At 43.8% G+C, this 230,686-nt stretch carries 173 protein-coding genes, 2 tRNA genes, 15 pseudogenes and 2 riboswitches (2 of these 192 running past the window's edge); of the genes and pseudogenes, 109 read left to right on the top strand and 81 right to left on the bottom strand.

Annotation, left to right across the window (positions count from 1 at the left end; all coding sequences use genetic code 11):
* Positions 1-45: pseudogene (locus ITG10_RS02650) on the bottom strand (IS5 family transposase); it reaches 873 nt to the left of the window's first position.
* 266 nt (positions 46-311) lie between these two features.
* Here ITG10_RS02650 and ITG10_RS02645 point away from each other — a divergent pair.
* A pseudogene (locus tag ITG10_RS02645) lies at positions 312-650 on the top strand (alpha/beta hydrolase); the annotation flags it as partial.
* A gap of 52 nt (positions 651-702) precedes the next feature.
* Positions 703-1,280: pseudogene (locus ITG10_RS02640) on the top strand (porin family protein).
* A gap of 197 nt (positions 1,281-1,477) precedes the next feature.
* Here the strand turns inward: ITG10_RS02640 and ITG10_RS02635 are convergent.
* Both ITG10_RS02635 and ITG10_RS02630 read right to left on the bottom strand, forming a co-directional pair.
* Positions 1,478-2,580, bottom strand: a pseudogene (locus tag ITG10_RS02635) (IS66 family transposase); the annotation flags it as partial.
* 143 nt (positions 2,581-2,723) lie between these two features.
* Positions 2,724-3,053 carry an IS66 family insertion sequence element accessory protein TnpB gene (locus ITG10_RS02630; protein ID WP_248386677.1) on the bottom strand — a complete coding sequence of 110 codons (330 nt, stop codon included), beginning with the start codon at positions 3,051-3,053 and terminating at the stop codon, positions 2,724-2,726.
* Positions 3,054-3,320: 267 nt separating this feature from the next.
* Between ITG10_RS02630 and ITG10_RS02625 the strand changes: the two genes are divergently transcribed.
* The 5 genes and pseudogenes from ITG10_RS02625 to ITG10_RS26445 all read left to right on the top strand — a co-directional run.
* Positions 3,321-4,241: an IS5 family transposase gene (locus tag ITG10_RS02625; protein WP_102551490.1), complete on the top strand. Its 921-nt coding sequence runs from the start codon at positions 3,321-3,323 to the stop codon at positions 4,239-4,241.
* A 228-nt stretch (positions 4,242-4,469) separates the two neighbouring features.
* Entirely contained in the window at positions 4,470-4,706 is a 237-nt protein-coding gene (locus tag ITG10_RS02620; protein WP_248372270.1) for a hypothetical protein, read from the top strand.
* A gap of 411 nt (positions 4,707-5,117) precedes the next feature.
* Positions 5,118-6,436: pseudogene (locus ITG10_RS02615) on the top strand (ATP-binding protein).
* Between the two features lie 220 nt (positions 6,437-6,656).
* Positions 6,657-6,932, top strand: coding sequence for a hypothetical protein (locus ITG10_RS02610; protein ID WP_016783988.1), 276 nt, complete (start codon positions 6,657-6,659; stop codon positions 6,930-6,932).
* 181 nt (positions 6,933-7,113) lie between these two features.
* Positions 7,114-7,378: pseudogene (locus ITG10_RS26445) on the top strand (IS110 family transposase); the annotation flags it as partial.
* A 59-nt stretch (positions 7,379-7,437) separates the two neighbouring features.
* Here ITG10_RS26445 and ITG10_RS02605 read toward each other — a convergent pair.
* Both ITG10_RS02605 and ITG10_RS02600 read right to left on the bottom strand, forming a co-directional pair.
* Complete coding sequence (locus tag ITG10_RS02605) at positions 7,438-8,478, bottom strand: IS481 family transposase (RefSeq protein WP_248386676.1); 1,041 nt, start codon at positions 8,476-8,478, stop codon at positions 7,438-7,440.
* Positions 8,479-8,586: 108 nt separating this feature from the next.
* Positions 8,587-8,775, bottom strand: a pseudogene (locus ITG10_RS02600) (transposase); the annotation flags it as partial.
* Positions 8,776-9,051: 276 nt separating this feature from the next.
* On the opposite strand from ITG10_RS02600, the gene nrtS reads away from it, so the two are divergent.
* From nrtS to ITG10_RS02585, 3 genes are read left to right on the top strand one after another with little or no spacing between them, the layout of a single operon-like run.
* Positions 9,052-9,291 carry a nitrate/nitrite transporter NrtS gene (gene nrtS / locus ITG10_RS02595; RefSeq protein ID WP_016769077.1) on the top strand — a complete coding sequence of 80 codons (240 nt, stop codon included), beginning with the start codon at positions 9,052-9,054 and terminating at the stop codon, positions 9,289-9,291.
* A 2-nt stretch (positions 9,292-9,293) separates the two neighbouring features.
* Entirely contained in the window at positions 9,294-10,223 is a 930-nt protein-coding gene (locus tag ITG10_RS02590) for a methyl-accepting chemotaxis protein (RefSeq protein ID WP_248375618.1), read from the top strand.
* Positions 10,224-10,260: 37 nt separating this feature from the next.
* Positions 10,261-10,992, top strand: a complete 732-nt coding sequence (locus tag ITG10_RS02585) for an EAL domain-containing protein (protein WP_016769075.1) — start codon at positions 10,261-10,263, stop codon at positions 10,990-10,992.
* A 198-nt stretch (positions 10,993-11,190) separates the two neighbouring features.
* On the opposite strand, the pseudogene ITG10_RS02580 reads toward ITG10_RS02585, so the two are convergent.
* Positions 11,191-12,108: pseudogene (locus ITG10_RS02580) on the bottom strand (IS5 family transposase).
* 285 nt (positions 12,109-12,393) lie between these two features.
* On the opposite strand from ITG10_RS02580, the pseudogene ITG10_RS02575 reads away from it, so the two are divergent.
* The 8 genes and pseudogenes from ITG10_RS02575 to ITG10_RS02540 all read left to right on the top strand — a co-directional run.
* Positions 12,394-12,588 (top strand): annotated as a pseudogene (locus ITG10_RS02575) (ISAs1 family transposase); the annotation flags it as partial.
* 384 nt (positions 12,589-12,972) lie between these two features.
* Positions 12,973-15,096, top strand: a complete 2,124-nt coding sequence (locus tag ITG10_RS02570; protein WP_282574691.1) for a type I secretion system permease/ATPase — start codon at positions 12,973-12,975, stop codon at positions 15,094-15,096.
* Positions 15,096-16,478 carry an HlyD family type I secretion periplasmic adaptor subunit gene (locus tag ITG10_RS02565; protein ID WP_248372265.1) on the top strand — a complete coding sequence of 461 codons (1,383 nt, stop codon included), beginning with the start codon at positions 15,096-15,098 and terminating at the stop codon, positions 16,476-16,478. The genes ITG10_RS02570 and ITG10_RS02565 overlap by 1 nt, the downstream gene beginning before the upstream one ends.
* 83 nt (positions 16,479-16,561) lie before the next feature.
* Positions 16,562-18,649, top strand: a complete 2,088-nt coding sequence (locus tag ITG10_RS02560) for a type I secretion system permease/ATPase (RefSeq protein ID WP_026084151.1) — start codon at positions 16,562-16,564, stop codon at positions 18,647-18,649.
* Between the two features lie 67 nt (positions 18,650-18,716).
* Complete coding sequence (locus ITG10_RS02555) at positions 18,717-25,919, top strand: hypothetical protein (RefSeq protein ID WP_248372263.1); 7,203 nt, start codon at positions 18,717-18,719, stop codon at positions 25,917-25,919.
* 290 nt (positions 25,920-26,209) lie between these two features.
* The gene (locus ITG10_RS02550) at positions 26,210-26,563 is read left to right on the top strand and encodes a hypothetical protein (RefSeq protein WP_017629984.1); all 354 of its coding nucleotides are present in this window, start codon (positions 26,210-26,212) and stop codon (positions 26,561-26,563) included.
* Complete coding sequence (tnpB, locus tag ITG10_RS02545) at positions 26,560-26,916, top strand: IS66 family insertion sequence element accessory protein TnpB (RefSeq protein ID WP_017629983.1); 357 nt, start codon at positions 26,560-26,562, stop codon at positions 26,914-26,916. Before ITG10_RS02550 ends, tnpB begins: the two co-directional genes overlap by 4 nt.
* Positions 26,917-26,972: 56 nt before the next feature.
* On the top strand, positions 26,973-28,658 hold the full coding sequence (locus ITG10_RS02540; RefSeq protein WP_017629982.1) for an IS66 family transposase: 1,686 nt from the start codon (positions 26,973-26,975) through the stop codon (positions 28,656-28,658).
* 421 nt (positions 28,659-29,079) lie between these two features.
* On the opposite strand, the gene ITG10_RS02535 is transcribed toward ITG10_RS02540, so the two are convergent.
* Complete coding sequence (locus ITG10_RS02535) at positions 29,080-29,310, bottom strand: hexameric tyrosine-coordinated heme protein (protein WP_016784144.1); 231 nt, start codon at positions 29,308-29,310, stop codon at positions 29,080-29,082.
* A 1,017-nt stretch (positions 29,311-30,327) separates the two neighbouring features.
* Here ITG10_RS02535 and ITG10_RS02530 point away from each other — a divergent pair.
* Positions 30,328-30,672: a hypothetical protein gene (locus tag ITG10_RS02530; RefSeq protein ID WP_017632078.1), complete on the top strand. Its 345-nt coding sequence runs from the start codon at positions 30,328-30,330 to the stop codon at positions 30,670-30,672.
* A 57-nt stretch (positions 30,673-30,729) separates the two neighbouring features.
* Here the strand turns inward: ITG10_RS02530 and ITG10_RS02525 are convergent, their stop codons facing one another.
* Entirely contained in the window at positions 30,730-31,326 is a 597-nt protein-coding gene (locus ITG10_RS02525; protein ID WP_248372261.1) for a type IV toxin-antitoxin system AbiEi family antitoxin domain-containing protein, read from the bottom strand.
* Between the two features lie 472 nt (positions 31,327-31,798).
* Here ITG10_RS02525 and ITG10_RS02520 point away from each other — a divergent pair, with 472 nt between their 5' ends.
* The 3 genes from ITG10_RS02520 (at position 31,799) to ITG10_RS02510 (ending at position 33,991) form a co-directional block, all read left to right on the top strand.
* A complete protein-coding gene (locus ITG10_RS02520) occupies positions 31,799-32,791 on the top strand; it encodes a tyrosine-type recombinase/integrase (RefSeq protein ID WP_248386675.1) in 993 nt (330 codons plus the stop codon).
* 166 nt (positions 32,792-32,957) lie between these two features.
* Positions 32,958-33,329: a hypothetical protein gene (locus ITG10_RS02515; protein ID WP_248386674.1), complete on the top strand. Its 372-nt coding sequence runs from the start codon at positions 32,958-32,960 to the stop codon at positions 33,327-33,329.
* 35 nt (positions 33,330-33,364) lie between these two features.
* Positions 33,365-33,991 carry a hypothetical protein gene (locus ITG10_RS02510; protein WP_248386672.1) on the top strand — a complete coding sequence of 209 codons (627 nt, stop codon included), beginning with the start codon at positions 33,365-33,367 and terminating at the stop codon, positions 33,989-33,991.
* Positions 33,992-34,679: 688 nt separating this feature from the next.
* Here ITG10_RS02510 and ITG10_RS02505 read toward each other — a convergent pair.
* The 5 genes from ITG10_RS02505 to ITG10_RS02485 all read right to left on the bottom strand — a co-directional run bounded on the left by ITG10_RS02505 (position 34,680) and on the right by ITG10_RS02485 (position 38,753).
* On the bottom strand, positions 34,680-35,111 hold the full coding sequence (locus ITG10_RS02505) for a hypothetical protein (protein WP_248372255.1): 432 nt from the start codon (positions 35,109-35,111) through the stop codon (positions 34,680-34,682).
* Complete coding sequence (locus tag ITG10_RS02500) at positions 35,104-36,372, bottom strand: site-specific integrase (protein ID WP_137408644.1); 1,269 nt, start codon at positions 36,370-36,372, stop codon at positions 35,104-35,106. Before ITG10_RS02500 ends, ITG10_RS02505 begins: the two co-directional genes overlap by 8 nt.
* Before the next feature lie 87 nt (positions 36,373-36,459).
* Positions 36,460-36,550 (bottom strand) — tRNA-Ser (locus tag ITG10_RS02495).
* Positions 36,551-36,688: 138 nt separating this feature from the next.
* A complete protein-coding gene (locus tag ITG10_RS02490) occupies positions 36,689-38,497 on the bottom strand; it encodes a DUF3413 domain-containing protein (protein WP_017633039.1) in 1,809 nt (602 codons plus the stop codon).
* Between the two features lie 28 nt (positions 38,498-38,525).
* Entirely contained in the window at positions 38,526-38,753 is a 228-nt protein-coding gene (locus ITG10_RS02485; protein WP_004740674.1) for a YejL family protein, read from the bottom strand.
* Positions 38,754-38,837: 84 nt separating this feature from the next.
* On the opposite strand from ITG10_RS02485, the gene yejK reads away from it, so the two are divergent.
* From yejK to ITG10_RS02470, 3 genes are all read left to right on the top strand, one after another.
* On the top strand, positions 38,838-39,842 hold the full coding sequence (gene yejK / locus ITG10_RS02480) for a nucleoid-associated protein YejK (protein WP_017633040.1): 1,005 nt from the start codon (positions 38,838-38,840) through the stop codon (positions 39,840-39,842).
* Positions 39,843-39,948: 106 nt separating this feature from the next.
* Positions 39,949-41,409 carry an Hpt domain-containing protein gene (locus ITG10_RS02475; RefSeq protein WP_017633041.1) on the top strand — a complete coding sequence of 487 codons (1,461 nt, stop codon included), beginning with the start codon at positions 39,949-39,951 and terminating at the stop codon, positions 41,407-41,409.
* A gap of 76 nt (positions 41,410-41,485) precedes the next feature.
* A complete protein-coding gene (locus ITG10_RS02470; protein WP_026084469.1) occupies positions 41,486-42,664 on the top strand; it encodes a hypothetical protein in 1,179 nt (392 codons plus the stop codon).
* 98 nt (positions 42,665-42,762) lie between these two features.
* On the opposite strand, the gene nhaC is transcribed toward ITG10_RS02470, so the two are convergent.
* Positions 42,763-44,199: a Na+/H+ antiporter NhaC gene (gene nhaC / locus ITG10_RS02465; protein WP_248386670.1), complete on the bottom strand. Its 1,437-nt coding sequence runs from the start codon at positions 44,197-44,199 to the stop codon at positions 42,763-42,765.
* A 501-nt stretch (positions 44,200-44,700) separates the two neighbouring features.
* Here nhaC and asd point away from each other — a divergent pair.
* Both asd and ITG10_RS26290 read left to right on the top strand, forming a co-directional pair.
* A complete protein-coding gene (asd, locus tag ITG10_RS02460) occupies positions 44,701-45,819 on the top strand; it encodes an aspartate-semialdehyde dehydrogenase (protein WP_017629874.1) in 1,119 nt (372 codons plus the stop codon).
* A 120-nt stretch (positions 45,820-45,939) separates the two neighbouring features.
* On the top strand, positions 45,940-46,497 hold the full coding sequence (locus ITG10_RS26290) for a prepilin-type N-terminal cleavage/methylation domain-containing protein (RefSeq protein WP_017629873.1): 558 nt from the start codon (positions 45,940-45,942) through the stop codon (positions 46,495-46,497).
* A gap of 56 nt (positions 46,498-46,553) precedes the next feature.
* On the opposite strand, the gene ITG10_RS02450 is transcribed toward ITG10_RS26290, so the two are convergent.
* Both ITG10_RS02450 and ITG10_RS02445 read right to left on the bottom strand, forming a co-directional pair.
* Complete coding sequence (locus ITG10_RS02450) at positions 46,554-47,399, bottom strand: ion transporter (RefSeq protein ID WP_248386668.1); 846 nt, start codon at positions 47,397-47,399, stop codon at positions 46,554-46,556.
* Positions 47,400-47,547: 148 nt separating this feature from the next.
* Positions 47,548-48,186: a YchE family NAAT transporter gene (locus tag ITG10_RS02445; protein ID WP_017629872.1), complete on the bottom strand. Its 639-nt coding sequence runs from the start codon at positions 48,184-48,186 to the stop codon at positions 47,548-47,550.
* Positions 48,187-48,825: 639 nt separating this feature from the next.
* Here ITG10_RS02445 and adhE point away from each other — a divergent pair.
* Positions 48,826-51,531, top strand: a complete 2,706-nt coding sequence (gene adhE, locus ITG10_RS02440) for a bifunctional acetaldehyde-CoA/alcohol dehydrogenase (RefSeq protein ID WP_132761999.1) — start codon at positions 48,826-48,828, stop codon at positions 51,529-51,531.
* A gap of 187 nt (positions 51,532-51,718) precedes the next feature.
* Here adhE and tnpA (ITG10_RS02435) read toward each other — a convergent pair.
* Positions 51,719-52,152 (bottom strand): annotated as a pseudogene (gene tnpA / locus ITG10_RS02435) (IS200/IS605 family transposase).
* A gap of 185 nt (positions 52,153-52,337) precedes the next feature.
* On the opposite strand from tnpA (ITG10_RS02435), the pseudogene ITG10_RS02430 reads away from it, so the two are divergent.
* A pseudogene (locus tag ITG10_RS02430) lies at positions 52,338-53,530 on the top strand (ISL3 family transposase).
* A gap of 96 nt (positions 53,531-53,626) precedes the next feature.
* Here the strand turns inward: ITG10_RS02430 and ITG10_RS02425 are convergent.
* The 3 genes from ITG10_RS02425 to sodB form a co-directional block, all read right to left on the bottom strand.
* On the bottom strand, positions 53,627-54,310 hold the full coding sequence (locus ITG10_RS02425; RefSeq protein ID WP_017632527.1) for an SDR family oxidoreductase: 684 nt from the start codon (positions 54,308-54,310) through the stop codon (positions 53,627-53,629).
* Positions 54,311-54,585: 275 nt separating this feature from the next.
* The gene (locus ITG10_RS02420) at positions 54,586-55,089 is read right to left on the bottom strand and encodes a VC2046/SO_2500 family protein (protein ID WP_017632528.1); all 504 of its coding nucleotides are present in this window, start codon (positions 55,087-55,089) and stop codon (positions 54,586-54,588) included.
* Positions 55,090-55,337: 248 nt separating this feature from the next.
* Complete coding sequence (gene sodB, locus ITG10_RS02415) at positions 55,338-55,922, bottom strand: superoxide dismutase [Fe] (protein WP_004734050.1); 585 nt, start codon at positions 55,920-55,922, stop codon at positions 55,338-55,340.
* A gap of 269 nt (positions 55,923-56,191) precedes the next feature.
* Here sodB and ITG10_RS02410 point away from each other — a divergent pair, with 269 nt between their 5' ends.
* Together ITG10_RS02410 and ITG10_RS02405 are read left to right on the top strand one after the other, a co-directional pair.
* Entirely contained in the window at positions 56,192-56,530 is a 339-nt protein-coding gene (locus ITG10_RS02410; RefSeq protein WP_017632529.1) for a Grx4 family monothiol glutaredoxin, read from the top strand.
* 98 nt (positions 56,531-56,628) lie between these two features.
* Positions 56,629-57,258 carry a DsbA family protein gene (locus ITG10_RS02405; RefSeq protein ID WP_017632530.1) on the top strand — a complete coding sequence of 210 codons (630 nt, stop codon included), beginning with the start codon at positions 56,629-56,631 and terminating at the stop codon, positions 57,256-57,258.
* A 42-nt stretch (positions 57,259-57,300) separates the two neighbouring features.
* Here ITG10_RS02405 and ITG10_RS02400 read toward each other — a convergent pair whose 3' ends face one another.
* The 4 genes from ITG10_RS02400 to rnt all read right to left on the bottom strand — a co-directional run bounded on the left by ITG10_RS02400 (position 57,301) and on the right by rnt (position 65,296).
* Positions 57,301-61,659, bottom strand: coding sequence for a transporter substrate-binding domain-containing protein (locus ITG10_RS02400; RefSeq protein WP_017632531.1), 4,359 nt, complete (start codon positions 61,657-61,659; stop codon positions 57,301-57,303).
* A 24-nt stretch (positions 61,660-61,683) separates the two neighbouring features.
* Positions 61,684-62,985, bottom strand: a complete 1,302-nt coding sequence (locus tag ITG10_RS02395; protein ID WP_017632532.1) for a response regulator — start codon at positions 62,983-62,985, stop codon at positions 61,684-61,686.
* A gap of 275 nt (positions 62,986-63,260) precedes the next feature.
* On the bottom strand, positions 63,261-64,586 hold the full coding sequence (locus tag ITG10_RS02390; RefSeq protein ID WP_026084414.1) for a Na+/H+ antiporter family protein: 1,326 nt from the start codon (positions 64,584-64,586) through the stop codon (positions 63,261-63,263).
* A gap of 65 nt (positions 64,587-64,651) precedes the next feature.
* Positions 64,652-65,296 (bottom strand): ribonuclease T, encoded by a 645-nt coding sequence (gene rnt, locus ITG10_RS02385; protein ID WP_017632534.1) that lies wholly within the window; start codon positions 65,294-65,296, stop codon positions 64,652-64,654.
* A 188-nt stretch (positions 65,297-65,484) separates the two neighbouring features.
* Here rnt and ITG10_RS02380 point away from each other — a divergent pair, with 188 nt between their 5' ends.
* Complete coding sequence (locus ITG10_RS02380) at positions 65,485-66,366, top strand: OmpA family protein (RefSeq protein ID WP_017632535.1); 882 nt, start codon at positions 65,485-65,487, stop codon at positions 66,364-66,366.
* A gap of 101 nt (positions 66,367-66,467) precedes the next feature.
* On the opposite strand, the gene ITG10_RS02375 is transcribed toward ITG10_RS02380, so the two are convergent.
* Both ITG10_RS02375 and gloA read right to left on the bottom strand, forming a co-directional pair.
* Positions 66,468-66,902: a DUF2753 domain-containing protein gene (locus ITG10_RS02375; protein WP_004734047.1), complete on the bottom strand. Its 435-nt coding sequence runs from the start codon at positions 66,900-66,902 to the stop codon at positions 66,468-66,470.
* Positions 66,903-67,102: 200 nt separating this feature from the next.
* Positions 67,103-67,519, bottom strand: coding sequence for a lactoylglutathione lyase (gloA, locus tag ITG10_RS02370; protein WP_004734046.1), 417 nt, complete (start codon positions 67,517-67,519; stop codon positions 67,103-67,105).
* A 765-nt stretch (positions 67,520-68,284) separates the two neighbouring features.
* Between gloA and ITG10_RS02365 the strand changes: the two genes are divergently transcribed.
* Positions 68,285-71,038: a cation-transporting P-type ATPase gene (locus tag ITG10_RS02365; protein WP_017631116.1), complete on the top strand. Its 2,754-nt coding sequence runs from the start codon at positions 68,285-68,287 to the stop codon at positions 71,036-71,038.
* Positions 71,039-71,217: 179 nt separating this feature from the next.
* Here ITG10_RS02365 and nth read toward each other — a convergent pair whose 3' ends face one another.
* From nth to ITG10_RS02325, 8 genes are all read right to left on the bottom strand, one after another.
* The gene (gene nth / locus ITG10_RS02360; protein ID WP_017631117.1) at positions 71,218-71,853 is read right to left on the bottom strand and encodes an endonuclease III; all 636 of its coding nucleotides are present in this window, start codon (positions 71,851-71,853) and stop codon (positions 71,218-71,220) included.
* Between the two features lie 184 nt (positions 71,854-72,037).
* Positions 72,038-72,730: an electron transport complex subunit E gene (locus tag ITG10_RS02355; RefSeq protein ID WP_017631118.1), complete on the bottom strand. Its 693-nt coding sequence runs from the start codon at positions 72,728-72,730 to the stop codon at positions 72,038-72,040.
* The gene (rsxG, locus tag ITG10_RS02350; RefSeq protein WP_048662060.1) at positions 72,730-73,359 is read right to left on the bottom strand and encodes an electron transport complex subunit RsxG; all 630 of its coding nucleotides are present in this window, start codon (positions 73,357-73,359) and stop codon (positions 72,730-72,732) included. The genes ITG10_RS02355 and rsxG overlap by 1 nt, the downstream gene beginning before the upstream one ends.
* 12 nt (positions 73,360-73,371) lie before the next feature.
* Positions 73,372-74,418 carry an electron transport complex subunit RsxD gene (gene rsxD, locus ITG10_RS02345; protein ID WP_017631119.1) on the bottom strand — a complete coding sequence of 349 codons (1,047 nt, stop codon included), beginning with the start codon at positions 74,416-74,418 and terminating at the stop codon, positions 73,372-73,374.
* Positions 74,418-77,342: an electron transport complex subunit RsxC gene (gene rsxC / locus ITG10_RS02340; protein WP_248386667.1), complete on the bottom strand. Its 2,925-nt coding sequence runs from the start codon at positions 77,340-77,342 to the stop codon at positions 74,418-74,420. Before rsxC ends, rsxD begins: the two co-directional genes overlap by 1 nt.
* Before the next feature lie 7 nt (positions 77,343-77,349).
* Positions 77,350-77,943 carry an electron transport complex subunit RsxB gene (rsxB, locus tag ITG10_RS02335; protein ID WP_017632952.1) on the bottom strand — a complete coding sequence of 198 codons (594 nt, stop codon included), beginning with the start codon at positions 77,941-77,943 and terminating at the stop codon, positions 77,350-77,352.
* A gap of 2 nt (positions 77,944-77,945) precedes the next feature.
* Entirely contained in the window at positions 77,946-78,524 is a 579-nt protein-coding gene (gene rsxA / locus ITG10_RS02330) for an electron transport complex subunit RsxA (protein WP_004734039.1), read from the bottom strand.
* Positions 78,525-79,025: 501 nt separating this feature from the next.
* Positions 79,026-79,101, bottom strand: a tRNA-Asn gene (locus ITG10_RS02325).
* 509 nt (positions 79,102-79,610) lie between these two features.
* Between ITG10_RS02325 and uvrB the strand changes: the two genes are divergently transcribed.
* The 4 genes and pseudogenes from uvrB to tnpA (ITG10_RS02305) all read left to right on the top strand — a co-directional run bounded on the left by uvrB (position 79,611) and on the right by tnpA (ITG10_RS02305) (position 84,349).
* Positions 79,611-81,641: an excinuclease ABC subunit UvrB gene (uvrB, locus tag ITG10_RS02320; protein WP_017632951.1), complete on the top strand. Its 2,031-nt coding sequence runs from the start codon at positions 79,611-79,613 to the stop codon at positions 81,639-81,641.
* A 327-nt stretch (positions 81,642-81,968) separates the two neighbouring features.
* The gene (gene luxO / locus ITG10_RS02315; RefSeq protein ID WP_017632950.1) at positions 81,969-83,357 is read left to right on the top strand and encodes a quorum-sensing sigma-54 dependent transcriptional regulator LuxO; all 1,389 of its coding nucleotides are present in this window, start codon (positions 81,969-81,971) and stop codon (positions 83,355-83,357) included.
* A 23-nt stretch (positions 83,358-83,380) separates the two neighbouring features.
* On the top strand, positions 83,381-83,725 hold the full coding sequence (gene luxU, locus ITG10_RS02310) for a quorum-sensing phosphorelay protein LuxU (RefSeq protein WP_017632949.1): 345 nt from the start codon (positions 83,381-83,383) through the stop codon (positions 83,723-83,725).
* Positions 83,726-83,913: 188 nt separating this feature from the next.
* A pseudogene (gene tnpA, locus ITG10_RS02305) lies at positions 83,914-84,349 on the top strand (IS200/IS605 family transposase).
* Positions 84,350-84,433: 84 nt separating this feature from the next.
* On the opposite strand, the gene ITG10_RS02300 reads toward tnpA (ITG10_RS02305), so the two are convergent.
* On the bottom strand, positions 84,434-85,321 hold the full coding sequence (locus ITG10_RS02300; protein WP_017632499.1) for a YvcK family protein: 888 nt from the start codon (positions 85,319-85,321) through the stop codon (positions 84,434-84,436).
* A gap of 194 nt (positions 85,322-85,515) precedes the next feature.
* Positions 85,516-85,668, top strand: a riboswitch (molybdenum cofactor riboswitch).
* On the opposite strand from ITG10_RS02300, the gene moaA reads away from it, so the two are divergent.
* The 11 genes from moaA (at position 85,657) to ITG10_RS02245 (ending at position 96,062) form a co-directional block, all read left to right on the top strand.
* Positions 85,657-86,646, top strand: a complete 990-nt coding sequence (moaA, locus tag ITG10_RS02295) for a GTP 3',8-cyclase MoaA (protein WP_017632500.1) — start codon at positions 85,657-85,659, stop codon at positions 86,644-86,646. It overlaps the preceding riboswitch by 12 nt.
* Before the next feature lie 356 nt (positions 86,647-87,002).
* Positions 87,003-87,515 (top strand): molybdenum cofactor biosynthesis protein B, encoded by a 513-nt coding sequence (gene moaB / locus ITG10_RS02290; RefSeq protein ID WP_004734027.1) that lies wholly within the window; start codon positions 87,003-87,005, stop codon positions 87,513-87,515.
* Positions 87,516-87,527: 12 nt separating this feature from the next.
* A complete protein-coding gene (gene moaC / locus ITG10_RS02285; RefSeq protein WP_004734026.1) occupies positions 87,528-88,007 on the top strand; it encodes a cyclic pyranopterin monophosphate synthase MoaC in 480 nt (159 codons plus the stop codon).
* Positions 88,004-88,249 (top strand): molybdopterin synthase sulfur carrier subunit, encoded by a 246-nt coding sequence (gene moaD / locus ITG10_RS02280; protein WP_017632501.1) that lies wholly within the window; start codon positions 88,004-88,006, stop codon positions 88,247-88,249. The genes moaC and moaD overlap by 4 nt, the downstream gene beginning before the upstream one ends.
* 2 nt (positions 88,250-88,251) lie before the next feature.
* A complete protein-coding gene (gene moaE, locus ITG10_RS02275; RefSeq protein WP_017632502.1) occupies positions 88,252-88,707 on the top strand; it encodes a molybdopterin synthase catalytic subunit MoaE in 456 nt (151 codons plus the stop codon).
* 632 nt (positions 88,708-89,339) lie between these two features.
* The gene (locus tag ITG10_RS02270; RefSeq protein WP_017632503.1) at positions 89,340-90,971 is read left to right on the top strand and encodes an ABC transporter substrate-binding protein; all 1,632 of its coding nucleotides are present in this window, start codon (positions 89,340-89,342) and stop codon (positions 90,969-90,971) included.
* Positions 90,972-91,074: 103 nt separating this feature from the next.
* On the top strand, positions 91,075-91,995 hold the full coding sequence (gene oppB / locus ITG10_RS02265; protein ID WP_017632504.1) for an oligopeptide ABC transporter permease OppB: 921 nt from the start codon (positions 91,075-91,077) through the stop codon (positions 91,993-91,995).
* 15 nt (positions 91,996-92,010) lie between these two features.
* Positions 92,011-92,913 carry an oligopeptide ABC transporter permease OppC gene (gene oppC / locus ITG10_RS02260; protein ID WP_019823598.1) on the top strand — a complete coding sequence of 301 codons (903 nt, stop codon included), beginning with the start codon at positions 92,011-92,013 and terminating at the stop codon, positions 92,911-92,913.
* Positions 92,914-92,955: 42 nt separating this feature from the next.
* Entirely contained in the window at positions 92,956-93,927 is a 972-nt protein-coding gene (locus ITG10_RS02255; RefSeq protein WP_017632506.1) for an ABC transporter ATP-binding protein, read from the top strand.
* Positions 93,924-94,916, top strand: a complete 993-nt coding sequence (gene oppF, locus ITG10_RS02250; protein ID WP_017632507.1) for a murein tripeptide/oligopeptide ABC transporter ATP binding protein OppF — start codon at positions 93,924-93,926, stop codon at positions 94,914-94,916. Before ITG10_RS02255 ends, oppF begins: the two co-directional genes overlap by 4 nt.
* 204 nt (positions 94,917-95,120) lie before the next feature.
* Positions 95,121-96,062: a glutathione S-transferase family protein gene (locus ITG10_RS02245; protein ID WP_017632508.1), complete on the top strand. Its 942-nt coding sequence runs from the start codon at positions 95,121-95,123 to the stop codon at positions 96,060-96,062.
* On the opposite strand, the gene ITG10_RS02240 is transcribed toward ITG10_RS02245, so the two are convergent.
* From ITG10_RS02240 to ITG10_RS02230, 3 genes are all read right to left on the bottom strand, one after another.
* Positions 96,059-97,063, bottom strand: coding sequence for a GGDEF domain-containing protein (locus ITG10_RS02240; protein ID WP_017632509.1), 1,005 nt, complete (start codon positions 97,061-97,063; stop codon positions 96,059-96,061). The two genes, ITG10_RS02245 and ITG10_RS02240, sit on opposite strands and share 4 nt — an antisense overlap.
* A 102-nt stretch (positions 97,064-97,165) precedes the next feature.
* On the bottom strand, positions 97,166-99,331 hold the full coding sequence (gene pta, locus ITG10_RS02235; protein ID WP_017632510.1) for a phosphate acetyltransferase: 2,166 nt from the start codon (positions 99,329-99,331) through the stop codon (positions 97,166-97,168).
* A gap of 147 nt (positions 99,332-99,478) precedes the next feature.
* The gene (locus ITG10_RS02230) at positions 99,479-100,675 is read right to left on the bottom strand and encodes an acetate kinase (protein ID WP_010437209.1); all 1,197 of its coding nucleotides are present in this window, start codon (positions 100,673-100,675) and stop codon (positions 99,479-99,481) included.
* 343 nt (positions 100,676-101,018) lie between these two features.
* On the opposite strand from ITG10_RS02230, the gene yfbV reads away from it, so the two are divergent.
* The 4 genes from yfbV to ITG10_RS02210 all read left to right on the top strand — a co-directional run bounded on the left by yfbV (position 101,019) and on the right by ITG10_RS02210 (position 106,452).
* Entirely contained in the window at positions 101,019-101,471 is a 453-nt protein-coding gene (gene yfbV / locus ITG10_RS02225) for a terminus macrodomain insulation protein YfbV (RefSeq protein ID WP_017062168.1), read from the top strand.
* Between the two features lie 318 nt (positions 101,472-101,789).
* Positions 101,790-102,755, top strand: coding sequence for an ABC transporter substrate-binding protein (locus ITG10_RS02220; protein ID WP_248386666.1), 966 nt, complete (start codon positions 101,790-101,792; stop codon positions 102,753-102,755).
* A 190-nt stretch (positions 102,756-102,945) separates the two neighbouring features.
* Positions 102,946-104,817, top strand: a complete 1,872-nt coding sequence (gene malZ / locus ITG10_RS02215; RefSeq protein ID WP_017632511.1) for a maltodextrin glucosidase — start codon at positions 102,946-102,948, stop codon at positions 104,815-104,817.
* Between the two features lie 168 nt (positions 104,818-104,985).
* Positions 104,986-106,452 carry a sensor domain-containing diguanylate cyclase gene (locus tag ITG10_RS02210; RefSeq protein WP_017632512.1) on the top strand — a complete coding sequence of 489 codons (1,467 nt, stop codon included), beginning with the start codon at positions 104,986-104,988 and terminating at the stop codon, positions 106,450-106,452.
* Between the two features lie 58 nt (positions 106,453-106,510).
* On the opposite strand, the gene dusC is transcribed toward ITG10_RS02210, so the two are convergent.
* Positions 106,511-107,467: a tRNA dihydrouridine(16) synthase DusC gene (gene dusC, locus ITG10_RS02205; RefSeq protein WP_248386665.1), complete on the bottom strand. Its 957-nt coding sequence runs from the start codon at positions 107,465-107,467 to the stop codon at positions 106,511-106,513.
* A 178-nt stretch (positions 107,468-107,645) separates the two neighbouring features.
* Here dusC and ITG10_RS02200 point away from each other — a divergent pair, with 178 nt between their 5' ends.
* A complete protein-coding gene (locus ITG10_RS02200) occupies positions 107,646-108,266 on the top strand; it encodes a YecA family protein (protein ID WP_017632514.1) in 621 nt (206 codons plus the stop codon).
* Between the two features lie 127 nt (positions 108,267-108,393).
* Here ITG10_RS02200 and dsbB read toward each other — a convergent pair whose 3' ends face one another.
* Together dsbB and nhaB are read right to left on the bottom strand one after the other, a co-directional pair.
* Complete coding sequence (dsbB, locus tag ITG10_RS02195) at positions 108,394-108,903, bottom strand: disulfide bond formation protein DsbB (protein WP_026084412.1); 510 nt, start codon at positions 108,901-108,903, stop codon at positions 108,394-108,396.
* Between the two features lie 146 nt (positions 108,904-109,049).
* Positions 109,050-110,642 carry a Na(+)/H(+) antiporter NhaB gene (gene nhaB, locus ITG10_RS02190; RefSeq protein WP_017632516.1) on the bottom strand — a complete coding sequence of 531 codons (1,593 nt, stop codon included), beginning with the start codon at positions 110,640-110,642 and terminating at the stop codon, positions 109,050-109,052.
* Positions 110,643-111,282: 640 nt separating this feature from the next.
* On the opposite strand from nhaB, the gene fadR reads away from it, so the two are divergent.
* Positions 111,283-112,122, top strand: coding sequence for a fatty acid metabolism transcriptional regulator FadR (fadR, locus tag ITG10_RS02185; protein ID WP_017632517.1), 840 nt, complete (start codon positions 111,283-111,285; stop codon positions 112,120-112,122).
* 116 nt (positions 112,123-112,238) lie between these two features.
* Here fadR and ITG10_RS02180 read toward each other — a convergent pair whose 3' ends face one another.
* Positions 112,239-112,718: a DUF1456 family protein gene (locus ITG10_RS02180; protein WP_017632518.1), complete on the bottom strand. Its 480-nt coding sequence runs from the start codon at positions 112,716-112,718 to the stop codon at positions 112,239-112,241.
* Positions 112,719-112,939: 221 nt separating this feature from the next.
* Positions 112,940-115,000 (bottom strand): methionine--tRNA ligase, encoded by a 2,061-nt coding sequence (gene metG, locus ITG10_RS02175; protein WP_239847895.1) that lies wholly within the window; start codon positions 114,998-115,000, stop codon positions 112,940-112,942.
* Positions 115,001-115,157: 157 nt separating this feature from the next.
* On the opposite strand from metG, the gene apbC reads away from it, so the two are divergent.
* The 3 genes from apbC to ITG10_RS02160 all read left to right on the top strand — a co-directional run bounded on the left by apbC (position 115,158) and on the right by ITG10_RS02160 (position 119,399).
* The gene (gene apbC, locus ITG10_RS02170; protein ID WP_017632519.1) at positions 115,158-116,234 is read left to right on the top strand and encodes an iron-sulfur cluster carrier protein ApbC; all 1,077 of its coding nucleotides are present in this window, start codon (positions 115,158-115,160) and stop codon (positions 116,232-116,234) included.
* Positions 116,235-116,509: 275 nt separating this feature from the next.
* The gene (udk, locus tag ITG10_RS02165; RefSeq protein ID WP_004734002.1) at positions 116,510-117,151 is read left to right on the top strand and encodes a uridine kinase; all 642 of its coding nucleotides are present in this window, start codon (positions 116,510-116,512) and stop codon (positions 117,149-117,151) included.
* A gap of 106 nt (positions 117,152-117,257) precedes the next feature.
* Complete coding sequence (locus ITG10_RS02160) at positions 117,258-119,399, top strand: AsmA family protein (RefSeq protein WP_017632520.1); 2,142 nt, start codon at positions 117,258-117,260, stop codon at positions 119,397-119,399.
* 223 nt (positions 119,400-119,622) lie between these two features.
* On the opposite strand, the gene cobO is transcribed toward ITG10_RS02160, so the two are convergent.
* The gene (gene cobO / locus ITG10_RS02155; protein ID WP_017054977.1) at positions 119,623-120,228 is read right to left on the bottom strand and encodes a cob(I)yrinic acid a,c-diamide adenosyltransferase; all 606 of its coding nucleotides are present in this window, start codon (positions 120,226-120,228) and stop codon (positions 119,623-119,625) included.
* A gap of 84 nt (positions 120,229-120,312) precedes the next feature.
* On the opposite strand from cobO, the gene ITG10_RS02150 reads away from it, so the two are divergent.
* Entirely contained in the window at positions 120,313-120,762 is a 450-nt protein-coding gene (locus tag ITG10_RS02150) for a low molecular weight protein-tyrosine-phosphatase (protein WP_026084413.1), read from the top strand.
* A gap of 123 nt (positions 120,763-120,885) precedes the next feature.
* On the opposite strand, the gene ITG10_RS02145 is transcribed toward ITG10_RS02150, so the two are convergent.
* Positions 120,886-122,433 (bottom strand): SulP family inorganic anion transporter, encoded by a 1,548-nt coding sequence (locus ITG10_RS02145; protein ID WP_176680177.1) that lies wholly within the window; start codon positions 122,431-122,433, stop codon positions 120,886-120,888.
* A 259-nt stretch (positions 122,434-122,692) separates the two neighbouring features.
* Positions 122,693-125,830, bottom strand: a complete 3,138-nt coding sequence (gene rne, locus ITG10_RS02140; protein ID WP_017630533.1) for a ribonuclease E — start codon at positions 125,828-125,830, stop codon at positions 122,693-122,695.
* Between the two features lie 618 nt (positions 125,831-126,448).
* Here rne and rluC point away from each other — a divergent pair.
* Positions 126,449-127,393 (top strand): 23S rRNA pseudouridine(955/2504/2580) synthase RluC, encoded by a 945-nt coding sequence (gene rluC / locus ITG10_RS02135; protein WP_017630534.1) that lies wholly within the window; start codon positions 126,449-126,451, stop codon positions 127,391-127,393.
* A gap of 317 nt (positions 127,394-127,710) precedes the next feature.
* On the opposite strand, the gene ITG10_RS02130 is transcribed toward rluC, so the two are convergent.
* Complete coding sequence (locus ITG10_RS02130) at positions 127,711-128,292, bottom strand: nucleoside triphosphate pyrophosphatase (protein ID WP_017630535.1); 582 nt, start codon at positions 128,290-128,292, stop codon at positions 127,711-127,713.
* Positions 128,293-128,441: 149 nt separating this feature from the next.
* Here ITG10_RS02130 and yceD point away from each other — a divergent pair, with 149 nt between their 5' ends.
* From yceD to ITG10_RS02045, 18 genes and pseudogenes are all read left to right on the top strand, one after another.
* A complete protein-coding gene (gene yceD / locus ITG10_RS02125) occupies positions 128,442-128,969 on the top strand; it encodes a 23S rRNA accumulation protein YceD (protein ID WP_017630536.1) in 528 nt (175 codons plus the stop codon).
* Between the two features lie 35 nt (positions 128,970-129,004).
* A complete protein-coding gene (gene rpmF, locus ITG10_RS02120; RefSeq protein WP_004737376.1) occupies positions 129,005-129,175 on the top strand; it encodes a 50S ribosomal protein L32 in 171 nt (56 codons plus the stop codon).
* Positions 129,176-129,184: 9 nt separating this feature from the next.
* A complete protein-coding gene (gene plsX, locus ITG10_RS02115) occupies positions 129,185-130,210 on the top strand; it encodes a phosphate acyltransferase PlsX (RefSeq protein ID WP_017062152.1) in 1,026 nt (341 codons plus the stop codon).
* Positions 130,211-130,215: 5 nt separating this feature from the next.
* The gene (locus ITG10_RS02110) at positions 130,216-131,166 is read left to right on the top strand and encodes a beta-ketoacyl-ACP synthase III (RefSeq protein WP_010437276.1); all 951 of its coding nucleotides are present in this window, start codon (positions 130,216-130,218) and stop codon (positions 131,164-131,166) included.
* 80 nt (positions 131,167-131,246) lie between these two features.
* Complete coding sequence (gene fabD, locus ITG10_RS02105; RefSeq protein WP_017630537.1) at positions 131,247-132,170, top strand: ACP S-malonyltransferase; 924 nt, start codon at positions 131,247-131,249, stop codon at positions 132,168-132,170.
* A gap of 25 nt (positions 132,171-132,195) precedes the next feature.
* A complete protein-coding gene (gene fabG / locus ITG10_RS02100) occupies positions 132,196-132,930 on the top strand; it encodes a 3-oxoacyl-ACP reductase FabG (RefSeq protein WP_026084209.1) in 735 nt (244 codons plus the stop codon).
* A gap of 166 nt (positions 132,931-133,096) precedes the next feature.
* Positions 133,097-133,330, top strand: coding sequence for an acyl carrier protein (acpP, locus tag ITG10_RS02095; protein WP_004737381.1), 234 nt, complete (start codon positions 133,097-133,099; stop codon positions 133,328-133,330).
* Positions 133,331-133,423: 93 nt separating this feature from the next.
* Entirely contained in the window at positions 133,424-134,668 is a 1,245-nt protein-coding gene (gene fabF / locus ITG10_RS02090; protein WP_017630538.1) for a beta-ketoacyl-ACP synthase II, read from the top strand.
* Between the two features lie 104 nt (positions 134,669-134,772).
* The gene (gene pabC / locus ITG10_RS02085; protein ID WP_017630539.1) at positions 134,773-135,651 is read left to right on the top strand and encodes an aminodeoxychorismate lyase; all 879 of its coding nucleotides are present in this window, start codon (positions 134,773-134,775) and stop codon (positions 135,649-135,651) included.
* A complete protein-coding gene (mltG, locus tag ITG10_RS02080; protein ID WP_017630540.1) occupies positions 135,648-136,664 on the top strand; it encodes an endolytic transglycosylase MltG in 1,017 nt (338 codons plus the stop codon). The genes pabC and mltG overlap by 4 nt, the downstream gene beginning before the upstream one ends.
* A 10-nt stretch (positions 136,665-136,674) precedes the next feature.
* Positions 136,675-137,307 carry a dTMP kinase gene (tmk, locus tag ITG10_RS02075; protein ID WP_017630541.1) on the top strand — a complete coding sequence of 211 codons (633 nt, stop codon included), beginning with the start codon at positions 136,675-136,677 and terminating at the stop codon, positions 137,305-137,307.
* 6 nt (positions 137,308-137,313) lie between these two features.
* The gene (locus ITG10_RS02070) at positions 137,314-138,279 is read left to right on the top strand and encodes a DNA polymerase III subunit delta' (RefSeq protein ID WP_017630542.1); all 966 of its coding nucleotides are present in this window, start codon (positions 137,314-137,316) and stop codon (positions 138,277-138,279) included.
* Entirely contained in the window at positions 138,270-139,037 is a 768-nt protein-coding gene (locus ITG10_RS02065) for a YchF/TatD family DNA exonuclease (protein WP_017630543.1), read from the top strand. The genes ITG10_RS02070 and ITG10_RS02065 overlap by 10 nt, the downstream gene beginning before the upstream one ends.
* A gap of 444 nt (positions 139,038-139,481) precedes the next feature.
* Positions 139,482-140,912, top strand: coding sequence for a PTS glucose transporter subunit IIBC (ptsG, locus tag ITG10_RS02060; RefSeq protein ID WP_017630544.1), 1,431 nt, complete (start codon positions 139,482-139,484; stop codon positions 140,910-140,912).
* Between the two features lie 228 nt (positions 140,913-141,140).
* Complete coding sequence (locus ITG10_RS02055; RefSeq protein ID WP_017630545.1) at positions 141,141-141,545, top strand: hypothetical protein; 405 nt, start codon at positions 141,141-141,143, stop codon at positions 141,543-141,545.
* An 86-nt stretch (positions 141,546-141,631) separates the two neighbouring features.
* A pseudogene (locus tag ITG10_RS26440) lies at positions 141,632-142,111 on the top strand (helix-turn-helix domain-containing protein); the annotation flags it as partial.
* Complete coding sequence (locus ITG10_RS26435) at positions 142,088-142,435, top strand: IS3 family transposase (protein ID WP_348983568.1); 348 nt, start codon at positions 142,088-142,090, stop codon at positions 142,433-142,435. The pseudogene ITG10_RS26440 and the gene ITG10_RS26435, both read left to right, overlap by 24 nt.
* A 22-nt stretch (positions 142,436-142,457) precedes the next feature.
* Complete coding sequence (locus ITG10_RS02045; protein WP_248386663.1) at positions 142,458-142,976, top strand: IS3 family transposase; 519 nt, start codon at positions 142,458-142,460, stop codon at positions 142,974-142,976.
* A gap of 67 nt (positions 142,977-143,043) precedes the next feature.
* On the opposite strand, the gene ITG10_RS02040 is transcribed toward ITG10_RS02045, so the two are convergent.
* The gene (locus ITG10_RS02040) at positions 143,044-143,637 is read right to left on the bottom strand and encodes an outer membrane beta-barrel protein (RefSeq protein WP_017632356.1); all 594 of its coding nucleotides are present in this window, start codon (positions 143,635-143,637) and stop codon (positions 143,044-143,046) included.
* A 145-nt stretch (positions 143,638-143,782) separates the two neighbouring features.
* Between ITG10_RS02040 and ITG10_RS02035 the strand changes: the two genes are divergently transcribed.
* Together ITG10_RS02035 and ITG10_RS02030 are read left to right on the top strand one after the other, a co-directional pair.
* Positions 143,783-143,872 carry a YnhF family membrane protein gene (locus ITG10_RS02035; RefSeq protein ID WP_100214626.1) on the top strand — a complete coding sequence of 30 codons (90 nt, stop codon included), beginning with the start codon at positions 143,783-143,785 and terminating at the stop codon, positions 143,870-143,872.
* Positions 143,873-143,913: 41 nt separating this feature from the next.
* Positions 143,914-145,128 (top strand): DUF6363 domain-containing protein, encoded by a 1,215-nt coding sequence (locus ITG10_RS02030; RefSeq protein ID WP_248386662.1) that lies wholly within the window; start codon positions 143,914-143,916, stop codon positions 145,126-145,128.
* 133 nt (positions 145,129-145,261) lie between these two features.
* Here ITG10_RS02030 and pyk read toward each other — a convergent pair whose 3' ends face one another.
* On the bottom strand, positions 145,262-146,707 hold the full coding sequence (gene pyk / locus ITG10_RS02025) for a pyruvate kinase (RefSeq protein WP_017632358.1): 1,446 nt from the start codon (positions 146,705-146,707) through the stop codon (positions 145,262-145,264).
* A 319-nt stretch (positions 146,708-147,026) separates the two neighbouring features.
* Here pyk and ITG10_RS02020 point away from each other — a divergent pair, with 319 nt between their 5' ends.
* The 3 genes and pseudogenes from ITG10_RS02020 (at position 147,027) to tnpA (ITG10_RS02010) (ending at position 150,183) form a co-directional block, all read left to right on the top strand.
* A complete protein-coding gene (locus tag ITG10_RS02020) occupies positions 147,027-148,244 on the top strand; it encodes an ROK family protein (RefSeq protein WP_017632359.1) in 1,218 nt (405 codons plus the stop codon).
* A 167-nt stretch (positions 148,245-148,411) separates the two neighbouring features.
* Complete coding sequence (locus ITG10_RS02015; RefSeq protein ID WP_017632360.1) at positions 148,412-149,353, top strand: chemotaxis protein CheV; 942 nt, start codon at positions 148,412-148,414, stop codon at positions 149,351-149,353.
* 396 nt (positions 149,354-149,749) lie between these two features.
* A pseudogene (tnpA, locus tag ITG10_RS02010) lies at positions 149,750-150,183 on the top strand (IS200/IS605 family transposase).
* A gap of 101 nt (positions 150,184-150,284) precedes the next feature.
* Here the strand turns inward: tnpA (ITG10_RS02010) and ITG10_RS02005 are convergent.
* The 3 genes from ITG10_RS02005 to imuA form a co-directional block, all read right to left on the bottom strand.
* Positions 150,285-153,377 carry an error-prone DNA polymerase gene (locus ITG10_RS02005; protein WP_017630674.1) on the bottom strand — a complete coding sequence of 1,031 codons (3,093 nt, stop codon included), beginning with the start codon at positions 153,375-153,377 and terminating at the stop codon, positions 150,285-150,287.
* Between the two features lie 88 nt (positions 153,378-153,465).
* Positions 153,466-154,938: a DNA polymerase Y family protein gene (locus ITG10_RS02000; RefSeq protein WP_248386661.1), complete on the bottom strand. Its 1,473-nt coding sequence runs from the start codon at positions 154,936-154,938 to the stop codon at positions 153,466-153,468.
* A gap of 3 nt (positions 154,939-154,941) precedes the next feature.
* Entirely contained in the window at positions 154,942-155,649 is a 708-nt protein-coding gene (imuA, locus tag ITG10_RS01995; RefSeq protein WP_017630675.1) for a translesion DNA synthesis-associated protein ImuA, read from the bottom strand.
* Between the two features lie 171 nt (positions 155,650-155,820).
* Here imuA and ITG10_RS01990 point away from each other — a divergent pair, with 171 nt between their 5' ends.
* On the top strand, positions 155,821-156,330 hold the full coding sequence (locus ITG10_RS01990; protein WP_248386659.1) for a helix-turn-helix domain-containing protein: 510 nt from the start codon (positions 155,821-155,823) through the stop codon (positions 156,328-156,330).
* Positions 156,331-156,488: 158 nt separating this feature from the next.
* Positions 156,489-157,055 (top strand): IS3 family transposase, encoded by a 567-nt coding sequence (locus ITG10_RS01985; protein ID WP_348983567.1) that lies wholly within the window; start codon positions 156,489-156,491, stop codon positions 157,053-157,055.
* Positions 157,056-157,230: 175 nt separating this feature from the next.
* Here the strand turns inward: ITG10_RS01985 and ITG10_RS01980 are convergent, their stop codons facing one another.
* Positions 157,231-157,971: a YciK family oxidoreductase gene (locus ITG10_RS01980; protein ID WP_017629695.1), complete on the bottom strand. Its 741-nt coding sequence runs from the start codon at positions 157,969-157,971 to the stop codon at positions 157,231-157,233.
* 137 nt (positions 157,972-158,108) lie between these two features.
* Between ITG10_RS01980 and sohB the strand changes: the two genes are divergently transcribed.
* Both sohB and ITG10_RS26285 read left to right on the top strand, forming a co-directional pair.
* The gene (gene sohB / locus ITG10_RS01975; protein WP_164913287.1) at positions 158,109-159,176 is read left to right on the top strand and encodes a protease SohB; all 1,068 of its coding nucleotides are present in this window, start codon (positions 158,109-158,111) and stop codon (positions 159,174-159,176) included.
* Between the two features lie 189 nt (positions 159,177-159,365).
* Positions 159,366-160,556: pseudogene (locus ITG10_RS26285) on the top strand (ISL3 family transposase).
* A 92-nt stretch (positions 160,557-160,648) separates the two neighbouring features.
* Here ITG10_RS26285 and ITG10_RS01960 read toward each other — a convergent pair.
* From ITG10_RS01960 to ITG10_RS01950, 3 genes are all read right to left on the bottom strand, one after another.
* Positions 160,649-162,211 (bottom strand): SpoVR family protein, encoded by a 1,563-nt coding sequence (locus ITG10_RS01960; protein ID WP_248386653.1) that lies wholly within the window; start codon positions 162,209-162,211, stop codon positions 160,649-160,651.
* An 11-nt stretch (positions 162,212-162,222) separates the two neighbouring features.
* Positions 162,223-163,494: a YeaH/YhbH family protein gene (locus tag ITG10_RS01955; protein ID WP_017631238.1), complete on the bottom strand. Its 1,272-nt coding sequence runs from the start codon at positions 163,492-163,494 to the stop codon at positions 162,223-162,225.
* Between the two features lie 120 nt (positions 163,495-163,614).
* Complete coding sequence (locus ITG10_RS01950; RefSeq protein ID WP_017631239.1) at positions 163,615-165,549, bottom strand: PrkA family serine protein kinase; 1,935 nt, start codon at positions 165,547-165,549, stop codon at positions 163,615-163,617.
* A 396-nt stretch (positions 165,550-165,945) separates the two neighbouring features.
* On the opposite strand from ITG10_RS01950, the gene ITG10_RS01945 reads away from it, so the two are divergent.
* On the top strand, positions 165,946-166,659 hold the full coding sequence (locus ITG10_RS01945) for a MipA/OmpV family protein (protein WP_017631240.1): 714 nt from the start codon (positions 165,946-165,948) through the stop codon (positions 166,657-166,659).
* 95 nt (positions 166,660-166,754) lie between these two features.
* On the opposite strand, the gene ITG10_RS01940 is transcribed toward ITG10_RS01945, so the two are convergent.
* The 5 genes from ITG10_RS01940 to ITG10_RS01920 all read right to left on the bottom strand — a co-directional run bounded on the left by ITG10_RS01940 (position 166,755) and on the right by ITG10_RS01920 (position 173,711).
* The gene (locus ITG10_RS01940; protein WP_017631241.1) at positions 166,755-167,255 is read right to left on the bottom strand and encodes a YfbU family protein; all 501 of its coding nucleotides are present in this window, start codon (positions 167,253-167,255) and stop codon (positions 166,755-166,757) included.
* A 222-nt stretch (positions 167,256-167,477) separates the two neighbouring features.
* Positions 167,478-168,218 (bottom strand): pyruvate formate lyase 1-activating protein, encoded by a 741-nt coding sequence (gene pflA / locus ITG10_RS01935; RefSeq protein WP_017631242.1) that lies wholly within the window; start codon positions 168,216-168,218, stop codon positions 167,478-167,480.
* 164 nt (positions 168,219-168,382) lie between these two features.
* On the bottom strand, positions 168,383-169,384 hold the full coding sequence (locus tag ITG10_RS01930; RefSeq protein WP_017631243.1) for a lipid A deacylase LpxR family protein: 1,002 nt from the start codon (positions 169,382-169,384) through the stop codon (positions 168,383-168,385).
* Positions 169,385-169,585: 201 nt separating this feature from the next.
* The gene (gene pflB, locus ITG10_RS01925) at positions 169,586-171,862 is read right to left on the bottom strand and encodes a formate C-acetyltransferase (RefSeq protein WP_017631244.1); all 2,277 of its coding nucleotides are present in this window, start codon (positions 171,860-171,862) and stop codon (positions 169,586-169,588) included.
* Between the two features lie 307 nt (positions 171,863-172,169).
* Entirely contained in the window at positions 172,170-173,711 is a 1,542-nt protein-coding gene (locus ITG10_RS01920; protein ID WP_017630432.1) for a DUF3360 family protein, read from the bottom strand.
* A gap of 792 nt (positions 173,712-174,503) precedes the next feature.
* Here ITG10_RS01920 and ITG10_RS01915 point away from each other — a divergent pair.
* From ITG10_RS01915 to ITG10_RS01895, 5 genes are all read left to right on the top strand, one after another.
* Positions 174,504-175,274, top strand: coding sequence for an ABC transporter ATP-binding protein (locus tag ITG10_RS01915; RefSeq protein WP_004736532.1), 771 nt, complete (start codon positions 174,504-174,506; stop codon positions 175,272-175,274).
* A 136-nt stretch (positions 175,275-175,410) separates the two neighbouring features.
* Complete coding sequence (locus ITG10_RS01910) at positions 175,411-176,181, top strand: ABC transporter substrate-binding protein (RefSeq protein ID WP_010437364.1); 771 nt, start codon at positions 175,411-175,413, stop codon at positions 176,179-176,181.
* A 79-nt stretch (positions 176,182-176,260) separates the two neighbouring features.
* Complete coding sequence (locus ITG10_RS01905; RefSeq protein WP_017630433.1) at positions 176,261-177,001, top strand: ABC transporter permease; 741 nt, start codon at positions 176,261-176,263, stop codon at positions 176,999-177,001.
* A 2-nt stretch (positions 177,002-177,003) separates the two neighbouring features.
* The gene (locus ITG10_RS01900; protein WP_017062123.1) at positions 177,004-177,681 is read left to right on the top strand and encodes an ABC transporter permease; all 678 of its coding nucleotides are present in this window, start codon (positions 177,004-177,006) and stop codon (positions 177,679-177,681) included.
* Positions 177,682-177,905: 224 nt separating this feature from the next.
* Complete coding sequence (locus tag ITG10_RS01895; RefSeq protein WP_248386652.1) at positions 177,906-180,758, top strand: ImpA family metalloprotease; 2,853 nt, start codon at positions 177,906-177,908, stop codon at positions 180,756-180,758.
* Positions 180,759-180,879: 121 nt separating this feature from the next.
* Here the strand turns inward: ITG10_RS01895 and xthA are convergent, their stop codons facing one another.
* The 3 genes from xthA to emrD form a co-directional block, all read right to left on the bottom strand.
* Positions 180,880-181,686, bottom strand: coding sequence for an exodeoxyribonuclease III (gene xthA / locus ITG10_RS01890; protein WP_017630434.1), 807 nt, complete (start codon positions 181,684-181,686; stop codon positions 180,880-180,882).
* A 170-nt stretch (positions 181,687-181,856) separates the two neighbouring features.
* Positions 181,857-183,947, bottom strand: coding sequence for an oligopeptidase B (locus ITG10_RS01885; RefSeq protein WP_017630871.1), 2,091 nt, complete (start codon positions 183,945-183,947; stop codon positions 181,857-181,859).
* Positions 183,948-184,288: 341 nt separating this feature from the next.
* Positions 184,289-185,494, bottom strand: coding sequence for a multidrug efflux MFS transporter EmrD (gene emrD / locus ITG10_RS01880; RefSeq protein WP_017630870.1), 1,206 nt, complete (start codon positions 185,492-185,494; stop codon positions 184,289-184,291).
* Between the two features lie 556 nt (positions 185,495-186,050).
* Here emrD and ITG10_RS01875 point away from each other — a divergent pair.
* Complete coding sequence (locus ITG10_RS01875; RefSeq protein WP_017630869.1) at positions 186,051-188,168, top strand: methyl-accepting chemotaxis protein; 2,118 nt, start codon at positions 186,051-186,053, stop codon at positions 188,166-188,168.
* 110 nt (positions 188,169-188,278) lie between these two features.
* Here ITG10_RS01875 and ITG10_RS01870 read toward each other — a convergent pair whose 3' ends face one another.
* From ITG10_RS01870 to dinG, 5 genes are all read right to left on the bottom strand, one after another.
* Positions 188,279-189,412: a cupin domain-containing protein gene (locus ITG10_RS01870; protein WP_017630868.1), complete on the bottom strand. Its 1,134-nt coding sequence runs from the start codon at positions 189,410-189,412 to the stop codon at positions 188,279-188,281.
* A gap of 36 nt (positions 189,413-189,448) precedes the next feature.
* Positions 189,449-189,619 carry a pleiotropic regulatory protein RsmS gene (rsmS, locus tag ITG10_RS01865; protein ID WP_017630867.1) on the bottom strand — a complete coding sequence of 57 codons (171 nt, stop codon included), beginning with the start codon at positions 189,617-189,619 and terminating at the stop codon, positions 189,449-189,451.
* Positions 189,609-190,157: a primosomal replication protein gene (locus ITG10_RS01860; protein ID WP_017630866.1), complete on the bottom strand. Its 549-nt coding sequence runs from the start codon at positions 190,155-190,157 to the stop codon at positions 189,609-189,611. The genes rsmS and ITG10_RS01860 overlap by 11 nt, the downstream gene beginning before the upstream one ends.
* Before the next feature lie 22 nt (positions 190,158-190,179).
* A complete protein-coding gene (locus ITG10_RS01855; RefSeq protein WP_048659683.1) occupies positions 190,180-190,959 on the bottom strand; it encodes a TSUP family transporter in 780 nt (259 codons plus the stop codon).
* A gap of 127 nt (positions 190,960-191,086) precedes the next feature.
* On the bottom strand, positions 191,087-193,162 hold the full coding sequence (gene dinG / locus ITG10_RS01850) for an ATP-dependent DNA helicase DinG (protein ID WP_017630865.1): 2,076 nt from the start codon (positions 193,160-193,162) through the stop codon (positions 191,087-191,089).
* Between the two features lie 514 nt (positions 193,163-193,676).
* Between dinG and ITG10_RS01845 the strand changes: the two genes are divergently transcribed.
* Positions 193,677-194,732 (top strand): hypothetical protein, encoded by a 1,056-nt coding sequence (locus ITG10_RS01845; protein WP_065111040.1) that lies wholly within the window; start codon positions 193,677-193,679, stop codon positions 194,730-194,732.
* 132 nt (positions 194,733-194,864) lie between these two features.
* Here ITG10_RS01845 and ITG10_RS01840 read toward each other — a convergent pair whose 3' ends face one another.
* The gene (locus ITG10_RS01840) at positions 194,865-195,593 is read right to left on the bottom strand and encodes a pseudouridine synthase (protein ID WP_065111041.1); all 729 of its coding nucleotides are present in this window, start codon (positions 195,591-195,593) and stop codon (positions 194,865-194,867) included.
* A gap of 321 nt (positions 195,594-195,914) precedes the next feature.
* Between ITG10_RS01840 and ITG10_RS01835 the strand changes: the two genes are divergently transcribed.
* Entirely contained in the window at positions 195,915-198,140 is a 2,226-nt protein-coding gene (locus tag ITG10_RS01835) for an NADP-dependent isocitrate dehydrogenase (protein ID WP_017630864.1), read from the top strand.
* 322 nt (positions 198,141-198,462) lie between these two features.
* On the opposite strand, the gene cspD is transcribed toward ITG10_RS01835, so the two are convergent.
* A complete protein-coding gene (gene cspD, locus ITG10_RS01830) occupies positions 198,463-198,684 on the bottom strand; it encodes a cold shock domain-containing protein CspD (protein WP_017105782.1) in 222 nt (73 codons plus the stop codon).
* Positions 198,685-199,252: 568 nt separating this feature from the next.
* Between cspD and clpS the strand changes: the two genes are divergently transcribed.
* Positions 199,253-199,573: an ATP-dependent Clp protease adapter ClpS gene (clpS, locus tag ITG10_RS01825; protein ID WP_017630863.1), complete on the top strand. Its 321-nt coding sequence runs from the start codon at positions 199,253-199,255 to the stop codon at positions 199,571-199,573.
* A 39-nt stretch (positions 199,574-199,612) separates the two neighbouring features.
* Positions 199,613-201,886 (top strand): ATP-dependent Clp protease ATP-binding subunit ClpA, encoded by a 2,274-nt coding sequence (clpA, locus tag ITG10_RS01820; RefSeq protein ID WP_017630862.1) that lies wholly within the window; start codon positions 199,613-199,615, stop codon positions 201,884-201,886.
* Between the two features lie 182 nt (positions 201,887-202,068).
* Here clpA and infA read toward each other — a convergent pair whose 3' ends face one another.
* The 3 genes from infA to aat all read right to left on the bottom strand — a co-directional run bounded on the left by infA (position 202,069) and on the right by aat (position 203,777).
* Positions 202,069-202,287 carry a translation initiation factor IF-1 gene (gene infA / locus ITG10_RS01815; RefSeq protein WP_001040192.1) on the bottom strand — a complete coding sequence of 73 codons (219 nt, stop codon included), beginning with the start codon at positions 202,285-202,287 and terminating at the stop codon, positions 202,069-202,071.
* Positions 202,288-202,368: 81 nt separating this feature from the next.
* Positions 202,369-203,067, bottom strand: a complete 699-nt coding sequence (locus tag ITG10_RS01810) for an arginyltransferase (RefSeq protein ID WP_017630861.1) — start codon at positions 203,065-203,067, stop codon at positions 202,369-202,371.
* A complete protein-coding gene (gene aat, locus ITG10_RS01805) occupies positions 203,067-203,777 on the bottom strand; it encodes a leucyl/phenylalanyl-tRNA--protein transferase (RefSeq protein ID WP_017630860.1) in 711 nt (236 codons plus the stop codon). Before aat ends, ITG10_RS01810 begins: the two co-directional genes overlap by 1 nt.
* 53 nt (positions 203,778-203,830) lie before the next feature.
* Here aat and ITG10_RS01800 point away from each other — a divergent pair, with 53 nt between their 5' ends.
* Both ITG10_RS01800 and aroA read left to right on the top strand, forming a co-directional pair.
* The gene (locus ITG10_RS01800; protein WP_017630859.1) at positions 203,831-204,286 is read left to right on the top strand and encodes a glycine zipper 2TM domain-containing protein; all 456 of its coding nucleotides are present in this window, start codon (positions 203,831-203,833) and stop codon (positions 204,284-204,286) included.
* A gap of 162 nt (positions 204,287-204,448) precedes the next feature.
* Positions 204,449-205,729, top strand: a complete 1,281-nt coding sequence (gene aroA / locus ITG10_RS01795; RefSeq protein ID WP_017630858.1) for a 3-phosphoshikimate 1-carboxyvinyltransferase — start codon at positions 204,449-204,451, stop codon at positions 205,727-205,729.
* Positions 205,730-205,788: 59 nt separating this feature from the next.
* On the opposite strand, the gene ITG10_RS01790 is transcribed toward aroA, so the two are convergent.
* On the bottom strand, positions 205,789-206,034 hold the full coding sequence (locus ITG10_RS01790) for a YciN family protein (RefSeq protein WP_017630857.1): 246 nt from the start codon (positions 206,032-206,034) through the stop codon (positions 205,789-205,791).
* A gap of 439 nt (positions 206,035-206,473) precedes the next feature.
* Between ITG10_RS01790 and topA the strand changes: the two genes are divergently transcribed.
* The 4 genes from topA to ITG10_RS01770 all read left to right on the top strand — a co-directional run bounded on the left by topA (position 206,474) and on the right by ITG10_RS01770 (position 213,386).
* A complete protein-coding gene (gene topA, locus ITG10_RS01785) occupies positions 206,474-209,104 on the top strand; it encodes a type I DNA topoisomerase (RefSeq protein WP_239848776.1) in 2,631 nt (876 codons plus the stop codon).
* A gap of 525 nt (positions 209,105-209,629) precedes the next feature.
* Positions 209,630-210,859, top strand: a complete 1,230-nt coding sequence (gene glgC / locus ITG10_RS01780) for a glucose-1-phosphate adenylyltransferase (RefSeq protein WP_128644363.1) — start codon at positions 209,630-209,632, stop codon at positions 210,857-210,859.
* On the top strand, positions 210,849-212,303 hold the full coding sequence (gene glgA / locus ITG10_RS01775) for a glycogen synthase GlgA (protein ID WP_248386651.1): 1,455 nt from the start codon (positions 210,849-210,851) through the stop codon (positions 212,301-212,303). The genes glgC and glgA overlap by 11 nt, the downstream gene beginning before the upstream one ends.
* A gap of 285 nt (positions 212,304-212,588) precedes the next feature.
* Positions 212,589-213,386, top strand: a complete 798-nt coding sequence (locus ITG10_RS01770) for an alpha/beta fold hydrolase (RefSeq protein WP_017630854.1) — start codon at positions 212,589-212,591, stop codon at positions 213,384-213,386.
* 124 nt (positions 213,387-213,510) lie between these two features.
* On the opposite strand, the gene ITG10_RS01765 is transcribed toward ITG10_RS01770, so the two are convergent.
* The 5 genes from ITG10_RS01765 to torD all read right to left on the bottom strand — a co-directional run bounded on the left by ITG10_RS01765 (position 213,511) and on the right by torD (position 217,645).
* Positions 213,511-213,828, bottom strand: a complete 318-nt coding sequence (locus tag ITG10_RS01765) for a DUF2007 domain-containing protein (protein WP_017111051.1) — start codon at positions 213,826-213,828, stop codon at positions 213,511-213,513.
* A gap of 63 nt (positions 213,829-213,891) precedes the next feature.
* The gene (locus ITG10_RS01760; RefSeq protein ID WP_017630853.1) at positions 213,892-214,572 is read right to left on the bottom strand and encodes a TVP38/TMEM64 family protein; all 681 of its coding nucleotides are present in this window, start codon (positions 214,570-214,572) and stop codon (positions 213,892-213,894) included.
* A gap of 132 nt (positions 214,573-214,704) precedes the next feature.
* Positions 214,705-215,295: a TfoX/Sxy family DNA transformation protein gene (locus tag ITG10_RS01755; protein WP_176680141.1), complete on the bottom strand. Its 591-nt coding sequence runs from the start codon at positions 215,293-215,295 to the stop codon at positions 214,705-214,707.
* A gap of 127 nt (positions 215,296-215,422) precedes the next feature.
* A riboswitch (cyclic di-GMP riboswitch) is annotated at positions 215,423-215,508 on the bottom strand.
* A 170-nt stretch (positions 215,509-215,678) separates the two neighbouring features.
* On the bottom strand, positions 215,679-216,683 hold the full coding sequence (gene purR, locus ITG10_RS01750; RefSeq protein ID WP_176680140.1) for an HTH-type transcriptional repressor PurR: 1,005 nt from the start codon (positions 216,681-216,683) through the stop codon (positions 215,679-215,681).
* Between the two features lie 314 nt (positions 216,684-216,997).
* A complete protein-coding gene (torD, locus tag ITG10_RS01745) occupies positions 216,998-217,645 on the bottom strand; it encodes a molecular chaperone TorD (RefSeq protein WP_017631176.1) in 648 nt (215 codons plus the stop codon).
* A gap of 286 nt (positions 217,646-217,931) precedes the next feature.
* Here torD and torR point away from each other — a divergent pair, with 286 nt between their 5' ends.
* Entirely contained in the window at positions 217,932-218,645 is a 714-nt protein-coding gene (torR, locus tag ITG10_RS01740) for a two-component system response regulator TorR (RefSeq protein WP_017631175.1), read from the top strand.
* A 201-nt stretch (positions 218,646-218,846) separates the two neighbouring features.
* Here the strand turns inward: torR and elyC are convergent, their stop codons facing one another.
* A complete protein-coding gene (elyC, locus tag ITG10_RS01735) occupies positions 218,847-219,695 on the bottom strand; it encodes an envelope biogenesis factor ElyC (protein ID WP_017631174.1) in 849 nt (282 codons plus the stop codon).
* Between the two features lie 115 nt (positions 219,696-219,810).
* On the opposite strand from elyC, the gene cmoM reads away from it, so the two are divergent.
* The 5 genes from cmoM to fdhF all read left to right on the top strand — a co-directional run.
* On the top strand, positions 219,811-220,596 hold the full coding sequence (gene cmoM, locus ITG10_RS01730) for a tRNA uridine 5-oxyacetic acid(34) methyltransferase CmoM (RefSeq protein ID WP_017631173.1): 786 nt from the start codon (positions 219,811-219,813) through the stop codon (positions 220,594-220,596).
* 125 nt (positions 220,597-220,721) lie between these two features.
* Positions 220,722-222,059 carry a chromosome partition protein MukF gene (mukF, locus tag ITG10_RS01725; RefSeq protein ID WP_017055049.1) on the top strand — a complete coding sequence of 446 codons (1,338 nt, stop codon included), beginning with the start codon at positions 220,722-220,724 and terminating at the stop codon, positions 222,057-222,059.
* Positions 222,040-222,846, top strand: a complete 807-nt coding sequence (gene mukE / locus ITG10_RS01720; RefSeq protein WP_017631172.1) for a chromosome partition protein MukE — start codon at positions 222,040-222,042, stop codon at positions 222,844-222,846. The genes mukF and mukE overlap by 20 nt, the downstream gene beginning before the upstream one ends.
* Positions 222,843-227,303, top strand: a complete 4,461-nt coding sequence (gene mukB, locus ITG10_RS01715; protein WP_248386650.1) for a chromosome partition protein MukB — start codon at positions 222,843-222,845, stop codon at positions 227,301-227,303. The genes mukE and mukB overlap by 4 nt, the downstream gene beginning before the upstream one ends.
* Positions 227,304-227,629: 326 nt before the next feature.
* On the top strand, positions 227,630-230,686 hold the 5' portion of the coding sequence (fdhF, locus tag ITG10_RS01710; protein WP_017631171.1) for a formate dehydrogenase subunit alpha. Its footprint extends 1,173 nt past the window's final position; only the first 3,057 of its 4,230 coding nucleotides appear in the window; the start codon lies at positions 227,630-227,632; its stop codon lies off the right edge, out of view.

The raw sequence follows: 230,686 nt of genomic DNA, 5'->3' as shown, positions 1-230,686 counted from the left end.
GTTGTATTGCTTCCAGTTGGTTGTTTTGTAACGAGGCTTAGGCATAGGACTACGAGAGAGAGTGGAGGTAGCTGATCAGATCGTAGGTTCTGGATTTAGTTCCATTGAATTACGCAACAAAGCCCAAAAAATACCTAAACTGATTGGTTAAATATGTTCTACGCTAATTTTATGTGGTGTGGATGAATAAGAAACAAAAAATAACGTCCTAAAAAAGTATACATATCCATACATACTCATGACAGATAATTTGGCAGATAAACAATAAAGTCTCCCTATCGAAAACGATTTCATTAGAGCAAAAGACATGGACTACAATAGTAACCCCAACGGGTTCGGTGTTTTCTGGCGGCACAGATCTGTTCGCAGCCGGTAGTCCACGGATTTTACAACGTGCAGACGCCACCAAAGCAATTGAATTGAATAAGCAAATAGGTGTACACAGCTGGGCTGAGGACGATAAAACGGCCAAATAATTCCCATACACTGACGAGAGTCATCGTAGGCAAGCGACCTACTTTAAAACTATGTTGGGAGAAAAAGGGATTGGTTTCGATATCTTTATCTTGGATTCTGTCCTGGCAGTTGGCGAATACTGGGTAACGAAAGCAGACTCGGAAAAATACAATTTCATTACTCATCTTGAGTAAGCGGTCTATAATATAAATTCATTACGACACATCAAGTTAAAAGGATATTTACATGCTTAAATCTACATTTCTATTAGGCCTAGTTGGTTTGGTTTCATTTCCTACATTTGCTGCGAATATCGAAGGAGGCTCATACATTGGTGCCGGCTTTGGTGTCCATCAAGATTCAGATACCGATGGTGGTGGCAATCTAGATGCTGAAAGCATGGGATATAGCGTTTATGGTGGTTATCAATTTAACCGCATTATCGGTGTTGAACTTGGCTACACCGATTATGGTGACTACGATTCGAAAGTTGGTGACAAAGTGTTCTCTCCAACAGCATTGTCTGTTTCGGCTAATGTCGGTTACACATTTGATAATTCAATACGACCTTTCTTTGTTGCTGGACTTAGCTATGTTGACCTGAATTCTGGTAAGGGTAGTAATTACAAAATTGATGACGATTCTGGTGCCGGTTTCCATTTCGGAATTGGCGTTGAATATACTCAATTGACAGGCTTACGTTACGTCTGATTTCACAGGCAGATGCCGTAAATATCGAATTCACTGATAATAACGGTAAAAGACTTAAAAGCAGAGACACAGCGTTTAATACCGTTATGATAGGTGCTTCGTACGACTTCTAGAGGCTTTATATTTGAATTATAGAGATTCCCTAAACTCTAGTCATTAAGGCTTGGCGATGTATTGCTGTTCAGTTCGTTCTCAGCAATACATCGAAAGTGACAGACTATATCTATCTGCTCTTGTTTCAACATCGTCCACACTTCTCGTCCATGCAAACTTGGATGTAAACACCCTATGAACCCACGGGGCGATGCTGTTAATGTTTGAAGTTCCAAGGTAAGAGTGCGTTGATATCAGGCTCAGCTTTCGCCTGGTCCTTCATGCACTTGACCATGTAGCCGTAGAGGATTAGGCCGTTGGCTTCCTCTGTCTCGACGATACTGTAAATCATCGCACTCGCATCAGCACCATTTGTTGTGTTCGAGAACAACCAGTTCTTCCTGCCAATGACCAGAGGTTTAATTGCACGTTCAGCGCGGTTATTTTCTATCGATAAGTGACCGTCATCGACGTAGCGGATGAGCTTCGGCCATTGGCCGAGCGTGTATTTTATCGCTTTACCTAATGGGCTTGAGCCTATCACCTTCTGGGTTGTCATCCATTGGTAAAGTTCATCCAGTACCGGCTTGGAATACGCTTGACGCTCTGCTTTCCGCTTTTCGACAGGCGCACCTTTTAAGCGTGATTCTATTCCGTAGAGTTTTTGGATTTTAGCCAGCGCCTTATCAACCTTTCCCGACTTACCTTTCCCTTGAAGCTTCTTAGCATCCATGAACTTACGACGAGCATGCGCTAAGCACCCACATTAGTGACCTGATGTAGACCATCATAAGCCGCGTAGCTATCGGTTTGTAGATAACCGTTGTAGTCGCCTAAAAAGGCAACAGGGCACGCCCTCGCGCGACTGTTTTGATAGTCGTACAAGACGATATTTTTCACATTCGGTAATGCCGCTTCGGGCGAGTCAGCGCCTGAGCAGTAGAGCCACATATAACGCATCTTCTCTTCCTTGAGCACATTGAGTGGCGTTTCATCCACCTGCACCACCACTTGTTGGAGTAGGTGCTCTTTCAAGGCCGCATACAGCGGAGCGAACTTCTCGCTGACTTGGATGACCCACCTTGCCATCGTGGTACGTGATAACTCGATATCTGACTGGGTAAACAGCGATTCTTGGCGGTAAAGTGGCATTGCGTATTGGTATTTGCCAAGAATGATGTTGGCCAGCAAGCTTTCTGTGGCGAAGCTTTTAGGTATGAGGCTCTGAGGGGATGGCTTCTGAACGATACGGCTACTGTCGCCTGCTTTTTCGCACTGGCGGCAAGCGTACTTAGGGCGAACATATTCCAGCACCTTAATCTTATCGAGCAGTTTGTTGGTAAACAGGAACAGCGCCCCCGTTACCAAGAGGCAAGTCCGTATCATTTCCGATAATCGCCGCCAGGCCGTTGATGGACTTTCTAAAATCGACACTTTCACGATAAAGATAAATGTCTGGAGCGCTAAGCATACCTTTCATGACAACGCTCAATGAGTTCAGCAAGATAGGTCGCTGGCGTGCCTTGAGGAATGCTCAACTCCACATCATTGACGAGCAGTGTCATGTTAGCCGTAGCTATCTGCGCCTGATACTTCGTTGTCTTTTCGACGATTTCGGCTCTAACAAATCCGACAGATTCCGATTGGTTTGCTGTTTGGAGTTGACGCCGCTTGGCGAAGAGCGTGGATAAACTCAGTCTATGTTGTTCGCAAAAAGCACGCTGTGTAATATTGCTGCTTTCATATTGTTCAAACAGTGTTTGCCATTCTAGATTGGTGCGTCGTTTTGCCATTTCAACTCTCCTTTGGGTTGGAGAGTTGATCTTATTCTTCGTGCTGAAAGATTAGAATGCGGGCTTCATGGTGCGCTTACGGTAAACTTCGCAGTAACTTTGGTATAACTTTCCGTAGGTAGCTGCACATACCAGGACTCAGGATTTTCCGACGGTACTTAATTACCCAAACTACGTGACATTTCATGGGCTTTGTTGCGTAATTCAGTGGAACTAAATCCAGAACCTACGATCTGATCAGCTACATTCACTCCCTCTCGTAGCCCTATGCCTAAACCTCGTTATAAAACAACCAACTGGAAGCAATACAATCAATCACTCATTAACCGTGGCTCTCTGACCTTTTGGATTGATGAAGAGGCGATAAGCGGCTGGGCGCAAAGCAAACAGAATAAGCGTGGGAGACCACGTCGGTTCAGTGATTTAGCTATTACGACAGCACTCATGGTGAAACGAGTTTTTTCTATGCCACTGAGAGCGCTTCAAGGATTTATCGACTCGATATTTAGGTTAGCCCATGTGCCGCTAAGTTGTCCGCATTACACCTGCATCAGCCGTAGAGCCAAGCAAGTTGAGGTCTCATTTAAGACTAAAACGAGAGGAGCGATACAACACCTAGCCATTGATGCAACTGGCCTTAAGGTTTATGGCGAAGGTGAATGGAAAGTCAAAAAACACGGGACGGATGGCAAGCGTAGAGTCTGGCGAAAGCTTCATATTGCCGTCGATACAAGCACTCATGAGATCATTGCCGCCGAGCTAAGTTTATCAACGGTTACAGATGGCGAAGTACTCCCGAACCTGCTGAAACAAACACGCCGAAGTATCCTTGAGGTGTCTGGTGATGGCGCTTACGACACAAGAGCGTGTCACACTGCTATTAAGATTAAGGGAGCCATTGCGCTTGTTCCCCCAAGAGAAGGGGCAGCCTTCTGGGAGCGTGGTCATCCTCGAAATCTCGCCGTGGGTTGCCAGAAGTTATACGGCTCAAATAAGTATTGGAAAGAGCGGTATGGATACCACAAACGTTCATTGTCAGAAACAGCGATGTATCGAGTTAAACAGTTGCTAGGAGGACGATTGAGCTTAAGAAATTACAATGCCCAGGTGGGTGAAACTTACGCGATGATAAAAGCGTTGAACAAGCTTACTGGGTTAGGTATGCCTGAAACTTGTCGTATTGATTAAGAAATACGCGAAACGGGGTAGTTCTATCTTTAAATTTAATTACGCAACAAAGCCTATTTTTTGCGAAGTAATTAAACTCAATATGCAATATTTATTAAGCTAAAGATGAAGGTAATTCACGACATTTCATTTAAGTTAACACTCGATTAGGTTAGCGGTTGAATGGCAAACTCTAAAATGGTCACCGTGGAAGGCGATCTGTAACTTCAGAAATATTTCAAGATTACTTTGTCGTTCAACATTATGTGTCCTGCCTATGACTGTAATGTTGCGCAGACCATCCTCATCGAACAACTTGACATCGTATTGCTGGATTTAATGCTTCCTGTAACCGCTAGACTGACAATGTTCCGACAGACGCATACACTCTATAAAGGTAAAGTATTGATGCTCACCACTGGTGATGACGACTTTGATCGTATTGCGGGTAAGAAAGGACTGATGACTCTGCCATCAAGCCAATGAAACCAAGATTTCTGCTGGCCTGAGTTCGTTCACTATTACGCTGCCAAAACTGCTTCAGACGGTGGTTCAAATAACCTTCAATTTGATTAACTCGTTCTGAAAAAACATATAATAAATATGAACTTTCAGGTGCAGTTTATCACTCACAGATCGAGAGTTTGATCGACTTTATTAGCAAGCAATTCAGATACGCCGTAGTCACTTGACTATTTGACGAAGATACTGGTTAGCATTGAGTATGACAGGATCGACCGGACGATTAATAACAAGGTTGTGCGCCTAAGACAAATGCTCGGTGACGACCATGCTCGAGCAAAAATAATTCAGATCATGCACGATAAAGACTACTTATTTTTTTTAACCGCTAGGTATTAACTTCGCTCACTACGAGCGTAATAAACGAGAACGATTATGCGACGTATTTATTTGGAGTCTTTATTGGGGCTGTTAGTTTGCTTTTTTATTGGTATTGTCGCCTACGAAGTTTCTGTCTATCAACTCAATACCGACTACGACTATGTGCTGCAAGATTACGAAGCGACAGCCCACCAGCAACTCATAGCAAACATCGCAAAAAATCAAGGCCTTAAAGCGGCTCATCAAGCGATAGATCAATTTGTGGAGGCCTCTCAAAATATACTCGTCACGTTCAGTTCAAATGATGAAATACCGGGGCCAGTTTCGGAGTTTTTTAGTACTCACCCGAATAGCTTTATCTTTCACGATGATGAACGAAATCTTTGGTTTCGTTTAGTAGGCAGTGATAACACCTATCATTACCTACCCGATAATCAAGCATTTGTTCGAGAAAAAATAGAATTGGAAGATAACCTCATTTGGGTATTCTTTTTGGCTAGTTGTATCGTTTACGGCGTAAGTCATCTGTTAATTATTTTCCGCCGTGTTAGAAAGCTTGAGGTTGCCACTTTGCGTTTTTCTGAAGGCGAACCTCGACACGAGCCGAGACTTCAAGTGGTATTGCGATTGGTTCACTGAACAAATCCTTTAACCTAATGGCCGACCGAATTCATCACTTAATTGAAAGTAACCGCTCACTCACCAAAGCCGTTGCTCATGAATTACGCACGCCAATATTTCGTATTCAATGGCAAACTGAAATACTCAAAGACACGCCGCTTAATGAATCGCAACAACACACCGTTGAAAGTATTATCGAAGATACAGAAGAGATGGAAAAGATGGTGGAAGAACTGTTGTGCTACGCCAAATTTGATCGCATTGACCTCGAAAAGCAACCCCAGTCATTAGAGATAAGAGACGTTCTCGAGCACGCGATGACACGCTGGAACAAAGACACAGAGCTCAACATCGACTTATCACTGCCAGAACAACCTAGCTCAATACTAGCGGATGAAACTCTGCTTATCCGAGCCTTAGATAACCTAGTACGTAACGCAATGAAGTTCGCACGTTCACAGATGTCGATTGAAGCCAGCGTGCATCAAGATCAGCTACAGATTGCGGTACATGACGATGGTGATGGCGTAGCACAAGAACACCAGGCTCGTCTGTTTGAACCCTTTTACGTGGGCGATAAAGCGCGTAATAAAGCTAAGAGTGGCCATGGCTTGGGGCTTTCAATCGTCGATAAGATCTGTGCTCAACACAACGCAACCGTGGAGGTTGGTCAGAGCCCAACCTTAAAAGGTGCGGTATTTACTATTACCATTCAGATATGTAATGACTCAGCTGACAAACCCATACAGTAACTACAAAACATCTCTGGAATAATGTCCAACATCGGTCGGGAGATGCTGTCTCCCAATGAACTTATTGAGTCTAGATAATCATGACACGGTCGTTTATGGCTTGTCATTACAGCACTGCTAATTAGTAGCAAAGTAAACCGTTACTTATTAATTCGTACTTTGTTAGCAGTTGAAGCCATAGGCTTACTATCTAAATTCCCAATTATTCTTAAGGTATTTTATGAAAAAGTTATTGTGTGTTTTAGGCGTTATCTCTCTAGCAGGCTGTTCAGGTATTAGCCATAACGATGAGGTTTACACAGCGCATGCTGAAAGCTTCAATATTATCGGTTTCCAAGTACCTGGTAACACTCAAGATCGTGCAATGGAGTTAGTGCCAGAAGGAGCAACGGTTGAGACAATTCGCTCAACAAACTCTGATACAAGCTCTGCTATGGGGATCATCAATCGTATTATCGGTATCGAATACATTCAAGTCGGTGGTAAAAAGCAATAATTTAATTACTGTTCGTTTAGGTAGCAGCTATGTAGATAAATAGCCTAAGCCAGTGACATTGAAGTGACCCCATAAAGTTGGACATTTTTGTTAAGCGGCTTTCAAGGCCTGAGTTCGATATTCTATCGGAGTCAGGCCTTTTAGTTTCACTTTTATACGTTTGCTGTCTTCTACGACTACACCTTCTATTGTGGCTGTTGAAGGGTGTGCTAGCTGCCATTATTGGGGACGTTTCGCTGAACGGTTTAGTCACGATGTACGAATCATTAACCCAAAGAAAGCTAAAGGCAATCTTGAAGGTCCACAAAACTGACGCGAATGATGCGTTAGCTGTAGCGAATGCCGCATTACCAATTGATCTTAAATGCAGTAAGCCCAAAACAATTGACCAGCAAGGACTCCATTTTCTTGAAACCAGTCGTCAGTTATTAACTCGTTCTATGGTTTTGTACTAATTCAGACCTGATCTGACAGTTACCCACTTTTAGACTCGGTGCCTGTCAGATTATATCTGGGCTAAATTCTTTTCAGCCCAGATTGATTTCCCATCCTCTAATGTTTCTATTGGCGTTCTGCCGCAGCACATTTTTCCTTGATGGGTACGATGATTGTTGTAGTAGTCCATCCATTCGTCCAGATCTGTCTGCAACTCTTCCATCGAGCCATACAGTTTTTTTCTGAATGTTACTTGGTAGAACTCATTCAATATGGTCTTGTGGAAGCGTTCGCAGATACCATTTGTCTGCGGTGACATTGCTTTCGTTTTTGTGTGGTCGATATCATTGATGGCCAGATAGAGTTGATAGTCATGTTGATCAACACGGCCACAGTATTCAGTACCTCGGTCTGTCAAGATTCTCAACATTGGCAGCTCATGATTCTCGAAGAACGGCAGAACCTTGTCATTCAACATATCTGCTGCGGTGATTGGTGTTTTTGTCGTGTAGAGTTTTGCGAAAGCTATTTTGCTGTAGGTATCAACGAACGTCTGCTGATAGATACGCCCAACCCCTTTAAGATTGCCAACATAGAATGTGTCTTGAGAGCCTAGATAGCCTGGGTGTGCGGTCTCTATCTCACCACAAACTTCATCATCATGCTTCTTGCGCTCGAGAGCTGCGACTTGCTCTTCCGTTAGAATGATACCGTTCTCAGCAACTTGTTTTTCTAAGGCAATGAGGCGTTTTTTGAAGTTTTCTAGGTCGTTGCGGAGCCAGATTGAGCGCACGACACTTGGAGAGATAAAGACACCCAGTTTACGTAGTTCATTGCTTGTTCTAACTTGCCCATGAGCAGGAAAGTCGATGGCGTATTTTAGGACGGCTTGTTCAGTTTCACTATCGACTCGATTCTTTAAGTTTGGTGTTCTTCTGCTCTGATTAATCAGAGCATCAATACCGCCAGTTTCAACCAACTCTTGATAGCGATAAAACGTGTCTCGAGAGACACCCATAACCTTACAGGCTCGAGATACATTACCAAGCTCTTCTGCAAGATTGAGAAGCCCAGCTTTGTGTTTGATGATTGGATTGCTAGTATGAAGCATGAGAGTTACCTCTTATTGTCTTTGATTGATGACTAAGCACCGTTAATCAAAGTGGGTAACTCTCTTCTTTTCAAATTGAAGTGTCAGATCTAGTCTGAATTAATACACTTTAATCATCAAAGCTGTTTCAATAGCAGTATCAGGAAATTGAAAGCCTCTACCACGTTTGCCATGGTGGCTTTTGCATTGCCATGCTTCAACGGCAGAGCCGTCAATCCAAAACGTTACTGAGCCTCTTTTGCACAAGGCTTCATTATATTCACTCCAGTTCGTTATCTTCTTCTTAGATTTACCCAAAACATCACCATGTTTTGACTACATGGGATCAGATCGCACTATTGAGGAAAGGTTCAACTGATTTAGTCAACAACGCCATTGACATTTACTTACATCGAATTACGCAACAAAGCCTCAATGCGAAAGAACACTGCTAAGGCACATAGAACTTTTAGCGATTGAATATACTCAATTAACCTTACGTAAGTTGCAGTTGAACACCACTATTAATTTGAACAATCGTTCAATAATATATATGATTCACCAAAACAATACTCATCTAAACAGAGGTTGCAGATGCCTTTAGCTCAGTTTATTAAAACCGCAGGCGAACCTACGATACTGAAACGCTCACTCAAGGTTTCTCTCATAGTTGGCACCATTCTTATGTTCATTAATCACGGTGACAAATTGCTCTCCAGCAACATTGACATAACGCTGATCATTAAGATCTTGATGACTTACTGCGTACCCTTTTGTGTGTCTACCCAAGCCAGCGTTTCTGCAACTCTTCAATCCCGAAAGAAGGCCGTCTAATAATGATATTTTCGTTTAAAAAACCGTCATCGGATATTGTCGAAGTTCATACTAGCCATCTTACAGAACTGAAGAAAGTCTCTGAAAAGTACTCTCTATTCAAACAGAATGATCCCACCGACTATGCGAAGAAAATTTACGTCAATGCGGCCAATGTCCATAAAGCGTCACGAAGTCGTGCTGAGTCGATTAAACAGAGCTATGAGTTAGTGAATCACTTTATCGAGCAGTCAGAAAGTATTAACAAGCTGTCTTGTGAGAGCCATCAATACTCCAGTCAAACGGCAGAAACTGCGGCTAATACCATCGACAAGCTGGAGGCTTTGGAAGAGCAAGTATTAGTTTCCAAAGAAAAGATCTGCCAGTTTAGCGAACTGCTCGAATCACTGAATGAGATTAACAAGAACGTCACCCAATTGGTGGATTCTATTAAAGGTATCGCTGCACAAACAAACCTGTTGGCGCTTAATGCCGCGATTGAAGCCGCTCGAGCTGGGGAGCACGGCCGCGGTTTTGCAGTAGTCGCAGACGAAGTCCGTCAACTTGCGAACACGGCGAATCAGTCTGCTGAGAACATCGACACTGAAATGGCGTCGATTTCAAAGATATCAGACAGCATTTTCAACAAACAAAAAGAGGTTGAGGACGTCATTATTCTCAGCTCAGAAGTAACCAAAAACACCATGCATAACATGAAGAACTTGATGAACATGTCGCTTGATAGTAAAACAGCTTCTAAAACCATCATGGACGCCATTGAGGCTCAACTGTCCGACTCCAACACGGTTAAGCAAAACATGGAAGCCCTAGTTGAAGACACCAAGCTATCAATAAGCCTCTCGGGCAACAACCATGAACTCGCGGAACAGATCCTCAACTCTTTATCTTATCTGCAACTGAATGATAAAACGGACCAGAAAAGAAATGCTTAACTCCGATAACGTGTAAGCAAACAAGGAAAATTGCGACATGAACCAAAGCCAAACACCACTTGAAACAGGGACTGCTGTTTCACTGAGTGATATCTTAAGTGAGCGTTCACTATATTCATATGTTCAGTCTATTAGAGATCTTAAACGCCAGACCACTTATGGACATGAGGTTTTAGTTCGTGGTCCTTCAGACTCCTTGTGGCATCGACCCGATCAGTTGTTTATCGCTGCTCAATCACAACAACTCAGCAGGCAATTGGAAATTGTCATCCTCGAAGTTCATCTTGAAAACATTGCCGCCCATACATCTATAGGATGTTACACCGTTAATCTTGCTCCTAACCTGTTGTTAGATAAAACCGTATTTCAGATACTAAACCGCTACGCACTGGCTGAAAGAATTAAGATTGAGCTCACTGAACACTTACCGATACGTGACTGGCAACCAATAAAACAGCGAATGGCTCAATTGAGAAAGCAAGGCTATCAGTTCTGGCTTGACGATGTTGGCTGCGGATTTTTTGATTTGGCGCTGATCGATGAAGTCAAACCAGAGGTAGTCAAACTTTGCATCAAAATCATCAGCAGACTTACGTTTGATCCTACTCTAGTTGATGAAATAAAAGCGGTCGTCAAAGCGGTTCATGACTACGGTGGCGCTGTTTTAGCTGAAGGGATTGAGGAGCACGTACAGCTCGATATGGCGGAGCAACTGAACATCGATCTAGCACAAGGCTATCTTTTTGATAAGCCACAGCCACTTATTTGAGTCACAAAAACCTAGTCCTCAATAAAAATCGTACAGTTGGATTTTGATATCCTTATTGTTCTATATATTGAGATTATAAATATAGCCACATTTATCTAAAAATACCAACAAGTATACTTTGCTTCAAGTAGAACAAATCCACCCGGCTTTGTTGCGTAATTAAATTTAGATATAGAGCCAACCCGTTTCGCGTATTTCTTAGTCAATACGACAAGTTTTAGGCATACCTAACCTAGTAAGCTTGTTCAACGCTTTTATCATCGCGTAAGTTTCACCCACCTGGGCATTGTAATTTCTTAAGCTCAGTTTCCCTCCTAGCAACTGTTTAACTCGATACATCGCTGTTTCTGAGAGTGAACGTTTGTGGTATCCATACCGCTCTTTCCAATACTTATTTGAGCCGTATAATTTCTGGCAACCCACGGCGAGATTTCGAGGGTGACCACGCTCCCAGAAGGCTGCCCCTTCTCTTGGGGGAATAAGCGCAATAGCTCCCTTAATCTTAATAGCAGCGTGACACGCTCTCGTGTCGTAAGCGCCATCACCAGACACCTCAAGGATACTTCGGCGTGTTTGTTTCAGTAAGTAAGGAAGTGCTTCTCCATCTGTAACCGTCGATAAACTTAGCTCGGCGGCAACGATCTCATGAGTGTTGGTATCGACGGCAATATGAAGCTTTCGCCAGACTCTACGCTTGCTATCCGTACCGTGTTTTTTGACTTTCCATTCACCTTCGCCATAAACCTTAAGGCCAGTAGCATCAATGGCTAGATGCTGTATCGCTCCTCTCGTTTTAGTCTTAAATGAAACCTCAACTTGCTTGGCTCTACGACTGATGCAGGTGTAATGCGGACAACTTAACGGTACATGGGCTAGCCTAAATATCGAGTCGATAAATCCTTGAAGCGCTCTCAATGGCATAGAAAAACTCGTTTGACCATGAGTGCTGTCGTGATAGCTAAATCACTGAACCGACGCGGCCTCCCGCGCTTATTCTGTTTGCTTTGTGCCCACCCGCTTATTGCTTCTTCATCAATCAAAAGGTCAGAGAACACGGTTAATGAGTGATTGGTTGTATTGCTTCCAGTTGGTTGTTTTGTAACGAGGCTTAGGCATAGGACTACGAGAGAGAGTGGAGGTAGCTGATCAGATCGTAGGTTCTGGATTTAGTTCCATTGAATTACGCAACAAAGCCTGTTTTACCTCATCCCAATCACACTTAACCGTTCCATCGTTTTCACCTATTGAATCTATCGTTATTTCCCATTAAACAAATGTAAACATTGAAGTTATATTCTGGTGGGCAGAAAAGAGCTTTTGAATATCCATTAACCACTCGACTGGTTTAATGGTTAGCACGCATTGGAGAGCAGGGTGAGATCGTGAACGTTTTTTGATCAGAATGAAGATGCGTGCCAGATATACAAAGATCACGGTGCAGAGAACCTATCATGCCTACGTCATATGAGCTTGAACATGCTCCGAGAAGAGCTAACCAAGCTAAGCATTGTTGGTTAGCAAAAGCGCTGCATGATGAATACATCAATGCTAGAGGCTGTATTAAGTGCTGGTTTTACTCGGGTGGTGAAAAACTAGGCACTCATGCGGTCACCCTGGCTCTAGTTGACCATTTATTCAATTAATAATGTAACGATTTTGCTTACATTTCCATACAATTAACCAACATTGTATTAACCATAATTTTTTATAATCACTCCACTTGAATTAAACGGAGTCAGTGATGAACTTAAAGTATAAATGTGTATTACTGTTGAAGGCCGTGCATACACCCTCAGTAAATAGCCGGCGTGGTAGCAGACTAAGCACGGTATATACAAATTCCACTGTTAAACCTTTTCACCGCTCGAATATTCGTTTTTCTCTAGCTAATACTCTTGGCCGATTTATGCCTATTCATGCATGCCGGTTGTTTTTTAAAAGTAATAATCAATCGGTGATTGTTATTAACGGTGAATATGTATGTTGAAGCTAGATAAATACGCGGTTGGAGATATTGAGTCTGCTTTTAGTTGCTTAACATTATTAATGCAACTTAATGGGGAGCAAGCTGATGATTATGATTATAGCAAGCATACATCCTCTCCTTTTAAAAAGCAGCTCGCACAATTTAGCCGAGCTCAAAAAGTATCGGCTAAATTAAAGCAGGTTGCTTATCAAAAATTAAATGCGCAGCAATTGCCGCTGATCTTCCGACTGAAGTCAGGTAAATTTGCCCTGCTAGCGAAAGTATCAACTGAGCATGCACTCGTACAATTTACTGATAATTCAGCCCCTAGCCAGCTTACATTAGCTGAACTGGAGCAAGAATGGTCAGGTGAAGTCATTGTGCTGCTAGGTCCAGCTTTACGATTTGATGTTAGCTGGTTCATCCCTGAGTTTATTCGCCATCGCAAATTGTTTAGCCAAGTCATTGTTTTTTCCCTTATGCTCCAGTTGTTGGCATTGGTAACACCACTGTTTTTTCAAGTCATTATGGATAAAGTTTTGGTGCATCAAGCGCTGGCTACTTTAGATGTCTTAGTTGTCGTACTTGTTGTTGTTGGTGTCTTTGAGGTGATACTAAAAGGGCTAAGAGAATATATTTTTGTTCACACCTCAAGCCGAATTGATATTGGTTTAGGCATTAAACTCTTCCGTCATTTACTCGGCTTACCGCTTAATTACTTTAAACAACGTCAAGTTGGCGCCATCATCATGCGCGTGCAGGAATTAGACAGTATTCGTGATTTCCTAACGGGCTCTATGCTGACGTTAAGTGTTGATTTATTGTTTACCTTTGTCTTTTTTGGGGTCATGTATTGGTTATCACCTATGCTGACGCTATTAGTATTAGCTACACTACCTTTGTATTTCTTAATTGCTTGCTTTAGCACTAAACCTTTACAAGAGAAAATTGAACATCAATTTCAAACCTCAGCGGTAAATAGTGCTTTCTTGAATGAAACAGTAAGTAGCAGTGAAACCCTTAAAAGTTTAGCTATCGAGCCAAAGATGCAGCGCCGCTGGGAATCACAAACCAAAGATATGGTGGAAGCCGGCTTTGAAACCCAGGTTATTAATAACCAAATTTCACAAACCGTGACCTTGCTACAGAAAGTCACCACTGTTGGCGTCATTTGGATTGGTGCCAACCTGGTGATGTCACTGGAAATGACAATAGGTCAGCTCATTGCCTTTAACATGATGGTGAATCATGTATTACAACCAATCGCCAAGCTGATTGAGTTATGGCAACAGTTTGTCCAAACCCGAGTCGCAGTAGACAAACTAGGAGACATGCTCAACCTACCCGTTGAACAAGAGCAGGGAAAATTCACTCCGGACACATCACTTAAAGGAAATATCATCTTTGATAACATTAGCTTTAGTTATCAGCCTGACGGTAGTAACCCAGTAATAGACAATCTCACCCTAACAATACATGCAGGAGAAAGCATCGGTATTGTCGGGCCCTCTGGCTCAGGTAAATCAACACTTACTCGCTTGTTGATGAAGTTATACAGCCCACAGCAAGGACGTGTATTGCTTGATGGTAAATCAATGGACACCTTAGATCCTCATTACCTGCGTAGCCAAATTGGTGTCGTGTTACAGGAAAACTACTTATACAACCGTAGCGTACGCGACAACATTGCACTCAAAACACCGAATGCGTCATTAGATGACGTTATTCAGATGGCTAAGTTGGCTGGTGCTCATGATTTTATTTTGCGCTTATCTCTAGGTTACGACACGGTGTTATCGGAAGGGGGGGAATCACTTTCTGGTGGCCAGCGCCAACGCATCGCCTTTGCTCGCGCTTTAATGGGCGATCCAAGACTACTTATTTTAGACGAAGCGACCAGTGCATTAGATGATGAATCTCAGGCCATGATCCAACAAAACATGGCAGAAATTGCCAATAACCGCACCGTGTTTATTGTTGCTCACCGTCTGAGCACTGTAAAGAGCTGTGATCGTATTATCACCTTAGAGCAAGGAAAGATCACCGAAATGGGCACTCATCAACAGTTAATCAGTTTACAAGGTACCTACGCACGCCTTTGGCAGCTTCAACAGGACCTAACAGAGGAGGTAGCGTAATGCTCAAGCATATTAACACCGCTCGTCAGGCAATTAAGAGCCAGAAACAAGAACCTAAAAAAATCGAACTAAGTCAACAAGAATATGAATTTCAGCCGGGATATTTAGAAATAGTAGACCGTCCACCCGCGCCTTGGACTAAACGATTAGCTATCGGCATTACGTTATTACTGGTTGCCATATTAGCGTGGTCTATTGTTGGTAAGTTAGATATTCACGCTCAAGCGACAGGACGATTGATTGTTAGCAGCAACTCAAAAGTCGTACAAGCTGCTGAAGCAGGAGAAATAGCCCGTATTAATGTTGCCAATGGGCAAAGTGTTAAAGCGGGCGATGTTTTAATTGCATTAAACACGGTTGGTATAAAAGCAAAAGTAGAAGAGTTACACGCACAAATTGTGTTTCAGCAGCTAGAAAAATCACGCTTGCAGGCACTATTAAGTGATGACCCTCTAAGTCAATTCGCCCCCCCTGAGACGGCTTCAATACAGCAAGTTGATACGGCACGTGCGTTCTTAACGAGTGAATGGCGTGATATCAGCACGCAGTTAGCTAGCTATAAAAGCCAGTTAAAGGTTAATGAAGCTGAGCGCATCGCGTTAGAAAATGAACTGGTTGAGCTACAGCAATTAGAAAAGAACGCGAATAAACGTTTTAACGCCAGTAAAACATTAGCTGATGCTAATCAATTTCCATTGATGGATTTGTTGAGGCTAGAAAGTGAAACCCTAGAAATTCGTCGAACCCATTCACAAAAACAAGGTGAGCTCTCTGTGCTATTAGCTCAAGTACAGCGCTTATTGCATGAACAAGAAAACTTTGTTGCTAAAACGAGGCGTGAGACTTTCGATAAGTTAAGTCAAGCACAAGCTAATCTGGCTGTACTGACACAGCAATTAGTACAAATAAAAGAAAAGCGTCGCCAACATAACTTAGTGGCTCCGGTTGATGGCGTTGTTCAGCAGCTTGCTGTGCATACGTTGGGCGGCGTGGTGCAACCTGCTCAGCAACTGATGGTTATTGTTCCTGATGGCATGGCGTTAGAGGCTGAAGTGATGGTGTTAAACAAAGATGTAGGTTTTGTTTATCGCGGGCAGGAAGTCGAAATCAAAATAGATGCTTTCCCATACACACGTTACGGCACTATCAGCGGAAAACTGGCTTATGTTTCACGCGACTCAGTTGAGAACGAACAATTTGGCTTGGTTTTCCCTGCCAAAATTCTGATTAGTGACAGTGATATTTTGGTTGAAGACAAACGCGTGCCATTACAAGCCGGTATGAGTATTAGCGCAGAAATTCGTACCGGTGATAGACGGGTGATTGATTATCTTCTAAGTCCTATTCAGCAATATCAATCTGAAGCATTAGGAGAAAGATAATGACCACTGCAACTATCACCTCAAATGCAGCTGAACTGAGCAATGAAACCGCTGAAGATACCGTTTCTGCCAGCCATGAGCAAATGTTAGCGTTAACAGCACTAGTGCACGCGGCACAAGCATTTGATATTAATGCAGATGTAGCACAATTAGCGCATCGTTTAGGCAGTGAAACGCTTGGTGAGTTTGATCTGAACCGCTGTGCCAAGTGGTTAGGCTTAAGAGCACGTACGCAACACGTGGCGTTAGACAAACTGGCTAGGGTTGCATTACCTGCGCTAGTAAAAACTTGCCAAGGTTGGCACACCCTCAACGTTGTTGATGAACATGAAGCGACATTGTTTAACCCCGCTACTGGTTTATTGCATACACTTACGCTAGATGATTTGGGCGCTATTTGGTCATCAGAAGTACTCTTATTAGCTCAACCGAGACAAACTGAAGTAAAACGTAAATTTGGCATTGGTTGGTTTGTGCCTTCCATTACTAAACATGCTGCGCAGTTTCGCACCGTTATTGTCGTGTCTTTGTTACTTCAGCTTATTCCTTTGGTGACACCACTATTGTTTGAAAATGTTATTGACCGGGTATTGGTTAGCCGTAGCCTTTCCAGCCTACAAGTGCTGGGGTTTGCAATGCTGGCACTGGCCATTTCTGAACCCTTATTTAACTACATTCGTTCCTGGTTATTTACCAATTTAGCCAGCAAGGTTAACAGTGAGTTGTCCAGCCGTTTGTTTCAGCACTTGGTATCACTGCCTCTGGGCTATTTTCAACAACGCCAAAGCGGCGAAATTATTGCGCGTATTCGAGAAATAGGACAAATTCGCCAGTTCTTAACAGGCTCTGCGCTGACCATGATTTTAGACTTAGCCTTTATCGGCCTATTTATCGCGGTAATGTTTGCCTACAGCAGTGAACTAACTTGGCTGGTACTGGGTTCACTGGTGGTGTACTTCTTATTTTGGTTAACCGTAGGGCCAGTACTACGCGCCAAAGTTACCAAAGAGTATGAACTAGGTGCTGAGAATACTGCATTTTTAACTGAAGCGGTAACAGGCATCGAAACGATAAAAACTTCAGCTACTGAAACTCGCTTTCAAAAACAATGGCAAAGACAGTTAGCTGACTATATTCGTGCACTGTTTGGCGCTCGAGTGGTAGGTATTATTGCTGGTCAAGGCATTGGTTTAGTGCAAAAGATCACCTCGGCAATATTGTTGTGGTGGGGAGTCACGTTGGTGATGGATGGTGCGCTAACTGTTGGTGGCTTAGTGGCATTTAACATGCTATCGGGCCATGTTACTCAGCCGATTCTTCGTTTAGCGCAAATGTGGCAAGACTTTCAACATACTTTAATTTCATTGCGCAGAATTGGCGACATTCTTGACCAGGAGACAGAAAGTGGCAATCAAGGGTTAGCGTCAGTACCAACTCTGTCAGGCAGTGTGAGCTTTCAAGGTGTGCGCTTTCGCTATAGTGAAGACAGTCAAGAAGTACTACGTAACTTAAATCTGGATATTAAGCCGGGTGAGTTTATTGGCATAACCGGCCCTTCTGGCTCGGGCAAGTCGACGTTAACCCGCCTGTTGCAACGCCTTTATGTACCGCAACATGGGCAAGTGATGGTTGACGGTATTGATTTAGCGATAGCGGATCCCGTTGCCTTACGTCGCAACATGAGTGTGGTACTGCAAGAAAGTCGCCTGTATTCAGGCAGCATTGCTGACAACATTAAAATCTGTGTACCTGATGCGACCGACGAACAAATACTTGCTGCAGCCACCACCAGCGGAGCTCATAGTTTTATCAGCAGCTTACCACAAGGTTACCAAACCCAAGTGGGCGAACGTGGTGCGCGTTTATCTGGCGGACAACGCCAGCGTATTGCTCTTGCTCGCGCCCTGTTAACCAATCCGGGCATTTTATTGCTCGATGAAGCTACCAGTGCGCTCGATTATGAATCGGAAGCGGCAGTGATGAGCAACATGCAGGCAATTACGCAGGGTAGAACGGTGATTAGTATTGCGCATAGATTAAACACCTTACGTCATGCTGACCGTATTTTGGTGATGGATAAAGGTCAGATTATCGAACAGGGCAGCCATGACGAACTACTGCAACAAAATCAACTTTATGCCCGACTGTGGAATCAGCGGTTGAGCGAATAACTAATAGTCGAGCTTTCGGCAATAACTGGGGATATCCCAAAACAATCAGAGAGAGTAGAGGTTAAAAATGAGTAATAATAATGAAGTACACAACAGCTCAAACACTCAAGAGAGTCAGACTAGCGACAATACACTTGATACAGATGTTCAGGCTGATTTATTTCAAAGAGTAACACAAGACATGCTAAATAGCCTGACTGGCAGTGAAGATCCAGATCCTATGTCTATTTTTGATAATATGGCAGATGCTTTAGCTAATGAGCCTGGAAATGAAGACATTGTTCAAGCTATTAGGGAATTAAAGTCAGATCCGGAGATGTTGAGAGAAATCACAAAATACCAAAATTCGCTAAATGGTGATGACGACATAACAACAGTAGGTGCACTACCAGAAGCGGAATCAAGTACGTCCAGTTTGACTATTGATTTTACAGGGAACTCTGTGGCTGACCTTGAACTATATAGTGATTACATTACAGGCTCAGGTACGACACTTGGCGGTTTCTTTTCCGCATTGCCAGGAACCTTAGGTCAGCTTGCAGAAAGTGGATCAGGAGCAAATATCGAAAAGCTTAAAAAACTTGATCATAACAATCAAATTAAAACACGAATTAATAACTTATCTGAATTAAGGGTGCAGATTTTTGATCAGTTTCGTCACGATCCCTTAGATTATGAATTCGTTGTGAAAAATAAATATAGCGATCTTTCTTTATCGGAAGCTTTTGATTCAAGAATGAAGTTCAAGTCAGAATTAGAAGAATTACAACTTAAGCAAAAAGACTTATTTTCCAAAGATGCAAAGCAAGCACGGAAAAATATCAGGCTAGATTTTGAAGAAGTAAAAGCCGCTAAAATTCATAGAGCTAAATTGCTTAACTCGATTAGTGATGTACCTGATTTGGAAAATAATAAATATGCTAACCTCAGCGAGCAAGCTCTCAAAAATGCTTACCTAGAAAATAAACGGCTTTTTAACGCAGAAATAGAGAAAGTTAATAATTTTGAGAAACAGTCAAATCTTTCTATGAAGCGGCTATCAAAGTCTGCTAAAAGAGCACAAAAATTATTTGGTAAAGTTAATGATGGTATATCAAAGGGAAGCTCGTTTTTTAGCCTTATTCAAGGTGGCATTGATACGGCAGCTGGTGCGGGTAAAGATGTTGACGCGGAAATAGATGAACATGGCAACCTGCCTGCTATAACAGAGAAGAACTTACGTATATCGACAGGGGTATTTGGTTTAGCGAAAGGGACCTTAGATTTAGGTACCTTTATTACTCAAAAAGTTGTTGCAAAGGTAGGCACGGAAGCCAGTGAGGCTGTAGGTAAAAAAGTTGCGAGATTTGCTCCTGTTGCAGGCGCATTTTTAAGTGTAGGTGTTGGTGTTAACTCTATGTTAAAAAATGCAAAAGCGGCAGATCAAGCGCTTAAACAAGGAAATGGTGGACGAGCGGCAATGTTTAGTGTGATGGCCGCGCTTGATATAGTCACAATGGTATTGGATGTTTTTAGTGGTATTGCTGACTTTATTCCTGGGGTGGGTACAGCAGTATCTTTTATTGTTGACCTTGTCAGTACAGCACTGAGTTTTATCAGCGATATGATTGGCTGGTTTACTGAGCAAGTTGACACCAGATCACCAGAAACAATACTAGAGCAGGATTTTAAGGATTTTGTAAAGGAAGGGGGGCCACTTGAGACTTATGTAGACAATTTATGGACAAGCTATAAAACACAAGGTTATGATTTGTTGGAGTATTACGTGGACCCAGAGGGTGCAGGGCTTGTGGGAGACGAAGAGGATGAAGATTATCAGAGAAAGCTAGCAGAAGCTCAAAAAACAGAGGCCCACAAAGCCGTAAGGGGGGCTAAGGATACGGTAAACCTTTTACGTAAGGCGATTATAGATAATACATACGGTGATGCTACACGAGAAGGTGGGGCTGCAGATGATTTAATTAGCGTGGTAAGCGAAGACTTAAAGAGCAGTAAAATCTTAAGAGGGTATGGTGGTAATGATATTTTAATTGGCGGACTTGGTGGTGACTTTATTTACGGTGGAGAAGGTGATGATACGCTACAAGGGAGAGATGGCGATGACCTGATTGAAGGGGGAGCAGGTAATGACTATATCGTTGGTGGCGCTGGTGTAGACAAATTATATGGTGGTCCAGGTGATGATACGATTGTTTTTGAGCCTGGAATAGATACGGTGGTTGTAGGGGGGCCTGATAATGACCTTGTTGTGTCTAAGATTGATGAAGCGGTATATATTTCATTGAACAATGAAGTCGCTGCAACTTCCGACGCTTCTGGCTTTAGCAATAAGGCTGTTGCGTTTGACCCTGCTGCATTATGGAATAAAAACCTTGAATCCAGTTATTTGTATCCAGAGGAAAATGTAAATACCTTGGCAGCTCTAGTCTTTAACTCCCTAGAAAATAACCAGCAAAAGTCTTACCTTGGTATGTATGAGATAAGTCAGGAAGAAATAGATAGTGGAAAAACGTCAGAAACTACGCTTAAGTCAATTGAAGAAAAATTAGGTGATAAGAAAGTATGGATTCTGGGTAAAGCTGAAATATGGGGTAATACTTACGTAATGACCGATGGCACTTATCTATATAGGATGACTTACTATGACGAATCTGATTCGGTGCGACTCAGTTTGGCCAAATGGGAAAAAAATATTCGGGATACGGCCGAAGCAATAGAAAACGGCGAGTTGAAAGTAGAGCAAAATAGTAATGCTCTTAATAAGTTAGTAGCAGATTTTGTTGCTACTTCTTTGCAAACAGCGGAAAACATTATTGTTGATGGCAGTAAAAAAGCTTATCTGGAAGGAGATGAGCAAGACAACTACATTAAGCTGGCATTCAACCAAAGAAGTGGAGCCGCAGTAGAGCAGGCTGACATCGTTTTGAGGGGCGGGAATGACACCTTTGTGTTGGAAAATAACGAGAAGAGCTCGAATGATTTAAGTACTAATATCGTTAGAGTTTATGGGGGGGAGGGCACAGACAAACTTCGGTTAAGTAACGTAGAAGATGTACACAGTAGGTACTATAAGGATAGAAGTTTTAGTTATGTGTTGATGAATAAAGACGGCGATGCTAATGGAAAAAACCTTGCTAATGATCAAGTTCGGTTACATGCAGATAGCATAGAAAGTGTATATTTGGATTCTTCAAAACTGAAAAATTACACGGATTCAAATGTACAATTAGATGCGTCATTATATGATCAAGACTTGAGCATTGATGTTAACACAAAAGGAATAGCTAAAGTAACGACGACTGAACATAACGATAAAGTTAACATACTGAATTTTGGTGAGGGAACACAGTTTAATAATGCAGGAGGCGTTGATACTTTAAACTTTAGTTCGTACTCACAACAAGCATTGGATATTGATTTAGCGTCTAGAACGGTTACAGGAAAGGTTGCACCATCTTATGCGGTTGACGTTGAAAATCATTCTTTTGAAGACGTAGCATCGCTTGATAGTACAATAAGCGATGGTACGGATGGCAAAGGCTGGGACTTTGGTGTTGCCGAGGTAGGCGAAAGTTTATCTTCAAGAGCCGCGAGTACGTTTCATTCTTCATTAAACCATGGTTTTCGTGACTATAAAGGTATCAAGTTTGGGGATGGTAGCGGCTCCTTTATTTTAAGCTCTGGACAGGACTGGTCCGATAGTACCGCTCGGTTAAAACAGACGTTAACCGAAACATTTTCTAGTCACTTTGACTATGAATTGAAGTTTAATTATAGTCCGGTGTTTGACAATCGCGCCTGGTCAATTTTCGGAGATCAAAGTCGTAAAGATGGTTTTATTAAGGGTTATATGGTTGTTGATGGCGAAGTGATAGGGGAGAAAACCATAACGATTGATAATACTGTCCCTGCCTCTGAAATAAAAGCTACTACTAATTTAATAGATCCTATTCAGTACTGGCAGACTTTTACCTTGAATGTTAGCGGCAAGGAATTAGCACAGTATGAAGGTAAAAATATTACTATTGAACTAGCCAACCATAAACCAGATAGTTACCATCCCCGAATGCTTACCACGGTAGCAGTTGATAATGTGAGGTTTACTAAAACCCGAAATGATCAAACACAAGAAGTTGAGTTGGCAACCATAGGCCAGAACTCAAACTTTGCGATAATTGCAACAGAAATGAGTGGTGATCATTTAAAAGGTAATAGTGATGACAATAGCCTTGCGGCTTATGGTGGAACGGATACTGTGGAAGGCCGAGATGGTGATGATGTACTGACAGCTCAAAGAGGTAAGCATATATTAAAAGGTGGTGAAGGAAGCGATACTTATAAAATCAGTGGTGCTAGAGTGCAAGAAAGCTTATTGGTATCGGTATCTAATGATAATGACGGCACGATTACCGTTCAAGCTAAGAATGGCGAGTGGTCAAATAACCAGCTGGTTGTAGATGTTTTACAACATGAATCAGGGTTAACCATTGATCCAACGTCGCTAGAAATTATAGACATTGATGGCAACGTTGTTAGCAATAAGGGAGCCATTTCTATTGTAGATAATAAGTTAGCATTTTCACCCAACAATGACTTTTCATCCCTTGAACGTAACCGCAGCGAGCAGATATTTGTTCGGTTTACGTCGATAGGTTCTAGTGCTGAATTAGAAGATGTTAGCGCTGCTAATCAAATTAAATTGCTTTCGGTTAACAATGTAGATGATTTAAAAATTGAATTGGATGAAGCACAAGGAAAAGTATTATTTAAGAATAAGCATGGTGACCTATTGTTTACGGATGAAGGGTTAAGCTGGGATCCAAATCTAGCACAAAAGCCTGATTTAAGAGAATTGGCTGCAGACTTTGCTCTGCGTTATCAAAAGATGTCGTTTAAAGATGAGATTATACTTGGGCCAGATATCTATACGATGTTATTAAATAAACTCAACATTGAAATGAGCTATAGCATTGAAGGTAAGTCAAAAAGTGATGTTACTCAACTAGAACAGCAAGCGGCATCTGCCACATGGGATATGTACATGCGTCACTCTCAAGGTGAAGGTAGTGTAACGGGTGATGGAGATGATGTTATCTTTGCTGATGGCAATACCGTAAGAACAGTTGCTACGAATCATGGCGATGACATTATTTATGCGGTAGACGGTAATGGAGACTTAACCATTGACACAGGAGCTGGGAACGATTCTGTGGCCGTAGGTAACTTGAACAGACACGTTACAGTGAAGTTCACTAGTGAACAAGACGACGTAGATACACTCGTAGTGAAAAACTGGGTTCCAAATAGTATTGCTATTACTCAGTCTAATGGTAACTACGAATGGCATATTGCGGGTAACAAAGTGCTTACGCTTGAGTCATTGCCGGATAAAATATTATTTGAGCAAGCCGATGGCAAAAAATTTATCGTAGAAGATGAAGAAGTAATCGCTTATTTTACCTCTCGCAACCCAAGCAGTATTACGGATACCCAAGACTTTAACTTTATTAAGTTTTTAGATAAAGATGGTAATTTTGGTTTACGTTATACCGATGTAGATTCAGAAAGTATCACAATCAAAATTGACGGTGATAGCGACCCCAATTCAGATAAGTCCATTAGTTTGATGGCAGGTGACCGAGTATTACAAACCTTTAATATGGACTTAGAGGAAACCTTAAAAAATAAAAGAAACCTTAGTGCTACCGGCCTTGCTTATGGCATCAAAACACTCACCCCTGGGGGGATTATTCTGGCAGATAAAACACTTAATGCTAATGGATTGGCAGATCTGGTAAATGCGGTATTGAATAAGCCTGATGGGCGCGAAGGCACGTATAAAGGTTTTGTGGAAGGAACTGTGTTGCAGTTATCGGAGGCCCAATCGTCAGATGTAACGTTAATAGTTACTAGTTCATCAGGCTTAAGACTCTGGCTTATGGCTGGAGAGCGACAATTACAATTATTTACTTTTAAAGATATTAAATCGCGTGTTATCGATATCGAAAATACTGCGCAAAAAGTGGCTGAATCACTTCCACATGGAATTAGATTCAAGGATCAATCGCTTGATGCCGCAGGGGTAGAGACTTTTATTACTCAACTATTGAGTGACCCTACTAAACGCACAGTTTTAAATAGATCTAAATTTGCTGGGACATCAGTACCTGCTATCTCCGTAGATGAAAGTGCGGTTCAATGGCAATCTTTGTATCAGGCTAGCTCTGATTCCGAAGGTGTAGCAGCGCAAGGTGAAAGCATAATAGAAACTGTGGATAGCCAATTTGCGTTGGATAAAGCTTATCGAGTAAGTGCCGACACACTAGGAAATGATGAACAAATTACCATCGCTTTATACGCTGGAGATGTTTTATTGAAAGAGGCTACTCAAGGGAATGAATTGGTAGTTAAAGCTGAAGATTTGACGTCAGCACAGCTAAACGCTGCTTTTAATCAACAATTAAGTATTAGGCTTAGTAATAGTGGTAATAGCGATGTTCAAGTTTCTAATCTTAGTATAGATACACGTAGTCTTAACACTAATAGCAATTATGTATTTAGGCGCAGACTTCAAATTCACGGAGTCGACGATTTCGCTGCGCTAATACGCAGCGGAATTCGTAACCTCTATAGAACAACTGGAGATGGCACTGGCAGTTTTCTCAACCTCTACGAGAACCACGGAAGTGTGACTGTTAACGGCGTTAAGGGAACTGAGCTTGACTTAACAAGTTTTGAACGTCTAGATGGAACTATATTAGATGATAGAATTAAAGGCCATGCAGAAAGCAACTGGATTGACGGGCTTGGTGGTGACGACCTTATTTTAGTAGAGCAAGGAAAAGATAATCACGTAACGGGAGGGATGGGTAACGACGTAATCAAAGCCGGAAAAGGAGATGATACCTTCTATTACCGTGAAGGTGACGGTAACGATATGGTTGAGGATACAGGTGGTGACAACCGCTTAGTTTTGAATAATCTTGATATGGATGATGTATGGCTAAGCCGTAATACTGATGGTGAACTGCTGGTTCAATTTGGTGATTCGCAAAATGGTGCTGATTGGCAAGGGCAGCCGGATGGCAGTATTCGCATAAAAGGGGATATTGAAGAAATCCAACTGGGTGATAAAACCTTGAACACGGCCAATATTAACCTTCTAGTACAAGCCATGGCAGGCCATGATGTGGGTGATATGGATGCCGTAACCAGCGGTGGGCAAACTGTTGCGCAGCAATTAGAGACACTTTGGATGCCTAAATCCTAAGCAAGGTGCGATATCAGAAGGGAATAGATATCGCTACATGCTGCTAAGTTTGTTTATGCTATAGAGCACACTAGCAATTAACAGCATTATTTAAAAAGCGACAAGGTAAGGCTTTGTCGCTTTTTTATCTTAGGAGCTCCGTAGTAACCAGAACATTGAGGAGCTGGTAACAGGTTTTGTGTAACTGCCTAATTTAAATATAATGTAAGGTAAGCGTCTTTAAATCGACTCATTCAACCCTTTCAATAAACGTCGTAACCTTTAACTTTGATCGTTAAAGGTACTCGAAAATGTCTCAGCATAGATCTCAACAAGAATGGCTACGCCTTGTGCTGAAGTATTACAATAGTGAGCGGTCTTCCGCTCAGTTTTGTTTAGAGCATAATCTTCACCCAAAAACGTTTGACAACAACCGTCGCAAACTACACCACTTAGTCAACATGCCTAAAAAACGAGAAGATTCACCTTCTGAATTCGTTGCCGTTGAAAAAACAGCCAAGCCAAACACCAAAACCGAGCAACAGCCAACCTCTACGTTACCCACGGAATTACGCCTGGAAGCGGGGGCCTGCTCTCTTCGTATACCCCGTGATGTCAGTTCACGGTGGCTGGCTCTTTTATTGAAGGAGCTTGCTGTTGTATGAAAATGTTCCCTGATACCTATGTCGTCTATCTCCACAAGGCGCCCGTCGATTTTAGAAAGGGCATTAACGGCTTGAGCTTTATCGTTGAACAGAATATGAACCTTAATCCCTTCTCCGAAGCGCTATTCGTCTTCTGTAATCGTACGCGGGATAAGATCAAAGTTCTCTACTGGCAGCGTAATGGCTTTTGCCTCTGGCAAAAGCGACTCGAAAAAGACAAGTTCGCTTGGCCAAGAAAAATGCCAGGGCAAACACTCTCATTAACGGAAGAGCAGTGGCATTGGTTGCTCGATGGACTCGACATCGAAAAAATGAAACCCCATCAAACATTGAATTACCAAAGTCTTAATTAAATTAAAAAAATAATAGCGTATAAGGAACTTTCGCGGGTCTTTGCGATCTTCCTTATATGCCAAACAAAAATAAAGAAGATGAGCTAGCGCTCTTACGTTCAAAAGTGACTGAGCTTGAATCTACGGTACTCACTCTTCACCAATCTCTAGGCGAAAGTGAATCGAACATACTCACACTTCGACAATCTCTAGACGAGAGTAAATCGAACGTACTCACACTTCGCCAATCTCTAAGCGAGAGCGAATTAACCATCCAATCTCTGGTTGAAAAACTCAACCTAGCGCGGCGTAAACGCTTTGGTAGTCGTAGTGAAACCCTGCCCCCTCAGGACTTAGAGTTCAATGAAGCGGAGACTCATGCCAATACGATAGAAAAAGAAGAAGCGCCCGATAATCCGAATGATGACGCCTCGGAAGCGGAAAACACTTCCTCCGAGACCAAACGTCGTGGTCGCCCAAAGCTTCCCGAAGACCTACCACGAGAGCGTGTTGTGGTGGACATATCAGAATCAGAAAAAACATGCTCGTGTTGCCAGTCGATGCTCTGCAGGATGGGACAAAGCACCAGTGAAAAACTGGTGTATATTCCAGCCAGGTTGTATGTCGAAATCACCGAAAGGCCCAAATACGTCTGCCGTCAATGTGATGCGTTAGGAGAGAAGAGCGTTGTTGCAATGGCTCCACCGCCAGCATCGATTATCCCGAAAAGCATCGCGACTCCCTCTTTGCTTGCGCAAATTATCACGAACAAATACCACTATGCCCTGCCTCTCTATCGTCAAGAATCGCTGTTTAGACAATATGGGTTAGCGCTCAGCCGAAAAACGATGAGTCAGTGGATACTGCGTTGCGCTGATAAGGTAGAGCCGTTAATCGCCTTACTGAAAGAAACCCTTCTTACTCAAGATGTTCTGTTCGCGGACGAGACCACATTGACCGTGCTCGATGACGAAAGAAAGAAAAGTTACATCTGGTTGTATGGGTGTGGTCCAGACCGGGGCGGTAATGCGCAATCTCCCGGTATCGTCTTGTTCGACTACCAGGAAGGGAGTCGGGGTCACCACTGCCCTCAATCGTACCTGTCAAACTACACTGGATACCTTCATGTTGATGGGTATAAAGCGTATGAAAAGACAGAGGCGAAGCTAGTGGGTTGCTGGGCACATGCAAGACGCAAGTTCATAGAGGCAGAGCAGAGCCAACCAAAAGGCAAGCAAGGTAAAGAGGGTAAAATCCAGTGGGCAGTCAGTTGGTTCCAAAAGCTCTATCGTGTTGAACAAGCACTCAAAGATAAGACGAGGGAAGAGCGATATGTTACCCGCCAATCAAAGACTCAGTCTCTGCTCAATGAGTTCAAGGCGTGGTTAGATAAATCGGTCACTCAAGTGCCCCCTAAAAGTAAACTGGGAGAGGCGATTAGCTACAGTCTCAATCAATGGTCGAAGCTAGTACGAGCTATCGATGATGGCCGGTTAAGCATGGATAATAACCGAGCGGAACGTTCAGTACGTCCGTTCACGGTGGGTCGGAACAACTGGTTGTTCTCGAAGACTCATAATGGTGCCCGCGCCAGTGCCGTGCTGTACAGTCTTATCGAAACCGCGAAGGCTAACGACTGTGAGCCGTATGAGTACCTCGAATACGTGCTACGAGAAATCCCGAAACTGAAGAGTGAGGACGACCATGGTCATCTTCTTCCTTGGAACATGCCAAAAACGGACAAGTCCCCCATTCCCGAATAGCGTTCAGCATGACAGATACCGCCTTAGTTGGCAGTATCTGTGTTGATATTAGAAAATCAATGAGTCGGTTCGTAGATGCTTACGATGTATTGCTTCCAGTTGGTTGTTTTGTAACGTGGTTTAGGCATGAGGGCTACGAGAGATAGTGGACGTAGCTGATCAGCTCGTAGGCTCTGGATTTAGTTCCATTGAATTACGCAACAAAGCCGGGGTGTTTACCTCGGTAATAGGTGTCGCTTATCCGACAAAAGTTTGTTCCACACATGCTTGAAGAGCTAGTGCGATGAGTATAATCGCACTAGTTAATAGGCTTGGTTGAGGTGCACACCAAGTGATTATGGTAAATCGACCATGTCATTTTACCTACGCACAACGAGTGTAACGTTAAATGGCCTCTACAATCACAAGGCCTTATGTGAATTTAATTATCTCTCCAATAGTTATTAGCCTGAGATACTGTCTGAAAATGCATTGCAATTGTCTTTGATGATTCAATAAGCAGCGATGCACTTTCTGAGTATTCGGGTCTTAACTTATGTAAAACCTCCATGTCTGGTTGAGTTTTCTTTACTCCCATTCTGCTCAACTTAATCGCCAGTTCAAAACCCTCACTAGGCGTTTCTGTGATTAAACTAGGTAACCATTGCTCCATTATTTATTCCTTGCTTTATTAGATGATGGAGGGAAATTAATACCACATTCAAGCTGATAAGGTTAACTTTAAAATCGAGCTTTTAATAGGGCTGAATCACACTTTGTTAACAAGTTTGTTCTCTATAGCACCAAATTCGTAACTACACAGCTACTTTGAACTTAATTGAGCACAGAATTACCTTCTACTTCTTACACCAAGTAGTAAGTACATAACCCACAATGAATTTAATGCTTATACCACTTGCTCATAATCCATATTAACTCCCATCACCTCGACAAACACTTCTGATATTTGTTCACCGCACAGACTGGTTAAACTTCCGTCATTTTGCAGCTGATTTAGTAATTGAAATAGTTTGAACCAGCGGTCATTTATTAGTAAAAACCACGTGACCGAGATTATCGAAGAGGTGATTATTTCGGGCTCAATTGCGCCTGTATTTGCCATTCAGTGGGCGCAGGTAAATAAGGTAAAAGATTTAACCTTCCTGAGCACCGTAGGTATGTGGTGGGTTTGAAAAATAAGCCACATAGTAAATACGTTAACACGATTTATGGAACCCACTCCCTCAGTTAGTCTATATTTAGCGAAGTGGAACTAACTCTGAGGGCTGCATGGTTAAGACCGTATTGCTTCCATTTGGTTATTTTGAAATGAGGTTTAGGCATACAGTTGCGAGAGGAAGTGAATGTAGCAAATCTAATCGTAGGTTCTAGATTTAACCCCACGAAATTACACACCCTTGTGAGTTTGTGGCGCTTTTTGAGCGATTTACAGTTCAAAGATCAACATGTTACTTTTATGAAAGAACCGCACAATTATGCCCATTTTCATACTTTGTGAATTTTGAGTTATATGAATTTGCTAAGCAGCTATCGACAGTTAACCTGACATTCGTTAACCAGCAAAATAGAATCAAGGGGTTTAAACTAGGTAATGTCACTGCTGCAGTTTAATCGTCTGTGGTTAGTTATAAAACTACACAAGTATTCAAGAAACTGTATCAGGAAAACTATGCGATATTTTAGTAAGCGCTATAAAACGAAGGTCAACACATTGCTGCATTTAGCAAAGATAAACGACCTCCCTTTAAGATTTATAATTGATACCTTGAAAGGCAGAAGCATCCTCAAGCAAGATGAACGCTATAAAAAGCGCGACGGTCAGCGTGTTATTTGGGGAGAAGTTGATATAAGTTGCTCTACCGCTGCTTTTCCTCTGGAAACCCTCAAAGGAAAACGCTTAAATTCTTTGGCTATATGCTTCACACTTGAGCAATTCCACGCTTTAGAGGAGCGTTATGGTCATTGTCCTGAGAATATAACCGTCGAAGCAATTGCTGGGCTTTTTACAATATGATCAATGTTCAATCTAGCACTCTATAAAAGAAGGTAACAACGTGTTAGAAGTAAGTGACTACCCACTGTAGTTTATTATCTCCATATAGGGCATCATTACATTTGTCATTCTGTAATGCTTTACATACTCCCAGAGCTTCCCTTGCTCTAATCTGTTAGCTCTTTTTGCCTCTGTAAGTGCTTCAATCGCGACATCAATCCCGATCTTGTTGCGGAACTTAAAGCAATCAACAATCGTCCGCTCAACGTCCGTTACTAAAATAGGGATGCCATCAACTTGTGTTGAGATCACCCCCAAATCCTTCACGTCCCTGGTACGAACAATCTTAATGCTTGGGTACTCAATATTGGGAGCTCTATCATTTTTTTTAATGCTGAGCCATATCTGAAAAGGTGCTTGGGTAGTGAGATTGTGGTAACTGAGTGCTGATAGAAGGCAGATAACCCCTTTTTTCGCTCTGACACTGACCTCAGCAAAAGAGTGCATCTCCGATTCTTCTCTACCTATATACCCGTAGAGCCCTCGCTGTAGTTTTTCTATGTCACCTTTTTCCACAGCGCGAGAAAGGGCGGCACGAGTTACATTGAATTTTGCAGCGTCTGAGGTGGTGAATATGGATAGCTTTTTAAGCTTATCGAGTTGTGATGGATTCATTTTTAATGATACGTTTTGTCATACTTAATTTGTACTATATGCCAAAACGTAACATTTTTCTTTCATTCCTTAGATGGTGCAAACAACACTGCTATTGAGCGAAAATAGCTAAACCCATTAAAAATAGCCAACTTCCTACATATCAAAGTGATTAAGATAAACAAAAAATTATGAATTTCATATTTCAATAGATCATGTTTAAAAATATAACCAATTCAACATCATTAACTAATTTTAGTGGTTAATTATGGTGGTTTTTGCTGGTTAAAATTCATTAATAAGTTAAATAGATTGGTTGGTTATATTATGCGATATCGCTTAATTACTTTTTTAAGCAATTGTTATTTAAGCAATAATGTTGGGGTGTGTAATTATTTTATAGTAAAATCATGCACTTATGATTTGCCAGTGTTATTGACGGTTTTTTTGTAAATCTGTAACGTAGATCTCAAATAAAAATGAGGTTTGCATCATGAAATGCAGAGATAAGTTTTTGTTTCGCACGGTAGCAGAAACAATGTTCGAACTTGAAAAAGGAACTTACGCTAACTCAACAATAAAAGCATGGAGATCTAAGTTAAAACGTATCGTAACGTTTTTCGGAGAATTCGACATACGAGATATCGTACGAAGCTGTATTCTTCGCTACTTACATGCACACAATGATCTTACAAACAAAACACTAAATGAAGACCTGACACTTATCCGAAAAGTATTCACGTTTGCAGTTGGGGATCGGCTTATTACACAATCTCCAGTTGATGGTATCCATAACTTACAAAATGCTCCCATTAGCTGTAATCCATTCACACTGAATGATATAACCCGTTTAACTCACCAAGCAGCAGATTGCTCAAGTGTTAAAAATGGGGTCCTTCTGGCTTGCCATACAGGGCTTCGAAAAAGTGAGTGGTTGGCACTAGTTGTTGATGATTATGACCCAGTAAAAAGAGAGCTTAAAGTCGAGAGAGCTTGCGTAGTTAATCACTTTAAAAGGCCAAAAACTACGGGATCAAAGCGTAGGATTCAATTGTCTAAGACAGCCCAAAAGATAATTGAAAACCAGTTAAGTTCAATCTTTGGCTTAGCGGCTCAAGAAATCCATATCACCGAAAGTGATCAAAAGACCCGAACCAAACTTACCGCAAAACCTCTATTCCCTAATCTTGATACAGGGAAATTTTACCAAAAAGATAAAGCAATAGATCGCACCTTTAAAAACTGGCTCGTTACAGCCAACGTCGCTCATCGAGGTGCGAGTCAGGCCCGTCATACATTCGCATCTCAAGCTATTTTGAGTGGGGCAAATCTTTATTGGATAAGGTCTCAACTAGGGCACAACACGCTAGATATGCTTTATAAGCATTACTCAAAGTGGATTGAAGAAGACGCAAAAGACTACCCCAACCTGATTGATTTGCACTTTCAGAAAGCTGCAAATTCGGTCGACAAACCCATCCTTTAATTTGCCTCATTCCGGTGTCTCGACACCGGCTTTCAAAAAGATAACGACATCGTAACCAAGGACACTTTCGCAACACTTTTACTGCGTAAAAGATGAACGAAAGCTTCTTGGTGGGGGCTACGCCCCTCAACCCCAACACGACAACACACAAACCGAGGACTACACAATGAAAAATAAAGCCATCACATGCTTTTTTTCAACGCTTCCGTATTCCGGCACAGCAGAAAAACAGGCCAAGCTTAAGAAGTCAGCAGGACATAGTATCCGAGATGAAAATGCGAAATCTGAAACCATTGAATGGAATCCAGATCTCAGTCACCTCAACGAAGTATATATCAATAACCAATGGACGAAACTTGATGAATTGAGCAATGACGATAAATCCCAGTTTATCGAATCTATAAGACTTCCTCAGAAACCTCAAGAAGGCCTAACTAAATGTAAACAAAGAAAGAGAGCATATAAGAAGAAACTAAAAGCCGCTTTACAATCAGAAAAGGGAAATCCCGAGGGACTAATTTTATCGCTAAGATTTTAGGCACCCCTGAACATGTCCCGCTTAAACTCGACTCTTTGCTTAATGAAGCTAGGAGTATTGATTTCTCTCGCAAGAAGCAGAGGCTGAACGCTTTTGAGAAGTACATTTCACTTCATAACAAACTGGTTTCGTTCCCTAAAAATTTGAACTCAAACTTGGTAGAAGAGTCGATTTTTGTCATCCCACACCGAAATGAAGTTTCTCAGGACCTTGTTTGTGGCCGTGAAATGGCTGAAGCACTGATGGATTATTACCGCCTCTACTTCAAAGAATATGAAATCATCTCAGTGTTTGTTCATAGCGATGAAAGAAGTCTCAATGAAGATACTGGGGAACATGTCCACCTCTTCCTTAACGCGCAAAATAGCCGAACTAAAGAGTGGGATCTTAGAGTAGCCAAAGCAAATCTAGCTCAAATGATGAAGAACTTCTTGGACCACTCACACTCGCCAATTCAATACAGGAAAGGAGCGTGCTTTACAAGAAGGGAGCAATCAGAGCATGGAGCGCTGTTGCAGGAATGTTTTCGGCGGTTTATGAATAAAAACCTCTTCATAGAAAAAGGATTGAGCATGGAGTTCAATCAAGAACTTCAGAAAGATAAACAAAAAGTAAAAGAAATGCGCCGGCAAGGAAAGCAAAAAAAAAAAAAAAAAAAGTGAAAGGGATTATAATTATCACACTAGAATGCTGGAAAACGAGCAACTGCAAATTGAGCAAATAATCGCATTGAAGCTCGAGGAGTTGAGCCAATTAAATCAACACATCAACGAAGTTAAAAATAAACAAAAGGAGGAACAAGAAAAATAAGGAGATTACATGTAGATATAGACTTACTACGATCGGCCACAAACACTGCAACCAATCAACTGGATACAACCTTAACCGATCTATCAACAGTCAAAGAACAGCTCAAAACGGCAGAATCAAAAGCTCTACACAGTGAAGAAAAAAATGAACAGTTAGAGAAATCGATCTCATATCTAAAAAAGGTGATTGCTAAACTGACTCATACCGTTATTGAGACGTTAGCTCCCATCTTTCAAGATCTGATGAAATCATTTGTCTTTGAACAAAGGGATGAGAAAGAACTACTGACTTTATTAGAAAGAAGGATGTCAGCTCACATGACAAAATTGGATGGAAACCCAATACAGCAGGCAATTGTATGTGGGATGAAAGACGCCCTCCTAGATAATAGGGAAAACCTGAACACTGCTTCCCCCAAAAAACGGAGAATGAGTGCCGACCGAGAGTTCGATTGATAAGGTCTTCATAATAATTTAAAAGGTAAATCTCGTGAGCTCTAAGGTGTTCACGAGATTTGGTTTTTCAAAATGACATTGAGAGTCAGCGCTTTATATTAACTTGAATTTCTACTCCTGACACACGATGTACGAAAGTAAAATGCTCTTGGCTTCTAGTGCTAATAAGAACAATCCCTTTCTTTGACATAATGGTCCAATAAGGTAGAACAAAGGCATCAAAACACTCTACGTGTGACATGGGAGGAGGGCTTACGAGCCCTGCAATCTCTCTCAGTGTTTCAAAGTCACCAAACAGTGCCTGCTGTGTTTGCCAACCTATTCCTAATGCCATTAATGACATAGATGTTGTGCTTGGCTTATCTTCGAGGCGCTCAAAAAGCTGATAGAGGCAGTGGATATCTTGATAGTCATACTGTTTTGATAACGCAAGCAACGAGGTTTCATCCCCTTCAAAATAGCTTTGCTTGAACGCCTTATAAACCGTGTGCAACTCATCATAGTTGAACTTACTCATGTGAGCCTCCCAGTTGAAGTGAGAACTGGTTCACCGCACTAAGCATAAGTTTCAGTTTTGTTTGCTTACCATATCGGCCAAATGTCATTGAGGGGTGATGATGGCCAACGATATCAGCGACTGTAGACTCAGCCACTTCCTTTTGCTTAAGAACATCAATGAAAGTGTGACGGAGGGAGTACGCAGTAGGGCGTTGCCCTGCTTTCAATCCGATCTTAGATAGGAGTCTGCCGAATTGTTGGCAATATTGTTGGCTCCAGTCCTTGTTGAGACCCAGTGGTTTGTAATCGAATAGATCGGTTTTGCTATTGTTCTTACGAAGCTCAACATACTCAAGAAAGCCATGTTTGATTAGACTCTGATGAATGGGGACTTGTCGCAGAGCATAACGATTCTTGATCCGCTGTCCGTGACCTTCATCTGTTACGTTTAAGTAAGGGACTGGACCGCTAACGACCACGTCTTCTGTACGTAGCTGACACACTTCATTCGGCCTCATCCCCATGTACGTGAGCAATAAAGTAACCCAGTAGAAACCATTATCCACTTGCTGAAACTGCTCAGATGAGAAGAGTGTTGAAAGCTGACTCTCTGACCACCTTGAGCGCTGCTTATCAGCTTTTATAGACTTCTTGAAAGTCGCTTTGATATCTGCAGACACGTTTCTTTCAATCAAAGACATGGTCGCACACCAACGTATAAATTGACTCAGCGCGGCGTAGTAATCTTTACAGCTTTTTGCTGAAAGACTAGAGCTATTGAGAGTCTTAATGTACTCCATCAGTGCCATCGCAGTTATTGTTGATAAACCAGATGGCGTAGTGCTCTCAAAGAAAAAGGTAATGCGCTGTTTCAACTGATGGACAGTCAATGCACTGACCCCTTGAACCCCTTTGAACTCTAGAAAGTGTTCTAACGCTTCACTCCAATGCTTTTCTTCACTCAAACGCTTAGAAGTATGACTTATGGAAGTTATACAACCTAAATGTAAGCGATCGTCCTGCTTTTGTGATTGTAAGTTCAGGTGGTGGGACAAAATGCCTTTTAGATGCAACTGAAACTCTGAAAAGCACAGAGAGTCTGTAGTACGAAAGGCCTCTTTGACAGCACTGACAAGGCTTAAGCCAATGACTTTAGCTAGCTTAGGGTCTTTTGTTCGAAGGCTGATTTTTAGATCGAATGGGAATCCCAACGCTTTCAACTGTGCTGGAGTACAGATTCGTGCGTAATAGACACCGTGGGGAGATTTTTGTATATACATTGACTTACCTCGTTGGTTCGAAGCAAATTCAAGTCTTACAGATACAAAAAAAGCCTTTGATAATCAAAGGCTTTTTTTGATGAATAGTGGTGGAGGGATAGGGATTTGAACCCTAGAACCGCTATTAACGGTTGCCGGTTTTCAAGACCGGTGCTTTCGACCACTCAGCCATCCCTCCAGTGGCGTGAATAATATAAGGGGCGGAGGATCTTGTAAACCCTTAATTTTCATAATTTTGTTTTGTTGCTTGTTTTCTAATCATTCACGGCAATAAAAAAGGGAAGCCACTGGCTTCCCTTTTCTCATTGATGATCATTTAGTCATTTTTTGTGTAGAAACGCTGTAGTTCAGTGAGGCCTTGCATCAATACAGGTAAGCGAGGGCTTACGTTTTTCAGGCGTTTGTAGTTTTGGTCGTACAATTTGTAGTTACCAAATTTATCTAACACCGTTGTTTGCTGATCAGTAACTAGTGCAAGCTCGCGAGAATCACCCGCTAGAATCCATTTTCTCTTACGCTCATCAAACAGGCTGCGACCGCTACTGAAGTCAGTTGGGTTCGATGACACGCCTAATAGCTCCTGCATTAGTGTTACCGACACATCTAGGTGACTAGAGCGGTGAGTGTACTCAGAAGCAGACTTACCAGGCCAACTGATGAATAGAGGCACCTGTAATTGGTAACGGCTGTAGTTAGAGTTTGCACCCCAGCTGTTGGTTTTGGTTTCGTTAAACTCAGTACCGTGGTTAGAAGTAATGATAACCACCGTATTGTCGATAAGATCTAAGCGCTCTAGTTCAGCGTAGATAGTCGCTAGTTGAGCATCGGCCGCTTGAGCAGATTTCTGATAGTCTGCCGCAAAACGTTCTGCTGTGCTCAACGTCGAATCTGACTCTGAACTTGAATCGTAGCTAGAGAAGTTATCCAGCGTGGTCAGTTCAATAAAGTTAAACCAAGGGCGTTTAGCCTGTGGTGATTGAATCCAATCCGCCCAAGCTTGTATCGCGCTTTGGTCATCATAAGTTGCTTGCTCTGGCATAACGTCACGGCCTCGGAAGATAATTTCCGAGTAAAGTGCATCGTCAAAGTTGTCGCCACTGAAAGCAGCAAACTTATAATTATGATTGTCTAAAACATCCAACAGTACTGCGCTTGAGCCTTGTGCTTCGATGCTGCTTGCGTAGCTGCTCGGAAGGCCATAGAACAGACCGAAAATACCAAACATATCGTTACTTGAACTGTAATGGTTGGTGAAATTGATCGACTGTTGCGCGTAAGCGTAGCTGTTTGGCATTGCTGTGGCATTCAGTGCATCAGAGCGAAGGTTGTTTACACTCACCATCAGGATATTCAGGTCATCACTGCGGCGGTTGTATTGAATTTTTTCTAGCGGGTAGCTAACTAGGTTTACGTTTTCTTTGTTCGCTTCTAAACGCTGTAAATACTCTTCACGGTCTAATAGACCATGTTTCTCCATAAAGCTTTTCGCTGTCATTGGGTAAGACAGTGGGAAGTTCGCTTTTTGGCTAGTAATCGGGTTATAGAAATACGCATCAGCCCACATGTAAGTCAGGTGGCTGCTGATGAAACACAAGAAGAACACGGCGGTGATTGGACGGCCGATGTGTTTGTGAGACAGTTTACGCTGCTTACGCCAAACCCACTCAGACAGACCGAGTTGCAGTAGGAAGATAAGCGGCATAACAATGAAGAGGTGCTGCAAGTCAGATGTGAATGCAGACTCCTCTCCACTGAATAAAACCTCCCACACGACAGGCGTCAGGTGGAGGTTTATATTTTGATACGTTTGGGTATCAATCAGTAGGACAGTTAAACCTATGGTCGCGAAACAAACGGCAACCAAACGTAATAACTTCCTCGACGGAAGAATAAAAGTGAGCGGGAACAGCACTAATAGATAGAGCGCGAACACTAAAAAGCCGAAATGACCAACCCACGATGCAGCCAAATAGAATTGACCCAGCAAGGTTTCTGGCCAAGCAGATTGAGTAATATAACGAGTACCAATCAACATCGCAGCAATGATGTTGAAAAATGCAAACCAGTGACCCCAACCAACCAGTCGAGATACACGATCGCTATATGAGTTTGCGCTGTCTACCATTTATAATTCTTTTATCCGTCAATCAAATTTAGTGAGACTTTTTATCTTCAAGAGAAGAAATTAAAGCCTCGGCAAATTTTTCAGCAATTCCTTTGCGTTGTGAAGCAGCAACATTCTGATTTAAGACATTGGTTGCGATATTTCCAGCGATCATCAGTGAAAGTTCTGGTGAAGCTTTGTGCTTAGATAGTACAGCACCTACTTCAGCTAGGATTTTTTCAACTTGTTCATCTGTGTATTTAGATATAATCGGCATAAGGACTCTAATAATGATAGTAAAAGCGGCTTATGATAACCTACTATGCACGACAACTGAAACCTGAACGGTAATATTTTCACTATGAGCCTTCACCTTTCCAACGTAATTTTACACCAGCTGAGTAAGAACGATCAGGATGAACTGATTGTTAACTATCGTGCTGAATCTCTAGAAAACGATGCTTCATCTGAAAGCCTAGTTGCTGAACTTCACCGTGTTTTTAATTCAAAAGCAGGCAAAGGGTTTGGTTCTTTCAAATCTGACAGCGAATTTCAGCAGTGGTTGCATCAACTTCGTGCTGGTGAGACAAACTTTTACGATTTTTCTCAAAAGAGTGCGCAACGTCTAAAAGAAGAGCTATCAAAGTACCCATTCGCTGACGAAGGTATCTTGGTAATGGCTGAATATCAGTCACTTGCGACAGATTACCTTTTCATCGGTCTGCTGCCTTCAAACCAAAGCCTAAAGGTGACAGAAGGGTTAGATATTAGCGCAACTGACTACCTAGATATCTCAAAAATGGATATCGCGGCGCGCCTAGACTTGTCGACTTACGAGACAGACAAAGAGTCAAACCGTTACTTAACTTATATTAAAGGACGTGTTGGCCGTAAAGTCGCGGATTTCTTCCTAGATTTTCTTCAAGCTGAAGTCGGTTTAGATGCTAAGCAGCAAAACCAAGTGTTGATGCAAGCGGTAGAAGATTTTGTTTCTGACTCTAAATTAGAGAAAGAAGAAGCGATCAGCTACAAAAAGCAGGTTGCAGACTACTGTAACGAGCAGCTAAAAGCGGGCGATGAAGTGCAAGTTCGTGAGCTTTCTGGCGAATTACCAGCAAGCACAGATGGCACGAGCTTCTTTGACTATACTAGTGAGCAAGGCTATGAGTTAGAAGATAGCTTCCCAGCCGATCGCGCAACTATGCGTAAACTAACAAAATTTGTTGGTGCTGGTGGCGGTTTGAATGTTAGTTTTGATAGTCTGCTTCTAGGCGAGCGTATCTTCTACGATCCGGAGACAGACACGCTAACAATTAAAGGCACACCACCGAACTTACGTGACCAACTGACTCGCAATAAGTCATAGTCCGAAGTTAACGGGTAGAAGCGGCAGCAGGATGTTGTCGCTTGTTTTGTGCTGAGTCTTTTAGCTACCAATAATGGCTGACAGCAAATACGCACAAGGAATATAGATGGAACAATCAGTAGTAAAGCCCAATCGCTTTAAAAAACCAGCCACTTTCTTGGTTGTGATCTTGGCTCTGTGGCTACTGCCTTCATTAGCACTTCTCAATCTAAGCCGTTCCTACACACGTTCTCTTGCTCAAATTGAAGAACTCGGTATTCGCGTTAATGAACTAAGGCAATCGCTTTATTTCTCGGAGCCATTGCGAGTATCTAGAATCAATGACCTCGCACTTGATGCTCAATTGGTTTACTCGACCAGGCTGCAGATTGAATCTGATTTCCAACACGCCTTCTTTCGTCCTGATGTGAATCAATTGCTTTACGTCGCAGACCAATTCCTAGAAAAGTTTGATGAGTTCATCCCTATAGAAAGTCAGGTTCAAGATATTGTCGACAACATCAAGCTCTTGCGTGCTGATACTGAACTCTCTCCTAAGCTAAAACCGCTACTGAATGAATTTGGAGTGGTGGTTTTCGAAGCTATGTATTCTGATAATCAAAGCTCATCCGCCACTTATCGTGCATTTGATTTTATTCTCGATAAATCGTATGCATTAGAAACCGAAGAACAAGAAGCTATTCAACAGTTGCTAGCAGATGCATCTGCATTGTTGAGTGATTACGCTCAGCTCAACTATTTGGTTGATAAGATTAAGAAGAACTCAGTCAACGAGCAGATCATCAAGCTTGAAGCTGAGTTTCGCGCTCGTCAATTTAACCTATTATTGGTGATGCTTGGTTTAAGCTTAGTGGCGATGATAGCGCTGGTTTTATGGGGCGCTAATGCAAAGAAATTAACCAAAGAAACAGACGAAGAATTCATTCCCGAGCCTGAAGCCGAACCAATTAAGCAAAGTGCTTCTCGAACTTCTCATGCAGAGGTTGATCTAGAAGAAGGTGCTTCTGGAAGCGTTGCTCGCGAAAAAGGCAGCGTATCTAATGAATCGAATCACAGTGCTGCTTCCTCGGTAGTTAATCCATCAAATAACGCCTCTCATATTGCTGGCAGCCAACATTCCGATTTTCAATCACAGCCGAGTTCTAGTGTGGCTAGTCAGCCCGTTATTCAACAAAATATTGAAAATGTACCAGTGGTAGAGAAACACGTCGCCAGTGTCACGGATTCAAAACCTGCGATTGATATTGAAGACATGTTAGAAACACTCGATGGTGATGCGGAGTCTGTTGAATTGTTGCTTGGTGTTTTTGTTCAAGATCACGCTGACGATTATGAGAAGTTTAAATCGCTACTAACCAAAGATGAAACTTCCGCAGCTCGTGTTGTACATAGCCTGAAAGGCGTGGCGGGTAGCATCAAAGCGTCTCGATTGGTGATCATTGCGGCGAGTATCGAAATGACGATGAAGCAATCAAGAGCCATCAGTGAACATGATTTAACTGAGCTCGAGCAGGCAATAAAAGCCTCGGTAGATTCAGCTCATGCATATTTAGATAATCAACGTTAACTTTTGTAGGAATTTTGACAATACTCTGACGAAGTGCTCATACAATCCGCGCCCTTAGTCTTTGTCAGAGGTTTATATGTTACGAGTTTCGAGTCGAAGTTGGATGGTGTTGGTGCTTAGCATTGTGCTAAGTGGTTGTTCTCTCTTAGAAGTTAAGTTAGATAGTCAGACGACGCCTCTCACTCAACAAGAGCTGAATGCTCGCCTCATGACGCGTGAATACGCCAAGATGTTTTTTACAAGAGTAGAAGACTCAGCGGATGTAATCGCACAATCTTACCCGGCTGATGACACCTTACATCAATCTTATGTGTTGCTTTGGAAGATCCACGCAGAGCAGGGCTTACAGCAAGCGGCTTATCAAACTTCTCCTATGTCAGCTTTAATTGACTCATGGGTGTTCACTGCTCAAATGAATCAGTTTTACGCCCAAGGCGAGGGCGCAGATTTGTTCGTTACCGATGATGCTGTAGCAACAGCGCGTTTTCTTGACCAAGAAGCTGAGAAGCTAGCAAAGGGCGTATTGAGCTCAAGTGATTTCAAGAACAGCAAAGCGTTCGTTGCTCAGTTTGCTGCTAGCCACCCATTTAAAGACCTCACATTCAGAAGCACGCCTGCTTATCGCGAATGGCTGGCTTATCTGGGTAAAGATGAATCTCAAATCGTTCAGAGCCTAGGTACAATGCCAGAAGCCATGAGCGATGCATCAGATCGCTTAAGCCTAATGGCAGACCAAACGCCAAAATTGATGACGTGGAAAGCGGAGTTGGTTGCAATGAACAGTTCACTCACGGGTGAAGATTTGTCGATGACACTTGAAAGCCTTCGTCAAACGTCAGCAAGCATGCAGGATTTCATTGAGAACAACCCAGAGTACATGCAAACACTGGCTTCTATTATGTCGACAGAAATGCAGCCATTGCTCAACGACCTCAGCGATAAGACAGACCAAAAGTTAGCAATGCTGAGCGATGAGCGTGTGGCACTAGAAAAGATGGTGACGCGTGAGAGAGAAGCTTTGGTTCAGATGATTGAGAAAGAGCGCATCGAGATTGCTGGTATCGTGACATCAGAAAGAGAGCTGTTCACCAAAGATTTAGACCGTGTCTCTCAAGAGGTGGTCGTGCTTGCGATTGATAAGCTGATGGAGCTAATCAAAGGTGTGATTATCTACTTCATCTTGTTTATCTTAGTGGTGTTCTTTGCACCGTTGGGTATCGGTTATTGGTTGGGTAAACGAACCGCCAACAAATAAGTAAATCAGCAGATAAAAAAAGAGCGCCTAAAGCGCTCTTTTTGCATTTATACCATTAACGTTTTGTTTTACGTTCTAACGCCCTGAACGATGACTTACTAGGCCTGTTGCTTAGTCAGCTCAGATGCTTCTTCAGTTTCAAGTGCTGGCGCCGTTGGTTCACACTTATCAACGAACCAGCCCATGTAAGACGTCACGATAGTCACGATGATACAGATGAAGCTTAACCACATGAACGGCGCGTAAGATAGCGTCGCAACGCCTAGAATACTCGCCATATAGATACCGTTATCACTCCAAGGCACCATACCTGATGTTAGCGTGCCACCAAACTCAGCGTTACGAGACAGGTTCTTGCGTTTGTAGCCTAAACGGTCGTAGTTCTTCGCACAGATTTTTGGCGTAAGGATTAGCGATACGTACATTGCTGAACCGAACACGTTACCCATGAACGCTGTACCAATGGTGCTGGTTGCTAGTGAGCCTGCGCTGTTTACACGGCGCTCGAATACCTTCGCAATTGTCTCTAGTACGCCGACTTTATCAAGTAAGCCACCAAAACCTAAACCAAACACGATAACCGCAACCGAACCCAGCATTGAAGACATGCCGCCACGGTTAAGAATCGAATCAATGAACTCGACACCAGAAGAGATTGAGAACGGTGCCCAAGCGGTGTTGAATGCCGTTAGGAAATCGATCTCTTGAATCATCACTGCCCAAATAATACCTAACAGAGAACCAAAGCTGATCACTGGGAATGAAGGCATGCGGAAAGCCAGTAAGCCAAGCACGATCAATACAGGAACGAATGAGTAAGGCGTGATGTAGAACTGTACTTCCATTGCTTTGATTACAGACTCTACTTGGCTCATATCAACGTTGCCCGCGTAGTGGAAGCCAAACGCAGTAAACATGATGCCGGTAATTACGTAGCTGATTAACGCAACTGGCAACATACCTTTAATGTGCTCAACCACTTCAACGTTCGACATTGAAGAAGCAAGAATCACTGAATCAGATAGCGGAGACATCTTGTCACCGAAGTAACAGCCTGACAGTACCGCACCAGCCGTAATTGGCGCTGGAACACCAAGGCCTTGGCCAATACCCATCATCGCAATACCCGCTGTACCTGCTGCGCCCCAAGAAGTGCCGGTAGCCAATGCAGTTAGGGAACAGATGATCATGGTCGCTAAAAGGAAGATAGAAGGGTGGATAGCTTTCAGACCATAGTAAATGATGGTCGGTACGATCCCGCCTGAGATCCAAGTACCAACAAGAGCGCCAACGGCTAAAAGTATTAAAACTGCGCCTAAGCCATTAGATATTCCTTTGAGTGCTGCTTTTTCTAAGTCTTTGTATTGATGGCCAAGACGAACACCAAGAACCATGATAATGAACCAGCCAATATACAAGGCAAGTTGGATTGGAAGGTCAAACTTTGCAGTAAAGGAAAAAGCAAGGGATAGAAATAGTCCTAACGCGATGAATACCTGTAATAGGTTCGGTAGGCGAGTTTTACTCTGCTTCATAAAAGCCTCTTGTGATTTCGAGCATTTATAGTGCTTCGTTATAGTGTGTGGTACGAAACGGACACTACAGTAATTAGTTTATTATATCGAAATAATACGTCTAAGTTGTGATATTTGACTGTTAACTGAATTAATTTTGGTTTCATAATCTAAAATATTGTTAAATTCATTATTGTGACATGTTGATTTATGTCGCACGTTGTTTTTGTTTTGTAAAATATAATTCTAAGTAACCTTGATCTTAAAGAGGGAATTGCTGTTTGTGATCTGGCTGAATTTCAACGATTTCTATAGTACAAATGTTTGAATTTTCCGATGTTGAGTTCTTTATTGGTAATGAGGATATTGAGTGTCGATACAGGGATAACTGCACGATTCATTACGTTCACTTAAAAGAAACGAAAAAGTTACACTTTTTGACAAAAAGCACTTGAGTTCTGTTTCTGAAAAACTTATAGATGGGGGAGAGCAATTTTTAATTTTATACATGGAGAGTGAGCGATGAGAGTAGGTCTAGTTGGTTGGCGCGGTATGGTTGGTTCTGTACTGATGCAACGTATGGTTGAAGAGAAAGACTTCGACCTGATTGAGCCTGTTTATTACAGCACATCTCAGATTGGTATTCCTGCCCCTGTTCTAGGCGGTAAAGATGCTGGTCTACTTCAAGACGCTTTTGACATTGATAGCCTAAAACAGCTAGATGCTGTGATTACCTGTCAAGGTGGCGATTACACATCAAAAGTATACCCAGCACTTCGTCAAGCGGGTTGGAAAGGCTACTGGATTGATGCGGCTTCTACTCTGCGAATGGACGCTGATTCAATCATCACTCTTGATCCTGTTAACTTGGCTCAGATCCAACAAGGCATTCACAGCGGCACCAATACTTTCGTTGGCGGTAACTGTACGGTGAGCTTGATGCTTATGGCACTAGGCGGCCTATATGAAAAAGGCATGGTCGAGTGGATGAGTGCGATGACTTACCAAGCGGCATCGGGCGCTGGCGCTAAAAACATGCGTGAGCTTATCTCACAGATGGGCGTAATCAACGACAGCGTAAGCTCTGAGTTAGCAAATCCTTCAAGCTCGATTCTTGATATTGATAAGAAGGTTGCGGATACGATTCGTTCATCTTCATTCCCAACAGACCAATTTGGTGCTCCTCTTGCTGGCTCACTGATTCCTTGGATCGATGTGAAGCGTGAAAACGGCCAAAGCAAAGAAGAATGGAAAGCGGGCGTTGAAGCGAACAAGATTCTTGGCCTAGATGGTCAGCCAATCCCTATCGATGGCACTTGTGTACGTATCGGTGCAATGCGTTGTCACGCTCAAGCACTAACGATCAAGCTTAAGCAAGACGTGCCAATGGATGAAATCGAAGAGATCATCGCGACACACAATGATTGGGTTAAAGTGATTCCTAACGATCGTGACATCACAGCGCAAGAACTGACTCCGGCTAAAGTAACAGGTACGATGTCTGTACCAGTAGGTCGTCTCCGTAAGATGTCTATGGGTAACGACTTCCTAAACGCCTTCACAGTTGGTGACCAATTGCTTTGGGGTGCTGCAGAACCACTACGTCGCACATTACGTATTATTCTTGCTGAGAAAGCGTAACTGCCTCATTTCTGAGAATAATTAAAGAAGAAGCGCCTTAGGGCGCTTTTTTTGTATCTGATGACAGAGGCCTGACTTTAAAACCTTACATTTAGTGCATCTCAAAGTTGGAGCTAGAAAATGAAAGCAAACCTCAAAGGTTTTACTCTGATCGAGTTAGTTGTTGTTATCGTCATTATAGGTGTTTTAGCGGTTGTCGCAGCGCCTAAGTTTTTAAACATACAACATGATGCTAGGGCGTCAGTGATAGAAGGCGTAGCAGCTGCACTGGGTAATGCATCAGAGATTGGCTACGGGAAGGGTGTGTTAGCTGGCTTGGAAAAACAGTACTGGGCTGGCTCGGCGACAGCAGATGAAGAAGGGCGTGAATATCACTATGGTTTTCCCGCGGTCAAGCCCAAGGGTATGCCGATGTTTGTCGACTTAGATGCGACGAATGATATATCGAAAGGGACCGAATTTGTTTGGGCCGTGTACGACAACTATAGCCCCGGTTATACAGTGCCTGTCTATATGATTTATACCATCTCGGATTTGGTTGAGGCTAATACTCACTACCCTTATCCAACCAAGGAAGAGATAGAAGAAACGAAGTGCTATGCGCGTTACGAAATTCATGCATATCAAGATAGCAGCGGTGCTGAGGCAAAAGTAGTGACAGAAACTAGCGGATGCTAAAGGTTGTTTCTTGTCATATGTAAAAAGAGCTCTTAGGAGCTCTTTTTTATGGGTATCTATTCTTTCTCTTCAGTCACGACACGTTTGTCGGGATCGGCCAATTCACTGGCACAGTGTTTACAATAGATGGCATCTGAATCGTGGCCTGAACGGTTGCAGTTTGGGCATTTGACTAACTCTTTGTGCGAGTTCATTTCATTGCTGAGTTCTGCGGTAATAATCCCCGTCGGCACGGCTAAGATTGAGTAACCCAAGAGCATAGTCAGAGATGCGATAGCTTTACCCAATGCGGTTTGCGGTACCATATCACCGTAACCTACGGTAGTAATGGTCACGATTGCCCAGTAGATACTGTGAGGAATACTGGTGAAGCCATTCTCTGGGCCTTCAATAACAAAGATCAAAGCACCAAAGATAACGACCAAGATGCCGACAGTACTAAAGAAGATCAGAATCTTTCGTCTCGCCATTAACAGTGAGCGCAGCAATATGTTGGAATCTTGTAGGTAGCGAACCAATTTTAGGATACGGAAGATACGCATCACACGAAGCAGTCTCACCACACCCATAAACGAAGCACCTGGGAAGATGATTGCTAGGTAGGTTGGGAGAATCGCTAACAGGTCAACGACACCATAAAAGCTGGTGGCATAAGATTTTGGTTTTGGAGAGCAATAGAGCCTCAACAGGTACTCAAGTGTAAAGAGGGCAGTAAAGCTGTATTCAATGTAACGCAGCTGTTGTGACCACTCGGTCATCACATTAGGGATCGACTCTAATATAAGCACCAACAGCGAAGCCAAGATTGCAACGATCAGTGAAATATCAAATGCGCGTCCGGCTGGAGTGTGAGTGCCAAAGATAATGACGTACAAATGATGCTTAAGTGGCTTACGTGACATAAGGAGAGGTTCATCTTCTGTTAAATGTATTAACAGTCATTATACAAGCTTCATAATAACGAGGCGAGTGAAAGCCCAATCGCTTTACTCGCCTCATCTATATATCAATCTTGATTGCTCGCAATACACGAGCCAATTCCGCTAGACGTTATGCTAACCCTGGGAATAGGTTACGTAAGCCGTTGGCGATGAACTCGATGCCTAGCGCACCTAGGATCAAGCCCATGATACGTGTAATAACGTTGATACCAGTTTGACCTAGGAAACGAACGATAACTGGCGCTGAACGGAATAAAAGCCAAGAACAAGTTGCGAAAGCAATAATGCTAATGCCGATGCCTACCGTATCAATAGCAGCAGGGTAGCGAGAACCGTAAACAATCGTCGAGCTGATTGCACCGGGACCCGCCATAAGAGGCATAGCCAGTGGAACAACGCCTATCTGCTCTTTACTGATGTATTCCGATTTCTCTTGTTTGTTCTGCTTATCTTCACCGAGCTTACCGCTCATCATCGAAAATGCGATGTTCAACAACAGTAAACCGCCCGCAACGCGGAATGAATCCAACGAGATGCTAAACATGTCAAGAAGCATTTGCCCTGCAACAAGCGAGACAATCAAGATAACGGCAACAGCAATGTTGGCTTGTAAGGCTGTCCTGTTTCGCTCTTCTGGTGGCATATGAGCAGTTAAAGAAACAAAAACAGGCATGATGCCGATTGGGTTTACGGCTGCAACAAGCCCAAGGAAGAATTGCATAAAGATTGCGAGTTCTAAACCTTGCATGAGAGCGATCTCCAGTAACGTTAAGTAGGATAGTGGGTTTGATCTGACCTTTGTCAGAGTGCGTAATGTAAGGGACAAATTCAATGAGAGCGAATGAAAAAAACTAACTTGAAGAAGGGGCTATTTTTTAGAAAAACTAATTGAGTGTGAGATGTGTAATGTCAGTGTTACAAAGTGTTTTCTCGTGTTTCGTGTTGTAACTTGATTTGAACTAAATGTTATCTCACGCACGCTTTTAATAAAAATTATGTCAGTTTCTAGCTCGTTGCAACGGTATGGATATACTCTCAGTAGCACAGTTTTGGCCGTATACATGTAAGTGAGCTGACTAAAAATGAAACTTTTTTACAGTTTATGACGCAATGTAGAAAAAAGTTGTCTGTTTGCTTGTTTTTTGCACGAACGAAAAATGTGATATTAATCTATATAAATCATATCCTTAAGTTCATTTTTGCGATTGCCTTACTACTTTCTGGTTAATTCTTTTTGGGTAACTGATCTGGGTCAATTTTTTTCACACTGTGAAATAATATACTCAGCCCTGAAAGCAATTTACTAAGAACGCTGGTGTTTAAGGTTAACGGCAAGCAGCGAATTTAATAAAAAGTTTTTAATATTTATTATTTTAGGAGATCCACCATGCCTGTAACTAACTTAGCGGAACTTGATGCTCTAGTAGCTCGCGTTAAAGCAGCACAAGAAGAATTTGCAACATTCTCTCAAGAGAAAGTAGACGCAATCTTCCGCGCAGCTTCTCTTGCTGCTAACCACGCTCGTATTCCACTTGCACAACAAGCAGTTGCTGAATCTGGAATGGGTATTGTTGAAGATAAGGTTATCAAAAACCACTTTGCATCTGAATTTATCTACAACAAATACAAAGACGAAAAAACATGTGGCATCTTAGAAGAAGATGACAACCTAGGCACAATGACTATCGCTGAGCCTGTAGGTATCATCTGTGGTATCGTTCCAACAACGAACCCAACTTCTACAGCAATCTTCAAATCTCTAATCTCTCTTAAAACACGTAACGGCATCATCTTCTCGCCACACCCACGTGCAAAGAACTCAACTAACGACGCAGCGAAACTGGTTTTAGACGCAGCTGTTGCAGCTGGTGCTCCAAAAGACATCATCGGTTGGATCGACCAACCATCTGTAGAGCTTTCTAACGCGCTTATGAAGCACGACGGTATCGCACTTATCCTTGCTACTGGTGGTCCAGGCATGGTTAAAGCAGCATACTCTTCTGGTAAGCCTGCTATCGGTGTTGGTGCTGGTAACGTTCCTGTAGTTATCGATGAAACAGCTGACATCAAACGTGCTGTAGCATCTATCCTAATGTCTAAAACATTCGATAACGGTGTTGTATGTGCTTCTGAGCAAGCTGCAATCGTTGTTAGCGATGTATACGAAGAAGTTAAAGAGCGTTTCGCTTCTCACAAAGCTCACGTTCTGTCTAAAGCTGACGCAGATAAAGTACGTAAAGTACTTCTTATCGACGGCAACCTAAACGCTAAAATCGTAGGTCAACCTGCTCCAGCAATCGCTGAAATGGCTGGTGTTAAAGTTCCTGCTGATACAAAAGTACTTGTAGGTGAAGGTCTTGGTAAAGTTTCTTACGATGACGAGTTCGCTCACGAGAAACTATCTCCAACTCTAGGTCTATTCCGCGCAGACGACTTCGAAGACGCTGTTGCTCAAGCGGTAACTATGGTTGAAATCGGTGGTATCGGTCACACATCTGGTCTTTACACTAACCAAGATACTAACGCAGACCGCATCCGTTACTTCGGTGACAAGATGAAAACTGCTCGTATCCTAATCAACATCCCTACTACTCACGGTGGTATCGGTGACCTGTACAACTTCAACGTTGCACCTTCTCTAACTCTAGGTTGTGGTTCATGGGGTGGTAACTCTATCTCTGAGAACGTAGGTCCTAAGCACCTTATCAACAAGAAAACTGTAGCGAAGCGAGCTGAAAACATGTTGTGGCACAAACTACCTAAGTCTATCTACTTCCGTCGTGGTAGCCTTCCAATCGCAATGAGCGATCTAGAAGGTAAGAAACGCGCATTCCTAGTAACTGACCGTTTCCTATTCAACAACGGTTACGCTGATGACGTAGTTAGCCTGCTTAAAGCACAAGGCATCGAAGTTCAAACTTTCTTCGACGTAGAAGCGGATCCAACGCTATCTGTTGTTGAGAAAGGCGCTGAAGCAATGAAGAGCTTCCAACCTGACGTAATCCTTGCTCTAGGTGGCGGTTCTCCAATGGATGCTGCTAAGATCATGTGGGTTATGTACGAGCACCCAGAAACTCACTTCGAAGAACTAGCAATGCGCTTTATGGATATCCGTAAACGTATCTACAAGTTCCCTAAAATGGGTCAAAAAGCTGAGCTTGTATGTATCACTACAACTTCAGGTACTGGTTCAGAGGTTACTCCATTCGCTGTTGTTACAGACGACAAGACTGGTGCTAAGTACCCACTAGCTGACTACGAAATCACGCCAAACATGGCTATCGTTGATGCGAACCTAGTAATGAACATGCCTAAGTCTCTAACAGCATTCGGTGGTTACGATGCAGTAACTCACGCTCTAGAAGCTTACGTATCTGTTCTAGCGAACGAATACTCAGACGGTCAAGCTCTTCAAGCTCTTAAGATGCTTAAAGAATACCTACCATCAAGCTACAAAAATGGTGCGGCTGACCCAATCGCTCGTGAGAAAGTACACAACGCAGCAACTATCGCTGGTGTAGCATTTGCGAACGCATTCCTAGGTGTGTGTCACTCAATGGCTCACAAAATTGGTGCTGAGTTCCACCTACCACACGGTCTTGCTAACGCACTACTTATCTCAAACGTTGTACGTTACAACGCGAACGATAACCCAACTAAGCAGACTGCATTCTCTCAGTACGACCGTCCACAAGCACGTCGTCGTTACGCTGAAGTTGCTGACCACCTAGGCCTAAGCCAAGCTGGTGACCGTACTGCTCAGAAGATTGAACGTCTACTGACTTGGTTAGAAGAGCTTAAGAAAGACCTAGACATCCCACTATCTATCCAAGCTGCGGGTGTTAACGAGTCTGACTTCGTTGCTAAACTAGACGAGCTAGCTGTTGAAGCGTTCGATGACCAGTGTACAGGTGCTAACCCACGTTACCCACTTATCACTGAGCTTAAAGAAGTACTAACAACTTCTTACTACGGTGAAGCATACGTTGAAGGTGAAACTTTCGAAGGTACTACAGTTATCCTTAAGAAAGCTGACCAAAAACCAGCTGAAGCGAAAGCACCAAAAGCTAAAAAAGAAAAAGCTAACGCATAATAAGTAAGCATTAGTTTTGAGATAAGTTTTCGCTAGCACGATACTTATTTATCGGGAAAAGTTTAAAGCCCCAGTCGAAAGACTGGGGCTTTTTTTAGGTTCATCGCGGATTAGCGGGAACTAAAAGTAAATTACCACCTTCTAAAGAAGGTGGCTTTATGTGAGCCCCCTAAAAGGGGGCCTTTGTTTAGTCCAACGCCAATTGCTGCTGCTCCACGCGCTTTTTTTCTCTTGATGTCTTACATAGCGTCGAATGATTTCTTCATTAACCCCTACGCTATCGACAAAATAGCCCCTTTGCCAAAAGTGGTTACCCCAGAGTTTGTTTCTCCTTAAATATGGAAATTTACTAAAGAGTTTTAAAGCTATTTTGCCTTTCAATACGCCCATCAACTTGGATGTCGATAACTTAGGCGGAACTTTTACTACCAAGTGCACGTGGTCAACTTGAACGTTTAATTCAACGACTTCACATCCAAGTTGATTACAGTAAACGTTTATACATCGATAAACTTCTTTACCTACATTGTTTTTCAAAATCCTAAATCGATACTTTGGTGTCCACACTATGTGATATTGACATCTCCAAAATACGTGGGAAGCTTGATTATATCTGCTCATGTTATTTGTCCTCTTTGACTTCGCTAAAAATCAAGGGAGCATTTAACATGGGTAGAACTACAGGCAAAGCCAAACTGAATGATAACCACCTACTGAAGTAGGTGGTTTAGGGCTGAAAACAAAAAAACGGTAGTAAGTGATATGGTTTAGTCGCCAAACAAAATCATACACAAACTACCGTTTTCATGCCGAATCATACTTTCCTATCTTCATTCTGGGAAGGCTTTAAAATAGTAAAGTCTCACCAGACAGCATCACTTGTTACACTAACTCTTAAACCTAATTCTGAGGCTAAATGCCTTTGCGGTCTTGAAGCTGAGGCTATCCATGAGTATCAATGGCGTCATGTGAAAGAGGCCATGTTGTTCAATGTTCCTGTTGAGCTTTCCGTTCAAACTCGAAGGATCAAGTGTCGTGACTGCGGCATAAAAACAGAGTTTCTATCTTGGTTAGAGCCTTATGCTCGTATAACGACGCGTCTAAAAGCTATATAGAACAACTACTGCCTCTTCTTCCCATTAAGCATATCTCCCAGTTAACGAGCGTTCATTGGCACACCATTAAAGAGATAGATAAACGTCGACTTCGCCAAGTGGTACCGTCAGTGAAATGGGAAGGGCTAAGGCAACTCGTCATGGACGAGGTTCGCCATCTTTAAAGGGCACCGATATGCCACAGTCATCGCTGATGCTAAGACTCACCAAGTCATTTGGATAGGGTTAGGTCGTAGCCGCAAGGACATACGACCGTTTTTCGAGCAGTTAGGCAAGCATGGTAACAATATCGAAGCGGTCGCAATGGACATGAATACGGCTTTTGACCTTGAAGTTCAAGCGCACTGCCCGAATGCAAAAATCGTTTACGACTTATTCCATGTTGTTGCTAAGTTCGGTCGTGAGGTGATGGATAGAGTCAGAGTCGACCAAGCTAACAAACTCAAGCAGGATAAAAAGCGAGGCAATGGGTGAAGCGCTCACGCTGGGTACTGCTGAAAAACAGAGGTAATTTAAATGCACGACAAGATAGCTATCTTACTGAAATATTGAATATCAATAAGGACTTGATGGCCACTTATATACTCGGCTCACAACTCAAAGAGCTTTGGTACTGTAAATCAGAAGCACATGCTAAGGGGCTCTGGGAGGTATGGTGGGCACAAGTGCAAGAGAGTGGAATTAAGCCATTGAAAGAGTTTGCACGAAAACTGAGGCCTTATCTTCACGGTATTATTGCATCGGCAACTTATCCGCTCAACACCTGCACATTGGAAGGGATAAACAACAAAATAAAGTTAATCAAGCGAATGGGGTATGGATATCGAGATACAGACTACTTCTTCTTGAAGATAAAAGCGGCTTTCCCCGGAAAGCCGCGATGAACCTTTTTTTATGCTGTTGATTAGTTGATTAGTTGATTAGCTGATTAGTGATTTGCTCTCAGAGGAGGGAGATTGTCTGAGTAGGAATCGGGGATCCTAAACCTCTGCGGCAACAACGCGTCCGCTGAAGTAATCATTAGAGATAATGTACTCAGCGGTTCGGGTGAGTTCGTCTTGCAGTTGAGCCCAGTGACAACGGTTGAACTTGCCATCGGCGTTGTGAATTGCGGGAACGACACCGCCAACACGGATCTTAAACGGGGTGAGTTCTTTGGCCCAACTGTGTGTGAATCCGGTGATCATGGAGTTCGCGCTCTCTAAGCCAGATACATCATGAAAATCATCATGAGATATCACGTTTACAATCACGCCTTCTTTTTTTTCATCACGCAATCTCTCGGCACTGATTTGACCAAATGCGAAAAGGGTCGATGCCATAGAAGAAAGATCATTAATAAAGCTGCTGACAGGCTGATCACCAATTAGGCTTGGCATCGGTGAACTTATCCAGTTATTGACCAGTACATCGGGTGTGGTGTTGAAAGTGGTTTGGATAAAATCAAACACGCTGAGAATCGACTGGTTGTCATGACTTTCGAGCGGGTAGTGGTAAACAGAATCAGAGAATCGAGCACACTGTAAATAGGTAGCCTGAAGTGCTTCGGTATCGTTATCACAAAGGATGACTGTGGCTCCAAGGTTAACAAAGTGGTTCGCAATCGTCCCTCCCAGTCGCGAGCCGGCAGATGTCACCAATATGATTGAGCTTTTTATTTCCATCCCAGTACCTAAACAAATCATCCGTGTTGGATAAGAATGGGTTAAATTTCACACAATGGGTGTGAATTGGTTCAAACTAAGGTGCGCCAATTAATAAGTTTTTATGAACTTAGTGGCACGTCACATTTTGTAGTAACTTCAAGCGGTAATCGACAACGGGTGTTTCGAGTATACCCAAGGCTGGTGGTTCATATCACTCACATGAATCATTCAAGAAAGTGAATTGAACAAAGTCGATAGAGATGCAGAAATAAATCGAGAAAGCGGGGCTGAAGTTATACCTGAGCTTGAATTTGATACTGACGTTGGGCAGTCGATAGCTCGTTATAGAGTGTGGCATGAGGCAAATCAGGGACATGCTTGTTCGCCAGTTTACGTCGATCGTGACCTGAAAGGTTTTGGTAAACCTCTTCTGGGAAGTCAGCCGTATCTTCAGGCATAAAAGCCAAGGCTTCGGGTTTCAAGTAATGACTGAGTTTTGCGCTGGCAAGGCTCGCCTGATGAAAATGATTAGATTGTTGTGCTGAAATCTCATATGAAGATTGGTTTGAACGCAGTTGCTGCGGTTCTGCTACGCCGAATTGCTTTCGTAGGCGATCTTCGTTTGTTTCTGTAACTTCAACAGTATCGATGGGCGTGCAATCGCGAACATCATTAGAAAACATAGATAGCAGCAACGCGAAATCTGCACGGCGACCTTGCTCAACCGCTTGGCTGATTCCGATGCCGAACTTCAGTTCGTTGATGATTCCCGCTTTGTCTAAAGTATGTATTTGCATGACGCCTCTCGTTTGATACACCTTTAACGGCATGGAGTCGGCAAACTTTAGTCTTTAATTACAGGCGAATAGAGAATTTATGCAGGGCGATTAAGAAAGGTAAGAATAGGTTAAAAAGCAGGCTTGATTGGCTAATTTGTTTCGTAATGTTCGTATTGATAGGAATACGACAGATACAGAAAAGCTCACGCCGAGGCATGAGCTTTCAATAGGTAACTCGCTACAAATAGCGCAGCTTAAGTAATAGATTACTTAGCTAGGTTCTCTTCTACGAAAGACCAGTTTACTAGGTTCCAGAATGCAGCCATGTAGTCAGGGCGAACATTGCGGAAATCGATGTAGTAAGCGTGTTCCCATAGGTCAACAGTTAGAAGTGGAGTAACACCTTCTTCTGTTAGAGGAGTAGCAGCGTTAGAAGTGTTAACGATGTCTAGAGAACCGTCAGCTTTCTTAACTAACCAAGTCCAAGAAGAACCGAAGTTGTTGATTGCTGAATCAGTGAATTTCGCTTTGAATTCTTCGAAAGAACCGAATGCAGCGTTGATAGCTTCTGCAACAGCGCCAGTTGGTTCGCCGCCTGCTTTAGGAGCAAGACAGTGCCAGTAGAACGTGTGGTTCCAGATTTGAGCAGCGTTATTGAAAACACCACCAGTAGAAGTCTTAACGATCTCTTCTAGTGTTTTGCCTTCAAACTCAGTACCTGGGATAAGACCGTTTAGCTTAACAACGTAAGTGTTGTGGTGCTTACCGTGGTGGAAATCTAGCGTTTCTGCTGAGATGTGTGGTTCTAGTGCGTCTTTCGCGTAAGGAAGAGCCGGTAGTTCAAATGCCATTGCTCAATTCTCCATTGATATGAAAGAGTTAACTCTTTCGATTGCTTCCAGTGATATTATTATTCATGGCTCGCTATACTGCCAACCATGGTCAATTTGCTGACTTGCGATATAGTTTAGCAAGTTTTTACTTTATTAAAAGCTTATTTCATCACTTTTGTGTGAATTGTTAGCTTAGCTTGTTAACCGCTTTTTTTATATGGTTTTTATTCTTTTGGTTTGGGGTAGAATAAAGGCAATAAAAGCCGTAATCCATTAACGAGGAAGCAATGGAAACTATCGATAAAATCAAACAGCAACTTGAAGAAAACACTATTCTACTGTACATGAAAGGTTCTCCTAAGCTACCTAGCTGTGGTTTCTCTTCTCAAGCGTCTCAAGCTCTAATGGCATGTGGCGAGAAATTTGCTTACGTAGATATTCTACAAAACCCTGATATCCGTGCAGAGCTTCCAGCTTACGCACAATGGCCAACCTTCCCACAGCTTTGGGTTGAAGGTGAGCTAATCGGTGGTTGTGACATCATTCTTGAGATGTTCCAAAAAGGCGAACTTCAGCCAATCATCAAAGAAGCAGCAGCTAAAGTTGCTGGTGATGACGCTGAGTAAGCTCTAGCCTTTGCGCTGAATAGTTAAAATGAGGGGCCTTAATCAGGCTCCTTTTTTGTTGGAATTGATAGAAGAGTCGACTCGATAAGGAACGAACAATGAACGTAAAACTTCATTATGTGCATGATCCAATGTGCAGCTGGTGTTGGGGATACAAGCCAACGCTTGAGTTGTTGAAACAACAATTGCCTGCGAGCATTGAGTTTAACTACGTTGTGGGTGGCTTGGCGCCGGATTCTGATGAGCCAATGTCAGAAGAGATGAAAGGCAAGCTACAAGCTATCTGGAAGCAGATCGAAGCCAAGCTAGGTACTGAGTTTAACCACAAGTTTTGGACTGAGTGTCAACCTGTTCGCAGCACTCACCCAGCGTGCCGTGCTGTAATTGCAGCAGGTTTTCAAGATCACTACGAAGCGATGCTTGAAGCGATTCAACACGCGTACTACCTTCGCGCGATGTTGCCACACAGCCAAGAAACGCACCTGCAGTTGGCTGAAGAACTAGGCATGAATGTACAACAGTTTGAAAATGATCTTTCTAGTAAGTTATTGGAAAGTGAATTAGATGACCAGTTAGGCTTTAAAGAAGCGATGGGCGTGTTTTCTTACCCGACGTTAATGCTTGAAGTGAATGGCATTTTTAGTGAAGTTGAATTGGATTACCATTCAACTGAAGCTACGCTTAAGTCTATTCGCGAAATTCTAGTGAATAACGCTCCCGCTGCATAATCCAGCGAGAGCTGTCTGTATTGACGCAATGACTTCTAAGGCTTACTCATAAGAGTAAGCCTTTTCTTTTGCCTGACGTAGTTGGTTTATCTCCTCTGTAAACCGTTCGAATGTGCTAGTTACTTCCGCGATTGATGCTTCAATTTCTGATTCGACTAGATCTAAGTCCGTGGCTTCGGTTACAAGATCGTTTGCTTGTGTCTCAATGATTGCGAGCGGAGAAGCAATCGTGTCACATGCCACCATTTTTGCTGCGCCTTTAAGTCGGTGTGCCGTGCTTTTAAGTTCTCGGTATTCCTTGTTAACCCACAGCTCATTTATCTGTTTACTCTCTTCAATGAAGCTTACGGCAAACTCATCAAGCAAGGTCATTACGACATCGTGATCTTCGAAGAGATCATAGAGTGCGGCGTAGTCGATCACTTGATTGTTGATATCGCTTAAGGCGTCTTGGGTGATTGCAGGAATGAGGTCTTCGCTTGGTTCTAAGCTCTGATTATCCTCAAAGCTCTGTTCAATATCTTGAAACAGCATCGAAAATTCATTGGCTTCTTCGTCTTTATTGGTTTCCTCGTCTTTAGGTGAAGAGTTTGATGAAGCACTGACTTCCTGATTCTGTGTATTTAAATTCTCTGCATCGTAAACATCAGCTTCACGAACTGGGTTGGAGTCGTCGATTGTGGGTAGCCACTTCTCAATGGTTAATCTCATCTGTTTAATCGAAACAGGTTTAACCAAGAAGTCATCCATGCCGTGCGCATCGCAGTTAGCATCTTCACCTTGCACAGCATTTGCCGTCAGCGCGACGATTGGCAGTCTTTGAGTTTCTTGGTTAAGCTCCTCTTTGCGTTGTTCTATTTGACGAATACTTGATGTAAGTGTGTATCCGTCCATTTCCGGCATGTGGCAATCGGTTAGTAACAAGCCATAGCGTTTGTCTTTCAATGCGTTCAGAGCCAACACTCCGTTATCCACGATGTCGGCGTGGACACCAATATTTTCAAGCTGTTTGGCGATGACTTGCTGGTTGATGGGATGATCTTCCGCGACCAGAATCAGTCTACCGTTGAGTTCAGCTTGTTCACGAGTCTCTGTGGCGATCGGCGCTTTAGTCTCGTTGTCTAATGGCGATATTAGATTGTCGTGACTGACGGGTTTCGTTAGAACGTGAACTAAGTTATCGGGCAGTAATGGGTTAACCGATAAACACCAAGAGTTGCCTAAAGGCTCAGGCGAGAGCATTGGATTTTGGTTGATTACTGTGAATCGTGTTGAGCTTGTATGTTGTTGAATCCAGGCATCGGTAATCGCCAGTTGCTGCCACACAGACATCGCCACAAAGATGTGTTTTGGCTGATGTTTGACGACCATTTCTTTGAGCAGGTGCTTTTGATTAATATGCAGAACCTTTGGTTCAAGGCCGAAGTGTTTCAGATATCGACACAGATCTTCTTGTTGAAGAACGTAACCAACCACATACACCTCGTGTGAGTGATTACCAACATCTAGTCCAAGAGAGTTCTCATCATCCGAAATACAGAGCAAAGTTTGTGGCAGAGCCAAAGCGTTGCTGACGGCCTGTTCAGGCGTACAAGTTGGGAGAGTAACGGTAACCGTAAAGTGGCTGCCTTTTCCTTCTTCACTCGACAACTCTATGGTGCCATTCATCTGTTCAATCAACTTCAAAGCGATAGACAGCCCAAGCCCTGTTCCCCCAAAACGGCGGCTGGTGGTTTTGTCGGCTTGTTCAAAAGGTTGGAATAAACTTTGTTGTCTGTCTTTCGGGATACCGATGCCTGTGTCTGAGACTGTGAGGCTAATTTTCTGTTGATGCTCGTTTTTCTCAATGACGTCGACATGTAACGAAATAGTGCCATGTTCGGTGAACTTAATCGCATTATTGAGGAAGTTGTTCAGAATTTGGTGGAGTCGTATGTCATCTGCGAACAGCCATTGAGAGAGATTTGGATCTTGCCAATAGTGGAAGGCCAAGCCTTTTTGCTGTGCGTGAATGGATTGCGGCTGTACGATGCGCGCTAATACTTTTCCAAGCTCGATTTCGGTCGGGTTAAGCTCTAGTTTGCCGGCTTCAATTTTGGAGTAATCGAGTACGTCATTAACGATGTGCAGTAAGTTACGAGCCGACTGATTCAATCCTCCGTGTAGGTTGAGCAATTCTTCACTCAGCTGATGTTCCTGCATTAATTCCAGTAACCCTAAGATCCCGCTAATTGGGGTGCGAACCTCATGGCTGATAGTCGCTAGGAACTGCGACTTAGCGGCGGTGGCGCTTTCTGCTTTCTGGCGAGCGTTGTCTAAAGCCTGTTGCTGTTTTTTCAGTAGCGTGATGTCTGTAATCACTGTGTTCCATTCGATAGCGTGGCCGTTTGAAACTTGGCTATTAAATTTCACCCATTTCAGTTCACCAGACTCTAACTGCACTTGCTGTTCGCTTTCCCAATGCCCGGTTTCAATGGCAGCGAGCATGCTGGTTTCAAACTGGGCTAAGTTATCCTTCGAGACGAGCTCGAAAAGATGTTGAGGGTGATCTTTTACGCTATCCACGGATAAGCCGAACATATCGGTCACACCTGCGCTGACGAAGCTAAACTGGATATTCAAAGGCTGCTTGGGGTTTGTTTGAATGTGTTTTAGCACCACTCCATCTATGTTGTCGGCCAGTGTTTGTAAATGGGCTTCTGCGGCTTTGGCGCGTTGTTCTGCGACTTTTCGCTGCTCGATTTCTGCCGCCATTTTACGGTTCCAGAATACGATTACGGAAATGACCACAAAGATCCCAAGCCCGATGATCACCGACCATTTAGCTACTTCGCGTGGCGACAAACCTTCTTGGTATTCGTAGGTTAACCATTTGTTTTCCAAACGCTCTAGTTCGTTGGCAGGCAATGCGCCAATGGCTTTGTTGAGAATACTCAACAGCATGGGATGGCGGAAGTTGACCGCGAGGGCCAAAGGAGCACTGTTTTGCTCATTAATGGTACCCGTGATTTTGAATTGCCCTACATAGTCTTGATGCAATAAAGGCGCGGCATGATGAAGTGAAGCAAGCGCGAAACTGATTTCGTCTTTCTGTAATGCTTGGAAAGCGCTGACGTGATTGACGTAAGGGACGGGTTGGCAAGTCAGGCAGAGAGAAGGTAGAACCGTTGTGCCTCCAGAATCTTCAATCACACCAATCGCCTCGGTGCCACTTGGCGCAAAGTTGCCTAATCGGTCAGAGCGACTCAATAACACCCAAGGTTCAAAACTGTAGGCTTGAGTGAAGTCCATGTATCGGGCTTTATCTGTGGTTGGCGTGATGTTGGTTAGCACCATAGTCTCACCATTATTGAACGCGACCTCTGCCGCTTCTGGGGTTAGGTAAGTGGTACTTTCAAATGACACACCGAGCACATTACTGATTAGATTTAAGACGTCAGCAGATAAGCCTGAGTGTTGTTTTTGCTCATTGGTAAAGTCATAAGGATACCAATTGGAGTGTGTGCCTACAGGGATGGACGGGTTGTTATCAAGCCAGTTCTTTTCGTCTTGGGTTAAGTTCAATGTTCCATAATCCAGCAACATCGAGTGTTGAGAGGGAGCAAGCCATTGATTGTAAATCGACTGCAGCGAACCTTGCTTGATGTCCTCTAAAGCGAAATTGATTCGGCTGAGTAGTTTGTGTTTTCCTTTTTTGACCGCGAAGTGCAAGTGGTCAGCTGGCAGATCAGGAAGAACCGATAGCGTAAGTGAGTCTTTAGGTTGTTCTCGCAATAGCGCAGAAAGCGCAAGGGCATCACCAATGTAAGCATCAACACGATTCTCTTCAATCGCTGTGAAGGCCGCTTGTGTGCTGTCTAGCGTGGTAATTCGACTGTCTGGAAGCAAACTAGGAAGAAGGTCATTGAGCGCAAACCCTTTCTCTAGCGCTAAGTTTGCGGTTGCCAGTTCACTCAAGTCGTTTATTTTCAGATTTTGGGTAATGACCGCTCGTCGAATCGAGAACATCGGTTCACTGAACGTCATATATTCTTGGCGCTCTTTGGTCGAAGAGACGCCTACCAATAAATCTAATTCACCCTTTTCAAATGCACTGAGTACGCCGCTAAATGTTGGGAATAGCTCAATCTGATATTTGAAGCCTGCGTTTACCGATACCTCGTCCAACATGCTGATGAGTAGCCCTTCAGAAACAATGTTCCCAGAGGGCGTTTGATGTTGGTAGCTATAAGGGACCATGTTGTAAGAAGGCAGGCCTACGCGCAATACAACTTGGTTATTCGACGAGTTTTCTTGAGGTGCGCTTTCAGCAAGGCTGTGCAGTGGCCACATGAATACCGTAAGGCAACTCAATAGAAAGGCGACACACCACGTTTTCGTTTTTGTAGCATTGTTCTGCATAAAGACATCCTGTCGTTTACGTACTCATTTGGGTTTGACGGCATGCTCAACTAACGGCGGCCAAAGGGCGAGGCTGGTGTGGTCTGCTTTTAGGTGGTTCTCAATTTGGCGCTTTATTTGATCAACTTTGTCTTGTAGGCCCAAGGCTTGATAACACAGTGCTAATAAGAAGAAGGCTTCGACATCATTGTCTGAGAATTCGTTCATCGAAATGCTCTCAATACGCTCTTTTGCCACCTCATGTTGTTCGAGTTGAATGAGCTGTAAGGTTCGACAAAGCTTCAACAACGGCTTACTGAGAGCGTACGACTTTTCAGAATGAGAGAGTCTTTGCCAAGCACCTTCAGGTTTCCAAAGTGCTAGTTCTTTTTGAGTGAGGGTTAAACTGTCTGCCCATAAGATTAGTGCTCGCTTACCCGCAGAGTCCCAAATCGAGTGGGGAATGAGTTGAGCAAGCGATTTGAGGTGTAGGGTCGCTTGTTCAACGTTTTTATCTAATAGTTGTAGCCAAACCATGGTGTTGGTCAGCTCAATATTACTGCCGTTTACGGTGAGCACTTGGTCGATTAGCTCGTTAGCCGATTCGAAGTCACTGGTATTGAGACAGATCTTGACCTTAAGTTGCTGCAATTTGATGTTACGTGGGGTGTTTTCTATCAAGCCATCTATCTGACTGAGCGCGTCGTGATAATTCTGTTTAGCGATATGGATTTCAACCAGTTTAACCTTGGCAGGAAAGTAATCATGAAGCTGCAACAACCCATTCAACATGGCTTGTGCCTCATCTAGGTGGTGATTCTTAATCAGAATGTTCGCCATGTAGATAATGGCGTCTTTCAATGTCGATGGGTCAGGGGCTTTTCCAAAGAGCGGCTTTACCGCGTTAAGCCCGTTCTTAAGATAGGCTTGCTCTAATGTCGAAAAGTATTGCTGTCGACACAGGGCTGATGTCACTCGTTTTATGATGTCATCGGCTCTGATTGGCTTGATCAGGTAGCCATCAGGTTCGAAGTGAGCATAGCCAAAGAAGATGTCTTGGCTATCATTGCCCGTCACTATAAACACAAGGGTTTGTGGTTTGATTAACTCTTTCTGTTGCAGAAATTCCAGCAACTGTAAGCCATTACTTCCTGACCCTAAATCGTGATCAATCAATAAGATATCGAATCGATGTGCACGGCAAGCTTCAATCGCATTTTGGGCATTGGAGGCGCTGATTACATTGTTGTTCGGAACACCGAGTTTGATAAGCAGTGCGCGTGTCGCACTTTGAATGACGCTGCTGTCATCAATGATGAGGTAGCGCGATCGGGCGAGTATATCCATATAGTAGCCTTCTGACGTATTGAGCCTTGCCGCTTGGTCTTCTATGAATTGGCGGCTTATTTATTAAACACTTAAGTGTAGAAGTGAATTTAATGAATAGCCATAAGTTGCATATCAATGCGCACGGAATAATGTATAGAAAGTGATGTTGGTTCAGAGGGTTAGCGTGTTTCTAAAGTTAGAGATAAAGGATGGAAAGAGGCTATATACAAAAAAGACCGCACGAGGCGGTCTTTATAAAAGTAAGCGTAGAGCTCTTTAACTACAGAACCGAATTACAGAACCATTGCAGCAATCCAACCGAATACGATCAGTGGGATGTTGTAGTGTAAGAATGTCGGTACTACGGTTTCCCATACGTGCTCGTGTTGACCATCAGCATTAAGACCCGATGTTGGACCTAAGGTTGAGTCAGAAGCAGGAGAACCCGCATCACCAAGCGCTGCAGCTGTACCTACTAGCGCGATCGTTGCCATTGGTGAGAAACCAAATGCTGCTGCTAGTGGAACGTAGATAGTTGCAAGGATTGGAATCGTAGAGAACGAAGAACCAATACCCATAGTTACCAGAAGACCAACAATTAGCATAAGCAGTGCTGCTAGAGGCTTGTTATCACCGATGCTGGTTGAAAGCGCTTCAACCAAAGATTCAACGCCGCCAGTTTGCTTCATTACCGCTGCGAAACCTGCCGCTGCAATCATGATGAAACCGATCATTGCCATCATGTGAACGCCCTTGGTGAAGACATCTTGTGTCTCTTTCCAAGCGATTACGCCACCGAAGGTGAATACCATGAAACCAGCAAGAGCACCGATGATCATAGAACCCGTCGACAGTTGAACCGTTAGTGCTGCAACGATACCCGCCGCCGCTACTAGGATGTGCTTTTTGTTGATCTCTTTTGTCTCAGTTGAAACAATCGTGTGAGACGTTTCTTTGTACTGACGAGGCTTACGGTAAGTAAAGAATACTGCCGTTAGAAGACCGAAGATCATGCCCGCAGCGGGTAACAACATCGCCATTGGCACTTGGCTTGCTACTACGTTTTCAAGACCGTTGTCGTGAAGGTTTTTAAGCAGGATGTTGTTTAGGAAGATGCCACCAAAACCAATCGGCAAAACCATGTAAGGCGTAATCAGACCAAAAGTCAGCACACACGCAACCAGACGACGGTCTAGGTTCATTTTTGCGAATACGCCTAATAGAGGTGGGATTAAGATTGGGATGAAGGCGATATGTACAGGAATCACGTTTTGCGAAGACATGGTCACTAAGATCAACGACGCAAGGATGCCGTATTTAAGACCAGTCGATGCTGCACTGTTCTCTTTGCCGTGAATGCGTTTAATAACGCTTTGAGCAAGTAGGTCTGTGATACCAGAACGTGAGATAGCAACAGCGAATGTACCAAGCATAGCGTAGCTAAGTGCAATTGTTGCACCGCCGCCTAATCCACTTTCGAAAGCCGCGACTGCGTCGTTCAAGCTCATACCAGAGGCTACGCCACCGATAATTGCACTGAACGTCAGAGCAACGACTACGTTTACACGCATCAAAGCTAAAACAAGCATGATGCAAACTGAAATTACAACAGGATTCATATTATTCTCGGGATGTTGTGTTTTTTATGAAGGCAATACGAAAAAACGTTTACCGACTCTATTTTTTATTCTTCGTCAACAAGAGGCCAACCACCAAGGGCTTTCCATTTGTTTACTATGCCGCAAAATAACTCTGTGGTTTTTTGCGTATCATACAAAGCAGAGTGTGCTTCTTTGTTGTCAAATTCCATCCCTGCAGTGCGGCAAGCTTTAGCCAAAACGGTTTGACCGTAGGCAAGACCACTAAGAGCTGCAGTGTCAAAAGTTGCAAATGGATGGAACGGGACGCGTTTAAGCTTACAACGCTCACTTGCCGCATTAACGAAGTTCAAATCGAATGTAGCATTGTGAGCGACCATGATTGCACGACTGCAATCTGAAGCTTTTTGTTCTTTTCTCACTAGCTTGTAGATTTCTTTAAGGGCTTCTTGTTCCGACACAGCACCACGTAATGGGCTAAATGGGTCTTTAATTCCGTTAAAGTCTAATGCTGCCTGCTCTATATTTGCGCCTTCAAAAGGCTCAATGTGAAAATGAAGCGTTGATGCAGGTTGCAGATCTCCGTTCTCATCCATTTTTAATGTAATGGCACAGATTTCTAATAATGCATCGGTTTCTGCGTTAAACCCTGCGGTTTCCACGTCGATGACCACTGGAAAATAGCCGCGAAAGCGTTTTTTTAGGGTCAGAGCTTCGTTTTCTACAGTCATGTTAGCCCAAATAAGTGTGATTAAGGCTGCATTATTGCAGATAATAGCAGTGATAAAAACTAGGGAAGGGCAATAAATCATAAATTAGCCGACCCATTGCGGCTTGATAATTGCATATTTAAACGTGAGAGAAAAATGCGGCAATTGGCTGCATTGTTAAACGAATTGCTTAAGAGATACTCCACTTTATGAAGAAACAACTCATAACAGGTTCAATGCTATTTTCGCTTCTTATGTCGTCATCGGTAATGGCACAAGAAAAGCGTTACGGAGCATCTCCTCAACAGTCGACGTGGGAGATGGTGGCTAACACGCCACTAGAATGTCGCTTAGTTCATCCAATCCCAAATTTTGGTGACGCTGAGTTTTCATCTCGTGCGAGTAAAAAAATAATTTTGGACTTTGAGCTTAAAATGCGTCGCCCAATGGGTGCGACTCGCAATGTTAGCTTGATTTCAATGCCACCACCTTGGCGCCCCGGCGAAAGTGCTGATCGCATGACAACCATTAAGTTCTTCCAACAATTTGATGGCTACGTAGGCGGACAAACGGCTTGGGGTATTTTGAGTGAGCTGGAGAAAGGGCGTTACCCGACATTCAGTTACCAAGAGTGGCAAAGCCGAGATCAACGTATCGAAGTGTCGTTGTCGTCGGTGTTGTTCCAAGAAAAGTACAATGTGTTCAGCGATTGTGTTGCCAACTTACTGCCTTACAGCTTTGAAGATATCTCTTTCACTATCTTGCATTACGATCGTAACAGCGATCAGCTGAATAAGTCGTCACGTAAAAGGCTGAGCCAGATTGCTGATTATGTTCGCTACAACCAAGACATTGATCTTGTGCTGGTGGCAACGTACACCGACTCTGTCGACAGCAAAGGCATTAGCCAAAATCTTTCAGAGCGCAGAGCTGAGTCGTTAAGAGAGTACTTCAAGTCTCTCGGCTTACCAGAAGACCGTATTCAAGTACAAGGCTATGGTAAACGTCGTCCAATTGCCGACAATAACTCGCCAATTGGTAAAGACAAAAACCGACGCGTTGTTATCTCATTGGGTAGAACGCAGGTTTAGCGCCAATAAAATCTAAAGCTCAAACTAAAAAGCCCGTCGTTATGACGGGCTTTTTAGTTTGAATCAACAGGCTAAATGTTTCGTCTGCGAAAGGAGCTTGCTTAGTTTAAGCGGAAGCGAGCGATCATTTCACAATTGGTCGCGGTATCGATCTTTTCCACCATAGAAGCAATTTTAGGGTTGGGATGGCGTTTCATGAAATCGATAAGTGCTTTCTTACAACAACCAATAGAATCGATAAAGCTGGAACATTGCGTGTTAGGGCATTGAGGGATCAGAGTCAGCACTTTTTCTGAAGCTAATTGAAGATACTTAAGTTCGTACTCAGTATCACCGGCCCAGCGCCAGAATTGCGCAAGATTGTGACAAGAAATCACTGAAATCAGTAAGCGTTCATCGGCCTGAATATCGGTACGTTCTGTGATCTCTTCGCTTAAGTTCAATGCTTGCTGATAGTGAAGAATACTTCGTACAGGATCATCGAGCTGCAATGCCGTATCTGCGAGTAACGTGTGTTTTTCCCATTCGCTAATCATTGTATTACCTCACTAATCAATAGGTGGTTAATTTAAATGATAATCATTATCATGTAAAGTTTCATCAGTGAGATTGCTAATAATAATTGGTAAAGAATATCGATTGTGGGGAGAGTGATAAAAAAGAAGCGAGCATAGTGCTCGCTTCTTTGTTCATTTCATCAGGCGTTCTAGCCTAATCTTGCAAAGGTATTTAGGAATTAACCTTCTAGACCTGCGCTTGCTTGTTTGTTCTGAATCAGCTCAATCATGTAGCCGTCAGGATCTTTAACGAATGCGATGTGCGTAGAGCCACCTTTTACTGGGCCGGCTTCACGAGTCACGTTACCGCCTGCTGCTTTAATCGCGTCACAAGTTGTGTAGATGTCATCAACACCGATAGCAACGTGACCAAAAGCAGAGCCAAGATCGTATTCCGTGGTGCCCCAGTTGTAAGTCAGCTCAATTACTGCGCCTTGAGATTCGTCGCCAAAGCCAACGAAAGCCAGTGTGTATTCGTACTCTTTGTTTTCGTTCTTACGTAATAGCTGCATGCCCATTACATTGGTATAGAACTCAATAGACTTGTCTAGATCACCCACGCGTAGCATGGTGTGTAAAATACGACCGTTTGACATGATTTGCTCCTAGCTTGTTATTGGTTGTTTCTTTTATAGCACTATATATGAGCAAGCTTATAAGCAACACCAAAGAGATGATAAGTTTGGTCATATTTTCTTATTCTCATCATCTGTCTTACTCTCCCTCTCTCCCTTCTTTATTATTTGTATTACAAGAAAAGATAAGAGCGTCGGCCTTCTTAATTTGTCCATCACTAGAGCCTAATTCGAAATTTTGCATAAATAGTACGTTTGAGTGTTGCTCTTTTTCGTGAGGTCCAAGAGTAGCCTTAGTTATTGAATTGTGATTTGTATCTCCATCTTGTTACTGAACCGCCTTCATTTTTACAATTAGCATCTAACTTTCCATTTTATCAATTTATGATTACGCCAATATCTCCCTGTTTATAGAAAGGTTATTCCGATGTTTTACTTCGTTATTAAGGAATTTTCGATAAATTACGCCAATAACCAGTGGTTTTTACGAAGTAATAAGGAGTGTTTATTTTTTGTACTTACTCTTATTAAACAATGGGTTGAGTTTTCATTGTTGGTTTTATGTTTGATATTTTGGATTGTTATGTTTTTAAAGTGGTTGTCAAGTGTGTATCAAGTGTTTTTTTGTGATCTTTGCTAAATAGAGAATCCTTAATATATAGTTTTTCAAGCGCACTAAATCGACTAAATATTCATTTTTGATTTGTGCGATTTTTTTATCATATAAAAATAAGTATTATTTTATTACATTGGCCTCGATGTGAGGCATTGATGTGGAGTACTCAAATGACGAGTAAATGGTTTACACAACAAAGTTCAGATGTTCTAAACGAACTGAACGCGGATCAAACTACAGGTTTATCAAATTCTGAAGCGGATGCACGCTTAGAGAAGCACGGTACCAACGAGCTGACAGCACAAGAGTCTACGTCTGCATGGGAACTGTATATTCATCAATATAAAAACCCACTGATTTTTATTCTAGCTGTTGGTGCAATCGTTTCTTGGTCTACTGGCCACGCCATTGATGCTATCGCTATTGCAGTGATTATTCTTATTAATACTGGTATTGCATTCTGGCAGGAGTTTAAAGCTCAGAAAGGGATGGAAGCGCTAAAAGAAATGGCAGCTCCAGAAGCCGAAGTGATGCGAGATGGTAAATGGATCAGTGTTCCAGCGAAAACCCTCGTTCCTGGTGACATCATTAAAATTAATACTGGCGATATTCTGCCAGCTGATGTTCGTATTCTTGAGTCAAACCGTCTGACGGTCGATGAGGCAGCGCTGACCGGTGAATCTGAGCCAGTGAATAAGCAGTTTGAACGCCTTGAAGATGAGACTCTTGGTCTTGGCGATCAGAAGAACATGGGCTTCATGACAACAATCGTGACTACGGGTACAGGCCTTGCTGTTGTAACAAGCACAGGTATGCAAACTGAAGTTGGTCACATCGCTGATATGATGAACCAAACGGAAGAGACGAAAACACCAATGCAAGAGCGTATGGACACTATCGCACTCGCATTATTGGTTGTTGCTCTTGTGGTTGTTGCTATTGTTTGTGCTATCGGTGTTTACCACGGTATGCCATGGTTAGAAATTCTAACAACAGGTATCTCTTTGTCGGTTGCCGCTATTCCTGAAGGTTTGCCAACGGTGGTTACTATCGTATTAACGATGGGCTCGACTAAGATGGTTAAGAATAATGCTTTGGCTAAACAGCTAGCGGCAATCGAAACGCTAGGTTCTACAACTGTTATCTGTTCAGATAAAACAGGTACGCTGACACAAAACCAAATGCAGGTAATGAAAGCGTACGATGTGTCTGGTCGTTACTGGGATGTGTCAGGTAAAGGTTTTGATCCAAAGGGTGAATTCATTACCAAAGGTCACAATGTCGAAGCGACAAACAGCCCTGCAATGATGAAAGGTCTTGTAGTTGCAACACTTTGTAATGATGCTGAATATGTAAATGCTGATGGTAAATGGACGGTTCGTGGCAACCCGACAGAAGGTGCACTAATTGTTGCAGCGGCAAAAGCAGGTCTTAAACAAGATGAAATGCTATCAACGGGAGGCTACTCAATCGTTAAGAAGTTCCCGTTCGATTCTGGTCGTAAGATGGCTTCTGTTATCGTTCGTGACCCACAAGGTAAGCACTTCCTAGCATTGAAAGGCGCGCCAGATGTTGTTCTTGGTAAATCAACTAGCTTCATGGTTGACGGTGGTTTCGTACCAACGCTTGGCTGTGGAGTATCGGGCAACTTGGCTCTCGATACTGCACCGTCTCAAGATCTTCATTTAAACTTTGAAGAGGCAATTCAAACCTTTGGTGGTGATGCTCTGCGTACACTTGCCGTTGGTTTCCGTGAATTAAAAGAGGAAGAGCTAGAGTTAGATTTCCCTGAGCTTGAACAAGACGTCAGTATCCTGGGTATCTATGGCATCATGGATCCACCACGCCCAGAAGTGCGTGATGCAGTAAATAGCTGTTATAGCGCTGGTGTTCGTACGGTAATGATTACCGGTGACCACGCAGTTACGGCAGCAGCGATTGCTCGTGAAATCGGAATCATCCGTAGCGAAGATGATCTAGTGGTAACGGGTACTGAGCTTGATCAAATGGATGACGAGAAGCTGTTGTCTATCTGTTCTCAGGTTGCAGTATTTGCACGTGTTACTCCAGAGCACAAGCTGCGTATCGTAAAAGCGCAGCAAGAGAACAACGAAGTTGCCTCTATGACCGGTGACGGTGTGAACGATGCGCCAGCACTGCGTCGTGCAGACATTGGTGTTGCGATGGGTATTACAGGTACGTCTGTTGCGAAAGACTCAGGTGACCTTATCCTGTTGGATGATAACTTCAGTACTATCGTGAAGGCGGTACGTCAGGGTCGTCAAATTTTCGATAACTTACGTAAGTTTATCCGCCAAGCACTTACAGCGAACGTGGGTGAGGTTTCGGTAATCCTATTTGCATTCCTACTTATGGGACCAGATGTAGTACTTCCGCTAACTCCACTAATGATTTTATGGGTTAACCTCGTTTCTGATGGTCTACCAGCACTCGCACTCGGTGTTGAGCCAGAAGAGAAAGATCTCATGGAGCGTAAGCCAGGCAAACGTGACCAAGGCTTCTTCTCTAATGGTCTAGGCGCTCGTATCCTAACTCGTGGTCTCGCATTAGGTGGTCTAAGCTTTGTGACATTCTCTTACGCACTCGACGGTGGTTACAGTGCTCAATACGCACAAACCGTTGCGTTTTTAACACTGATCTTTGCTCAACTTTGGAGCTTGTTCGATGCACGTACGTTTACAACGATTTATCGTAAGAATCCGTTCACTAACCACTACTTACTTGGTGCGATGGCAGTATCGGCTATCTTGTCTTTAAGCGTTGTTTACACAAGCTTCGGCCAGCTGGTATTCAGCACAGAAGCACTAGAGTTTGATCACTTAATATCGTTAATCTTCATTGCAGCAGTACCAACATTTGTTCTATCTGCTATCAAGGAAGTGACTAAAGTGAAGTTTATCTAAGACAGACTTCTTAGCTAAATAATTGAATCCCGCCATAAAAGGCGGGATTTTTTATGCCTGTTATCTTGGGAACGCAGAATTAGAAATGAAAACTGATATAGAGGCGGCTTCTAGAGAGTAATAATAAAAAGCAGCGCTTTAAGCGCTGCCGTATTGATTAATCGTTGTGAACGGAAAGACTAATCTTCGGTCTTCTCTTTGAACTCACATAGGTCTTCAATGATACAACTGCCACAGCGTGGTTTACGCGCGACACAGGTGTAACGTCCATGAAGAATGAGCCAGTGGTGGACATCCAATTTGAATTCTTTTGGAATGACTTTGAGAAGCTTAGCCTCAACATCGTCGACCGTTTTACCCATTGCTAGCTTAGTACGATTTGATACACGGTAGATGTGAGTATCAACGGCAATGGTTGGCCAACCGAAAGCGGTATTCAATACTACGTTAGCAGTCTTACGGCCAACGCCAGGAAGGGCTTCTAGCGCCGCACGATCTTCCGGAACTTCACCGTTATGTAGATCAAGCAGCATTCGACACGTTTTAATGGTGTTTTCTGCTTTTGAATTAAATAGGCCGATTGTCTTGATGTACTCTTTCAAGCCATCAACACCTAGGTCGAAAATGGCTTGGGGAGTATTAGCCACTGGGTAAAGCTTATCCGTTGCTTTATTGACACTGACATCGGTTGCCTGTGCTGATAAAAGTACGGCGATCAGCAACTCGAAAGGGCTGTTCCAGTTAAGCTCAGTCTCTGGCTTTGGATTGTTTTCTCTTAAACGCTCAAGTATTTCTACTCGTTTTACATTGTTCATAGCGACATTACTTTCAAATAGTTAGGGCTTGAGTTCCGGAGTTGGTATTCAATAAACTCTCAATGCTCAGGCTTTATCATCGGTTACGCGCTCTTATGAGCGTCATTATTATGTGTACTTGGTCAATCTAATTACCTGCTGAGCGGTTGAGCTACTCAGCAGGGGTTTAAGCTACTGTAACTTATTAAGCATTGGTAACGCGAGCGCGTTCAATGACTGGTTTTTCTTGTTTAGGCTGTCTAGATTTTGCTTGGTTGTCGATGATGTTTTTCAACGCAATCAAAAAACCAACACCAATAAAGGCACCTGGCGGAAGCAGGGCTAGCAAGAAGCTGTTATCAAATTGGAATATCTGAATTCGTAACACAGAAGCCCAATCACCAAGAAGCAGGTCTGCACCATCAAACAGAGTACCGTTACCAATAACCTCACGCATTGCACCCAGTACAACCAGTACCGATGTCATGCCAAGACCCATCCAGAAACCATCTTGAGCAGCAGGTACCACTTCGTTTTTAGAAGCGAAGGCTTCAGCTCGGCCAATAATGATACAGTTGGTTACGATCAGTGGGATAAAGATACCCAAAGATAGGTACAGGCCATAAGCGTAAGCATTCATCAAAAGTTGAACACAGGTTACCAGTGATGCAATGATCATTACGAATACTGGAATACGCACTTCTTTTGGTACGTGGTTACGAACCAGAGAAACAGCAACGTTCGAACCTACCAATACAAGCAGAGTCGCAATACCCAGTCCAAGTGCGTTGGTCACCGTTGAAGATACAGCCAACAGAGGACATAAGCCAAGAAGTTGAACTAGGGCAGGGTTGTTAGCCCACATGCCATTTTTGATTAGTGTTTTATGGTCACTCATTATTCACCACCACAATTTAGAGGTTGAGCAAGCAATGCTTGGTTGTTTTGGTTAACGTACTGAACCGCTTGTTTAACTGACTTCACAACCGCTCTCGGAGTGATAGTAGCGCCAGTAAACTGGTCGAAGTCACCACCGTCTTTACGAACCTTCCAACGGTCTAGATTAGAATCCGTCACTTGCTTACCTGCAAACGAAAGAATCCAATCACTCACACGCAGATCAATTTTATCACCCAAGCCCGGAGTTTCTTGGTGTGAAAGCACGCGAGTACCTAAAATAGTACCGTCGATTTTCATTCCAACAATGACTTTAATCGCGCCATTGTAGCCGTCTGGTGCAATCGCTTCGATAGCAATCGCGCTTGGCTCACCATTAAGTTTAGCGATGTAAGCTGGCATCGCTTGTTCAGTACCAAGTTCTTCTGCTTGAACCAAAGTACAAGACGAAAACAGTTCGTTGTCGTGAAGATCGTGTGGGATCACTTGGTTAAGAACAGACAGCAGTTGAGCCTGTTCTTGCTGTTTGATTTGATCTTTAGTCAGGTAGTGAGTCACCGCGACCAAACCTGTTGAAGCACACGCAAAAATCGCGAGTACAAGGCCGTTTTTCTTAATAGCATTTAGCATGGTATCCGCTCCTTAGTGGCCGTATGTACGAGGTTTGGTGTAGTAGTCAATCAGTGGAACACACATGTTGGCTAACAATACAGCAAACGCCACGCCATCAGGGAAACCACCCCAACTGCGGATAATAAACACTAATGCGCCAATCAGAGCACCAAATACTAAACGACCCTTTACCGTCGTCGAAGCTGAAACCGGATCGGTTGCAATAAAGAATGCACCAAGCATGGTTGCACCAGACAATAGGTGAATAGTTGGAGAGGCGGTTTCACCTGGCGTTAGGATTAAGAATACTAGGCTAAACAGAGCAAGGCTGCCGATGAACGCCACAGGAATATGCCATTGAATTACGCGTTGCTTGATAAGTACCAAGCCGCCAACTAGGTAAGCAAGGTTCACCCATTCCCAACCTACGCCAGCTAGCCAGCTGAATTGCGGTTGAGACAGAGCTTCAGACGCTGTGTTACCTGCCGTTAATGCCGTTTTGAATGCATCAAGCGGCGTTGCCATTGTGGTGCCATCAATACCAAGGCGTGCTTGTTGAAGAGACAAACCTTCATTATTGAAACCCGTAAAGATCATCAAGAAAGAGTCAACAAAGCTTGTTGCTTCTGCCGTTAAGCTGGCTGGTGCATTCCAACTGGTCATCTGAACTGGGAAAGAGATCAGCAAAACAACGTAAGCCACCATCGCTGGGTTAAATGGGTTTTGCCCAAGGCCGCCATATAAGTGTTTCGCAATAATAATCGCGAAGAACATACCAATCACTAGAATCCACCACGGTGAGTGCGGAGGAATAGCGACACTGAGTAGCCAAGCGGTCACAACCGCACTGTAATCACGCAGCGCCATTACTGGCGGGCGTTTTCTTAGCAGCATTACGGCTGCTTCAAAGGTAACAGCAAGTGCGATAGCAAATACTAACTGGATGAGCGTACCCCATCCAAAGAAGTAGGTTTGAGCTAGTAGACCTGGCAATGCACAAATAGCCACCCATTTCATGAGATCTGGGGTGCTTCTACGATTGTGTGCGTGCGGTGAGCTGGCGATAAAGAAGGCCACTACTCTTTCTCCTCATTGTTCTTTTTATCTTGCTCTTGCTGCGCTTTTCTTGCTTTAGCACGAGCAATTGCGGCAGCAACGGCTGCTTTCTTAGGATCGACGGGTTCTGATTGAGCCTCAGATTCAACCACAGTCTCTTTTTCAATTAATGGTTCAGCCACGGCTTCAGGAGTGATTTCTTCAGCTTCGACCTGCTTAGCTTGCTGTGCTTTCTTCGCTTTAGCACGTGCGATAGCGGCAGCAACCGCGGCTTTCTTAGGATCGACAGCTTCTGGTTGAGTATCAGCTACTACTTCGAGCACTGGATCAGGCGTTTCTGCTGTCTCAGCCTGTTTCACTTGCTGAGCTTTCTTCGCTTTAGCGCGCGCGATAGCGGCAGCAACAGCGGCTTTTTTAGGATCGACTGAATCTTGTTGAGTTTCAGCTTCAACTTCAATTACTGGCTCAGGCGTTTCTACTGTCTCAGCTTGTTTTGCTTGCTGAGCTTTCTTCGCTTTAGCGCGTGCAATGGCCGCAGCAACTGCGTCTTTTTTAGCATCGCCAGAGCTTCCAGATGGAGCTTCACTTTCTGTTTGAATAGCCGATTCCGCTTGCTGTGCTTTCTTCGCTTTAGCACGTGCAATCGCAGCAGCAACTGCATCTTTCTTGGCATCACCAGTACTTTCAACAGGAGCATCAGAAGCTGATTCCGCTTGTTGAGCTTTCTTCGCTTTAGCACGAGCGATAGCTGCAGCAACGGCGTCTTTCTTAGCGTCGCCAGAGCTTCCAGTTGGAGCTTCACTTTCTGTTTGAATAGCTGATTCCGCTTGCTGAGCTTTCTTCGCTTTAGCGCGAGCTATTGCGGCAGCAACTGCGTCTTTCTTGGCATCGCCAGTAGTTTCAGTTGGAGCGTCAGAAGCTGATTCTGCTTGCTGTGCTTTCTTTGCTTTAGCGCGAGCAATAGCGGCAGCAACGGCGTCTTTCTTGGCATCGCCAGAGCTTTCAGCTGGAGCGTCAGAAGCTGATTCCGCTTGTTGTGCTTTTTTCGCTTTAGCGCGTGCAATCGCAGCAGCAACGGCGTCTTTCTTGGCATCACCAGTACTTTCTGCTGGAGCATCATAAGCTGATTCCGCTTGTTGTGCTTTCTTAGCTTTAGCACGAGCGATAGCGGCAGCAACAGCATCTTTCTTGCCATCACCAGAGCTTTCATCTGGAGCGTCAGCAGCAGCTTGTTGTGCTTTGCGCTCTCGAGCTTGACGCTTACGTTCTTCACGTAGCTTCGACATCTCAGAGTTGTCTGGTTCAGCACCGTCTGCTTTCTGAGCCGCAGCTTGTTTCGCTTTTGCCTTAGCAATTGCAGCCGCTACCGCAGGTTTCACTGTTGGCTCTTCACTTGGAGCCTGATCAGCAGCTGCTTTTTGTGCTTTAACTCGTGCAATCGCAGCAGCAATTGCATCGTCACCGTCTGCCGCTTTCATGTCTTTACGACGGTTATCCGCGGCTTTCTTGAAGCGGTTTTCGCGTTCTGCTTTGTCACGCTCCATACGAGCGTTTTTCTCTTCGAAACGAACCTTGGCACGCTCTGCGGCTGTTGCTTCGTCTTTTCTTGTTTTGATTTCGGCTTTCGCTTGGCGATAGTACTGAACAAGAGGAATTTCACTTGGACACACAAACGCACAAGCACCACATTCAATACAGTCTTTAATATTTAGCTCTTCGCACTTGTCCAGCTCATTGGCTTTCGCGTGCCATTGCAGCTGTTGAGGCAGTAGAGAGGCAGGACAAGCTTCGGCACAAGCACTGCATCGAATACATTCCATTTCGTAAGTGCTTGGAGAAATCTCACGACGCGTTGGCGCTAAAATACAGTTCGACGTTTTAGTGATTGGCACATTGGCATGTGGCAAGGTGAAGCCCATCATAGGACCGCCCAAAATCAAACGCGGCAGCTTTTTATCGGCTTTGTAGCCAAACTCTTCAAGCAACTCATGTACTGGCGTGCCTAGAAGTGCCCAAACGTTACGAGGTTGCTTAAAGGTCTTACCGGTCAAAGTCACAACGCGGTTAACGACAGGTTCACCGTCGATTACTGCTCTCTTAATTGAGTAGAGAGAGCCAACGTTCTGAACCAAAACACCGATGTCAGCAGGGATGCCGCCAGCAGGAACCTCTTTATTAGTGAGGATCTTGATAAGTTGCTTCTCACCGCCTGAAGGGTATTTGGTTGGGATAACACGAATGACGATATCTTTGTCTTTCGCGGCTATCTCAAGTGCTTTTATCGCGTCTGGCTTGTTGTCTTCAATGCCGATAACCGTCAGTTTGGGTTGAAGGATGTGTTCAACCACTTCGATGCCTTTTAGTACTTCTTCGGCATGTTCTTGAAGCAACTTGTCATCAGAGGTGATGTAAGGTTCACACTCAGCAGCGTTGACGATCAAAATGTCAGTACGCCCAAGTCCTGACTGAAGCTTTTTCGCGGTAGGGAAGCCTGCACCGCCCATGCCTGAAATACCAGCTTGGCGAATCACATCAAGCAGTTCGTCTGAGGTTTTTGTTGAAAAGTCTTCAACTGGGTGTTTTTCAATCCAAGTGTCTAAGCCGTCAGGTTTAATGACTACACTGAGTTCACTTAAGCCTGAAGGGTGAGCGGTAGTTCTTGGTTCAATAGCGGTAATCACACCCGATGTTGGTGCGTGTACTGGCAAGGTAAAACCCGTGTCCAAGGCTGTCAGTTGTTGGCCTTTTAGTACGGTGTCACCCGCAGCAACCAATAAGTTACCTGGCTTACCGATGTGCTGTTTTACCGGAAGAACGATTTCTTCAGGAAGCCTTGCGTGAACGATGTCAGTGGTATTGGACTGTTTCTTGTTTTCAGCAGGGTGCACGCCGCCAGGGAAGTTCCAAATAGAGCCCGCGCGAATTTGTTCAATTAAAGAGATCATACTAACCCTACGCTTTAGGCTCTGACACAGTTGCATCAGTCGCTTGGTTAGTGATATCTGTAACAGGAATGATGTTCATCTGCCATTTCCAATTTTCAGTCGTTGTTGCCACTGGAATCATTTCGATACAGTCAGTAGGGCACGGTGCGACACATAGATCACAACCTGTACATTCATCTTTGATAACTGTGTGCAGTGCCTTAGTGCCACCAACAATGGCGTCGACAGGGCAGGCTTGAATGCACTTGGTACAGCCGATACACATATCTTCATGAATGAAAGCAACGGTTTTTACTTTGTTATCTAAGTCATGAGCGGAGTCTTCAACTTCTACGCCCATTAAGTCTGCTAGCTTTTCAATGGTTGCTTGGCCGCCAGGAGGACATTTGTTGATCTTGTCTCCGTTAGCGATCGCCTCTGCGTATGGGCGACAACCTGGGTAGCCACATTGGCCACATTGAGTTTGCGGTAAAATGGTATCGATTTGATCAACGATAGGGTCGGCTTCTACTTTAAAACGGATAGAAGCAAAGCCCAAAATAGCGCCAAAAACAGCGGCTAAAACGGCTAGCGCAATGATCGCAATTAAAATGGTACTCATGCTTATTTCACCAACCCAGTAAAGCCCATAAATGCCAGAGACATTAGGCCTGCTGTGATCATCGCAATTGATGCGCCTTTGAATGGCATTGGAACATCAGCAACCGCAATACGCTCACGCATCGCAGCAAATAGGATCAGAACAAGAGAGAAACCCACCGCTGCGCCGAAACCATAGATGATCGACTGGATGAAGTTGTGGTTTTCATTGATGTTCAAAAGTGCCACACCTAATACCGCGCAGTTGGTGGTGATAAGAGGTAAGAAGATACCCAATAGGCGATAAAGAGTCGGGCTGGTTTTGTGAACGACCATTTCCGTAAATTGAACAACCACCGCGATAACCAAGATGAAGCTCATGGTACGCAGGTATTCAATACCCAGAGGGGTAAGGATGTAGGTTTCTACTAGGTATGCAGATACCGACGCTAACGTCAGAACGAAAGTCGTCGCGAGGCCCATGCCAATCGCAGTCTCCAGTTTCTTGGAGACTCCCATGAAAGGACATAGCCCTAAAAACTTCACTAGCACAAAGTTATTGACTAGCACTGTGCCAACCAACAACAAAAGGTATTCGGTCATAATGGATTAATTCTTGAGATTCCGATCCCGATATTATCCTGCTTTGCTCACCTAATAACAACCAAGGATCACTAGGGATTTAGACACTTGGTGAAAAAAACATCAGGTAATCGTTTGATTATTAAAGTCACACTAAGTATAGACGGGCAATTTTTACTTGGTGAGACAAGTTTATAGGAGTGGTTGAGTTGGATCTTTGACAAGATCACTCGTGAGTTGAGTGTGCTCTTAGTTCTAATTACAGGGGAATAATTGTTGGTTCTTGGGCGAGTCGAGTTATCGAAGGAACGTCAAAAAATAGCAAAATGCCGACTAAAAGCTTCAAAACGCAAAAAGCTGCATCGAGTGATGCGGCTTCTTTAAATTTGGCCCCCTTGTCGAGACTTGAACGCGGGCGGATGGGACGGTCCGACGATTCGGGTGTGACATTAACTTGGAACAAGTTAGTCGCAGTTATATACGAAAAAAGCCCAATCTTTCGATTGAGCTTTTTTCTGAATTTGGCTCCCCTTGCAAGACTTGAACTTGCGACATACGGATTAACAGTCCGCCGTTCTACCAACTGAACTAAAGGGGAATTGCTTGTTAGCGACGCGAATTCTAATAACAGTCCGTTTTTCTGTCAACAAAAAATAGCAGAAAAAAGTAAGATAAAAAACTTTACTTTCTGGAACGCCTTATTGGATTTAGCTTTGCTTTAGTTATCCACCAAAATTGTGGATAAGTGTGTGTGTGAAACTTTAACAACAATAATTGGGATAAATCTGAAAATATAAAAATTGGATCTAACTTGATGTATTTAAAGAAATAGTATCAAAATGTCACGTTTGTATAACTTTTCTGGATTATAAATTGAGCAGTAAAACAAGCGGTATTTTTAGGTTTTTTGGGGAAAAGTGGTGGATTAAAATTCGAGTAATTTAGCTGGGGAAACTTTGCAGGGGCACGGATAATACCAAGTTCTAAAAATAAAAGCTATAACTGATCTCGAATCTTAAGAAGCATTTCTCTAGATAATAGTTGCAACGACACTCCTCCTAGAGTGACAATGACCTGATTAAAAAAACAGTATGGAAATGGCGACCTATGAGTAAACTCTTTGACTTGGTATCGGACTACAGCCCGTCCGGTGACCAGCCGACAGCGATAACCAAATTACTAGATGGATTAGATTCTGGTTTGGCACATCAAACGCTATTAGGGGTAACGGGCTCAGGTAAAACCTTTACCCTTGCCAACGTCATTTCCCAATCTCAAAGACCTGCGATCTTGTTAGCGCCCAATAAGACACTCGCTGCTCAACTGTATGGTGAGATGAAGTCCTTCTTTCCTAATAATGCCGTTGAATATTTCGTTTCTTACTACGATTACTACCAACCTGAAGCCTACGTTCCGACAACAGACACATTCATCGAGAAGGACGCGTCTGTGAACGCCCATATCGAACAAATGAGGCTTTCGGCAACCAAGGCCTTACTAGAACGAAAAGACGCCATCATCGTCGCGTCTGTATCGGCTATCTATGGTCTTGGTGATCCTAAGTCTTATTTGAAGATGATGCTTCACTTGAGTCGCGGTGAGGTCATGGACCAACGTGATATCTTACGCCGCTTGGCTGAGCTACAGTATTCAAGAAACGACGTGGCGTTCGAACGTGGTCAGTTCCGCGTTCGTGGTGAAGTGATTGATATTTTCCCTGCTGAATCTGACCAAGATGCCGTGCGCATCGAAATGTTCGATGACGAAGTGGACTGCATCAGTATCTTTGATCCACTGACTGGTGCGGTTAAACAGAGGGACTTACCGCGCTTTACCGTTTATCCGAAAACTCACTATGTGACGCCAAGGGAGAAAATCCTTGAGGCGATTGAGAACATTAAAGACGAACTTCGAGACCGAGCTCAATACCTAAAAGACAACAACAAGCTTTTGGAAGAGCAGCGTATTTCTCAGAGAACTCAATTTGATATCGAGATGATGACGGAACTTGGTTTCTGCTCGGGTATCGAAAACTACTCACGATACTTAAGTGGCCGTGCGGAAGGGGAAGCGCCTCCGACATTATTTGATTATCTGCCTGATGATGGTCTGTTGATTATCGATGAGTCACACGTGACCGTGCCGCAAATTGGTGCCATGTATAAAGGTGACCGTTCGCGTAAGGAAACCCTAGTTGAATTTGGTTTCCGTCTGCCTTCTGCATTGGATAACCGCCCAATGAAGTTCGACGAGTTTGAATCGATCGCGCCGCAAACAATTTTTGTATCGGCGACACCCGGTAATTACGAGATTGAAAAATCAGATGGCGAGATTGCTGATCAAGTCGTTCGTCCGACTGGCCTGTTAGATCCAATTATTGAAGTAAGACCGGTCGCGACTCAGGTTGATGACTTGTTGTCTGAAATCAGAATCCGCTCAGCGAAAGAAGAGCGTGTTTTGGTGACCACGTTGACGAAGCGAATGGCGGAAGACTTAACTGAATATCTAAGCGAGCATGGCGTTAAAGTGCGTTACTTGCACTCGGATATTGATACGGTTGAGCGTGTCGAGATCATCCGAGACCTACGTCTAGGTGAGTTCGACGTGTTAGTGGGTATTAACTTACTTCGTGAAGGTTTGGATATGCCTGAAGTATCGCTGGTGGCGATTCTTGATGCAGATAAAGAGGGCTTCTTACGTTCTGAACGCTCTCTGATCCAAACCATTGGTCGTGCGGCTCGTAACCTTGAAGGTAAAGCGATCTTATACGGTGACTCGATTACTAAGTCGATGAAAAAAGCGATTGATGAAACCGACCGTCGTAGAGAGAAACAGCAGGCTTACAACGAAGAGCAAGGTATTACGCCACAAGCTCTGAAGCGCAACATTAAAGATATCATGGAGTTGGGTGATATCACTAAGTCGAAGCAACAGCGACAATCTAAACAAGTTCCGTTGTCTAAGGTGGCTGAGCCTTCAGAAAGTTATGCAGTGCTTACGCCGCAACAGCTTGATAAAGAGATCAGTAAGTTGGAAGCGGCAATGTATCAGCATGCTCAGAACTTGGAATTTGAATTGGCGGCACAGAAGCGTGATGAAATAGAGCAGTTAAGAAAGCAATTCATTACCAATAGCTAACTTCTCTTCAGTTAATCGCACTTCTTAACTCAAGTATTAACTAAAGAAGTTCGCCTCAAAAGGCAACATTTGAGAGTGTTCCAGACAAAAAAACAGCCAGTAGTAAATGTTCTACTGGCTTACGTTTGTGAACACTCAGTCCACTAACAACGTCAGTTGGCTAGGTGACCCGAAGGTCATCTCTATGACTGCATCGTCCGTGCCATATAGATAAAACATTGATTATTTGAAGCAACTAAAAATACAATACAAATATTGTGGCTAATTTGCATAATGCAAAGCGGAATGCGACTATAATAAGAAATGCAAATTATAAATGGCTAGGATATGCAATCAAAAACGTTAGATAACAAATCAAAGTATTTGTTGATGGTGGAGGATACGGCTTCAGTCGCAGCGTTATATCGCTCGTATCTTACACCGCTCGAAATTGATATCAACATTGTCGGCACTGGTCGCGATGCAATTGAGAGTTTGAATCATCGAATCCCTGACCTTATTTTATTAGATTTACGTCTGCCTGATATGACGGGTATGGACGTACTCTTTGCTGTAAAACAAAAATACCCTGAAGTGCCCGTTATCTTCATGACAGCGCACGGCTCTATCGATACCGCTGTAGAAGCGATGCGTCATGGCTCTCAAGATTTCCTGATCAAACCGTGTGAAGCCGACCGACTTCGTATTACGGTAAACAATGCGATTCGTAAAGCCACCAAGCTTAAAAACAGCTCTGAACATCCGGGAAACCAGAACTATCAAGGTTTTATTGGTAGTAGCCAAACTATGCAGCAGGTTTACCGAACTATCGATTCCGCCGCATCGAGTAAAGCGAGCATTTTCATTACCGGTGAAAGTGGTACGGGTAAAGAGGTATGTGCAGAAGCGATTCACGCGGCGAGTAAACGTGGCGATAAGCCTTTTATCGCAATCAACTGTGCGGCAATTCCTAAAGACTTGATTGAAAGTGAGCTGTTTGGTCACGTAAAAGGGGCATTTACGGGCGCGGCAACCGATCGCCAAGGTGCTGCTGAATTGGCTGATGGAGGCACACTGTTCCTCGATGAGCTGTGTGAGATGGATCTTGAACTGCAAACAAAGCTTCTACGTTTTATCCAAACGGGTACTTTTCAAAAGGTAGGCTCTTCGAAGATGAAGAGTGTGGACGTGCGCTTTGTTTGTGCGACCAACCGCGACCCTTGGAAAGAAGTACAAGAAGGTCGCTTTAGAGAAGATTTATACTACCGTCTGTATGTGATTCCTCTGCATTTGCCGCCGTTGCGTGAACGTGGTGAAGATGTCATCGAGATTGCTTACTCATTATTGGGTTACATGTCGGTTGAAGAAGGCAAGGCGTTTGTACGTTTTGCTCAAGAAGTGTTGGATCGCTTTAACCAATATGAGTGGCCGGGTAACGTTCGTCAGCTACAAAACGTATTGCGGAATGTAGTGGTATTGAATAATGGTAAAGAGATTACTCTGAACATGCTTCCGCCACCATTAAACCAACCGATTGAAAACAGTCTGCGCCTGAAAGAGAAGCAGAGTGAAGACATCACAGTAAAAGATATTTTCCCATTGTGGATCACTGAGAAAACGGCAATCGAACAGGCCATAAAAGCGTGTGATGGCAACATCCCTCGCGCGGCTGGTTTCTTGGATGTCAGTCCATCAACGATATACCGTAAATTGCAAACGTGGAATGCGAAGCAGTAATCGCCAAACAATAAGAAAGAACGATGATGAAAGTATTAAATCAGCAAAAAGTTGATGAGCTTGCCGGTGAGATTGGGCAAGAGAATGTCCCTGTGTTATTGGAAATCTTTTTAGGTGAATTGAAAGGATACTACGAGCACCTAGAGCTAAACAAAGATACCGATACGTCTAAGTACTTGGCCGACATCAGCCATGCATTGAAGAGCAGTGCTGCGAGTTTTGGTGCTGATTCTCTGTGTAATTTTGCTATTAGCTTAGACGCAAAAGTGAAGCAAGCATTGCCCGTGACTGATATTGATTTTCAAGATATGCAGGAGCTTCTGCTATCGACTTATACTGAATATCAGCAGTTGATGACGGATCTCTAAAACGGTTAATTGCCAAATATACAAGTAGAGATACAGAGACTAAAAAAGGAGCATGATGCTCCTTTTTCGTTTTCAGCCCTAAACCACCTACTTCAGTAGGTGGTTATCATTCAGTTTGGCTTTGCCTGTAGTTCTACCCATGTTAAATGCTCCCTTGATTTTTAGCGAAGTCAAAGAGGACAAATAACATGAGCAGATATAATCAAGCTTCCCACGTATTTTGGAGATGTCAATATCACATAGTGTGGACACCAAAGTATCGATTTAGGATTTTGAAAAACAATGTAGGTAAAAGAAGTTTATCGATGTATAAACGTTTACTGTAATCAACTTGGATGTGAAGTCGTTGAATTAAACGTTCAAGTTGACCACGTGCACTTGGTAGTAAAAGTTCCGCCTAAGTTATCGATATCCAAGTTGATGGGCGTATTGAAAGGCAAAATAGCTTTAAAACTCTTTAGTAAATTTCCATATTTAAGGAGAAACAAACTCTGGGGTAACCACTTTTGGCAAAGGGGCTATTTTGTCGATAGCGTAGGGGTTAATGAAGAAATCATTCGACGCTATGTAAGACATCAAGAGAAAAAAGAGCGCGTGGAGCAGCAGCAATTGGCGTTGGACTAAACAAAGGCCCCCTTTTAGGGGGCTCACATAAAGCCACCTTCTTTAGAAGGTGGTAATTTACTTTCTATCACTTGAACTTATGGACTAAGCCAGCTGAGCTTCGATCGCTTGTTGAAGCTTCACACGGTCGTGTCGCCAATCTCGATTTGCAGATGCAAGATCCGTGGTCACACAATTCCATTGGCCTTCTAGTTCTGGATGCGGCTCATTACCTAATACGACGTCTATCTTACGTGCTTTACAGGTACGTTCACACCACTCCAATTGTTCTTGAAGCGTCATTTTACCTGCTGGACCGTGTTCTGGAGACAGGTTTTCAATGAAGATAACTTTTGCCTTGGTGTTTCCAGCGATTGCTTTACCAATTTCTGGCAGCAGCAGCGGAGGCATCACACTGGTTAAAAAACTGCCAGGACCAAGCACAATACAGTCTGCTTCTTCCACCGCAGCTACGGCTTCTTTGGTTGCTGGCACTTCTGGCGACAAGTCCATCATGCGCAGCTTTTCCGTCATGTCATCAACATTGGTTTCGCCGGTTACCCAGCGGCCGTCCATGGATAGGGCTGTGAGGTCAGAAGGGTGCTCTGTCATCGGCACGATATTGACGTCGACCTTGAGCATATTTCGAATTAGGTTAATCGCTTCCAATGGACGAACCGAGAGGTTATCTAATGCTGTGAGCATGAGGTTACCCAGGTTATGACCATCGAGTTCGCCTTGGCCGCGAAAGCGGTATTCAAACATCATCGAGCTGATTGAAGGTTCAGTGATCAATTGGTTGATACAGTTACGAGTATCTCCCCAAGCGATACCACCTTGGCAGTCTCGAATTCGTCCGGTTGAACCACCATTATCCGTTGTTGCAACAATGCCAGTTGCGTTATTACCAAAGTCTTTTAGTGCAGCAAGCATACGACCTAAGCCATGGCCTCCACCGATTGCTACGACTTTCTTTGAAGAGTAAATATTCATTTTTTGTTCTTGTTAGATTATTACCAACTATAATTTAGGTTAAATGCTTCTCGCTATATACTCAACAAGAGTTATTTTGAGCGTTTGATACGTTTTTTTTGCCGATGTGACCCGTTTTTTACCATCAGAGCTAGATTCACGTACAAATATTAAGTATTTTATTACTCAGCTACTGCACGTATGAATATAACGTGCGGTTGCCATAACTCCGAGCTCTCGCATGCTAAGTCGCACAGTGGTATTTGCTGTACCGATACGCATCAAGAGCCAGTGACATGTTGTCACAAGGGCTTAATTGGAAATGATTATGCCTCCCGTGTTTGGAAAGGTGTTCCGTGGCGCAACAATTCGAAGATAGATTCCATCGCAAGTTTTATTACTTGCGCTTGTCGGTTACAGACGTCTGTAACTTTAAATGTACTTACTGCTTGCCGGATGGTTATAAACCATCAGGGCAAAAAAACTCGTCTTTTTTAAGTGTTCCCGAGATCAAACGCGTTGTAAAAGCGTTTGCAGATTGTGGTACCTCAAAGATCCGCATTACAGGCGGAGAGCCGAGTCTGCGTAAAGACTTTCCTGAAATCATACATACCGTTGCTTCTACTCCAGGCATCGAAAAAGTAGCCACGACAACGAACGGCTACCGCATGGAGAAACAAGTAGGGCAGTGGCGTGATGCTGGTTTAACCCATATAAACGTCAGCGTGGATAGCTTAGATTCACGTATGTTCCATCAGATCACTGGTGAGAATAAGTTTACTGAGGTTATGCGAGGCATTGATAAAGCGTTTGAGGTTGGCTACGAACAAGTCAAAGTCAACGTTGTATTGATGAAAGACCTCAACAGTCAGGAATTACCAGCCTTCCTTAATTGGATCAAAGACAAACCTATTCAATTACGTTTTATCGAGCTGATGAAAACCGGCGAGATGGATGAGTTGTTTGATAAACACCATGTATCGGGCGTTGCGATTCGCAACCAGCTTATTGCTAACGGCTGGCTACTAAAAGTCAAAGCCGTTAATGATGGCCCTGCACAAGTGTTTGTCCACCCAGACTACAAGGGTGAAATTGGTTTGATCATGCCTTACGAGAAAGACTTTTGTGAGAGTTGTAACCGCCTGCGTGTTTCTGCGACCGGTAAACTTCACCTATGTCTGTTTGGCGACCACGGTGTTGAACTGAGAGATCTGATTCAAGAAGATCAACAAGAGCAAGAGCTCATTGATCGAATTCAGGCTCAGCTTCAAACCAAGTCCGTTAGCCACTTCTTACACGATGGCAACAGCGGCATGACTCCAAACTTGGCGTCAATCGGCGGTTAACCCGCCATATACTCTAAAGCATTTTATCGCTCAGCTTCTTTAGGCTGGGCGAATCAGTCTAGGGCGTGTTGCTCTTTCGAGCTGATTTTTGCAGCGAGTTGCTGGGTATTTATACAAGGCAGAGGCTTTGATGTGTAGCTAGCCTACATGAGAAGCCGATAACGTAGTAGAAATGACCAGCAAACGCTGCCCGAAGGGTTCGGCTAAAAGCGTTTTACTCTTTGTTGAGGGAGATTTGCTTAGAATGACTAGGCTACTTCCCCCTCGCCGCGATTAAAACGCTTTTATCTCGAACAAAATTTAATCACGAAAGGTCAACACGCCCTCATAATTGAAAAATTTATATAGGTGAACAAATGGGTCACGCAGAAAGCAAATTCCAAGCAGCAAACATCGCAGTACTAACGGTTTCAGATACGCGTACAGAAGAAAATGACACGTCAGGTGGTTACCTAGCTGAGCATGCTAAAGAAGCGGGTCACAACGTTGTTGATAAGCAAATCGTTATCGATGACATGTACAAGATCCGTGCGATCGTATCTAAGTGGATCGCTGATGAAAGCGTACAAGCGATCATGATCACTGGCGGTACGGGCTTCACTTCTCGTGACAGCACGCCTGAAGCGCTTAAGCCACTATTCGACAAAGAAGTAGAAGGCTTTGGTGAGCTATTCCGTCAAGTGTCTTACGAAGAGATCGGTACATCGACTATTCAATCTCGTGCGATTGCGGGCTTTGCTAACCACACAGTAATCTTTGCGATGCCAGGTTCTACAGGTGCTTGTCGCACAGGTTGGACTAAGATCATCAAGCAACAGATGGATGCTAGCCACCGCCCTTGTAACTTCATGCCACACCTTTCTGTATAAGGTGGTTTGAGCATGAGCCAATTTACACACATTAACGCGTCTGGCGAAGCAAACATGGTCGATGTATCGGCTAAAGCTGAGACAGTACGTGAAGCGAGAGCGGAAGCATTCGTTCAAATGTCTGCTGAAACGCTAGAGCTGATTGTTTCTGGTAGCCATCATAAAGGTGATGTTTTCGCGACGGCACGTATCGCGGGTATTCAAGCAGCTAAGAAGACGTGGGATCTGATTCCACTGTGTCACCCTCTGTTATTAACCAAAGTAGAAGTGCAGCTTGAAGCTATCGAGTCTGAAAACAAGGTTCGCATCGAGTCTGTTTGTAAGCTTGCTGGTAAGACAGGCGTAGAAATGGAAGCGCTAACGGCTGCTTCTGTTGCTGCGTTAACGATTTACGATATGTGTAAAGCTGTTCAGAAAGACATTGTTATCGAGAATGTACGCCTGTTAGAGAAGACGGGTGGTAAATCTGGTCACTTTAAGGTGGAATCATGATTACAGTACTTTTCTTTGCTCAAACTCGTGAACTTGTTGGTGTGGACAGCGTTGAAGTTGATGCACAGTTCAAGACGATTGAAGCGATTCGCAGCCATCTTGTAGCACAAGAAGGCAAATGGGATATCGCTTTGGAAGAGGGCAAGCTTCTGGCTGCGCTTAACCAATCTATCGTGCCTTTGACGACTGAAGTGAAAGACGGCGATGAAGTCGCTTTCTTCCCACCAGTGACTGGAGGCTAAGCATGGATCCAAGAGTATTAGTGACAGCAGAGGATTTCTCTGTAGGCGACGAATACGACTACTTGGCTCAAGGTACAGCTGCCGGAGCGATTGTGACGTTCGTTGGTAAAGTTCGCGACATGAACCTTGGCGACAATGTGATAGGTTTGTCTCTGGAGCACTACCCAGGTATGACCGAGAAATCACTGAGCGAGATCTGTGATCAAGCTGAAGCGCGCTGGCCAATTCAAAAGATGCGTGTTATCCACCGTGTTGGTGACCTAGATATAGGTGACCAGATTGTTTACGTTGGTGTATCCAGTGCACACCGCGGTGCGGCCTTTGAAGCCTGTGAGTTTGTTATGGACTTCCTAAAAACCAAAGCGCCGTTTTGGAAGAAGGAACGTACCACTGAAGAAACTCGTTGGGTTGACTCTCGAGATTCAGATGCGAAAGCTGCAGAGCGTTGGGAAAAATAACCACCCAAGGTTACTTACCTTCAGAACGAATATTAAAAGCCGACTATTAAAGTCGGTTTTTTTGTGCGTGCTACGAAGCTATTTATAAATAAGTGGTGTATTAATAAATGGTTAATCATTCAAGTTGCATATAAATTCGGTGCGTGATTTTGTCTGTCTTGGTGCATTTCTAAATCTGTTTTGGTGCAGTGCATTATGCTGTTTTGTATAAAGTGATAATCCTCACAAATAGTGGAGTCTATTTAGGGGATATGTGATGTGCAATTAGATTTCATGTGGCATTAATGTTAATTTGCTGACCGTGTTCTAGCATAAGATGCTAAAAAAAAGTATCAATACAGATACATCAACACTAAAGGCTGTTTTTTAATTAATCCCTATGTGTAACTCACTATTCATTAGGTTTTTATTAGAGGTTTACACTATTACCTTGAGTAATTCGGAGAATTATCCGATTTTTTGCGACTTGTTTATGGCAAATTACTTCAATGGTTGATAGTGTGTGCCTCAATCTTTGTAAGGTTTTAGGTTTTTATGCTTAAATTTTGAGCTAAATAAATCTAAATCACTGCCGTTCAGTGAACTAAGCAAAGAAGTCATGGATGCAATACATAAAACTTGGAGTTTATTAAATGTACAAGAATAAAATCACTCAGGCCCTTCTTCTAGGTGCTGGTTTGGCAGTGGCTGCCTCTTCTACGCTTTCTATCGCTGCTGAAGTTCCAGCAGGCACTGAACTAGCAAAAGTTCAGGAACTGGTTCGCGGCAACGGTACTGAAGTAGCAACGCTCGACCCTCACAAATCTCAAGGTGTACCAGAATCTCACGTAATCCGTGATCTTCTTGAAGGTTTAGTGAACCAAGATGGCGACGGCAATACTATCCCAGGAGTAGCTGAAAGCTGGGAAACGACAGACAACAAAACATTCACTTTCCACCTACGTAAAGACGCTAAATGGTCTAACGGCGATCCTGTAACGGCAAATGACTTCGTTTACAGCTTCCAACGTGCGGTTGATCCTTTAACTGCGTCTCCATACGCTTGGTACATGGAATATACCAAGATGGCGAATGCGAAAGACATCGTCGCGGGTAAGAAAGACAAGAGTGAACTAGGCGTTAAAGCTTTAGATGACTACACGTTAGAAGTGACTTTAGATACAGCTGTCCCATATTTCGTAATGATGATGGGTCACACAACAGTGAAGCCAGTACATAAAGCAACTGTTGAAAAATTCGGTGACCAGTGGACTAAGCCTGAAAACTTTGTTGGTAATGGTGCATTTGTTCCAAATCAATGGGTAGTTAACGAGCGTCTTGAACTAGTACGCAACGAAAATTACTGGGATAACGAACATACAGTTCTTAACAAAGTTACATTCCTACCAATTGAGAACCAAGTTGCGGAAATGAACCGCTTCCTCTCTGGCGAACTAGATTTCACATACGAAGTTCCTAACGAGCACTTCCGTCGCTTACAGAAAGAATACCCAGAAGATGTTAACATTAAGGGTAACCTGTGTACTTATTACTACCAATTTAATGCACAGAAAGCACCTTTCGACGACGTACGCGTTCGTAAAGCAATGTCTTACGCGATGGACCGTGACATCGTTACGAAAGCGATTCTTGGTCAAGGCCAAAAACCAGCTTACTTCTTGACTCCTGAAATTACTGCTGGTTTTGATCCGGTAACTCCAGAGTATGGTCAACTTTCTCAAAAAGAGCGTATTGCTGAAGCGAAGCGTCTTCTTGAAGAAGCTGGCTACACGAAGAGCAACCCGCTTGAATTCAATCTGCTTTACAACACATCTGAGAACCACAAGAAGCTTGCTGTAGCAATTGCATCAATGTGGAAGAAAGAGCTTGGTATTAACGCGAAACTCGAAAACCAAGAGTGGAAATCATACCTAGACAGTAAAGATACTGGTAACTTTGACGTTGCTCGTGCAGGTTGGTGTGGTGACTACAATGAAGCATCTTCATTCCTAACATTGATGGTTAGTCAGAATACAACTGCTGGTCAGCACTACAAGAGCGCTGATTACGACAAGGTTATCGAAAAAGCACTAAGCTCTACTTCAGAAGAAGAGCGCACGAAGCTATACATCGATGCAGAAAAATTGCTAGCTAAAGACATGCCAATTGCTCCAGTCTACCAGTACGTTACAACACGTCTTGTATCACCTCAGCTAGGTGGTTACCCAGAAGGTAACGCCGAAGATAAGATCTATTCAAAAGATCTTTATATCAAAGCAAAATAACCTCCTATAACAATAAAACATAACTAACTTAGACCTGTGTGCGAGAAATCGCACACAGTGTCTATTTAACTTTTAATTGTCACAGACTGAAAAGAGTGAGTTTATGCTTAAATTCATTATGAAAAGGATATTCGAAGCGATTCCAACCATGTTGGTGTTGATCACTATATCTTTCTTTCTCATGCGTTTCGCACCGGGTAACCCGTTTTCAAGCGAACGTCCATTACCGCCAGAAGTTATGGCTAACATCGAAGCTAAATACGGCTTAGACAAACCAGTATTTGAACAATACACCACGTATTTGACAAATATCTTACAAGGTGACTTCGGTCCCTCGTTTAAATACCAAGATTACACAGTAAATGAGCTGATCGCGGTTGCACTTCCAGTATCTGCGAAGGTAGGTTTTATTGCCTTTATCTTTACCCTGATAATGGGAGTATCGGTCGGGACGATTGCCGCCTTGAAGCACAACACCTGGATCGACTACACCATAATGTCGACCGCCATGCTCGGGGTAGTAATGCCATCCTTCGTGTTGGCTCCTGCGCTTATTTACCTATTCTCTCTGCACTGGAACATATTCCCAGCAGGTGGTTGGCATGGCGGTACATTCATGTACATCGTGCTGCCTGTTATCGCGATGTCTCTTCTTTACGTAGCCACATTTGCTCGTATTACTCGCGGTAGCATGATTGAAACGTTAAACAGTAACTTTATCCGAACTGCACGTGCAAAAGGCCTAAGTTACCGTTACATCGTTCTAAAACATGCACTGAAGCCAGCACTGCTGCCTGTCGTTTCTTATATGGGACCTGCGTTTGTAGGTATCATTACAGGTTCTGTTGTTGTTGAAACTATCTTCGGCTTACCAGGTATCGGCAAGCTGTTTGTTAACGCCGCGTTTAACCGTGACTACTCGTTAGTAATGGGTGTAACCATCTTGATTGGTTTCCTATTCATCTTGTTCAACGCAATCGTTGATATTTTGCTAGCGCTGATTGACCCGAAAATTCGCTACTAACAGGGACGCATGGTTATGTTGAAGAAAAAAGAAAATTTAGAAGCGATCGAAAAGTTCTCTGAGAGCTTAGAAATTGAAGGTCGCAGTTTGTGGCAGGATGCCCGCATTCGTTTTATGCGAAACAAAGCAGCAATGGTAAGCCTGTTTATTCTTACGCTTATGGTACTGGCAGTTATCTTTTTACCGATGCTTGCTCAGTACACTTATGATGATACTGACTGGTACGCAATGCATGCAGCGCCAAGCGCGGACCACTGGTTTGGCACTGATAGCTTAGGCCGTGATTTGTATGTTCGTACGCTTATCGGTGGCCGTATCTCACTGATGGTTGGTGTGATGGGTGCATTCGTAGCGGTACTGATTGGTACGCTTTACGGTGCCGCTTCTGGCTTCATCGGTGGTCGTACTGACCGAGTGATGATGCGTATCCTAGAGATCTTGTACGCAGTACCATTCATGTTCCTAGTTATCGTTCTAGTAACATTCTTTGGTCGTAACATCATCTTAATCTTCGTTGCGATTGGTGCGATTGCTTGGCTAGATATGGCGCGGATTGTACGTGGTCAAACGCTGAGTTTACGTAGTAAAGAGTTCATTGAAGCAGCACACGTATGTGGTGTGAGCAAATGGAAGATCATTACGCGTCACATCGTACCGAACGTACTGGGTATCGTAGCGGTTTACTCTACGCTGCTTATTCCAAGTATGATCCTTACAGAATCATTCTTATCTTTCCTTGGTCTTGGTGTTCAAGAGCCTATGACAAGTTGGGGCGCATTGCTTCAAGAAGGTTCGCAAACAATGGAAGTTGCAATCTGGCAACTGACATTCCCTGCGGCATTCATGGTAGTTACGCTGTTCTGCTTTAACTACGTAGGTGATGGTCTGCGCGACGCGCTAGATCCAAAAGACAGATAAAGAAATAGCAATTAAAAGCTATAAAAGATTAAGGAAGCAATAATGAGCTTATTAGATGTCAAAGATCTGCGCGTCGAATTTACCACGCAAGATGGTATCGTAACCGCAGTAAACGACTTGAACTTCTCACTTAACCAAGGCGAAACGCTGGGTATCGTGGGTGAGTCAGGTTCAGGTAAATCACAAACGGTATTTGCACTGATGGGACTGCTGGCTAAGAACGGCATCATCTCGGGTAGCGCGAAGTTTGAAGGTAAAGAGATTCTTAACCTTCCAGAGAAAGAGCTGAACAAAGTTCGTGCTGAACAGATCGCGATGATCTTCCAAGATCCGATGACATCACTGAACCCTTACATGAAAGTAAGTGATCAGCTGATGGAAGTACTTATGCTGCACAAAGGCATGGGTAAAGCAGAGGCGTTTGAAGAATCAGTACGCATGCTTGAAGCGGTTAAAATCCCTGAAGCACGCAAGCGTATCACTATGTACCCACACGAATTTTCTGGCGGTATGCGTCAGCGTGTGATGATCGCAATGGCACTATTGTGTCGTCCTAAACTGCTTATCGCTGATGAACCAACAACCGCTTTGGATGTAACTATTCAAGCGCAAATCATGGAATTACTGAACGAATTGAAAGATGAGTTCAACACGGCAATCATCATGATCACCCACGATTTGGGTGTGGTTGCAGGGTCATGTGACAAGGTACTTGTGATGTACGCGGGTCGTACAATGGAGTACGGCACGGTTGATGAAATCTTCTATGAGCCAAGCCACCCATATGCAGAAGGCCTACTGAAAGCGATTCCTCGTTTGGATACAGAAGGTGAAATTCTACCGACTATTCCAGGTAATCCACCAAACTTACTTCGCCTACCAACAGGCTGTCCTTACCAAGACCGTTGTCACCGTGTAATGGACCGTTGTAAGCAAGAAGCACCTATTTTGACGCCATTTGGTAATGACCGTCAGCGTGCTTGTTTTTCTGACTGGGAGACTTGGACAAAATGAGTGTAGATAAGCAGTTATTATTAGATATTAAAGACCTGAAAGTTCACTTTAGCATCGCAGCTAAATCAGCGTGGCCTTGGGCAAAGCCGTCAAACCTGAAAGCCGTTGATGGCGTTGATATTCACCTTTACGAAGGGGAAACGCTGGGTGTAGTAGGTGAGTCTGGTTGTGGTAAATCGACATTTGCTCGCGCAATCATTGGTTTGGTTGAAGCGACAGACGGCGAAGTGATGTGGTTAGGTCAAGACCTAACTAAAATGCAGGAAGTACAGCGTCGTGAAACTCGTAAAGAGATTCAGATGATCTTCCAAGACCCACTGGCATCGCTTAACCCGCGTATGTCTGTTGGTGACATCATTGCTGAGCCTCTAGAGACTTTTTACCCAGAGCTTTCTAAACAGGAAGTGAAGGACCGAGTTAAAGAGATGATGGCAAAGGTTGGTCTACTACCAAACGTAATCAACCGTTACCCACACGAGTTCTCAGGCGGTCAGTGTCAGCGTATCGGTATCGCACGTGCTCTTATCTTAAAACCTAAGATGATCATCTGTGATGAACCTGTCTCGGCATTGGACGTATCTATCCAAGCTCAAGTAGTTAACCTTCTGAAGGAGCTACAAAAAGAGCTAGGTTTGTCTTTGGTATTCATCGCGCACGATTTGTCGGTTGTTAAACACATTTCTGACCGTGTGTTGGTGATGTACTTAGGCAACGCGGTAGAACTTGGCGAATCAGATGCATTGTTCTCTGATCCTAAGCACCCGTACACCAAAGCGTTGATGTCTGCAGTTCCAATTCCAGATCCTCGCTTAGAGCGCAGCAAAACCATTCAGATGTTGGAAGGTGATCTACCGTCACCAATCAATCCGCCATCAGGTTGTGTGTTCCGTACTCGTTGCCCACAAGCAACAGAGGCATGTGCGCAAACTAAGCCAACGATTCAAGGCGATGACGTTCACGCAGTATCTTGCTTGCACGTACAAGTCTAGAGCCTATTTAAAACGGTTCAGCCTGTGACAGGCTTAAGCGCGACTAGTTATTAGAGTCGCGCTTTTTTTGTCTTAGGGTTAGGCTTATTGGTCCGCTCAACAAGCTTCATCAAAATATTCGAACAACTAAGCCAACTTCTTCTAGTTTTGAAAAAGTTGGCTTTTTTTATACTAGAGAAAAGTTAGCATCACAGAGGTTTGGATATGGGCAAGTTAGTTGAAGGTGTTTGGCACGATGTGTGGTACGACACTAAAGAAAGCGGTGGTAAGTTCGTTCGTGAAGATGCGGGCTTTCGCAACTGGGTTGAAAATAAAGCCGGAGCGCAATTTGAGCCAGAAAGTGGTCGTTACCACTTATACGTTTCGTTAGCTTGTCCGTGGGCGCATCGCACGCTGATTTTCCGTGAACTGAAAGACCTAACCGATCATATCGATGTGACAGTAGTTTGCCCTGACATGATGAGTGAAGGGTGGCAAATGGGCTTGCCTGAGCCTCTATTCGGTCACACTCGCATGCACCAAATCTACACCCAAGCCAAACCGGACTATTCAGGTCGAGTCACGGTTCCTGTTTTATGGGATAAGAAAACCAACACCATCGTGAGCAACGAGTCGTCTGAAATCATCCGCATGTTTAACTCAGAATTTAATGAGCTAACGGGTAACACCGACGACTACTACCCATGGGAGTTGGCGAGCAAGATTGACGAATGGAACGACTACATCTATCCGAACATCAATAACGGCGTTTATCGTACCGGTTTTGCGACCACACAAGAGGCTTATGAAGAAGCGTATGACGCTTTATTTGAAGCGTTAGACAAAGTGGACGCCCATCTTAGCGAACACCGTTATCTGGCGGGTAATGAGATTACAGAGGCGGATTGGCGGTTGTTTACCACTTTGGTTCGATTCGATGCTGTGTATGTAGGTCACTTCAAGTGTAACAAGCAGCGAATTGCGGACTATGAAAATATTCAGGGATACCTAAAAGAGCTGTATCAAATCGAAGGCATCAAAGAGACGACCGATTTTTACCATATCAAACGTCACTACTATTACAGCCATACGGGCATCAACCCAACTCAGGTTGTCCCTAAAGGACCTGAGTTAGATTTAGAGTCCGATCATGGACGTGTTCTCTAAGCTGGTAGAATAATATTCCGTCCTGACTCTTTGGCTTTATAGAGTGCTTTATCGGTATTTTGTAAAGCTTTATCTAATTGATACTGAGTACACTGGTTAGGTAGTTCGATTAGCCCTCCGCTGATCGTAACATTTAGACTGGATTGATTATTTAGTATTACGAGTTTCTCAATACTCGATCTCAGTTTTTCACTGTCTTCTAGTGCTTGTTGAAAGTCAGCGGTGCAAAAAATGACACAAAACTCTTCTCCGCCAATACGGTAAGTTTTGCTGGTGGGAATGACTCTCCCTATCTCTTTAACAATTGCTTTTAACACTTTGTCCCCAGCACTGTGGCCATAAGTATCATTAATGCGTTTGAACCAATCTAAGTCGAAATGAAGAAGGTGACTTTTTGCACAACAGTGCAACTTATAGGAGGCATCTTGCTGCAAAGCTAAACGGTTCCAAGCACCTGTAAGTGCATCTGTTCTTACCAGCTGCTCTAGACGCTTTTGCACGCCAATTCTCACTGTTTCATGGTTATAAGCAACAACCCAAATCATCACGTAAGGGATCATGAAATTTACGAAAGCAAGTGGATAAGTACCTTCAATAAATAGGTTCGGGAAGTAAATGAATGTGGTTGCGATGAGCATTGAAAATGTGGCGATAGACCCTATAAGCCGATCGAAAAGTAGCTGATAAAGAGCTGGTAAAACGTAAACCCACATCACAATCGCAGAGTGCGGTTTTGTATGAGCGAAACCATAAAGTAATCCGATAGTCACCGCTGCAGCTATAGCAAATGGCTGCCAGGAAAGTGTTTGATTATTTTTAACTTTATAATAAACATGGAGAAAGGTCGTCGATATTAAGAGCTCCATCACTCCTAAGATGTAATCATGGCTAATGAAAAAATTTGTCGCAGCTACTACAAGAACAAACAGCGCGAGTATAATGCTGACATTCTTGAGAACGAGATCTCTGATTGTGGTGTTATTGGCGAACTCTATAGACATGGGACTCACTTAATAAAATACCTTATCGGAATGGTATACCTTATTTAAGTCAAAAAAAACCCTAGATAAACATCTAGGGTTTTTGCTTTCTACAAAAGAAAATTAGTTAATTACTTTTTCTTCAGCTTGAGCTGCTTGGTCTGCTTGGATAGCCGTTAGAGCTACTGTGTAAACGATGTCGTCTACTAGAGCGCCACGAGACAAGTCATTTACTGGTTTGCGCATACCTTGAAGCATTGGACCGATAGATACTAGGTCTGCTGAACGCTGTACAGCTTTGTAAGTCGTGTTACCAGTGTTTAGGTCTGGGAATACGAATACAGTTGCTTTACCTGCTACTGGAGAGTTTGGTGCTTTAGAAGCAGCAACGTTTTCCATGATAGCCGCGTCGTACTGTAGAGGGCCGTCGATCACTAGATCAGGACGTTTCTCTTGAGCAATCTTAGTTGCTTCACGTACTTTATCTACGTCTGCACCCTTACCAGATTCACCAGTAGAGTAAGAGATCATAGCAACGCGTGGGTCGATACCGAATGCCGCAGCAGAATCTGCAGATTGGATAGCGATTTCAGCAAGCTGTTCAGCGGTTGGATCTGGGTTGATCGCACAGTCACCGTATACAAGAACTTGATCAGGCAGAAGCATGAAGAAGATTGAAGATACGATAGAAGCATCAGGGGCCGTCTTGATGATCTGGAACGGAGGAACGATAGTGTTCGCCGTTGTGTGAACAGCACCAGAAACTAGGCCGTCAACTTCACCAGCTTCAAGCATCATAGTACCTAGGAATACTGAATCTTCTAGCTTCTCACGAGCTACAACTTCAGTCATACCTTTAGCGCCACGAAGTTCTACTAGACGAGCTACGTAGTTTTCGCGAACTGATGCAGAATCTATGATCTCAACGCCAGCGCCAAGCTCAACACCTTGCTGTGCAGCAACACGACGGATTTCTTCTGGGTTACCTAGAAGTACACAAGTCGCGATACCGCGCTCAGCACAGATAGCCGCAGCTTTAACTGTACGTGGCTCATCACCTTCAGGAAGAACGATGCGCTTAGCCGCTTTACGAGCGAATTCAGTTAGCTGGTAACGGAATGCTGGTGGGCTTAGACGACGGATGCCTTGAGTGCCTTCAGATAGAGAATCAATCCAAGGGCCATCGATGTGGCTTGCAACGTGATCGTTAACGAACTCGATACGCTCTTTATCGTCTGCAGGAACTTCTAGGTTGAAGCTCTGTAGGTTTAGAGACGTCTGCCAAGTGTTACCTTGCGCTTTGAAGATCGGTAGACCTGAAGCGAATGCTGGTGCACATAGGTTAGCAATGCTTTCTGGGATGTCGTAACCGCCAGTAAGCAGGATTGCGCCAATCTCAACACCGTTTTTCGCAGCAAGAGCCGCAGCAACGATAACGTCAGGACGGTCTGCAGAAGTTACTAGCAGTGAACCTGGCTTAAAGTGCTCAATCATGTGCGGTAGAGAGCGTGCACAGAAAGTGATGCTCTTAATACGACGAGTCGCGATTTCACCTTCGTTGATGATTTCAGCGTTAAGGTGCTTAGCCATATCAACCGCACGAGTTGCGATTAGGTCGATGCTCCATGGCACACAGCCAAGAACACGGATAGGGCTAGAGTTGAAGATTTGCATTACTTCAAGGTTCGCTTGCTGAGCTGTATCTGCATCGTCGAAGATTTCAGATAGGTCAGGGCGAGTACGGCCAGCTTCATCAACAGGAGCGTTAAGCTTGTTGATGATTACGCCTTTGATGTTCTTGTTCTTAGTACCGCCGAAGTTAGAACATGCTACTTCGATACGCTCTTTAAGTTGCGTAGGGTTGTCAGTACCAGGAGTCGCAACAAATACGATCTCCGCGCCAAGTGTCTTCGCGATTTCCGCGTTTACTTGGTTAGCAAATGGGTGCTTACGAGTAGGTACTAGACCTTCGATTAGCGTTACTTCTGCGTCTTTGTTGATCTTGTTGTATTGCTCAACAACAGACTCAAGAAGTACGTCCATTTTTTCGCTACCGATCAAAGCTTCAGCTTTAGTCATTGCGATTGGCTCACCAATCTTAATGTCGCTGTTTACGCTGATAATAGTAGACGTTAGATCTGGTTGATCACCACCGCTGCGAGGCTGGGCGATTGGCTTGTAGAAAGAAACACTTACGCCCTTACGCTCCATAGCGCGAAGAACACCCATGCTAACACTAGTAAGACCAACACCAGCGCTTGTAGGGATAAGCATAATAGTACGTGACATTGACGAACACCTTTGACTATTGGAAATAAAAAAAGCTCAACTGCTATTCCCACCGATATTTAAATTGGGGTAGGAATAGAAGTTGAGCCCCATTTTCTTGATATGAAAAACTGACTAGCTTCGAGTGAAGCTAGTCAGGAAAATCAATTAAAGACCTGCTAGTTTCGCAGTGTCTTCAGCAATTACTAGCTCTTCGTTAGTAGAGATAACCATTGCTGGGATACGGCTGTTAGCTGTAGTGATAGTACCTTCGCCGCCGAAACGAGCTTTAAGGTTAGCTTCACCGTCAACTTCGATGCCGAAGATGCCTAGGCGGTTAAGAACCATTTCACGGATTGGGCCAGAGTTCTCGCCGATGCCGCCAGTGAAAGTGATTGCGTCTAGACGACCTTCTAGAGTTGCAGTGTAACCAGCTACGTACTTAGCTAGACGGTGACAGAACACGTCCATTGCACGAGTTGCTTCTTCTTTCTCACCGTAGTTGTCTTCAACGAAACGACAGTCAGAAGTCACTTCAGTCAGACCAGCAAGACCAGACTCTTTAGTTAGCATGTTGTTGATTTCTTCAACAGAGTAACCAAGAGCGTCGTGTAGGTGGAAGATGATCGCAGGATCTAGGTCACCACAACGAGTACCCATTACAAGACCTTCAAGAGGAGTAAGACCCATAGAAGTATCTACAGATTGACCGTTCTTGATAGCACATACAGAAGCGCCGTTACCTAGGTGACAGTTGATGATGTTAACTTCTTCAACTGGCTTGTTTAGTAGGCCTGCAACTTCACGAGTGATGAATAGGTGAGAAGTACCGTGCATGCCGTAACGACGGATGCCGTGCTCTTTGTACAGGTTGTACGGTAGAGCGTATAGGTAAGACTCAGAAGGCATTGTTTGGTGGAACGCAGTGTCGAATACAGCAACGTTTTTAAGGCCTGGGAAGTTCTGTTGAGCAGCTTCGATACCGATAAGGTGAGCTGGGTTGTGAAGAGGTGCGAAAGTCGCAGCGTCTTGAATACCCTTAAGTACTTCATCAGTGATAAGTGCAGAAGAAGTGAACTGCTCGCCACCGTGTACGATACGGTGACCGATAGCGCCAAGGTTAGCTTTAAGCTCAGGCTTAGAAGCAAGAATAGTTTCTACCATGAAAGATAGTGCTTCTACGTGAGCTGCGCCCGCGCCTAGTTGTGCTTCGTGCTTGCCATCAAGTTTCCACTTCATACGAGCTTCTGGAAGACCCAGACACTCAGCAAGACCAGTTAGGTGCTCAGCACCTGTTTCTGCATCAACCACAGCGAATTTAAGAGAAGAACTACCACAGTTTAAAACTAAAACTAGCTTAGACATTAATGACTACCTGTTAATTTTTCTGATCGAAATCAGTTAAGGATGAAAATTAATCTCAAGAATAGACGAAGCACGGTAGCTTGCGTACTAACCTTGGTCAAAAAAACGTTAATTTCCGTATAAAGTGAAAGCGCACTTTTTCAAAAAAAGAGGCTTGTGCATTCCTTGCAGAAGTCTTCTCAAAGTTGCTTAAATTGTAAATAAGGGCAACAATGAGATTGAGGTCTGCAAATAATAGCGATATTGTGCAAATATAACAAAAAAATTTGAAAGAATATTATTTTTCGTCAAATTTTTGTGTTTTTAGTTGATGATTTCAACTTTTTTTTAATGGGAGACTCATATGAGCAATAGAGTTGGTTTAGCTAGCAGTTTAAAAGATGGCCAAAAGTACATGGATCTCTGGCCTGTTCGAAAAGAGTTAAACGCTATTTTCCCTGAGCAACGCATCATTAAAGCGACGCGCTTTGGTGTAAAGGTGATGCCCGCGATAGCTGCTATCAGCGTTCTTACGCAAATGGTCTTTAATAATTACCAAGCGATGCCACAAGCTGTGGTTATGGCTTTGTTTGCTATTAGTTTGCCGCTTCAAGGCATGTGGTGGTTAGGTAACCGCTCAAATACACAACTTCCTCCAGCGTTAGTATCGTGGTATCGCGAACTGCACGAGAAGATCACTGAAACGGGTTTTGCGTTAGAGCCAATGAAGCCACGCCCTCGTTATAAGGAATTGGCGATCATTCTGAATCGTGCGTTCCGTCAGTTAGACAAATCTTCAATGGAACGTTGGTTCTAAGAAAACCTCACATCTCCCTATCGTCTGAGAACGGCTACACATCGTTGATAGCATGTTCTCAGATTCGTTCTTCGTGACACTTTTCGTTCATATTCCCCTTTGTTGTTCATTTTATTTGCCTTTTGTTATTCACTTCGTTTCTTATCAATGGATTCAACTCAACCAGCCTTTTGACGCATAATTCGAGCTTTGTTGTGTTTTTGTTAAATATCACTTCAGGTTATCAAAAGTTACTGGCAATAATATCAATAGTGAATTTAATGTTGTGATCTCTCTAGATCGAGCAATAACAACGCGCGCTTGATGAAGGGAGTATTGATGGGTTCTGTAAGAAAAGTATTAACGGCTGCGTTAAGCGGTTGTCTGTTGCTATGGGCTAGCAATGTAACAGCAAATATTGCCAAAGTATCGGTGTCACAAGTTGTAGACCATCCAGATCTAAATGCCACACGCTTAGGGCTCCTTGAAGGATTAAGGGCTAAAGGCTATGAACCCGGTAAGAACTTAGAGTTTTCTTATGAAATGGCAGATGGGAATCCAGCTCAAGCCGCCAAAATTGCCAGAGAGCTCGTCAGTGAAAATCCTCATGTATTGGTAGGTATCGCAACACCGACTTCACGAGCCTTAGTATCGGCGACTCGCTCGATTCCTATCGTGTTTACCGCAGTTACGGATCCTATTGGCGCTAGGCTCGTCAAACAATTAGAAAAGCCGGGGCGTAATGTCACGGGGCTTTCTGACCTATCTCCGATCACTCAGCATGTGTCATTAATCAAAGAACTGCTTCCTGAAGCTAACTCAATCGGTGTTGTGTACAACCCAGCAGAAGCAAACGCAGTGGCGCTGGTTGGACTGTTAAAGAAAGCGACACGAGACTTTGGTTTTACTCTTTACACAGAAAGAGCACTCACCATTGATGATGTAGAATCAAAAGCAGAATCAGTGGCAAAGAAATCGGATGTTATCTACGCCTTAACGGACAACACTGTTGCGAGCGGCATGGAGGGTCTTATCAACGCTGCTAACCACGCTGATACGCCAGTCGTCGCAGGCGCTACATCTTATGTAGGAAAAGGCGCTATTGCAGGTTTAGGTTTAGATTATTATGACGTTGGGGTACAAACTGCGGATTATGTAGCGGCTATTCTCAATGGACAGAAACCTGGAAAATTGAGCGTTAAAACCGCACAAAGCTCACAACTGGTGGTGAATCTAGAAGCTGCTCGTGAGTTGGGTGTAACATTGCCTCAATCGGTGATCGACCTCGCGGTAGTCAGTCGCTAAAAGGTCTACTTCAAACGCGATCTATGCTTGGTGATAGGCCTATTCATTTGATAATTTTGAGAGAAATCGTCTTACTGAAAACAAAGTGGGTCTACAAAGCGTGATCTACTTTGACTGACGATATTTTTCTGATTGTCGCCAACAAATAATTTCATATCTTAAGCAAATTAAACATTGCTCGAGAACCACTATGAAGCCATTTATCTTTCATGCTCAAACCCCCGATTACTTCCACGAAAAAGACGGCATTCTGACCGTTAAGTTAATGACTGACCGCAGTGATTGGAATAGGGTTCTCTTGAGGCATGAGCCGGATAACGAAGAGTATCTGCTTGATATGAGCAAAGTCGGTACTGAAGGTCGATTGACGGTGTGGCAAGTCTCTTTTCCTGTCAATGCAGACAGAGATATTACTCACTATGTGTTCAAGTTAGTCGACTCAACAGAACAGCACTGGCTTGATGCTAGAGGCGTACATAGTCGCGTTCCAAGCCGTGAGTTTCATTTCAAGTTTAATGCCCATCACCGCCCGCCATCATGGGTGTCGGAGCAGGTCTTCTACCAAATCTTCCCAGAACGTTTTTGCAATGGTAACCCGAGTATCAGTGTTAAAGCCGGGGAATATCGCCTAAAAGAAAACACCTTAGATGTCGTTGTTAAAGAGTGGGGCGATTCTGTTGAAGGGCGCAATGGAACAGGGGCTGCTGAGTTTTTTGGTGGCGATTTGGCGGGCATTCATAACAAGCTAGACTACTTACAAGAGCTAGGTATTACCGCCTTGTACCTAAACCCGATCTTCCAATCACCGAGTAATCATAAATACGACACGACTGATTACTACAAGGTCGACCCACACTTTGGCAAGAATGAAGAGTTCGCTGCGCTCTCTAGCGATATCCATGCACGTGACATGAAAATTGTCTTAGATGCCGTGTTCAACCATACGTCAGTAGAGCACCCTTGGTTTGATAAACTCAAAACCAACAGTCCAAATCTGAACTCAGAGCAAGGGGCTTATGGTCATTCTGATTCTCCTTATCATGACTATTACTTCTTCAAACCAAGTGATTCAACTCAGTACGTAGGATGGAAAGGTATCTCATCGCTCCCTGTTTTAAATTTCTCTAACGAAGCAGTTCGAGATCATATCTACCAATCCGAAGAGTCAGTAACCAAACATTGGCTGAAAGCGCCTTACCACATCGATGGTTGGCGTTTCGATGTGATCCATATGCTAGGGGAAGGTGAGGGCGCCTATAACAATGCGCATTATGTGAAGGCATTCCGTGACTCAGCTAAAGCCGTGAACTCAGAGGCGTATATCTTAGGAGAGCATTTCTTTGAGGCCAGCCAATGGTTACAAGGAGAGCAAGAAGACGGGTCAATGAACTACTACGGTTTTGCTCATCCTGTGCGCGCGTTATTGGCGAAGCAAGACATCGCTTATGAGCCAATCAATATTGACATGTACACTTTCTCTGGTTGGTTAGCAGAAGCAAGAGCTAAGGTGCCATGGTTGAATCAGTTATCGCAACTGAATCAATTGGATAGTCACGATACGGCACGGATGTTGACGCTTCTCAATGGCGATGAAGCGAAACAAAAATTGGCTCTGACTTTGTTATTCACTTACGTTGGGACGCCGTGTTTGTACTACGGAACCGAGGTGGGTTTAGAAGGTGGTCAAGACCCGGATAATCGCAGATGTTTTCCGTGGGGAGCAGAGCAAACATCCCATTGGTTCTCATTCCATCAAGCGTTGATTAGCTTGCGAACAGAACGCAGAAGCATACAAAGTGGTGCTTACTTAGAGTTGTATTGTGACGCTGAAACCTTAGTGTTTGCTCGTTGCCTAGGAGGGGAAAAGACCTTAGTTGTATTAAACTTATCTAACAAAGAAAAGTCGCTAGCTTTACCTGTATGGATGCTTGGACAAGAGCAAGGCGAAGTGGTCGCTTTGCTTGGTCAAATAGAACGTGTTTTGATCTGCAACGGTTCCGCAAATATAGTTATTCCAGCGATGCAGTCGATGATTTTTGACGTCGACAATAAACTGGATTAAATCACTCAAGACTAGCCCTGCTTAGTCTGGGCTAGTTTTTAAAGCTTTAAGTGAATGGGAAAGATCGATTCATATCAATTTACACTCTTTTACCTCGTGGGAAATGACAATTAATGTAATAATATTAATGGGGTAAATGAAAATAGCTGAGCGCTAAGAGCAAATCATATGAAAGTAAATAGGCACTTTAGCCTTACCTTTATCTTCGGGTTTCCCGCGGTGATCGCGACGATGCTGCTTGGCTTAATCGGAAAGAACCATTTTGATTCGGTTAAAAAAGACATCGACAGCGAGTTCCATCGTATCGAAGAGGTGTTCAAAAGAACCACAAAAGTGGTGACTGCTCTAGATTACAGCTTCTCAAACTACTACAAATCCGGAAACCCTCTCTTTCTCGATCACAACAAACACGTTGTGGATGGGCTTTGCCAAATCTGGCCTATTGATGTGTTACTCCTCGCGGATGGTAAAACTTCAGACATTCCTTCTGTCGATATCGACTACATGCTGGTCGGCCAAGAATCCCTTTGTTCCGAAACCAGTGATAGCTACAAGAGCGCCTCAGAAAAGATAGCTCTAGCTCCTATTCTTTCATTTTTATCTCAGCTTGATGAATACCACGACGGCGTGCACTTTATTGATACGAGTGGCTATGTGATCTCTTCGCCGGAAGATTTTGCCAAAGGACTCAGTAAAGAGCTGCTCTCGACCATCAAGAGTCGTCCTTACTGGCAGAAAACCGCCAACAACCCTGACCAACTCACTCTTTCTGGCCCTGGTTATCGTTTTGATTCCCTTGACCGAATGATCAGTATGACCATCCCTGTATTCCATAAAGGCGTTCACCAAGGGATGCTGTCGGTGGATATTAATGCTGGCAGGTTGCTTGAGAACTCTAATGAGCATCTGGCTGGTCGGATAGATATTATCGATACCACTCGCTCTGCGCCGATTGATAGTGCGGCTTTCTACCATGAGATTAACCTCGAAGGTGTCGCATCCCACCATGCCATGTACTACGAATTAGATATTGCCAAAGAGATTGAACACTTTTTCGTATATGAGAAAGACAGTCTTATCGTTGCTATCATTGTCTATCTTTTCTCTGTCACGATCTTTTTCTATGTCAATTCGACTATTGAACGAGGTTACTTCAAAGAGCTCGCAGCGAAAGACCCTATGACAGGGCTGTTAAACCGACGTGGCTTAGAAGCGTTTTGGCGAAGCGTAGACCACGATCAATTGTTTGCCTTAACTGTATTTGATATCGATGATTTCAAGTTAATCAATGATACTTATGGCCATGACAAAGGTGATGATGTGATTCGTTATATGTCGCGCCAGATCAGTAACAGTGTTCGAAGCAGTGATGTAGCCGCAAGGTTTGGTGGAGAAGAGTTTGTCGTTTACATGAAAGGTGATGATCGTGAAACTCTGATGAGAACACTAGAGCGCGTGAAAAACGCAATCAGTGTCAAGTCAGCTGATATTGTTCCGAATGGATTTACGGTGTCTGGCGGTGTCTGCATTGTAGAAACCGAGCAAAGTAAGCTCAACTTCGAAGAGATATTTAAGTACGCCGATGAAAAGCTTTATTTGGCTAAGACGACGGGTAAAGACCGTCTCGAATTTTAGCCACGTTATTTAATCGGCGTATTGTTAGAAATCAGGTACAGCCAGCTTGTTCGAAAATTTAAACAGATTGGCAGTACTGCTCTTGATAACGTTTAATTTGCTCGACGATTGGAGCCGCTTTTTTGTAGGTCCTGATCTCACGAAACAGCTCTTCAGCTTCCGGGTATTCTTTACGTAGATACACAAACCACTGTTTTACGCGGTTTGGATAATACAGACCTTTATCACCCTCAATTTCGAACTCAGAGTAACGCAGCAGCAGGGCAATCACTTGTTGCCAAGGCATTGGCTGGTTGTTGTGTTTAACGACGTTCCCAAGGTTTGGAACGTTGAATGCACCACGACAGACCATCAATGAATCGATGCCTGTGGCTTTGATGCAATCTTGACCATCTTGGTAATTCCAGATCTCACCATTTGCAATCAACGGCAGCGAGGTTTTCTGACGGATCTGATTGATGTAATCCCACTTGATTTCACTGGCCTTGTAACCACCGGCTTTGGTTCTTGCATGCACGGTCAGTTCGTCGGCTTTTGCTTGTTCAATAGCATCGACAATCTCAAAGCACTCATTTGGGTGTTCCCAACCTAAGCGAATCTTCGCGGAAACAGGGATATGTGCGGGCACCGCTTCTCGCGTTGCTTTGACGACTTGGTAGATAAGCCCAGGCTCTTTCAACAGAGACGCACCACCGTTACTCTTGTTTACCGCTTTTGCTGGGCAACCAAAGTTAAGGTCTATGCCTTTCGCACCAAGGCTTGCAGCTTGGATTGCGTTTTCTGCCATCCATTTTGGGTGTTGTCCGAGTAGCTGAACGTGAACAGGAACACCGGCCATGGTTTGAGAGCCTTGGTGGAGTTCTGGACACAAGCGATGGAATACATGCGGTGGCAGTAATTGATCCGTAACGCGAACAAATTCAGTGACACAGAGGTCGTAATCATTGATCTCTGTGAGAATTTCACGCATTAGGTGGTCTAGAACGCCCTCCATCGGGCCAAGTATTACTCGCATGCTGATCTACCGAAACATCTCTGTCCTGAAATTAAGAGGCGTGATTGTACGGTGTGCTTACAGGATTGTCACTATGAGTGTGGAGTACCCACCTTAATGATGGTTTCGTCTCTTAATAGCGACATTTTAGCGGGGATAACGTTATAATATCGAAAATGCCCAAATATCCAGAGCTTTCATGACATATCAATTATTAAGCCTACCAGAATCTATTTCAGACATTACGCCGCAGTTTATCGAAGGTGCAATCCTTGCGTCTAACTTAGCGACAAAGCCACTCGATCCTGAAGAATGGATTGCTATCGTAGCTCCTGAAGCGGGCAAAGAGCTTGTAACATTAGTGACGGAACAGATTAACCGCCAGCACAACCTAATTCAGCGTAGTGAATACTTACTGACTGATGTGTTTGCAGAAGGTGACTTCAATGAGCAGTTCGCAGATTTTGCGGAAGGTTTTATGATGGTTTGGCCGACAGTGGAAGAGCAGTGGCAAAGCATTACGGTAGCGGACGGCACGCTACGCATGCTGCAAGCTCTGTTGACGACATTAATGCTCGCGATTGATGAAGAGCAAACTCAACAACAAATGGTTGCGGCTGGGCTTCAAAACCCGCCATCGCTTGCCGATTTAGTGGGTCAGGTCGATCTGATGATCTCAGAAGTGGCAATGGCAGCTGATGAGGCAATGCTAGGTAATAAATCGCAGAGCGTGAATCCATTTAAAGATATTGGCCGTAACGATGTTTGCCCATGTGAAAGTGGTAAAAAGTTCAAGCAATGCTGTGGTAAAAACAGCTAATCGCAGTTTGTTGATGAACATTACTTGAGTCAGTAACAGACTCTCTTTATATGTTCAAAAGCTTAAGTAATAAAAAAGTCGACCTCATGGTCGACTTTTTTGTTGTCTAAATTTCAACTGCTTACTGTTAGTCGTTTTTCGACTTAACAAATTGAGAAATAACCACAATACCGAAAGCAACCAAGTTACCTGCAAAGATAATCACAAGCCACTGAGGCATAGAAAGATCGAAGAACTGCCACACAACCTTGCTGCAATCACCGTACGCTTCAAACATCCACGGAGCCCATTGGTTTAAAGGCGCCCAGCTAGGGAAGGTGACGAATAAGTCACAGGTTGCGAAAGGAGACGGATTGAACTGGTAATCGACGTGCTCTAAAGCAAGCATCAAACCTTTGTATGCGCCAAATCCCCAACCAGCAAGGCCTAACCAGCGTGATATTGGATTATTCGGGGCAATAGCACCAATCATGGCGGCAACACCAATAGCGAGCATAGCAACGCGCTCATAGATACACATCACACAAGGACCAAGCATCATCACGTGTTGGAAGAAGAGAGCGCACGCTTCAAAAAAGACAATAAAAGCCAGCAGTAAAAGCCAAGATAAACGTCCCTTAGAGAAGTCTTTGATCATTGCTAAAAAGTTCACGAATTGAATCCTGTCTATAAAATAAAAAAGCCCTGATTACTCAGAGCTTTTTATCTTGGATAAGTTTCCTAATCAACTAATATTTTTGATTAGTTAGATACACTTATTGTGCTTTACAACACAAAGTCAGATTAGTGACCGCCAGAGATAACGGGAGCAACAGCTTCACCAGTACGCTGAATGATCCAACCTGCATCATAGAACCATGCTGTCATCGGTTCTACGAAGAACACGATACCTGCAAGGCCAACCAGTGCTAACACGATAGTGTATGGCAGAGCCATGATAACCATGCGGCCGTAAGACAGTCGAATTAACGGAGCAAGTGCTGATGTTAATAGGAACAGGAATGCAGCCTGGCCGTTTGGCGTCGCAACAGAAGGTAGGTTAGTACCTGTGTTGATAGCAACAGCAAGTAGGTCGAATTGGTCACGAGTGATGATGCCTTCTACTAATGCAGTTTTCACTTCGTTGATGTAAACCGTACCTACGAATACGTTATCTGAAACCATCGATAGAATACCGTTGGCAACATAGAAGAGGGCGAGTTGTGCGCCTTTATCTTCAACGTGAAGTACAGCATCGATTACTGGCTTAAATAGAGCTTGGTCGATGATTACAGCAACAACAGCGAAGAAAACGGCAAGAAGTGCGGTAAATGGTAGCGCTTCTTCAAATGCCTTACCCATAGAGTGTTCTTCAATAACACCCGTAAAGGCTGTTGCTAAGATGATCACAGACAGACCAATCAAACCCACTTCAGCAACGTGAAGTGCAAGGCCAACAATAAGCCAAACTGCGATTGCACTTTGAACCCATAGTTTTGCTACGTCTTGCTTGGTGCGGTTTGCACGTTCTTTGTTGTCGAACTCAACTAAGATTTGGCGAACATTCGTTGGTAGCTCAGAACCGTAACCAAATACTTTGAATTTTTCTACTAGCGCACAAGTCACAATACCGCAGAAGAAAACAGGCAGTGTTACTGGCAGCATACGGATGATAAATTCACCGAATTCCCAGCCTGCTTGTTTAGCAATTACCAAGTTTTGTGGTTCACCTACCATGGTCATTACACCACCCAGTGCAGTACCAACACCTGCGTGCATAAGCAGTGAACGTAGGAAAGCACGGTAGTTTTCTAGGTCATCACGAGTAAGTTCAGAGATCTCTTCATCGTGCGTATGATCGTGCGCAGACGTTGTGCCTTTACCCGATGCAACCTTGTGGTAGATAGAGTAGAAGCCGACCGCAACGCTAATAACTACGGCGATTACTGTTAGTGCATCTAGGAATGCTGATAAGAAAGCGGCAGCAACACAGAAGGCAACAGAAAGTAAAATTTTAGATTGGATGCCAAGCAAGATCTTCGTGAAAATGAACAAAAGCAGTTCTTTCATGAAGTAAATGCCAGCAACCATGAATACGAGCAAGAGTAATACAGGAAGGTTTGCTTGCAGCTCGTGATAAACCATCTCTGGTTTGGTCATGCCAATGGCGACTGCTTGAATAGCTAATAGACCACCCGGTTGAAGAGGGTAGCATTTGAGAGCCATAGCTAGAGTGAAAATAAACTCAACCACCAATAGCCAGCCCGCAACAAATGGGTCAACTAGGAAGAAAACAAACGGGTTGATGATTAAAAAGGAAATGATGGCAAGTTTATACCAATCAGGAGCTTTACCAAGGAAGTTCTTGATAAAAGCGTTTCCGAGAGACATCGGCATGTTAATACTCTTTTATGTTGATTATGAATAGACAAGCAATACAACATTTTGAGAATCGAGCTATAGAAATTGTTAAAAACTATAACTAACAGTGACTTAGAAAAACTACATTCCATGTAATGTTCTGTGGTCTTGCCAAGTCACTCCCTTAGAAACTCAAGCACTGCTTATTTTTGAGCGCAACTCTACTCTTAGATAACATTTAGTCAACAGGAAAAGCCCTGTAGCACTAAAAATACCTCTTTTTTGTTGAGAAACGCGATCAAAGTAGCGGAAGCATACCACTTAAAATGTGATAAAAACCGACTAGAATCAATATTTCAGCGAAATGATTGAAATTTACAGAATAAAGACGGTTTATATATGATTATTACAACTTAATATTGCAATTTAATGGCTTTAAAATTATGACCAATCTCATTGATTTTAAAGAAAATTTGTTGTGTTAATGATTTGTTGAAATAGTGATTTATGGTCGCTTGCTTTCTAAACCTAAGGTGCAAACGTGTGCTGAACTTTAGAGTTTTAACTCTACTGATGTTTTGAGTGAGTAAAATTTTTGAGGGTGTTTCCGCTAGGTGTTAACTAGTGGTATGATGAGTAAATTAGAATAGAATAATTAAATTGGATTGAAGTGTAGATGGTCATTAAGGCGAAGAGCCCGGCAGGATTTGCAGAAAAGTATATCATTGAAAGTATTTGGAATGGCCGTTTCCCTCCAGGTTCTATCTTGCCAGCAGAGCGTGAGCTTTCTGAGCTAATTGGTGTTACACGTACTACGCTTCGTGAAGTACTTCAACGTCTTGCTCGTGATGGTTGGTTGACAATCCAACACGGCAAACCAACCAAAGTTAACCAGTTTATGGAGACATCAGGTCTTCATATCCTTGATACGCTAATGACGTTGGACGTAGATAACGCAAGCAAGATGGTAGAAGACTTACTTGCTGCTCGTACTAATATCAGCCCGATCTTTATGCGTTATGCATTCAAAGCAAACAAAGAAGCTTCAGAGCGTACTATTAGTAACGTGATTGAATCTTGTGAAGCGCTACTTGCGGCACCTACATGGGACGAGTTCTTAGAATCATCGCCATACGCAGACAAGATTAAGCAAGCTGTGAAAGAAGATTCAGAGAAAGATGAAGCGAAACGTCAAACGATCTTAGTCGCGAAGACTTTCAACTTCTATGATTACATGCTTTTCCAACGTTTAGCATTCCATTCAGGCAACCAAATTTACGGCCTGATCTTCAACGGTGTACGTAAACTGTATGACCGTATTGGTAGCTACTACTTCTCTAACCCAGAAGCACGACGTTTAGCGATGGACTTCTATAAAGAGTTGTTTGTTATCTGTGAGAGCGGCCAACGTGAAAACTTGCCATTGGTGATCCGTAACTACGGTATCGCAAGTGCGCAGGTTTGGAACGAAATGAAAACGACGTTACCAACGAACTTCACTGAAGACGATAGCTAATCTTTTGGGCTAACTAAATAGCGTTAAAGAAAGAACAAAAAAAGCGGCGAGATAATTCAATTATCTCGCCGCTTTTTATTTATTAAGAATCTGGCTAGTTTACCAGTAGGTTGTTTTTAACCTGCAAACTCTTCTGAGTCAGGGCGGTTAGTAAACTGAACGCCATTTAGGAAGTCGCAAAGCTGTTGGTCTTCACACACTTTGTAGTTTTTGTTCTCTGGCTTACGGAAGTAGGCACCAATCTCGTATTTACTTAGACTAACGCCAACCACTTCTAACACGTCTAGCACATCTTCTGCTTTCATGTTTAACGCGATACGTAGCTTCATGAAAATCATGTTGTTTGTCAGTGCTACCTCAGGTTTAGGCTGAGCACCTTCTTTTTTGCCACGCTTCAGATTGATGAAACCGTTTAGGAATACCGCTAGCTCTTTATCTTTCATTTTAGAGCATGACTTGTCGTTGTCGTCTTTCAGCCAGTTAATCACTTGGTCATGAGCAACCGTCACATCAGCTTGTTCGATAGCTTTGATGATTTGTGCATTTTTAAGGTTTAGTGCGTGCTGAATACGACGCAAGATTTCATTGTTAGTCACTGAGGTGTCCTAAAGAGGTTTAGAGAGTAAAGTGGATTCAAATGGCGCATTGCCATTGATGAACCATTTCATACTTTACTTAGCATAGTTGACGGCGACTCTAACAGAGAACGCCTATTTTCGGTAGATATAAAAAATCCCCAATGCTTGTTAGCTCTTTTCAAGCTAAAAGTGCATTAGGGATTTTGCTATGAGTGTTTTCTATCTGACTAAAGTCAGAATTACATTACACGCATACCAGGTTGAGCACCTTCGTGTGGCTCAAGGATCCATAGGTCGCTGCCGCCAGGGCCAGCTGCTAGGATCATACCTTCAGACATACCAAACTTCATCTTACGAGGTTTTAGGTTTGCAACCATTACAGTTAGCTTGCCTTCTAGCTCTTCAGGTTTGTATGCCGACTTGATGCCAGAGAATACTTGGCGTGTTTCACCACCGATGTCCAATTGGAACTTCAGTAGTTTGTTCGCTTTTGGTACTTCTTCACAAGAGATGATACGAGCAATACGCATGTCGACTGCAGCAAAGGCATCGAACTCGATCTCATCTGCGATTGGTTCTTTGTCTAGCTCAGTTTGGCTTGCTTGCTCTTTCTCTGCGTCTGCTTTTTCTTTTGCTGCTGCTTCAGCGGCTGCATCTTCTTTAGAAGACTCGATCATCGCTTCCACTTTCTTAGGATCAATACGGCTAAATAGCGCTTTGAACTTAGTGATTTCGTGATCAGTTAGCGGCGTTGCAACACCTTCCCACGTTAGCTCTTCGTTTAGGAAAGCTTCAGTGCGAGCCGCAAGCTCAGGCATAACTGGTTTCAGGTAAGCCATTAATACGCGGAATAGGTTGATACCAACAGAAGATACTTCTTGAAGCTCTTTCTCTTTACCTTCTTCTTTTGCAAGAACCCAAGGTGCTTTCTCATCGATGTACTGGTTAGCTTTGTCTGCTAGTGCCGTAATTTCACGGATAGCTCGGCTGAACTCACGAGTTTCGTATAGCTCACCGATACGCTCAGCAGCAGCAACGAATTCGTTGTAAAGTTCTGGTTCTGCAAATTCAGCAGAAAGCTTGCCTTCAAAACGCTTAGTGATGAAGCCAGCGTTACGAGAAGCTAGGTTAACAATCTTGTTTACTACATCAGCGTTTACACGTTGAGTGAAGTCTTCAAGGTTAAGGTCTAAATCATCGATACGGCTGTTTAGCTTAGCTGCGTAGTAGTAACGTAGACATTCTGGGTCTAGGTGGTTTAGGTACGTGCTTGCTTTGATGAATGTGCCTTTCGACTTAGACATTTTCGCGCCGTTCACAGTTACGTAGCCGTGTACGAATACGTTGTTTGGCTTACGGAAACCCGCGCCGTCTAGCATTGCTGGCCAGAATAGGCTGTGGAAGTAAACGATGTCTTTACCGATGAAGTGGTAAAGTTCAGCAGTGCTGTCTTTCTTCCAGTATTCGTCGAAGTTTAGGTCGTCACGCTTGTCACATAGGTTCTTGAAAGAAGCCATGTAGCCAACAGGTGCATCTAGCCATACGTAGAAGAACTTGTCTTTTTCGCCTGGGATTTCGAAGCCGAAGTAAGGCGCGTCACGTGAGATATCCCACTGTTGTAGGCCAGACTCGAACCATTCCTGCATTTTGTTTGCAGTTTCGTTCTGTAGAGAGCCAGAACGAGTCCACTCTTTAAGCATGCTTTCGAATTGAGGTAGGTCGAAGAAGAAGTGCTCAGAGTCTTTCATTACTGGAGTTGCGCCAGAAACTGCTGACTTAGGGTTAATCAGTTCAGTTGGGCTGTATGTCTCACCACAGTTATCACAGTTATCACCGTACTGGTCTTCTGACTTACACTTAGGGCAAGTACCTTTTACGAAGCGGTCTGGTAGGAACATCTCTTTCTCAGGATCGAAAAGCTGAGAAATAGTACGGCTAGAAATGAAGCCGTTCTTTTTAAGTTCTAGGTAGATGTGAGAAGCCAGTTCGCGGTTCTCTTCGCTGTGTGTGCTGTGGTAGTTATCAAAGCTGATATCAAAGCCAGCGAAGTCTTTTTGGTGCTCTTCACTAACAGCAGCGATCATCTCTTCTGGTGTGATACCCATCTGTTGAGCTTTAAGCATAATTGGCGTGCCGTGAGCATCGTCAGCACAGATGAAGTTTACAGTGTTGCCACGTAGACGCTGGTATCGAACCCAAATATCAGCTTGGATATGCTCAAGCATATGGCCAAGGTGAATAGAGCCGTTAGCGTACGGAAGCGCACAAGTTACCAAAAGTTGTCTTGGATCAGTTGCCATACTTAATAATTCGCTTTTTTGATAGGTATAAATTTGAGAGGTAATACTACTTTATAACGTGTGATACGCCAAGGTATCAGACAAAGGATTCCCCTAGTTTTTTAGGGGTTCAGTCTTCATCTCGTGGGTGATAGCATAAATAAAAAAAGGAGCCCCAATGCGTAACTTTACTTCGAAGCAAGATTTCTGTTCATGGTTGAATGAGTTTGAATCACCAATCCTCATCCCAGAGTGGGCGCTACACCAAAATATCGTCTCTGTTGATCCCCGCGGATCGTTTGTTATTACTTTGCCTTTCGCTGCCAACCAGCTTGCTGTTGATCTTGAAGATTGGATTAATGCCCAGATTGAGCAAAAGCTTGTGAGTGCTTTCCAATTTGAAGTGAAGGTGAAGCCATCTGCATTAGAAACCACGGTAGCGACACCCTTGAAGGGTGTGAAGAACATTATCGCCGTGACGTCCGCTAAGGGTGGGGTGGGCAAATCGACCACTTCAGTCAACCTTGCTTTGGCTTTATCTAAGTCTGGTTCAAAAGTGGGTTTATTGGATGCCGATATCTATGGTCCTTCTGTACCGATGATGCTTGGCCAATTAGATGCGAAACCAGAAGTTCAGAACAATAAGTGGATGATGCCAATCGAAGCGCACGGCATTTTCACGCACTCTATTGGTTACCTTGTGTCGAAAGATGATGCTGCAATTTGGCGTGGCCCAATGGCGGCCAAGGCTTTAGGTCAGCTTGTTAACGAAACCGTATGGCCAGAATTGGATTACCTAGTTATCGACATGCCACCGGGCACGGGTGATATTCAGTTAACGCTTTCGCAGCAGATCCCTGTCACGGGCGCGGTTGTTGTTACGACTCCTCAAGATTTGGCATTAGCAGACGCACGTAAAGGTGTTGCGATGTTTGATAAGGTAAGCGTGCCAGTTGCGGGCTTAGTGGAAAACATGAGCTACCATATCTGTAGTCACTGTGGTGAGAAAGAACATATCTTTGGTGCGGGTGGTGCAGAAGCGATGTCAGAAGAGTTTTACCTCGATATCTTAGCGCAAATTCCACTGCACATTGATGTTCGTGAAGACATCGATGCTGGTTGCCCGACAGTTATTCGTCGACCAGATAGCGAACATACTCGTCACTATTTAGAGCTGGCAGAGAATGTAGCTGCGAAAATGTTCTGGACAGGAAAAGCAAGGCCGGAAGCGATTAACTTCTCTATGATTGAATAGCGAATATATAGTTGAATAGCGCTAGTTAATCACAAAGTCGTTTAAATATTGTTTGGATTAGATATACAGCGGTGGATTTAAGCCAATATCCATTGGGCTTGTGCAAATAGTTGTAGGCAAGTTATTTGAAAGCAAACGATTGTCTTAAGTAAATGTATTGAGATCATCAATTTGACTGCAATTAGCTAAAATGGCGACTAGAATCTATGTGCTTTAGCCCCTATAATCAGGCGGTTTATCTATTCCCACCACCAAACCATATCGGGTGCAAAATAATGTCTGATAATAATCAATGTGTCATCGTAGGTATCGCTGGCGCTTCAGCTTCAGGAAAAAGTCTGATTGCTAGTACGATTTATAATGAGCTGCGCGAAAAAGTAGGCGACCATCAAATTGGTGTTATCACGGAAGATTGCTATTACAGCGACCAAAGCCACTTGAGTATGGAAGAGCGAGTTAAAACTAACTACGATCACCCAAATGCACTAGATCATGACCTTTTATGTGAACATCTACAGCAGCTAATGAGTGGCAATGCCGTAGAAGTTCCTGAATACAGCTACACAGAGCACACACGCACTTCTGAAACGACTACACTTACTCCTAAGAAAGTGATCATTTTAGAAGGTATTCTGCTTCTTACAGACCCGCGTCTTCGTAAACTAATGCACGCAAGCGTGTTTATGGATACACCGTTAGACATCTGTCTACTACGCCGTGTTAAGCGTGATGTGGAAGAGCGTGGTCGTACAATGGACACAGTACTTAAGCAATACCAAGAAACTGTACGTCCAATGTTCATGCAGTTTATCGAGCCTTCAAAACAACATGCAGACATCATCGTTCCTCGTGGTGGTAAAAACCGTATTGCGATTGATGTGCTAAAAGCGCACATTGCGAAGTTGTTGAAGTCTTAATCGAATAAAAATTTGCCTAAGTGACTCACTTAGCTTTATTTTTTACCGAATCAGTGGCACTTTTATAGTGCCACTTTCTTTTGGAATCTAAGCAAGGAATATGCGGATGAAGAAACTACTCATTTTCATAGCTGTACCAGTGTTTGTTGTTATTGCAGCAATTCTGGCACTAGTGCTGTTAGTGAATCCCAACCAATTTAAGCCATTAATTGTCGAACAAGCCCAGAAACACACAGGCCTAGAGCTGGTGATCGAGGGTGATATCAGCTGGCAATTCTTCCCATCTATTGGCTTTGAACTTGGTCAAACTGAATTACGTAACCCAGAAGGGTTCACCCAACCGAACCTATTCAAGGTTGATACCGTTGGCGTTGATGTTTCGGTTACTCCGCTATTTAGCAATCAACTAGAGATCGGCAACATCACTCTAGACGGTGCAGAATTCTATTTAGAAACTCTGAAAGATGGTCGCAAGAACATTGATGCATTAACACAAGCGTCAGCGCCTCAAGAATCTGAGCGTGCTGTTGCAGACACCAATTCGGAATCAACTCCTGCACCTCAAGAACAAAGCGCAACGGAAGCATCTGGTTGGACGATTAACCTTGCGGGTGTCACTATCTCAAACGCACTGTTTGAAATGGACGACAAGCAAGCGGGTTCATTCACTAAGTTATACGATGTGTCTTTGAACTTATCTGAGTTCGCTGTAGATACATGGACAACGGCAATCTTCGCCGCTTCTGGTGAAAACAATCAACAGAAATTCTCTGCAAACGGCAGTGCTGAATTTAAACTCGCGGAAGGTTTCGCAAGTTACGCACTACGCAATATTGACCTCAATGCGAAATTCAATGATCCAGCAACGTCGATTGACTCTGCGAAGATTGGCTTGGATACGTTTGAGTTCGATAAGGTAAACCAACTGACTTACGCTGTGGTAGGTAAAGCCGCGGGTCTTGACCTAGACCTGAAAGGTGGTGGTGAGTTAACTGTCGATAGCGCGATTTCAAAAGTGACACTGAATAAGCTAACGCTAGACTCAACATTCAAAGGTGACACGCTTCCACAATCACCAATGAAAGTCGATATGTTGTCTGACTTAAGCTTTGACCTAACTAAGAGCCACTTGAGCTTCGTGTTAGAGAAGCTACAAGCAAACTCTATCGCGCTAGATGGTAAAGCTGACGTCACCCTGTCTGAAATTCCCAAGGTTCGTTTCTCTCTTCATAGTCCGAACATCGACCTTGATGAGTTCTTAGGCTTAGGTAACACAACAGAAACGGCGAGCACGACTCCTTCTGAGTCTGCTGGTGGTTCAACGTCAAACTCAGGTAGCTCTGCACCTGCGAAAGAAGTAGAACCTGATCTGTCGGCACTGAAAACGTTAGACGTGAAAGGTGATATCACGATTGATAAGTTCAAGGCGAGCAATGCGAAAATGCAGAATGTTAAAACAGCATTCTCGGTTAACCGCGGTATCGCAGAACTTACCTCATTCACATCGAACCTTTACCAAGGCTCAATTTCTGCGGCAGCTAAGTTAGATGCACGTAAAACACCAGCGACTTACACAGCTAAGAAGAAAATCAAAGGCGTGAAAGTTCAGCCGTTACTGGTTGACGTTGCAGATAACGATATGCTGGAAGGTACCGGTAATATCGATGTTAACGTGAAAGGTAAGAGCCTGACTCCGACGGGTATTAAGAAGAACCTAGTTGGTACTATCGCGATTAACTTTGAAGATGGTGCGGTTAACGGTATCAACGTTGCGCAATTGATTCGTGAGAATTACGCGAAGATCAAAGGCGAGAAAGTTGAAAGCACAAATGAAGCTCAAAAAACGGACTTCAGTGCAATGAAAGCGACGCTGAAGGTCGACAAAGGTTGGGTTTCAACCAACGACTTATCGGCACAGTCACCACTACTGCGTGTTACTGGCCAGGGTAAAGCGAACTTCATTAATGAAACTGTAGACTTCCTAGTAAGAACGTCGATCGTTGGTTCGTTAGAAGGACAGGGCGGTAAGAGCATTGATGATCTGAAAGACGTGACGATCCCAATTAAGGTTACTGGTCAGTGGGCTGAACCAAAATTCGCGCTTGTCTTTGATGATGTTTTGAAACAGAAAGCACAGAAAGAGATTGATCGTGGTTTAGAAAAGCTAGACGAAAAGTACGGTGACAAGATCAAAGATGAGAAAACAAGAGACGCAGTAAACGGCCTACTAAAAGGTTTGTTTAACTAATCCTTAGCTCATTTTGAAATGAATAAAGCGCCATTCCTGCTGAAAGAATGGCGCTTTTTATTTTGGCTTCGATGATACTAAAGAGAGAGCCCCTATGACACTCGTCCCTCGTTCTAGGGAATGACGACAGGCTTTCGTCCTTTGTTCAAGAGCGTAACGGCCTAGTGGTCATCATCCTCGAGAGGGAAGAATGACCGAGTCGGGGATCTCTGGTTAAATGCGATTACCAATCCACGCCTTGTAGCGCTTTAACACCAGATTCGAAAGCGTGCTTCACGTTACGAACTTCAGATACAGTATCTGCCATTTCTGTAAGAGTACGGTGCGCACCACGGCCAGTAATGATTACAGACTGCATCTTAGGACGGTTATTCAACGCTTCAACTACTTCATCGAGTTCGATGTAACCGTAGCTCACCATGTAAGTCAGCTCGTCAAACAGAATCACATCAATCGACTCGTCAGCTAGCATGCGTTGACACTCTTTCCATACACGCTGTGCAGCTTCAATATCTTGCGCTTTGTTCTGAGTTTCCCAAGTAAAGCCTGTGCCCATTACTTGGAACTCTACATCGAGCTTTTGCAGAACGTTCTTTTCGCCGTTATCCCAAGTTCCTTTAACAAATTGAGCAACGGCACATTTCTTACCATGACCTACAGCGCGAGTAATGGTGCCGAAACCTGATGTTGATTTACCTTTACCGTTACCAGTGATCACCAATAGTAGGCCTTTGACCTCTTGTGCTGCAGCCACACGTGCATCGACTTGTTCTTTTACTTTCTGTTGTCTTGCTTTATGACGTTGTTCTTTGTTGTCTTCGGTCGACATAACAAATCCTTTTAAGTTGTGATTGCGCCTATCATAGCCTAACTTAACGATAGCAAAAACCATCGGAAGAACAGGTGATTACGGATGAAAAAGATACTCGTGGTTTGCATGGGAAATATTTGTCGCTCGCCAACAGGTGAGGCGGTACTCAGAAAGAAAGCGCAACAGCTGGATATTGATGTTGTAGTCGATTCTGCGGGGACGATTGGCTTCCATCAAGGAAACCCACCGGATTCCCGCTCAAAGGCGGCAGGCGAGAAGCGAGGCTACAGCTTCAAGGGTATTACCTCTCGTAAAGTGGTCACGAATGACTTCGAAGAGTTTGACTTGATACTCGCGGCAGATAAGGCGAATTTAGATGACTTAATGAGTCAGTGCCCAGCGCACCTGCAATACAAGCTTGCGCTATTTTTGAGTTTTGGAGAATCTGGCTATCAAGAGGTTCCAGACCCATATTATGGAGAGGGCGATGGTTTTGAGCTGGTTTTGGACTTAATCGAAGAGTCGAGCGAAGCGATATTGAGGTCTATTTAACATCGCAGCTATGTTTAGTGTTTGGTGTTCAGTGCTTTGCTGGTTAGTGACTAAAGACTACGTATAAAAAAGGCCGACATTCAATGTCGGCCTTTTAAATCTAGCTTTATGTTCTGCCTATGGTTACTTAGACATTACTTTGTAGATTGGGTCTTCTGCTACGTTCGCTTCAACTAAGCTACCGGCTTTGTGCAGCATAGCAACACAGTCTTGGCTTAGGTGGCGAAGGTGAAGCGTTTTACCTAGTGCTGCGTAACGCTCTGCAATGGTATCAATCGCTTCAATAGCTGAGTGGTCAGTAACGCGTGAGTTTGCGAAATCAACAATAACATCTTGTGGATCGTTGTATGCGTCAAACAACTCTAGGAAGTTAGCTGTTGAACCAAAGAAGATTGGGCCGTTAACTTTGTACTCTTTAGAGCCTTTATCGTTTACCGATGTGTCCGCGTAGATATGCTTAGCATGTTGCCATGCAAACATTAGTGCAGATGCAATGACACCTACAAATACAGCAACTGCTAGGTCAGTCATTACGGTTACAACCGTAACAAGAACGATAACGAAGAAGTCTTGCTTAGGTACGCGACGTGCAAGCTTGAAGGTTGCCCATTCGAATGTACCAATTACAACCATGAACATTACACCCACTAGCGCTGCTAGAGGAATCATTTCGATAAGTGCAGAGCCGAATAGAATGAACATCAGTAGTGCAACGGCAGCAACGATACCAGAAAGACGACCACGACCACCTGAGTTTACGTTGATCATCGATTGACCGATCATCGCACAACCACCCATCGCACCAAATACCGAACACGTCACGTTCGCCATACCTTGACCAACACATTCACGGTTAGATTGACCACGAGTGTTTGTCATTTCGTCTAGTACGGTAAGCGTCAGTAGTGATTCGATTAGACCAATCGCTGCAAGAATCACTGCATAAGGCAGGATGATGTATAGCGTTTCTAGGCTAAACGGCACTGCTGGAATAGAGAATGTTGGTAGAGAGCCCGCTAATGTTGCTGCTTCGTCACCAGACATAGTGCGTAAGAAATCAACAACAGTACGAGTTTCTAGATCAAGGCCAACAACCAAAGCCGTTACCGTAACAATAGCAACCAATGACGATGGTACCGCTGTTGTTAGTTTAGGTAGGAAGTGGATGATAGCCATAGTCAATGCTACAAGGCCTAACATCAGAGTCATTTGACCGCTTGGTAACCAAGTTAGCGCGCCTGTTACATCTGGTGCTTTAAATTGTCCAAGCTGTGCTAGGAAGATAACGATCGCTAAGCCGTTCACGAAACCAATCATTACTGGGTGCGGAACGATACGGATGAATTTACCTAGTTTAAATACACCCGCTGCAATTTGCAGAAGGCCGGCTAGCATAACTGCCGCAAATAGGTATTGAACGCCATGGGTTGCTACTAGGCTCACCATTACAACAGCCATTGCGCCGGTTGCACCAGAAATCATACCTGGACGACCGCCGAAGACAGAAGTAATTAAACCTACGATGAATGCTGCGTAAAGACCAACCATTGGGTCAACGCCTGCAACAAAGGCGAATGCTACGGCTTCAGGTACCAGAGCTAGGGCTACTGTAAGACCTGAAAGCACATCATTCTTTACAGAGTGCTTTGAAAATTGTGGGAATTCGAACATGTTTGCTCAGCTATGCTTTAGATGGATTTACCCGACACGAGTGTATTGCGTAGCCAAACGGTGATTGAAAAGAGCGGCAATAGCGAGGTGTCGAAAAGATAAGTGCGCGAATGCTACCCAAAAATGTGATTAAGTTCAAGGTTGAACCTAACTTTGAGTAATATATCTATTAATTTTTATTCGATTAGCAGATATGAAAAAGGCTGCTTTAATAAGCAGCCTTTGATTCGATTTTCTAGTGATTACTTAGCAGTAAACGCTAGTAGTTTGGCTTAGTCATGCCTGCGCCAGCTTTGTTTGACGCTGCTTGACTGCCTGCACCTTTCGGTACAAAACGCTCAGTACGGAATGGAGCAGCAACAACTTCAATCTCTTTGATCTCTTGAGGACCAGGAGCTTTAGTCATTGGCGAACCCGCTTGTTTCTTAGCAACTGCCGCTTTTGGTGCTGCTTCTGAAGCTGGTGCTTCTACCACAGGAGCTTCTTCAACTTTCACACTTTCAGCTTTAGGCGCTTCAACTGCTTTTGTTGGTTCAACGACTGCAGTTTCAACAACTGGTGCTTCAACTACGACTTCTTCTGCTTTCACAGTTTCAACCGGAGTTTGTTCAACTTCCACACTTTCAGCTTTAGGCGTTGCAACTTCTTGTGCTTCAACAACTGGAGCTTCTTCAACTACAGCAGGAGTCTCAGCTACTTGAGCTTCAACAGCAGCTTCTTCGCGACGGATAATCACTTTGCCCATAGCCAGTTCAGGACATGTAAAGCCGCCTGCCATTGCTACGTTGTTTTGTGGTGCTGCCTCTTGAGCTACGTTTTGCTCTTGTTCTTTAACAGAAACTTGAGCTTCAACTGCTACTTGAACTTCAGCCACTTCAGGTTTTGCCTGCTTGTGGTGAGGTTTTGGAATGAAGCGAGGCATCACTTTACCCATAGCCATCTCTGGAGAAGCTACACCACCTTTACGTAGGCGGAATGGGTTAGGGCGACGATCACGACCGCGACGACGACGTTGACCACTTGCACGCAGGTGACGTGGAGAACGACGGTTACGACGTTGCTTCGGCTCTTCCTGTTCAGTTTGCTCAGCATTTGCTTGAGTTGCTTCTACTTGTTCCGCAACTTTTTGCTCTTGAGCGACTGATTGTTCTTTTGCAACAACCTGTTCTTTTGATGCGTTGTCTTCAGCTTGAGCTTGTTGGTCTTTAACACGAACTTGCTTGTTCAGTTTACGACGTTGACGACGCTCTTTGATCTTAGCTGCTTTCGCTTCAGGCTTAGCTTTAGGCGCTTCTGGCTTGTCAGCTTGAGCTTCTGCCGCTAGCTGTAGACCTTCTTCTGCTAGCTTAGAAGGAACTTGCTCTTCGCGTTGCTTCTGCTCATCACGTGGCTTGTTGCGACGATCTTGCTTAGGCTTGCGAGGTTGGCGATTTTGCTGTGGAGCTGCTTCTTTTTGCTCTTCAGGCTTCTCGTCACGAGCTGGCTTACGACGGCGCTTGTTGTCACGGTTTTCGTTACGATTGTCACCACGCTCACCACGTTGGTTGCGACGACGGTTATCGTTACGATCACGGCGTTGACGGTTGCCGTTGTTGCGATTGTTCTTAGGTTTTTCTTCTTCTTTCTTCTCTTCTTCTTTCTTCTCTTCTTGAGTTGAAGAGCCGAATAAGAAGCTACCGATAGCTTTGAAGAAACGACCAATTAGACCTGGTTCTTGGGTCGCTGCTGGCTCAGCTTTCTTCTCTTCTACAGCTTTAGGTGCTGGAGCAGGAGTTGGTGCTGATTGAGCAGGGGCTGCGAAACCTTTCAGAGCTGGCTCTTCGATCTTCTTAGGACGAATAGTCTGTTCTGCTGGTTCTTTGCTTTCTGCTTCTTTAAGAGCGTCTAGCTTCTTAGGAAGTAGGTAAGACAGTAGATCGAACTCTTCGCCTTCACGAACACGGATAACCTCAAAGTGTGGTGTTTCCATGTCAGAGTTAGGAACAACAGTGATCTTAACTTCTTGGTTCTTCTCGATGTGGTTTACTGAGCGACGTTTTTCGTTCAGAAGGTAAGAAGCGATTGGCACAGGCACAACAGCAAGTACTTGCGCTGTGTTGTCTTTCAGAGCTTCTTCTTCGATCAAACGTAGAACAGACAGTGCTAGAGATTCGTTATCACGAACAACACCAGTACCTGTACAACGAGGACAAATGTGGTGGCTTGCTTCTGCTAGTGATGGGCTCAAACGTTGACGAGACATCTCTAGAAGACCAAAGCGAGAAATACGACCAATCTGAACACGTGCACGGTCTAAACGAACGGCATCACGTAGACGGCTTTCTACTTCGCGTTGGTGGCGAACCGGAGTCATATCGATGAAGTCGATAACAACAAGACCACCTAGGTCACGTAGACGTAATTGACGTGCAATTTCATCCGCTGCTTCTAGGTTAGTGTTTAGCGCTGTTTCTTCGATATCGCCGCCCTTTGTTGCACGAGCAGAGTTGATATCGATAGAAGTCAGAGCTTCTGTTGGGTCGATTACGATAGAACCACCAGATGGAAGACGAACTTCACGTTGGAAAGCAGATTCGATCTGGCTTTCAATCTGGTAATGGCTGAATAGTGGTACTTCACCATCGTACTTCTTAACGCGATTCATGAAATCTGGGCGTATTAATTGAATGTGCGCTTGTGCACGTTCAAAAATAGTGTTGCTGTCGATCAGAATCTCGCCAATGTCACGACGTAGGTAGTCACGAATCGCGCGAACGATAACGTTACTTTCTTGGTGAATTAGGAAAGGAGCTGCATTTGAATCAGAAGCTTGCTTGATAGCGCCCCAGTGATTCAATAGAACATTCAGGTCCCACTCTAACTCTTCTGCACTTTTGCCAACACCTGCTGTACGCACGATTAAGCCCATACCTTGAGGAAGCTCAAGAGTGCTTAATGCTGCTTTCAGTTGAGTGCGCTCATCACCTTCGATACGACGAGAAATACCGCCAGCACGAGGGTTATTAGGCATAAGAACTAAGTAGCTACCCGCCAAAGAGATGAAAGTTGTCAGTGCAGCACCTTTGCTACCACGTTCTTCTTTCTCTACTTGTACGATTACTTCTTGGCCTTCTTTTAGCACTTCTTTGATGCTAGGACGGCCTTGGTATGTATAACCTTCAGGGAAGTATTCGCGGGCAATTTCTTTAAGAGGGAGGAAACCGTGACGTTCTGCGCCGTAATCAACAAATGCCGCTTCTAGGCTTGGCTCAATACGGGTAATACGTCCTTTGTAGATATTCGCTTTTTTTGACTCGTGACCTGGACTTTCGATATCTAGATCGAACAGTCGCTGGCCATCAACCAAAGCGACACGCAACTCTTCTTTTTGAGTTGCGTTAATTAACATTCTTTTCATTTAGAAATTCTCATTGTCTTTTCTTATTTTCATCATTGTTCTTATCGCTTTATTTCGTTTCTCATGGTGCCAGATCCCATGGCTTTATCGGTGCAGCCTCCCGGCTGGAGAGGGATGCTCTGGGGCACGTCAGTCATCATAGGGAGTTAGCCTATGATCCGCGATGTGGCGGTGAATACTCAACATGAGCGTACGTGAGTAGAGCGATAAGGAACTCAGTTGACCGTGTCTTACGCCGATTGCAGCACTGTCTAATCTGAGTTATCTACTCATTTACTTGCTTATGAATGGTTAGCTGTTTAAATAATAGTCAAACCACTGATAGCAGCTGTGAACTATAGCAGCGGTCGGTAAACACAGCAATCTGCTTTGTCGGAATGCTGTAAAAAAAACAGTTTTTGTTTGGGTTTTGATAGCTCTAACTCACTGTCTATAAATAATTTATCAATTGATATTTTAATTTGCAGGAATCTTGGTGCTTTTTTGTTCGAAGAATCAAAGAAATATAGAACTTCAACGAGCATTTGAGGATAGATCGGTAGGGATTATGGATAAATAAGTTCGGAATCGAGCTAAGAAAATCTCAATTATCAAAAGTGACAGTGATACAATAGCCCAATGAGCGAAATTAGAACCCAAGTCCAATTTGTCGACATTGACGAAGATATGGCTGGTCAGCGTATTGATAACTTCTTACGCAACCAATTAAAAAATATCCCGAAAAGCATGATTTACCGAATCGTGCGTAAAGGCGAAGTCCGCGTAAATAAAAAACGCATCAAGGCTGAGTACAAACTAAAAGCTGGTGATTTAGTTCGTATCCCGCCAGTCACGATTGAAGAAAAAACTGAAGAAAACGTGCCAAGCACGAAACTCAACAAGGTTTCAGAATTAGAACAGTGCATCATCTATGAAGATGATCACATGCTGATTCTGAACAAACCTTCGGGTACCGCTGTTCATGGTGGCAGTGGGCTGAAGTTTGGCGCAATCGAAGCATTGCGCGCACTTCGTCCTGATGCTCGTTTTCTAGAGTTAGTGCATCGTATTGATAGAGATACATCTGGCATTCTGCTTGTTGCTAAGAAGCGCTCGGCGCTAAGACACCTTCAAGCACAGTTCCGTGAAAAAACGGTTCAAAAATATTACTTCGCTTTAGTCATGGGCGAATGGAAGAACAGCTGTAAGGTTGTTAATGCTCCATTATTGAAAAACGAAGTGAACAGTATTGTTCGTGTGAACCCGAACGGCAAAGCTTCTGAGACGCGTTTTCGAGTTTTAGAAAAATTCAAAGATGCGACGTTAGTTCAAGCAAGTCCAATTACGGGGCGTACACACCAAATCCGTGTACATACTCAATATACTGGCCACCCAATTGCTTGGGATGATCGCTACGGTGATCGTCGCTTTGATGCTTACACGGGTAAGGTTGGTCTGGACCGTTTGTTCCTACACGCAGCAAACATTAAGTTCACGCACCCAGGTAGTGAAGAGAAGATGGATATCTCAGTACCGATGGAAGCGAGACTTGAAAAAGCACTGACCGGATTGCGTAAGATCTAAGAAGATACGAGATACGAGATACGAGATACGAGATACGAGATACGAGATACGAAAGGAAAAACCCTTTCAGGATTGAGTATCAGCTATCTGAAAATGATAAAGGTTGACGAATATCGTCAACCTTTTTTGTTTGTGCCTACTGTATGCACAAGATCCCCAGCTTGCTCGTTCCTCGCTCTTGAGGATGACGGCACATTGCATTACTAATGATTGAATAAGGAAAAAGTCCTCAGAGCTGAAATAATCATTAGTCTTCGTCATTCCCTAGACTGACGAAGGAAGGAGTAGGGAATCTTTGTAAGAGTAATAAGCGCTAGTTAAAGCACACTCATTCCTTGTACTTCAAGCATATCCACTAAGTCGATCAGTGGCAGACCGATTAGGGTGTTCGGATCTTTGCCTTCCATCTGTTTAAACAACGCGATGCCTAACCCTTCGCACATAAAACTGCCCGCGCAGTAATAAGGCTCTTCTTTCTCAACATAAGAGATGATCTGCTGCTCGGTTAAATCACGGAAATGCACGATGAAGGTGTCGAGACGCGTGTCAGCTTTGTTGGTTTCGCTGTTCCAAACAGAAAGGCCAGTATAGAAAGTGATGTTCTTACCGCTTTGGCGAGATAACTGTTCAATTGCTTTTTCACGAGTATGTGGCTTACCAATGATCTCTCCATCAATCACACAAACCTGATCAGAACCAATCACCAAGCTCGGTTGCTCTACCGCGCAAGACTTAGCTTTGGTCTCAGCAAGGCGCATGACTAACTGTTGAGGCGTCTCATTTGAAAGCGGCGTTTCATCGCAGTCTGGTTTAGCAGTAATGAAGCTTAACTGTAGTTTTTTGAGGATCTCTTGCCTAAATGGAGATGTAGAGGCTAAAACTAGTTGGTAATTTCTCATTTTAATTTACAATTCAAGGAAGCATTTATCTCAGGATAACGTAACTTGTCCTGCTATTCATAATGCTCTGAATAGGAAAGGCAGGAAAGTACATTTTTTTTGCCATTTCCTTTGACTAAACATGATTTGGAAGATAAGATTCGCGCCCTATGCAAAAGGAAAAAATACCGCGTACAGTTGATCCGGCAAGAACGGCTCAAAAACGACTGGATATGAATGGCATCATTCAAGTCAGTCTTTTAAAGCGTTTAACTGAAGCAACTGAAGGCGTAAAACGTGACGCGCAAGTCTCAATGTCATTTGGGCTTGATGAACAACGATTAGTCGTTATCTCTGGTAAAGCTAACGTCGAAGTCGATTTAGAGTGTCAACGTTGTAATGAGGTTTTCGCACATGAGTGCGATGTCCAATTTACTTATACTCCTGTTTACAGTGAGAAAAGTGAAGAGGAAGCACCGGAAGAGTACGATTTGGTAGATCTGAACGAGTACGGTGAGTTAGACCTGATTCAATTAGTTGAAGACGAGTTCATCCTTGGATTGCCACAAATAGCAATGCACGACGATGCGGACTGTAGCGTTAACTCAAATAATTTGGTGTTTGGCGAACTTCCTGAAGAAATTGAGGAAGATAAAAAGCCGAATCCATTTGATGTTTTAAAAAGCTTGAAGAAGTAACAGCTTCTTTAAGAATTTACATAGGAGTAGGGTCAATGGCCGTACAAAAGAGCAAGAAATCACGTTCAATGCGTGGCATGCGTCGTTCACACGATGCACTAACTACAGCTGCACTTTCTGTAGACGCAACTTCAGGTGAAACTCACCTACGTCACAACGTGACTGCCGAAGGTTTCTACCGCGGCAAAAAGGTTATCAACAAGTAAGGTTGACCTTTGCAAAATCTAACCGTTGCGCTTGATGCAATGGGCGGGGACTTCGGTCCTCGTGTAACAGTGCCTGCCGCCGTGCAGGCACTGTCGTATTTCCCAGAGCTAAAAGTCATTCTCATAGGTGATCGAAATGCGATCACATCTCAATTATCTTCATTAGGTCGAATGCCTGATTCTCGTTTGAGCATCCAGCATTGTGATCGAGTTATTTCCAATTCTGAAAAACCTTCACTAGCCTTACGTAATAGTCAGGGCAGTTCTATGCGTGCCGCTATCGATCTGGTTGCCGAATCACAGGCTGATGCTTGTGTGAGTGGTGGTAACACTGGCGCACTGATGGCTTTGTCTCGTTTCCGACTTAAACTTCTTCCTGGTATTGATAGGCCTGCATTGGTCTCAGCTTTGCCTACTGCATCAGGGAATCGCACATGGATGCTTGATTTAGGGGCGAACGTTTCTAGTGACGCGGATTCACTCTTTCAGTTTGCCGTAATGGGCAGTGCATTAGCGGAACAACATTTAGGTCGCGCTCCACGTGTCGCTATCTTGAATATCGGTGCAGAAGAAATCAAAGGCAATGACCTTGTAAAACGATGCGCTGAAATGTTGTCGAATACTCAGTCTGTGAACTTCATAGGCTATATTGAAGGTAATCAATTACTTCAAGATGCTGCTGATGTCGTCGTATGTGATGGTTTTGTGGGCAATGTCTGCTTAAAAACGTGCGAAGGTACAGCTCAGCTCTTTATTGATAAGCTAAAAACGCGCATGATGGCTTCAACAATAAAGGGTTGGATAGCCAGAATGTTGTTTTCTGAGCTATTTACTGAATTAAAAACCTTGAACCCCGACCAGTATAACGGCGCAAGTTTGTTAGGATTGCGCGGCATTGTCATTAAAAGTCATGGAAGTGCTGATGTGTCTGCAGTCGTCAACGCGATTGGTGAGGCAGTACACGAGGTCAAACGACAAGTCCCCAGCCGCATTAGCGATCGTTTGGAAGCGGTTTTACTCGAGAGGCATTATTAGTCTTCATGTATAGCAAAATTTTAGGTACTGGCAGCTACTTGCCATCTCAGGTGCGTACAAACGCAGACTTAGAGAAAATGGTAGAGACTAGCGATGAGTGGATTGTTGCTAGAACAGGTATTAAAGAGCGTCGTATTTCAGCGGAAAACGAAACCGTTGCTGATATGGCGTTTTACGCTGCTGAGAATGCCATTGAAATGGCAGGTATCGACAAAGAAGATATTGATTTAATCATCGTTGCGACAACCAGCAGTAGCCACACATTCCCGTCTTCGGCATGTCAGGTACAAGGTAAGCTTGGTATTAAAGGCTGCCCTGCGTTTGATTTGGCTGCAGCGTGTTCTGGTTTTGTTTACGCACTGTCTGTTGCTGATCAACACATCAAGACTGGCATGTGTAAGAACGTTTTGGTAATTGGTGCTGATGCATTGTCAAAAACCTGTGATCCGACTGACCGCTCTACTATCATCCTATTTGGTGATGCAGCAGGCGCGGTGGTTGTAGGCGCAAGCGAAGAGCCAGGTATTTTGTCTACTCATATTTACTCTGATGGTAAATATGGTGAGCTTCTAAGCCTAGAAGTACCAGAGCGTGGCGGTGATGCCGACAAATGGCTGCACATGGCTGGCAACGAAGTATTCAAAGTGGCGGTAACTCAGCTTTCTAAGCTGGTTAAAGACACATTAGCTGCGAACAATATGGATAAGTCAGAGCTTGATTGGTTAGTTCCACATCAAGCGAACTACCGTATTATTTCGGCAACGGCTAAAAAGCTGACGATGTCACTTGATCAAGTGGTAATTACCCTTGATAAGCATGGCAATACGTCGGCAGCTACCGTACCAACAGCACTTGATGAGGCTGTTCGCGACGGGCGAATTAAACGTGGTCAAACGCTTCTTCTTGAAGCCTTTGGTGGCGGCTTCACTTGGGGTTCTGCGTTAGTTAAATTCTAACCTCAAGCGATAATCAACAAACAAGGCACATAACTTATGTGCCTTATTCAATTTTTTGCTTTGCTTAAAGGATAATTACAATGAGCAAGTTTGCTATCGTATTCCCAGGCCAAGGCTCTCAAGCTATCGGTATGCTTGCTGACCTAGGCGAACAGTATGATGTTGTTAAACAGACATTTGCTGAAGCTTCAGAAGCACTTGGTTACGATCTATGGGCATTGGTTCAAGATGGTCCAGTAGAAAATCTAAATGAAACTTTCCGCACTCAACCGGCTCTATTAACAGCGTCTGTTGCAATTTGGCGTGTATGGCAAGAGCTTGGCCTAGAGCAACCTGTAAACCTAGCAGGTCACAGCCTAGGCGAATACTCTGCACTAGTATGTGCGGGCGTTATCGACTTTAAAGAAGCGATCAAGCTGGTTGAACTACGTGGTCAACTGATGCAAGAAGCAGTACCGGCGGGTGTTGGTGCAATGTACGCAATCATCGGTCTAGATGATGAAGCGATTGCTAAAGCGTGTGAAGAAGCTGCGCAAGACGAAGTTGTGTCTCCAGTTAACTTTAACTCTCCAGGCCAAGTTGTTATCGCAGGTAACAAAGCAGCAGTTGAACGTGCTGGTGCACTATGTAAAGAAGCGGGCGCTAAGCGTGCACTTCCTTTACCTGTTTCTGTGCCATCTCACTGTGCACTAATGAAACCTGCAGCAGACAAGCTAGCGGTTGCTCTAGAAGCTCTAGAGTTCAATACGCCAGCACTGCCTGTTATCAATAACGTTGATGTTATTGCTGAAACAGACCCTGCAAAAATCAAAGACGCACTTGTTCGTCAGCTATACAGCCCAGTTCGTTGGACTGAAGGCGTACAAGCAATGAACGAGCAAGGCGTTGAGAAGCTATTAGAATTAGGTCCAGGAAAGGTTCTTACTGGTCTAACAAAACGAATCGTAAAAACTATGACAGCTGCTGCAGTTAATGACACTGCATCACTAGAAGCTGCTAAGTAAATAACCACTTAATAGAGAAGTTATGATGAATTTAGAAGGCAAAGTTGCACTCGTTACAGGCGCAAGCCGTGGCATCGGTCGTGCAATCGCTGAACTTTTAGTTGAGCGTGGTGCTAAAGTTATCGGTACTGCTACGTCTGAAGGCGGCGCTGCTGCAATCAGCGAGTACCTTGGTGAGAACGGTAAAGGTCTTGCTCTTAACGTAACGGATGTTGACTCAATTGCAGCTACATTGAAAACCATCAACGATGAATTCGGTGCGATTGACATTCTAGTTAACAACGCAGGTATCACTCGTGATAACCTTCTTATGCGTATGAAAGACGACGAATGGAATGACATCATCGATACTAACCTAACGCCTATCTTCCGCATGTCTAAAGCTGTATTGCGTGGCATGATGAAGAAGCGTCAAGGCCGTATCGTTAACGTTGGTTCTGTAGTAGGTACTATGGGTAACGCTGGTCAAGCGAACTACGCTGCTGCTAAAGCTGGTGTAATTGGTTTTACTAAATCAATGGCTCGTGAAGTTGCATCTCGTGGCGTTACAGTGAACACTGTTGCTCCAGGTTTCATCGAAACTGATATGACTAAAGCACTAAATGATGACCAACGTGCAGCAACTTTGGCGAATGTACCAGCAGGTCGTCTAGGTGACCCTCGCGAAATCGCTGAAGCTGTGGTATTTTTGGCGTCACCTGCGGCAGCTTATATCACAGGTGAAACACTTCACGTCAATGGCGGTATGTACATGGTGTAAATTATGTGCAACATTTGTGCATGATTTAAGTCAAGATCATACGTAATTTCGGTTAAAATCGTGAAAATTGTGGTTTGACCAGAAAAGTTGACCTTGCAACTTTCAATAGATTGAATAAACTACGGAAAACATCGCATAAAGCGAACTCTGTAAAGGAAAAGAAAAAATGAGCAACCTCGAAGAACGCGTAAAGAAAATCATTGTTGAACAGCTAGGTGTAGACGAAGCTGAAGTTAAAAACGAAGCTTCTTTCGTTGATGACCTAGGTGCAGATTCTCTAGACACAGTTGAGCTAGTAATGGCTCTAGAAGAAGAATTCGACACTGAAATCCCAGATGAAGAAGCTGAGAAAATTACTACTGTTCAAGCAGCTATCGATTACGTAACTAGCGCTCAGTAATAATCTCTCCCAGGCGGTCACCTCGACCGCCTGTGTTTTATCTAACTCATCTATCCTCATCTTAAATCACCTCAATCTCCGGAGTGTAAAATCGTGTCCAAGCGTCGTGTAGTTGTCACTGGCATGGGTATGTTGTCACCGGTAGGCAACACTGTAGAATCTTCTTGGAAAGCCCTGCTAGCTGGTCAAAGTGGTATCGTTAATATCGAGCACTTTGATGCAACCAATTTCTCAACTCGTTTTGCAGGTCTAGTTAAAGACTTTAACTGCGAAGAGTATATGTCTAAAAAAGATGCTCGTAAGATGGACTTGTTCATCCAGTACGGCGTCGCAGCAGGTATTCAAGCTTTAGATGATTCAGCCCTAACTATTACTGAAGAAAACGCTCCACGTGTGGGTGTTGCAATCGGTTCTGGTATTGGTGGTCTTGGTTTGATCGAAGCAGGTCACCAAGCTCTAACTGAAAAAGGCCCTCGTAAGATCAGCCCGTTTTTCGTACCGTCGACGATCGTGAATATGATTGCTGGTCACATGTCTATCATGCGCGGCCTACGCGGTCCAAACATCGCGATCTCTACTGCATGTACGACTGGCCTACATAACATTGGTCACGCGGCTCGTATGATTGCATACGGCGATGCTGATGCAATGCTAGCGGGTGGTGCTGAAAAAGCATCAACTCCACTAGGTATGGGCGGTTTTGGCGCGGCTAAAGCACTGTCTACTCGTAACGATGAGCCTCAAAAAGCTTCTCGTCCATGGGACAAAGGCCGTGACGGCTTCGTTCTTGGTGACGGTGCAGGCATGATGGTTCTTGAAGAGTACGAACATGCGAAAGCTCGTGGCGCTAAGATTTACTGTGAGCTAGTTGGCTTCGGTATGTCGGGTGACGCTTACCACATGACATCTCCAAGTGAAGATGGCTCAGGTGGTGCACTAGCGATGGAAGCGGCTATGCGTGATGCTGGCATTACTGGTGAGCAAATCGGTTATGTTAACGCACACGGTACATCGACTCCTGCGGGTGACGTAGCGGAAGTTAAGGGCATTAAGCGTGCTCTTGGCGAAGCAGGCAGCAAGCAAGTATTGGTTTCTTCTACGAAATCGATGACTGGTCACCTTCTAGGTGCTGCAGGTTCTGCTGAAGCTATCATCACGGCTATGTCTCTGGTTGACCAAATTGTTCCACCAACAATCAACCTAGACGATCCTGAAGAAGGCTTAGATATTGACTTAGTACCTCACACTGCGCGTGAAGTTAGCAACATGGAATATGCTGCATGTAACTCATTCGGTTTCGGTGGTACAAACGGCTGTTTGATCTTCAAAAAGATTTAATCATCTTATTAAAGACGTAAACACTCGTAGATAGTCACAATTAGACTTGTTTTTAAACGGCTTGATGCTTTAGCATTGAGCCGTTTCTTTTTATGGGGAAAAACATGTTTTGGGTTGATGGAGAAAGCCAGCAAACTGTCGATATCTTGGACCGCTCGTTTCAGTACGGAGACGGCTGTTTTACCACCATGCTTGTAAAAGGTGGTCAGATTCAACATTTTCACGATCATCAGTGTCGTGTCGATGAATGCCTGAAAGCGTTACGCATTTCTGCTCTTGATTGGGATGTGGTTAATGTTTGGCTCGATAGTGCACTTCAACACATCCAAAACGATGCGCTTAATGGGACAAAGAGCCTTGATCGTTCAGAGAACCGCCATGAGACAAACAAGCCTCATAATCAAAAAGCAGGAATAAAGCTGCACGTTAGTCGCGGCTCCGGTGGCAGAGGTTATAGCACCAATAATATCGCTAAACCTACAGTCACCATCAGTACGTTTGATTTTCCAAGTCATTATTCAGCGTGGCAAGATTCTGGTATTGAACTCGGTGTCTGCCAACAAGCGTTAGGTTTGAGTCCACTGCTTGCCGGGCATAAGCACAACAATCGCCTTGAACAAATCTTGATGAAAGATGAAATGGAACAGGCAAATGAAGTCGATGGTGTGGTGCTTGATATCTCAGGCCATGTCATTGAAACCACTATGGCTAACCTGTTTTGGCGAAAAGGGAATACCATTTGTACACCTCAACTGACGCAGAGTGGCGTCGCAGGGGTTATGCGTAAGCAAGTGTTAACCGCGCTGAATCAAGCTGAACTTTCCGTTACTATTAGTGACTACTGCTTATCTCAACTCATGCAAGCTGATGAGGTTTTCATGACCAACTCCATTTTAGGGGTTGCCCCAGTTACCCGTATTTGTGAAACCCAATTTAATATTGGAACCGTTACTCGTAGCCTTCAAGGACAACTAAACTCATGATCAAAAAGTTATTTATTTTTCTTATTTTGTGCCTAATCGCAGCAGGCGCTGCTGGGTTCTATGTTTATAACCAAGCGCAAGATAACCTGAAACAAGTCATCCAATTAGAAAAACCACAGGTCGTAACCGTTGCTTCAGGCAGCAGCTTTAATCGTGTTCTGGCACAGTTGATAAATGAGGGGCTATTTGAGGCTTCTCCTTACGAGAAATTAATCCGTAAATTGCATCCTGAGCTGGTTGACGTAAAAGCGGGTACATTCCTGCTAGAGCCGGGTTTGACCTTAGAGCAGGCACTACAAGTACTTGTTGAGGGTAAAGAGCATCAATTCACAATTACTTTCGTTGAAGGCAGTCGCTTTGATGAATGGCTTGTGCAGCTAAAAGAAAACGAATTCATTCAACAAACGTTGGATGGTGTTTCTGAAAAAGAGATCGCTGAAAAGCTGGGCATCGAAAATGAGAAGCTAGAAGGTCTTTTCTTAGCGGAAACCTATCACTACACCTACGGCACAACCGATTTAGATTTGTTGAAACGCGCCCATCGTGACCTAATGAACGTTGTGAACGATGAATGGGAAAACAGAGCGGATAAACTGCCTCTTAAGTCACCTTATGAAGCTCTGATTCTTGCGTCTATCATTGAGAAAGAAACCGCCGTTGCTTCAGAGCGCGAGCGTGTGTCTTCTGTATTCGTTAACCGTTTGAACAAGCGTATGCGTTTGCAAACTGACCCAACGGTTATCTATGGCATGGGCGATAGCTACAAAGGCAATATCCGTAAGAAAGATCTGCGCACACCAACGCCGTACAACACATACACAATGAGCGGTTTGCCACCTACGCCGATTGCTATGGCGGGTCGAGCGTCAATTAATGCAGCTCTGAACCCAGAGAACAGCAACTACCTGTATTTCGTTGCAAGTGGAACAGGCGGTCACGTATTTTCAAAGAGTTTGGCAGAGCACAACCGTGCAGTACGAGCTTACTTAAAGCAATTAAGAAAAAACAAATAAAGAAAGAATTATGAATCAGTCGAAATTTATCGTGGTTGAAGGCCTTGAAGGCTCAGGTAAAAGCACTGCAATCAATGCCATCGTAGAAACATTGAAAGCATCTGGTGTAGAAGAACTTGTCAATACTCGTGAGCCGGGCGGCACCGTGTTGGCAGAAAAGATGCGTTCTCTGGTTAAAGAAGAACACGAAGGCGAAAAGCTTCAAGACATGACTGAGTTACTGCTGATGTATGCTGCACGCGTTCAATTAGTAGAAAACGTTATCAAGCCTGCACTAGACAGTGGTAAGTGGGTATTGGGTGATCGCCATGATATGTCTTCTCAGGCTTATCAAGGTGGTGGTCGTCAAATCGCGCGCACGACGATGGAATCATTGAAAGCAACCACGCTAGGCGATTTTAAGCCTGATCTAACCCTATACTTGGACTTAGACCCTAGAGTAGGGCTTGAACGCGCACGTGGTCGTGGTGAGCTAGATAGAATAGAAAAAATGGATATCTCATTCTTCGATCGTACGCGTGAACGTTACCTTGAGATTGCTGCACAAGACGACACGGTTCTTGTGATTAATGCGCAACAAGAGATAGATCAAGTGGCTGCTGATATTAAGCAAGCGCTTGGTGCTTGGCTCGACAAACAGTAGGTAGTCATGGCTGAAGTGTATTCTTGGCTCACTCCCGTATGGAATGAGTGGAAAAAAAGTCTCGATGCTGAGCGTTTTCCTAATTCGGTGATTGTTAATGCGCCGGAAGGGCTTGGTGTCGATGCCTTGATTGATCAACTTACAGCAGCATTAATGTGCACTAACTACGAAAGTGAGTCGTGCGGGTTTTGTCATAGCTGTGAATTGATGAAGTCGGGCTGTCATCCTGATTTTCATGTTATCTCGCCAGAGAAAGAAGGTAAGTCGATCACCGTTGATCAAGTGCGTGCCAGTAACCGCTGGGCTCAAGAGTCATCTCAGTTAGGTGGCTTACGCGTTATCTTGCTTAACCCGGCAGAGGCAATGAATGAGTCTGCTTCTAACGCGTTGTTGAAAACGCTGGAAGAGCCATCAAGCAAGTGTATCTTCATTCTTTCTACTCGTAACAGTAACCGTTTGATGCCGACTATCATTAGCCGTTGCCAACAATTTAATGTGGTAAGCCCACAGTTGGAGGCCGGGTCGGCTTGGTTAGATGGTGAAGTTGGTAAGGCTGTTCCACAATATATTTTAGCGCTCAATGACAACGCGCCTTTAAAAGCAAAGGCGATGTTTGAGCAGGGTGGGGTAGAGGCTTCGACCAAAGCGCTCGATGGCTTTGTTAATGTCATCAAGGGTACTCAACCTGACATGCTAAAATTCTCGACAGAGCTTAGCAAAGACCCTTTGATTCAATTGGGTTGGCTATGGCACTTATTGTCTGACGTACAGAAGCTGCATTTTGGCTTGGCGAATCAGGCTATCACCCCTAGCGCGAAAGCACTGGTTGAGGTGATGTCTTATCAAAGTGCTTATGCAGCATCGAATAAGCTGCTGATACTGATTGAGCAGTTAAAGCAACACCCTGGGCTCAATACGGAGCTACTCATAATGAATTGGCTGATAGCCACTTGCGAGGAAACATGTTCGTAGATTCCCACTGTCATTTAGACAAACTGGATTACCAAGATTTACACACCAGCGTAGAAGACGTTGTGAACAAGGCGAAAGCAGCGAATGTTGACCAACTACTTTCTGTAGGTGTGACACTTGACTCGTTTGAAAATATGCTCGTGATGATCTCGCCGTTTGATAACGTTAAAGCGTCTTGTGGTGTTCATCCTCTCGATGTAGAAAGTGATTTCTGTTTAGAGAGAATGCGTGAATACGCGAGTAACCCAAAAGTCGTTGCGATTGGTGAGACAGGCTTAGATTACCACTACCAACCAGAGACGGCGGAATTGCAACAACTGCGATTCAAGCAACATGTCGCGTTGGCCGTAGAGCTGAACAAGCCTTTGATCATCCATACTCGTAACGCGCGTGAAGATACTCTCGCGATTCTGCGTGATGGTGGTGCGGAGAAGTGTGGTGGTGTGATTCACTGCTTTACTGAAGATCAAGCGTTCGCTGAAGCGGCAATGGAATTAGGTTTCTACATCTCAATTTCAGGTATTGTGACCTTCAAGCAGGCTACAGAACTTAAAGAAGTTGTTAAGAATCTACCGTTAGATAGGTTACTGATCGAGACCGATTCTCCATACTTGGCTCCAATCCCATATCGCGGGAAGCAGAATCAACCTGCATATGTCGTGGAAGTGGCGGCCTATATTGCGCAGTTGAAAGGTGTGTCGATGAAAGAGGTTGCTGAACAAACGACCAAAAACTATCAAAAACTTTTTTTGCGATAAAAAACTAAGTAAACAAATAAAAGGGAGCGAAAGCTCTCTTTTTGTGTTTTTGATCACCAAAAGTGCGTTTTTTTTTAATGTTTACGAATTATGTTGAACTTGAGAGCGCTAATTATAACATTTGTAATTTTGTTACTAAAAATAACATTCCCTCCTATTTTATTTACCCAGTAAAATAATAGCGCTCTTGAAAAATAACCATATATTTCAACTAATTAAACTCTTGTAAAGCATTGCATTTCTAGATTTGACATGTGATCCAAGACGTGTTTTGAAACTAAATTTCGTAAGTGACTAGAAAGTTAGTTCCCCATCAATATATATTTAGCGGCAGAAAATATAATGCAATACATGGTTACATTTTCGCAGGGTGCTAACATATAGGCTACGGGGGTGTGCCGTTAGTACCCATATAATTATTTTATCTTTATCAGGAGCATAAACATGTTTAAGAACCTTTTTGCTAGCCTGCAGAAAGTTGGTAAGTCTCTGATGCTTCCAGTATCAGTTTTACCAGTTGCGGGTATTTTGCTAGGTGTCGGTGCAGCAGATCTTCCTTTCATTCCAGAAATCGTTTCAAACTTAATGGAACAAGCTGGTGGTTCAGTATTCGGTCAAATGGCACTACTGTTCGCAGTAGGTGTTGCACTTGGCTTTACTAACAACGATGGTGTAGCTGGTCTAGCTGCAATCGTTGGTTACGGCATCATGACTGCTACACTTGGCGTAATGGCTGGTGTAATGGGCGTTGATAAAATCGATACTGGCGTACTAGGTGGTATCCTAGTCGGTGGTGTTGCTGCTTGGGCATTCAACCGTTTCTTCCGTATTCAACTACCAGAGTACCTTGGCTTCTTCGCTGGTAAGCGTGCTGTGCCAATCATCACAGGTTTCTCTGCGATTGGTCTAGCAATCCTGCTATCTATCGTATGGCCACCAGTTGGCGGCGCAATCTCTGCGTTCTCTGATTGGGCTGCTCACCAAAACCCACAAGTGGCGTTTGGTATCTACGGTATCGTTGAGCGTTCTCTGATTCCATTTGGTCTTCACCACGTTTGGAACGTACCTTTCTTCTTTGAAGCTGGTACTTGTGTAAACGCTGCTGGCGAAACTCAAAACGGTGTTCTTACTTGTTACCTAGTTGCTGATGACGCATCTCGTGCAGCGGGCAATGGCTTCGGCCAGCTAGCTGGTGGTTACATGTTCAAGATGTTCGGTCTACCTGCTGCTGCAATCGCGATTGCACACTCAGCTAAGCCTGAAAACCGCGCTAAAGTAATGGGTATCATGGCTTCTGCTGCGTTAACTTCATTCCTAACGGGTATCACTGAACCAATCGAATTCTCATTCCTATTCGTTGCTCCTGTACTGTACGCAATCCACGCTCTACTAGCTGGTTCTGCTTACGTTCTTGCGAACACTCTAGGTTTTGTACACGGTACATCTTTCTCACACGGTCTAATCGACTTCCTAGTTCTATCTGGCAACGCGTCTAAGATGGGCCTAATGGTTGTATGTGGTATTGCTTACGCTGCAATTTACTACATCGTATTCCGCACTGTGATTAAAGCTCTAGACCTTAAAACTCCAGGCCGTGAAGACGAGACTGAAGAAGAGTCAGTTGCGACTGGTTCTGAACTTGCTGGTGAGCTAGTTGCTGCATTCGGTGGCAAAGCGAACATCACTGGTCTTGACGCTTGTATTACTCGTCTACGTGTTGCAGTTGCTGATACAGCAGTTGTTGACCAAGACAAACTGAAGAAACTAGGCGCTGCAGGTGTTGTTGTAGTTGCTGGTGGCGTTCAAGCTATCTTCGGTACTAAGTCTGACAACCTTAAGACAGACATGGATGAGTGGATCCGTAACAACGGTTAATTCACTGATTCAATAAATTGAAAGGAGGCCGAGAGGCCTCCTTTTTTATTTTCTGCCTTATGAAAGCTCTTCCTGCACTTATTCTTTGCTACTCAATCGGTTATCGAACAGCTCGATGCTCTGATGCTCAATTCCCCGCTTTGGGTACCTCTTATCTTTAACTTTATGATGACAACATCCGTTGTGATTTAAGTAATCTACCGTTTTTAAACACATTCTGAGAATATTATGAAACATCGTTACTTGATTGGTCTTATGTGCTGCAGCGGAGCCTCGTTTGCTCATGCTTCTGAAGCTCCTGATTTAGAAGTTGGTCTCGCCATTGACCAAGACCTGAGTGTCGTTGTTGAGTTTGATCAGAAGTACCGTGCAACCGTTGGTAATGACGGCGCGGCATTCGACTACATTTGGAAACGTGGTCAGTTCGAAACGGAAGCTCCGTTAAGCTGGTACGTAGGTGCTGGTGCTTGGGCTGAATGGAATGACGATTTTGGCTTGCGTTTGCCATTAGGCGTGAAAGTGAATTTCTACGAAGGCTGGAATGCTTACGCACAAGTTCACCCTGAGCTAGACATGTACAAAGGTGTTGAGCTGCAAGTCGGTGGTGCACTGGGTTTGACTTATAAGTTCTAAAGTGAACTTAACCGTTTTTTATAATGAAAATGCCAGCATCTGAACTGACCCCCAATAGTTGGACACCAATTATTGGGGGGCTTTTTATGTCCAAATATAGCCGAGAGCTAAAATGTATCATTGCTAAGCAATACTTAGATGGCACGTCATCTCTCTACTTAGCCAAACAATATTCAATTTCGTCAAGACAGGTTCGGTATTGGGCTCAAGTGTTTGCCATCCACGGCACTGCTTCATTTTTACCAACTAAGCATGCTGCTACTGCTCAGACAAAACGAAAAGCATTGAATTTAATGTGGACGAATGAATGGTCTCTCACGCACACTAGCGCAGTATTAAACCTCTCATCCCCTGGGATACTCTCTGTCTGGCTCAAACGATTTAATGAGCTCGGTATCAAGGGGCTCAAAATGCGCCAGAAAGGAAGACCCTCAATGAAACAGCAACCTCAACGTACCACTAAGCCTGATAATGAAATGACACTTGAGGAGCTAAAAGAGGAGTTGGTCTACTTACGAACCGAGAATGCCGTTCTAAAAAAGTTGGAAGAGTTGGAGCAGGAAAAAACCGTCGAACAAAGAAAAGCGGTCATAGCTCTAACTCTTAAAGGCCAGTACCCGTTGAAGCACTTACTGCACACTCTACAGCTGGCAAAAAGTGTCTTTTATTATCAGGCTCAAACAAGCAAGCGCCCAAATAGCTACGAACGTGAGCTGCAGTTGATAAAGTCAATTTATCATGAACATAAGGGCCGATACGGCTACCGCCGTATTCACTTGGAATTAAAAATCAGGGGTTCGTGCTCAATCATAAAACGGTTCAAAGGCTTATGGCTCAGCTCAACCTTAAATCGACGGTCAGGATTAAAAGTATCGTTCATACCGAGGTGAGTCTGGAACAACTGCTCCTAACGTGCTTGAAAGAGATTTTAGTGCGACTCAACCCGATGAAAAATGGGTAACTGATGTCACGGAGTTCAAAGTCAAAGAGCAGAAAGTATACTTGTCTCCCGTTGTCGACTTGTTTACTCAGGAAGTGGTTGCTTATAGAGTGGCCAAAAATGCTTGTTTGCCGCTTGTCACGGATATGCTGACGGAGGCTATATCTACGCTTAAACCCAACTCAAAGCCAATTATACATAGCGATCAAGGTTGGCAATATCGTCATCGACACTATCAGAAAAAGGTAGCGGAGAGTGGGTTAACGCAAAGCATGTCGAGAAAAGGTAACTGCTTGGATAATGCTGTTGCTGAAAACTTTTTTGCTTTACTCAAAACAGAGATGTATCACAACCAAAGCTTTGAAGATGCAGATGCTCTGATAGAGCAAATTAAAGAATACATCGAGTACTACAATACCAAACGTATAAAAGCGAAACTAAAAGGCCTGACTCCGATGGAATATCGAACTCAGGCCTTGAAAGCCGCTTAACAGAAATGTCCAACTTTACGGGGTCACTTCAATCGAGCTGGCTTTTTCGTTTTATCCGCTACCGTAATTAGAACGTAAAACTGAGTCCGACATTGGCTTGGAATTGATTCATCCAATCAGTATCAAAGCGGATAATACAGTCTTGACCCGTACTAGGGATGTTACACACACCAGATGTGTCGTTATCAACAACCGTACCCAACCAACGTACTTGGGTGTTGAGCGCAAAACTGTCGCTGAACTTGTATTCCAAGCCGCCAAAGATAGAAGTCGAGAAGCCATACTTATCTTTCGCCCAGTCAACATCCACGTAAGAAGCACCAAGACCTAATCCAAGGTATCCAGATAACACAGGCGAAGCCGGGTAATAGATACTACTTTGCAAGTGCAGGTATTGGATTGAGGAGCTTAGGTTGAGCGTTTTGAGCTCAGAGCTCTGGTTAGAATAGAAAAAGCCGATACGACCTTTATCAAGTGGTGTTTCAATGGCAAAGGTGTAGTTTTCAGACGCTTTCATGTCGTAGGTTTTGCCATCCTGGTCTTCGACACTACCACCGCCGGTATAACCCACCATTGGGGTAATGATGATCTCCGGCGAAGCATACACGCTCGATACAGAGAAAAACGCAATAAGCGCTATCATATTTGCTTTGTTATTCATGAGTATATCCTTATCCATACACTTACTAATTGTGATGGTTACATCAATATTGTGCGACTAATTTCGACGATTCTTGAAGATACTTCACACACCTGATAGTACTTAAATAGAGACTCGACAAATTAATAATAAGCCAGAGGTGTCTATGGACCATAATCTGAAAAATGCCCTACAAATTACCGTGTTTATCTACATGATCATTCTTTCATTTGGCTTTATTGCGATTGGTAGTTAATACCATCTATTGCGAGGCTGAGTTTTGATACTCAGGGACTAATGAATAGTGGGCTTGTAACCAATATTGATACAGCAATAGACTTGGATTACTACGCTAAGTTTATTGCTGGAAAAACAGCACTGGTCGCTCAAGGTGGCGGACAGAGAAGTATTTTTACTTCAGGTGTGCTGGATGCTTTTCTTCTTTCTAATTTTGACCCCTTCGATGAATTTTTTGGTACCTCTGCGGGTGCGCTTAACCTATGTGCGTACCTTTGCCGCGATAAAGGCCTCGGGCGTTCTTTCGTGCTCGATCTCACCACCTCACCAGAGTTCTTCAATATCTTCTCCTATATACGACACAGGAAGAATCTGGGATTAGAGTGGGCCTTAGAACAAATCATGGCTTACCCTTATAAGCTGGACCTTGATTTAGGGCGACAAACCCTAGGCGACCGCCATTTCTATGCGGCAGTGACAGACTCTAAAGATCTACGCGATCACTACTTCCCGTTATTGGGAGAAGATTGGTACAAGGTGATGATTGCCACCTGTGCGATTCCTCGTTTATACAATGATGAGATCTTCATCGGCGACAGTGCTTATGTTGACGGTGGTGTGTCTGCTTGTATCCCAGTTCAAGAAGCCTGGCGTAGGCAAGCTCGCTCTATTGTTGTGATTCGTACTGAACCTGTGGTCGAGGAGGGAAGTGAACTCTTGGTTGAGGCTCCTAATCGCAGTACCTCAGTGAAAGCGCCTAAACCTATATCTGCGGAAGAGCTGGAATGGTTCAGAGAGTCTTTCGACAGTGTTCAAGATCACTGGCAACAGAAAGTAGAACAATGGAAAACTGATTGGACTTCTTTCTTCCAGCAGCAAATTCTTCGTTCTAAAGAGCAGAAGCGCGACCGTGGACATTTGGACCTGCTCAATGGTGGTCGATGGTTATTTGGTGCTGACGATATCTACCGCTTAAGTCATCTAATCGGTGATAAATTTGATTCAGGCTTGGCAGACATGTTGATGGTGCACTATCAAACATACTCCTTAACTCAGGACTTTTTAAACTCTCCGCCGGACGATGCGTTCGTGGTGCAGATAGCACCTAGCAAACCACTAAAGTCGAGTTCATTAATGAGTGATAAAGAAGACTTGTTGCATGATTACGACCTAGGACTAGAAGCTGGTTACCGATTTGTCGAAACCTATACCTCAACAAAGAATGCGCGCAATTCACACATACCAAAGTTAGCAACCAGTGCCGCGGATAAGTGATATTTTAAATTGGCAAATTAACGTGTGGTTAGCTCACTCTATTCAAAAAGAAAAAGGGTTATTGAACTTGGTTCAATAACCCTTTTTTGTGCTTACTAACTTGTTATGTATGTAAACCTTTAGTGTTCAGAGATTAGGTGACCGGTAAGATTCTCATACAGTTGGTTGAGCCCGCGACATCCATAATATCGCCTTGAGTGACGATCACTAAGTCACCAAACTTGAGGTGTCCCGCCTCTTTCAGACAAGCAAGGGTAGATAGTGCAATATCAAAACTGTCTTCGGCTTCAGTTTCGAAGTAGATAGGTGTCACGCCACGGTACAGAGTACAGCGATTTAGCGTTCCTTCGTTACGAGACAGCGCGTAGATAGGCATGTCGGCACTGAGTCGTGACATCATCAAAGCTGTGCGCCCTGACTCGGTAAGCGTCACCACGCCCTTGATGCCTTCCATGTGGTTGGCAGAGTAGATGGTTGCCATCGAAACGGTTTCTTCTGCCGTCACAAAGGTTCGGTCAATACGGTAATTCGATTGGTTGATGCCCGCCATCTTTTCAGCACCGATACACACTTCGGCCATGGATTTCACTGTCTCGACTGGGTAAGCACCCGCAGCGGTTTCACCTGAAAGCATCACGGCATCGGTACCATCTAATACCGCGTTAGCAACGTCCATTACTTCGGCACGGGTTGGCATTGGTGCGGAGATCATCGATTCCATCATTTGAGTTGCAGTGATCACTGTTCGGTTAAGCGCTCTAGCACGGCGTATAAGCTGTTTTTGTACCCCGACCAATTCTGGGTCGCCTATTTCCACTCCGAGGTCACCACGGGCCACCATGACCACATCTGAGGCCATTATGATGTCATCCATGTTCTCTACGGTCGCAACTGTCTCTGCTCGCTCGACTTTAGCCACTAGGTGAGCCTCTAGCCCTGCCTCTCGTGCTAATTGGCGAGCGTAGTGCATGTCTTCACCGTTACGTGGGAAAGAGACAGCTAAGTAATCGACTTGAATTTGAGCGGCGGTGACGATGTCTCGCTTGTCTTTGTCGGTCAGTGCCTCTGCAGAAAGGCCTCCCCCTTTTTTGTTGATGCCTTTGTTGTTCGAGAGAGGGCCACCAATAATCACTTCGGTATGAACGCGACAACCTTCGACTTTGGTTACTTTGAGTTGAACACGACCATCGTCAAGCAACAGGATATCGCCGGCGGATACGTCGTTAGGCAGTTCTTTATAATCCAGGCCAACAGCTTCTTGGTTACCTTCGCCTAAACCTAGGCTGCTATCGAGAGTGAACAGGTCGCCCACGGCAAGTTGGATTTTGCCATCTTTGAATGTTGACACACGAATCTTGGGACCTTGTAAGTCTCCGAGAATGGCGATTTGAGTGCCGAGTCTTTTTGCTATCGCTCTGACTTTTTCCGCGCGTTGGATGTGGTCGTCGCTGCTGCCGTGAGAAAAGTTCATACGGACGATATTGGCACCGGCTTTGATGATTTCTTCAAGCACGTTACCTTTATCTGTTGAAGGGCCTAGCGTTGTGACGATTTTCGTTTTTCTTAATTCGGCTGTCATGAATACTCCTAGAGTGAGACCAAGTAATCTTTTACAAGACTGAATTAAGTATATGCATTAATTGATAATTTATTGGGAGCTAGGAAGATATTTCTGTATTTACTGATATTTATTGTACTTAGTACTCAAGCGCGATGTTTTTTTGTGAAAATTAAGTCTCGATTTATCGATGTGGGTGTTAATTTTCCTCGAACTGTTTGACTCGATACACAAAGATTCATGTATATACGTGATACTGGTCACGGCGATATACCAAGTGACTTCACAATTACTTCGCAAAGTAAAAAAATTACCTCGTTGATGATTTCTGGAGCGTAAAATGTACATGGCTCAACCGGGCCATATTGATCATATCAAACAGGTCAATGCTGGTCGTGTATATAAACTAATTGACCTTAAAGGTCCTATTTCTCGTATCGATCTGTCCAAGCAAAGTGAGTTGGCTCCGGCGAGTATTACTAAAATTACCCGTGAACTCATTGAAGCTCACCTTATTCACGAAACCACGGTTCAAGAAGCCACGACTCGTGGGCGTCCTGCTGTCGGTCTGCAAACCAATAACGAAGGTTGGCAATTTTTATCGATGCGTCTTGGTCGTGGTTACCTCACGATAGCGCTCCATGAATTGGGCGGCGATGTGCTTATCGATACCAAAATTGATATTCACGAACGTGACCAAGATGATGTGCTGGCACGTCTTCTCCATGAAATCGATGAGTTCTTCCAAACCTATGCCGAGCAACTCGACAGGGTAACGAGCATTGCCATCACACTGCCAGGTCTGGTGAATTCAGAGCAGGGTATTGTGTTGCAAATGCCGCATTACAACGTTGAAAACTTAGCGTTGGGTCCGGAGATCTACAAAGAAACCGGTCTACCAGTCTTTATTGCCAATGACACCCGAGCTTGGGCATTAGCAGAGAAGCTGTTTGGTAACTCACAAGACAACGACAACTCTGTTCTTATCTCAATTCACCATGGTTTAGGTGCTGGGATCATTCTTGATGGCCGCGTTCTGCAAGGGCGTCACGGTAACATCGGTGAACTGGGTCATATCCAGATCGATAAAGAGGGCAAGCTTTGTCATTGTGGTAACCGAGGCTGTTTAGAAACAGTGGCGAGTTCACAGGCGATCCGCGAGCAAGTGAAAGAGCGATTAGCCAATGGTGAAGAATCAACGCTTACTGTGTTTGAGGATGTCACGATTGAGCAAATCTGTGCTGCTGCGGCCGATGGCGATCCACTGGCTGTTGAAGTGATTGAACAGTTAGGCCGTTACCTAGGTTCTGCGATTGCGATTGTGATTAACCTATTCAACCCAGAGAAAATTTTGGTCGGTGGTGTTATCAATCAGGCGAAGAGCGTGTTGTACCCTGCGATTCAAAAGTGTATCGAAGAGCAGAGTTTATCGGTTTACCATCAAGACTTAGAGCTGGTGGAATCTCGATTCTATAAGCAGGCAACCATGCCAGGTGCTGCACTTATTAAGCAGGCCCTGTATGACGGCCAGCTGTTAATGAAAGTTATTGAAGGCTAACTCTTTTTCTCTTCTTTTAGCCTTACCCCGAACCTTTCCATGTACTTAAGCTTTGTATAACATCATTTGTTGTACTTAGTTTAAGCATTCTGTTCATTAGCGCTTTGCTTTAACCCATTGAAGTAGGCTATTGTAGCCACAGTTATTATTTGTCACTAAGGTGTTGTATGTCTGGCGTTTTAAATTCGGTTGATCAGAGAACCAAGCTAGTCGGTGAAAACCGCCTGGAGCTCTTATTATTCAGCTTAAATAGTCGTCAACTATTTGCGATTAACGTATTTAAAGTGAAAGAAGTCCTAAAAGTGCCTGTACTTACTCGCTTACCGGGCTCTCACCACCACATTACCGGTGTTGCTTCTCTACGTGGTGAATCGGTACCTGTGATTGACCTACGCAGTGCGATTGGGTTTCCGCCGTCACGTGCAGAGTCTCAAGAGAGCAACCTGATCATTACGGAATACAACCGAACCGTACAAGGTTTCTTGGTTGGACAAGTGCGTAATATCGTTAATACAACTTGGACTGAAATCCAGCCACCGCCAAAGACCACGGGTCGTGCAAACTACCTAACGGCTATCACGCATATTCAAGAAGAAGAGCAGCACAAAATCGTTGAGATCATCGATGTTGAAAAAGTGCTAGCAGAGATCATCGATTACGATGTGTCGATCTCTGAAGGCGTATTAGATGAGCAGTTAGCCAACGAAATGATTGGCCGCAACGTGCTTATCGTTGATGATTCTTCTACCGCACGTAACCAGATTAAAGGCACTTTATCGCAGCTTGGTTTAAACATTATTGAGTGTTGTGATGGCTTAGAAGCACTGAACCTACTTAAAAGGTGGTGCGATGAAGGCAAGGACATTAATCAAGAGATTTTGTTGATGATCACCGATGCCGAAATGCCTGAAATGGACGGTTATAAACTGACTCATGAAGTGCGTACTGACCCTAGAATGCATGACTTGTTTATCACGCTAAATACTTCATTAAGCGGAAGTTTTAATGAAGCCATGGTTGAGAAAGTAGGGTGTAATCGCTTTATTTCTAAATTCCAACCGGATCTCTTGGTTGAAGTCACTCAAGAGCGAATGCGCCAGATTTTATAATTAATGCAGCTGTACGGTTTGTTTTGAGTGACCTTATGGAAAGCGTTTGCTAATATTGACGAAGCATATTTTTCTTAACAAAATATGCTCAACTATTAGCGTAACTTTTCACTCACAATCTAAGGTAGTTCCTCTTAATGATATGGTTAACGTCTAAAGTCGTAATGACTTTGAGCTTATTACTATATAGGGAATTTAAGAAAAGACGTACGGAAGCTGACGTTGATGTATAACTCAACAATTTGAAATGAAGGGAAGCTGATGCTTCCCTTTTTCGTTTTCAGCCCTAAACCACCTACTTCAGTAGGTGGTTATCATTCAGTTTGGCTTTGCCTGTAGTTCTACCCATGTTAAATGCTCCCTTGATTTTTAGCGAAGTCAAAGAGGACAAATAACATGAGCAGATATAATCAAGCTTCCCACGTATTTTGGAGATGTCAATATCACATAGTGTGGACACCAAAGTATCGATTTAGGATTTTGAAAAACAATGTAGGTAAAGAAGTTTATCGATGTATAAACGTTTACTGTAATCAACTTGGATGTGAAGTCGTTGAATTAAACGTTCAAGTTGACCACGTGCACTTGGTAGTAAAAGTTCCGCCTAAGTTATCGATATCCAAGTTGATGGGCGTATTGAAAGGCAAAATAGCTTTAAAACTCTTTAGTAAATTTCCATATTTAAGGAGAAACAAACTCTGGGGTAACCACTTTTGGCAAGGGGCTATTTTGTCGATAGCGTAGGGGTTAATGAAGAAATCATTCGACGCTATGTAAGACATCAAGAGAAAAAAGAGCGCGTGGAGCAGCAGCAATTGGCGTTGGACTAAACAAAGGCCCCCTTTTAGGGGGCTCACATAAAGCCACCTTCTTTAGAAGGTGGTAATTTACTTCTAGCGTTTCAGTGCTTATGGGAGGGCGATTGGAATCGCTAATGAAAATCTCGTGATTTGGTTTTCAAACCAACAATTTCATCGGTAATATCGATGAGCTTCCCGGCAATCACGTGCACCACTTCCCCTTCCTTTTCTAGTATTCCTTGTACCTTTAATGCTTTAGCTGTGAGATAAGCTTGCTGTTGAGCACGCGCAGTGGCTCCCCATACCACCACGTTGATATTGCCAGTGCTGTCCTCCAGTGTGACAAAGGTGACACCTGCCGCAGTCCCCGGTGATTGCTTACCTGTAACTAGCCCGACAACGGTGACCATGGATTTGTGTCTTTGTTGTATCAAGTCTTTCATATGAGTAAATCGACCTAATCGGTTCGCTTCTTCTAGCAAAGTGATAGGGTGTTTGTTCAATGAAATCCCTACACTGGTGAAGTCCTCAAGTAAATCCTGCATCTCATTGGGTTTGTGCAATGTGTGTTCGCCATGCCCACCCTCAGTATCGTCATAGACTTGGCTAAACAGAGGTAGGTCAGAAGCAGAGTCCATTATCGCCCAGCGCGTCTGAAAACGGTCTCCCGAAACATTGTGCAGCGCGTTGGCTGATGCGAGCAACTCAATGTCCTTCTTATTCATCGATAGCTGTTTTACTTGGCTAGGGTGTCGATAACCAGAATGTGGGCGATTGGCAAGTACGCTCTGAATACCGTGCTCGCTCAAACCTTTGATTTGCCTCATCCCTAATCGGAGCGCCAAACCATTCTGGTGAGATATCACGGTGTGATCATCTTGTGAGGCATTCACACACACAGGAAGTACCTTCACATTGTGTCGCTGCGCATCTTGAACCAACTGCGAGGGGCTATAAAAGCCCATGGGTTGGCTATTCAACAAAGAAGTATAAAAGCACTCTGGGTAGTAGCGTTTCAACCAAGCTGAACAATAAGCTAATACCGCAAACGAAGCCGAGTGGCTTTCAGGGAAACCGTATTCACCAAAGCCACATATCTGTTTAAATATTTGTTCGGCAAACTCGGTTTCGTAGCCTCGTTTTTGCATGCCTTCGATGAGCTTGTTTTTGAACTTAAAGACATTGCCATTTTTCTTCCAAGCGGCCATTGCGCGTCTGAGCTGATCCGCCTCCCCCCCTGTGAAACCTGCGGCAACCATCGCGAGCTTAATCACTTGCTCTTGAAATATCGGTATGCCTAAAGTGCGCGAGAGTACTGATTCAACATCCTTAGATGGGTAGCTGATTGGCTCAATACCATCTCGACGCTTTAAGAATGGGTGCACCATATCACCTTGAATTGGTCCTGGACGTACGATCGCGATTTGAATCACTAGGTCGTAATAAGTTCTTGGTTTAAGCCTTGGTAGCATGCTCATTTGCGCTCGTGACTCAATTTGGAATATACCGACCGTGTCTGCTCTCTGAATCATGCCGTAAACCTGAGGATCATCCTTGAGACGAGTGATCTCTGCGATCGTTAACGAGCGACCATGAATACGCTGGATCAGGTCAAAGCATTTTCTAATCGCAGAGAGCATACCCAATGCGAGTACATCAACTTTAAGTAGCCCCAAGGTTTCAAGATCATCCTTATCCCATTGAATAATGGTGCGATCGTGCATCGCCGCATTTTCGACAGGAACCAATTCATACAGAGGGCCAGAAGAGATCACGAAGCCGCCCACATGCTGAGACAGATGACGTGGAAAGCCGATAATTTCATTCACTAAATGGATAAACTGCTGACCTTTCAAAGAATCTGGTTGCAGCCCCAATTGAGTGAGTTGAGCTTGCCAACCTAGGCTTTTGTCTCTGCGATTGGTGTTCTTAATGAAGTAATCAAGCTGGGTTTCTTGCAGCCCTAATGCTTTTCCTACATCCCTTACCGCGCTTTTAAAGCGATAAGAAATGACCGTAGCAGCAAGCGCAGCACGTTCTCTACCGTATTTTTTGTAGATGTATTGAATGACTTCTTCACGGCGCTCGTGTTCAAAATCGACATCAATATCAGGCGGCTCGTCACGCTCTTTACTGATGAAGCGTTCAAACAGCACCGAGATTTGTCTTGGGTCGACAGAGGTGATTTCTAAGCAGTAACAGACCACGGAATTAGCCGCTGACCCTCGACCTTGGTAAAGAATGCCTTGGCTTTTGGCAAAAATCACGATGTCGTGGATCGTGAGAAAAAAGAAAGGGTAGTCGAGCTCGCCAATCAGCCCCAACTCTTTATCTATGATTTGTTGAATGTCATTAGGCACACCTTGTGGAAAGCGAGCCTGTTTCCCTTTCTCGACCAACATGCGCAGATAACTCATGGGTGTCTCACCTTGAGGGATCAGCTCACTTGGGTATTCGTAACGTAGGCTACCTAAATCAAATTCGCACAGTTCAGAAATTCGGTTGCTCTCTTCCAGCCACTCAGCTTTGAATATATGAGAGAGCTTATTGATGCTTCGCAAACAGCGCTCGGCATTCGCCAGTAAGTGACTGCCAACTTCGGTCACTGATTTTTGATATTTAATCGCGGTGAGTGAGTGCTGTAAGGGCAAGCGATTAGCATTGTGCATTAACACGCCACCACAAGCTGTAATCGGCAATTGATGATGCTGTGACAGTTCAACACAGTAATCCGTGTATTGCTGGTCGGTCTGTTTTAGGTGTCGCTGTAAGCCAATCCACAACCGACCGGAATGATGTTGAGAAAGCCATTGTCCCCAATACGCGTCTTCATTTTTTTGTTGAGGTAACCAAAGAATGAAGCAGTGCTTAGCCGACATAATATCCCACTCAGAGAGCTGATAATGTCCTTTGCTGCTACGACGTCTCGCATTGGTAATAATGCGGCACAACTCGGCATAGGCTTGTCTGTTTGGGCATAACAAGACTACTTGGCACTCTTCATTTAGCCAAAACATGCTCCCGACAATTTGTTTGAGCGACAATTTGTGTTGTTTGATTGCAGAGTGAACCTTCACGATGCCCGCGACCGAGCACTCATCAGTAACAGCGAGTGCTTTGTAACGTAAAAAGTCGGCCTGTAAAACTAGCTCTTCCGCGTGTGAAGCCCCCTCAAGAAAGGAGTAATTACTTTGACAGAAAAGCTCTGAGTATTGCTGAGACATAATAGAATCTCACTTAATCATTGCGAGTGAACATGATTGAAAAGGGACGTTTGAATGGAACAACTGGCAAAACGACTTATTAAACTGACTAGCTGAACAAACCGTGTAAGAACCATTGTTTATCGGGCGTTCTGAATACCCATAACCATCGACCGTTTTCACTGTGAGCAATAAAGTAGTCGCGAATGATTTTTTCGCCATCCCACCACCCAGAAACAATGCGCTCAGGGCCCTGAGATAAGGTGATGTTCTCGGTTAATGCTTCAGGTTCTGGCAGTAAAATACTGGGCCTGAGTCGCTGTTGGTTAATGCTGTTCGTTGCTGTGGCTTGTTGATTGAGTTCTTGTGGATCTCGCCCCTTTTTCGCCGTATGACTTAGTGTTGGAAGCGAATATTGATTGGCTTTCTCTGGCCTAGGGTCTTGTTGTATTTTCGGCGTTTGAATGCAGGCCTGTCCTAGCTTCGCCTGTAACAATGAAAGTAGGTCTAGTGCAGCAAGCGTTCCGGTATTGCCATCAAAAAGATCATGGTAGGCCATTTGAGGTTCACCATGACGAGTTAACGAGAGAGTGAGCCCTTGAACGGGGGCTGTGATCTTCAGTGACTCTAAGGTCAGATGCGTTAGGTTCGCCCATTTGCTGGCAAGATAATCGCCCTGCGCTGAATAGAAAGAGACATGATGATCGTCTTTATCCCTAAGATGCAGAGTCAGCGTTAACTCAAACGCGACTCTGTCACGTAGCTTCAAAAAGCATTCCAGTTGATTCAATAATTTCAGCAGTGGCTTTTCGATAAATAGAATATTTTCAATATCAAACAATAGCTCCAGATATTGCTGGAAGCTTTCTGGTGGATGATAGAAATCAATAGGGTGCTTGAACTGCCCATTAAGACGACCAACATAATTCACCAAGTCGATATCAAAGCGACGTGCGACTTCTTGCAAAGGCAGTTTCAATAGGTCTTTAACGATATTAATGCCGACACGGTTCAGGCGCTCAACTTGCTTAGGTGGTAGCTCGCTAGAACTTAGAGCTTGTTGGTTAACCCAACTCTTCATCTGTTGAACATTGTTCGTTGCTTGGTTGATCGCTTGTTTGCCCAAAAGGATCGCAGAAAGCGGTGAGTAACCCGTGGCAAAGCTGAACTGGATGTTGAGCGCTTCTAAATGGCTTTTGAGTTCATGCCAATAGTTATCTAGCCCATCGTAAAGTGACAGCATGTTAGAAGCTTTAATCAACAAACCATTAGGTGGCAATAACGCCATGTCAGAAGTAACCAGATACGCCCATTGAGCTATCTCTTTCAGCTTATTTCTCTCTAGCTCAATACTGTAAGGATGGACGTGTAAGTTATGGCAAAGCGCCGCCGCAGACCCTAGCCCCATGTCCAGTGTAATGCCTGAGTCCAGCGCGGCTTGGTTAGCTTGCAGCACACGATGATCTTTCTCATCGACGATGATAAGAGGCTGATTGTGTGATTCTTCGTTCGAACCCAATTCATTAGAGTTAAACAAGGTGTCCAATTGTAGGGATGAGAAATGCAGATACAGCCACAGCATACGTTAGCCTTGCTTCGCAATAGGGAAAGCCAGCACCGTGTTACCAGACAAGGCGTTAGTTGAGCTGTTTTCATCGATGACTTTTTCTGTGAGTAGCGGCCAGTTCTGGCTCATGTCCAGAATAAAACTGCCATACGACCAGCTGCCTTTTCTTTTCGTGACTTCAACCTTTAACCCTTGGGTGTGAGAAGACAGCTTCATGCTTAAAGATACGGGTAGGGATAACTGATTATGGCTGGTGGCTTTAAAATGAAATTGCAGACATTTGCCCGTTTCGCTTGCCGCTTGCAGGCGCTTGGTTTGGTGAATTTCTAGATCCGCTCCCCATAGCAAAACAGAATGACAGGCACCACTCTTGAGGCACTGCTCTGCGGCCCATAATGCATCGAGATCACGTTGAGGTTGGATGATTAGGATGTTCTCTAGTGGAATGTTTTGGCCGTTGAAAAATTCGGCACAGATCTTCCCTGGTGGGTTAATGAATATGGCCAGTTTTTGCGAGTTTTGTTGAGCTAAATAAGGCGTGAGTAGACGAAGTTCGCCGATCCCTTGTTGTGATTCAACCTCAATAACGCCGTGCGTCGGGAAGCCTCCATCAAGCTGTTTATCCAATTGAGGATAGCCTGTCGAAGTGGTACTTCCTTGCGTTGTTGATTGTAATCCTTTCCAGATTAACTGGCGGTCTTGTAAGTTTTTTATGAGTTCATGCATAATTAAGTACCTGTATATTTATACAGTATATTTAACAATGAAAAAGATGCAAAGCAAAATGATGAAAATTAGCGGAAGTAAGTATTAGGCGGTTGATTTAGATACAAAAAAGCCGCTGATTTCTCTGAACTGACCCCCAATAGTTGGATACCAATTATTGGGGGTCTTTTTATGTCCAAATATAGCCGAGAGCTAAAATGTATCATTGCTAAGCAATACTTAGATGGCACGTCATCTCTCTACTTAGCCAAACAATATTCAATTTCGTCAAGACAGGTTCGGTATTGGGCTCAAGTGTTTGCCATCCACGGCACTGCTTCATTTTTACCAACTAAGCATGCTGCTACTGCTCAGACAAAACGAAAAGCATTGAATTTAATGTGGACGAATGAATGGTCTCTCACGCACACTAGCGCAGTATTAAACCTCTCATCCCCTGGGATACTCTCTGTCTGGCTCAAACGATTTAATGAGCTCGGTATCAAGGGGCTCAAAATGCGCCAGAAAGGAAAACCCTCAATGAAACAGCAACCTCAACGTACCACTAAGCCTGATAATGAAATGACACTTGAGGAGCTAAAAGAGGAGTTGGTCTACTTACGAACCGAGAATGCCGTTCTAAAAAAGTTGGAAGAGTTGGAGCAGGAAAAAAACCGTCGAACAAAGAAAAAGCGGTCATAGCTCTAACTCTTAAAGGCCAGTACCCGTTGAAGCACTTACTGCACACTCTACAGCTGGCAAAAGAGTCTTTTATTATCAGGCTCAAACAAGCAAGCGCCCAAATAGCTACGAACCGAGCTGCAGTTGATAAAGTCAATTTATCATGAACATAAGGGCCGATACGGCTACCGCCGTATTCACTTGGAATTAAAAATCAGGGGTTCGTGCTCAATCATAAAACGGTTCAAAGGCTTATGGCTCAGCTCAACCTTAAATCGACGGTCAGGATTAAAAAGTATCGTTCATACCGAGGTGAGTCTGGAACAACTGCTCCTAACGTGCTTGAAAGAGATTTTAGTGCGACTCAACCCGATGAAAAATGGGTAACTGATGTCACGGAGTTCAAAGTCAAAGAGCAGAAAGTATACTTGTCTCCCGTTGTCGACTTGTTTACTCAGGAAGTGGTTGCTTATAGAGTGGCCAAAAATGCTTGTTTGCCGCTTGTCACGGATATGCTGACGGAGGCTATATCTACGCTTAAACCCAACTCAAAGCCAATTATACATAGCGATCAAGGTTGGCAATATCGTCATCGACACTATCAGAAAAAGGTAGCGGAGAGTGGGTTAACGCAAAGCATGTCGAGAAAAGGTAACTGCTTGGATAATGCTGTTGCTGAAAACTTTTTGCTTTACTCAAAACAGAGATGTATCACAACCAAAGCTTTGAAGATGCAGATGCTCTGATAGAGCAAATTAAAGAATACATCGAGTACTACAATACCAAACGTATAAAAGTGAAACTAAAAGGCCTGACTCCGATGGAATATCGAACTCAGGCCTTGAAAGCCGCTTAACAGAAATGTCCAACTTTACGGGGTCACTTCATAAAGCGGCTTCTTGTTATGGGTTATAATATCAACTACTTAGGTTGAGCGTCGATACATTGGCCATTAATGTCTGTCACACTTGGGTTCATTAAGTGTAGGTACAGTGGGATGATGTCTAGTGGGGTTTTCAGCTTGTTAGCATCTTCACCTGGGTACGCTTTTGCACGCATACGTGTTTGAGTGCCGCCCGGGTTGATCGCGTTAACACGGATGTTTGTGTCTTCAAGCTCATCCGCTAAGATCTGCATCATACCTTCGGTAGCAAACTTAGAAATCGCGTAAGTGCCCCAGAATGCACGGCCAGAGTGACCAACGGTAGAAGAGGTGAATACGATACGACCCGCTTCCGCTTTCTTTAGTGCAGGTAAAAGTGCTTGAGTCATCAAGAACTCAGACTTCACATTGATCTGCATAACATCATCAAAGGTTTCTTCATCAATCTGCTCAAACGGGCTCAGCGTACCGAGAACGCCAGCGTTATGAAGTAGACCGTCTAAACGACCGAACTGCGATTCAATGGTTTCAGCCATATCAATGTAGTTCTGCTTTGTCGCACCTTTTAAATCCAATGGGATAATCGCAGGCTGTGGGTAACCAGCGCTTTCGATTTCATCGTAAATGAATTCTAGGTTTTTAACATTGCGGCCTAACAGAATGACAGTTGCGCCATGTTGAGCGAAGCTTAGTGCAGCTTGGCGACCAATGCCAGCACCGGCACCTGTAACCAAAATTACTTTATCTTTGAGGGCATCTGTAGAGATTGGGTAATCCACTGTGCTTATCCTTCTTTCTTTTATTATGTTCGTCATTCCATTGATGTTTAATCACACAGATAACCGCAGGAATGATGAGAAATTCTTGGTAATCGTGACAAGATGGTTACAATACACTAATTCATACAATAGGGGATATGACATTGGAATTTTTGTTGGACTACGGCTTGTTTTTAGCCAAGATTGCGACCGTTGTAATCGCCATCATTGCAATTTTAGTCATTGCTAAATCTGTGGGTGGAAAATCAAGCGCGATTAAAGGTGAGCTGGAAATCACGAACCTATCTGAACACCATAAACAGACGATCGAACAATTAGAGCACCATCTACACGATGATGCTTTCATCAAAGCCCGTGATAAAGCAGAAAAGAAAGCGGGAAAAGAGAAAGTAAAATCACGCGGTAAAGAAGTGAAGAAAGCAGCGAAAGAGGGTGAGCTTGATAGCAAGCGTGAACCACACCTATTCGTTCTTGATTTTAACGGCAGCATTGATGCGAAAGAAGTGGCTTCATTACGTGAAGAGGTAACGGCGGTTCTAGCTGTGGCTCGTGAAGGCGATGAAGTATTGCTTAAGCTTGAATCTGGCGGTGGCATGGTCCACGGCTATGGTTTGGCGTCTTCTCAACTTGATCGTATTAAAGCAGCAGGTTTGCCTCTGACGATCTCGGTAGACAAAGTAGCAGCAAGTGGCGGTTACATGATGGCATGTATCGCAGACAAAATTGTGTCAGCACCTTTCGCTATCGTTGGCTCTATTGGTGTTATTGCTCAACTGCCAAACTTCAACAAATTGCTTAAAAAGCACGACATTGAGTTTGAACAGTTAACTGCGGGTGAGTATAAGCGCACTCTAACCATGTTTGGTGAGAACAGCGATAAAGCTCGTGAGAAGTTCAAAGAAGAGCTAGAAGAGACACATGGTCTATTCAAAGACTTCATTCGTGATCACCGCCCAGCGCTAGACCTTGATAAGGTTGCAACGGGTGAGCATTGGTTTGGTACACAAGCACATGAACTTGGGCTGGTGGATGAGATCCGTACTTCTGATGACTTAGTTGTTGAAGCATGCAAAGACAAGACGGTTCTGGCGATTCACTACGTACAGAAGAAAAAGCTGTCAGACAAATTAGCTGGCGTGGCAGGTAAATCTGCAGACAGCGTGTTGATGAAGCTGATTGAACGCGGTCAAAAGCCGATTGTTTAAGCTTATTTAGTTCGAGTGCCTCACGTTTATTTAAAAACGTTTGAGCCTTGAAAAGAAAGCGCATAAGTCATCAGACTTATGCGCTTTTTTATGGTTCATCGCGGATGAGCGGGAACTAAAAACAAAAAAACGGTAGTAAGTGATATGGTTTAGTCGCCAAACAAAAATCATACACAAACTACCGTTTTCATGCCGAATCATACTTTCCTATCTTCATTCTGGGAAGGCTTTAAAATAGTAAAGTCTCACCAGACAGCATCACTTGTTACACTAACTCTTAAACCTAATTCTGAGGCTAAATGCCTTTGCGGTCTTGAAGCTGAGGCTATCCATGAGTATCAATGGCGTCATGTGAAAGAGGCCATGTTGTTCAATGTTCCTGTTGAGCTTTCCGTTCAAACTCGAAGGATCAAGTGTCGTGACTGCGGCATAAAAACAGAGTTTCTATCTTGGTTAGAGCCTTATGCTCGTATAACGACGCGTCTAAAAGCTATATAGAACAACTACTGCCTCTTCTTCCCATTAAGCATATCTCCCAGTTAACGAGCGTTCATTGGCACACCATTAAAGAGATAGATAAACGTCGACTTCGCCAAGTGGTACCGTCAGTGAAATGGGAAGGGCTAAGGCAACTCGTCATGGACGAGTTCGCCATCTTTAAAGGGCACCGATATGCCACAGTCATCGCTGATGCTAAGACTCACCAAGTCATTTGGATAGGGTTAGGTCGTAGCCGCAAGGACATACGACCGTTTTTCGAGCAGTTAGGCAAGCATGGTAACAATATCGAAGCGGTCGCAATGGACATGAATACGGCTTTTGACCTTGAAGTTCAAGCGCACTGCCCGAATGCAAAAATCGTTTACGACTTATTCCATGTTGTTGCTAAGTTCGGTCGTGAGGTGATGGATAGAGTCAGAGTCGACCAAGCTAACAAACTCAAGCAGGATAAAAAGCGAGGCAATGGGTGAAGCGCTCACGCTGGGTACTGCTGAAAACAGAGGTAATTTAAATGCACGACAAGATAGCTATCTTACTGAAATATTGAATATCAATAAGGACTTGATGGCCACTTATATACTCGGCTCACAACTCAAAGAGCTTTGGTACTGTAAATCAGAAGCACATGCTAAGGGGCTCTGGGAGGTATGGTGGGCACAAGTGCAAGAGAGTGGAATTAAGCCATTGAAAGAGTTTGCACGAAAACTGAGGCCTTATCTTCACGGTATTATTGCATCGGCAACTTATCCGCTCAACACCTGCACATTGGAAGGGATAAACAACAAAATAAAGTTAATCAAGCGAATGGGGTATGGATATCGAGATACAGACTACTTCTTCTTGAAGATAAAAGCGGCTTTCCCCGGAAAGCCGCGATGAACCTTTTTTATTGCTCCACTTCCGAGCGGGTGACCACTATGTTGTAGGGGGAGCGGAGTTTTATACCCATTATCTACTTACTATGATGGATATTAAATCTTGGCTCCATAATCATTGCGTTTCGGACAAGTGGTCAGGATTTCTCGATGACCTGTGTCTTTGAGCTCCTCAAGAATTACGTCAAAGCCCCACAAGCGATAGAGATGCTTCATTACTTCGTCGTAGCCTTTATCAAGCGGGATACGGTCATGAGGCACATACTGCAGCGTCATTGAGCGGTCACCACGAACGTCAACGTTAAACACCTGAATATTCGGTTCAAGGTTACTGAGGTTGTATTGCGCTGCAAGTTTCTCACGGATCAGGCGATAGCCCGGATCATCGTGTATCGCACTCACTTCAATGGTGTTTTTTCGGTCATCATCAAGCACTGAAAACAGCTTAAAATCACGAATGATCTTTGGAGAAAGATATTGGCTGATAAAGCTTTCATCTTTGAAGTTGTGCATTGCGAAATGCACCGCTTCTAACCAATCACTTCCTGCTAATTCAGGGAACCACTCTCTGTCTTCAGCAGTTGGCTCTTCACAGATGCGTCGGATGTCTCTAAACATCGCAAAGCCAAGTGCATAAGGGTTTATCCCACTGAAATAAGGGCTGTTGTAGGCGGGTTGAGCAACCACACTGGTGTGACTGTGTAGAAACTCTAAGATGAACTTATCACTCACCAAGCCTTCGTCGTAAAGATGGTTAAGAATGGTGTAATGCCAGAAGGTTGCCCAGCCTTCGTTCATCACTTGAGTTTGTTTCTGAGGGTAGAAGTATTGGCTTACCTTGCGAACAATACGAACACATTCACGTTGCCAAGGTTCAAGCAGTGGGGCGTTCTTCTCAATAAAGTAGAGAATGTTTTCTTGAGGCTCGCTAGGGAAGCGGATTTTGGTCTCTTCTTCCTTACTTTTGTTTTGAGGAACCGTTCTCCAAAGCTCGTTCACTTGAGACTGTAGATAAGCTTCACGCTCTTCTTGTCTTGCCGTTTCTTCTGCAATGGAAATCTTTTCAGGGCGTTTGTACCTGTCTACGCCGTAATTCATCAGTGCATGGCAAGAATCAAGCAGCTGCTCGACTTCAGCGACACCATATTTCTCTTCACAACCACTAATGTACTTCTTAGCGAACAGCAAGTAATCGATGATAGAGCTTGCGTCTGTCCAAGTTTGGAATAGGTAGTTGCCTTTAAAGAAGGAGTTATGGCCGTAACAAGCGTGCGCCATTACTAGAGCCTGCATCGTCACCGTGTTTTCTTCCATCAGATAAGCGATACACGGATCGGAATTGATCACGATTTCGTACGCTAGGCCCATTTGACCATGCTTGTAGTTTTGTTCGGTTTGAATGAATTTCTTACCAAATGACCAGTGGTTATAGTTGATAGGCATACCAATACTGGAGTAAGCATCCATCATCTGCTCTGAAGTAATCACTTCAATCTGGTTTGGGTAAGTGTCTAAACGGTAATGCTGCGCCACACGCTTAATTTCTACGTGATATTGCTCTAAGAGGTTGAACGTCCAATCTGGACCATCAGGCAGCATCTTGTCGTTTTTCTTTTGTGCAGCTTTGTCTTTCTCTGCAACGTTTGATTTCGCTGTCATGGCAAGCCCCCTTACGCTGTCTCTTTCTGGAACAGTTCTCTAAACACAGGAAAGATATCATCCACCGTTTTAATGTTTTTCATCGCGAAGTTGTCGAAGCTCGCTTCTAACTTCTCATACTCGTGCCAAAGCGTTTGGTGAGAGCGGCGTGTGATTTCGATATAAGAGTAATACTGACAAGTTGGCAGAAGCGTGTTGACCAACAGCTCCTTACAACGAGGCGAGTCATCAGCCCAGTTATCACCATCAGAAGCTTGTGCCGCATAGATATTCCACTCATTAGCTGGGTAACGGTCTGCGACAATTTCTTTCATTAATTTCAGTGCACTAGAAACGATGGTGCCGCCCGTTTCTTGTGAGTAGAAGAACTCATGCTCGTCGACTTCTTTTGCTTGAGTATGGTGACGAATAAACACCACATCGACGTTTTCGTAGGTACGATTGAGAAACAAATAAAGCAGTACGTAGAAGCGTTTTGCAATGTCTTTGGTGGCTTGATCCATTGAGCCTGACACATCCATCAAACAGAACATTACCGCTTGGCTAGATGGAATAGGGCGCTTCTCATAGTTTTTAAAACGTAAGTCGAAGGTATCAATGAATGGCACGTTTTCAATTTTTTTGCGTAGCTCGGCAATCTCTTCTTTCAAGCGACTCTCTTCGAAGGGTTGTGCCGGTTCCGTCATTTTTACTTGGTCAAGTTCCTCCATCAGTAGGTTAAGCTCGCGCTTTTTACCTGCTGTCATCGCGGTTCTACGGGCAAGGGATTGCTGCAGTGAACGTACGATAGCGATGTTGGATGGAATCCCCGCACTTTGGTAACCAGAGCGGTGGGTTTTCCATTCGGTGATCTTGTTGACCTGATTCTTCTCTAGATTAGGCAGAGCTAAATCTTCAAAGAGAATATCAAGATACTCATCTTTTGAAATTTGGAAGGTAAATTCATCTTGGCCTTCGCCATCAGGGCTTGCATCACCTTGGCCTGAACCACCACCTTGACCACCGCCTTTAGGGCGCTCAATTTTGTCGCCAGTGATGAACTGATCATTACCAGGGTGAACACGTTCTCTTACGCCGCCTTGACCTTGGTGAAAGCTTGGCTCTTTGATGTCTTTATGAGGAATAGTGACGTCCTCACCAGTTTCAGTATTGGTGATTGAGCGTCGGTTGACTGCATCGGCCACAGATTCTTTGATTTGCTCTTTATGGCGTCGTAAGAATCGCTGTCTATTTACAGCACTCTTATTCTTGCCATTGAGCCTCCGATCGATAAATTGTGCCATAAGAACTCCCTCTCAGCTGATGTCACGATCCTACTTTTTATTAGGGTATAAGAGTTATTAGGATATAAGAGTTATTGCTTTGTACGAGCTGCTCACGTGAGCAGCTCAATACAGTTTGGTTTATGAGGATTTACGAACTCTTAGATACCACTCAGATAGCAGTCTAACTTGTTTCTCGGTGTAGCCTTTTTCCATCATACGAGCAACGAAGTCGTCGTGTTTTTTCTGATCATCCGTTGAGGTCTTAGCATTGAACGAAATAACAGGAAGCAGCTCTTCTGTGTTAGAGAACATTTTCTTCTCAATCACAGTGCGCAGTTTCTCGTAGCTCGTCCAAACTGGGTTTTGACCGTTATTGTTGGCTTTGGCACGAAGCACAAAGTTTACAATCTCATTTCGGAAGTCTTTAGGGTTACTGATACCGGCTGTTTTCTCGATTTTCTCTAGTTCACCATTTAGAGAAGCACGGTCAAATAGTTGGCCTGTTTCTGGATCGCGGTACTCTTGGTCTTGAATCCAGAAGTCAGCGTAGGTTACGTAACGGTCGAAGATATTCTGACCGTACTCAGAGTAAGACTCTAGGTATGCGGTTTGAATTTCTTTACCGATGAACTCTACGTAGCGTGGCACTAGGTATCCTTTCAAGAACTCTAGGTACTTCTCAGCGGTCTCTTGAGGGAATTGCTCACGTTCGATTTGCTGCTCAATCACGTAGAACAGGTGAACCGGGTTTGCGGCCACTTCGGCTTGGTCAAAGTTGAACACTCGAGACAGGATCTTAAAGGCGAAACGTGTTGATAGACCAGACATGCCTTCGTCAACACCCGCATAGTCACGGTACTCTTGGTAGCTCTTCGCTTTTGGATCGGTGTCTTTTAGGGTTTCACCATCGTAAACACGCATCTTAGAGAATAGAGAAGAGTTTTCAGGCTCTTTCAGTCTCGACAGGATGCTGAATTGCGATAGCAGATCGAGTGTGCTTGGTGAGCAAGGCGCTTGGGATAGCTCACTGTGCTCAAGCAGTTTCTTGTAGATCTTAACTTCTTCAGACACACGCAGACAGTAAGGGACTTTTACAATGTACACACGGTCGAGGAAGGCTTCATTGTTCTTGTTGTTACGGAAGGTCTGCCACTCAGATTCGTTCGAGTGAGCCAGAATCATGCCGTCGAATGGTAGTGCAGAAAGCCCTTCAGTACCATTGAAGTTACCTTCTTGAGTCGCTGTTAGTAGAGGATGCAATACCTTGATTGGTGCCTTGAACATCTCCACGAATTCCATCAGACCTTGGTTTGCTTTACATAGCGCACCAGAGTAGCTGTAGGCATCTGGGTCATCTTGAGAGAAGTGCTCAAGCTTACGAATATCAACTTTACCTACCAGAGATGAAATATCTTGGTTGTTTTCATCACCTGGCTCTGTTTTCGCAATCGCAACTTGATCGAGAATAGAAGGGCGCAGTTTGATGACTTTGAATTTAGAAATATCGCCGCCAAAATCATGGAGACGTTTCGCTGCCCACGGAGACATAATCGAGCGAAGGTAGCGTTTCTCAATGCCATATTCATTCTTCAGTAAGTCACCGTCTTCGTTGACATCGAACAGACAGAATGGGTGATCGTTTACTGGGCTTCGTTCACCGTCAGCAGACAATACATAAATGGGTAGCTTTTGCATCAGGGCTTTGAGTTTTTCAGCAAGTGAAGATTTACCACCGCCCACAGGGCCAAGTAAGTAAAGGATCTGTTTGCGTTCTTCTAGGCCTTGAGCCGCATGTTTTAGGTAAGAAACAATCTGTTCAATCGCGTCTTCCATGCCGTAAAAATCTTCAAATTCACGGTAGCGAGATATGACTCGGTTCGAGAAAATACGACTGAGATGAGGGTCTTGAGCGGTGTCAATGACCTCCGGTTCGCCGATGGCAAGAAGTAAGCGTTCCGCAGCGTTAGCGTAAGCACTTTTATCGTCTTTACACAGCGCCAAGAACTCTTGCAGTGTCAGCTCTTCTTCCTTGGCTGCTTCATAACGTGATTGATAGTGGTCAAATATACTCATAGTCACATTCCCCTTGTTAACCAGTCAAAACTGACGAGCGATTGAAAAATAGGCTCTCCCTACATTTTAAGGTTAGACCCGCTTCCACAATTTTGCTTAACAATTATGTATTTATTTACAATTTTGCGTGTTGAATGGCTAACGAAAGCAATGGGCAACTTGAACCGAGAGGAATCGAATTATTTTACATTCATGGGGTATCGACGGTTTGTTTTATGATTTTAGGCGGCTTTCCAATTCTTGCTGTGGATTTATGCGTATTGGATGTATAACGAAGCCTTATTGATTTTTTGGAATGAAATACCATATAATGCGCGGCGTTATCAAAAATCGCTTAAAAAATAGGTAGAAATAGTGAAGAGTCTCTGGTTAAAAATCGCCTTTGTTGGAACGACAATGTTCATGGCGACAGCTACACACGCAAAAATATCACAATGGTCATTGGGTGTGGCTGCTTCCTATTCTCCTGCTGTTTATAAAGATACGCCGTCAAACCGCGCAGTTATTCCAATGATTGGTTATGAAGGCGAGCACTTTTTCATGCGTGGTTTCAGTGCTGGCTATCGTTTACTCCCTGCGGGTTCACCGCAAAACATCGTCTTTCGTGCTGTGTACGATTCAAGAACATTAAAGCCGGGTGATTCTGATAACGTTGATATTCAGAAATTAGATGAGCGTGAAGCTTCAGTATTGGGTGGCGTAAGCTATCAAGTGATCACTATGGTGGGGATGTTTGAAGCGACGGCGGGGTCGGATTTAGGCTTTAAACACAACGGTATTTATGCGGAAGCAGCGTGGCGTCTTCCTATTCGTCGCAATGGTTGGGCGATTACTCCATCTATTGGTTACGCTTATAACAGTGAACGCTTGAACAACCACTTGTATGGTGTGAGCTCGGCAGAAGCGTCGAGAACGAACTTGAATGAGTTCGATGCAGATTGGGACGGCCAGTACTTTATTGGTTTAGGTGGTTACTTACATGTAACACCGAATGTTCGAGTGACTGGCGGCGTTCGTTACACCAATCTAGAAGGTGATATCGAGAACAGCCCAATCCTTGAAAGCGGGATTAATATGGCGGCCAACGTCGGTGTTGCTTACGTTTTCTAGTTAACAAGAAGCGAATATAAAAAGGGGTTACTCATGTGAGTAACCCTTTTTATTTGAAACTTTATAAGCCAAATTGAGGCTTATCTTTTCACGCATTAAGCACTGAAGATTTGAGACAGCTCTGTCGCACATAGGTGGTACTGACGAGGGCAGTTGCGCCATGTTGTTAGCATGCGACGGTATTTGTCTAGCATTGGCATTTGGCTATTGAAGTGGTGATCAGCTTTGTCGAATTGAGGGTAAAGACCTTCAGAGTCAACAAGGAAACGCACGTAGTGTACGATTTGCGCTTCAGAAGCGATATCAAAACCTAAGAACTGTAGGCGGCGTTGATCAACTTCAGCGCGCTCTTGTTCTGCTAGCATTTTGTTTGACTCTTGCATTGCATGGTACATCTCCATGATGTCGATAATTTCGCGACATTCTGCTTCAGTCAAACAACCAAATTCTTTGTTAAGCTCACGCATTTGGAGTTCGTAACCACGTTCTACAATCGTTTGTAGACGTTGGTATTTAGCTGAGTTCTCAGGATCCATTTGAGACATTAGGTAGTATTGATTTGATAGAATTAGACGCTGAGCATTGGTCATTTCCATGGGAGGAGCCTCACTAAAAAACTTAAATGTTGTATTCTTTTGTTGCAGTAAGAGTAACAGCATTCCTACGAGTGGAAACATGATCTCAACACGGATTTAATATGATTTTTTGAATTGATAAACAAAAGTTGTAAAGAAAAGTGAAAGGATTGTTTGGCTCAAAAAAGAAAACGCCCCAATCGAAATTGAGGCGTTTGAAACAGGCTTTGAAAACCGTCGGTATTAGTATTTTACGTTTGAATGGTACTGACTAAGAACAGCGACAATTTCATCCATTTTTTCTTTACTTGGCGGGTTAACACCATCAAGTGGGTAGTCGTGACCCAGCGCTTCCCATTTGTGAGCACCAAGCTTGTGGTATGGAAGCAGTTCTACTTTCTCGATGTTGTCCATATCTTTAATGAATTCACCAAGAAGATGTGCATCTTCAGCTGTATCCGTGTAACCAGGAACAATCACATAGCGAATCCAAGTTTTCTTGCCGATTTTGTGCAGGTAGCGTGCAAAATCCAGAGTACGTCGGTTTGATACACCAATGAAATCGTGGTGAATCTCGTCTCGCATGTGCTTAAGATCAAGCATCACTAGATCAGAGGCTTCTAGTACTTCATCAACCACTTCTGTGTGCTTACGAATGTAGCCATTAGTATCAAGACAAGTGTGAATGCCTTCGGCTTGAGCTGCACGGAAAAAGTCACGAACAAACTCAGGCTGTAGCATCGCTTCGCCACCTGAACAAGTGATACCACCGCCAGAAGCTTTCATGAAATGACGGTATGATTTTGCTTCGTTAATGATCTCTTCGACCGTTACTTCCTTTCCGTCATGAAGATCCCATGTATCGCGATTGTGGCAGTACATACAGCGCATTAAGCAGCCTTGAAGAAACACAATAAAGCGGATACCAGGGCCATCGACAGTACCACAAGATTCGAATGAGTGAATGCGACCAGTTGTAGACATGAGCTATTCTCGTAGAGGAATTTATACCCTTTATTTTATTACAAAAACGGTACATAAAATAGGGTCAAATGGTAACGAGGTCTTTAAAAATAAGGGCAATCACCTGTGAAGATGATTGCCCTTATTGAACTTGAACAGTGAAGGACGAAAGCCCTTACTGGTGGCTAGAAGAACGCAAACATTGTGATACCGCCAGTGGTGTACACTGACTCTTTTGCTTCTTTGTAATCAGGGGTTTTTGCCGTAAGTGCGAAGGATGCACCAACGTATTGGTTATACCAAGCCACACCAAGCACTGCGGTTGCTTGAACGTTCTCTAATGTCACATCGTAGATTGCAGGATCTAGGCCGTTTTTATCAGAATATTCATTTACACCAGAGCGATCGCCTTCGATTGTTAGATCGTTAAATCGGTAACGACCTTCAAGGCCTGCATAGGTAAACCAACCTGTGTTTGATGCGCCGATCATACCGGCTTTGAATGGATTTTCGGTGCTGATGTTCGCCGCACCAAAGTTACCACCTAGGTCTGTACCCCAACGGAACATGAAGCCCGTTGAAATGTCACTTCTAAAGTTACCGACGTTGATTTCTGAAACGTTAGAGATCTCGAAGTCTGTATTTGCTAGTGCTTGATTACGCATTAAGTTGAAATGGCTTAGGTAACCAACGCTTCCCGCCCACTCATCATCAACTTGATATTCCCAGCCCATAGGCTCATCTGATTTTGTGATTGAGTGAACCAGCTTTTGAGCATCTTCAGACAGTGCACGTTCGCCTGTTGTACCAAACGTGATGTTAAAACGCTGAGCTTGTTGTGGGTTCAAGCTAATGTAGTTGAATTCTGTGTGTAGGTAACCTGCATACGGACGATCATTGGCAGATGGTGTTTCCAACTCAATATCTGAAGGCGTATACATTTTGTGGCCAATGTTGATTTCCCACTTATCTAGAGAGCTTGCGCCCCAGTAGGAAAGACTCAATGGTTTTACCCAGTTGTATGGCGTAATACTTGATGATGTGTAACCCAGAAATAAGCCGTTGGTATAGTCTTGGTCGACACCAAAAATACCATCATTATCTAAAGCAAAAGTCAGCGTAGAACGCTCAGATGCTAAAGATGAGAAAGAGAGAAGAATCAGGGGTAAACAACGCAGGTATTTCATGGAGCAGTTACTCTTAAATTATGAACCGCGATATTACCGTAATTTGACAGAATTTGTGGAAAAAAAGTGAATGGCAGGGTGCTTTTTTGCTCAATCTAACACTTCGAGGGATGGGTTAAGCGTGTGCGATTTACAACGGATATAAAAAAGCCCCGCACATTGGCGAGGCTAATATTATTTACTGTCTATTAAGCGTAAAGCTTATAGAGACTCAGTAAATGTACGTGCGATTACGTCAGCTTGTTGCTCTGCAGTTAGAGAGTTAAAGCGAACAGCGTAACCAGATACACGGATTGTTAGCTGAGGGTATTTCTCAGGGTGCTTAACTGCGTCTTCTAGAGTGTCGCGGTTAAGAACGTTAACGTTAAGGTGTTGACCACCTTCAATGCCAGCTTCGTGGTGGAAGTAACCATCCATTAGGCCTGCAAGGTTAGCACGTTGGCTATCAAGTTCTTTACCTAGTGCGTTTGGCACGATAGAGAACGTGTAAGAGATACCATCTTGTGCGTCAGCAAACGGTAGTTTACCTACAGACGTTAGTGAAGCTACAGCACCTTTCTCATCGCGACCGTGCATTGGGTTTGCACCAGGAGCGAAAGGAGCGCCAGCACGACGACCGTCTGGAGTGTTACCAGTTTTCTTACCGTATACAACGTTAGACGTAATAGTAAGAACTGACTGTGTAGGGATAGAGTTACGGTAAGTCTTAAGCTTACGGATCTTGTTCATGAACGTAGAAACTAGTTCACAAGCGATATCATCTACACGAGAGTCGTTGTTACCGTATTTAGGGTAATCGCCTTCGATTTCGAAGTCAGTTGCGATACCGTCTTCGTCACGGATTGGCTTCACTTTAGCAAACTTAATTGCAGACAGTGAGTCAGCAGCAACAGAAAGACCAGCGATACCACAAGCCATAGTACGACGAACGTCACGGTCATGAAGAGCCATTAGAGACGCTTCGTAGCTGTACTTGTCGTGCATGTAGTGAATGCTGTTTAGTGCAGTCACGTATTGCTTAGCTAACCAGTCCATGAATGTGTCTAGGCGACCCATTACGTCATCGTAGTTAAGAACTTCGTCAGTGATCTTGTCTGAAACAGGACCAACTTGCATCTTAAGTTTTTCGTCCACACCGCCGTTGATTGCGTAAAGCATTGTTTTCGCAAGGTTAGCACGAGCACCGAAGAACTGCATTTGCTTACCAACGATCATTGGAGATACACAACAAGCGATAGCGTAATCATCAGACTCTAGGTCAGGACGCATTAGGTCATCATTTTCGTACTGGATAGAAGAAGTATCGATAGATACCTTCGCACAGAAACGCTTGAAGCCGTCAGGTAGTTGCTCAGACCAAAGAACAGTGATGTTTGGCTCTGGAGAAGGACCCATAGTGTATAGAGAGTTTAGGAAACGGAAGTTCGAACGCGTTACTAGCGTACGACCGTCGATACCCATACCACCCATAGACTCTGTTGCCCAGATTGGGTCGCCAGAGAACAGCTCATCGTACTCAGGAGTACGTAGGAAACGAACCATACGCAGCTTCATTACGAAGTGGTCGATCATTTCTTGTGCTTGTTCTTCAGTGATCTTGCCAGCAGCGATATCACGCTCGATGTAGATATCTAGGAAGCTCGAAGTACGGCCTAGAGACATTGCAGCACCGTTTTGAGACTTAACAGCAGCTAGGTAGCCGAAGTAAGTCCACTGGATAGCTTCTTGAGCAGTTTGAGCTGGCTCAGAGATATCGAAACCGTATTTCTCAGCCATTTGCTTGATTTGACCTAGAGCACGGTGTTGCTCAGAGATCTCTTCACGCAGTTGCATTGTTGCAGAAAGATCTTCGCCGTTTTCGAACTGCTCTTGAAGAGAAGCGAATTGAGCAGCTTTGTCTTTCATTAGGAAATCAATACCGTAAAGTGCAACACGACGGTAGTCACCGATGATACGACCACGGCCGTAAGCATCAGGAAGACCAGTCAGAACACCAGACTTACGACATTTTAGGATATCAGGAGTGTAGATATCGAAAACGCCCGCATTGTGTGTTTTGCGGTATTCTGAGTAGATTTTTGAAACCATTGGGTCAAGAGTTTCACCGTATGCTTTACAAGAACCTTCAACCATACGTACACCACCGTTAGGGATGATTGCACGTTTTAGTGGCTTCTCAGTTTGTAGACCAACGATAGTCTCAAGATCTTTCTCAATGTAACCTGCATCGTGAGCAGTAATGGTAGAGATAACAGAAGTATCGAAATCTACAGGTGCTTTAGTTGCGTTTTCCTGTTTGATACCTTCCATTACCGAAGACCAAAGCTTGTTAGTTGCTTCAGTACCCTCAGAAACTAGGAAAGACTCGTCGCCTTCATACGGCGTGTAGTTCTTTTGAATGAAATCACGAACGTTTACTTCGCTTTGCCACTCACCTGCAGCAAAATCTTCCCAAGCTTTAGCAAATTGCTCTGCCATGACATACCTACCTTTTTAGTAGAAAAAATACGTACATTAACACTGTTGAGCCAGCGCCCCTCGTAAGGGTAGTACACTCTTATTAATAACAATATATATGAGCATATAAGCGTCATATGGTTATATATATTGTCACTACTTTTTATATGTTGTCTTTACTCTATGAATTCAAGACTACGCTAAAAAATTCCTGCAAACCTTAAACTAAATCAATAAATGCCAAAAAAAGTTGAAAAAATTTGAGTGACAGGGGTTGCCACCCAAACTTTTTTTTAATCAGAATACTACTTTTGTGTAGTAAGGACTATTATAGCCAAGCTTTTAGACCATATTGGCTTTCTAGCATACCAACTGCAAGCATTGCTACTAGACAGATAACTAAAACACCAACTGGGATAACAATCTTGTCTACAAATGATAGACGCTTAGCACGCTCTTTATCACCAATTAGACCGTTGTTATCTAGAAGCATAGTCAATGCCCATGCTAGAACTGGGTTAACAACCGCAGAACCGAAGATACAGATACCAGCCGCTTGAGAATCTTTAGAATCCTTAACCATTTGCATACCCGCTTCAAGTAGAGGTAGAGATACACCTACAAGTAGCGCAACACGCATCACTGGTGGCCACACTGCAACGTCCATTGGGAAACCAAGAATCGCAACAATAATACATAGAGAACCAAGCAAGATTGCGCCGCCAGGAATTGGACGTTTCGCGATTGCTGCTGGGATCATGTAAGTACCCCAAGAAGAAGTGATGTTACCACCACCAACCGCAGTACCAACCATTTGACGAACTGAACACATAGTCATTGTGTCATCTACGTCCATAAGCACTTTTTCAGACTTTTTAGGGTAGTTAAGTTCTTGGAAGATACGGTGACCTAGGAAGTCTGGTGACCACATTGCTACAGCAAGAATTGCAAATGGTAGAGATGCAATGAAGTGTTCAACGTTTGGCAAGCCAAGCATCCAACCTTCAGAAGTAGAACCCCACCAGTAAACTGGGTTTAGGTTTGGAATGCCCATTTCAGTTTCGAATACGATGTCGAAGCCAGCGCCTAATACTAATGCAATAGCAAGGCCTGTGAATGCACACACTGGGATAGCCAACCAACGCTTGTTCACTTTTGCTAGGAAAGCGTAAATTGCAATAGTAATAGCAAGAACGATTAAACCAACGTAACCCATGCTACCCGCTTCAACAGTAGAAGATTGAAGACCAACCGCCCATTCTTGAATTGAGTTGATTTGGCTCATTGTACCGGTTAGGCCTAAGAAAATGAGCAAGCCACCAGCGGTACCTTCAGAAGTCAGGTTAACCAGCTTGGAGCCGCCTTTTAGGAAACTTAGGATAAGACCAAAGACACCGATAAGGATTGCCAATGCAAGAGGGTGAGCACCAGCTAGAGCGATGGTACCAATAAGAGGAATCATTGGGCCGTGGTTACCGGCAAGGTTTGCTTTAGGGTTAAAGAAACCAGAAGCTAGGATACAGAACAATAGTGCAGGGATAAGCATTTCTACACGAGCGACTTCAATCGCAAACTCTTTACCTAGGTTTACGTGATCCCAAGCTTGAGTCAGGCCGTCAGCCCAAGACATCATTACTGCAGAGTACATCGCGATGATACCAATAGTACCAGCAAGTGCAGGAACAAGATCTTCAAGTTCAAAGCGGAAGTCACGACCAGGAAGGTTTAGGCCGAAGCGGCGAGGCTTCATGATTTGAAGCTCGTGATCTAGATAATCTGAGCGGCTCTCAAATTCAGAAGCAGGACGGTGTAGCTCTTTATAGCTTTTCTCTTCTACTTCAGAGTTCGCATTATTCACAACGTCTGACATAGATTCCTCATATTTTTATGTTAGTAATTCTAAAATTGAATTCTATAATTTCGCGTAATTGCGTTATTTCTTAGTTATAACTCATTAACATTATGTTGCACGGTTTTGATGTGCTTTATGCAGCTAAGTTAAAAGAAATGTTTGGCATTTTTAATGCCTTATTCTTTGCTGAGGAGTCTAACAAGCTTACCCTTTAGGGTGATTGATCTTGATCACTTTATGAGTGTATGTGAAAGAAAGCTACAAAACGAAGCGATTCATTAACGTACCATTGATGAATCGTGTAATTAGTTTTCACAAATTGACGTTTACCTATCTTCTTCGAGCCTTTGTCGTCGTGGCTCGAGTTCAATACTCAATTCTTACTGAGTTATTTCACTATTACTTGCTTCCCAACTGTTCCCAGTGAAATGCTTACAATGTAATAACCTTAAAATAATTGTTCCTTATGGTGTGTATGTAGCGTTGAGCGTGCAGATTATATTTTGCAGATCTCGGCGTATCTAAGTTCACAAAACTTGTTTTTCTTGTGAGACATCAAGCTACGGGAATCTCATTTTGGTTAACTTTATTTAAACAATGTAAGGGATGTAATTACAGCTTATTGATAGAACTCATTCATTAAATTGAGGCGAAAACGCTACCTTTTGCATAATAAGTCAGAGTGAATCGCTATTTATTCCAATTTATTAGGTTAATAATTTGTTGCATGTTGTTTCGTGTGGTGCTAGTTTGTATCGCATGAAAAGGTCGGAGTACCTTGCATTTTCACAAACTTGGGAGAGAAAGCGCATGAAAGATGTACCAGCGCTGGACATAAAGGATCTACACAAAACGTTTGGTCAAAATGAAGTTTTAAAGGGAATTTCACTTTCTGCGCATAAAGGCGATGTTGTATCAATTATCGGATCTTCAGGGTCGGGTAAAAGTACTTTCCTTAGATGTATCAACCTTTTAGAAACACCAACCGCAGGCGAAATTTGGGTTAATGGCGAATTAATTCAAATGAAAAACAACCGCCAAGGTGTATCTGTTCCTGCTAATGAAAAACAAGTACAGCGAATCCGTTCTCGCTTAGCGATGGTTTTTCAAGGCTTCAATCTTTGGTCTCACCTGACCGTTCTCGAAAATGTTATCGAAGCCCCCGTTCACGTATTAGGTGTACCTAAAGCTCAAGCGATTGAAAATGCAGAACTACTACTTAAAAAAGTAGGCTTGTATGAGCGCAAAGATTACTACCCAGGTCATTTATCAGGTGGACAACAACAACGTGCGGCAATTGCTCGAGCGTTAGCCGTTGATCCTGAAGTGATGCTGTTTGATGAACCAACATCGGCACTCGACCCTGAGTTAGTAGGGGAAGTGCTTGGTGTAATGCGCGATCTAGCAGAAGAAGGAAGAACCATGCTTGTGGTAACACATGAAATGGCTTTTGCTCGTGACGTATCAAACCATGTGATGTTCCTGCACCAAGGTCTAGTGGAAGAACAGGGCGATCCAGCTAAACTGTTTACGGAACCTGAATCTGAGCGTTTACAACAATTTATCTCATCGATTTACTAATCAGAATTGAAATGCCGTTGCCAAGGTAAATAGCGACGGTGTGAACAATAAAACACAACAAGTAAGTTAATAAGCAACAACAAACACAATATTAAAACTAGCAAAACATAAAAACCTAAATCACAGGAGTAGGGATATGAAAAAGTGGTTATTAGTCGCGGCACTTGCTGCAACTGCTGCAACGGGCGTAGCTCAAGCAAAAGAATGGAAAACAGTACGCTTTGGTATTGAAGGTGCTTACCCTCCATTTAGCTGGACAGAAGCTGACGGTTCACTGAAAGGCTTCGATGTTGATATGGCTAACGCGCTTTGTACTGAAATGCAGGTGCAGTGTAAGATCGTTGCACAAGACTGGGATGGTATTATTCCTTCTCTACTTGCTCGTAAATATGATGCGATCATTGCGGCAATGTCTATCACGGAAGAACGTAAGAAAAAAATCGACTTCACTGGTAAATACGCACTTATCCCAAACAAGTTCATCGCTAAGAAAGGTGCAGGCCTTAACTTTGATGATCTAAGCGGTCAAAAGATTGCCGTTCAACGTGCAACAACTCACGATAAATACCTAACAGACAACTACGGCGATACAGTAGAGATCGTTCGTTACGGTTCATTCGATGAAGCTTACCTTGATCTAGCAAACGGTCGTGTTGCTGCTGTACTAGGTGATGCATCTGCTCTAGAAGAAGGCGTGCTGAACAAAGCGGGTGGTGAAGACTACGAATTCGTTGGTCCATCACTAACTGATCCTAAGTGGTTCGGTGAAGGTTTTGGTATTGCTCTACGTAAGCAAGACAAAGATCTGACTAAGCAATTAGATGCGGCAATCCTTTCACTACGTGAAAAAGGCATCTACCAAGATATCGCGGCTAAATACTTCAACTACGACGTATACGGTCAGTAATCTTTAGCGTCAATTCTTAAGGGAGAGGTTCTCCTCTCCCTGTCTTACCAACTTTTTCGCAGTTCTGTTGGAATCCATTATGTTTGATTTACAAGGATATGAAGCGTCGATCCTAAAAGGGGCGGTGCTCACAATCGAAGTTGCCTTGCTGTCGCTAATTTTAGCTATGGTTCTTGGTATGCTAGGTGCCTTAGCAAAACTCGCGCCTTATCGCTGGGCTCGTGCTATTGCAACCCTCTACACAACCGTCATTCGAGGCATTCCAGATCTCGTATTGATGATGCTGATTTTCTTTGGTGGACAAATCCTTTTAAACAACAGTTTGTATTCCATCAATGAGTGGCTCAACGAGTGGTTCACATCCAGTGATCCTAACCACGAATGGACCTCTTACCTACCTGATTACATTGATGTCAGCCCATTTGTGGCTGGTGTCTTAACCATAGGCTTTATCTTCGGTGCCTATATGGCAGAAACATTCCGCGGTGCGATCATGGCAGTTGATAGCGGTGAAATGGAAGCAGCAAAAGCCTATGGCATGGGACCTGTACTAGCGTTCCGTCGTATTCTGTTACCACAAATGATTCGTCACGCTTTACCGGGTTTTGGTAACAACTGGCTGGTACTACTTAAAACCACCGCGCTGGTTTCTATTATCGGCTTAGAAGACATGGTACGTGTTAGCGCACTGGCGGCGGGTTCAACCAAAATGCCATTTACCTTCTATATGACAGTGGCGATTATCTTCTTATTCTTTACCAGTGTTTCGACGGGCTTACTTAAGCTGGTTGAACGTAAATTCAGTATCCACGCGAGGTAGTTATGGACTTTTCATTGATAATTGAAAGCCTGCCGATTTACCTTGGTGGTTTATGGACAACGGCTTGGATGGTTTGCGTCGCTTTGATCATTGGCTTATTCGTCGCCATACCATTAGCTATCGCTCGTAACAGTCCGAATATGCTGATTAATGCTCCGGCTTGGTCATTCATCTATTTCTTCCGTGGTACGCCATTACTGGTTCAGCTGTACCTGATTTACTACGGTATGGACCAATTCTTCCCAGTAAAAGACACATTATGGGAAAACGCATGGTTCTGTGCTTTGGTGGCATTCATTCTTAACACGTCAGCTTATACTGCTGAGATCATTCGCGGTGCGATTAACGGCTTGCCGAAAGGTGAAGTTGAAGCAGCAAAAGCTTACGGCATGAGTACACCGAAGACTTACCGTCGTATCATTTTACCAAGTGCTCTACGTCGCGCATTACCTGCTTACAGTAATGAAGTGATCTTCATGCTTCACGGTTCAGCAGTTGCGGGTATCGTAACGATTATGGATCTAACCGGTGCAGCGCGTCTGGTTAACTCACGTTACTATGCTCCATTCGAGTCTTTCTTAACTGCAGGCCTGTTCTACATGGCGCTAACGTTCATCATCATTGCGATTTTCAAATTCGCAGAGAAACGTTTCCTTGCTTACTTAAGACCACTTAGCTGATTGCATGGTATCCATATAGTTAATAAAACGGTGCTTTAATAGCGCCGTTTTTTTGTATCACAAGAAAACTCAGTGATGGCTTTGGATAGATTCACCTTGGAGAGCTATCGATTTTTCAAAACAGTTAACTTGCTTCAAATTGTGCTTACACATTCATTAGAATAATGGCTTTAGATTTAACTATAGATAGACTCGGCGAAATTTTGTTGTTGTATGGAATAATGATGAAAAAGAGTAACTTACTATCCAATTTGGTTCTTTGTGTTATCGCCCTATCACTTTTAGGATGCGGAGGTGGTAGCGGCGGTGAAAGTGCCCAAACTGGTTCTGGTGGTTCTGGTGGTTCTGGTGGTTCTGGTGGTTCTGGTGGTTCTGGTGGTTCTGGTGGGGAAGGGAGCGGAGGTGACGGAAGCGGTGACCCTGATATTACTCCTACTCCACAAACAGCTGTACAAAAGGCATTGTCCACGGGCGATGCCTCGTATGTAACTGACTCTAATGAATTTATTGAAGCTAGCCAAGCTTTAGTAACTCGATACAACTCGGATTACAATCTGGTTAAACAAGCTTTATCTCAAAGCTCAGATGGGGAGCCGTTGCGCAATCTTCATTGGGATCCAACCCATGACACAGCAATTATCTTACCTACCTATGGCTTTAATGATGTCATCTTAAAAACTAATAAAGCGATGATTGATGGGTATGATGATCAAGAGTTAGTGATAGGTATTGCTGGCTATACATCAGACAAAAGTCGCTATGCAGCATTAGCGAGTAACCCTTTTAGAACGAAGCAACGTTTCCCTGATTCTGTTAATGACGAGATGAACACTTGGTTGAAGAATTTGGTTACTTGGGTTTCAGGTACTGATGCACCCCAGAATGTCGTGTTAGCTCAGCTTGATCAGTCTCATTACTTTCCTGATGACCAAGCGACACGAAACTGGTTAACCGACAATGTTAACGCTTCTATGGCTATCAACGCTGACAACGCTTGTGATGGCAGCCAGTTAAGCCAGTGTCTTGAAGCTAATAACCCTGATTTGTTGATCGTGTCTCAAAAGCTTAATGCTGGCGATAGCATAGGCGATGTTCTTAAGGGCATACGCCTTGCGTTTAGCAACAATATTCCTGTGTTATACCTGCACCTTGATGGCGGTATGACGGACTTAGGTAATGCCTTGTTCGCTGAAATGCACATGACCTACGTTGGTGATAACTACTGGCGTAAGCTCGGCCTGTCTAATTGGGATTCTACACAGCTTATTAATCAGGTTCCGGATAACATTGTTCAACAACAAGCACTTTTACAGAGATTGAAAGATGACAGTTTTACTGTTGACTTGAATACCTGTGATGACAAATCTTGCCCTGATGAATCCAATATGGATGAAGAGTTCTATATTGCAGCAAACAGTATTCGTTCCCATCTAACATCGCTTGATAGTAAGAAAGTGGATCTGTTTACAACGGATGATTACGAATATGAAAAGCTGTTACTGCTACTTGCTGACCATTACCGTCAAGATGTTCAGTACCCAATGGGTAAAGGCGTGACAGAGAAGATTGATTTTCTTCGTTCTTATTACAGTGATTACGCAACATACAACAGTCGACTGTATAACGCGGCGCAACCAAGTCTAGGGAACTTTAGTACCAAGAGTTTTGAGAATGTACCGCTCGTCTCGAAAACCATTGCCTTGGAGTCTAAAAGAAACTTCCGATCCGCTGGTGTGTATGCCTTGCCGGGTAAGACAATCAAGGTGACTCGCTTAGACAATAACGAAGTGTCTACGTCTATTGCATTTAATACATTGCGTAGCGGCGCGACACACGAGTTTTCAGGCAATGACGGTTACGCTCGGCCAAAATTTCTCACTTCGGTAACCTACCCAGTGAAAACGGGAGAGACGATTTATCTCACTTCAGCCTATGGTGGAACATTACAGGTTCATTTTGATACCAATGATACCGATGTGGAGCTGCGTTTTGAAAATGTCGCGCAGCACCCCGTTTGGCGCAGTGAGGTAGACAACGACAGTTTTGTTGCACAGCTTGAGGAAGGAAACTTTGATTGGGCTGAGCTGATTACTCCGGGATTTGAAGTTCACTCAAAGCTAGAAAAAATGCAAGATTCGGTAAGCCCTGCGCGATGGGATAAGCCACAAGATATGGCATTAGCAACAGAGCGTTACGTTCATAACTTACCTCATGCGCTTGCTGGTTTTGAAGGCCCTGGAATTGATGTGATTGATGAAATTCAGCAATACGCAGAAAATCAGGGTTGGCAGGTTGAAACCATTGATATTGTGAAGCATATGAACGCCGACCAAGCGAACTGTGGTTACGGCTGTTCAGGAAACCCTTACGATGCTTATTGGTCTTTTGATCCTCTAGGGCACGGTGATTTACATGAATTAGGGCATGGGCTTGAGAAGAGTCGTTTTCGTTTCTCTGGTTGGGAAGGTCACTCAACAACGAACTACTACTCCTATTACAGTAAGTCTCGTTATTACCAAGAGACGGGAAAGGTATCTGCTTGCCAGGGTTTAGACTTCAAAGGTCAATTCGAAATACTTAAACAGAGTCGTTTGGAAATCGACCCGAATGCTTATATGGCTACTCAGAACCAAGCGAATTGGAGTTGGGGTGCACGCATCTATATTCAGATGATGATGTTGGCGCAAGAGCAGGGGATTTTGACAACGGGTTGGCACTTACTGGGACGTTTGCATACGATAGAGCGAGAGTTTAATCGTTTGGCAAAATCAGAAGAACTATGGAGTGCAAATCGAGGCTCGATAGGTTTCTCTGATTACACTCTAGAAGAGGCAAAAGCTATTTCTAGTGATGATTGGCAATTGATCGCGATGAGCTATGTCACTCAACGAGATATGCGAGCGTACTTGGATATGTGGGGCTTTAGCTTTGAGAATAAGGCGAAACAGCAAGTGGGAAGTTTGAATTTAACCACCATGCCTCTTAAGTACTTTGCTTCTGAGAATACTGGCTATTGCTTGGATGACTTTGCGAAGTATCCATTAGATGTGGATGGAAGTGCTGTTTGGCCTCTTTGATAGCTCGGTAGCAACCGATTTGCTTGAGCGATAAATATGGATATGAAAAAGGAGAGTGGGTAATTCCAACTCTCCTTTCTTTTTTAATTAGTTAAACAAGAAAACGAGTTAAACGAGCTAATTACTTAAACGTCGACCAAATTGGTGCGTGATCTGATGGTTTTTCAATACCGCGTAGTTCGTAGTCGATGCCAGCTTCAGTACACTTATCAGCAAGCTTTTGAGTCGCTAGTACCACGTCAATACGAAGGCCGCGGTTGTCTACAAAACCTTTCGAGCGGTAATCAAACCACGAGTATTGATCGTTAACTTCAGGGTGCAGTAAACGGAAGCTATCCACAAAACCCCAATCCATCAGAGTTTTTAGCCATTCGCGCTCTTCTGGTTGGAAAGAACACTTACCGGTTTTCAGCCAACGTTTAGCATTAGGTTCACCAATGCCGATGTCAGCATCAATTGGGCTGATATTAATGTCGCCCATTACGATCACTTGTTCATCTTTATTGTGGTAATCGTTTAGGTAAGTCATCAAGTCTTTGTAGAACTCGCGCTTGTACGGGTATTTGGTTTCATGCTTGATGTTATCCCCTTGAGGGAAGTAACCATTTAGTACTGTAACCTTTTCACCGTTTTCATCTTCAAACGTCGCCATGATCATACGCTTTTGATGGTCTTCATTGTCGGTTGGAAAACCTTTCTGAATAGAGATTGGCTCTTGCTTACACAACATAGCCACACCGTAGTGTGCTTTTTGGCCGTGAAAGTAAACCTTGTAGCCCATTGCTTCAACATCAGCAATAGGGAAGGCTTCATCGTGTACTTTTATCTCTTGCAGACCAATTACGTCCGGTTGGTGTTTGTCGATAACAGCTTGCAGTTGATGAAGGCGGGCTCTTAGGCCATTGATGTTGAAGCTAATTACTTTCATTTGTTTTTATACCTCTCGTAAACCTTTGTCACTGCGAGTTTTCAAAGGTTTTTTGATTTGGTGGATTTCATGGTTCATCGTATTTAACCATGCTTAATAATTTCTGTCGCCATTTTGTCGAGACTAAATGGCGACGTTAAATTGTGCGAATACCTACAACTACGCTGAGTCTACTGAGTTTTTAGTAAGTCTAAAAAGAAGGCGTATTCAAGAGCATCTTCTTTTAATCGTTTAAATCGACCAGAAGCGCCACCGTGACCAGCTTCCATATCAGTTTTGAACACCAGTACATTGTTATCTGTTTTCATTTCACGCAGTTTCGCCACCCACTTCATTGGCTCAAAGTATTGCACTTGTGAATCATGTAGGCCTGTTGTCACCAGCATATTCGGGTAGTTTTGTACCTTAATGTTGTCGTACGGTGAGTAACTCAGCATGTAGTCATAGTAGGTTTTATTATTAGGGTTGCCCCATTCGTCGTATTCGTTAGTCGTAAGAGGAATCGACTCATCAAGCATGGTTGTTACTACATCAACAAACGGAACATGTGCTCCAATGCCTTTGTATAGTTCAGGCGCTTGGTTGATGATCGCTCCCATTAATAGACCGCCTGCCGAACCGCCCACCGCAAATACTTTATCTTTAGCGCCGTAGCCTTCTTCAACTAGGCCTTTAGTTACATCGATAAAGTCATTGAACGTGTTTTGTTTGGTCAGCTTTTTGCCGTCTTCATACCAAGGTCGCCCTAGCATTTCTGAACCGCGGATGTGAGCGATTGCAAAAACGAAGCCTCTATCAAGCAGGCTGAGACGAGTCGAGCTGAAGGTCGGTTCAATGGTTGAACCGTAAGATCCGTAGCCGTATTGGTAAATTGGGTTAGTACCGTCTTTCTTGAATAAATCTTTGCGATACACCAAAGAGACAGGTACTTGCTTGCCATCGCGAGCCGCAATCATGATTCGCTCTGATTGGTAATTATCAGCATCGAAATCACCTAGTACGGGTGTTTGCTTCATGATCTCGGATTCACCTGTATTAAGGTCAAAATCATAGTAAGTGCCAGGGGTCGTTAGGCTGCTGTAATAGACTCGAACTTTAGAGTTATCTAGCTCATCGTTACTTGTTAGGTAGGCAGCGAAAGCGGTGTCGTTAAATTCAAGTGGGAACTCTTTACCTGTTGAGAGTTGGCGTACCTTGACTGTCGACAAGCCATCCGCACGTTGCTCGTAAACAAGATGGTCATCAAACAACTCGAAATCAACAAGCTGAGTGTTATCGTCCGCTGCAATGACATCGACCCATTTTGAGCGGTCATGCATGTTTTCAGCTGCGACTTTCATTAAACGAAAGTTGACCGCTTGGTAGTTGGTGTAGATGTAATACCAATCACCCAGTTTAGCAATGCTGTACTCAATTCCAGTCTCTTTTGGGTAAAAAGCTTCGGCTTTAGCCTTTGGATTGTTGGCATCAATGACTGAAACACCGCTAGTTTCTGTGCTCGAGTGCCAAATGTAGACCTCTTCACCATCTTTGCTTTTGCTCAAGGATGTGTAGTAAGCGCTGTCGGTTTCTTCATAGATTAACTTATCGCTAGTTTGAGGTGTGCCTAAAACGTGGCGGTAAACTTGGTAACCTAGCAGTGTTTGTGGATCTTTCTTGATGTAGTAAAAGGCTTGGTTATCGTTTTGCCACGCGATAGCACTCGAAGCACCTTCAATTTCGTCGTTTAGGTATTCACCAGTGGTGAGGTCTTTAATCTTGATGGTGTAAATGCGGCGACTCAGGGTATCTTCACCATAGGCCAACAAGTTTTCGTCTGGGCTGATCGTTAAGCCACCAATACTGAAGAATTCATGTTCTTTTGCTAGTTCATTAACGTCTAAGATGACTTGCTTGTCCGTGCCTAAAAAGTCTTTTTCACGCAAGTGAACCGGATATTCGTTGTCACCCGTGACTTTATTCGAGTAGTAGTAGCTGCCTTTACGAACCGGTACTGAATTGTCGTCTTTCGCGATTCGGCCTTTGATCTCTTCAAATAACTGTTTTTGTGTTGATTCTGTATGCACCAGCACAGTCTCTGCGTACTGGTTCTCTTGCTCAAGATGCTGCAAGATCTCTGGATCTTGGCGTTCATCATCGCGCATCCAGTAGTAATTATCGATTCGAGTATCACCATGAATCGTCATTGCATGAGGGACTTTCTTAGCAACAGGAGCTTGTGTCTGCTGAGCGACGAGTTGCGATGGAGAGTAGTGTTTCATGGTTGTTATTCCTTGATGGCTGCATCCGGCGACAAGCGCCACCGATACGGCTAATGTGGTTAAAGCGAAACGCATCTGTATATCCTTAGTGTGCACCTTACTCGTTTTAATGCCAGCATCCTTTTCTATTAGAGCCTAGGTATCGTGGTTTTCTTCCAGTGATGTTATTTATAATTGGATTCTGGATATGCACTTTCAAGGTAAGTGTCTGTTATTGTTTTCAAAAAATCAAAGTAATGTTAAATGAAATTGAGGTAGACGTGAGGGTAAGCGTGCAACAAAAAGGGACACACTTTTCAGTATGTCCCTTTTCTTCGTATGGGCAGGACTCGAGTTTTATTTTAGATAGCCAGTGGCATTTCGTTTGAGTGGTCAGGTTTACGATTGACCCAACGTAAACCAAGCATCACGATAAATGACATTGCAATCATCAAACAACCGAGTGGCAGTTGGTCTTGAGCCGGGAAGAACGATGCCAATAGTGTTGCGATACCAGCACCTAGGTTTTGCATCCCGCCTAAGATCGCGCCTCCTGTACCTGCATGGTATGGGAATGGCGAAAGTGCACCTGTTGTAGCCGCCGGGAATAAGATACCGGCTCCCAAGAAGTAAATGGTTGCACCGCCAATCAAAGTTAGTGCTGTTGTTTGACCAAACAGACCTGGTATCAGTACCACGGCTGAGCCGACTAAGATCGACACTAGGCCAACATTCAGTGCGCGGCGCTCAGAACGACGTTGTGCGATGTAGCTAGACAGGCCTGCACCGACTAAGTAACCCGGAATAGGCAAAACAAACAACAAGCTTACCGTGGTTGCAGGTAAACCCAGTACACCACCAAGTAGTACACCAGCCGCCGCTTCAAATACTGCGACGCCCGCAAAGGTTGCGACTAATACCAACAAGAAACCTTGGAAGCGTTTGTCAGACAGAACGAATTTGTAGCTGTTTACAACAGACTCGTTTTTGCGTCGTTCTTTTGGCAGAGTTTCCATCATGCTCGTCATCATGGTGATCACAACAGCGATACCAAATAGCGCGAGGAACAAGTAGCTAGAACGCCAACCGAAAGCTTCTGTTAAGTAACCGCCCAAAACAGGGGCCATTAGTGGTGAGAAAATCACACACATGCTGATTAAGCTATTTGCGCGGTGCAGCTCTGCGCCTTCAAAGCAGTCACGAGTCAATGTACGAGACATCGCACCGCCACAACCTATGCCTAAACCTTGGATAAAGCTGCCCGCTAGGAACCATTGATACTCATGAGCGAACAACGCCACCAAAGTACCGATGATGTAGATGATCAAACCTGCAACGATGATAGGTTTACGACCGAGGCGATCAGAAAGCGGGCCGTAAACAAATTGCGATAGACCATAAGGGATCAAGTAGCACGCCATCACAGCTTGAAGTGAAGACGCAGAAACCAAGAACTCACCCGCCATATGACCGATAGAAGGCACGTACATTGTTTGAGTCATTTGACCTACGGCTGTCAGAATAGCGATTAAAAAGGTAAGTTTCGCTAATGGAAACGAGGCAGACATTTGCGTATCTCTCCAAAAATTAAATACGTAAAAAGCCTTAGCACTCCATTAAGGAGAGCCAAAAGAATAAAAGTATTCAGGGAATCTAGGCGCGAGATATTAGAGCTTGATTGACGACTTAGCAATCAAAAAATGTGAAGTTGATCAAGATAAAAATCTATAACTTGGATTAGAAAAAGTAATCCAAATTTCGGTATATTAAAGATGTAGAGTGTGGGGAATGGGCTTCTTTGAAATGTCTTTTTGATAAAGCAATATTCCCATTAATAGTGTTAGTTCAAACATCTCTCTATGTTGCGAACACTGCAAATTGGGCGTTCTAGCTTCAATAGTTTAACTTGGCGTGACAAGCTGAAAGCTCTTGAAATCACAGTAACAAAAGACAAAAAATACGACTTATTAACATTTATGTAAACTTTCGTTTTATATGTGCGTAAATTGTGCTGTAATCATCCGCTAAGCTATTCGTCTAACTCATTAACATTGTGGACAGCAATTCGTTATCAATGTGAGAGTTATGGTTAAGGAAGTCTTTTGGCTTAAATAAGGATATTAAATGCGCTCTCTATCGGTACAGTGGAAAATAACCCTCTTAGCAGGTTGTTGCCTAATCATTACTTCACTGTCTCTTATTGGTTTCTCGATCTACAACGCGACGAGTAATCAACAAGTCATCAAATCTCAAAGCTCAGAATCAGTTATCAATAAAACTCAGCAGTTGTTGGCGTCTGTTTCTCAGCTTAATGCCCAAGAAACTCAACGTTACGTGGACGAAGCTATTTACCGCGCAGAGATGTTAGCGGCGAGTGCTCAGTTTCTAAAGAACAATGCTGATGAAAACTTTACCCCAAGTGAAGAGCTTCGTACTGCGTTGGATGAGATGGTGCGTCGTTCAGTTTTAAACTTTGATTCGATTCAAGGGGCGTATTTAGTCTTTAAGCCAGACTTACTCGATAGTGAAGACGCGAACTACGTTGATGCCGATTATGTTGGCTCTAACGAGAAAGGCCGTTTTGCTCCTTATTGGAAGGTGGCAGACAATGGTGAGAATGTTCTGCCGAACGTGCTTTCAGAATCGACTTTGAGTGACGATAGCAACAGTGAGCGTTTCTACTGTCCTTTGTCATCAGGGCAAACCTGTATTAGTACGCCAAGAGTCGTAAACAGCGGAGGTAAAACCTTACTGACCTCTTCAATCTCTGTACCTATCTTAGTCGATGATATGGCGATTGGTTTCTTAGGGATTGATCTCAGACTAGATGGCTTAACCAATGTAGTGACTCAATCTGACCAAAGCTTGTTTGATGGCGCAGGTGCAGTTTACGTGGTGAGCCTAGACGGTTCTGTTATTGCTTCTGATGATTCAAGCATTGCAGTTGGTTCGAGCTTCCAAAGTAACAACACAAACAGCGACTTGATGACCGATTTTATCTTTGGTGGTGAAGTGACAACGCAATGGAGTGAGAACGGTGAGTGGTTACTCGCATTTGCTCCAGTTGTGGCCGCTAACCAAACTTGGGGCGTGTTGTTCGAGATTCCAAGAGAGAGTGTCGTCGCTGATGCAAACCAGTTGGATTCCATCATTAGTACTAAGTTAAGCGAAGGCATCAAGACAGAAGTGATCGCAGGAACTGTCTTTATTTTCTTTGGTCTAGCTATTATCGCATTTGCTTCACTGTCTATTGTTAAACCAATTCGGCAGGTAGTAGAGAGGTTGAATGATATTGCTTCTGGTGAAGGTGATTTAACACAGCGCTTAGAAGTGAAATCTCAAGATGAAATCGGCCAGCTATCGAAAGGGTTTAATCTGTTCTTAGATAAGCTTCAGCACACAATCAAAGAAGTGGTTCTAACAACGGAACAGGTAGCGAATACAACTAGCCAAGCGAAAGCATCCGCATCAAGCACTCGTGAAAGCAGTGAATCTCAATTCAAAGAAGTGGATTTAGTTGCAACTGCGGCAGAAGAGATGACTCAAACCGCAGGCTTAGTGGTACAAAACGCAGAAGTTGCCGTTGATGCAGCGTGCGAAGCGAACCGTTCTGCTCAGCAAGGGCAAGAAGTTATCGAGCTTTCAGCCGGTGAAATGAGAAAGCTGGTGGAACGTATGTCGAGTGCTGTGCCTATTGTTGAAGAGCTAGCGAAGAATAATGGCAACATCACAGAGATCTTAAGTGTGATTGAAGGGATCTCTGAACAGACTAACCTACTAGCACTGAATGCTGCGATTGAAGCGGCAAGGGCAGGCGAACAAGGTCGCGGATTTGCGGTTGTTGCTGATGAAGTAAGAAACCTAGCAAGCCGCACACAATCATCAGTGGGTGAAATCAGAGCTGTGATCGATAAGGTTCATGCTGGTACTCAAGATGTGGTTGAGGCGATACAAGAAGGTAATATTCTCGCCAACGATACTGCGTTGCATGTCCAAAAAGCGGTTGAAGATCTGGGTTCGATCTTTACTTCGATAGAAGCGATCAGTGATATGAACAATCAGATCGTAAGAGCGGCAGAAGAGCAGCAATCGGTGTCTGGTGAAGTGAATCAAAGCGTCGTTAACATTCGGGACTTGAGTGCGAAGATCTTGGAACAAGCTGCGGCTTCTGAACAAGTGGGCAACGAAATTGATCAGCTGTCTCAGCAGCAACAGAAATTGGTCAATCAGTTCAAGGTATAACCTTTAAGACTTAATAAACTCTAGAATTGAAAAAGGGACAAATGAAGATTTCATTTGTCCCTTTTATATATTGCTACCAAAGCTAGTCAACAACGAGCGGTTGACGCTGCTTACTCTTCGATGAACCAGTAGCCTTTGTTCACTAATTCAGTCACCACAGTTACGCCTGAAGGAGATAGGGCAGTAGCCGAAGTAATTACAGTTTCATCGCAAAGTATGTTGAGTAACGAAGAGTCCGCTTCATCAACCTTAACCACTTCGCCATTGATGTAAGCTGTGTTGCTTTCATTTTCGTGGTAAAGCGCTTTTAAGCCTGATACACGATGGATCTCGCCTTCAGACTCCAAGTGTTGAGCGATCTCTTCTTGAGTCCATAGTGGCTCTGGGGCAACGATATCAAGTTGATGGCGTGATTGGCTCAATAAACAACCCATGAAATCACTCACGGTTTCAGGCTGTTCTAATGCGGACTTCAACATATCAGTTAGGTTAATCAAATCTGACGAACGAATCTTTCCGTAGCCCTCTTGCGTTTTGAACTCTGGATCATGCAGGTGCACGTCGCCCATATCATGAGCAAGCACAAAGTCGGCAAAGTTACTGATTAACTCTTGCTCTTTAGGAGAGCGGTAGCCAATAGAGTAGCTCATTGATGGTTCAAGCGTGTTGCCTTCGTGTGGGAAGCCTGGCGGGATATAAAGGATATCACCTGGCTCTAAGGTTTCATCAATGATTGGCTCAAAGCCTTCTATTTGGCGTAGAGCAGACGCTTGTACGGTCTCTTTGTATTGACCGACATCTTTCGCGCCCACTTTCCACTGACGTTTACCTTGGCCTTGAATGATGAATACATCGTATTGATCGATATGAGGGCCAACACCGCCTTCCGGTGCTGAGTAGCAAATCATCAGATCGTCGAACAACCAGTTTGGTAATTGTTGGAACGCTTCAGTCAATTGATTTGCACCTTGATGCCAATGGTTGGCTGCTTGAACGATCAATTGCCAATGTGTTTCTGTGAGTTCACCAAACTTCTCTTCAGTAAATGGTCCGTGTTCGGCTGTCCATTTGTTGTCGAGGTTAGAAACAAAGCGAGAATCCACTTCTTCTTCCATCGATAAACCAGCAAGTTCTTCCGGCGAAATTGGGTCGACGAAGTTTTGGAAGCCACCTTTTAAGATGGTTGGTTTTTTATGCCAGTAGTTTTCAAGAAACTCGGGCATAGAAAAGCTAAGTTGGTACATGTGAATCCTGTATATTTTTGTGCTAGGTGCTAGGTGCTAGGTGCTAGGTGCTAGTTTGGCTTGTAAATCTTGCTGGACAATCTTTATTGCTTCTAACGCAACCTTTGGGTCGATCTCGTTGCTTTCGAGTAAATAGATAAGGTCGACAGCTAACTTAACTTCTTCAGGTGCGTTATCCAGTGGTGATGGTGTGTTATCAGTGCTCATTTCGCTTAGGGTTCTCTAAGTTAATCAATCTCTCAATGTTCTTCATTGAGTCCTCACAGCGTTCCAATCGTTCTTTTGCGAGTTGCCAAGCCTCTTCCGCTTTTTTCTTATGGTGGCGTGGCGCTGAATCAAACGCTAATTTTCGTGTTTGAACTAAATCGGCGAGCCGCTTCTGCCAATCTTGGTGTTGTGCGAGTTCGTTGTACAAGTCGTTTAAGGTTTTCCCTGATTTACTTTTCCTGTCTAGGCGCAAATCGTGGTTGGCTAACTCTCGCTGAATCGCTGCAATCTGATTGGTTAGCCTCTCAGTCAGATAATTCGCTCGTGATGAAATGAGCTGATTGGTGCTCTGTTCACGAATTATGGTGTTATAAGTCGCCTGAGTTTCAAGGGCATAAGGGAGAAGAGTCGAGGCTCCGCACTTAAACAAAGCTCGATCAAACAGTGCTTGATGATAAGCGCCACGAGACTTATCGACCTGAGAGCAATGGCCAATCAAGGTATCGATAACACTTTTAAGCTTTGAAAACTGATTCATTTTTCTTCCCGTTTACTGGTGGCTACAAGTTTACAAACCACGCTTCATAAGCCAGTTTTATCGCAAGCACGCTAACCACAGTCACAAACACAGGTCGTATAAACGTCGCACCAAAACGAATTGCAGAGTGTGCTCCTACAAATGCTCCAGCCATTAAGCAAACACCCATGGTTAAACCAAGAACCCAATCAATATGACCTAGAATCGCAAAGGTCACTAAAGAAGTGAAGTTACTGGTAAAGTTCATGGCTTTGGACAGGCCTGAAGCAAGCAAGATATTTAGGCGGTAAAGCGCCATCGAACTTACTGTCCAAAATGCGCCAGTTCCCGGGCCCGCTACGCCATCGTAAAAGCCAAGAATGAAACCTTGGTACTTTTGCTTTTTCTTAAGCACAGGGCAGGGTTTCGGTGACACGTTGTGATTGGCATTCGGGGTCTTGTGAAAAATGGTATAGACCGCCGCAGCAAGAATAACTAATGGTAGTACTTTCTCTAACCATTCAGTGCTAATTGCATCAACGGTTAAAGTACCAATAGTCGCGCCTATCAAGGTGGCAATGAATGCATTGATCCAACATTCGGGTTTAAATAGCTTTTTACGATAGTAAGTAAAGGCCGCGGTCGATGAGGCAAATGTTGCAGCGAGCTTGTTCGTGCCTAGTGCAATATGTGGCGGTAGGCCAAGCGACAGCAAAGCTGGGACGGTTAACATCCCACCACCACCGGCGACAGCATCAATAAAGCCCGCTGCAAATGCAACCAGAGCGAGGATAACCAACATGGTTGGCTCAATCATTTCCATAAATAGCTAGTGTTCTCGTTATTGGCTGTTGATGCAGCCACACGAATAATCGATGGATTAATCATGTTGGGTTGTGAATGCAGGGCCTAGCGATAACTGGCCCATAACTACCTTTAGGGTAGGAAAATTAGTATTTTATTGTTCTTTTAAAAGGCGGTAGTGAGTCGAGTAGGGACTTCCCGTATCGCTTCGTGACTATGCGTCTATCAAGGATCGTGACTTTACCAGAATCTCGTTCTTTACGCAGTAGTCGACCGACAGATTGAATAAGCTTTTTACTCGCTTCTGGAACAGTAATCTGCATAAAAGGATTACCGCCACGAGATTCAATATATTCTGAATGTGCTTGTTCTACAGGTGAAGTAGGAACGCCAAAAGGAATCTTGGTAATAACCAGGTTTTCAAGAAGCTCTCCTGGTAGATCAAGACCTTCTGAAAAGCTGCCGGTTCCAAAAAGAACGCTTGTTTTACCTTGGTCTATGAGCTTTTTATGTTTTTTTAGGATTTCGGTACGTGAAGTATCACCTTGAACCTGCAAAGCCCATGACTTTTTAACGAAATCTGTTGCCAAAGCTTCTGCAACTTTATTCATTTGCCAGTAAGAAGAGAATAGAACGAGATTGGCTTTGTTGTCTTCTATTACCTTAGGCAAAATTTCAATAAGATATTCGGTAAACTGAGGCGCTTGCGGTTCGTATTTCATGGCTGGAACAATCAGCTCCGCTTGATTTTGATAATCAAACGGTGATGCTAAAGCCAGAAATTGCACGCCATCTTCTTCTTTTTGACTGATCCCCGCTTGGTGACAGAAAAAGCTGAACGAGTTGAGTGCTCTCATGGTCGCAGAAACAAGTACCGCGCCGACACAACGGCTCCAAATCTGTTGGTCAAGCTGCCAACCAACTTCGAGTGGAGAAACATTCACGACGAAATCGCCTTCACTTTCTTTATTGAGTTCAAGCCAGCGAGCTAAAGGCGCGCCTTTTTCGCGTTTAGGTTCGGCCATTAAGCGCCAAACTTGCGCTAGGTTTTCCGTTCTTTGTATATAGAAGCCGATTTCAGCAAGCGCAGGCTCGGCTAACTTCGCTGAAAGCTCTCCATCTTTAACACGCTCAGCAATAAGGTCTGCAATCTTAGCGACAGCCTGACTCGCTTTTTGACTCAATTGTTTGAGGTCTTTAGATTCGTTCTCTAACCATTCTGGCAAGTCACCGTGTTCAAAACGGTACAATCCATCTTCAAAATGGGTGGCGTCAAACTGCTTGCTTAGCTGAGTCAGAGTAGGAATTAGCTGTTGTACAGAATCTTGCAATTCATTTCTGAATCGACCTACTCGCTTTTCATCCGCCAAGCCTGAAAGCTTGGTGATGGATTGATTCAAGCGCTCTAACCAAGATGCGGCACCTTTTAAGCTTGCCGCTGCAGAAGAGTGATCTCTCGCTACGTGTGGTAGGTGGTGAGCCTCATCAAATATATAGATGCTGTTTTCTGGCTCAGGCAGTATCACGCCGCCACCTAAGTCAGCGTCAGCCATCACCAAGCTGTGATTGGCAATAATCACATCTGCTTTATCTAGCTCTGAGCGTGCTTTTTGGAAAGGGCAGTCTCTATGAGTAGGCATACTGTTATTACAGCTGTGTTTATCACTGACAATCATTTGCCAAATCATGTTGTCGATTGGTTTCGGCCATGAATCACGGTCGCCATCCCACTTACCTTGAGTCAAGCTGCGGTACATGGTCTGTAATTGTTCGATGTCTTTTTGCTTTGGCTTGGATTCGAACATAGCCATCTGACCACCATCAACCCCACAAGCAGCGGCTAACTTCTCGGCACAGCAATAACGCTGTCTACCTTTGGCGAGTATAAAAGAGAACTCTCTATCAGTTAGTCTTCTATATAGAGGGAGATCTTTATTTACGAGTTGTTCTTGAAGTGCAACTGTCGCCGTTGAAATGACGATTTTTCGATTGTTGAGTACAGCAACAGGAATCGTCGCCATTAAATAAGCAAGTGATTTACCAATCCCCGTTCCTGCTTCAGCAACAATCATGCGGTTACTTTTATGGTATTGACCACAAAGTGTCTTCGCGATTTCTGCAACAAGGTAATTTTGAGCACGTCTAGGTACAAAGTTGTCCAACTGATCTTGGAGGTTTTGATAACTGGTGCGAATAGAATTTTGAATTTTAGTAGTTAGCATACTGTGACCTACGTAACGGAGCGAGGATAGTAGCACATATCACTAGTCGGTACATTTACCGTGAAATAGCTTGCTTTTGAACCAAAGGTAGATCTTGTTCACAAAAAAAAACTGAACCATCAGGAACTTAACGATTTTATTTATCTTCCGAAATATAAATATTAAAAAAGACTGACTTGTAGGTGTTAAATTCTGAATTTTGGTTGTTTTGTAGATTGTTGGTGGTTGTTAATTCTGTTTTGTTGTTTTTTTGGATTATTATATTTCCTGATAAAACGAAGGATAACTTGCTCGTAAAACAATGAAAAAAAATGTAAGTGTTTGATTTTTATTGGTTTGTGTTTTTTTTAGGTTTGTTTTTAGTTTATTTGACACGCAGGATAATCTTTTGCAATCTAGACCTCGAAATTTAGTGACGGTGATTAACCAACAAAGAGTGGTAATGACCAGTCATAAAAAATAAAAGGGAACCGGGCAAGGATCTCCCATTCTTAGAAAAGGCAGTGGATTTATTATGAAAAAGACTCTATTAGCGCTAGCTATCGCAGCGGTATCAACTTCTGCATTCGCAGTTGAAACAAGTTCTCAAAACTCTAAGCCAATGTTTGAGTTTGAAGATATGCATAAAGACCAATTCTCAGTATCTGGTGCTTGGGGTGTCGGTGGTTACTACGATTCTTACTCAGGCGCAATCTATGATGATTGGGCTACAGGCCTAACTCTAGCTATAAGCTACAAAAATAACCGTTGGGTTGGTTACTTTGAAACTGACCTAATGATGAACTACATTTCTGATACTAACGAAAGTGGTAAGACATTGGCGACAAGCGGAGTTGAATCAGGTGCAAATACTGATGTAGATAAAGCTTGGTTGGGTTTTGATACAGGCTACGGTGTAATATCTTACGGTTGGGAAAATGATACAGCTTTAGATAAAGTAGATGGCGCTGGTGATTACACTTACGAATTTGGTGCTTCTGCTGGTGATGCAAGCGATGGTTTTAACGTAGTTAAATTCCAAGGTGCTACTTCAGGTGTTGCTTACGGTATTTCATATTTTGAAACTACTGACCGCCGTGATAGAAACGATGCAGGTAACAAAGTTTACGATAAAGGTGTGAACGGTTATGTTGGTTTTGAACACGAAATTTTCAATATCTATGCTGGTTACGAAGATCGTGACGAAGCTGATTACTCTGTAGTTTCCGTTTCAGGTAATGTCAATGTTAATGATGATTTCCGTTTAGGTTTCAACTCTTGGATGGATGAAGGTGAGAAAGATAGAAATAAATCTGACGTCTTAAACAAGAAAAACACTGGTTACTACCTATCGGGTGCGTTCGATGCTTCTGAGCAAGTAACGGTTGCTGCTGGTTACGGTGCGAACACCAAAGAACAAGATTTCATCGCTGATAAAGATTACAGCTACATGAACGTTGCTGTAACGTACAAGCACAGCGACCGTATTGACATGGGCATTGATATCAAACAAGAGTTAGATCTTCCAGATAGCGAACGCAATGGCGATGAAGAAACATACGTATTCGCAGCTGCTTACTACTACTTCTAATAGTTTAATTTTTAGTTAAGTAACGCTGTAAAAGCCAGTCTTAGGACTGGCTTTTTTGTGCCTGAAATTTATCAACGCATATAAAAATGGCCGCTTATATAGCGGCCATTTCTCTACTTATCGAATTATTACTTAAATTTCTTTCCACTCACCCGGCTGAAGCTGACCCACGTTCATATTCCCCATTGAATAGCGAATAAGACGCAGGGTAGGGAAGCCGATATTTGCGGTCATTCGTCTTACCTGACGGTTGCGCCCCTCTATGATAGTAATGGCTAACCATGTTGTTGGTATCGCGGCTCTAAAACGCACTGGAGGGGTTCTTTCCCACACAACAGGTTCAGATATCACTTCAATCTGAGCTGGCAGTGTCATGCCGTCTTTTAGCTCCACGCCTTTTCTCAATTTATCTAAATCTTCCTCAGAAGGTGCGCCTTCAACCTGCACCCAGTAAGTCTTCGGTGACTTTGAGTTTGGTTGAGTTAACTTAGCTTGGAAGATGCCGTCGTTGGTCAATACCATTAAACCTTCGCTGTCACGGTCGAGTCGTCCGGCAGCATAAACATCTTTAACCGGAATAAAGTCGGCGAGTGTTTTCCTGCCTTCACCATCAGTGAATTGACTGAGGGTATCGAAAGGTTTGTTGAATAAGATTACTTTGCGATCTTCAAGTGATACTTTGGGTTTTGCGCTAGTAGGCTTGCCTTTGTATCGGTGTTTACTTGAGTGCGGTTTCTTGTGCGAATTGCCAGTGTTATTTTTATCACTGCCGCGGCTTGGTCTATTACCGTTTTGTTTTAATGTTGTACCAGAACGAGCTGGTTTGTCTGAGCTAGATGCGCCTCGAGAGCGAGTAGACATGTTAACTACCTTGCAAAAATGTAAACGAAGTGTGCCGAAAAGTTTTCACTGAAACGGAATTGAGCTATCATTTGCGCGCCTAAAAGACACAAAATAGAACAAGTTGATGGACTCTTAAGCCTGATTTGTTTAATTATACCTTCGTGTTTTATTATAACAACGCACTCACGGATTTGGTTCATGCTGTCATCAAGATTGTATGAAAAATAAGATAGAGTACGACTATCGAGTAAGCAGTTTTCACTCTTTGAGTGGCTTACTGGTCAATTTATAACATGCTCACTACTTTAAATGAGCTTGTAAGAACTATAGGGAAATTTCATGCCTACTGAAAAACCAACGATCATCTATACCATTACAGACGAAGCTCCGGCGCTAGCAACTTACTCTCTGCTGCCAATCATTCAATCTTTTACAGCTTCTTCTGGTATTAACGTTGATACTCGCGACATTTCACTTGCAGGGCGCATTATTGCCAACTTCCCTGACTATTTGAACGAAGAGCAACGTATTGGTGATGCACTAGCAGAACTAGGTGAATTGGCTAAGACACCAGAAGCGAACATTATCAAGCTTCCAAACATCTCTGCATCTGTACCTCAACTTCAAGCAACGATCAAAGAACTTCAGTCAAAAGGTTACGCACTTCCTAATTATCCAGAAGAAGCAAATACTGACGAAGAGAAAGCCGTTAAAGCGACTTACGACAAAATCAAAGGCAGTGCAGTAAACCCTGTGCTACGTGAAGGTAACTCGGATCGTCGTGCTCCGCTTTCTGTTAAGAATTACGCGAAGAAAAATCCACACTCAATGGGTGCATGGTCTGCAGATTCTAAGTCGCACGTTTCAAGTATGGACGACAAAGACTTCTTTGGTAGCGAAAAGTCAGTAACGATTGAAGGTGCTACAGAAGTGAGCATTGAATTCGTAGGCAAAGATGGCGCGAAGAAAACACTGAAGCCTGCTTTTGCACTGCAAGATAAAGAGATCATCGATGCTTCTGTAATGAACAAAGCTGCTTTGGTTGCATTCTTTGAAAAAGAGATCGCATCTGCTAAAGAGCAAGGTGTACTGCTTTCTCTTCACATGAAAGCGACTATGATGAAAGTATCTGACCCTGTGATCTTTGGTCACGCGGTTAAGGTTTACTACAAAGACGTATTCGCTAAACACGGTGAGCTATTCGAAGAACTCGGTGTTGATGTTAACAACGGCATCGGCGATGTATACGCAAAAATTGCTGCGCTTCCTCAAGATCAGAAAGAAGCGATCGAAGCTGATCTACAAGCGGTATACGAGACTCAACCACCACTAGCGATGGTAGATTCAGACCGCGGTATTACCAACCTACACGTACCAAGCGATATCATTGTTGATGCATCTATGCCTGCAATGCTGCGTTCTTCAGGTCAAATGTGGGATCCAGAAGGTAAACAAAAAGATACTAAAGCTATGATCCCTGATCGCAGCTACGCAAGCATCTACCAAGCGGTTATTGATTTCTGTAAAGAGAACGGCGCTTTCGATCCAACAACGATGGGTAGCGTACCAAACGTTGGCCTGATGGCTCAAAAAGCGGAAGAGTACGGCTCTCACGATAAAACTTTCATCCTAGAAGCTGCTGGTCAGGTTCAAGTGGTTGACGCTTCTGGTTCTGTTCTTCTTGAGCAAGACGTAGAGGAAGGCGATATCTTCCGTATGTGTCAGGTTAAAGATGCACCAATTCAAGACTGGGTTAAGCTTGCTGTAACTCGCGCACGTGCTGCGGGTGTTCCGGCGGTATTCTGGTTAGATGCAGCTCGAGCACACGACGCTCAGCTTATTAAGAAAGTAGAAGCTTATCTTCCTGAGTACGATACAGATGGTCTTGAAATCAAGATCCTTGCTCCACTTGAAGCAACTCAATACTCTCTGGTTCGTATCAAAGAAGGTCTAGATACTATTTCTGTTACAGGTAACGTATTACGTGATTACCTAACTGATTTGTTCCCAATTCTAGAGCTTGGTACGTCAGCTAAAATGCTGTCGATTGTTCCACTAATGAATGGCGGCGGTCTGTTTGAAACAGGTGCTGGCGGTTCAGCGCCTAAGCACGTGCAACAAGTAGAGAAAGAAAACCATCTGCGTTGGGATTCTTTAGGTGAATTCTTGGCATTAGCTGCATCTCTAGAACACCTAAGCGTAGTCACTGGTAATGCTAAGGCACAAGTTCTCGCTGATGCGCTTGATAAAGCGACCGGTGAATTCCTAGATAAAAACAAATCTCCTTCACGTCGAGTCGGTGAGCTTGATAACCGTGGTAGCCACTACTACCTAGCAACATACTGGGCTAAAGCGCTTGCTGAGCAAACAGTTGATGCTGACCTAGCTGCTGAGTTTGCAGGTGTTGCAAGTCAACTGGCTGAAAGCGAAGAAGCGATTGTTGCTGAGCTGAACAATGCTCAAGGTCCAGCAGGTGATTTAGGGGGTTATTACCTACTTGATGATGCACTAGTTTCAACGCTAATGCGCCCGAGTGCTACATTGAACGCATTCATTGACGCATAGTGATTAGGACTAACCGTTAGCAAGTCATGGATATGGGTTGCTAACGAGTCGCTTAATCTGACAGTTAAGTCATAGGTTAAGTCAAAACGAAAGACGCTTTAACGATAACGTTAAAGCGTCTTTTTTTCATAATGCTTTCCTAGACCTAGCTTGAGGGCGAAGATCCTGGGACGAATTGTACTGTGAGCTACTATTTAGCTCCCAGATCGAAAAACCGCTCATTTAATCCTGTATTAAAGGTATCAAATGAGCGGTTTCAATATTCTGCTTATCTGTCAGTCGTTAATTAAGACTGATGGAGGTTACATGATTTGGCAATCGCCTATTTAGCGGCGCTGCCTTCGACAGGAACAACGGAACTAGCATGGGAGCCTTTAGGTCCACTTTCTACTTCATAGTCGACTTGCTGACCCGCTTTTAAGGTTCGATAACCATCCATCTGTATTGTGGAGTAATGGGCAAAAATATCGCCGTCTTCACCTTCTGGACAAATAAAGCCAAACCCTTTGGCGTTGTTAAACCATTTTACTGTACCTGTAGCCATGCTATACATCCCTCATGCATTTTGTTACTAACGTTGTTATATCAATTGTCGTAAGTGCGATTGATATCATTCTTACCAGCTAACGGATTTCAGCTGATAACTTGAATCTCGTACATTGCTTACGGAAATTAACGCTACCTTGCGTAATAATTCCTTGTTGTTGCATTTTTTTGCTTATTGTTAAGGTTGCTTAAGAAAAACCTTTTAGCACCAATGTAGCTAATGATTGAGCGCAGTCAATAGTAAATTGGTATAAAAGTGATCAATTTTAATAACAAATCACATTCGAGATTAACCACAAACTATTAACTAAATAGTAACTTAGTGGTGATCTTATGGTCAGCGTCAATAGTAATGGTGTCTTTTTAATCAATCACATATGTTAATTCTGTTAATAGAGATCTTTTATTTGCAGCGATGGAAATGGTGGATTAGGCTCAGTATAGAGGAATATTTTTTGGTACTGTTTCTTGGTGCAGTTTCTTAGTACACCGTAAAGCGTGAATGTGGTAGATTTGAGTTAAGTAAGCACTCACGAATTCCGAAAAATAACCTTAGCAAAGCTGATATGAGCAGAAACTTCGAATGGGCAGCTCCAGGCTCAGATTTACTGGAGAAAGAAGCAACAAAAGTAAAGCCACCGGCTATGTATAACGTTGTATTGAACAACGATGATTACACGCCAATGGATTTTGTCATCGAGATCCTCGAGCGGTTTTTCTCACTAGATATCGAACAAGCAACGGAAGTGATGCTCAAGGTTCATTATGAAGGTAAAGCTATATGCGGCACGTACAGTGCTGAAATAGCGGAAACAAAGGTAGCGCAGGTCACGATGTACTCAAAGGAAAATGAGCATCCGCTACTATGTACAATGGAGCAAGTATAAATTGCTCGAACAACACTGTTGTTCCCTTAGGAGGTACTTATGCTAAATAAAGAATTAGAGTCGAGTTTAAATGGCGCATTTGCTCGTGCGCGAGACAAGCGACATGAGTTTATGACTGTCGAACACCTCCTACTAGCATTATTAGAAAATGATGCGGCCAAGGAAGCGCTCCAAGCTTGTCAGGCTGATCTCGATGCTCTTCGCAATGAGCTCGATATTTTTATTGATCAAACGACCCCACTTATCCCTGAAAGCGACGAAACTCGTGAAACTCAGCCAACATTGAGCTTCCAACGAGTACTTCAGCGCGCTGTTTTTCATGTTCAATCTTCAGGTCGCAGCGAAGTAACAGGTGCAAACGTACTTGTGGCTATTTTTAGCGAGCAAGAGTCTCACGCGGCGTATCTTCTTAAGAAAAACGACATCAGTCGCTTAGACATCGTTAACTTCATCTCACACGGCATTACTAAAGCCAGCAACGAAGGCGATAGTGCTTCATCATCAGATTCATTTGGTGGTGCAGAAAATGCTGAAGAAGCGAATTCTGAAGATCGTTTAGAAAATTTTGCGACCAACCTTAACGAAGTTGCGAAGCAGGGTAATATTGACCCTCTAATTGGTCGTGACAAAGAGCTTGAACGTACTATTCAAGTCCTATGTCGTCGTCGTAAGAATAACCCTCTACTAGTGGGTGAAGCGGGTGTAGGTAAAACTGCTATCGCTGAAGGTCTTGCATGGCGTATCGTTGAAGGGCAAGTGCCTGAAATTATTCAAAGCAGCGTGATTTACTCTTTAGATATTGGTTCACTGCTTGCGGGAACGAAATATCGTGGTGACTTTGAGAAACGTTTTAAAGCGATTCTTAAACAACTAGAGAAAGAAGAAGACGCGATCCTATTCATCGATGAGATCCACACCATTATTGGTGCGGGTGCTGCATCGGGCGGTCAAGTTGATGCAGCAAACCTAATCAAGCCACTACTAAGCAGCGGTAAATTACGTTGTATCGGTTCAACGACATACCAAGAATACAGCAGTATTTTTGAGAAGGAGCGCGCGCTATCTCGTCGTTTCCAAAAAATCGATATTGTTGAACCATCATTAGATGACACGACTAAGATTCTGATTGGTCTTAAGCCAAAATACGAAGCTCACCACGAAGTACGTTACACCAACAAAGCGTTGCGTGCGGCTGTGGAACTGTCTGCGAAATACATTAACGAACGTCACCTACCTGATAAGGCGATTGACGTAATTGATGAAGCAGGCGCTCGTAGTCGCTTAGCACCAGCAAGCCGTCGTAAGAAAACGGTAAGCGTGGCTGATATTGAGTCAATGGTTGCGAAAATGGCTCGTATTCCTGAAAAGTCAGTATCATCTTCAGACAAAGATACGCTGCAGAAACTGGATGACCGCATGAAAATGTTGGTATTCGGACAAGATCCAGCGATCGATGTATTGAGCGAAGCGATCAAGCTGACTCGTGCAGGATTAGGAGCAGACAATAAACCTGTTGGTTCATTCCTATTTGCTGGTCCTACTGGTGTGGGTAAAACTGAGGTGACGGTTCAGCTTTCTAAACTGATGGGTATTGAGCTGCTACGTTTTGATATGTCTGAATACGGTGAACGTCACTCTGTGAGCCGTCTGATTGGTGCTCCTCCTGGTTATGTAGGATACGATCAAGGTGGTCTACTCACTGATGCAGTAATCAAGAACCCGCACTCTGTTGTGTTACTTGATGAGATCGAGAAGGCTCACCCAGATATCTTTAACTTGTTATTACAAGTGATGGATAACGGTACTTTGACGGACAACAATGGTCGCAAAGCGGATTTTCGTAATGTGATCTTAGTCATGACAACCAACGCAGGTGTCGCGGAAACCGAGAAGAAATCGATCGGTCTGATCCAACAAGATCATGCGCCAGATGCAATGGGTGAGATTAAGAAGGTCTTCACTCCGGAGTTCCGTAACCGTCTTGATAATATCATTTGGTTCAACAGTTTAGACCCAAGTGTAATCAGCCAAGTTGTCGACAAGTTTATCGTAGAGCTTCAGGTTCAACTGGATGCACGTGGTGTCTCTTTAGAAGTATCTGAAGATGCACGTCATTGGTTGGCACTCCTAGGCTATGACAAGACCATGGGCGCACGTCCTATGGGGCGAGTTATTCAAGAAAAGCTTAAGAAGCCGCTTGCGAATGAATTGTTGTTCGGTAGTTTGGTCGACGGCGGTACTGTGAAAGTGTCACTGAAGAAAGATGAACTGGACTTCGTTTACGTAGGCGCCAAAGAAGAAGTGATGCACTAAACAATTGATGAATAGCTCAAAAGCTTAGCTATAAAACGCATGACTTAGGTTGTGCGTTTTTTTATGCTTGCGAGATGCGAGATGCGAGATGCTACGAGGTAGGTTTTGCTAAAGGGGCAATGTTCAGGCGATAAAAAACGGAGCCTTAAGCTCCGCTTCTTATTGTATTCGCTAATTAATAATTAACGAGCACGGAAGACGATGCGGCCTTTAGAAAGGTCGTATGGAGTCATCTCAACAGTTACTTTATCACCAGTAAGAATACGGATGTAGTTCTTACGCATTTTACCAGAGATGTGTGCTGTCACTACGTGACCGTTTTCAAGCTCAACACGGAACATTGTGTTTGGTAGAGTATCAAGGACAGTGCCTTGCATCTCGATTACGTCTTCTTTAGCCATCTAATCCTCTTTCGAAATTTGGCGGTTTTCAACGGCTTGATTGTGCCGTTAAAATCAAAATATGTAAAGTTGTCGCGTATTCTACCCTTGCCACCGCTGATTTACTAGCCTTTGATGACGTTGAAATCGTACTTTATAGTTCATCGCAGGGCATTCATCGATTTGATAACCCAAATATAACCACTGTTTTCGCTCTTTCTGGGCATGTTGGATCTGGAATAGAACGCCAAGTGTTCCTATGGATATATCGATATCAGGATCGAAGAAGGTATAAAACGCGCTGGTGCTATGAGCCATAACATCGGTCACCGCAATTCCGATTAACTTGTTCTCGTCATAGATATGCATGAACTTTGTTGTAAGCCACTCATTTTGTGAGAATTGTAGAAACTCTTCTTTCTTTGGTGGATACATGGTTCCCGAACGATGACGAGCGGTAATATAGCGGCTATATAAATCAAACCAGTTGTCATCCATCGTGTCTTTCAATTCCCAACGAAGTGATTTTGCCTTGTTGAGGACGCGTCGTTGGCTCTTAGAAAACTTAACTTCTGGAATAGAAAGACGAATGGCTTGGCACGCTGAGCAATTATCGCAATGTGGCTTATAGATCGTTGAACCGCTACGACGAAACCCGTTGGCAAGTAGAACTTCATAGTTATCTGAGGTGTGCATGTGTTCATCAAGCGTGACTGCCACTCTTTCTTCGAGGTGAGGCAAGTAGCTGCAAGCATGATTGTCTGTTAATCCAATTCTGATTTGTTGTAAATCTGGATTCATTAAGGCGTTTCCTCTAGCCATTGGCTTTCAAAGCATGCATCGTCAACGGGCGTTTCTTTGAGTAACTGTAGAGAGCTCAGAAATTCGTCTCTCTCGACCTCGATAGCGCCTAAGGATTCCAAGTGAGGGTTCATAACTTGGCAATCGATGAGCTTGCCACCGAATCGGGTAAAGTGTTTACAAAAGTACCATAGCGCAATTTTAGAGGCATTGGTCTTCAAGCTAAACATAGATTCACCGCAAAAGACTTGGCCTCTTTGTAAGCCATAAAGCCCGCCGATCAGCTCATCGTCTTGCCACACTTCAACGGAATGACAGAATCCTAATGAAGCGAGTTCACAATAGGCTGACTGCATGTCATTGTTCAGCCACGTTTCTTCTTCGGGCCTTAGTGACGAGCAGTAGCCAATCACTTTGTCAGTCGCTTGGTTTATGCTGACACGATAATTGTGTTTTCTTTGAAACTTTTTAAGACTTTTTGACGGTTCGAATGTCTTAGGATTAAATACCGCTCGCGGTGTTGGGCTCCACCAAAGTATAGGCTCACCTGGGCCATACCATGGAAATATACCTTGGCTATAAGCATTTAAAATTCGCATTGGTGACAAGTCACCACCAAAGGCGAGCAGACCGTTGGGTTCATCAAGCGCGTCGAAGGGCGAAGGAAACTCTATACTAGTAGTATCAAGTTCGGTTAGGTATATAGTCATAAGTACCGCGTTACAGATTAATCACTGACCAAGAGGTCTTTAGGAGTTTTACCATGAAGAAGTTGCTTTGGATTTTACTTGTTTTGCCCATGTTGGCAAATGCAGCTTACAACAGAAACGAAGCTCGACCAGTGAACGAAGTTGTTTATGGTGAGATCGATACGGTTAGATACATCACTCAACAAGAGATCGTTGAATCGAAAGCGAATGGTTGGGAAACCTTATTGGGCGCTGCGATCGGCGGTTTGATCGGTAACCAGTTTGGTGGTGGTACCGGCAAAGAAGTAGCGACGGCTGTTGGTGCCGTGGCTGGTGCAGGGATTGCTCGAAATCGAGGCAATACACAATATAAAATCGAGTACAAACTTGTCGAGTTATTGGTTAAAACCAAAGACAACAAGCTGGTTAATATCATCCAAGATGTCGATAACTCGATGTTGTTTAACCGAGGCGACGATGTGCGAATTCTGTATTTTTCCGATGGCGTACGTGTTGATCTAGCGTACTAGTATGCAAAGACGATTGATTGGCTAATTAATCACCTTTATAAGGGGGATTAGCTCTGGAGTTCGTCGGAAAAGTTCGTTAGTCTGCAAGTACGAAGAATTATTCATCACCCGAAAATAAATACGCGCCAGTGACTTCGGGTGGTACAAGGACTATAAGATTTAATGGAAAGCCTTACGTTACAACCAATTCAAAAAGTGAGTGGGGAAGTTAACCTACCTGGCTCAAAAAGTGTTTCTAACCGTGCACTTCTTTTGGCTGCACTTTCAACTGGAACGACTCGCCTAACAAACTTGCTAGATAGTGATGACATTCGTCATATGTTGAATGCGTTGACTCAACTAGGTGTTAACTATCAGCTGTCTGCTGACAAAACTGTTTGTGAAGTAACGGGTGTTGGTGGTGCATTCTCAAGCGATAAAGCCCTTGAACTTTTCTTAGGTAACGCAGGTACGGCGATGCGCCCGCTTGCTGCAGCACTGTGTTTAGGCCGTGGTGAATACGTTCTGACAGGCGAGCCTCGCATGAAAGAGCGCCCGATTGGCCACTTAGTAACGGCACTACGAGAAGCCGGCGCTGAAGTCGAATATCTAGAAAACGAAAACTACCCACCACTGAAGATCACAGGTACTGGCCTTAAGAGTGGGACGGTTTCAATCGACGGTTCTATCTCTAGCCAGTTTTTGACGGCATTTTTGATGGCAGCACCGTTAGCTGACGGCGAAGTGACCATCAAAATTGAAGGTGAATTGGTTTCTAAACCTTACATCGATATCACGCTACACATTATGAAACAATTTGGCGTGGACGTGATCAATAATGACTACCAAGAGTTCGTGATCCCGACTGGTCAATCTTACACAGCTCCGGGTGATTTCTTAGTGGAAGGCGATGCATCATCAGCATCTTACTTCCTTGCGGCGGCAGCGATTAAAGGCGGCGAGATCAAGGTGACGGGTATTGGTAAAAACAGTATCCAAGGTGATATCCAATTCGCTGATGCCCTTGAAAAAATGGGCGCTGAAATCGAATGGGGTGATGACTACGTTATCTCTCGTTGTGGTGAGCTGAAAGGCATTGATATGGACTATAACCATATTCCTGATGCGGCAATGACTATCGCGACAACGGCTTTGTTTGCGAAAGGCACAACGGCTATCCGTAACGTCTATAACTGGCGTGTGAAAGAGACTGACCGTTTGGCTGCGATGGCAACCGAACTACGTAAAGTCGGTGCTGAGGTTGAAGAGGGTGAAGATTACATCATCGTTAACCCGGTTGCTGAACTGACACACGCGGCGATTGATACCTATGATGACCACCGCATGGCGATGTGTTTCTCTCTAGTTGCTTTGAGTGACACGCCTGTGACCATTAATGATCCTGGTTGTACGTCAAAAACATTCCCTGATTACTTCGACAAGCTGAAAATGCTGAGTCAATAAGATACGAAGTATAAAGGTTCAGGAAGTAAAAAAGCTTGCCTAAATGGCAAGCTTTTTAATTATTGCTGAAGCGTAAACTCTTTCGAAAGATGGTGCGCTAAGTATTTAAACATGTTAAACACTGCGGTTGTATTCTCTGTCGGCATTCCATTGCTGTCTAGGAAGTATTCACCTTTGAAGATGAGTACATCGTCTTTCTCTACTACGCTGTTTGTGCGCATGCCTTCAATGTAGTCATCATGTGATTGGATAATTTGGTTTGCGATAAGCAGTAAATCAAATTCTGCTATTACTTTCTTTGTCATGAGTTTATCTCTGATAACTGAATATAACGTTGAGTTTATGGTGTCGAACTAGAAATTCAATGATTTCACAACCGATTAAGAGAGTCTTTTCGGATATCCACAATTTATTTTGTGATTTACGGCAAAAATAATTGAATGGGGCTCGCGTTAGATTCGCGGACAAGCTTAGTATGAGCCCGTTTAGACGTAATGCCTGATGAATAGGCTCTTGCAAGTATTCTTAATGAGTACTTTATAGCTTCTTTATATTGTGCCCCTTTTATCTATGAGTCGTCGAATTGTCGAGCGATCAGATCCAATTTTGAAAAAAGCGGTTGATCTTCTAGTAATCTCGCACAATAGTAAAAAAAGAAGCAATGAATTTAGAATATCATGCGTAAAAGCCCACAAGTTAAATTGTTGGTGCTGAAGCATCGTGATTAAGGACGTTAGAGTCAATATGGGTAAATCGCTCGTTATAGTGGAGTCGCCGGCCAAGGCTAAAACTATCAATAAATACCTTGGCAAAGACTTTGTCGTTAAGTCGAGTGTAGGTCACGTACGTGATTTACCAACGGCTGGTCAAAGTACTGGTAAAAAGGCTGCTGCAGTTTCAACAAAGGGTATGAGCCCGGAAGAAAAAGCTCGTATCAAGAAAGAAAAAGATCGCAAAGCTCTTATCAAAAAAATGGGTATCAACCCGTATAAAGAGTGGGAAGCGAACTACCAAGTACTACCTGGTAAAGAAAAAGTCGTTGCTGAATTGCAAAAACTGGCTGAGAACGCAGACCATGTTTATCTCGCAACCGATTTGGACCGCGAAGGAGAAGCTATCGCATGGCACCTTCGTGAGATCATCGGTGGCGATGAAACGCGATACAAGCGAGTGGTTTTTAACGAAATCACTAAGAATGCTATTCAACAAGCTTTCGAAACTCCAGGTGAGCTAAATATTGATGGCGTAAACGCACAGCAAGCACGACGTTTTATGGACCGTGTTGTTGGCTTTATGGTGTCACCTCTGCTTTGGAAGAAAGTAGCACGAGGCCTATCCGCTGGCCGTGTTCAATCAGTAGCTGTAAAACTATTGGTAGAGCGTGAGCGCGAGATCAATGCCTTTATCCCTGAAGAGTTTTGGGATGTGCATGCTGATACTAAAACAGCAGAAAAAACCGACTTCAGACTGCAAGTTGCACAGAAAGACGGTGTTGCGTTTAAACCTGAAAATGAAGCGCAAACTCAAGCTGCAGTTAGTGTTTTAGAAAAAGCGCAATACGAAGTATGTAAACGTGAAGACCGCCCAACCAAGAGTAAGCCGTCTGCACCTTACATTACATCGACGCTGCAACAAGCGGCGAGTACGCGTCTTGGTTACGGCGTAAAGAAAACCATGATGCTGGCTCAACGCCTGTATGAAGCTGGTTACATTACTTATATGCGTACTGACTCGACCAACTTGAGTTCAGAAGCGGTAGAAGCTGCTCGTGAATACATTGGTTCTGAGTTTGGTGCTCAATATCTTCCACCGAAAGCACTGGCATACGGCAGCAAAGAGGGCGCTCAAGAGGCCCACGAAGCGATTCGTCCTTCAAGTGTAGATGTTAAGTCGGAAGATCTAAACGGCGTAGACGCAGACGCACACAAGCTTTACTCGCTGATTTGGAATCAATTTGTTGCTTGTCAAATGACACCTGCGCAATACGATTCAACAACAGTGAGCGTTAAGGCTGACGAATACACGCTAAAAGCGAAAGGTCGTATTCTTAAGTTTGATGGTTGGACTCGCGTTCAACGCCCAATGGGTAAAAACGAAGACACGATTCTTCCAGCAGTGCAGATTGGCGATAAGCTTGATCTGATTGCTCTAGACCCTAAACAGCACTTCACTAAGCCACCAGCTCGTTTCACTGAAGCGGCGCTTGTTAAAGAGCTTGAGAAGCGTGGTATTGGCCGTCCTTCAACTTATGCATCGATCATCTCGACGATTCAAGATCGTGGTTATGTGAAAGTTGAACAACGCCGTTTCTATGCTGAGAAGATGGGTGAAATTGTTACTGACCGTCTAGATGGCAGTTTCAATGACCTAATGAACTATGACTTTACTGCTCGTATGGAGCAGAAGTTAGACCAAATTGCTGAAGGCGAAGCTAGTTGGAAAGGCGTGCTCGATAACTTCTTTGAAGATTTCACTGGCGATTTGGAAAAAGCGGATCTTGATGAAGATGCGGGTGGCATGAAGCCAAACCACATCGTAGAAACTGATATCGAGTGTCCGACTTGTGGTCGTAAGATGGGTATCCGTACTGCTTCGACAGGCGTATTCTTAGGCTGCTCTGGCTATGCGCTTCCACCAAAAGAGCGTTGTAAGACAACAATCAACCTTGGTGACGAAGAAGGCATTATCAATGTGCTTGAAGAAGACGTTGAAACAGCAGCACTTCGAGCTAAGAAACGTTGTCCTATCTGTGAGACGGCAATGGATGCTTATCTGATTGATGATAAGCGTAAGATGCACGTATGTGGTAACAACCCTAACTGTGAAGGTTATGTGGTTGAGCACGGCGAGTTCAAAGTGAAAGGCTATGATGGTCCGCTTGTTGAGTGTGACAAGTGTGGCTCTGATATGGTTCTAAAGAACGGTCGTTTCGGTAAGTACATGGATTGTACCAATGACGATTGTAAGAACACTCGTAAGATTCTCAAGAATGGCGAAGTTGCGCCACCAAAAGAAGACCCAGTGCACTTCCCTGAACTTCCATGTGAAAACTCAGACGCGTACTTCGTGCTTCGTGACGGTGCTTCTGGTCTGTTTATGGCGGCGAGCAATTTCCCTAAATCACGTGAAACACGTGCACCATTAGTGGAAGAGCTGGTTCGTTTTAAAGACCGTATTTCACCTAAGTTCCAGTACCTGACGTCAGCACCCGTTGCTGATCCTGATGGTAAGCCGGCAGTGGTTCGTTTTAGTCGTAAGACAAAAGAAAACTACGTTCGTACTGAAGTCGATGGAAAACCATCTGGTTGGACCGCTCTGTATATCGACGGTAAATGGGAAGTTACGGATAAACGTAAAAAGCCCAAAGAAAAGTAACTGAAGATTAATCGATTAAAAAAGCAGCCACTGGCTGCTTTTTTTTGATCTCAATATGACTAATTATGCAACTTGTTGAGTTGGTGTTTCATCTGCGAGAATTTATTAAATTCACGCCGTAAAATAAATGATGACAATTAATCAAATCTTCTTATGCAACTTTAACGAGAATGTAACTTAATTAAAATATTGTAAGTCACAGATCAGTGTTTAGTTGTATACCTGATGTATGTCGGGTGTTAATGTAATGTTTCGCTCAGACGGTGTAATGTGAGCTGCTTTAAGTCTTAGGAAAGCAATCAGCTTACGTAGCACAGAATGGCGTATTAAAAATTGAAATCGGCAGGAAAGTCGATAACGTATATAAAACCAAGTGCAAAGAATAGTGCACGGACAACAACGTTTGGCTTAGGATACTGTCACTGTATGTGAATGGATATTCGCTAAGTACCGAAATAAGTGTTGGTGCTCATCCCCCAGAGGAAGATACCTCTACGAGCACTGACATCGACAAGCTATAAATATATGGAGAATAAAATGGCTGGTGTATTGGGAATGATTCTTGCTGGTGGTGAAGGCTCTCGCTTAAGACCTTTAACTGAATCTCGCAGCAAACCCTCGGTTCCTTTCGGTGGTAGCTACCGCTTAATTGATTTCGCTTTGAACAACTTCGTTAATGCTGATCTTATGAAGATCTATGTATTAACACAATTCAAGTCACAATCCCTGTTCCATCACATGAAAAAAGGTTGGAATATCAGTGGCATAACAGACCGTTTTATCGACCCAATTCCTGCGCAAATGCGTACGGGTAAGCGTTGGTATGAAGGTACTGCAGATGCCATCTATCAAAACCTTCGCTTCATGCAGTTGGAAGAACCAGATCAAGTTTGTATTTTTGGTTCAGATCATATTTACAAAATGGACATTAAGCAGATGCTTGATTTCCACAAAGAAAAGAAAGCTGCGCTAACTGTTTCTGCACTGCGTATGCCGCTTGCTGAAGCATCAGAGTTTGGTGTTATCGAAGTGGATGCGGAAGGTCGTATGATTGGTTTTGAAGAAAAACCAGCTAACCCTAAGTCAATTCCGGGTGACCCAGAATCTGCGCTTGTTTCTATGGGTAACTACGTATTTGAAGCAAACGAGCTTTTCGCTGAGCTTGTTGAAGATGCAGATAAAGAAGATTCGACGCACGACTTCGGCAAAGACATCATTCCAAACATGGTTCCACGCGGTGATGTGTTTGTTTACGACTTCAGCACCAACCGTATTACTGGTGAGAAAGAAGAAGTTTACTGGCGCGATGTAGGTACGATTGACGCGTACTGGCAAGCTCACATGGACCTTCTTGAAAAAGATGCGCCATTCTCTCTATACAACCGCAAGTGGCCACTACATACTTATTACCCGCCATTACCACCTGCGACGTTTACTGATTCGGCAAATGGCCGTGTTCAGATCATCGACAGCTTAGTGTGTAACGGTAGTTACGTACGCGGTTCTCGTATTGAGAAGTGTGTACTGGGTTTCCGCAGCAATATCGCATCAGCGTGTGATATTAGCGAAAGTATCTTATTGGGCGATGTGAAAGTGGGCGAGGGTTGTGTACTTCGTCGTGTTATCGTTGATAAAGATGCAGACATCGCACCTGGCACGCAGATCGGCGTAAACCTGAAAGAAGATAAAAAGCATTACCACGTCTCTGACGATGGTGTAGTAGTTATTCCTAAAGGAGCACGAGTTGGTTACTAAGACTCTCTCGGTACTTTTTGTAGCGTCTGAAGTTGAAGGCTTGATTAAAAGTGGTGGCTTGGCTGATGTAGCCAAGGCACTGCCGAAAGCGTTACAAACACTCGAACAGGACGTTCGAGTGACCATCCCCGCTTACCGCAACATTCCAAACATTGATTCAGCAGAAGTTATCTTAGCGACTGAGCTCGACCATTGGCCTCATACCGCTTATCAAGTAAAAAAACTGAATGTAGAAGGTGTTCAAGTCTTTGGTATTGAATGTGCCAAGTATTTTGACCGTCCAGAAATGTACGCAGAAAATAACCAAGCTTACGCTGATAATGGAGAGCGCTTCTCGTTCTTCAGTGCAGCATGCCTTGATATGCTTCCGAAGCTTGGGTTCCAACCTGATATCATTCACGCGAACGACTGGCATACTGGCTTTGTTCCTTTCTTGCTTAAATCGCGTTACCAACAACACGACTTCTTTGAAAATACACGCAGTGTTATCTCAATTCACAATGCGGTTTTCAAAGGTGTGTTCTCTTACGGTGAGTTGCAGTCTCTTCCTGAGATGCACAGCTACAATGTTCCAGAAGCTTCGGTAAGTGATACTCATGTCACCATGCTAAAAGCCGGTGTGATGTGTGCAGACAAAGTGAATGCAGTAAGCCCAACCTATGCAGAAGAGCTCAAAACTGAGCTTGGCAGCCATGGTATGGCGGCAGAGTTTCAACACAGGTCTTCTGATTTAGTCGGTATTCTGAATGGTTGCGATTACGGCGCTTGGAACCCTGAGACAGATGCTTTCTTGCCTCGTAAATACAAAGCAACTAAGCACAGCATGGTTCGCGGAAAGTCAGCTTGTAAGCAAAAACTGCAACAAGATGTTGGCCTGCCAGTCATCGATTGCGCTGTGTATGGCATGGTTTGTCGCCTGACAAATCAAAAAGGCGTGCATTACTTATTGCCTATCATTGAGCAGTTTTTGAAGAACGATCTTCAGATCGTGATTGTAGGTACAGGCGATCCAGTGTTGGCGAGTCAGCTAAAAGAGCTATCGGCACTTCACTCAGACAAGTTCTCGTTCGTAGAAGCATACAACAACGAGCTAGCACACTTGGTTGAAGCGGGCTCCGATTTCTTCTTGATGCCTTCCGAATTCGAACCTTGTGGTTTAAACCAGATCTACAGTATGGCTTACGGTACTTTACCGATTGTTCGTTCTGTGGGTGGTTTAAAAGACAGTGTGAATGATTACGATCAGGATCCTGAGGTAGCAACTGGATTTGCTTTTGAAGAGCCGACGCCGCAAGCGTTATTGGCTGTACTGCATCGTTCATTACTGCTTTATGCACAAAACCCATCTGAAATTAAGCGTGTTCAGCTTTATGCGATGCAGCAAGATTTTAGTTGGGAAGATGCCGCAAAAGAGTATCTTGCGATGTATCACTCTGCATTTTAGCGCTCTGTTTTAGCTTCTAAAATTAGCGGATGTACGGCAATTGTTTTTAATGAAAGAGGCGCTCTAATAATAGGGTGCCTTTTTGTTTTCTGGTCAGATCACATCACGTTTATAAAGACAAAGCTTGCAAACTCATTTTAGTCAGGTAGAAAAGGTGAGGTTGGTATTCACATGACTAATGACAGGTTTGACACTATTATCACTTAAAGTTCTTAATTGCGTGATATCCTTAGTCATCGCCTCGTGATGAGGCATAGCTCCATTTTAATAATTAAAGCGATAGGTATGTCTGAGAGTTTATTATTTCATAAAACATTTACTCACCCTACGAGCGATGAGTGGGTTGTATTTGTGCATGGCGCAGGAGGCAGCTCCTCTATCTGGTTTAAGCAGATCAAAGCGTATAAGCAGCACTTCAACTTGCTTCTCATTGATCTGAGAGGACATGGTAAATCAGACAACATACTTAAAGAGCTGATTTCGAATCGCTATACGTTCAAATCGGTCACGCTCGATATTCTTAAAGTGTTAGATCACCTCAAAATCCGTTCAGCACACTTTGTGGGCATGTCTCTTGGGACGATTATCGTTCGCAACGTTGCAGAGCTCGCAGCAGGTCGTGTTCGCTCAATGGTACTTGGTGGGGCGGTAACCAAACTCAACACTCGTTCGCAAGTATTGGTCAAACTCGGTAACCTGAGTAAGCACATCATTCCTTACATGTGGCTTTATAGCCTGTTTGCTTACATTGTGATGCCGCAGAAAAGCCAGAAAGAATCGCGCCACTTGTTTATCCGCGAAGCCAAAAAGCTATGTCAAAAAGAGTTTAAACGCTGGTTCATCCTGACGGCTGACGTAAACCCTCTGATGAAGTATTTCAAAGATAGGGAGCTACCAATCCCGACTCTCTACTTGATGGGAGAACGTGATTACATGTTCATCAAGCCCGTTAAAGAAATGGTTGAGGCGCATGAGTCGAGTGAACTAGTTGAAATCGCAAACTGCGGTCACGTGTGTAATGTTGAAAACCCTGAAGAATTCAATCAACATTCTATCGAGTTTATCCAAAAGCAAATCCAGTGATCTTTTAGGTTCATTCTCTGAGCCGAGTATCAAATTGAATTCAAATAAAACGGGAAGCTAACTTAGCTTCCCGTTTTATTTGAAGGAGGTATCTGACTAAATCTCAGGTTGTCGTCGTGAGATATTATTCAGGAGAGGCTGCGCCACATTGCCAACAAGAACCGAATTGAGCTTCATTGACTTCATGACACTCACCACAACGCCACTCTTCATAGATGATCGAATCTTGTTGTTTTTGGTAGTCATTGACAATAGTGCGAGCTTTACTGGCTAATTCTGGCTCATATAGCCATACGTAAGGGTCAGTTTCTTCGGTAAATGGGATCTCCCCTTTTAAACCAAACAAACCTTCACCACGGACTTCACACGCAATATTCTCACTTTCTAACAATCCACAGATGATATGGGCTTCTGTTGGATTCGATGCACTGAAGATTTTCATTGAGATAGAACCTCATTCGGCTTTAGGTGTTAGTCAACTATATACGTTATTCAGCTATACACGTTAGTCAGCGACAGGTGTTGAGCGAAACTTGCTCATCAACCATTTGGCAATAATTGGGAATACACCCAACAATGCAAACGATAGTAGTACTGAAGGTGAAACGATACCTGAAAGTGAATCAATTTCTGCGAGTTGAGTACCAGCATTCAAGAAAACAGCCGTACCAGGTAGCATGCCTATTTGGCTCGTAATGTAGTAACGAGAAACTGACATTGGGGTTAACCCCATCAGTAGATTGATAAGGAAAAATGGGAATACAGGAATCAGGCGAAGCGAGAATAAGTAAAATGCCCCGTCTTTTTCTACGCCCTTGTTAATTGTCGCTAATTTGTCACCAAATTTGGTTTGGATCCAATCACGTAACAGGTAACGGCTACTCAGGAAGGCGAGGGTCGCACCAATAGCGCTTGCGAAAGATACCAGCAGTAAACTGTTCCAGAAGCCAAACAGTGCTGCCCCTAAGAGCGTGACGACTGCAGCGCCAGGAATTGAGAAAGCAGTGATCATTACGTACGCGATAAAATAGATAGCAGCGGCGGCAATAAAGTTGCTGTCAATGTAGTCATTCAAAACGGCTTGTTGGGCCTTGGCGTTTTCAAGCGTTAGGTACTGGCCAAAATTGACGCCTAACAAGATGATGGTTACGACTAACACAATACCCAATATCATTTTCTTACTCATTGATACTTCCTCTAATTTTCAATGCATACCATTAGTATAGATAGACAGGCAAAGCATAGATTAACTTTCAGCAGATATAAAAAAAGCCGCAGAAATGCGGCTTAGTTATATAGATAGTTTGAACTGACAAAGTTAATTGACGCGATTGATAAGCTCTTCACGACGCTGCTGCGGTATAACAGACCAATGTGTTCCATTGATCGCACCTTCTAGCGCCCACAGTAATTCAATACTGACAGAGGACGCATGCGATTCCTTGATGGCGTTAAAGGCGTTTACAGAGCCAGATTCATATAAACGTTCAACGGAATCGATTCCTGCTTTTTTCAACATACGCTCAGTAGCGAGTCGAAGATTCGGCAGATCTTTGAGTCGAGTTGGCTTAGCAGAAGACTGTTCAGCTTTTTCTTCTTTAGCGAAACCCAGAGACGTCGTTGCGAGTTCCAAGATCTTCTCTTGGTCTTGCCACAGGCCTTCAGGTAAAGCGAAATATTTAGTAACGACAGGGAAACCACGTTTTTTGTAGACGTACGGTTGAAACCCTTGTTGTTCGAATTGCTTCGTTGTGCATTTGTCTGCCCGTATATGCAACTGGTCATTAACAACCAGAGCAAACATAGTGTCATCAGCAAAAAGACCGAATCCACCAAACATTGAGCGTGACTTAATTTTTCCTAGGGGCTCAAATAACTTCATTGAGTCCTTTAGTATCGGTTTATCCATGTTATTTATCTCGGTGTATTTGAACTACGCCACCAAATAAGCAGGTCCGAGAGATTAGCAAAATGTTGCAATTAAATTGTCAATAGGCTGTAAATTACTAAATTGTCAGTAGTTACTGCATTTTGCCATCGGTAACCCCGCTACCATACCAACGAGTGGTTTAGGCCGGAAGCTTTGCGTCCCACTTTTTCAAGTGGTTTGCCCTGTGCGTGACTGATTGAATAGAATAAAGTTTTTGTTGAATGAGGCTCACACTTGTTATTTCAAAATGTGATATTGCTTCAATTAATGATCTTTCTGTTGTGCATATAGGTTCATTATAGTTGTTGATAAAAAAAGCGCACCCAAAGGTGCGCTTAATGAAATAAAACTCGTTTTATCAATTAATTTAACGTTTTAACTGTACTTCGTTCAACAATCTCAGGGTGCATTTCGAAGACTCGTTTCTCGTGATCTTTGTCTTTTATACGTTCTAATAAAATCTCGAATGCATTTTTACCAACACGACGTTTAGGTTGGTGAACCGTTGTTAACGGTGGAGAGAAGTACTCAGCCAGTTCGATGTTGTCGTAACCGATCACTGAGATATCTTCAGGGATACGGATGCCTTTTTCTTGCAGTCGGCTCATTAAGCCCAGCGCCATTGTATCGTTGAAACAGAATACCGCTGTTGGGCGATCTTTCATTTCTACGATTTGCTCTGCAGCAAGAACAGCAGTATCACACTCGAAGTTACCTTCAATGATCATGTTGTCATCAGCAGTAATCTTAGCTTCGTTGAGTGCGCGTTTGTAACCTGCGATACGTTCTACACAGGCCGCTTTGTCTAAGTGGCCACTTAAACAAGCAATCTTAGAGTGACCGCGCTCAATAAGGTATTTGGTTGCTAGGTAGCCACCTTCTTCAGAGTTATCGATGATCTTGTCAGCTTGAGAACTCTCTGGGCCCCAGTCCATAATCACTTTAGGGATGTCAGCGTGACGATCTAACATCTCTCTTAGTTCTTCAGTTAGGTCTGAACACATAACTAAGATGCCATCTACACGTTTCTCTGCAAGCATTCGAATGTAGTCACGTTGCTTCTCATAGATACCACCCGTGTTACACAGAATCAAAGTGTAACCTTGACGGTAGCAGTAACTCTCAACACCATCGATAACTTCAGAGAAGAATAGGTTGGTTGATTGAGTAACAAGCATGCCGATAGTGCGTGTTGTATTGCACTTCAAACTACGAGCAACCGCGCTTGGTGCATAGTTCAGTTCATCTACGGCTTTGTTTACTTTTTCTTGAGTCGCTTCTGCAACAAAACGTGTTTTGTTGATTACGTGAGAAACGGTTGTTGTTGATACGCCGGCTAAGCGAGCGACATCTTTTATAGTGGCCATGGTTTTATCCTATTAGAAGCTACTTTCCCAAAGTACGGAATGAAGTAGCCGTTAAGCTACCTAACTAAGAGCTTAAATTTGTAGGGCTCTTTGGGTACTAAAGTGCTAAAAAACAAAAAACCGCTATGAGCGGCTTGTCTTAACACCGAAATGCTCTGAACTTTAATAAGCATAGCATTTCGTGAATGTTTCATATTTTATCGTTTGCGGTCACAATTTTAGACTGACTAGAAATTACTCGCAATAAAATTCACCCAGAAATCCGGGTGAATTGTCACATTCTACTGAATTTATTTACTTAGTCGCCCAATAAGCTATTCACCAGCTAAATATTGAGTGTCCAACTGACAGAATGCGAGTAGCAGAGATGAGACTGAAGCGTAGAAACCGAATTCATCAACGTCATGACATTTAACGTTGAATTTTGGTACCCAAGTTAGGAGTTGTTGCTCGATAAAATGCTGTTGAACAGCAAAAGACTTCTCTAGCTCTTCTTCAAGATCTGTTTCGTTAGAACGAATGATCAAGTTACCAAGGAAGTCGAGTTCGATAGCAATGTGGTCTGCTGGCTCTTTCAGGTCTTGGTTAACCACTAAATTGTGTTTAGCCATGATCTCTTCCATCTCTTTTGCAGGCTTATCGTTTAATAGGCCAGTCTCACCGATGTACATAGAAGCGTATGGAAGGGCACCATGTTTATCTGTCTTTAAGAAAAGGTCACAAAAGTCAGCAGACAGTTCCAGTTGAGCATCTTCACGTATTTGAAGACGGTTTAGTGCGTCAACTAAGCTATCAATCGCTGGCTTTAGTGTTTCATTTTCACCTAAACCAGTTAGGAAAGAACGAATCTCAACAGAGTGGTAGTGATCGAGTTCTTCTTGAGTGAGCTCTTTGGCGAATAAGCTTGATAGCCACCAGTAGATTTCTGCTCTTTGCTCGTTGAACGCTTTCGTATCTTTCATTTCTTGGATCCTGATTTAGTCTTGCGGCGTTTGTATACTCAATATCGTCAAGTGATTTGGGATATAAACACCAAGGCTGAATAACAAGGTTATTTGCGAAACGCAAAGTTACTCGTTAGTAGTAATGCCTATATTGAATTGCGATGGGCGATAAATAGCAAGGTTTAAGATTGTCTTGTATCAAAAAAGATTCATCTTTCTGGCTTTTATCTTCTGTAACACTAGAATTGTTACTAGTTATGAATAGAATAGTTACTGAAACTATTAAATAAGAAAAGTGGTGTAGATGAGCTATCACGTATTAGTCGTAGAAGATGATGTGGTAACCCGCAGTAAACTGGTTGGATATTTCCAGAACGAAGGTTACACAGTGAGCGAAGCAGAAAGCGGCGCTCAAATGAGAAACGTGTTAGATGAAAACAACGTTGACCTCATTATGCTGGACATCAACTTACCAGGCGAAGATGGATTGATGCTAACTCGCGAATTACGCAGTCAATCAGACATTGGAATTATTTTAGTTACTGGACGCACGGATAGCATCGACAAAATCGTTGGCCTTGAAATGGGCGCGGACGATTACGTTACTAAACCTTTCGAACTTCGCGAGTTATTGGTTCGAGTTAAAAACCTACTTTGGCGTATTTCTGCCGCTCGTAAAACGGCAGCAGGCGCAGTAGAAGAAACATCAGACGAGTCTGTGGTTCGTTTCGGTGAGTGGACATTTGATATCCCTCGTCGTGCGCTAAGCAAAAACGGCGAGCCAGTGAAGCTGACTAAAGCTGAATATGAATTGTTGGTGGCTTTGTCTTCTTACCCTAACCAAGTATTAAGTCGCGAACGTATTCTGAATATGATCAGTCACCGAGTGGACGCACCGAATGACCGTACGATCGATGTACTGATTCGTCGTATGCGTGCCAAAATGGAATTCGACCCTAAGAACCCACAAATCTTTGTGACGGTTCACGGTGAAGGTTACATGTTTGCTGGTGACTAATGTTCTGCGTGAACTTCTAGTTAGCAACGACATATGAACGAAAAAGCCGAGATATCATTGATGTCTCGGCTTTTTTATTGCTTAGTTGTTGTCGTTATCGAACTGACAGCCTACTAGTTGTTTTACGATTCTGCCTGCCAATAAGCCGATTGAAATAATAGGCTGAGTTAAACATAAGCAGAGAGAAGCATCAGGTTGAGTCTACTGCGCTGCAGAAACTTCACCGTCTTCCTCAATCAAGCTCGAAGGCTCAGGAACAACAATTGGCTCCTCCGAAAGATCGTTACTGGTGTCTAGCCAGTCACGCAGGCTTTGCCAAACCAATCCCATGGTCTCGTGCCAGTAACGCTCTGTCTGTTCTAGATAGATCGCTTTAGGCATGTACTTATTCCAAGGCTCAACAATACCTTCTTGTGCAAGGTAGTTGGTTGGTGCTGGTAATGGTTTCATGCCAGCAGCGTGGAATTCATTCAGCGCACGAGTCATGTGGCTCGCAGATGTCACCAATACCATCTTTTTGTTTTTAACAAACGCGGCAGCTTGGCGAGCTTCTTCCCAAGTGTCTTTTGCTGTCTCAAGCAAAATGATATCGGGTTTTGCAACGCCAAGGGCTAGGGCAACCTTAGCCATCATTCTTGCGTTACTCACTTCAGTGCCCGCGCCGTAGCCTGACAAGATAAGCTTGGCACCAGGGTAAAGACGTAGAATACGAATCCCTTCACTCAAACGCATCAAACCAGTGCGGCTAAGTTCTGATGTTGGTGGGATTTGGTCGTCAACGACATGACCACTTCCAAGCACCATCACGTAATCGACGGTGTCGTCGACAGGTAAAAAAGCGGTGTGTTGCCTTTCCATTGGCATTAAAAGTTGGCTAGAAACTGGCTGGAAAGCGATTAGGAAAATACCACAGAGGGCTGAAAGGGTAATTAGGCAACCAGTCTTCCTTTTGGTAGTAAACATCACTAGGGCTAAGCCCAGAAAAGCGAGAATTAACATTGCTGGCAGTGGCATCAATAGTGAAGACACTACTTTTTTCAGCTCAAACATATCCGAATAGTCCGAAAAAACATCACTTAGTAGTAAAAAGAGACATCGCCTCTTTATTCCTGAAATTCCTGTGACAGAATAGCAGGCACGATAGGACATAATAACTCAAGTAGCCGTGACTGAAGACCGTAATTTCGACGATATTGCCCACAAATTTGCAAAAAATATTTACGGCTCTGACAAAGGAGAGATCCGTCAGATCATCGTATGGGAAGATTTAGAACAAGCTTTGAGCAAATTTGAGCATTCAGACACACCGTTGCATGTGCTTGATGCCGGAGGTGGTCTTGCACAGATGTCGCAGAAAATCGCCGCGCTTGGACATAAGGTTTCTTTGTGCGATCTCTCTTCTGAGATGCTTAAGCTTGCCGAAGAAAGTATCAACGAAGCGGGTTTGTTAGATCAGTATCGATTTATCCATTCTCCAGTGCAAAAAGTGTCAGAACATCTCGATGAGAAAGTCGATGTTGTGATGTTTCATGCCGTAATGGAATGGCTGGCTGACCCGAGAGAGGCGCTTGATTTATTGCTTGAACAAGTCAAACCGGGTGGCGTTGCCTCGATAATGTTTTACAACCACCACGGATTAGTCCTGAAAAATGTGATTTGTGGCAACATTCCTCATGTATTGAATGGGATGCCACATCGAAAACGGTTTAAGCTGCAACCACAAAAAGGCTTGAAGCCAGAAGAGGTTTATCAATGGATAGAAGACGCTGGTCTAGAAATCTGTGGTAAATCAGGCATTCGCTCTTTTAGTGACTACATAGGTAATATGGAGTACATGGGCGATTACCAATTTGAAGATGTATTGGAACTAGAAAAACAGCTATGTCGCCAAGAGCCATATCTGTCGCTAGGCCGTTATATTCACGTTTGGGCTCAAAAACCTGCGCAATAACAGCGGTGAATGTGGTAAAAGAAGCCACAACATGCGCTATGCAATCGTAAGAAGCCCGCGTCATAAAGAAATAGGCGTCATATCTAACATGTTCGATATGACGAAGAACAGTAACAGGAACCACAATGAGTGAAATGACTCAAACTGCCGAAGAGCAGCCAATTGATGAGTTGGTGGGCTGGGTCAAGCAGCATGATTTTTCATTAAACTTGCCGCCAGAGCGCTTAGCATTTTTGATTGCTATCGCAGTACTAAGCAATGAAAGGTTCGATGAAGAGTTGGGCGAAGGTGAACTGCACGATGCATTTACCATCGTCACTCGACTGTTTGAAGATACTGGCGAAGCGTCTGCGTTTCGTGCCAATAACGCCATCAATGAGTTGGTTAAACAGAAGCTGATTAGCCGCTTTACTAGCGAAATCACGGATGGTGCGAGCATTTACCGTTTGTCGCCATTAGCGATTGGTATCTCAGATTATTACTTACGTCACCGTCAGTTCTCTAAATTAAAATTGTCTATCCAGCTTTCTATGGTTGCGGACGAGATGGCGAAAGCCATTGAAGCAGCGCAGAAGGGCGGAACTCCAGGACATTGGAGAAAGAACGTTTACGGCGTGCTGAAGTATTCGGTTGGTGAAATTTTCGATCAGATCGATCTTAACCAACGTGTTATGGATGAGCAGCAGCAAACCGTTAAGCAGCAAATTGCCGACCTTTTAAATAAGGATTGGCGAGAGGCGATCAACAACTGTGAAACCTTGCTATCAGAAACCTCCTCCACGCTAAAAGAGTTGCAAGACACCTTGCAAGCGGCGGGTGATGAACTGCAAACACAGATCCTCGATATTCAAGAAATTGTTTACGGTGACGATGAACTCGAGTTCGTTGGCGAAACCCTATTCGGCTTGCAGATGAAGCTCGACCGAATCACTAGTTGGGGTCAGCAAGCGATCGATTTGTGGATCGGTTACGACCGCCACGTTCACAAGTTTATCCGTACCGCGATTGATATGGATAAAAACCGTGCCTTTAGCCAACGCTTGCGTCAGTCGGTTACCGACTACTTTGATGCGCCTTGGTTATTGACCTACGCCGATGCTGAAAAGCTCACCGATTTGCGTGATGAAGCCTTGGTACTTCGTGATGATGAAGTAATGGGTCAAGCACCAATCGACGTAGAATACGAAGAATTTGAGCAAGTGAATGATCTGCTTTCAGACCGAATTGCAGAGATGTTAAAAGCTCACAAACAGCAAGGTGCGCCAATTGATCTTGGCCTTGTGCTACGCGATTACCTCGCGGCACACCCTCGCACACACCATTTTGATTTAGCCAGAATTGTTGTCGACCAAGCCGTGCGCTTAGGTTACTCAGAGTCTGACTATCAGGCTATTCAGCCAGATTGGCAGGCAATCAACGATTTCGGTGCAAAGGTACAAGCCAATGTCATTAACAAGTACTGATGATTACATGCCAGAGAAACTGGTAAAAGCGATAGCGAACCCATTGTTCCCTGCGCTAGACAGCATGCTGCGTTCAGGTAAGCATATTTCAACAGAAGACTTAGATAACCACGCGTTACTTTCAGATTTTGAAGTTGAGCTTCAGCATTTCTACCAACGCTACAACACTGAGCTTGTGAAAGCGCCAGAAGGCTTTTTTTACCTGCGTCCGCGTTCTACGTCGCTAATCGGTCGTAGTGTTTTGTCTGAGCTGGACATGCTTGTTGGTAAGGTATTGTGTTTCTTATACCTAAGCCCAGAGCGTCTTGCTCATGAAGGTATCTTCACTAACCAAGAGCTGTTTGATGAGTTGATGTCGTTAGCGGATGAGAAAAAACTCATGAAGCTAGCTACCAACCGTGCGTCGGGTTCTGACTTAGACAAAGAGAAACTGTTTGAAAAAGTGCGTACTTCTCTACGTCGCTTACGTCGTATCGGCATGTTGATTGCGATTGGTGAGACGGGCAAATTCCGTATCAGCGAAGCGGTATTCCGCTTTGGTGCTGACGTACGTGTTGGCGATGACATGAAAGAAGCTCAACTGCGTCTTATCCGTGATGGTGAAGCTGTGGTGCATACTCAAGAGCCTAACCAAGGTAGCTTGTTAAATGAAGAGCAAGCTGAAGCCGCATCAGAAGTCGATGCAGGCGTAGACGAAAACGGTCAACAAGACATTTTTAACGATCAAGCTGACTTTGACCTTGAGTCAAACGACGGCGAACAAACAAAAGTAGAAGGTGAAGCATGATTGAAAGAGGTAAGTATCAATCATTAACCATGGTCAACTGGAACGGCTTCTTCGCGCGTACTTTTGATATTGATGGATTGGTTACAACACTTTCTGGCGGTAACGGTGCAGGTAAGTCGACCACAATGGCGGCATTCATCACAGCACTTATCCCTGACCAAAGCCTTCTGCATTTCCGTAACACAACGGAAGCGGGTAGCTCACAGTCATCTCGTGATAAAGGTCTTTACGGTAAGCTTCAACCTGGCGCGTGTTATGCAGCGCTGGATGTAGTGAACTCTCGTAATCAACGTCTGTTGTTTGCAGTAAAACTGCAGCAAGTTGCGGGTCGTGACAAGAAAGTAGACATCAAGCCGTTCGTTATTCAAGGCCTTCCAAGCCATGTGAAACCAACGGACGTGCTGATTCAGAACGTTTCAGACAGCCACGCTCGTGTATGTCAGCTAAATGATGTGAAAGCCGCTGTTGCACAGTACGAAGGGGCGCACTTTAAGGCGTTTTCTTCGATTGTTGATTACCACTCACAGATGTTTGAGTACGGTGTAGTACCGAAGAAACTGCGTAACAGCAGCGACCGTTCTAAGTTCTACCGTCTAATTGAAGCATCACTTTACGGTGGTATATCAAGTGCGATTACACGTTCTCTGCGTGATTACCTTCTACCGCAAAATGGTGGCGTGAAGAAAGCATTCCAAGATATGGAATCGGCACTGCGCGAGAACCGCATGACGCTAGAAGCGATCAAGACAACTCAGTCGGATCGTGACTTGTTCAAACACTTGATCACTGAATCTACGAACTACGTGGCTGCGGACTACATGCGCCATGCTAACGATCGTCGCAACAAGTTAGATCAAACCATGAAGCTCCGTGGTGAACTGTTTGGTTCTCGCGAAACTTTGCTTGATCAAAACAACCTGTTGAATCGTGTTCAAGAAGAACTCGAACTGCTGGTGGATCAAGAGTCAGCGTTAGAGCAAGATTACCAAGCGGCTTCGGATCACCTTCAGTTGGTTCAAACTGCACTTCGCCAGCAAGAGAAAATTGCTCGCTACAGCGAAGATCTAGAAGAGCTTAATGAGCGTCTAGAAGAGCAGATGATGGTGGTTGAGGAAGCTCAAGAGCGAGTACTTCTTGCTGAAGAGCAGGCAACCATCACTGAAGAAGAAGTGGATAGCCTGAAAACTCAGCTTGCTGATTACCAACAAGCGTTGGATGTTCAGCAGACTCGTGCACTTCAATACCAACAAGCGGTTCAAGCATTAGAGAAAACCAAGCAGTTGCTGGGTGATGACTCTATTACTGCAGAAAGCGCGTTAACCTTGGTTTCTGAGCTAAAAGCACAAGAAGAATCAAGCACTCAGACGTTACTGTCGACTAAGCACAAGTTAGACATGTCTTCTGCAGCTTCTGCACAGTTCGACAAAGCACTGTCTTTGGTTAAGAGCATCGTTGGTGAAGTGGAGCGTAAAGAAGCATCTCATAGCGCTAAGCAAGCTCTAGAAAAAGGTCGTAACGCGAAACATGTTGTTGAGAACGAACTGCAATGGCGAGCTCAGCACCGCGATATGGCTCGTGATGTGGCGCAGCAGCGTCAAGCAAAAGAACTTGCGACTGAATACCAAAAGCAACACAACATTTCACTGATTGACGAAGTGGTTTTCGACGAAGAGCGCGAACGTCATGCAATGAAGATCGAAACGCTTGAGTATGCTCAGGAAGAGTTGCGTGAAGCGAAAAGTGAACAACGTCGTGTTCAACAGAACCACGACCAAGAGATTCAAAAGCTAGAATCCATTGCTCCTGCTTGGATCACGGCAAACGATGCGCTTGAAGCATTAAGAGATCAAACCGAAGCTGAGCTAGAAGATAGCCAAGCGGTAATGACTCAAATGCAGCAAGTACTTGAAGACGAAAAGTCTCAAGCCGTTGCTAAAGATCAACTGGCAACTCGCCGAGCTGAACTTGAGCAAGAGATCGAGCGTCTAGCCTCTCCAGGTGGTTCTAACGATCCTCGCCTGAAAGGCCTAGCGGACACTCTTGGTGGCGTGTTGCTTTCTGAGATCTACGACGACATCACGATTGGCGATGCGCCTTACTTCAGTGCGATGTACGGCCCGGCTCGTCATGCGATTGTGGTTTCAGATCTTGATGGCATCAAAGAGAAGCTGATTGATCTTGATGATTGTCCAGAAGACCTTTACATCCTAGAAGGTGATGTAGACGCGTTTGATGACAGCTCATTCAACGCGGACGAGTTAGAAGGCGCAGTATGCGTTCAACTGAACGATCGCCAAATGCGTTACTCTCGCTTCCCTGAGATCCCACTGTTTGGTCGCGCAGCTCGTGAACAACGCCTTGAAAAATTGCGTGAAGAGCGTGATGTAGTTGTTGAGAACCACGCCAAAGCAGCGTTTGATTCTCAAAAACTGAATCGCCTATACCAAGCATTCAACAGCTTTGTTGCGAAGCACCTGCACGTTGCGTTCAACGCTGATCCAGAGCAGGCGTTAGCGTCTATTCGCGATAAGCGTAACCAAATTGTTCGTTCTCTAGCTGAGCTAGATTCTAAAGAGCAACAACAACGCAGCCAGCTTCTGCACAGCAAACAGGCACTTGGTGCACTCGACAAACTCGCGCCTATGGTTCGTATTCTTGAAGACGAAACATTAGCTGAGCGTCTTGCTGAATTAGAAGCACAACTAGAGCGTTTAAGCGAAGCGAAGTCTTACTTGAACACTCATGGCAAAGCGCTGACTTCATTAGAGCAAATCGTTTCTGCACTCGACGCTGACCCTGAGCAATTCGAAGCTTTGGAAGCGGAGTATCGTCAAGCAGATAATGCTCTGCAAACGCTAAAAGGCAAAGTGTTCGCATTGTCTGATCTGATTGAGCGTCGTCACTACTTTGCTTACGCAGACTCTGTTGACCTGCTTAACAAGAGCAGCGAACTGAGCGAACAGTTGAAAGCGAAACTGGTTCAAGCGGAACAAGCAAGAACTAAAGGTCGTGATGGCCTGAAACAAGCTCGTGAACAGATGAACCAGTACAACCAAGTATTGGCAGCGCTGAAGAGCTCGCATCAAGCGAAGCAAGAGACGGTTCAAGAGTTCAAACAAGAGCTTCAAGAGTTCGGTGTAAATGCTGATGAAGGCGCTGAAGAGCGCGCAGTTCGTCGTCGTGACGAGCTACAAGAGCGTCTACACACGTCTCGTAGCCGTAAGAGCGAATACGAGCGTACGATTACCTCAACAGAACTTGAGATGAAAGCCTTGGCTAAGCGTCTTAAGAAAGTACAGAAAGAGTACACCGAGCTTCGTACCTTTGTGGTTGCAGCAAAAGCAGGCTGGTGTTCAGTACTGCGTTTAGCTCGTGAGAATGACGTTGAACGTCGTCTACACAAGCGTGAACTGGCTTACCTAACAGCTGGTGAACTTCGCTCGATGTCGGATAAATCACTGGGTGCACTGCGTCTGGCTGTGGCTGACAATGACGACCTACGTGATTCGCTGCGCCTATCTGAAGATAACGCACATCCAGAACGTAAGGTTCTATTCTACATTGCGGTTTACCAACATCTTCGCGAGCGTATTCGCCAAGACATCATTCATACGGATGATCCGGTTGAAGCAATCGAAGAGATGGAAGTTGAGCTAGCTCGACTAACAGAAGAACTGACCCAGCGTGAAAACCGCCTAGCGATCAGCTCTGAGTCGGTAGCAAGCATCATTAAGAAGACGATTCAGCGTGAGCAGAACCGTATTCGTATGCTGAACCAAGGCTTGTCGAACATTTACTTTGGTCAGGTTAAGGGTGTACGTCTGAACGTTAAGATCCGTGAAAGTCACGAAATCTTGCTATCAGGCCTAGCGACTCAACAAGATCAGCACAAAGACTTGTTCGAGACGACTCGCTTCACCTTCTCAGAAGCGATGGCGAAGTTGTTCCAACGTGTGAACCCACACATCGACATGGGTCAACGTTCTCCTCAAGTTCTAGGTGAAGAGCTACTGGATTACCGTAACTACCTAGAGTTAAGTGTTGAAGTTAACCGTGGCTCTGATGGTTGGCTACAAGCGGAATCGGGCGCACTGTCTACAGGTGAGGCGATCGGTACTGGTCAATCTATCCTATTGATGGTGGTTCAGAGCTGGGAAGAAGAGTCTCGTCGACTTCGTAGCAAAGACATCGTTCCATGTCGCTTGTTGTTCCTTGATGAAGCAGCACGTCTGGATGCGAAGTCTATCTCTACACTGTTTGAACTGTGTGACCGTCTAGGCATGCAGCTTCTGATTGCAGCACCGGAGAACATCAGCCCAGAGAAAGGCACAACCTACAAACTGGTACGTAAGGTCTTCAAAGATCATGAACATGTGCACGTTGTTGGCTTACGCGGTTTTGCTCAAAACAAACCTGCATCGCCAGTGCAAGAGCTGATTGAGGAAGCTGAGCAGTAAGCTTTAAGCCGATTTATCAATTCAAAGCCCCTACTCACTGTATATACAGTGGTAGGGGCTTTTTAATATCTGAAATCTAATCTCCCTGATTACAGCTGCCTGCCTTCCTAAAATGGTCTTTATCTGCAACTTAATGTTTTCCATATACAGATAAGACCACTCATACCTTATGGTTATTATCAATGGAACTTGTTTGAGGTCACACGCACAAAACCATAATTAATGTATGGTAATTACATAGATTAAATAATATTAATAATATTGTATTACTTTATTTTTAATTATTGATAACTCGCAGTGTGCGAAAGGTAAAGGTAGGACAGGCTATGATTCAAATCGTCATTGATGGGAAATTTCGAATCGTCGAACAAGGGCAAGCCGTTCTTGAGGCGGCAAAAATATGTGGTTTAGAGATTCCATCGTTATGTGGTTTGAACAAAACAGCGGACAAAGTGCCGTGTGATTTGTGTGTGGTTGAAGTGGATGGGATGGGCGTGACACGCTCTTGTGAGCTTGAGGTAGCCAATGGCTTGAACATCACCACTCAATCTAAACAGCTAACGACTCATCGCCAAGATGCGCTGAATCGTATCATGGCAGACCACTACGCTGACTGCGAAGCACCGTGCCAAACCGCTTGCCCTACGGGAGTCGATATTCAATCTTATCTTCATCATATTGCGCAAAATGATCATACCAAAGCCATCGAAGTGATTAAGAAAACACTGCCGATGCCACTATCGATTGGTCGTGTGTGTCCGGCCTTCTGTGAAACCGAGTGTCGAAGAAACTTAGTCGATGATTCGATTGCAATTCGCCAACTCAAGCGACACGCAGCCGATGCCGATTTGGCTACTCAAGAGAGCTACATGCCTGCGAAGAAACCCAACAAAGGTAAGAGCATTGCGATTGTCGGCAGTGGCCCTGGTGGCTTAACAGCAGGTTATTACCTGTCTAATGAGGGCTATGACGTCAGTGTTTATGAATCGATGCCTAAAGCTGGTGGCTGGCTACGTTATGGTATTCCAGAATATCGTCTACCGAAGTCGATTCTTGATAAAGAAATCGAGCTTATGTGTCGTAACGGAATGGCAGTAGAGTGCGATAAGAAGCTTGGTGTTGATTTTACCTTGTCAGATCTCAGTCGCGATTTTGATGCGGTCTGCTTAGCTGTGGGTGCGTCACAAGCCGTTGAGATGAATTATCCCGGTAGTGACCTTGGTGGCTGCTACCTAGGTGTTGATTACCTAAAAGACTATGTGACTGACAAACACTTCACTACCGGCAAAAAAGTCGCTGTGATTGGCGGTGGTAACACGGCGATTGACTGCGCTCGAACCGCAGTGCGTGACGGTGCGGACACCACCCTGATCTATCGTCGCACACGAGATGAAATGCCGGCCGAAGATTACGAAATCGAAGAAGCTGAACATGAAGGTGTTAAGTTCCACTTCTTGACCAACCCGGCTGAGAACATTGCTGATGAAAATGGGCATGTCTCTGAGATTCGATTAGAACGTATGGCACTTGGTCCTGCAGATGCTTCTGGTCGTCGTAGCCCAAAACCAACGGGTGAGTTCTTTGTTGAAGCGTTCGATACGGTTATCGCTGCAGTGTCGCAAAAGCCCGACCTAAGTTTCATGGATAACGAAGAGATTGATATCCCACTGACACGTTGGAATACGGCGGACGCTGATCCGCAAACCATGCACACAGGTACGGGCAATATATTTAGTATCGGTGATTTCAGGCGTGGTCCAGCGACAGCAGTCGAAGCGGTAGGAGACGGGCGTATTGCTGCGCAAGCGATCGACCGATTCTTCAACGGTGATATGGAAAACATTCCGGCTAAACCGTTTAACTCTAGAAAGCACAAGCAGCTCAAAGCCGTTGATCCCGAGCAGTACAAGTCGATACAGCGCATGGCACGTAAAATCATGCCAGAGCTAACGCCGGAGCAACGAGAGCAAAGCTTTGAAGAAGTAGAAACGGGCTTTGATAATGCTGACGCAATCGCTGAAGCCGCAAGATGTTTAGAGTGTGGTTGCCAAGCCAATACCGACTGCGATCTGCGTGATTACTCGACTGAATACAAGGCAACCCAAACACATCCAGAATACAAAATCGATGTCGCTTCTAATGAGAGCTGGCAAGCCATTCGCGCAGAGGAATCCAAAGCGGGTTCGACAAGGCAGAAGTTTGCTGTCGATGACAGTTCTGAATTCATCATCTTTGACGCCAACCGCTGCATCAGTTGTGGTCAGTGTATCCAAGCGTGTCGTGAGCAGAACGTTCATGGCGTTCTAAGCTTCATGAATCAGTCTGATGGCAAGCCAGCTTCAAGACCTGAATGTCGTCCGAATTTTGGGGCTGACAAGACCTTAATGGGTGACTCTAATTGTGTTCAATGTGGCTCTTGTATTCAGGCGTGCCCAACTGGTGCGATGGTGGATGCAAGAGATAGAAAACAAGGCGACACCGACATCCTCAAAAAGGTCGACACTATCTGCACCTATTGTGGTGTGGGCTGTAAGCTGACCATGCATGTTGACGAAGCGAAGAACAAAATCCGTTATATCGAGGGCGGTGATTCTCCGGTTAACGAAGGCATGTTATGTGTTAAGGGACGTTTCGGTTTCGACTTCGTCGGCAGTGATGCCCGTTTGACTACGCCATTAATTCGTAAAGATGGCTGGTTACAACCTGCGAGTTGGGAAGAAGCCATTACGCTGATTGCTGATAAGTTCACGGCTATAAAGCAAGGTTTTGGCAGTAACGCTTTAGCAGGTTTCTCGTCGGCTAAAACCACCAATGAAGATAACTATGTGTTCCAAAAATTCATTCGTCGTGAACTTGGCACCAACAACGTCGACCATTGTGCTCGTCTTTGCCATGCTTCAACGGTTACTGGGCTCGAAGCTTCGCTAGGCAGTGGAGCAATGACCAATGATATCCCAAGTATTAAACACTCGGATGTCATCTTTATCATTGGTTCTGACACCACATCCGCGCACCCAATTATCGGCTCACACATCAAACAGGCGGTAAGACATAACGGCGCACGTTTGATCGTAGCGGATCCTAAGAGAATTGATATTGCCGATCATGCTGAACTTTACTTAGCACATCGACCGGGTACCGATGTGATGCTGATTAATGGCGTGATGCAACAGATCATCAAGCACGGTTGGTACGACCAAGATTACATTGATGATCGTGTCGATGGCTTTGATACCTTGTTGCAAGAGGTGATGTCACCAAGCTACTCACTAGACAAAGTAGAACTGGTGACTGGCGTTAAAGCAGAAGACATCTTCGCGATGGCGCGCTTGATAGGTACTGCAGAACGTACGGCGGTGTATTACTCCATGGGTATCACGCAA

It is taken from the genome of Vibrio sp. ED004, from assembly GCF_023206395.1.
In the GTDB taxonomy this organism is placed as follows: Bacteria; Pseudomonadota; Gammaproteobacteria; order Enterobacterales; family Vibrionaceae; genus Vibrio.
This window is presented reverse-complemented; position numbering and strand designations above follow the sequence as displayed.

Excerpts from the sequence above, each read along its gene's own strand:
- ITG10_RS02630 (WP_248386677.1), bottom strand. The coding sequence starts at position 3,053 with ATGGCAAAACGACGCACCAATCTAGAATGGCAAACACTGTTTGAACAA.
- ITG10_RS02625 (WP_102551490.1), top strand. The coding sequence starts at position 3,321 with ATGCCTAAACCTCGTTATAAAACAACCAACTGGAAGCAATACAATCAA.
- ITG10_RS02610 (WP_016783988.1), top strand. The coding sequence starts at position 6,657 with ATGAAAAAGTTATTGTGTGTTTTAGGCGTTATCTCTCTAGCAGGCTGT.
- ITG10_RS02605 (WP_248386676.1), bottom strand. The coding sequence starts at position 8,478 with ATGCTTCATACTAGCAATCCAATCATCAAACACAAAGCTGGGCTTCTC.
- nrtS (WP_016769077.1), top strand. The coding sequence starts at position 9,052 with ATGCCTTTAGCTCAGTTTATTAAAACCGCAGGCGAACCTACGATACTG.
- ITG10_RS02590 (WP_248375618.1), top strand. The coding sequence starts at position 9,294 with ATGATATTTTCGTTTAAAAAACCGTCATCGGATATTGTCGAAGTTCAT.
- ITG10_RS02585 (WP_016769075.1), top strand. The coding sequence starts at position 10,261 with ATGAACCAAAGCCAAACACCACTTGAAACAGGGACTGCTGTTTCACTG.
- ITG10_RS02570 (WP_282574691.1), top strand. The coding sequence starts at position 12,973 with ATGTTGAAGCTAGATAAATACGCGGTTGGAGATATTGAGTCTGCTTTT.
- ITG10_RS02565 (WP_248372265.1), top strand. The coding sequence starts at position 15,096 with ATGCTCAAGCATATTAACACCGCTCGTCAGGCAATTAAGAGCCAGAAA.
- ITG10_RS02560 (WP_026084151.1), top strand. The coding sequence starts at position 16,562 with ATGTTAGCGTTAACAGCACTAGTGCACGCGGCACAAGCATTTGATATT.
- ITG10_RS02555 (WP_248372263.1), top strand. The coding sequence starts at position 18,717 with ATGAGTAATAATAATGAAGTACACAACAGCTCAAACACTCAAGAGAGT.
- ITG10_RS02550 (WP_017629984.1), top strand. The coding sequence starts at position 26,210 with ATGTCTCAGCATAGATCTCAACAAGAATGGCTACGCCTTGTGCTGAAG.
- tnpB (WP_017629983.1), top strand. The coding sequence starts at position 26,560 with ATGAAAATGTTCCCTGATACCTATGTCGTCTATCTCCACAAGGCGCCC.
- ITG10_RS02540 (WP_017629982.1), top strand. The coding sequence starts at position 26,973 with ATGCCAAACAAAAATAAAGAAGATGAGCTAGCGCTCTTACGTTCAAAA.
- ITG10_RS02535 (WP_016784144.1), bottom strand. The coding sequence starts at position 29,310 with ATGGAGCAATGGTTACCTAGTTTAATCACAGAAACGCCTAGTGAGGGT.
- ITG10_RS02530 (WP_017632078.1), top strand. The coding sequence starts at position 30,328 with ATGCGATATTTTAGTAAGCGCTATAAAACGAAGGTCAACACATTGCTG.
- ITG10_RS02525 (WP_248372261.1), bottom strand. The coding sequence starts at position 31,326 with ATGAATCCATCACAACTCGATAAGCTTAAAAAGCTATCCATATTCACC.
- ITG10_RS02520 (WP_248386675.1), top strand. The coding sequence starts at position 31,799 with ATGAAATGCAGAGATAAGTTTTTGTTTCGCACGGTAGCAGAAACAATG.
- ITG10_RS02515 (WP_248386674.1), top strand. The coding sequence starts at position 32,958 with ATGAAAAATAAAGCCATCACATGCTTTTTTTCAACGCTTCCGTATTCC.
- ITG10_RS02505 (WP_248372255.1), bottom strand. The coding sequence starts at position 35,111 with ATGAGTAAGTTCAACTATGATGAGTTGCACACGGTTTATAAGGCGTTC.
- ITG10_RS02500 (WP_137408644.1), bottom strand. The coding sequence starts at position 36,372 with ATGTATATACAAAAATCTCCCCACGGTGTCTATTACGCACGAATCTGT.
- ITG10_RS02490 (WP_017633039.1), bottom strand. The coding sequence starts at position 38,497 with ATGGTAGACAGCGCAAACTCATATAGCGATCGTGTATCTCGACTGGTT.
- ITG10_RS02485 (WP_004740674.1), bottom strand. The coding sequence starts at position 38,753 with ATGCCGATTATATCTAAATACACAGATGAACAAGTTGAAAAAATCCTA.
- yejK (WP_017633040.1), top strand. The coding sequence starts at position 38,838 with ATGAGCCTTCACCTTTCCAACGTAATTTTACACCAGCTGAGTAAGAAC.
- ITG10_RS02475 (WP_017633041.1), top strand. The coding sequence starts at position 39,949 with ATGGAACAATCAGTAGTAAAGCCCAATCGCTTTAAAAAACCAGCCACT.
- ITG10_RS02470 (WP_026084469.1), top strand. The coding sequence starts at position 41,486 with ATGTTACGAGTTTCGAGTCGAAGTTGGATGGTGTTGGTGCTTAGCATT.
- nhaC (WP_248386670.1), bottom strand. The coding sequence starts at position 44,199 with ATGAAGCAGAGTAAAACTCGCCTACCGAACCTATTACAGGTATTCATC.
- asd (WP_017629874.1), top strand. The coding sequence starts at position 44,701 with ATGAGAGTAGGTCTAGTTGGTTGGCGCGGTATGGTTGGTTCTGTACTG.
- ITG10_RS26290 (WP_017629873.1), top strand. The coding sequence starts at position 45,940 with ATGAAAGCAAACCTCAAAGGTTTTACTCTGATCGAGTTAGTTGTTGTT.
- ITG10_RS02450 (WP_248386668.1), bottom strand. The coding sequence starts at position 47,399 with ATGTCACGTAAGCCACTTAAGCATCATTTGTACGTCATTATCTTTGGC.
- ITG10_RS02445 (WP_017629872.1), bottom strand. The coding sequence starts at position 48,186 with ATGCAAGGTTTAGAACTCGCAATCTTTATGCAATTCTTCCTTGGGCTT.
- adhE (WP_132761999.1), top strand. The coding sequence starts at position 48,826 with ATGCCTGTAACTAACTTAGCGGAACTTGATGCTCTAGTAGCTCGCGTT.
- ITG10_RS02425 (WP_017632527.1), bottom strand. The coding sequence starts at position 54,310 with ATGGAAATAAAAAGCTCAATCATATTGGTGACATCTGCCGGCTCGCGA.
- ITG10_RS02420 (WP_017632528.1), bottom strand. The coding sequence starts at position 55,089 with ATGCAAATACATACTTTAGACAAAGCGGGAATCATCAACGAACTGAAG.
- sodB (WP_004734050.1), bottom strand. The coding sequence starts at position 55,922 with ATGGCATTTGAACTACCGGCTCTTCCTTACGCGAAAGACGCACTAGAA.
- ITG10_RS02410 (WP_017632529.1), top strand. The coding sequence starts at position 56,192 with ATGGAAACTATCGATAAAATCAAACAGCAACTTGAAGAAAACACTATT.
- ITG10_RS02405 (WP_017632530.1), top strand. The coding sequence starts at position 56,629 with ATGAACGTAAAACTTCATTATGTGCATGATCCAATGTGCAGCTGGTGT.
- ITG10_RS02400 (WP_017632531.1), bottom strand. The coding sequence starts at position 61,659 with ATGCAGAACAATGCTACAAAAACGAAAACGTGGTGTGTCGCCTTTCTA.
- ITG10_RS02395 (WP_017632532.1), bottom strand. The coding sequence starts at position 62,985 with ATGGATATACTCGCCCGATCGCGCTACCTCATCATTGATGACAGCAGC.
- ITG10_RS02390 (WP_026084414.1), bottom strand. The coding sequence starts at position 64,586 with ATGAATCCTGTTGTAATTTCAGTTTGCATCATGCTTGTTTTAGCTTTG.
- rnt (WP_017632534.1), bottom strand. The coding sequence starts at position 65,296 with ATGACTGTAGAAAACGAAGCTCTGACCCTAAAAAAACGCTTTCGCGGC.
- ITG10_RS02380 (WP_017632535.1), top strand. The coding sequence starts at position 65,485 with ATGAAGAAACAACTCATAACAGGTTCAATGCTATTTTCGCTTCTTATG.
- ITG10_RS02375 (WP_004734047.1), bottom strand. The coding sequence starts at position 66,902 with ATGATTAGCGAATGGGAAAAACACACGTTACTCGCAGATACGGCATTG.
- gloA (WP_004734046.1), bottom strand. The coding sequence starts at position 67,519 with ATGTCAAACGGTCGTATTTTACACACCATGCTACGCGTGGGTGATCTA.
- ITG10_RS02365 (WP_017631116.1), top strand. The coding sequence starts at position 68,285 with ATGACGAGTAAATGGTTTACACAACAAAGTTCAGATGTTCTAAACGAA.
- nth (WP_017631117.1), bottom strand. The coding sequence starts at position 71,853 with ATGAACAATGTAAAACGAGTAGAAATACTTGAGCGTTTAAGAGAAAAC.
- ITG10_RS02355 (WP_017631118.1), bottom strand. The coding sequence starts at position 72,730 with ATGAGTGACCATAAAACACTAATCAAAAATGGCATGTGGGCTAACAAC.
- rsxG (WP_048662060.1), bottom strand. The coding sequence starts at position 73,359 with ATGCTAAATGCTATTAAGAAAAACGGCCTTGTACTCGCGATTTTTGCG.
- rsxC (WP_248386667.1), bottom strand. The coding sequence starts at position 77,342 with ATGATCTCTTTAATTGAACAAATTCGCGCGGGCTCTATTTGGAACTTC.
- rsxB (WP_017632952.1), bottom strand. The coding sequence starts at position 77,943 with ATGAGTACCATTTTAATTGCGATCATTGCGCTAGCCGTTTTAGCCGCT.
- rsxA (WP_004734039.1), bottom strand. The coding sequence starts at position 78,524 with ATGACCGAATACCTTTTGTTGTTGGTTGGCACAGTGCTAGTCAATAAC.
- uvrB (WP_017632951.1), top strand. The coding sequence starts at position 79,611 with ATGAGTAAACTCTTTGACTTGGTATCGGACTACAGCCCGTCCGGTGAC.
- luxO (WP_017632950.1), top strand. The coding sequence starts at position 81,969 with ATGCAATCAAAAACGTTAGATAACAAATCAAAGTATTTGTTGATGGTG.
- luxU (WP_017632949.1), top strand. The coding sequence starts at position 83,381 with ATGATGAAAGTATTAAATCAGCAAAAAGTTGATGAGCTTGCCGGTGAG.
- ITG10_RS02300 (WP_017632499.1), bottom strand. The coding sequence starts at position 85,321 with ATGAATATTTACTCTTCAAAGAAAGTCGTAGCAATCGGTGGAGGCCAT.
- moaB (WP_004734027.1), top strand. The coding sequence starts at position 87,003 with ATGGGTCACGCAGAAAGCAAATTCCAAGCAGCAAACATCGCAGTACTA.
- moaC (WP_004734026.1), top strand. The coding sequence starts at position 87,528 with ATGAGCCAATTTACACACATTAACGCGTCTGGCGAAGCAAACATGGTC.
- moaD (WP_017632501.1), top strand. The coding sequence starts at position 88,004 with ATGATTACAGTACTTTTCTTTGCTCAAACTCGTGAACTTGTTGGTGTG.
- moaE (WP_017632502.1), top strand. The coding sequence starts at position 88,252 with ATGGATCCAAGAGTATTAGTGACAGCAGAGGATTTCTCTGTAGGCGAC.
- ITG10_RS02270 (WP_017632503.1), top strand. The coding sequence starts at position 89,340 with ATGTACAAGAATAAAATCACTCAGGCCCTTCTTCTAGGTGCTGGTTTG.
- oppB (WP_017632504.1), top strand. The coding sequence starts at position 91,075 with ATGCTTAAATTCATTATGAAAAGGATATTCGAAGCGATTCCAACCATG.
- oppC (WP_019823598.1), top strand. The coding sequence starts at position 92,011 with ATGTTGAAGAAAAAAGAAAATTTAGAAGCGATCGAAAAGTTCTCTGAG.
- ITG10_RS02255 (WP_017632506.1), top strand. The coding sequence starts at position 92,956 with ATGAGCTTATTAGATGTCAAAGATCTGCGCGTCGAATTTACCACGCAA.
- oppF (WP_017632507.1), top strand. The coding sequence starts at position 93,924 with ATGAGTGTAGATAAGCAGTTATTATTAGATATTAAAGACCTGAAAGTT.
- ITG10_RS02245 (WP_017632508.1), top strand. The coding sequence starts at position 95,121 with ATGGGCAAGTTAGTTGAAGGTGTTTGGCACGATGTGTGGTACGACACT.
- ITG10_RS02240 (WP_017632509.1), bottom strand. The coding sequence starts at position 97,063 with ATGTCTATAGAGTTCGCCAATAACACCACAATCAGAGATCTCGTTCTC.
- pta (WP_017632510.1), bottom strand. The coding sequence starts at position 99,331 with ATGTCACGTACTATTATGCTTATCCCTACAAGCGCTGGTGTTGGTCTT.
- ITG10_RS02230 (WP_010437209.1), bottom strand. The coding sequence starts at position 100,675 with ATGTCTAAGCTAGTTTTAGTTTTAAACTGTGGTAGTTCTTCTCTTAAA.
- yfbV (WP_017062168.1), top strand. The coding sequence starts at position 101,019 with ATGAGCAATAGAGTTGGTTTAGCTAGCAGTTTAAAAGATGGCCAAAAG.
- ITG10_RS02220 (WP_248386666.1), top strand. The coding sequence starts at position 101,790 with ATGGGTTCTGTAAGAAAAGTATTAACGGCTGCGTTAAGCGGTTGTCTG.
- malZ (WP_017632511.1), top strand. The coding sequence starts at position 102,946 with ATGAAGCCATTTATCTTTCATGCTCAAACCCCCGATTACTTCCACGAA.
- ITG10_RS02210 (WP_017632512.1), top strand. The coding sequence starts at position 104,986 with ATGAAAGTAAATAGGCACTTTAGCCTTACCTTTATCTTCGGGTTTCCC.
- dusC (WP_248386665.1), bottom strand. The coding sequence starts at position 107,467 with ATGCGAGTAATACTTGGCCCGATGGAGGGCGTTCTAGACCACCTAATG.
- ITG10_RS02200 (WP_017632514.1), top strand. The coding sequence starts at position 107,646 with ATGACATATCAATTATTAAGCCTACCAGAATCTATTTCAGACATTACG.
- dsbB (WP_026084412.1), bottom strand. The coding sequence starts at position 108,903 with ATGATCAAAGACTTCTCTAAGGGACGTTTATCTTGGCTTTTACTGCTG.
- nhaB (WP_017632516.1), bottom strand. The coding sequence starts at position 110,642 with ATGCCGATGTCTCTCGGAAACGCTTTTATCAAGAACTTCCTTGGTAAA.
- fadR (WP_017632517.1), top strand. The coding sequence starts at position 111,283 with ATGGTCATTAAGGCGAAGAGCCCGGCAGGATTTGCAGAAAAGTATATC.
- metG (WP_239847895.1), bottom strand. The coding sequence starts at position 115,000 with ATGGCAACTGATCCAAGACAACTTTTGGTAACTTGTGCGCTTCCGTAC.
- apbC (WP_017632519.1), top strand. The coding sequence starts at position 115,158 with ATGCGTAACTTTACTTCGAAGCAAGATTTCTGTTCATGGTTGAATGAG.
- udk (WP_004734002.1), top strand. The coding sequence starts at position 116,510 with ATGTCTGATAATAATCAATGTGTCATCGTAGGTATCGCTGGCGCTTCA.
- ITG10_RS02160 (WP_017632520.1), top strand. The coding sequence starts at position 117,258 with ATGAAGAAACTACTCATTTTCATAGCTGTACCAGTGTTTGTTGTTATT.
- cobO (WP_017054977.1), bottom strand. The coding sequence starts at position 120,228 with ATGTCGACCGAAGACAACAAAGAACAACGTCATAAAGCAAGACAACAG.
- ITG10_RS02150 (WP_026084413.1), top strand. The coding sequence starts at position 120,313 with ATGAAAAAGATACTCGTGGTTTGCATGGGAAATATTTGTCGCTCGCCA.
- ITG10_RS02145 (WP_176680177.1), bottom strand. The coding sequence starts at position 122,433 with ATGTTCGAATTCCCACAATTTTCAAAGCACTCTGTAAAGAATGATGTG.
- rne (WP_017630533.1), bottom strand. The coding sequence starts at position 125,830 with ATGAAAAGAATGTTAATTAACGCAACTCAAAAAGAAGAGTTGCGTGTC.
- rluC (WP_017630534.1), top strand. The coding sequence starts at position 126,449 with ATGAGCGAAATTAGAACCCAAGTCCAATTTGTCGACATTGACGAAGAT.
- ITG10_RS02130 (WP_017630535.1), bottom strand. The coding sequence starts at position 128,292 with ATGAGAAATTACCAACTAGTTTTAGCCTCTACATCTCCATTTAGGCAA.
- yceD (WP_017630536.1), top strand. The coding sequence starts at position 128,442 with ATGCAAAAGGAAAAAATACCGCGTACAGTTGATCCGGCAAGAACGGCT.
- rpmF (WP_004737376.1), top strand. The coding sequence starts at position 129,005 with ATGGCCGTACAAAAGAGCAAGAAATCACGTTCAATGCGTGGCATGCGT.
- ITG10_RS02110 (WP_010437276.1), top strand. The coding sequence starts at position 130,216 with ATGTATAGCAAAATTTTAGGTACTGGCAGCTACTTGCCATCTCAGGTG.
- fabD (WP_017630537.1), top strand. The coding sequence starts at position 131,247 with ATGAGCAAGTTTGCTATCGTATTCCCAGGCCAAGGCTCTCAAGCTATC.
- fabG (WP_026084209.1), top strand. The coding sequence starts at position 132,196 with ATGAATTTAGAAGGCAAAGTTGCACTCGTTACAGGCGCAAGCCGTGGC.
- acpP (WP_004737381.1), top strand. The coding sequence starts at position 133,097 with ATGAGCAACCTCGAAGAACGCGTAAAGAAAATCATTGTTGAACAGCTA.
- pabC (WP_017630539.1), top strand. The coding sequence starts at position 134,773 with ATGTTTTGGGTTGATGGAGAAAGCCAGCAAACTGTCGATATCTTGGAC.
- mltG (WP_017630540.1), top strand. The coding sequence starts at position 135,648 with ATGATCAAAAAGTTATTTATTTTTCTTATTTTGTGCCTAATCGCAGCA.
- tmk (WP_017630541.1), top strand. The coding sequence starts at position 136,675 with ATGAATCAGTCGAAATTTATCGTGGTTGAAGGCCTTGAAGGCTCAGGT.
- ITG10_RS02070 (WP_017630542.1), top strand. The coding sequence starts at position 137,314 with ATGGCTGAAGTGTATTCTTGGCTCACTCCCGTATGGAATGAGTGGAAA.
- ITG10_RS02065 (WP_017630543.1), top strand. The coding sequence starts at position 138,270 with ATGTTCGTAGATTCCCACTGTCATTTAGACAAACTGGATTACCAAGAT.
- ptsG (WP_017630544.1), top strand. The coding sequence starts at position 139,482 with ATGTTTAAGAACCTTTTTGCTAGCCTGCAGAAAGTTGGTAAGTCTCTG.
- ITG10_RS02055 (WP_017630545.1), top strand. The coding sequence starts at position 141,141 with ATGAAACATCGTTACTTGATTGGTCTTATGTGCTGCAGCGGAGCCTCG.
- ITG10_RS02040 (WP_017632356.1), bottom strand. The coding sequence starts at position 143,637 with ATGAATAACAAAGCAAATATGATAGCGCTTATTGCGTTTTTCTCTGTA.
- ITG10_RS02035 (WP_100214626.1), top strand. The coding sequence starts at position 143,783 with ATGGACCATAATCTGAAAAATGCCCTACAAATTACCGTGTTTATCTAC.
- ITG10_RS02030 (WP_248386662.1), top strand. The coding sequence starts at position 143,914 with ATGAATAGTGGGCTTGTAACCAATATTGATACAGCAATAGACTTGGAT.
- pyk (WP_017632358.1), bottom strand. The coding sequence starts at position 146,707 with ATGACAGCCGAATTAAGAAAAACGAAAATCGTCACAACGCTAGGCCCT.
- ITG10_RS02020 (WP_017632359.1), top strand. The coding sequence starts at position 147,027 with ATGTACATGGCTCAACCGGGCCATATTGATCATATCAAACAGGTCAAT.
- ITG10_RS02015 (WP_017632360.1), top strand. The coding sequence starts at position 148,412 with ATGTCTGGCGTTTTAAATTCGGTTGATCAGAGAACCAAGCTAGTCGGT.
- ITG10_RS02005 (WP_017630674.1), bottom strand. The coding sequence starts at position 153,377 with ATGTCTCAGCAATACTCAGAGCTTTTCTGTCAAAGTAATTACTCCTTT.
- ITG10_RS02000 (WP_248386661.1), bottom strand. The coding sequence starts at position 154,938 with ATGCTGTGGCTGTATCTGCATTTCTCATCCCTACAATTGGACACCTTG.
- imuA (WP_017630675.1), bottom strand. The coding sequence starts at position 155,649 with ATGCATGAACTCATAAAAAACTTACAAGACCGCCAGTTAATCTGGAAA.
- ITG10_RS01990 (WP_248386659.1), top strand. The coding sequence starts at position 155,821 with ATGTCCAAATATAGCCGAGAGCTAAAATGTATCATTGCTAAGCAATAC.
- sohB (WP_164913287.1), top strand. The coding sequence starts at position 158,109 with ATGACATTGGAATTTTTGTTGGACTACGGCTTGTTTTTAGCCAAGATT.
- ITG10_RS01960 (WP_248386653.1), bottom strand. The coding sequence starts at position 162,211 with ATGACAGCGAAATCAAACGTTGCAGAGAAAGACAAAGCTGCACAAAAG.
- ITG10_RS01955 (WP_017631238.1), bottom strand. The coding sequence starts at position 163,494 with ATGGCACAATTTATCGATCGGAGGCTCAATGGCAAGAATAAGAGTGCT.
- ITG10_RS01950 (WP_017631239.1), bottom strand. The coding sequence starts at position 165,549 with ATGAGTATATTTGACCACTATCAATCACGTTATGAAGCAGCCAAGGAA.
- ITG10_RS01945 (WP_017631240.1), top strand. The coding sequence starts at position 165,946 with ATGTTCATGGCGACAGCTACACACGCAAAAATATCACAATGGTCATTG.
- ITG10_RS01940 (WP_017631241.1), bottom strand. The coding sequence starts at position 167,255 with ATGGAAATGACCAATGCTCAGCGTCTAATTCTATCAAATCAATACTAC.
- pflA (WP_017631242.1), bottom strand. The coding sequence starts at position 168,218 with ATGTCTACAACTGGTCGCATTCACTCATTCGAATCTTGTGGTACTGTC.
- ITG10_RS01930 (WP_017631243.1), bottom strand. The coding sequence starts at position 169,384 with ATGAAATACCTGCGTTGTTTACCCCTGATTCTTCTCTCTTTCTCATCT.
- pflB (WP_017631244.1), bottom strand. The coding sequence starts at position 171,862 with ATGGCAGAGCAATTTGCTAAAGCTTGGGAAGATTTTGCTGCAGGTGAG.
- ITG10_RS01920 (WP_017630432.1), bottom strand. The coding sequence starts at position 173,711 with ATGTCAGACGTTGTGAATAATGCGAACTCTGAAGTAGAAGAGAAAAGC.
- ITG10_RS01915 (WP_004736532.1), top strand. The coding sequence starts at position 174,504 with ATGAAAGATGTACCAGCGCTGGACATAAAGGATCTACACAAAACGTTT.
- ITG10_RS01910 (WP_010437364.1), top strand. The coding sequence starts at position 175,411 with ATGAAAAAGTGGTTATTAGTCGCGGCACTTGCTGCAACTGCTGCAACG.
- ITG10_RS01905 (WP_017630433.1), top strand. The coding sequence starts at position 176,261 with ATGTTTGATTTACAAGGATATGAAGCGTCGATCCTAAAAGGGGCGGTG.
- ITG10_RS01900 (WP_017062123.1), top strand. The coding sequence starts at position 177,004 with ATGGACTTTTCATTGATAATTGAAAGCCTGCCGATTTACCTTGGTGGT.
- ITG10_RS01895 (WP_248386652.1), top strand. The coding sequence starts at position 177,906 with ATGAAAAAGAGTAACTTACTATCCAATTTGGTTCTTTGTGTTATCGCC.
- xthA (WP_017630434.1), bottom strand. The coding sequence starts at position 181,686 with ATGAAAGTAATTAGCTTCAACATCAATGGCCTAAGAGCCCGCCTTCAT.
- ITG10_RS01885 (WP_017630871.1), bottom strand. The coding sequence starts at position 183,947 with ATGAAACACTACTCTCCATCGCAACTCGTCGCTCAGCAGACACAAGCT.
- emrD (WP_017630870.1), bottom strand. The coding sequence starts at position 185,494 with ATGTCTGCCTCGTTTCCATTAGCGAAACTTACCTTTTTAATCGCTATT.
- ITG10_RS01875 (WP_017630869.1), top strand. The coding sequence starts at position 186,051 with ATGCGCTCTCTATCGGTACAGTGGAAAATAACCCTCTTAGCAGGTTGT.
- ITG10_RS01870 (WP_017630868.1), bottom strand. The coding sequence starts at position 189,412 with ATGTACCAACTTAGCTTTTCTATGCCCGAGTTTCTTGAAAACTACTGG.
- rsmS (WP_017630867.1), bottom strand. The coding sequence starts at position 189,619 with ATGAGCACTGATAACACACCATCACCACTGGATAACGCACCTGAAGAA.
- ITG10_RS01860 (WP_017630866.1), bottom strand. The coding sequence starts at position 190,157 with ATGAATCAGTTTTCAAAGCTTAAAAGTGTTATCGATACCTTGATTGGC.
- ITG10_RS01855 (WP_048659683.1), bottom strand. The coding sequence starts at position 190,959 with ATGGAAATGATTGAGCCAACCATGTTGGTTATCCTCGCTCTGGTTGCA.
- dinG (WP_017630865.1), bottom strand. The coding sequence starts at position 193,162 with ATGCTAACTACTAAAATTCAAAATTCTATTCGCACCAGTTATCAAAAC.
- ITG10_RS01845 (WP_065111040.1), top strand. The coding sequence starts at position 193,677 with ATGAAAAAGACTCTATTAGCGCTAGCTATCGCAGCGGTATCAACTTCT.
- ITG10_RS01840 (WP_065111041.1), bottom strand. The coding sequence starts at position 195,593 with ATGTCTACTCGCTCTCGAGGCGCATCTAGCTCAGACAAACCAGCTCGT.
- ITG10_RS01835 (WP_017630864.1), top strand. The coding sequence starts at position 195,915 with ATGCCTACTGAAAAACCAACGATCATCTATACCATTACAGACGAAGCT.
- cspD (WP_017105782.1), bottom strand. The coding sequence starts at position 198,684 with ATGGCTACAGGTACAGTAAAATGGTTTAACAACGCCAAAGGGTTTGGC.
- clpS (WP_017630863.1), top strand. The coding sequence starts at position 199,253 with ATGAGCAGAAACTTCGAATGGGCAGCTCCAGGCTCAGATTTACTGGAG.
- clpA (WP_017630862.1), top strand. The coding sequence starts at position 199,613 with ATGCTAAATAAAGAATTAGAGTCGAGTTTAAATGGCGCATTTGCTCGT.
- infA (WP_001040192.1), bottom strand. The coding sequence starts at position 202,287 with ATGGCTAAAGAAGACGTAATCGAGATGCAAGGCACTGTCCTTGATACT.
- ITG10_RS01810 (WP_017630861.1), bottom strand. The coding sequence starts at position 203,067 with ATGAATCCAGATTTACAACAAATCAGAATTGGATTAACAGACAATCAT.
- aat (WP_017630860.1), bottom strand. The coding sequence starts at position 203,777 with ATGACTATATACCTAACCGAACTTGATACTACTAGTATAGAGTTTCCT.
- ITG10_RS01800 (WP_017630859.1), top strand. The coding sequence starts at position 203,831 with ATGAAGAAGTTGCTTTGGATTTTACTTGTTTTGCCCATGTTGGCAAAT.
- aroA (WP_017630858.1), top strand. The coding sequence starts at position 204,449 with ATGGAAAGCCTTACGTTACAACCAATTCAAAAAGTGAGTGGGGAAGTT.
- ITG10_RS01790 (WP_017630857.1), bottom strand. The coding sequence starts at position 206,034 with ATGACAAAGAAAGTAATAGCAGAATTTGATTTACTGCTTATCGCAAAC.
- topA (WP_239848776.1), top strand. The coding sequence starts at position 206,474 with ATGGGTAAATCGCTCGTTATAGTGGAGTCGCCGGCCAAGGCTAAAACT.
- glgC (WP_128644363.1), top strand. The coding sequence starts at position 209,630 with ATGGAGAATAAAATGGCTGGTGTATTGGGAATGATTCTTGCTGGTGGT.
- ITG10_RS01770 (WP_017630854.1), top strand. The coding sequence starts at position 212,589 with ATGTCTGAGAGTTTATTATTTCATAAAACATTTACTCACCCTACGAGC.
- ITG10_RS01765 (WP_017111051.1), bottom strand. The coding sequence starts at position 213,828 with ATGAAAATCTTCAGTGCATCGAATCCAACAGAAGCCCATATCATCTGT.
- ITG10_RS01760 (WP_017630853.1), bottom strand. The coding sequence starts at position 214,572 with ATGAGTAAGAAAATGATATTGGGTATTGTGTTAGTCGTAACCATCATC.
- ITG10_RS01755 (WP_176680141.1), bottom strand. The coding sequence starts at position 215,295 with ATGGATAAACCGATACTAAAGGACTCAATGAAGTTATTTGAGCCCCTA.
- purR (WP_176680140.1), bottom strand. The coding sequence starts at position 216,683 with ATGGCCACTATAAAAGATGTCGCTCGCTTAGCCGGCGTATCAACAACA.
- torD (WP_017631176.1), bottom strand. The coding sequence starts at position 217,645 with ATGAAAGATACGAAAGCGTTCAACGAGCAAAGAGCAGAAATCTACTGG.
- torR (WP_017631175.1), top strand. The coding sequence starts at position 217,932 with ATGAGCTATCACGTATTAGTCGTAGAAGATGATGTGGTAACCCGCAGT.
- elyC (WP_017631174.1), bottom strand. The coding sequence starts at position 219,695 with ATGTTTGAGCTGAAAAAAGTAGTGTCTTCACTATTGATGCCACTGCCA.
- mukF (WP_017055049.1), top strand. The coding sequence starts at position 220,722 with ATGAGTGAAATGACTCAAACTGCCGAAGAGCAGCCAATTGATGAGTTG.
- mukE (WP_017631172.1), top strand. The coding sequence starts at position 222,040 with ATGTCATTAACAAGTACTGATGATTACATGCCAGAGAAACTGGTAAAA.
- mukB (WP_248386650.1), top strand. The coding sequence starts at position 222,843 with ATGATTGAAAGAGGTAAGTATCAATCATTAACCATGGTCAACTGGAAC.